The organism is Alicyclobacillus kakegawensis NBRC 103104, from assembly GCF_001552655.1.
GTDB lineage: Bacteria > Bacillota > Bacilli > Alicyclobacillales > Alicyclobacillaceae > Alicyclobacillus_G > Alicyclobacillus_G kakegawensis.
This window is the reverse complement of record NZ_BCRP01000006.1, coordinates 1-201,948: the sequence shown is the minus strand read 5'-3', so window position 1 is coordinate 201,948 and position 201,948 is coordinate 1. Positions and strand designations below refer to the sequence as shown.

Genomic DNA, 201,948 nt, shown 5'->3' with positions numbered 1-201,948 from the left:
TGGTAAGAACCATCAAGACGCAACTTAACCGGTATCATTTTCGAACCATCTTAGTTCCCGGACGTGCTGAGGAATCGGTGGCTGAGCACTACAGTATCTTTCATTCATTGGCAATGAGAGATCCGGAATTGGCTGAACAACAAGTAAAACGTCACATTCTCCATGTCAGACAGACGATTGAGCGGAACTATGAGATATTGGTATAAATATTGTGAATATAAGTTATTTTGTGGATCAGGGGGTGTAAAAGGACATTCCTGATGCGGCGAACCGGGTCGCGTGTTTTCTATCTCTCTGTCCCCCGAGTGCGTTCTGCCTGAATTTTGTCCTGTCCTCCATGAGTATTGCCTGGTGACTCGCGCTTAATCATTTATTTAATCAAACTACATAAAAAGTTCAATTAGGTTTGACATTGAATATAATAATCGTGTATACTTCTTGTTGAGAACATTATTGATGAACAATAATGATGTCAATGATGTTCTGGATTAATCCGTCTGATGTGGGTTCCATCGTTATTCGGGGGTGAAGGACTGGCAAGTGGATTTCGCGTCGGAAGAAGCAAGACTTACGCGCTTAACGCCCCTTTCTTGAAGCACGAGGTTCATGAGGTCGTGGAAGAATCGATTGTCCAAATGATTGTTTGCATGTTATCGCCAAATAGGTTGAATGCGTGACCTCGGATGCCCAGCAACTCTTGTCTCATGGAGCACCCCAAGTCGACTGCTGCACACTTCATGTCATCTGCCCAACATCCAAAAGTAAACTTACTGTCAATCATCCGTGGTAGGGAGTGACATTGATGCTGAGTCCTGAAGAGAATGAGATGCTTTGTCGTGTGGGACCGGGCACTGCGATGGGGAACTTGATGAGACAATATTGGATACCGGCGTTGCTTTCGTCGGAACTCCCCAAGCCTGACTGTGATCCGATTCGCGTCATGTTGCTCGGAGAAAAGTTGATAGCCTTTCGCGATAGTTTAGGGAGGGTGGGATTGATACAAAATCACTGTCCTCATCGTGGAGCGAGTTTGTTCTTCGGTCGTAACAGTGATTGTGGAATTCGTTGTGTCTACCATGGGTGGCAATTTGATGTTCACGGAAATTGTATAGACATGCCGAATGAACCTAAAGAAAGCGATTTCAAACACAAAGTAAAAGCAGTAGCCTATCCGTGCGTGGAGCGCGGAGGACTTGTGTGGGCATACATGGGCCCACGCAAAACACCTCCGCCGCTGCCTGATATTGAAGTCAATCAGCTGCCAGAAGGGGAATATGCCATCATTCCCACGATGTTGGAGTGTAATTGGCTTCAGACAGTAGAAGGAGAGATTGATACAAGTCATGCTGGTTTTTTGCACTTTGGCTCCATACAGCCGGAGGACACACAGGAAGGCACCTTTTTGCACTATACGGTAAAGGATAGGGCGCCTCGCTATGCTGTCGTAGACACCGAGTATGGATGTATGTACGGGGCGTACAGGCCTGCTAAACCAGGATATATGTACTGGAGAATTGCCAATTTCTTATTTCCGTTCTTCACGCAATCGCCTGAGGGAATACTCGGACATCATGTGATAACCAACGCTTGGGTTCCGATGGATGATCATCACACGATGTCGTTCATCATGATTCGTAAGTCTCCGGATCAAGACAATTGGCCCAAACGGCATCCATTGTTGGGGGATTCTGATAAATATCCGACGGTGCAAACGCCCATGTTGCCCAACACCAGCGACTGGTTCGGGAGATTCAGAAGCGCGCTCAACTCAAGCAATGATTATGGCTTGGATAGGGAGCGTCAACGCGAGGGACTCGATTATTCCGGCATTAAGTATTTGCCTGTTCAGGATCGAGCGGTACAGGAAAGTATGGGACCTATTTATGATCGGACACAAGAACATCTCGCGGTGTCTGACGCCATGGTCATCCGTGTGAGACGTCGCTTACTGTCAGCAATCCGTGCACTGGCGGACAAGAACATCACGCCTCCTGGCGTTGCCCAACCCGAAGTATATAGGACTCGTTCGGGTAGCGTGATACTTCCGGAAGGTGTGGACTGGGTAGAAGCCACCCGTGAGCTTCGGCAAGCTTTTGTAGAACACCCGGAGGTTCTGGCTCAGCGTCCATGAATGACCGCGGTCTTGGGAAAGGGGAGCCCATCATGACGATAGATGATTATTTAGCTATCCCATACATTCTTGAAGTATGGTCGCTACAAAGGCCAGATGGACAGTGGGTGCGACATGCCGAATATCCAGAATTACCTGGGTGCTCTGCGGAAGCCTTTACAGCAATTGAAGCGATGGAACTGGCTGATGCTGCGCGCGTTCAGTACATTCTTGCCAGGTGGGAGAACGGGGAGTCAATACCTGTGCCTCGGCCCCCATTGCGTGCTTAACGGGTGAGACGAGAGGGTAAGGGTGCGAAACACCGGTCGCTTGATTCTTCTGTTATGACTTTATGATGAGGGGGCAACGTCGTGAGCGTAAACGAAGCCGCAGTGTCACGTCCTTTTACCCCGGACAGGAAGCGGGCCATTCTAGGGGGCTGGCTTGCCGGGATGCTCAACACATATGATTTGTTTCTTCCCACTCTCGTGTTGCCGGCGGCCATTGGGTATTTCGAGCCCCCTTCCTTGCCCACTGTGGTTCAGGTCACGCTGGTTAACGTGGCCTTTGCTATTTCCATGCTGGCCCAGCCAGTCGGTGGACTTGTTCTGGGGCCCATTGGTGACCGTATCGGGCGTAAGCGGCTGGTCATTGTCACTTCCATCGGATTTACGATAGGCACTTTTTTACTAGCGGTTATACCTGGGTATGCTCAGTGGGGCTACGCTGCTATCGGGTTATTTTTGTTCCTGCGGTTTGTCAATGGTGCGTTTTCCGCCGCCGGCCTAGGCGGATCTGTGCCATTGGCCTTGGAACGCAGCCCCAAACGATGGAGGGGATTGATCGGCGGCCTGCTCGGCGTAGCTCCAACAACCGGTGTCATCTTGCTCAGCGCCGTGCAATTGGTCATGAATAGTATGCTTTCCGAGACAGAGTTCACACAATGGGGATGGCGTATTCCGTTCTTTGTGGGAGTCGTACTTGGGGTAATACTCATCTTCTTCATAAGCCGAGTGGGAGACTTAGAATTGTTTCACGAAGAAGGGAATGCAAGCAAAAGACCGGTCCGAGAAATTTTTTCCTTATCAAACATCAAAACATTCGGTCAAATATTCCTTCTATACAATGGGTATATTTTCGCTATACAGGCTGCTGTGTCTTTCGTGCCTTCCTTATTGATTAATGTCCTGCACCAACCTCCCAGGGAGGTTGACATCCTGGTGCTTTGTGGGAATGTCGGGATTGTGCTTGGAGGGATATTGCTAGGAGCGTGGAGCCAGACGATAGGACGCAGGCGAGCCTTGATGTTGGGCGGCGCTTGGATTTTCATCCTGTCTACTCTTTTATATTATCTGGTTATACGCCTAGCGAATAATGGGGCTTCTTTTACTTGGATTGGCGTCATTGGCTTCTTTGTTATCGTGCTTACGGTCGCGCCGTTTTCTGGAATGGTGCTGACGTATACGGCTGAGCGTTACCCGTTTCACACACGTTCCACGGGTTTCAGCGCGGTATCGACTTTGGCCAATGTGATTCCGGGATTTTATAGCTTTTACCTGCTAGGATTGTCGAAATTGATGCCTTATGAATACACCATTCTCGTGATCACAGCTGTAGCCGGATTCCTCACGTGGATGGGAGCACAAGCAGGACCTGAGACTGTGGACGTAGACATGGTTCCGCCTCATTACGAGGACGTGAATGTCGTCGAGATAAGCCGCAGTGTTGAATCCCATTTCAACACAGAGTAAGGATGAATAAGGGTGACAAGGCCCCCTCATTTCGAGAGCTGAAACCGTCTTGGTGCTATGTGGACTAGGCAGCGGATTGCGAGCGGAAACCAAATCTCGAGTTCATGGGTACAAATATACAGTGCATAGAGACTGTGTAACAATTTTTTCACATTTTACCCTCTTGCATATACATGATGACATGATAAACTACACATGGAATTGCATGAAGGACGCAACGGTCCCCAGGGTGCACAGCATCCGTCGGTGGGCTGTTTTGTTCTTTACTGCGGGTCCAGAGTCAAATACAGTTCAGAAATGATCTCGCCAACATCCTGCCAAATTCCACTAATTGTTTCTCAATATCATACCCAGGAATGAGCTATAAGATTGGCCTTGAAATGGGGGCCAGTCAGGTGGGGCCGTCTCCATCGTTAAAGGACGTATAGGGTATGATGCTTTTGAGACTCAGTCAGGCTTCTCAACAGCGACGTAATCGAGATCACCCTGCATGATTCTTGCGGACCGATCCATTGAGTGTCCCTGTGGCCGGTTGTCCGGAGACCGGAAATTCCGGTCGCTAAAAAAGCATAGAGAATTTGCTGGAGGGAGAGGAGATTATTATGAGCCAGCAACAGATGACGCCACGAAGTACGAACGAACAGAACGGCGGAGTTCGCGTGGCGCCCATCTTCGTGTTGATGATTGCGGGCGCTTTTGTGGCCTTTCTAAATCAGACCTTGATGAATGTGGCTCTGCCGCAGATTATGGATCGGCTGGAAATCAGTGCTACGACCGGGGATTGGTTGACCACCATCTACATGTTGGTGAACGGCATCGTCATTCCCGTCACCGCCTTTCTGTTGGAGCGGTTCACCACGCGACAGCTCTATCTGGCGTCCATGGCGTTGTTTGCCGCCGGGACCTTGGTCTGTGGTGCTGCGCCGGACTTTTTCACGCTCCTGGTCGGACGTGTCATACAGGCGGTAGGTGCAGGTGTGTTGATGCCGTTGGTGACCAACGTGATCTTTTCCTTGTTTCCCGTGGAGCGGCGCGGTTGGGCCATGGGGATATTCGGCATCGCATTGAACTTTGCACCGGCACTGGGACCGACTTTGTCAGGGTGGATTGTTGAAAACCATTCTTGGCGGATTCTGTTCTTTATTATCTTGCCGATTGCATTGGTGGACTTGGTTGTATCGGCATTGTTTCTGCGTAACGTGACAGAAACGAGGAATCCTAAGTTTGACGTGTGGGGCGTGGTTTTGTCCAGTCTCGGCTTCGGCGGCATTCTGTATGGGTTCAGCAATGCTGGCAGCGTTGGTTGGGGAGCGGTCGATGTGGTGATATCGTTTGCGGTCGGGGGTATCAGTCTGTTGTGCTTTGTCTGGCGGCAGATGAGCATCGACCAGCCTATCCTTGAATTCCGCATCTTCCGTTACCCGATGTTCACCCTGACCACCGCCATCCTGTTGATTGTGACGATGGCGATGTTCGCTGGGATGCTGTTGATGCCGATTTACATGCAAAATGTGCGTGGTTTCTCGCCTTTAATGTCGGGCCTGATGCTGCTTCCTGGCGGCGTGGTGATGGGCATCATGTCGCCCATCACAGGCCGGTTGTTCGACAAGATTGGTGCACGCTGGCTCGCGGTGGTCGGTTTGGGTGTCACCGCGGCGACCAATTACGCGTTGACGCGGCTTCAGCTGGATACCAGTTTTGCCTACGTGACTGCGGTCTACACGGCGCGCATGTTTGGTATTTCCATCCTCATGATGCCAATCATGACGGCGGGGCTGAATCAGTTGCCCAAGCGCTATTATCCTCATGGTACCGCGATGTCGAACACGTTGCGCATGGTTTCAGGCGCCGTCGGCATGGCGTTGTTGGTCAGCATCATGGCCAGCCGCACGGCCACACACTTGAAACAGCTGCTGGTCAGTCACCACGTATTGCCGACAGACAAGGTGCAGGTGGCTGATCTCAGCCGGCAGGCGATGGTCATGGGCATCAACGACGCGTTCATGATTGCCACGGGGCTGTTGGTTCTGGCTTTCATCCTGGCGTTCTTCTTGCAGAAGACCACGCCGATGCCCGATTTGATTTCTGTTACCCGGAGCCGCCGGCAAAGAACACGCACCCCGCGGCGCGTGGCGCTTGGGATGCGGGAGTAGCCCGATGCGGCCGCCCGCCTTCGGCTCCGGGCGGGTATCTCGGTACATGCACGGCGGCCCGTGTTGCGGGGCCGCTTTTCTTTGTCCAGGGGTGGCTGCGGAGTGTCTTCGATATTATGAGATTATGAGTGCAGTGCTGTCACCTCCGGGACTGTCCGCGGCGTTTTTTTGCATTGATCGTGGCACACCTGTTCGAGGCTGCAGCACAAGGAGCAAATCGGTGCGGCATGGAAAGGGCAATGCAGGATGTCCTCCGGTTCATACGAGTAACCACAGCACGAACAGGTGGCCTCAACCTGACCAGTCAGGTGCGGCGGTTCCGGGGATGGCGCAGTCTGCACGTCGAGGTCTCGACGGCTGTCTCGTGCAATATAGTATTTTCCTTTCGTCACCAGCGCGATGATGGGGGCCAGTACAAACGCCAGGACGAGGGACAAGAGAGCCGAAAACGCCTGCAGGGTGGATCCGAACGCGCCAAAGAATGCGGCGATGGAGACGGCTGAGGAGATGATCATGGACCCAAATCCAACCGGATTGAAGTTGTACAGATGTCCGCGCTTGAATTCGATGTGTTGTGGACTGATGCCCAGAATCTTTTTGTTGATAACGATGTCTGCCACCAGGGCGCCTATCCAGGCCACGGCGACATTGGAATAGAACCCGAGCACCTTGTTGAGAAAGCCGAAGATTCCCCATTCCATCAGAGCTAAAGCGATAGCTACGTTTAAGAACAGCCAAACCACTCGCCCAGGATGAAAGTGGAAAATGCGAGAAAAGAAGTTCGACCAGGACAGGGACCCCGAGTAGGCGTTCGTGACATTGATCTTGATCTGCGATAAGAGCACAAAGAAGGTGGCCACCGCCAGCGCGACGAACATGCTCGGGATGACGGCATGGAAGGCGTAGGTGTACATGCGAATCGGTTCATCCGCTTGTACCTTGCCGACCATCGGATCGATGTAAGAAGCCATGAATGAGCCGGCAATCTGTTTCAGGGCGCCGAGAATCACCCAGCCGGGGCCTGCAATGAGCACCGCACTCCACCACTTGGAGCGGTTGGTTGGGGTGAGGTCGGGCATAAAGCGCAGATAATCCACCTGCTCTCCAATTTGGGCGATGAGTGACAGAGTCACGCCGCAGGCCAGGCCGAATTCTAGCGGGCTGAAGGCCACACCTGATGCGGACGCACCGGCAAAGTGGCTCCAGGACGTGAACGCGCTCGGGTCTTTGATGGCGATGGCCGCCAGTGGACCGAGCATCATGATCAGCCAAACGGGCTGCGTAAGGACCTGCAGCTTGGACAGGGCGGTCATCCCGTACATCACAAGTGGGATGACAACCAACGAGCAGATGAGGTAGGCCACCGCAAGCGGGATATGAAAGAAGAGATTTAATGCCTGCGCCATGACGGAACCTTCGGTGGCGAAGTAAATGAACGTGAACGACGCATACACCAGGGAAGTCAAGGTGGATCCATAATACCCGAATCCAGCACCGCGGGTGAGCAGGTCCATATCGATGTTGTACCTGGCGGAATAGTAGGCAATCGGAATGCCGGTGGCGAAGATGATGGCTGAAACGACGAGGATGGCCCACAGTGAATTGGCGAATCCGTAACTCAACGCGATAGAACCGCCGATGGCAAAGTCGGCCATGTAGGCGATGCCGCCCAGCGCCGAGTTGGCCACCGTGAATTCGCTCCACCGGCGGAACGAACGCGGCGCGTAGCGCAGTGCGTAGTCTTCCATCACCGGGTTGTTGACCCACCGATTGAAGGCTCGCTTCTGTCTGATCTTCTGGCTTTGTTCCACATCCAGCACCGACATTTTCTCCACTCCTCTCTTCCACGCCAATCTTCAATAAATGGTAGAGTTTTGCGTTGATTTGGCGTGAGTACACTTTATCACGTGAAGCAGAACGCTTCAATTGCGATTGTAATTTAACATGACAAATTTGAACGTGATCGACTGTATTTGCTGAATAGGACAGCTTTGGATCCGGGTTTTATTGTTATAATATATGACAATAAGCGTTGTGTTTTGTGGTTGACGTGCTAAAGTGGTCTTGCAGACGTCATCCAGTTAACCTTTCATTCCATGCCCGTCTGCAATCCGCTGAGGGGAGGACACTGTTTATGCCTGAGGTTCTGTTCCATATCGATCTGTCGAAGCCAATGGAGGAGCAGGATGTACCCGGCCATAATCGTTGGCATCCCGACATTCCCGCTGCGGTATCGGTCAAGCCCGGATCGGAATTTCGCATTGAATGCAAAGACTGGACCGACGGGCAGATTCAGAATAATGACGACCCTGCCGATATTCGTGAGGTGGACCTCAACCGAGTGCATGTGCTCAGCGGCCCGGTCCACATTGAGGGCGCAGAACCGGGCGATCTGTTGGTGGTGGATATCCTCGACATAGGTGCCCTGCCAGGGGCCGAATGGGGATACAATGGTATCTTCGCGCGCGAGAACGGGGGCGGGTTTCTGGTTGACTACTTCCCCGAGGCGCGAAAGTCGATTTGGGATTTTCACGGAATTTACACCACGTCCCGTCACGTGCCTGGTGTCCGTTTTCCCGGCCTGATTCATCCGGGGTTGATAGGGGTAGCGCCTTCCCGCGAATTGTTGGCCGCGTGGAATGCGCGGGAGCGAGAATTGGTCAGATCCAATCCAGGCAGGGTTCCGCCTTTGGCCAACCTGCCTGAGCCGCGAAGCGCGGTCTTGGGTTCATTGCGCGGTGCGCAATTCGACAGGGTGGCCATAGAGGCTGCTCGCACCGTGCCACCGAGAGAAAATGGGGGCAATTGTGACATCAAAAACCTGTCGAAAGGCAGCCGTATCTACTTCCCCGTATTCGTGCCCGGGGCCAAGTTGTCCGTCGGCGACATTCATTTTTCGCAGGGAGACGGAGAGATCACGTTCTGCGGCGCCATCGAGATGAGCGGGTGGATAGACCTGCACGTCGACGTTATCAAAGGCGGAATGGCCAAATACGGTATTACGGACAATCCTGTATTTCGGCCGGGGCCCGTGGAGCCTCGCTTCAGCGAGTACCTGGTTTTTGAAGGGATTTCGGTGGAGGAGACAGCCGGCACCCAACACTACCTGGACGCCAATGTGGCCTACAGGCGAGCCTGTCTAAACGCGATCGCGTACCTGCAGGTATTGGGCTACACGGCGGAACAGGCTTACATGATCTTGGGGACGGCGCCTGTGGAGGGGCGCATCAGCGGCATTGTCGACGTGCCTAACGCTTGTTGCACTCTGGCCATCCCGACGGCCATCTTTGACCGGGACGTGCTGCCGCACGCGTGACATTTCCAGCGAGGAGGAGGCTTATGCCGGAGTATGGGTTTCGCTGTGGGCAATGTGGGGAGTTTCAACTCACACTGAGCATGCGGGAGGCCGTTTCGGTGGCGGTGTGTCCGCAGTGCGGCCGCAAGGCGGTGCGCGTATACAGGCCGTTTGGGGTGCTTCGGCAATCCGCCTTACTCAGGCAGCGGATGGAACGCGGTTCCGAGCCGAGGCGGGTGTCGGCCGCCGAGTGGCGCGCGCAGGCGCACCATCATCACCCGGCTGCGATGCAGCGTGCGCATCGTCCGTGGCAAATCGGGCACTGAGGAAACGGCGGATCAACCATCTGCGAGAGGAGCGAGTGCGATGCGCCATGGGGATATCTCCAGCAGCAAGGATACGGTGGGGGTTGCAGTCGTCAATTACAAAATGCCGAGATTGCACACCAAATTGGAGGTCATTGAGAACGCGCGTCGGATTGCCAACATGATTGTGGGCATGAAGCAGGGGCTGCCGGGCATGGACCTGGTGGTATTCCCCGAGTACAGCACGCATGGAATCATGTATGACGTGGACGAAATGATGGCGACGGCAACTACGATTCCAGGCAAGGAGACGGAGATCTTTGCGCAAGCCTGCCGCGCTGCCAACACATGGGGGGTTTTCTCCATTACGGGCGAGCGCCATGAAGATCACCCCCTCAAGCGTCCGTACAATACGCTCGTGCTCATGGACAACGAAGGGAACATCGTGCAGAAGTACCGCAAAATCATGCCCTGGACGCCGATTGAGGGGTGGTATCCCGGGAACCAGACATTTGTCACTCCGGGACCGAAAGGATTGATGGTCAGCCTGATCATCTGCGATGACGGCAACTATCCAGAGATCTGGCGGGATTGTGCGATGAAGGGGGCGGAGTTGATTGTACGTGCGCAGGGATACATGTATCCAGCGCAGGAACAGCAGGTGTTGATGGCCAAGGCGATGGCGTGGGCCAACAACTGCTATGTGGCGGTGGCCAATGCGAGTGGATTCGACGGGGTCTATTCCTATTTTGGGCACTCTGCCATCATCGGTTTTGATGGGCGAACACTCGGCGAGTGCGGGGCGGAGGAAAACAGCATCCAGTACGCGGAGTTGTCCGTGTCGCAAATTCGCAACTTTCGCCGCAGCGCCCAGTCGCAAAATCATCTGTTCAAGCTGCTGCACCGGGGTTACACCGGTATCTACCACTCCGGAGAAGGGGACAAAGGGGTGGCCGAGTGCCCATTCGACTTTTACAAAGAATGGGTGGCCCGTCCGGACGAAGCGGCGGCGCGGGTTGAACGGTTGACTCGGCCAACGATTGGATACGAAGAGTGTCCGGTGCCGGGCATTCCTCAGCCCGAGACGGTGTTCGACAAGGAACCGGTGGAGACCTGACGTGAGACTGACCGATAGGGAGACGGAAAAACTGTTGCTGGTCGTGGCGGGGGATCTGGCGCGACGGCGGAGAGAGCGTGGATTGAAGCTGAACCACCCTGAGGCTGTGGCGCTCATCACCTGCGAGATCTTGGAAGGCGCCCGAGACGGCAAGTCGGTGGAGGAACTGATGGTGTTGGGCCGACAGGTGCTCTCACGCGACGATGTCATGGAGGGGATTCCCGAGATGATCCCCGAAATTCAGGTGGAGGCGACGTTTCCGGACGGAACCAAATTGGTCACGGTGCACAACCCCATCTCCTAGCGGCGGAAGGGTTGCACCGGGACCGCTGGGCGAGACCCTGAATTTTTGACCAAAGGTGGAGTGTCTTTGATACCTGGGGAATATCTACTTTTGGAAGATCCGATAGCATGCAACGAGGGCCGGCCGGTGGTCACGGTGACCGTGGTCAATCGCGGCGACCGGCCAGTTCAGGTCGGCTCCCACTATCATTTCTACGAAGTCAACGAGGCGCTGGTCTTTGACCGCTCGCAGGCGTGGGGTAAGCGCCTGAATATTCCATCCGGAACGGCGGCCAGGTTTGAGCCGGGGGATGCCCGGACGGTGGAACTGGTGCCGTTTGCCGGGGAGCGCCGCGTGCACGGGTTCAACGCCCGTACAGAAGGTCCGCTGGAGGGGAAAACCGAGTCATGACGCTCTGGATGTCGCGCAGACAGTACGCGGACATGTTTGGCCCCACAACCGGGGACGTCGTGCGGTTGGCCGACACGGAACTGTTTATCGAGATCGAGAAAGACCTCACTGTGTACGGAGACGAGGTGAAATTTGGCGGGGGAAAGGTGATTCGGGACGGCATGGGACAGCACCCTCACGCCACGCGGGCGGACGGCGTGATGGATTTGGTGATCACGAACGCGGTGATTGTGGACGCCTCCGGGATCTACAAGGCGGACGTTGGGATTCGGGATGGTCGGATTGCGGCCATCGGCAAGGCGGGAAACCCGTGGGTAATGGATGGGGTGAACGTCCTGATTGGCGCGGGCACCGAGGTGATTGCGGGTGAGGGAAAAATCCTCACAGCGGGGGGCGTGGATGCGCACATTCACTTCATCTCTCCGCAGCAGGTGTCGACGGCGTTGGCTTCGGGGATCACCACGATGCTCGGCGGGGGCACCGGCCCAGCGGACGGTACGAACGCGACGACCTGCACGCCCGGGGCATGGAACCTGCACCGAATGCTGCGGGCGGCCGATGGGCTGCCTGTGAACGTGGGGTTTCTCGGCAAGGGCAACGCCTCCCATGCCGATCCGCTGGTGGAGCAGGTGGAGGCCGGGGCGATTGGGTTGAAGCTCCACGAGGACTGGGGATCCACGCCGGCGGCGATAGACACGGCCCTGCGGGTAGCTGACGAGATGGACGTGCAGGTGGCCATCCATACCGACACATTGAACGAGAGCGGGTTTGTTGAGCGGACGCTGGAGGCCATCGCAGGGCGCGTGATTCATACCTATCATACGGAGGGCGCCGGGGGAGGGCACGCTCCGGACATCATGAAAGTGGCTTCCTATCCCCATATCCTGCCGTCCTCTACCAATCCGACCCGCCCGTTCACTGTGAACACGGTGGCTGAACACCTCGACATGCTGATGGTCTGCCACCACCTGGATGCGAACGTGCCGGAGGACGTCGCCTTTGCCGATTCTAGGATTCGCCCGGAGACCATTGCGGCGGAGGACATCCTCCATGACATGGGCGCCATCAGCATGATGAGTTCCGACTCGCAGGCGATGGGGCGTGTCGGCGAGGTGATTATCCGCACCTGGCAGACGGCGGACAAAATGAAGCGCCAGCGCGGGAAGCTGCCCGACGATGTCGGGCGGGTGGGGGACAATGCGCGCGTGAAGCGGTATGTCGCGAAGTACACCATCAACCCGGCCATCACCCATGGCATCAGCGCCTATGTGGGTTCGGTGGAGGAAGGAAAGCTGGCAGACCTGGTCCTGTGGGATCCGGCCTTCTTTGGGATCAAGCCCGACCTGGTGCTCAAAGGCGGCATGATTGTGCTGTCTGCGATGGGGGATGCCAATGCCTCCATCCCGACGCCCGAGCCTGTCCTGTATCGTTCCATGTTCGGCGCCCTGGGCGGGGCGCGGTTTGACACCTGCGTGACTTTCGTGTCCCAGGTGGCGCAGGAGAACCAGATTGGCGAGAGGCTGGGCCTGCAAAAACGCACGTTGCCCGTGTCGGGGACGAGGCGCCTGCGGAAGTCGGACATGCGGCACAACGACCTGACCCCCGAAATCGAGATCGATCCGCAGACCTATGAGGTGCGGGTGGATGGGGAGTCGGTTCACTGTGAACCTGCGGATAGGTTGCCGATGGCGCAGCGGTACTTTCTGTTTTGAGCGTCGGCCAATCCGTTCGTCTGCGGCCCATGACCACAAGAGAAACGGAGGTTTTTTCGTGATTTGCACCCAGGTGGTCGGCAATATACACCGGGACGCCGTGGGTTCCCGCCGGTTGGACCGGGTGTGGGTGAATTCGGAAGCCCTGCTGAAACGGATACAGCGGCTTCGCACCGAATCCGGACGGGAATTGGGGCTGCGGCTGCCCGCGGACTGCGGCACCTTGCGCGATGGAGACATCCTGTGGATGGACGACGAGGAGGCTGTCGTGGTGTCGGTGTCGCCAGAGCCAGTGCTGGTGGTTTCTCCCAGGTCGCTGCGGGAAATGGGCGAGGTGGCGCACCGTCTGGGGAATCGCCATGTGCCGGTCCAGCTGATGGGGGATACCCTGATCGTCGCCGACGATCCGCTGTTGGAGCAGCTGTTCGTCAGCCTCGATGTCCCCTTCGCCCGAGAAGAACGGGTGCTGCGGGAGCCGTTTCGGCATATCGCGGAGCACACTCATAGTCACGGGCATAAGCACGCTTGATGGTCGATATGATGGACGCGCTGCTAATCCTGCTTCAATTGTATGATTCCAATTTTCCATCCGGCGCTTACGCTCATTCGTGGGGGCTGGAGACGTACATCCAGGATGGCCGCGTGCGCGACGCGGCAACCTTTCGGGAGTACCTGGAGGCCCATCTGCGAGGGCCGCTGGTGTACACGGATGGCTTCGCCTTCCGGCTTGTTCACGAGGCGGCTGCGGACCACGATTTCGAGCGGGTCGCGACGGTGGACGGGCGCTTGTATGTGAACAACGTTCCGCAGGAGACCCGCAGCGCGGCGTGCCGCATGGGTAAACGGTTGGTGGTGATTGCCCGCGCCTTGTTTCCAGGGGAAGCGTTGCTGGCGGAATACGAGCAAGGCGTCCGGGCCGGTCATGTTCACGGGCATCCAGCGGTGGTGTATGGACTGGCTGCGCGCGCCGCCGGGGTCGACATGCCACGTGGGCTGGCTGGCTATTTGTACAGCAGCCTGGCTGTCCAGGTGCAGAACGGGGTGCGCGCTATCCCGCTGGGGCAGACCGACGGACAAAAGCTGCTCTCTGCGCTACGGGTGCAGATTCCCGATTCTGTGAGCAGGGTGCTTGAGCTGCAGGATTGCGACTTTGGCGCCGTCTCTCCAGGATTGGAGATGGCTCAGCTGCGGCACAGTCAGCTTCACGTACGAATTTTCATGTCGTAGCCCTCAGGGAGGGATTCCGGTTTGGAAACGGTACGCATTGGTGTTGGCGGTCCCGTTGGCGCCGGCAAGACGATGTTGGTGGATAAACTGACACGCCAGTTGTATCCGCAGTTCAGTGTCGCGGTCATTACCAATGACATCTATACCAAGGAAGACGCGAATTACCTCATTCGCGAAGGGGTTCTGCCCGAGGACCGCATCATCGGGGTCGAGACGGGCGGGTGTCCGCACACCGCCATCCGCGAGGACGCCTCCATGAATTTTGCCGCGATGGAGGAACTGCTTCACCGTCACGGACACCTGGATGTCATTTTTGTCGAGAGCGGTGGCGACAACCTGTCGGCAACCTTCAGCCCGGAACTCGTCGATCTCTCAATTTACGTGATTGACGTGGCCCAGGGGGAGAAGATTCCGCGTAAGAACGGGCAGGGGATGATCAAATCGGACCTGCTCATCATCAACAAGATTGACTTGGCGCCGTACGTCGGAGCCCGCCTGGAAGTTATGGAGCGGGACGCCATGCGGGCACGGGCGGGTCGTCCACTGTTCCTTACCAATCTGCGGGATGACGTCGGTGTCGCCGAAGTGGTCGGGTGGTTGCATGAGCACGCATTCTTGGCCGGACTCTGAGGCCCGTTCCCCGAAGTGGACGGGGCGGTTGCGGATGGAGTTGGCGGAGCGGCGGGGGCGGACTGAGATTCAGTCCTTGGTCGAAGAAGGTGCGTTGCGCCTGTCCCGTCCGGTGTACGGAGTGGGGCCAGATCCACAATTATACCTGATTCACGTGGGTGGCGGGTGTGTGGAAGGGGACGTGTACGAATTGACCGTGGTCTGTCATACCGGATCGCGTGCGGTGTTGACCACACAGTCCGCGACCAAGGTATACAAGAGTCCGGTGCGGCCTGTCACACAGTCCCTCGCCATCGAACTGGCGCCAGGCGGATGCTTGGACTTTCGCCCGGATGTCATCATCCCCTATGAGGATGCCCGCTATCACCAGCGTACCCATGTACGCATGAGTTCTTCCGCGCGGCTGCTTTATTCGGAGATTCTTACCCCGGGCTGGTCCGCCGATGGGCAGTGGTTCCGCTACAGCGAGTGTCGATCGTGGTTGACGGTTTGGGTGGATGATCGACCGGTTTTGTACGACCACCAGTGGCTGTGCCCGGGTGCCACATTCTCGGGCCTCGGCCAGATGGAAGGTTACACCCATTATGGGTCGCTGCTGGTGATGGGCTATGAGCTCTCCCACCCGACGCATAACGTGTTGGCCGAGTCCGTGCAAAATCTGGGTGTACAGGGGTGCGTCGGCTTGTCGCCGCTGCCGGGCCCGGGGTTTATGGTGCGCGTGTTCGGATTGTCCACCGACGAGGTGGAGCAGGTCTTTCATGTTGTTCGGGGGCGCATCTGGCGCGAATGGTACGGCGCAATGCCGCAACGGTTGCGCAAGTATTAAGGCGCCCGGCGGTCGAGAGGGGGGGAGAGTTTTGAGCGTACAAGGCGCCCCTGGTTACCGCTCTACGCCGGAGCTGGTGATAGGCATTCTGCAGTGCCTGGGATGGGGGACGTGGTGGTGGGGGGCCCATCATGTGTCGAGCCTGTGGACGCTGGGGCCGATGGCGTATCTGTTTGGCCTGCGGCACGCGGTCGATGCTGATCACATTGTCGCCATCGACACCACCACGCGCAAACTTTTGCACGAACGATCCAGCCCGCGGGCGGTGGGGCTGTACTTCTCACTGGGGCATTCTACCGTGGTGTTTGGGCTGACTGCCGTCCTGGCGGTCTGCACCCGCCACTGGGTGACCACCGCTCCGGGCACATTGACGCTCACCGGGTCCGTGGTTTCGGCGGCCTTCTTGTACGTGGTGGCCATCTGGAACGGGGCGTTGTTGTGGACGCTGTCGCGCAACAGACAGTTGTATGCGGGAGCGGAGCACAAGCATGCGTCGGCCACGGGGCTGTTGAGCACCGTGTTCGGCTTCAGTCTGCGCTGGGTGAGCTGTGACTGGCACATGTATTTTGTGGGCTTGTTGTTTGGTCTCGGCTTCGACACAGCGACCGAGATTGCCCTATTGGCTTTTGGTACGGCGACAGCCGGGGATATACATACGCACATCTGGACACCTCTGGAAGGCTTGAGTGTCTTGGTGTTGCCCCTGTTGTTTGCGGCGGGCATGAGCCTTTTGGACGGTTTGGACGGGTTGTGCATGGCCAGAGCCTACGGTTGGGCGAACCAAGACCCCGTGCGGCGCTGGCGCTACAACGTGACGGTCACCGCCCTGTCGACAGGGGCAGCTTGGATGGTTGGCACCTTTGAGTGGGCGCAGATTTTGGCTGGGGGTCTCGCGGGCCCGGTGTGGCAGGCCATCAACTCGGCCAACTGGTGCCACGAGGACATGTGGGGCTTGTGGTTATCGGGGATTCTGCTGTGTTTGTGGGGAGTGGCTTGGCTGCGTAGCCGGCGTGCGCCCCGTGGGCGCGGCGACGCTGGGGCGCGGCGCCTGTCCGGTTGAAGGGATCCTCTGGATGGAACACGCACGATGACTATACTTGCACGGAATGTCAATCGTTTGGGCTTGTTTCCATTCGTTTTTTGTTATGCAAACGGCGTCTGTATTGGTGATAGAAGCGCCATAAATCTCAATTCAATCCATGTTCGCCTGTAAGCGATTTCGATAGAGTGTGGTCAGGCGCGTGGGCGACACCAGAAGCGGAGTGCATTCGTGAGCGCTACGCGGCCAAGGTGGCATCTGGATGAGCAGCGGGGAAGCTCGTTGTGTACGGATGGGTGCATACGGAATAGGGGGACATCGTGTGATCATAGATCTGAATGGCAAGTGGCGCATGAAGGCTGTGAATGCAACGGAGTGGATCCCAGCTCAGGTGCCGGGGTCCGTGTATTTGGACCTGCTGCGCGCGGGCCGCATTCCCGACCCATTCTATCGCGACAACGAGCTGCGCGTTTTCGACGTGGCGAATCAGGACTACGAGTACGAGCGGGACTTCCAGGTGGATGAGCAGCTGCTCGCCGCCGACAGGGTGCTGTTGACCTGCCTGGGTCTCGATACGCTGGCGGACATTGAGGTCAATGGTCAGCATGTTGCGCACACCGATAATATGCACCGGACGTATGAGTTCGATGTGAAGCATCTGCTGCATCCCGGGCAGAACCACATTCGCATCGTCTTTCGTTCGGCCCTCAACTACATCTTGGAGGCCAACGCGCGGGATCCACTCTGGGGACCCGGCGATTCGGTCGAGGGCTTTCCGCATGTGCGCAAAGGGCACTACATGTTCGGATGGGATTGGGGTCCTAAAATTCCCGATTTGGGAATCTGGCGCGACATCTTTCTGCGCGCCTACCGGGTCGGCCGAATTGCCGATGTGCGTGTCGACCAGCGCCACTCGGACGGTCGTGTACGGCTGGACGTCTTGGCGGACGTCGAGGCCTGGCAGGACGCTTCGTTGGAACTGGTGGTGGAGGTCACCGCACCGGACGGCCACGTCCAGCGCGCACACCAATCCGCGGCGCGCGGGCGCAACGCGCTTGCGGTCGAGATCGGCAACCCGGAGCTGTGGTGGCCGAATGGCTACGGGAAGCAGCCTCTGTACCAGGTGGAGGTGCGTCTCCAAGCGGCCGGTCAGACGTGGGACGCGCGGTCGTTTCGTATCGGGCTGCGCACTTTGCGCTTGGTGCGGGAACCGGACGAGTGGGGAGAATCGTTCCTGTTTGAGGTCAACGGGGTGCGCATCTTCGCTTGCGGAGCCAACTACATCCCGGAAGACAACCTGTTGGCCCGGCGCAGCCGGGAGAAAACCCGGCGGCTGCTCGAAGATTGTGTGGCGGCCCATTTCAACTTCGTCCGTGTGTGGGGCGGCGGTCTGTATCCGGAGGACTACTTCTACGACCTGTGCGACGAGTTGGGGATCGTGGTGTGGCAGGATTTCATGTTTGCCTGCGGTGTCTACCGGCTGACGCCTGAGTTTGAAGACAACATCCGCCAGGAGGCCGTCGACAACCTGCGCCGGCTGCGCCACCGCGCCAGCCTGGGGCTGCTCTGCGGCAACAACGAGATGGAGGTGGCTTGGGCGGACTGGCAATTCCCGAAGCCCGACGACCTGCGCCAGGACTACCTGAAGATGTTTGAGCAGGTGTTGGCGCAGGTGGCGTGCCAGGAAGCGCCGCAGGTGGCTTACTGGCCGGCATCGCCGTCGTCGGGGGGCGGCTTTGACAACCCGAACGACGAGAACCGCGGCGACGTCCACTACTGGGATGTTTGGCACGGGCTCAAGCCGTTCACGGAGTACCGGAAGTTCCACTTCCGTTTCTGCTCGGAGTTTGGATTTCAGTCCTTTCCGTCCATCAAGACGATAGAGACCTTCACCGAGCCCGAGGACCGCAACGTCTTCTCGTATGTGATGGAGAATCACCAGAAGAACGGATCGGCCAACGGCAAGATTTTATACTACCTGGCCGAGAACTTCCGCTATCCAAAGGACCTGCCTGCGCTTGTGTACACGTCCCAAATCCTGCAGGCGGAAGCCATCAAGTACGGGGTCGAGCACTGGCGCCGCCACCGCGGGCGCTGCATGGGGGCCATCTATTGGCAGCTCAACGACTGCTGGCCGGTCGCTTCTTGGTCCAGCATCGATTATTATGGACGGTGGAAGGCGCTGCACTACTTCGCCAAGCGCTTTTTCGATCCGCTTCTCATCTCGGCCTGCGAAGACGGCAGCCAGGTGGCGCTGTGGTTGACGAACGACCGCTTGCAGGAGGTCACCGGCACAGTGCGCTGGCGGCTCTGCGACGCCCAGTCGCAGGTTTTGCGCGCCGGCGAACAGGTGGTCAGAGTGCCGGCGCTTTTGCCGCAAAAGGTCATCGACCTCGATGTGTCCGATGTGTGCGCGGACATGGACGTGCGGCGCCGCACCTATCTCGAATACAGCTTCGAGACTGGCGACGGGGTGCGTCAGGGCACGCTGCTTTTGGCGCCGGCCAAACACTTCGAATTTGTCAATCCGCGCCTGTCCGTCGCGGTGGAGGACGCGGGTGACGCCTTTGTGGTGCGCGTTTCGGCGCAGGCGTACGCCAAGTACGTGGCGCTCGATTTGTCTGGCGCGGACGCGGTGTTCAGCGACAACTTTTTTGACCTGTCGGCCGATGCGCCGCGTACAATCACGGTAGCCAAGTCGTCCCTGTCGCGACCGTTGTCGCGCGACGAGTTTGCGCAGGCTTTGCAGGTAACGAGCCTATATGATACGTACGATCACGAATGAGCGCACGGCGGGCGCGCCGACAGCGCTGAGAAATGGAGGAACACCCGCCGTGTACAGTATTGGCGTTGACCTGGGCGGCACCAAAATCTTGACCGGGGTTCTCGACGAACAGGGCACCCTGCAGCACACACTGGAGCTGCCGACGATGGCGGCGGACGGTCCGGATGCCGTCATCCGACGTATGCGCGATACCATCGATAGAATGCTGGACCGGGTGGGTCGCGCCAATGTCATCGGCATCGGTATCGGGGCTCCCGGGCCTCTCAACCCGCACACCGGCATGGTGTTGGGTCCGCCCAACCTGCCGGGATGGGACCAGATCCCGCTGCGGGACGAGCTGCATGAGGTGTATGGCCTTCCCGTGTACCTGGAGAACGACGCCAACGCGGCTGCGGTTGCTGAGCACCGCTTTGGGGCCGGCCAGGGCAGCTTGCAGATGGTGTACATCACTGTCAGCACCGGTATCGGCGGCGGCGTGGTGATCGACGGGCAGGTGCGCCAGGGGGCCGCCGGCGGGTTTGCCGAGATTGGCCACATGATTGTCGATCCGGACGGCGCCCGCTGCAACTGCGGGAACCGCGGATGCCTGGAGGCTGTGGCGTCGGGAACAGCCATTGCCCGCATGGCGAGCGAGGCGTTCGGGCGGGCCCTGACGGCGGAGCAGGTGGCTGAACTGGCGATGCGCGGGGACAACAAGGCACAACAGGTTCTCGACACAGCGTTTTACTATCTGGGCATCGGCCTGGTGAACATCGTCAATCTGTACGACCCCGACTTGATTGTCATTGGCGGGGGGGTGGCCCGCATCGGGCAGCCTTTGTTTGCAGCGCTGCTGCAGGCGCTGGGGAGCAACTATTTCCGTAGGAGCTACGGGATGGACGTGCCGATTGTACCAGCCCAGCTGGGCGCAAAGGCCGGTGTCATCGGCGCCGCGGCGCTGCCCTGGCTGGCACGGGAGCAGGCATAGAATGCGCGGTTTTGTTTTGCGGGGGCTGGATCGTGCGTACGATCCAGCCCCTGTTGGTGTTCCAGCAGGGATATCGCACCGCAGCGTGGAACGCATCCGCTGCTGACATGTGCGAAAATCCGCCCTTCTGGAGAATGCGTAGACCGTGTGGCGTTCTTGCACAGAGGGAGAAACGATTGCAAACGCGCCCGGCCAGGGTATAATGGACGTATGGGAACATACGTTCGAAGTCATGGATTCCCAAAGTGCGATTCGTAAACCGCGACAGTTCACGTGGGTGGTCCGTGACGGAGGAGGGTGCCAGTGCGTCAGCCGCCGACATACCAAGACGTTTTGACAAAACAGGCGATGAATCGGGTGAACGCCCCCAGCATGCCGTTTCATTGGTCCATCAACCCGTACCGGGGCTGTTCGCACGGATGCAGTTTCTGCTACGCGCGTGTGACGCATACGTACCTGGGCATGGGGGCCGACGACACGTTCCGCAGAAACGTTCTGGTGAAGGCAAACGCCGCCGACGCCTTGGCGGATCAGCTGGAGCGCAAGCTGCGCCGGTGCGGGGGCGACTTGCAGTGCCTGGCGGCTGACATTGGGCTGGTGACCATCGGCACCGCCACAGACCCATATCAACCGATTGAGGCCAAGCGCCGAGTCACGCGGCAGTGCCTGGAGGTGCTCGCGGAATACCAGGTGCCCACCTCCATCACGACTCGCTCTCCGCTCATCCTTCGAGACCTCGACATCCTGCAGAGGATGCGCTTGCACTCTATCAACATCAGCGTGCACACCCTGGACAAGCAGGTCTGGCGAAATCTTGAGCCGGCCACGCCAGCGCCGGACAAGCGCTTGGCCGCCGTACGCGAGTTGGCGGCAAACGGTCTCCCGGCAGGTGTGTTTTTGGCACCAATCGTACCCTATCTGACCGATTCGACGCCGCAACTGCGGGCGGTCGTCGAAGCCGCAGCCGCTATGCACGCTCGTTTTTTAGTGCCGTCCATCCTCCGTCTCACCCCAGAGGTAAAACAGTGGTTCATGCAGACTCTGCGCCAGCGTTACCCGCATCTAGTGGCCCGCTATCAGCGGCTGTATCGGACGGCCTACCCGCCAACCGCCTATGTCGATCCGGTCCTGCGCCGAGCGCGCGCCCTGATGGCGGAGTTTGGGCTGGACTCGCATGCCCCGCGGATGGTGGAAGCTGCTCCGTCGGCGGCAGCAGAAAGTGGTGTCGGCGGCACGGCATCATCCGCGGCAAAACGGTCGGATGGGGCCAGCCGGCAGCTGGTGCTGCCGATCTGAGGTGCGTTCGGGAGCAGCATCGTTTTCGGAACAGTTCTGTTGAGGTGGATGTCGTGTATCAGAAAATTCTCGATTTCCTAATTGATGCCAAAAAAACAGACGTATGCCTCTCAGGGGGATGATGCTTCTGTCACTCCACTTTTAACAGGTTCCCGTCAACTTGAATACCGTAGCCGGGAACCCCCGGCTCGTTTTGTTAAAGTGAGCTGCAATGTAAACCGCGAAGAAAGACGGATATCAGCCGACGATAGCTCTCGTCTGTATCGAGAGAGAGCCCAAAGCCTCCCGCTGCTTCGAGCGATACAAAACCATGAGCGACGCTACGGAAGCCACGGACAACGTGTAGGGCGTCCTCGTATTTAAAATGAAACGGCTCCAGCACGGTCAGTACCGTTTCAATGATGGCTTGGGATGCCTCTTGTACCTCACGGTCTTGCGGATCAGGCGCGTGCAAAGTTGCCTGGTAAAGGCCGGGGCGTTCCCTGACAAATGAGCGGTATGCATATAGCATTGATTCAATGGCCTTATCAGACTCTTTGCCGATGGCGGCCCCTTGGAGTCGCTTGTTTAATTCACGTATGCCGTAAAGGGCAAGTTCCCGACGCAGCCCCGGTAAACCTTTGACATGATTGTACAGTGAGGGAATGCGTACGCCAAGACGCGAGGCCACTGCCGCAAGTGTGACATTTTCAAATCCAACTTCATCGGCTAATCTAGCCGCGGTGAGAACGACGGACATTCTATCCAATCCAGCCCTAGCGACCATCTCTATATCTTCCCCTTCAACTTGCGTTCGGCCATCTTAATGGCGGCATCCATGGCTTCGAGTGGATTAACAAGTATATTGCCATGTCCCACAGCTAAGTGAGACGGACGCAATTGACGTAAGTGTTTCGCGCTGGTTAGAGCTGTAGGCTTGTGCCAGGTTGCAAGTGCAGGAAACGGGAATAGTGGTCGTACCGTACCCGAAACTGCCACTCCTCCCTGTGTCTGAAACGCATCACCTGCGATGAGAGTTCTATCCCTTGTATCGAAAAAGGCAACATGACCAGGTGTATGTCCTGGGCACGAAATCACCTCAAGGGAACCAATGCGGTCTCCTGCATTGAGGAGGCGAGTAGGACTTGTCTTACACGGTCTCACCGAACCGCGGACCTTAACCTGCGGCTCGCTAGGATCAATACTGGTGTCTCCACGAAGCAGTCGGGCATCGCGGACTGAAATCATAACTTCCGCGTTAGGCGAAGCTTTGCGCAATGTATCGAGGGAACCAACATGATCCCCGTGGGCATGCGTGAGTGCGATCCGCAGGATCGGCATGTCGAGCTTCTGAGCTGCCGTGCGAATGGCCTTGGCGCTCGACGGAAGTCCTGTGTCAATCAAAGTTAGTCCGTCAGCCTCTTTGACGAGGTAGCAATTCACTGGGAATACGCCAGGGTAAAACGTAAGTTGGATGCAATTCCCGAAATAAGTCATTCTCATTGATAGGTTTACCCTCCTTGATCGTGGTCCTGGGTTAGCTGACTTGTGCCGTCATGCCAACACTTTCATTGGGCCAGCAAAAACTAATATGCATTCATTTTAAGCTAACTACATTAGTTTGTCGTGATGATCGATTCCGTATTACGCTCTCCCACCAGTTGCCGCCACAAGATGTCACTCGCGTTCGCTTTCGTCTCGTCCCGCATTGTTCTGGAGCGGCCACACATCGATGAGCCCCTGAATCAGAACAATTGTTCCCTTTTTGCCGTTATGGTAACATAAAAGGTAGCACACTGCGTCTGCGGACGCGGTAGTTACCGCGGCGCACCAGGCCGCGCCCTGACGAGGGTGGTGGGCGCCGACAAGAGGGGCGATCCGTGTTGTCCATCGACAACGGTCAGTTTGAACTGGTCTCTGACTATCGTCCGACGGGGGACCAGCCGGAAGCCATTGATAAGCTGGTCAAGGGACTCGAGTCCAATCTCAAGTATCAGACGTTGCTCGGGGTCACCGGATCGGGCAAAACCTTTACCATGGCGAACGTCATTGCCAGGGTCAACCGGCCGACCCTGGTCATTGCCCATAACAAAACGTTGGCCGCGCAACTGGCGGCCGAGTTCAAAGAGTTTTTCCCCAATAATGCGGTCGAGTACTTTGTGAGTTATTACGATTATTACCAGCCGGAGGCGTACATCCCTTCGACCGACACGTACATCGAGAAGGACGCGAAGATCAATGACGAGATCGACAAACTGCGCCACTCGGCGACCGCGTCTCTACTGGAACGGCGGGATGTCATCGTCGTGGCCAGTGTCTCGGCCATTTACGGCTTGGGCGATCCGGACGAGTATCGTGGCCATGTACTGTCCCTGCGTACCGGCATGGTGCGCAGCCGCGACGACATCCTGCGCCGGCTGGTCGACATGCAGTACGAGCGCAACGACATCAATTTTACGCGCGGGACGTTCCGGGTGCGCGGCGATACAGTGGAGATCTTTCCGGCTTCACGTGGTGAGCAGGCGATTCGCGTAGAGCTGTTTGGCGACGAGATCGACCGCATCACCGAAATCGACGTGTTGACCGGCGAGGTGCTGGGAGTGCGGGAGCACGTCGGGATTTACCCGGCGTCGCACTTCGTGACCTCGCGCGAGCGACTGGAGCGGGCGATAGAGCGCATCCGCCGGGAACTCGCCGAGCGGCTGGAAGAGCTGCGCGGTGAGGGGAAGCTCCTGGAGGCGCAGCGGTTGGAGCAACGGACCAACTATGACATCGAGATGATGCTGGAGATTGGTTATTGCTCCGGGATCGAAAACTACTCGCGCCATCTGGAGGGACGGGCGGCCGGAGAACCGCCGCATACCCTTCTTGATTACTTTCCTAAAGATTTCTTGACCCTGATTGACGAATCGCATGTCACTCTGCCGCAGGTGCGGGGGATGTACGGTGGCGACCGGACGCGCAAGGAGACGCTGATCTCGCACGGGTTTCGGTTGCCTTCGGCGGCGGACAACCGCCCGCTGACGTTTGAAGAGTTTGAGCAGCGGCTGGGTCAGGTGATCTTTGTCTCCGCCACGCCAGGGCCGTACGAGCTGGAACACCAGCAGCAGTTGGTCGAGCAGATCATTCGTCCCACCGGGCTTTTGGATCCGGAGGTTTTTGTCCGTCCCATCAAGGGACAGATTGACGATTTGGTCGGCGAGATCAACGTCCGCATTCGTCGCGACGAGCGGGTGCTGGTGACCACATTGACCAAGAAGATGGCGGAGGACCTAACCGACTACCTCAAGGAACTGGGGATCAAGGTCCGTTATCTGCACTCGGACATCAAGACCATAGAACGCATGAAAATCCTGCGTGAACTGCGGTTGGGGACATTTGACGTGTTGGTCGGCATCAACCTCCTGCGGGAAGGACTGGACCTGCCGGAGGTGGCCTTGGTCGCCATCCTCGACGCGGACAAGGAAGGGTTCCTGCGCGCCGAACGGTCGCTCATTCAGACAATTGGGCGGGCAGCCCGCAACGCGCACGGCCAAGTCATCATGTATGCGGACCAGGTCACAGATTCGATGCGGGTGGCGATTGAAGAAACGGAGCGCCGCCGCCGCAAGCAGCAGGCGTACAACGAGGCGCACGGCATCACCCCGCAGACGATACAAAAGGCGGTACGGGAGGTCATAGAGGCCACGCGCGCCGCGGAAGAGAAGGCAGAGTATGTGAGCGTCATCGAGCAGGCGCAGAGGATGTCCCCGCGGGATCGCAAGTCGCTGATTCAGAAACTGGAAAAAGAGATGAAGCAGGCGGCCAAGGAGTTGCAGTTCGAGCGGGCGGCCGAGCTGCGGGACATGATTGTCGAGCTGTCCGAGTCGGCCTCTGCTTGATGCGACGCGAGCCCGCTGGGAGCCGCTGCGGGCAAAGGCGGCGGATTGGCAGGCCACGGTCGGTCACGGGGCTAGGCGGTTGCAGTGAAAGAGGAGGCTGTTGATGTCACAAGACCGTATTGTCGTCAAAGGGGCGCGTGCCCATAATCTGAAAAACATCGACGTATCCATTCCCCGCGATCAGTTCATCGTGATCACGGGATTGAGCGGATCTGGCAAGTCGTCGCTGGCGTTTGACACCATCTACGCCGAGGGGCAACGGCGTTACGTGGAGTCTCTGTCCGCGTATGCACGACAGTTTTTGGGCCAAATGGACAAACCGGACGTGGACTCCATCGATGGTCTTTCACCAGCTATCTCCATTGATCAAAAGACGACCAGCCGCAACCCACGCTCCACGGTCGGAACGGTGACCGAGATCTACGACTATCTACGGCTCCTCTTCGCGCGCATCGGGCGGCCGTACTGCCCGAACTGCCACATTCCCATCACCTCGCAGACGGTGGAGCAGATGGTGGACAGGCTGCTCGCGTACCCGGAAGGTACGCGTCTGCAGGTGTTGGCCCCGGTGGTTCGCGGCCGCAAAGGGGAACACCAGAAGTTATTGGAGGACCTGAAGAAGAGCGGTTACGTGCGGGTCCGCATCGACGGGGAGACGCGCGAGGTGGGGGAACCCGTCCGCCTGGAGAAAAATCGCAAGCACAACATCGAGGTGGTGGTCGACCGGATCATCATCCGCCCGGACGTGGGCGCCCGCTTGGCGGACTCACTGGAGACCGCGCTAAGCCTGGCCGGCGGCATCGTGCTGATTGACCTGATGAAGGACGGGGAGGAGCTGCTGTTCAGCCAGAATCTCGCCTGCCCCAATTGCGGCTTCAGTGTGGGCGAGTTGGCCCCGCGCATGTTTTCTTTCAACAGCCCGTTCGGCGCCTGCGAGGCCTGCTCCGGTCTGGGGGTGCACATGGAAGTCGACCGCGACCTCGTCATCCCGGACGACAGCCGGTCCATTGCGGACGGGGCGATTGCACCTTGGTCGGGTGGGTTTTCGACCTATTACCCGCAGTTGTTGGCGGCGGCCTGCCGCAGTTTCGGGATTGACATGGAGGTTCCCGTTTCCCAGCTTCCGCCAGAGCAGCTGGATAAACTGCTGTACGGCAATGGCGAGCGGATCCGCTTCACCTACGAAAATGATTTCGGCCAGACGAAGACGGCCGAGATCCCTTTCGAGGGCGTCATTCCGAACCTTGAGCGCCGTTACCGGGATACCTCGTCCGATTCCATTCGGGAATTCATAGCCGAGTACATGGCGGCCAGCCCTTGTCCGGCATGCCGCGGCAAGCGCCTGCGTCCGGAGAGCCTGGCGGTCAAGGTGGGAGGCAAGGACATTGCCGAGGTGACCGACCTGTCTGTGCAAGAGGCCCTGACGTTCTTTGCGGGGCTCGAATTGACCGACAAAGAAGCCGCCATTGCCCGGCTGATCTTGCGTGAAATTTCCTCGCGGCTTGGCTTCTTGCGCGACGTGGGGCTCGAATACTTAACCCTGAGCCGGTCGGCCGGCACATTGTCCGGCGGCGAAGCGCAGCGCATCCGCCTGGCCACGCAGCTGGGGTCGAGCCTGATGGGCGTCCTTTACATCCTGGACGAGCCCAGCATTGGTCTGCATCAACGGGACAATGAGCGACTCATCCGGACTTTAGAACACATGCGGGACCTGGGGAACACCTTGATTGTCGTGGAACACGACGAAGACACAATGCTGGCTGCCGATTATATCATCGACATGGGGCCGGGCGCTGGGGATTTGGGCGGCCAGGTGGTCAGCGCCGGCACGCCGCAGCAAGTGATGGCGGACGAGCGTTCATTGACCGGACAATACCTGTCCGGCAGGCGGTTCATCCCGGTGCCGGAGAAACGCCGCAAGCCGGACGGGCGCTGGTTGAAAGTGAAAAAGGCTCGCGAGAACAATCTCAAAAAGATCAACGTGAAGATCCCAATTGGCGTGTTTACGTGCGTGACCGGGGTATCCGGGTCTGGAAAATCGACGTTTGTCAATGAGATTGTCTATAAGACGCTGGCGCGGGACTTGAATCGGGCGCGGGTGCGGCCGGGCGCCTGCGACGGCATCGAGGGCCTGGAACACCTGGACAAGGTGGTGGACATCGATCAATCGCCGATTGGGCGCACGCCGCGGTCGAACCCGGCCACCTACACCGGCGTGTTTGACGACATCCGCGACCTGTTTGCCACCACCAACGAGGCGAAGATGCGCGGGTACAAGAAGGGCCGGTTCAGCTTCAATGTGCGGGGCGGCCGCTGCGAGGCGTGCCGCGGGGACGGCATCATCAAAATTGAGATGCACTTCTTGCCGGACGTGTATGTCCCCTGCGAGGTGTGCAAAGGCCGGCGGTACAACCGGGAGACGCTGGAGGTCCACTACAAGGGCAAGAACATCGCCGAGGTCCTGGACATGACGGTCAGCGATGCCTTGAAGTTCTTCGAGAACATCCCGCGCATCCAGCGCAAGCTGCAGACGCTTGAAGATGTGGGCTTGGGATACATGCGCTTGGGCCAACCGGCGACGACACTTTCCGGAGGAGAGGCCCAGCGCGTGAAGTTGGCATCGGAACTGCACCGCCGCAGCAACGGCCGCACTCTGTACATCCTGGACGAGCCCACTACCGGCCTGCATGTCGCCGATATTGAGAAACTGCTGGCGGTGTTGCACCGCCTGGTCGATGCGGGGGATACGGTGTTGGTGATTGAGCACAACCTCGACGTGATCAAGACGGCCGACTACCTGATTGACCTGGGGCCCGAGGGAGGTGACCGGGGCGGGGAGCTGGTGGCCGCTGGGACGCCGGAGGCGGTGTGTCAGGTGGAACAATCCTGGACAGGGAGGTTTCTAGCTCCCATTCTGAAGCGGGATCGGGAGCGGGCAAGAGTTCAGCAGGCTCAGGAGGAGACGGTCGGCAGCGTACAGGAGGTCGGCCGCTGATGGCGGCGGCCCCGTGGTATGCGCCCTTGTTCGAGTGGGCCGACGCCACTGGGTGTTCCTTCGTCATTCTCCATTATGACGCGCCAGAACGAAGGCGGGAGCCGGGGGATTGGTGGAAGTGGGGACGCGCGTGGTGCCTGCACTTGGACGACGCCGTGTACGCACGCATGGACCGGGCACCGGACAGCATGACCCGCACCACATTGTCGTGGTTGGTGCGACAGTGGGCCGAGGCGAAAGGGGACACCGGCTACCTGTGGTTGGAGGGGGAGTTGCGGGAATTGTTTGTGGCGAAGCCGGACGACCTCATCCTGGCTTTGTCCAGCCCGCCTTCGCCAGCCGCGCAGTGGCCGTTTCGGGCCGACTCCGGCCGGTTGGTCTGGTTGCAGCCGTTTCCGCTCAGCCACACCGGCTCCCGTGACGAGAGCGAAGATGTGGAGAGGGCTATTCTGGATTTGGTGCGGGAACTCGACGACAGTGTCGAGGGGGGCTGGCTGCGCCTGGCCGATGGGAGTTCGGGAGTGTGGCTGTTTTGGCCGGACGGGTTTAGGGCGGTGAAGTCCAATGAGCGTGCTGTTACCGGCGGCGAGGCGGGGCACGCCGAGCCGTCATCACTGGTTTCTGAGCAGGCTCATGCATTGGTGGATTTGCGCGCGCGCTTGACGGAGCTCCTGCAGGCGTTGGGCGCCGAACTGTTTATCTCCTGCGAGGCGGCGGCCGGAGCACCTGCCTCGACCCCTGGCGTTCTGCCACACGCGCTCGCGACCACGGTTTTAACCTGGCGGCGTCGCCACCGCATGCACGGGCCAAACCGGATCTACATCTGGCAGGAGAACCCACTTGAGAGCTTGTTCATCCTCCAGACCGATGCGGCTGCCAGCCTGTTCCTGGAGGCGTTGCGTCAGCACCTTCCTGTGACCAGCGCCCCCGCGCGCGTTTTGCCGGACGAACTGCAAGCGACCTTGGCGGGGCTGGTGCGGGCGAATCTGAACGTGAGCGAGGCGGCGCGGCTTTTGTACCTGCACCGCAACACGCTGCTGCACCGCATTGAGCGGATCCGCGAAGAGACCGGATACGACCCCCGCTGTTTTGAAGACGCAATGACTCTCTATGTGGCCCAAGCGTTGCTGCGTCGGCCTTGAAGGCAACTTGCCCAATTGGACGCCCGGACATGAGGCACTTTGTCTATTGGGTGGCCTCGTGCGGGCTGGTATATTCAAAAGCAAGGGGAAGCTGCTGGATCTTTACGTTCCCAAATGAAACCGCTTGAAGTGAGGAGGATGCGGCATGGCAGAGGTCATCCTGAAGAACATCTACAAGCGCTACAACAACGAAGTGACCGCGGTGAAAAATTTCAACCTGGATATTCAGGACAAAGAGTTTGTCGTGTTCGTCGGTCCCTCGGGTTGCGGCAAGACGACGACACTGCGTATGATTGCGGGCCTGGAGGACATCTCTGAAGGTGACCTGTACATCGGCGGCCGGCGGGTGAACGATGTCGCCCCGAAGGACCGGGACATCGCCATGGTCTTTCAGAACTATGCGCTGTATCCGCACATGAGCGTGTATCAGAACATGGCGTTTGGCTTAAAACTGCGCAAGGTCCCGAAGGCAGAGATTGATCAGCGGGTACGCGAGGCGGCACGTATTCTCGACATCGAGCATCTGTTGGACCGCAAACCTAAGGCGCTGTCTGGCGGCCAGCGGCAGCGCGTAGCGTTGGGCCGGGCCATTGTTCGGGAACCCCAGGTGTTCCTGATGGATGAACCGCTGTCCAACCTGGACGCGAAGCTGCGTGTGCAGATGCGTGCGGAGATTCGCAAACTGCACCAGCGCATTCAGACGACTGTGGTGTACGTGACGCACGACCAGACGGAAGCCATGACCATGGGCGACCGCATCGTCGTCATGCGGGATGGTGTCATCCAGCAGGTGGACACGCCGCAAAACGTGTACAACTACCCCAGCAACCTGTTCGTGGCAGGGTTCATCGGATCGCCCGCGATGAACTTCCTCCGCGGAAGCCTGGTCGAGGATGGCGGCAAGGTGTACTTCCGGGCTCCGGAATTGAACCTGCTGATTCCCGAGGGTCGTTATCCTGCGCTGCGGGAGGCGGGTGTCATCGGCAAAGAGGTGGTGCTCGGCATCCGTCCGGAAGACCTGCATAACGAAGAGGTGTTCCTCTCCGCCTATCCGGAAACCTCGTTCACGGCCCGCATCGACGTGGTGGAGAACATGGGATCCGAGCTGTATGTGCACACCAGCAAAGGCGGTCAGACGGTTGTGGCCCGCATCAGCGCGCGCAGCCATCCGCAACCGGGGACGGAGATTCAACTGGTGCTTGATGGAAACAAGATCCATATCTTCGACGCGGAGACGGAGCAGGCGGTGCCGCTGGTCGGACAGTTGCAGACCGCGTGAGTGCCTGTTCTTCTGAATCCAGCTGTCCATCGTCTGTGTTTGGGCGTTGCCCTCGTTTCGCGGTGCGTGTCACAATAGAGGTGTGGATGTGGCGTGTCCGGCCGGCCCGAAACATCAGGGCCGGCGTTCTCTTCTGCTTTGGGGCGTCAGGCGCCACCCGATTGGCGAAAGAGGTGACAGGCGGTGAGCAAAGAGCGAGGGGTCAGCGTGGCGGAGCTGGTGGACGGGCTGCGGCTGAAGGTGTTCACTGAGGACGCGGACTTTGACCGCAAGGTGTCGACGATAGACATTAACCGTCCGGGCCTTGCGCTGGCTGGGTACTTAAAGTATCATCCCGCGGATCGAATACAGCTCTTGGGACGGACCGAGTTGTCTTTCTTGGCAGGCATGGACAGCCGCGAGCAGGCGCTGCGCCTGTTTGCGTTTTGTTCGTATGATCAAACGCCGTGTGTGGTCGTCTCCCGGGGCCAAACCCCTCCCGAGGCTCTGCTACGCGAAGCGGAGAGCCGGGGGCTGGCGGTGTTGGGCACCGATATGGTGACGACTCGGGCCGCGGCCGTCATCTCCAGTTTCCTCGAGGCGCGGCTGGCGCCCGAGACATTGGTGCACGGCGTGCTGGTGGACGTCTACGGCATCGGCATTTTGATCACCGGATCGAGCGGGATCGGCAAGAGTGAGACCGCCCTCGAATTGGTCAAACGCGGACACCGGTTGGTGGCGGACGACGCGGTGGTCATCCGACAGATTTCCGACAACACCTTGGTGGGCAGCGCTCCCGAACTGCTGCAGCACCTGCTCGAAATTCGCGGGCTGGGCGTGCTCAACGCGATGACCCTGTTTGGAGCGGGCGCGGTGCGCACGCACAAAAAGTTGGCCATGGTGGTGCATCTGGAGGCGTGGCGGGAGGATGTGGCTTACGACAGGCTCGGCATCGACGAACAAAAGGTGCGCATCCTCGACACGGAGCTCCCATCCCTTACCATCCCGGTCCGGCCCGGCCGGAACTTGGCGGTCATCATTGAGGTGGCGGCGATGAACTACCGTCTCAAGGTGCTGGGCTATCATGCGGCGCGGGAATTCACGGACCAACTGACGCAGGCCATCTTGGCGGAACACCGTCCATAATTTGGGCATTGGCTTGGTGCAGCAGGATTTTGTCCCTTCCCGTCGAATTCATGCGGTCGGCGGGGAGGGGCTTATTCTGTTGAGATGGAGACGACCAGGCGGGGTGGATGCGGGTGGAACTCGCAGCACCAGCGCAGACCATGACGTTTTGGCGGGGCGGGGAGAAAGGCGTTTTTGGCGATGGCAGCGCTTTCTTCGGTGGAAAACGGTATTTCGCCAGGGACGTTGGGGAACGGACAGCGAGGGTACGCGACGGCGCTCCAGTTGGGCACGCCTGTATGCGGCGGCAGGGTTCACCGTCGTGCTGCTGGCCGGTGTGGGCTGCTGGGTCCGTCACAAACTCGTTCAAACTTCCGAATGGGTGCAGGTGTACTCGGATGGCGCTTACGTTGGCATGGTGCCCAATGACGAATCGGTGCTTGCCTCCATCAGGCGATTGGCGCTTGGGCATGATGTGAGCATAAGCCTGCAGCCTGTCCACACCTTGGTCCCGAAATCTTACGACTGGTCGGCGGTGTGCACTCTGCCCACGCCAGCGACCGCGATCCTGGCCGACGGACGACCGCTTGTGTACACTCGGGACGCCGCCGCGGCTCAGCTGGTCTTGGACGAGGTGCGGCATGCTCTGTGGCCCGAGGCGGCGGGGGATGCGACCGGTCGCTTCCGCGAGGATGTATCGCTGCGACCCGTGACGGTAAGCGTGACCCAGGTGGTTTCGGCGGGCGCGGCGGTTGAGGAGATTCTGTATCCGCGGGCCATTCCTCTGGTGAAGGGGATTGAGAACCGATCAGGGGGGCTGCCGCCGGTACAGATGCTACAAACAGCCGCCGCGATGGCCGAGTCGAGAGAGGGCGGGGCCCGCCAGCTAGAAACATCCGGGCTCCGAAAAGGCGTTCCATCGCCAGCCGGAGACCGGGACGCGGGCCGCGCCCTGCACCCCTTGTTGCAGCTGGACGTGACCGTCATCCAACAACATTCGCTGCGCGTACCGTTCACCGTCCGCTATCAAGACGACGCCCGTCTCCCGGCCGGTGACTCGAAGGTCGTCCAGCGCGGGAAGGTGGGGCGTGTGCTGGAGACACTGCGGTTGCGCTACGTCAACGGGCAACTTCAGGACACACAAGTGGTGGCGCGCCGCACGACGACCGAGTCCCGACCGGAGATCCGACTGCGCGGAACGAACGAGGCGGAAGCCAGCAGCACCTGGCAGTGGCCGGTCTCCTCACATGTCGTGACCTCCGGGTTTGGCGAGCGCATACTGGGCGGGCAGTAGGAGTTCCATCCGGGTATCGACCTTGCCTGTCCGGTCGGGACGCCGGTGTACGCGGCCAACGACGGTCGAGTCGCGGAAGCGGGTCCCAACAGCGGCGGCTACGGGATCTGGGTCGTTCTGGATCATGGGAACGGCGTTCAGTCGGTTTATGGCCACCTCTCCCGTGTGGTCGTGCGAACCGGAGAGATGGTGCACAAGGGCCAACTGATTGCCTATTCCGGCGCCACCGGCCGCGTCACCGGACCGCATCTTCATTATGAGGTGCGCGTGGATGGCAAGCCGGTCAATCCGCGCCCGTATCTGTAGCCGGCCGTGGTCACTTTTTAGACGAGCGACCGGATATGGCCTTTCGACCGATGTGCACCATCCCGTATTCCAATATGATGATGGTCGTGGCGAAAAAACCCACTGGCCAGCCGGAATCGTAGGCCAGCAGGAGGGCCAGCCAAACCGCCACGAGGCCGAGCGCGCCGGCAAGGAGCAGGGTGTGCAGGCCGCGCCGGGTGACCAAGCAGGCGGTGGTAATCGGACCAATGAGCAGGCTGAAACTGAGCAGGGCGCCTACGACCGGTACGGTCATGACGCAGACGAGACCGATGAGGACGACGAATAGGTTTTCCAACAGCCGCTCCCGCACCCTTCGGGCCAGGGCTTGATCCCGGGCGACAGTGAGAAACAGCAGCGGGCGGTAGAGAGTCATCCAGAGCCCAGTTGTGACCAGGCCGACGGTCAAGGTTTGACCGACCTGAGGACCGCTGATGCCGACAATCTGTCCAAACAGCAACGCGTAGGCCGTTTCGCCATAAGCGTGACCCAGTGTGAGAAACAACTCGCCGGCACCCAGCGCCAGGACCAGGGTCAAGGCAGTCACTACGTCCCGCTTTCCCCGGCGGGACAGCGCGGACAGGACCAGACTCCCGAGCAGGTTGAAGGTGAGCAGCCCTGCCAGCGGCGGTATCTGCAGCACAGTGGCGCCGGCAATACCGGCGAAGCCAATCTTCGGCAGACTGTGAGCCATGAAGGCGGCTCCTCGCAAGACCACGAAGTATCCGACCAGGGTCGCCACCACGGCCACGACGGTTCCGCAAACATAGGCGTGCCACATGTATGGCGTTGTCAGCAGCCCGGGCGGCAACAGCCACAGGCACAAGGTATCCAGTACACCCATCATACGCATCTTTTCCCTCCCAACCCTCGGATGTGAGCGCGCCACCTGATGGTCATGCAGGCAAGGAGGTACTCCAGGAAGATGATGCCGGCGACGAGGAAACTGCAAGGGTAGCCGCGGCCTGCCGGCGGCCAGTTGTAACTGGCGTAGGCTAGACCGATGCCGAGCCAAGCCGCTATCGTCGCCAACAGCGCAGAGACGCCGATGGCTGTGCCCATACGATGGGAGAGGCGGACGCCCGCCGCCGCAGGTCCGATGAGGAAGGCGGTGCTGAGCAGTGCGCCCATTGCCAGCGCACTGTCTTCGGCTGCCACAACGAATGCCAGCATGAACAACAGTCCGATGAAGCGGACGGGAATGCCGCGCGCCTGCGCCCACTCGGCGTCGATAGAGCAGGTCAGCAACGGTCGGTAGAGTGCAGCGAACAAGAGAAGGATTGCCACCGATGTGCCGATGAGCCAAGGGGTCGTGTTCGGATCCACAGTGAACACGGAACCGAACAGGACCGACATGGTGACGTCCGCGGTGTTGCTGACCCGCGTGTCGAGAAACAGAAACAGCGCTCCCAACCCCATAAAAAAGGTGAGTACCAATCCGGTCGCGCTGTCGCGGCCGCTGGCGCGTTTGCCCAACACCTCCATACCCGCTCCGGCCAGCAGGCCAAAGGACAGGAAGCCGTACCAGGCATTGATGGAGACAAGGAAGCTGGCCGAGGCACCGGTTGCGCCCACATCGGTCAGGATGTGGCCGGCGAATGATTGACCGCGCATGACGATAAACACGCCCACGACTGCCGACGCGACGCCGGCGGAAGTGGTGATGTAGAGCGCATTCCACACTTGTGGGCTGTGCCAGAACGGCGAATGCACGAAGGTAGCCAGGTCCATCACGGAGTCGTCACCTCCCAGTCTTGAAGACTGGTGTACGCTGTTGCATCTGGCGGGACCACATGCACGTCCGGGCTTCCGACGACGACAATCCTCCCCTGCACCCGCATCACTTCGACCGGGTATCCGTACAATCGGCTGAGCGACTCTGACGTCATGACTTCGTCGGCTCTGCCTGCCATCGACCGGCCCCGGGCCAGATAAACTACCTTGTCCAACGCGGACAACAGCGGATTGAGGTCGTGCGCGACGAGCAGGATGGCCACCCCGCGCTCGCGAGCGAGGTAACGGAGTAAGCGCACGACTTCATGCGTATTGCGGATGTCCAGATTGGACAGCGGTTCATCGACCAAGAGCAGGCGTGGCTCACCGACCAACGCCTGGGCAATCTGCAGGCGTTGCAGTTCGCCGCCGGACAGTCGCCCCACCGGTGCATCGGCATAGGCCAATGCGCGTACAGACGCGAGCGCTTGCTGCACGCGTTCCCGCCGTGACCGGCGCGGCAGGGGCACACCCCAGCGTACGCCGTCCAGACCGAGGGCGACGAAATCTCGGCCCCGCAACGGGATGTCTGGGTCAAGATGGACCTTTTGCGGCACGTAACCAATGGCCGGGTTGCCACGGCGGATGGGCCGATTATCCATTAAGATCTGTCCTTGGGCAGGGGTGAGCAATCCTAGGATGGTCTTGAGTAAGGTCGTCTTGCCGGCTCCGTTGGGGCCGATGAGACCGACAAATTCTCCGGCTTGGATTTGAAATCGGACACCGGATAGCACCAGTCTCCTTTGCAGGTGAACGTGGACGTCCCGTACGTCGAGCACTGGTTTCGCCTCTCCCATCAGTCAATCCTCTCCGTCGATTTTCCGTTCTGCAGGGCCCGCTTTAATGCCATGATTTCGGCTTCCATCCAGGATTGATAATTGTGGTGCGCCGGCATTGTCTCATACACGCCGACGACGGGAATGTGGTTCTGCTTGGCCAAGGCAAGCAGGGATTTGGTCGCCGGGTCCACCACCTGCTGGTTGTAGACCAGGACTTTGACACGCCTCTGTTGCAATAGGTCATCCTCCTGCTCAACCAGCTGCGGAGCCGGGTCTGTGTCGTTCATGACCGCGGCCTCGTACGCCCATGGCGTTTTGATGTCCAAGCCCGCTGCCTGCAAGAGATAATCGGCCACTGGCTCCGTAACCGCTACGCCGGCGTGCGGGAATTCTCGCTTGAGGTCTGCCACTTCTTGGTGCCACGTCTCTAGCGAGTCTTGAAATTTCTTGAGGTTGGCTTCGAAGTAGGATTTGTGCTTCGGATCTTGAGCCGACAGGGCATGGAACACCAATTGCGCGACTTTGGTCATGGTCCCAGGTTTGTACCAAAGGTGCGGATTACGCGTGTTGGTGCTGAGGCCGAGAGCCTCGCTCACATCAATCACTTTCCGGTTGGGATTCGGGGATCCCGCTTCCAGCTTGTTCATGAAACCGTCGTAACCGAGTCCGTTCTGTACCACAAGCGTGGCTTGGCTCACCGCTGCCGCGTCGTGGGTCCCCGCCTCGTATGTATGCGGGTCTGTGTTCGGGTTGCTCATGATGGCCTCGACCGACACATACCTGCCGCCAATCTGTTTAATGACGTCCGCGTACTCGTTTTCCGCTCCGATGGCGTGGATGACTTTGGTTGCGGCTTTGGAATCGACCTGGTTGGTCGTGGAGTGTCCCGAAACCGAGGGTGATCCACAGGCGCAAACGATGGCAGTTGTGGCGGCAATCCACACGGCCGTGACCAATCGACACTTCTGCAAGAGTTCACAACCCCTTTGCTTGTAGAAAATGATTTTCTATTATCTTGGATGGAAGGCAGTATAGCAGAGATCCATGAGCCTTGTAAATAGGAATAATTCTTATTTAATCTGCCTTTGATTCGCTCGGCTCCGCTGGTTCCATTCGGACGCTCCGCGGTCACGACCTGTCGAGTGCTTTCGGACATGAAGCGGGTGGTGGTGGTACACTGGCCCTACAACGTGCGTTCAAAGTGAAGGGGGGAGTGAGCGTTGATAGACAGAGAGCAAGTCGCAAAGCGACTCAAGGGAGCAGGCTATAAATTCACGGGCCCACGCCGACTCGTTATAGACGTGTTCTTCCGTCATCCAGAAGCGAGTTTGGCGGTCAAGGATGTCCTGGCAGAGGTGCAGGGAGAGTGCCCGCATGTCAGTCCAGATACCGTCTATCGCACCGTAGCCTTGCTGGAGAAGCTGGGTGTCGTGGAGCCCCTGGATTTTTCCGATGAGGCGAAGAAGTACAGGCTGGCCTGCGGAACGGAGCATCACCATCATCTGGTATGTCTGCGTTGCGGGGCGGTCATGCCGCTTCAGTACTGTCCGCTGGTCGAAGTGGAGGATGGGGTAGAGGGTTTTTCCATCGTGGACCATCGATTTGAACTCTATGGCTACTGCAAGGCGTGTCAGCAAACGCCGTAATGGCTGACCAGAGGATGGCTACAGACCAGGTGCGCACCGCGGACGATTCGGGGTCACCCAATCCCTGCCGCCATCCTTGGTGAGCCTTGCGTCACATCGCCTCCGGTGCCTTGAGGCCCAACAGGTAGAGACTGAACGTCAGGACCCGGCGGACGGCAAGGGTCAGGACCAAACGCTGTTCGCGCAGCGCAGGCTCTGCCCCGAGAATCGGGGCGTCGTGGTAGAAACGGTTGAAGGCGTGGCTGACATCCAGCGCGTAACGGGCAATCTGGGACGGATCCATATCGTCCAGCGCGCGTTCGAACACCTCGTTGGCCTGCGCGAACAAGCGTACCAACGTCCATTCGCTCTCCGTGACCTGCGTGAAGGAAGCTCGCTCTGGCACCCGCACGCCTTCCGACTCGGCCTTGCGCAGGACGCTGCACGCCCGCGCATGCGTGTACTGCACATAAGGTCCGGTTTCGCCATCAAAGTTGAGCACATCCTCGAAGCGGAAGTCCACTTCGTGCAGGCGGTAGTTCTTGAGGTCGTTGAAAATCACCGCGCCGACACCCACATCCTTCGCGACCTGCTCCTTGTTCGGCAGCGACGGATTTTTCTCTTCGATAATGCGCGTGGCCTCGCTGACGGCCTGTTCCAGGACGTCTTCCAGGTACACCACCTGACCACGGCGTGTCGACAGACGCTTGCCGTTGTACTTCATAAGGCCGAACGCCACATGGCGGCAGTTGGCCGCCCACTCGCGGCCCATCCGGCGCAGCACCTCGAACAGCTGCGCGAAGTGGAGCTTTTGTTCCGCCCCGACCACGTAAATCAGGTGATTGGCGCCGAGCACGTCGTGCCGGTACAGGGCGGCTGCCAGGTCACGGGTCGCGTAGATGCTGGTGCCGTCCGATTTCACGATGATGCACGGTGGCATGTCCACGTCCGACAGGTCCACAACCTCGGCGCCCTGGCTCTCGATGAGCAGGTTTTTGGCCCGGAGCTCGTCGATGACCGCCTGCATCTTGTCGTTGTAAAAACTCTCACCTAGATAATGGTCAAATTCCACGCCCAACAGGTCGTAGGTCTTGCGAAACTCTTTCAGGCTTTCGTCGATGAACCAACGCCACAGCCGGACGGCCTCGGCATCGCCAGATTCCAGGCGCTTGAACCACATCCGTCCCTCTTCCTCAAGTTCCGGGTTGTTCTCCGCTTCTTGGTGAAACCGCACATACAAGTGCAAAAGCTCTCGCACCGGGTTTTGGCGCACCGTCTCCTCGTCGCCCCAACGCAGGTAGGCGGCGATGTTCTTGCCAAACTGGGTGCCCCAATCCCCCAGGTGGTTGACCCCGATGACGGTGAAGCCGTCGCACCGCATCATGCGCGCCAGGGCTTGCCCAATCATGGTGGACCGCAGGTGCCCGACGCCAAACGGCTTGGCGATGTTGGGGGACGAGTAGTCAATGGCCGCCGTGTCGCCCTGATGCCGGCGCTTGGAGAACAGGGACGCTGGGTCGCTCGCCGCCAGGTTGACAAACTCGTCCGCCACCTCCGCCCGGCTCAGACGGATGTTGACATACGCCCCCGCGACCTCGACGGTGGCAAAGTGGCCGCTGGCGGTCAGCGCTTCCGCCACCTGGGCGGCAATCATCTGGGGGCTTTTGCGCAGCTGCTTGGCAAAACGAAAGCAAGGCAGCGCCAGATCCCCCAGCTCCGGCTGCGGCGGGTACTCCACCAGCGCCGCCACTTCGTCCACCGCCGCGTTGAGCACCGGCGCCGCCACTTCGGCGACAGCGTATTTCTGCGATTTCATCGATGAATCTCCTCCACATTCCGAGAGGCGGGAGGGCAATCGAAGCCGCGGCCCGCCGCATGTCATAATTCTAGAATTATACCATAGTCCGGACCAGCTCCCCACCAGCCTTCACCCGTTTCCGGCTGTATGGTATACTGCAGTCACATTCCAGTGGTTCACATAACTTTGGCACAGGCTGGACAAAGATGGACCGCGGGCAATCGTACGGGAGGTGGTCAGGTGAGACGGACGGCCACATCGGACAACCAGGTTCAGGCGGATCGTCAAGGGAATGTGATTTCCCTGCGCCAGGATGCGGACTTCTTTATGGAGCGGGGACTCACATACCTCGAGCGAAACAACCTGGAAAAAGCCCTGCGGGCGTTTCGCAAAACGGTGGAATACGATCCGGACAATCCGGTGAACCATTGCAATTTGGCGGGAGTTTTGGCTGAACTGGGGAACTTCGAGGAATCCAACCGGGTACTCCTGCACATTCTCCGCGAGCTGGACCCGTCCATGGCCGAGTGTCAGTTTTATCTGGCCAACAATTATGCGAACATGGGCGATTACGAAGCAGCGGAGGAGCATGTGCTGCGCTATCTGGATGCCGATCCGGACGGGGAATTTGCCCTGGAGGCGCGGGAGATGCTGACCATTCTGGTGGAGGAGTTCGGCGGCGGCAAGGTGTACGAAAAGTGGAAGGCGCGGGCGATTGAGAAAGAACGGGCGGCGGCCCGCCGCGACGGCCGACAGCTGTTGGAGGAGGGGCAGTTTGAGGCAGCCGTCGAGTGCCTGGAACGGTTGGTGGCCAACGACCCAAACAACCTGGCGGCACGCAACAACCTCTCCCTGGCGTACTACTACGCGGGTCACTACGAGCGGGCCATCGCCACAGCCGAGGCGGTTCTCGACGCGGAGCCGGACAACATCCACGCGCTTTGCAACCTCGCCATCTTCAGCGCCCGCTGTGGGCCGATTCTCCGTTTGTATGAGTGCATCGAACGGTTGAAGAAGGTCTTTCCGCTTCACTATGACCAGGCCATGAAAGTTGCGACCACGCTCGGCATCGTCGGCGAGCATGAGACAGCCTATCGGATTTTCCGCGGGCTGGCGCGGCTGGTGGATGAGGTGGAGCCGGTTTTGCTGCACTCGCTGGCCGCTGCCGCCGCGAATTCGGGACGGCTGCGCACGGCGCGCCGGTACTGGCAAACGCTTTGCCAAGCGCCCGGGATGCACGAGGTCGCCCGCTATTACCTGGACAAGGTCGAGGCAGCGATTGCCCACCGTCAACCGCTGCTGCGCGTCAGCTATCAGTATGACTATCCGCTGCAGCAACAGCTGCGGATGATGAAGGAGCGCTTGCGGCGGGCCAATCCATCCGAATGGCGAGACGACGCGCTTCTGCGCGCATCCCTGTATTGGGGGTTGCGGCATGGCACGTCGGTGACGCGGCGGGCGGTGATTCGCACCCTCGCCTTGATTGCCGACGAGGACGCGCAGCAGGCACTGCGCCTGTTTGTCAAGCGCGCGGACATTGACTGGAACCTCAAGGCGGCCGCCCTGTGCGCGCTCAAGACGTGCGATGCGCACGCCACCGTCGAATGGTACCAGGATGGTGAGATGCACACGGCGAAATTGATCGAGTTGCCCTGGGATCTGCTGCTGGAGGCCGAGCCCTTGTGGCAGCGGGTTTGGCAGATCACGGAGGAAGGGTTGCGCGAACACGTGGGCGAGGCGTCGCTGGCTCGTGCGAAGACTGTCTGGTTGGCCTTCCTCCGGCGGCTTTTCTTGCAGGATGACGTGCGCATGGTCAAACCTGAAATCTGGGCGGCCGGACTGTACTATTGTCAGCTGAAGGTGGACGGGCTTAAGGTACGGCAAAAGGATGCGGCAGCTCGCTACGGGGTGTCTGTATCGTCAGTACGCAAGGTGGCCCTGCGCCTGCAGCCTTTGTTTCAGTGATGGCAGTTTGAAGGGTCAAAGCAACCGGAGCCTAAACCGGTCGTGACAAAGTCCCTGGAGGTGGAGACATGTACGACGTCGTCATCATCGGCGGCGGGCCGGCCGGACTCTCGGCGGGAGTCTACGCGGCGCGCGCCAATCTGAAGACGCTGATTGTGGAGCGCGGCCTGCCGGGAGGACAGATGCAAAACACGCTGGAAGTGGAGAATTACACTGGCATCAAGATGATTTTGGGGCCCGAGCTGTCCGAATCGATGCGAGACCACGCCGAGTCGTTGGGTGTGGAGTTCAAAATGGCCGCGGTGGAACGCGTTGAACTGGAAGCCCAGCCCAAGCGGGTCTACACCACCGAGGGTGAGGTGTTGGCTAAGGCGGTGATTGTCGCTACCGGCGCCACCCCGCGACGTCTTGGCATTCCTGGCGAGGACAAACTGTCAGGGCGCGGCGTCAGTTGGTGTGCGGTGTGTGACGGGGCCTTCTTTCGCAACAAGCGGATTGCCGTAGTCGGAGGCGGTGACAGCGCCTGTGAGGAGGGCGTGTTCCTCACCCGCTTCGGGGAGAAGGTGACCCTGATTCACCGGCGCGACAAGCTGCGGGCGCAGCCGATTTTACAGAAGCGCGCCTTGGAGAATGACAAGATGGAGTTCATATGGAACCATCAGGTGGTCGAGGTGCTGGGCGACAACAAGGTAACCGGCATCCGGATTCGCCATGTCGCCACCGGGGAGGAGCAGACCCTGGATGTGGACGCTCTCTTCATCTATGTCGGGTTTGACCCCATCACGTCGTTCCTTCAGGGCAGCCGCATCCTGGATGAGAATGGCTACGTGCTGACCGATGAGGATATGAAGACCTCGATTCCTGGCGTGTTCGCCGCTGGCGACGTGCGGGCCAAGGGATTGCGGCAAATCATCACGGCGGCAGCGGAAGGGGCGATAGCCGCTATGTCCGCGTATCACTACGTGGAATCGCTCGCCGACGGGGAACAGGAACCGACAGGGGCGGGCGGCGTGGCCGTCAAGCCGTGACCGTGAGAGAATTGGCGCTGTCACACATTTTTAAAACGGATGTAATACGCGTGAAACATGACCGTTGTAGGATAAAGATGCATCACATTTGACCCCCTTATTCATATAGATGCTTGTTGGGCGCCGCGTTGTCGGCGCCGCTTTTTTATGGTCACGCATCTAATTCTGGCCTCTTTCGTACGCATCCACTGCAAAATAGGTCTTTGCGACAAGATATAGGCCTTTACGGTGCTCGTTCCCATCACATATATGTACATCACAGGCTATGGGAGGGAGGGATACGGAGGATGGACGACTTCAAGAAAGAGCTGCAAAAGCTGAAGCTCGACGAGTTCAAAGCCAGCGAGGTCGCGTCGGCGGAAGGCAAGGGGTCCAAGGATGCGGCTCTCGCCCAGTTCGGCTGTTTCCGTTGCTTTAATTGTTTCCGCTGCTTTAACTGTTTTCGGTGTTTCAATTGTTTCCGCTGCTTCAACTGCTTCCGTTGCGGCGCCTGCGGCCGCTGTTTCTGACCGGATGGGCACGCCCCCCGGAAAATGGTGCTGGCGAAGTGAACGAGGAACCCATATAGGTTGTCCCTACGGCATGGGCCCCTGTCCGATACAGCGCGTACAGGGGCATTTGCCGTAAGGGCAGATTCCGCACGCGTACATAGGATGGGAAAGACGGGAGCCGCGTGGGGGACATGACAGACATGGAGGAGAGGCGGAATGAACGCTTTGCGGCCTTCGATGCGAATGAAAGTCAAGGCGGACACGTTTTTTGTTCCGGATCCGAACGGCGACGGCGTGTATTTCCGGAACAACGAAGGTTCTTTTCGCATAGAGGGGAGGTCCATCCACCTGTGGGTGGAAAAGCTGCTGCCTGTGTTCAACGGGCAGCACACGCTGCAGGAGTTGACTGACGGATTGCCGGAACCTTATCGGGACCGGGTCTACGACATTGCCGAACTGTTGTACAAGAACGGCTATGTGCGCGATGTGAGCACCGACCTTCCCCATCAGCTGTCGCACCAGGTGGCGATGAAGTACGCGCCGCAGATTGAGTTCCTCGACAGCCTGGGCGGAAATGGAGCCTATCGCTTTCAGCGTTACCGCGAGGCCAAAGCGCTGGTCGTGGGATGCGGCCCGTTTCTGCTCGCCCTGACAGGGGCACTGCTTGAGACCGGCTTGCCGCGGGTGCACCTGCTGGTGACAGACTCCACTCCCACGAATCGGCAAAGGATAACAGAATTAGAAAGTCATTTTCAGCAGGCAGACCCTGAAGTGGCGGTCGTGGAATTGGAACCGCTGCAAAAACCGGGAGCATGGCGGGAGACGGTGCGTCGCTTTGACGCCGTGTTCTACGTGAGCCCGTCACTTGACCTGACGGAATTGCTCGCCCTGCAGTCGGCGTGCCGCGCGGAGCGCTGCTTGTTTGTGCCGGCTGTGTTTGCGGAGCAGGCGGGCATGGCGGGACCTCTAGTGGGGCCGGACAGCAAGGTGTGTTGGGAGTCGGCGTGGCGCCGCCTGCACCGGTCGGCCGTGTGCAAAGACCCCGAGTTGCACCCGTTCTCGCCAACCGCGGCTGCGCTGCTGGCGAACGTGGCGGTGTTCGAGTGGTTCAAGTCGGTCACCGAGGTGGACGATCCGCACACGGAGGCGTCGGTCTTCCTGCTCAACCTGGAGACGCTGGAAGGCGACTGGCACTCGTGTCTCCCGCACCCGCTGGTTTCCGGTCTGGTGTCGCCGCAACGGGTGGACAAATCCCGCATCCTGGATGATACGCGCGATTTCAGCGACGGGGAGAACGGTGTCCTATCCTACTTCGCCGGTCTGACATCCACGACGACAGGCGTCTTCCACCTCTGGGAGGAAGGCAGTCTTCGGCAGTTTCCGCTCCCCCAGTGCCGGGTGCAGCCGGTCGATCCGCTGTCCCCCGGACCTGCTCTCCTGCTCCCGGACCTGGTCGGCACAGGCTTCACGCATGTAGAGGCGCGGCGGGAAGCCGGACTGCTGGGAATCGAGGCCTATGTGGCGCGCCTGGCGGAGCAAGTGGTGCCGCCCGCCTTGGCCCATCGGGACGAGTGCATCGGCGTGGGGGCGGGCGTCACGGCTGCGGAAGCGGTCTGCCGCGGCCTGGAAAAGTGTTTGGCCGCGGCGTTGCGCAAGCAGTTGGCCTGCACGAGTCCGCGGGTGGTCCCCGTGAAACTGGGTACGGTTGAAGATAAGCACGGCCATTTCTACTTGCAGTCCTTGGCGGCGCTGGAAACGAACGTGGTGATTGGTCTGGGGCAGGCGATCTGCGGTTTCCCGGTGGTGTGGGTGGGCGCGAACGGGCGTTGGTACGCAAGCGTGGGACTGAACGAGACCCTGGCCCTGCGCGCCGCCCTGCAACAGGCATTGTGCGCGCAGAGCCCAACAGAGGGTCCCGCGATGTGCGCCTTCCAAGGCCCCTCTGTCCACCTTACCGACAAACCGCCATCCATTTTGGCCATCCCCTCCTGTGCGGCTGTATCGTGGGCCGAGGTCCTGCGGGTGGCGTTGACGGTGTTGAGGCGAAACCACAAGCGGATCGACATCCTTGACCTGACGCTGGAGCCGTTTCTGGGCCAACCCCTGGCCGGTGTCTTCGGCGTACTTGTGCGTGACGAGGAGGAAGCCTGATGAGCACGGTCCTGGTGATTGGCGGAGGCGTGCTGGCGGACCGCGTGAGTCAAGCACTGGCGCCCGACCATGATGTGATTCGCAGGCCGGATGTGGCGGTCGAACTGCCCGATTCCGTACGCCTGGCGCTCGTTGTCCATGACCAGTGGCGTCCGGCGGTCCACAGGCGGGCCGAAGACGCGTTTCAGCGAGCCGGCATCCCGTGGCTGCGCGGGTTTGTCGCCCTGGGCGCGGGGGTGGTGGGCCCGCTGGTGCGCCCGGGACAAGCGGGGTGCTCCCGGTGTGCCGATTTCCGGCGCTGGATGGCGGGGGCGGACAGGCAGGAGATGCGGCAGCTCGTGCAGCGCTGGACAGACTGCAGTGGGCCAGGACGAGATCCGTGGGCGTCGCGCTCCGGCCTGCTGCAGGTGGCGCAGCTGGTGACGGAGGAGGCGCGGCGGCTGCTGGCGGGACGCCCGCCGCGGACCGCGGGATACATGTACCTGGTGCACTTGAAAACGCTGCGGAGTTCCCGGCACCTGTTTCTGCCGAATCCGCTGTGCCCCGTCTGCGGCCAACCGGCCGCGGATTCCCCAAGCGACGCGCACATCCCGCTGCGACCCAGTCGCAAAGTCAGCCCAGACAGCTTTCGCTGCCGTTCCCTTGCCGAACTGAAACCGGTTCTGGAGCTCGAATACCTGGACGGCGAGACCGGGCTTCTGAACGGAAAGCTGCATGACCTCGGATCCCCCTTTGCGGCGGCGAGCGTCAATCTGCCCTTGATTCAGGGCGACGAGCCGACGGCAGGCCGGACACTCGCCTACGATGAAGCGGAACTGACCGCGATGCTGGAGGCGCTGGAGCGCTATTGCGGATTGGCACCGCGCGGCAAGCGGACGGGGGTGCGCGATTCCTTCCGCAAACTGGCTGCCGACGCGCTCAATCCCGCCACTGTCGGGCTGCACCGCCCCGACCAATACGCGCGGCCCGACTTTCCGTTCCAACCCTATCATCCCGACCGAGAGTTGGACTGGGTATGGGGCTACTCGTTCCTGCGCCAGAACCCCATTCTGGTACCGCGGGCGCTGGCGTATTACAGCCTCGGCTGCCGGGACGGCTTTGTCTATGAAACGTCGAACGGGTGCGCACTCGGCGGGACCTTGGTGGAGGCGATTTTCCACGCCATTCTCGAGGTCGTCGAGCGCGACGCCTTTCTGCTCACTTGGTACGCGCGGCTGCCGGCCCCGCGCCTGGACCCAGGTTCCCTGGACGACCCGGAGCTGCGTGCGATGATTCACCGTTTTCAGGAACTCACCGGCTACGAGCTGTTTTTGCACAATATCACGATGGAGAACCGCATTCCCAGCGTCTGGCTGACGGCGAAGAACCGCCGCCCCAGCGGGGCCAACCTGGTCTGCGCGGCGGGAGCGCACCTGGACCCCATCCGGGCTATCAAGAGCGCCCTGCACGAGTTGGCCGGAACCTTGGCGTTCCTCGATGAACGGTACGAGGAAAACCGGCACCGGTGCCAGCGGATGTATCGCGATCCGTTCTTCGTCCGCAGCATGGAAGACCATTCGCTGCTGTACAGCCTGCCGCAGGCCGAAGAGAGGCTGTCCTTCTTGTTCGACGGGCGCAGTGAATCGCGGGCGTTCAGCGCCGCTTTCCCCCGCTGGGAGACGCACGCGGACCTTACGGATGACCTGAGGGACCTGCTGGCGGTGTTTCGCCGCCTTCAGCTCGACGTTATTGTGGTGGATCAGACCGCACCCGAACTGAAGCGCAACGGGCTCTATTGCGTGAAAGTCCTGATTCCCGGGATGCTGCCGATGACCTTTGGTCATCACCTGACACGCCTGGAGGGGCTGGAACGCGTGCTGCGGGTGCCCCAGCAGCTGGGATACACCAAGCGGCCGTTGCGGCGGGGTCAGTTAAACCCGCATCCACACCCGTTTCCATGAACGCTTGGAGGTTATAGGATGGATTTGAAGGAGTTTCTCCGCAACCTGCATTTTGACGTCGACAAGGTGCGTCCGCCGGACTGGCACGTGGATTGGGAGGACGCTCCGCTGCCTTACAAACTCTACCGTGGCTTGCCCGCCTTCCCGCTGTCCGCGGAAGTGCCACTGACCCTTGCGCCCGATGCCCTAGTCCCAGACGCGGAGGTGGATTGGGAGCGGATCGGCCATTTTCTTTGGTATGTCTACGGGCTCAGCCAATTCAGCCACTCGGCCCTGGCCCTGAGCGAGCAGGACTTCGCTGCACTTCCCGTCTACACGCCGCGGCGGTTTGTACCTTCGGGAGGGGCGTTGTATCCGAGTGAACTGTACACCTACCTGAAAATCCGCGGCCTTCCCCGCGGCGTGTACCACTACGACGCGGCGCACCACCGTCTGGTGCTGCTCCGGGAAGGGGACTTTGACTCGTACCTGGAGCGGGCGCTCGGTCGCGGCTGTGACCTGTCCGCCTGTTTCGGCACCTTGTTTGTGTCAACAATGTATTGGAAGAACTTCTACAAATATTGCAACTTCGCCGCTCGCCTGCAGGGCCTGGACGCGGGCGTCCTGATGGGGCAGGCGCTGTCCGTGGCGCAGCGGTTTGGTTTCACTTGCGCCGTGCACTATCAGTTTCTCGACCGGGCTGTCAACCATCTGCTCGGGCTCGATTGGCGGGAAGAGACCGTCTTCGCCGTCATGCCCCTGTCACAGCAGCCGGCGCAAGTGTGGCTGACATGCGACCGGAGCGGAGGGGAGTGCGTCACGGCGTCGGGTCTCTGCGACCAGTTGCCGCCGTTGCAGCACCGGCACTTCGTCCGCTCGCGGACGGTCAAGGACTGCCCGGCTCTGGTGGAACTGAACCAAGCGGCGGCCTGGGACGTCACGGAATGGACTCGCTGGGTGCAGGCGAAGGAGGACAAGGAGTGGGCGCCGTCGGGAGCCGCGACGGTATCCTTGCGTGCGACGGCAGCGCCCGAGCATGACCTGGCGGCGGCCTGTCGAGCCCGCCACTCTCCAGGCACGGATTTCATCCCAGGAAAGGTGGATGCCGCGCAATTGGCCGCCCTGTTGCACCAGACCCTGGGAAGCTTCGTGTACGCGAATGATCTCGATGGAAGTCAGGGCCAACCTGCGTCGCGGCTGTCTCTCTGCGGCTGCCTGTACGGTGTCGAGGGCATCCCGGACGGTGCATACGTCTATGAGCCTGCCCGCCGCGAACTCCTTTGCCTGAGTCCAGGGGATCACAGGCACTGGTTGCACCAGGCGATGCCGCTGCCTACCGTCAACCTGTTTCAGGTCCCCGTCTGTCTGCACGTGGCGGGTCATCGCCACCATCTGCGGCCGTTTGGCGCGCGTGGGTATCGGATTCAGCAGATGGAAGCGGGGATGTTGGTGCAGAGATTGCTACTTGCCGCGTGCACGCTCGGTATGGGCGGGCACCCGCTGCTTGGCTTCGAGGCGCTCCCGTGCGACCAGTTGTACCGCCTGCCGCAGCAGGGGAAAACCAGCCTCATCCAGGTGCCGGTTGGACCGTACCGGCCCCATCCGCGGTTGCAGGGAGGGCTGCACGCGTAGGGGCGCGTGCAGAGGAAGGGACGATTTTTGGTTGAAGTTCGAGCCACCGGAGTTTGCGAACAGCGGCTGACCTGTGTGTGGTGAGTCCTGACGCATCGGGACAGCCAAGAGGACGGTTTGAGCCCCTTGACCGCGGCGTGATATGCTACCTGTGGAGGGGGGAGGGCGCTTGCAGATCATCGTCAACTGCTGCGTGCCGTGGCAGGGTGGCATTGTCATGATCCAAAAGCCGCGCCGCGGCTGGTGGTACCTCCCGGGAGGCAAGGTGAACCCGGGCGAGATCTGGCTGGAAGCGGCCGCCCGCGAGGTCCTGGAGGAAACAGGGTTGACGGTTGAGCGTCTGCGCCTGCGCGGGGTTCACTTGGTGGAGATAGAGCCAGGCCCGGATGAAGCGGGGCGCGAGCAAGCCATCATCCAATATTCCGCGGCCCGGGCCACAGGTGAGCTGCTCTCCCAATCCAAAGAAGGGCGTTTGGCCGTCGTGGCTCCGCAGGAATTGGAGCGCCTGCCGATGAATGAAGGGGATCGGCGGATGGTGCAGGCGCTCTTGTGGGCGGACGCTGGAAGTGTGGACACGGTATTCTATGGGAAATTCCGATACACGCCGGCGCATGACCTGTTGGAGTGGCGATTGCTGCCGGAGACGGATATCGCCGCATCGCTTGAGTCTGGGCTGGCAGGATTGGATTTTACCAGTTGGCTGAGAGGAGTCGGACGGGACCGGTGAAGTGCTACTATGGGGTCGATGTAGGGGGCACGGCGGTCAAGACAGCCGTGTTGGACGAAGACGGGGTCATCATGGCGAAGCGGGAATTTCCGACCGAGGCCGAACGCGGCTTCGAGGACCTGGCGCGCCGGCTCAGCCGCATCTTGGACGAGTTGCGGCAAGCGGCCGGCCTTGCTGTCGAGGATGTGCGCGGGGTGGGCGTCGGGGTGCCGGCTTTCCTGGACGGGGACGTGGTTCGGGAGGCGGTAAACCTCGGTTGGCACAATGTCCCGCTGCGTCAGTATTTAGAAGACGCCCTGCGTAAACCGGTGCGCGTCGACAATGACGCCAACGTGGCTGGCCTGGGCGAAGCCTGGAAGGGCGCAGGTGCAGGCGCCCGAACGGCATTGTGCGTAACGGTTGGCACAGGTATCGGCGCCGGCATCGTGATTGAGGGAAAGATCTATCGGGGCATGAACGGATCGGCAGGCGAGATTGGCCACATGGTGGTCCGTCCCGGGGGTCGGTTGTGCAATTGCGGCAATCACGGCTGCCTGGAGACGCTGGCGTCGGCGAGCGCGTTGGTCCGCGAGGCGAAACGGCTACAGTCGGTGGGCGAACTGCCGGACGACCTGGAGATCGACGGGGCGCAACCGATCTTCGCGCTGGCGGAAGCAGGCAACAAGGTGGCGGCCGGCATCATCTGGGACGCCGGATACTGGCTGGGTTACGGCCTGGCAAGTACAGCGACGGTCCTCAATCCGGACGTGATTGTGGTCGGCGGCGGGGTTTCCAAGGCGGGCGAAGACCTGCTGCGGCCCGTGCGCGCCGCGTTCGTGGAATATTCGCCGGCGCGGGTGCATGAAGCGGCCGAGATTCGCTTGGCGAGGCTGGGCAATGACGCCGGTGTGGTGGGTGCGGCGCGGCTGGCGGCGCAGGCGTTCGGATAATGGGTAAGGTCGTCTCTTGAACTGGTAAGGCAGGGTGCGCAAGGGGGGAAGGACGTGGCTGCGGTGTCGTTGCAAATCCTCATTCTGACCGGCATGTCGGGCGCCGGCAAATCGCTGGCCATGCAAGCTCTCGAAGACATGGGCTATTATTGCGTCGACAACCTGCCGCCCGCGCTCATTCCCAAGTTTATCGACCTGATCCGCCAGTCGGCCGAAACGTTGCGCAAGACCGCGCTGGTCTGCGACCTGCGCGGAGGCGACCTCTTTCAGCCCTTGGTCGACACCATTCGCTCGTTGCGTGCCAACCCGGACGTGACGGTCACGCTGGTCTTTTTTGACGGCGATGACGACACCTTGGTGCGCCGCTACAAGGAAACACGCAGGCGCCACCCGTTCGTGGAAGGCACGCGGCTGTTGGACGCCATCCAGGCGGAGCGGGCGGCCCTCGCACGGGTCAGGGAGGAGTCCGACATCATCATCGATACCTCCGGCTGGAAGCCAGCGCAGCTCAGGGAGGAGATGGTCCAGCGGTTTGGCGAAGGGAAACGCCTGCTGCCTGTGCACATCATCTCCTTTGGCTTCAAGTACGGCGTCCCTATTGACGCCGATATGATTTTTGATGTCCGCTTCCTGCCCAATCCGCACTACATTGAGGCGCTGCGCCCCTACACGGGCGAGGACGGGCCGGTGTATGACTACGTCATGCAGTGGTCGGCGACACGGGAGTTTTTGCGGCGCATGGAGGATCTGGTGGATTTTCTCATTCCCCAGTACACGCGCGAAGGCAAAAGCCACCTGGTCATCGGCATTGGCTGCACCGGCGGCAAGCACCGCTCGGTGGCGATAGCCCGCCATCTGAAGCGGCACATTCGGGCGAACGCGGAGGTCTACCTGACGCATCGAGACTCCGGGCGGGAGGGGTAGGCTGTGAAACGTTGGTGGTTGCTGGCTTGGACCCTCGGCATTTTCGGATGCGGCATTCTCGCCGGCGCCATGGGCTGGCGGCGGGCAGTCGGGCCCAATGACATGTTTTGGCTTGGGTCCGCCGTGCTGGCGCTCGCCATGCTCCTGCTGGCGTTCGGCTGGTGGCGGTCCATCATGGAGAACCGCAAGCGGGTGAAGCACCTGCAGCGCCGGCCGCGCATCGTCGCCATCGGCGGGGGCACCGGATTGTCCGTGATTTTGCGCGGTTTGAAGGAGTTTCAGGTCGACATTACGGCCATTGTGACGGTCGCCGACGACGGCGGCAGCTCGGGCCGGTTGCGTTCAGATTTCGCCATGCCGCCCCCCGGTGACATCCGCAACTGTCTGGTTGCCCTGGCCGATACCGAGCCGCTTCTGGAGCGGCTGCTGCAGTTTCGCTTTCCAAGCGGCGGCGGGCTGGCCGGGCACAGCTTCGGCAATCTGTTTTTGGCCGCGATGACCCACATCATGGGCGATTTTGAATCGGCCATCCGCGAGACCAGCCGCGTCCTGGCCGTGCGCGGCCGCGTCCTGCCCGCGGTCAAGCAGGACGTGACGCTGCGGGCGGTGCTGGAGGACGGATCGGTCGTGGATGGGGAGTCCAACATCCCCAACGCGGATCGGCCGATTCATCACGTGGAGCTTGTGCCCACCGAGGTCGATCCGCTCCCGGAAGCGCTGGAGGCGATTGCCCAGGCGGACGCCATCGTGGTTGGGCCTGGAAGCCTGTACACAAGCATCCTGCCCAACCTGTTGGTACCGGGTCTGGCCAGTGCGATAGCGGCCAGCCCGGCGAAGAAGATCTTTGTCTGCAACGTGATGACGCAGCCGGGGGAAACCGATTCATTCTCAGCCTCTCGCCACGTGGACGTCATCTACCAGCACGTCGGCAGGCGGTTGTTTGACTACATCATTGTGAACGGGGCCGCCCTGCCGAAGGAAGCGCTGGAAAAGTACCAGTCACAGAACTCCTACCCGGTGCAGGTGGACATGGAGGCGTTGCACCGCATGGGACTGCGCGTGATTGCGCGCGATTTCGTGCACTACGCCACCTACGCCCGTCACGACAGCCGTTTGGTGGCCGAGCAGATTATCAGCCTGATTGGCTATGAGCGGCAAAATCCGGCCCCTGTCACGCGGTGATCCGTTGCTGCGCGGGCTTTGGTTCACGGCGCCCCGGCGCGGAGGGGGACAGGAGTGCAACACACTGGACATCCGTCCGGAAGGAGGCGACCGGTCCTGTCGTTTGCGGCACGCACAAAGAAGGAACTGACCCTGGTGCAGGAACCTGCCTGCTGCCGACGGGCCGAGCTCCAGGCGCTGGTGCTGGGCAGCGGCCGCATCGGCGAGGTGGACGGGCGGCCGGTGCTGGACGTGGAAACGGAGAACGTCGCCATTGCCCGCCGCATCTATACGCTGATCAAGGACGTGCTCGACGTGCGCCCGGAGGTACTGGTCCGACGCAAGATGCGCTTGAAGAAGAACAACGTATACTGCGTGCGGGTGGCGGTGCAGGCGTTCGAGGTCCTGGCCGAGCTCGGGCTCGGCGGGCGCCTCGGCGAGCCTCTGCGCTTGACCGGTGCCGGGGCGCACAAGCCCTGCTGCAAGCGCGCCTTTCTGCGGGGGGCGTTTCTCGCGGGCGGATCGGTCAATGATCCCGGCAGCAACTCTTACCACCTGGAGATGGGCGCCCACGATGAACAGGCAGCCGAGTCGCTGCTCGGGTTGATGAACGGATACGGCCTGCACGCACGCCTGTTGAGGCGCAAGAAGGGGTTTGTGCTCTATCTGAAGGAAGGCGAGAAGATTGTCGAGTTCTTGAGCATCATCGGCGCCCACCAGGCGCTGTTGAAGTTTGAGGACGTGCGGATTCTCAAGGGGATGCGCAATCAGGTCAATCGCCTCGTCAACTGCGAGACGGCGAATCTCAACAAGACCATCAGTGCGGCGGTGCGACAGCTCGAGGTCATCCGCTACATCGACGAGCGGGTTGGTCTGTCCAGCCTCCCGGATCACCTGCGCGAAGTGGCGGAGATGCGCCTGCGCCACCCCGACGTCAATCTGCAGGAGCTGGCGTCGCGCATGCCGCACAAGGTGACGAAGTCGGGGCTGAACCATCGCTTTCGCCGCCTGGAGGAGATCGCCCAACGCCTGCGCCACGAGGGCCATCCCTGAAGGAGCTTGTGACGAAGCGGCGAAATGGGTGGGAAGAGCCCGAGTCGGCAGGCCCGGAGCGATTGGTTCGGACTTGCAAACATGCTATACTTTCCACAACAGAGACTGGGGAGGTTCGTCCTATGGTTGAAAACACTGTCACCGTACGCTTGCGCTCGGGTTTGTTGGCCCGGCCTGCGGCGTTGTTTGTTCAAGAAGCCAATCGCTTCACCAGTGAGACGTCCGTCGAGAAGGACGGGAAATCGGTGAACGCCAAGAGCATTATGGGCATCATGTCGTTAGCGATAGCTCACGGCCAGGAGATCACGATTCGCGCCGATGGTCCGGATGAGGCGGAAGCGGTGCGGCACCTGGTCGAGATGGTGAGCCGCGAGGAATAAGGGGAACCCAGCCGCTGGTTCTCCCGCTCCACCCTGTCACATAGGCTGTACCATGACAGCCGGATGGGGGGAGCGACATGCGCGGGAGGGCACGTGCGCCGGCGCCCGGAAAGCGCCGATTTCGCCCGCAGGCGACGAGAGGACGAGGCCCTTTGTGGGCGGGATTGGCTGCCGTCCTGCTCCTGTTGGCGGCCGTGTACGGGATGTACAGCGCCGTCGACCCTTCGCAGTCTTTCAATCCCTTGTGGCGCGAGGTGACCATAGGTCAGACGGTGATCGGCGACTGGCGGTACGGTGGCCAGGACGAGGAAGGATATCTAAAATTCTACAGTCGCGGCGAGACAGTCGTCCTGCCGCCAAGTGCCCGGGTGCTGGATTTGGACGGGCGCTTTGTCGTGCTTGAGGGCCATACGGCCAGTACGCTGTCGTTTGCGTATCCGTTGGCAGCCATTCCCCTGCCGTGGCTGATGGGTATCCTCATGGCCGCCGCGGGTTGCGTGGGCTTTGTCTGGCGCCGCCGGCGGGCGCTACGCAGGCGGCGATGGCAATCTTCGCGTTCGCTGGCGTCTGGGGCGGGCGCGCGGCGGGCGGTTGCGGCGGTTCCACAGCCGACGGTGCTGTTTTTTCCGATGCCGGGGCGACGTTGGCGGAGTTCGTCGCGCTGGACACAGGCGGCCAAAGGCTTGGTCCGCCGCCTGCGCCGCAGGAGCAGGGCGCGGCGGTTCCGGCCGCGCCCGCCCAGGGGCAGGCGGTGAAATGTGTAGGTGTCCTCGACAATCTGCGGGCGGGTCTCATGTACTGTAACGGCAGGGATGATGGGCAAGAGTGCTGTCACCCGCAGAATAGGTCGAGGAGGGATAGCATGGCTGTGTTCGGCGTTTACACCAAGTGGGCGATTGTGTTCCTGATTATCTTCGTGCTCTTCTTCCTGGTTATCCCGGCAGCCACACCCGGCGTCCAGGACGGGGCTGTCGCCACAGTCAGCTATTGACCGGTGATGAACGTTTACGAGGCCGCCCCGCGGGGCGGCCTTTGTGGTGGCGGGGCGGGCGATTTTGCCCCCGTGCATGCGGCATGGTACCCTAGAGGAAAGGCAGAACCAGGAGGAATGAGGCGGCCGATGGGGCTTAGACCAGGGCGCGTACAGCGTATCCATAAACGTGAAAATCGGGGCATCGACCGAAGCAATGAACCGTTTGTGATTGAGCGGTTCTCACGCCGTCAGGGGCTCATCACCATCCGCCGACCGGCCCTGGAGGGCGGCTACAAGCAACAGATGCGCGAGATCTACCCCCAGTGGGGGATTGGTGTCAGCACTTGCTTGATCGACGGCCAGCCGGTTAAACACCCGCGCCTGCATTTTGATCACTATGTGGATTTGGTCAAGGTGTGGGAAGATCAAGACTACATCTATGTCGAGGATATGTACGTGGACGTGCTCATCTTCGAGCGTTCCTACTACCACGTGATTGACCTGGAGGAGTTCGGCGAGGCGCTCTACAACCGGCAAATCAGCGCGGCCGAGGCAAACCGGGTGATGGAAAACACGCAGCGGTTTGTCGACGGCATCAAGCGCAGCCGCCTGTCTTACCAGGTGTGGAAGCAAAAATATGGGGCGCGCCCGCACCTCCTGCGCTGACAGCAGCGTGATGCAGGCGAAACGAGCAGAGGGAGACAGAGGCGGCCGGCGGCCGCACCCTGCCTGCTGACTGCGTGGACACAGGGTAGATCCGGCTAGTCGATCTGTTCCATCACCTTTTCAGCGATCTGCTCAGCAGCTGCATCACCGCCGTTGTGCATAAAGCGCTGTCCACCTCTGCGCAGCGCTTCCCAGGCGGCGATGCCGACGCTTGCCCCCACCAACATGGCGGTCATCGTATGCATGCCGTTGCGTCGCCTGGGCATCATCCGGTGACGGACACCGTCAGCCATTCCACTCATCAGGTCCCACATGGCCAGCACCTCCCGGGCGTATTGTACCCAGCCGTTGATTTTGCTATTTGTGATGCCGAGGACAACTTGTGAGGAGGACACGCGTGCGGGACGAAACCTCATACAGCACAGCGCATAGACTAGTGACATGGTACGAGCAGCACCGGCGGGACCTGCCGTGGCGCCGGACGCGCGATCCGTACGCCATCTGGCTGAGCGAGACGATGCTGCAGCAGACCCGGGTGGAAACTGTGATCCCTTACTACCACGAGTTTCTCCGCCGTTTTCCCAGCGTGGGCGCCCTGGCGGCAGCTGAAGAAGCGGATGTGCTCAAGATGTGGCAGGGGCTCGGATATTATTCCCGGGCACGCAACCTGCACCAGGCGGCCCGGCTGGTCGTGGAACGGTATGGTGGCCGCATTCCGGACGACGAACAGAGTCTGTCCGAGCTGCCGGGCGTCGGCCCGTACACGCGCGGCGCTGTGCTGTCCATCGCGTTCGACCAGCCGGTGCCGGCTGTGGACGGGAACGTGCTGCGGGTGATGGCACGCTTCCTGGGCATCGACGATCCGATTCAGTCCCCGGCGGTTACGCGCCGGGTGCAAGGCTTCGTCGCGGGATGGCTGGCTGAAACCCGCCCGTCCCAGTTGACCCAGGCCCTGATGGAGCTTGGCGCGCTGGTGTGCGTGCCGCGGCAGCCGCGCTGCGCCCCTTGCCCGTTGCAGGAAAACTGTGTCGCGTTCCAGACGGATCGGACCCAGGAATTGCCGGTTCGCGCCAAGGCGCGCCCGCGGCGGGAGGTGGTCGTGGTGGCGCTGTGGTGTGAAGATGCCCGAGGGGTGCTGCTGGAGCAGCGGCCAGGCCGGGGGTTGCTGGCCCGTCTTTGGCAGTTGCCGGCAATCGAACTCCCGATGCCGCTCGCGGCGAGCGATGAGAAGGCGAGGCAGCGGGCAGCCGGACAAAAGTTGGCCGATCTGTTCGCCGCCGGATGGACAGAGGGGGGAGAGGCCGCGGCCACAGCTGTGGCCGAATCCGGTCCGCGTGCGTTTGCCTTGGTCGGCCGAGACCGGCACGTGTTCTCGCATGTGGAATGGGAGGTCTTTGTCTATCGCCCGCTTTCGTTGACAGCCTATCCGACGAACTTGCCAGAACCTTATCGGTTTGCCCGGCTGGATGACCTGCGGCCGTTTGCGCTGCCCAGGGTATACGAGCGGCTGCTCCGGTCGATACCAGCTGGTAGGAATCCTGGCCGCGAAGAGTGAATGGATGGGGCACATCCATAAGCCTGGAGGGATGCCGAATGGAATTGACCCTGAGCCGTCAGCGGCTGATGAGCAAGGTGTTCTTTGGTCTGTTCCTGAGCCTGTTGTCCGCTTTCGTCGGTCTCGGACTCGGACGCTACCTGCCACCTGCGTTGTTGTTGGCGGCCATGGTCGCCGAAGTGGTCATGATTATCGTCGCCATGTTCGTGCAGCGGTCGCGGCGCATCGGCATGGGGTTTGTGCTGGTCTTCACATTCGTCTCTGGATTGACCCTTTATCCCGTGATCGCGGCGTACGCCTCGCAATTGGGCGCCACTTTGGTGCTGCAGGCGGCGGGCGTCACGGCGGCCACATTCTTGATTTCCGCGCTTGTGGCTGCCCGCAGCGACTTTGATTTCTCCTTTCTTTCCGGGTTTTTGTTCATCGCCCTGCTGGCGCTGCTGCTGATGGGCGTAGTGTCGCTGTTCATCAGTTTCTCGACGGTGGCGCAGTTGATTTACTGCGTGTTGGGGATTGCCGTCTTTATCGGCTATGTCCTGTTTGACATCAACCGCATGGCTCGCCACGGCGTGGCGGAGGAGCAGGTGGCGTGGGTGGTGCTGTCCCTCTATCTGGACGTCCTCAACCTATTCCTGTTCATCCTCCGCTTGATGGGCGTGCTGCAGTCTTCCCGCGATTGAGCGGGTGTTCAGCCGCTTGTATTTGCGCAGATTGCCGGCGGTCGATTATAATGTTGGGCAAAATCGAATCGCCGACGCAGGCCAGATTGAACGGATGGAGATGGGCCTCTCGTCCGCCCGAGGATGGGGGCTTTTTGTTTCATGAAGGAGTCGAAGGACGATGGAATACAATGTACGAGCGGTAGAACGAAAGTGGAAGCAGCGCTGGCGCGAGCAGGGCATGCACAGAGCGGATGAGACGAGCGGCAAGCCCAAGTATTATTGTCTGGACATGTTTCCCTACCCGTCCGGGAGCGGCCTGCATGTCGGCCACTGGCGGGGGTACACGATTTCCGACGTGTGGAGCCGATACAAAAAGCTCCAAGGGTATGAGGTCCTGCACCCGATGGGGTGGGACGCGTTCGGCCTGCCGGCCGAGAACTACGCCATCTCCCACGGCGTTCATCCGGCCGTTTCGACCGCCGAAAACGTGGCCAACTTCAAGCGTCAGCTAGAAGAAATTGGCGCCTTGTACGATTGGGATCGGGAGATCAATACAAGCAGCCCGGAGTTTTACAAGTGGACCCAGTACTTTTTTATCAAGATGTTTGAGCGAGGCTTGGCCTACAAGAAGAAGATGCCCATTAACTGGTGTCCCAGTTGCAAGACCGGGCTGGCGAACGAAGAGGTTGTCGACGGCAAGTGTGATCGCTGCGGCAGCGATGTGACCAAGCGGGAGATGGAACAGTGGATGCTGCGCATCACTGCTTACGCCGACCGGCTGTTACAGGACCTGGACAAGCTCGATTGGCCGGACAAGGTCAAGCGCATGCAGCGGGCATGGATTGGCCGTTCTGAAGGCGCCCGCATCACGTTTCGGGTGAAAGGCCATGCGGACGAGACCATCGAGGTGTTCTCGACCCGCCCGGACACGCTCTATGGGGCGACCTACATGGTGTTGGCTCCGGAGCACCCGTTGGTCGAACGCATCACAGCGCCGGAGCAGCGCGCCAGTGTCGAGGCGTATGTCGAGCAGGCGATGAAAAAGTCGGCTATCGACCGGCAGGTGGTGGACAAGACCAAGACCGGCGTGTTTCTCGGCGCTTACGCGGAACACCCGTTGACCGGGGAAGCGCTGCCCATCTGGATCTCCGACTATGTGCTGATGGATTACGGCACCGGCGCCATCATGGCGGTACCGGCGCACGACGAGCGCGATTACGAGTTCGCACAGGCGTTTGGCCTGCCGGTGCGGCAGGTGATTGAGCCGGAGGACCCGGAACTTGCCGCTGAGGTGAAGGGCGGCCTGTACACGGGGCCGGGGCGCTTGATTCATTCCGGCGATTTCGACGGCCTCGACGTGGAAGCGGGCAAGCGCGCCGTGATAGAGCGTCTGGAGGCCCGGGGCGCGGGCGCGTCGGCGGTCAACTATCGCATGCGCGACTGGGTGTTCGCCCGCCAGCGCTATTGGGGAGAGCCTATCCCCATCGTCTACTGTGAACATTGCGGCACGGTGGCGGTGCCGGAGGATCAGCTCCCGGTCACGCTGCCTGAGGTCGAGCGCTATGAGCCGACGGGCACGGGCGAATCGCCGCTGGCGGCCATCGAATCGTTTGTGCACACCACCTGTCCCAAGTGCGGCGGGCCGGCGCGGCGGGAGACCGACACGATGCCGCAGTGGGCCGGATCGAGCTGGTATTTCCTGCGCTACGCCGATCCGCACAACGACAAGGAGCCTTTCAGCTGTGCAGCGGCCAACAAGTGGCTGCCGGTGGACATGTACATCGGCGGCGTGGAGCACGCGGTGCTACACCTGCTGTACGCGCGCTTTTTCACCAAGGTTATCCACGACCTCGGCCTGATTGACTTTGACGAGCCGTTCCAGCGCCTGTTCAACCAAGGCATGTTGACGCTGAACGGATCGAAAATGAGCAAGTCGAAAGGGAACGTGGTCAACCCGGATGACATCATTGAACAGTTTGGTGTCGACGCCCTGCGCGTCTACGAGCTGTTTGTCGGTCCGCCGGAGGATGACGCCGAGTGGAACACGAACGGGTTGGAAGGAGTCAGCCGTTTTCTCCACCGCTACTACCGGTTGTTCATGTCCCACGTGGAGCATCCTGCGCCGGAGCGGGAGGCGCTGACGAGGCTCCGCCACCGCTTCGTGGCGACGCTGTCCGAACGCATGCAGGGGTTCAAGCTGAACACAGCGGTCAGCGCGTTCATGGAATACACCAACGCCCTTGCCGAGGAGGCGCGACAAGGCGGGTTGGACAGGGCCACCTTGGAGACGATGGCGGTGACCATAGCTCCCTTTGCGCCGCACCTAGGTGAGGAGTTGTGGTCGCAGCTGGGAAACTCCGAGTCGGTGTTTACGGCCGCGTGGCCGACATACGACGAGCGCTGGCTGCGCGAGGACGAACTGGAAATCGCCGTCCAAATCAATGGACGCGTGCGCGCCCGCACGGTGGTCGCGGCCGACGCGGACAAAGGAGCGGTGCTGGCCCAGGTCCGGCAGTCGCCCGAGCTTGCCCAGTGGCTGGCCGGCAAGACGGTGGTCAAAGAGATTTACGTGCCGGGCCGCTTGGTCAATCTGGTCGTGAAAGGGTGACACCATGCCTCCCGTCCAGGCTGACGAGCATAAGCTCTACTATCGCATTGCCCAGCAGATCCGTGGCATGATTGAAGAAGGGGTGCTGCGGCCTGGCGACCGGTTGCCCCCGTTGGCCGCACTGGCGGAGCAGTTCGGGTGCAGCCGGGCCACCGTGCGGGAAGCGCTGGGGGCGCTGCGCGGACAGGGACTGGTCGAGTTTCGTCACGGCAACGGCACGTATGTACGCACGGCCACGGTGGAGATGTGGATGGAGCCGCTCGAAGCTGCTCTGTTGCTTGGACAATCCGAGACCCGGCAGCTAGTGCAGACGATGACCGCGCTTTTGGCGGGGGCGGCCAGCGTGGCCGCCCAGCGGGTGGGGCAAGTGGATTGGGGCCCGTTGACTCAGGCGATGTTCCAGGTGGAATGCGCCTATCCGCGCGGCGAGGATGCAGTGGCCGCGGATATGGCGTTTTATTTGACCCTCGCCGCCTGTTCAGGCAACCAGGTGCTGGAGAACGCGTTGCGTGTGACGCAGGAAGCGCTGCGCAGCGCCTTGCGCTTGCTGGCTGACGATTGGCAGAGCGGGCCGCAGACGTGCCGCGCGGTCTACGACGCGGTCGTGGCGGGTGACGCGAAGGCGGCGCGGGACATCTTGTACGAGTACGGCCAGCGCATGCTGGAGCGACTGGATGCGCGTACCGGGTGAGCTTGGCCAGCGTCGTCGCAGAGAATCGGTTATCCGTTTTCAAACGAACGCGATTGGTGTATAATGCAGATGTAAGCGCTATCAATAAGGTCGGACTCCCACTTCACCTGGGGAGATGAACGGGTTATGGGCGCCGAGTATCAACTGTTGTTGGTCGCGTTTTCGGAGGCGGGTGTGGAATACGCGCGCAAGGCCCAAAAGTTGGGGGCGCAGGTACGTGTGCTTGACTGTTTTGATACCTACCACCGTCAACTGCGGCAATGGTATGGCAGGGACATGTTGTTGACCACCGACGGCAACCGGGCGGCTGTGCGCCGGGCGGCGGTCGAGGCAGGGGTGGAGGTGGCCGTCGTGCACGACGATGTGGACTTCGTGCGCAGTGCGCTGGTGGCGCAGTCCTTGTTTCAGGCGGGGGTGACCGAGGTGCTGGTGGTAACCGAGCACCCGAGCCATCGGCGGATCTTTCGCAATCTGGGGGCGCATCAGGTGATTGTCTCCTCCAGCAGGGAGGCGGCGTGGGCGCAGCTTTACCGCCATCTGCCCAAACACATGCCGGCATAAGCGCAGTCGTCCGTCATACACCACATGGACAATCGTGAGACAACCATAAATTGGCCCCTTCGCGCCTTTGGGCAGGCCGAAGGGGTGTTTTTTGTCTTTGCCGACCGGTTCTCGAGTACCCAGGTCGCGGGCACGGCCTGTGCGGATGTGGTATTATCGTCTTGATATGCACCGCGTAGGAAGGTGACACCGTGTCGCAACGGCATAAAGTGACGTTTTTCTGTTTGGCTGTTTGCACGATGGCCTGTTTTGCCTTGGGCAGCGTGATGTTGGCCGAGGAGCGCGGCGGGCTGGCAGTGCTCCTGTTCGTCGTCGCGGTTGTCCTTACCGGCCTTGGATTTATGACCCGCAAGCGCATCCTTCGCCACGCACAGCGTTCGTGAGTCCCGCCTTCGGAGACGGGAAAGGTGGTCGGGCCATGAGGTTGTCGTCGAATCAAGCGGAAATGCGCAGGTACTTGTGGCGTGTCGTGGAAGTGGTCTCTCTGTTGGCCCTCGTCGTCCTCTTGTGTGCGGCGTTTGCGGCCGCGTGGCCGTACATCTTTCCGTTTGTCATTGGCGGTGTGCTGGCCATGGTTCTCCTGCCGCTGGTGCGCTGGTGCGAACGCATCGGCATGGGACGGACAATCGCGGTTTTGACCGTGATGGCTGGCATTGTGGTCCTGTTCCTGGTCATCTTCACCTATTTGGCCATCGCGATTGCGAGAGAGGCCACAACATTGACAGCGCAGCTGCCCACGTACCTGGCGGAGGCACAGAAATGGGCCAGGCAGCGCCTGGAGGCGGGCATGGACGTATACGGCCAGCTGCCGCCCCAGGTCAGTTCCGGGCTGCAGGACGCGGTCAACCATGTTCTCAAGAGCGTTGAGGGTTGGTTCAACAACCTTGCGTCCTTTATTCTCAATTCCCTGACGATGCTGCCGGAATGGACGTTCCTGGTCGTGATTGCCCTGATTGCCACTTTTTTCATGCTTGTGCGGCGAGAGCGGATGTATCAGCGGTTTTTGGGCGTGCTGCCGCCCGGTTGGTCGAGCAAGGTGCAGGTGGTCGTCAACGACGTGGTCCGCGCCTTCCTCGGCACGATTCGCGTTCAGGTCATTCTGATGATCCTGTCGGCGGTTCTGGGAGTCCTCGGCATGTGGCTGCTCAACATCCCTTACGCCCTGATTCTCGGGCTGTTGTTCGGGATCTCGGGGATGATTCCGATCCTCGGCTCCGCCATCATGACCGTGCCGTGGGCGGCCGGGGCGCTGCTCCTGGGTGATGTGCCCCTGGCCATCAAAGTCCTGCTGATTCAGGTGGTCATCTCTTCGATTCGGCACCTGATTGAACCGAAAATTTTGGCGGACAGCGTGGGGTTGGATACGCTGTCGACGCTGTTTGCGCTCTACGTCGGCATGAAGCTGCTCGGTGTGCTGGGGCTGTTTGTGGGGCCTATCGCCTTGATTGGCGTCAAGTCCCTGTTACGCATTCGCCTGTTCGTCGACTTTCTCCCGCCTGAGGCGGTGCAGGAGGCGGATGCGCGCGCGGTTGTAGCGAGTGGGGCAGCCGGCGGGAAGGCGGATTTACCCAATGTGTCGATCCGCGCGGCGCAGGCCGAGGGGGCGGACAGGCGAGCCGATGAGCAAGAGCGTGGGGAACGCGAAAACGGGCGGGGTGGAAAGCGGTGAAGATCACGAGCCTGCACGGCGACGGCCGGCCACACCGATGCTGGCCGGAGGCCGTGTGCACGGATGACCCGTGGGTGTTCTATGTACCGCCGGGGAGTCCGGTCGTGGAGGCGGACGGCCGCCGTTGGACCGACGAGGACCCGGTGCTGCTGATGTTTTGGCCCGGGGCATTCTATCAGGTATGCCTGCTCCTGCGTCCGTACGGGACAGACTATTATTGCAACATCATCACGCCGCCAGTCTATCAATCCGGCGCGGGCGTGTGCTTTCATGATCTGGACATCGACGTGTTGCTGATGAAGGGCGAATTACAGGTGGTGGATGAGGAGGAGTTCCGTGTCCGCAGTCGTCGGTACCCGGCCGTGTGGGTGGAGGCTGCGCAAGCGGCGCGGGACTGGCTGACGGCAGCGGCCCGCACTCGGAGCGGGCCGTTTGCTCCCGCCATAGCCAGCCGCTGGCGTGCATGGGTGGAGCGCCGCGGCCAGGGCCGCGGCGATTGACCGTCATGCGTCGTCCCGTTGGGGGGTGCGCAGGTCCCCGTCCAGAAGTTTGCGCGCTCGCTCCATGATAGCAAACAGGGTTTTCGAGTCCTGCTCCAACTGCTCCGCGGTGACGGGACCGAGATCGCCGACCGGGCTGCGCGCCAGTTGCGCCTCCAGCTCCCTGACCTTGGCGGCCAGCTCGTCGCGTTCCGCCTCGACCTGTTCCAGCTGGGCCCGCAGCTTCTGGTATCCAGCGTCGAATGTCTGGAGGAACTTAATGACGTCCTGCATCGATTCTGAGGTCGTAACCGTGATGACACTGGCAGAGTCTTTGAGGGATGGGTTTGTCGCGTTCATCTTCTGTACGGACTTACGCTCCTTCTTGGCTTGTTCAATTTCCTCACGGCGTTCCTTGCGCAGCACGCCGTTCCAGCGATATCCGCAGGCGGCCGGTGTGCGGCCCAATTCGGCCGCGGCTTCCTCGAACGCTTTCAACTGCGTGCTGCCGCTGCGGATGTGATGTAAGACAATCTCAGACAGCCGTTCGTCATCGCTGGGCAACCATGCGTCGGATCGCGTTGTCCAGCGTTCTGCACTTTCCATCACAACTTCCTCCTTCTACCGGCTGCTATCATTTATTTCCAAGGTGTACGAGATTCATACCCTGCCAGGTAAAAACCCACTATTATGCTATGTGAGAGCCGGGCAATCGTGACCTATTGCGCCGAATTTCGTAGAGAGGTGCGAACAGGAGTTCGCCGGCGCACCGCGAAATAAGAAATAAGTAGAAAGGCCGACAGGAGCGAAGGAAGCGAAAGAGGTTAGGACGAACCGATGGAACTCACACTGTTGCTCGATGAATGGCGGCGCGACGAGGCGTTTATGCGTGATGTGGCGGCTTGGCAGGTCGAGCCGGCGCGGCCGGCGCGCACGCGGCCTCTGCCTGAATGGCTGCACGAAGAGGTGCGCAGCGCCTTGATAGGGCGCGGCATAAGCAGCCTCTACCTGCATCAGGCGGAGGCCGTGGAACAGGTGCGGCGCGGCCGGAACGTGATGGTGACGACGCCGACCGCCAGCGGCAAGACCCTTTGCTATAATCTACCGGTGCTCGACGCCGTCTGCAAGCAGCCACAAAGCCGCGCCTTGTACATCTTTCCGACCAAGGCGTTGGCGCAGGACCAAGTGGCCGAGTTGACGGATCTCATCGGGCGCTTGACGACGACCGTCCACTCGTTCACGTACGACGGGGACACACCCATTCACGCCCGCGCCAAGATCCGCGAGGCCGGGCATATCGTCGTCACCAATCCGGATATGTTGCACAGCGCCATCCTGCCGCATCATACCAAGTGGCTGCGGCTGTTCGAAAACCTGCGTTATATCGTGATTGACGAGGCGCACACGTACCGTGGCGTGTTTGGCAGCCACGTGGCCAACGTAATCCGGCGCTTGCGGCGGGTATGCGCGTTTTATGGCAGTCGTCCCCAGTTCATTCTCTGTTCGGCCACCCTGGCCAATCCCGAGGAATTGGGCGCCAAGCTGATTGGCGACGAGGTGGCCCTGGTCGAGAAATCGGGCGCTCCGCAAGGCGAGCGGCATTTTGTCATCTACAATCCACCGCTTGTGAATCCCAAGCTCGGCCTGCGCAGGTCCGCGCTGGGAGAGGCGCGGCGCATCGGCACCCGGCTGCTCAACGAGGGCATTTCGACGATTGCTTTTGTGAGGTCCCGCAACCAGGTCGAGCTGCTCGCCACATATTGGAAGCGCGGCGTGCGGGGTGGAGAGGACGGTCTGGTGATGGGCTACCGTGGCGGCTACCTGCCGAGCGAGCGGCGGCAGATTGAGCGGGGATTGCGGGAGGGACGTATCCGCGGCGTGGTCAGCACCAACGCGCTGGAGTTGGGGGTGGACATCGGATCGCTGGAAGCGGCCATCTCAGTCGGCTACCCGGGCACCATCGCGTCTCTCCGCCAGCAGGCTGGCCGCGCTGGGCGGCGCAGCGGACTCTCCCTGTCGCTGTTCATCGCCAACGCTTCCGCCCTGGACCAGTACGTCGCCACCCACCCAGAGCAGATTCTCTCCCGTTCTCCCGAGGCGGCGCGGATATATCCGGACAACCTGTTGGTCTTGGTGGATCACCTGAAGTGCGCAGCGTTTGAACTCCCGTTTCAACCGGAAGAGCGATTCGGTGTGGAAACGACAAAGGAACTGCTCGACTACCTGGCGTCTGCCAGGGTCGTGCACCAGGGGCGCGATGGCCGCTATTATTGGATGGCCGATTCGCTGCCGAGCCATTCCATTTCGCTGCGCAGCGCCGCCCAGGACAACGTGGTCATTGTCGATACGACCTCCGCGCGGCATGTGGTGATTGGCGAGATGGACAGGTTCAGCGCGCTGACGATGCTGCACGAGGAAGCCATTTACATGCACCAATCGCAGGTTTACCAGGTGGAGAAGCTGGACCTGGAGAACGGGAAGGCCTATGTCCGCGCAGTGTCGGTTGACTACTACACCGACGCCGAGCTGGCCGTCCGCTTGCAGGTGCTCGACGAGATGGAGAGCCGGCCAGCCGCGGACGCATCCGCCTCCTGGCACCACTTCGGCGAGGTGATGGTCAACGCGGTGCCGACGTTGTTCAAGAAGATGAAGTTTGACACGAACGAAAACCTGGGCTGGGGCAAGATCTACCTGCCGGAGGCGGAACTGCACACAACCGGGTATTGGTGCTCGTGGCAAGACAGCAACCTATTGGCCAACCGCGGCCAGTGGGAGAGCGCGTTGAAGGGAGTGGCGCACGTGTTGCGCCAGGCTGCGTCTCTGCACTGCATGTGCATGCCCTCGGATTTGCACGCCGCAGCCCACATCAAAGACCCGCACACCGGATTGCCGACCGTGTACCTGTATGACGCCTACCCGGGAGGCGTCGGGTTGGCCGAACGCGTCCACCGCATCGCAGAGGAAGTGTATGGGACGGCGTTGGAGATGGTGCTTGGCTGCTCTTGCACGGGCGGATGCCCGTCTTGCATCGGACCCGGAGAAGAGGACGGCGACGCCAAGGGCTGGGTCAGCGCCCTGTTGACCAAATGCGTAAAGGAAAGCTGGGTGGGCGCGCGTGGGTAGGTCGTTGCTTGAGCGTCTGGCTGCCTTGGAACAATCTGTCCACCGCCAGGGCCCGGATGCGGCAGCAGCCGCAGCCGCCGGCGCCCCGGCGGCCGAGACGATGGGGGCAGGGCAATCTCCGCCCGGCATCCCAGTGGGCGCGCGGGAGCATAAGGCCGGCGACCGGCCCGGAGCTTCCGCGTCGCCCCGTCCTCCCCTGGAGCGGCTTGGTTTCCGCCTGGAGGACGACGGGTTTGGCCCCGTGTGGCACCGCGAACTGCGCTACGATGTCCTGGCCTGGTACGGGACGGGGCCATTCCTTGAGCTGATGGAGTGTGACCTGGAGACGCTGCTGCGACTCGCCGCGGCGGACGAAGCCACTGGCGAGGCTGAATTCGCCGCGTCGCCGGCGGCTTGGCCCGGTACACAGCCGTCCTCGCCGGGGCTGTGGGCGGCGCTGCGCTTTTACGATACCGAAACCACCGGCCTCGGCAGTGGGGCGGGGACGTTTCCGTTTTTGCACGCGGTGGGCCAGGTGGAAGGTGACGAGTGGGTCGTCCATCAGTACCTGTTGGCGGATTACACGCAAGAAGCGGCGCTGCTGCAGACCTTGGCCTGCCGCCACCTGCAACCGGGAGCGGTCATCGTCACCTACAATGGGCGCAGCTTTGACTGGCCGCTGTTGGAGAACCGGTTCACCCTTTATCGCTTGTCGCTGCCGCCCAACCTGCGCCAGCTGGATCTCATACATCCGTGCCGCCGACTGTGGCGCAGGCGGTTGGGCCGTATCAACCTGACCAGTGTGGAGGAAGGGATTCTCGGCGTCCAGCGCACGGAGGACCTGCCTGGCAAGGAGGCACCCGGGCGCTACTTTCAGTTCCTCGCGGATGCCAATCCGCTCCCGCTGGCACCGGTCTGCGACCACAACGCCGCCGATGTTTCCAGCCTGGCTCGATTGGCGGCGGTGGTGGCCGACGTGTTGGCCGGACGCCGCCCGGTGACGACAGGCGGCGAGTACACAGCCCTGGCGCGGTGGTATGGCGAGTGGGGAGAGTACGACTTGGCGGAGCGCTGTTTGGTGGCCGCGGCGGAGTGCCCGGACAGCGATTGGCAAGCGCGCTGGCTGCGCGGATTGCTGCTCAAGCGCCAACAGCGTTGGTCGGAGGCGGGCGCCGTGTGGCGGGACATGGCCGAACGCTTTGCGTGGACGGTAGCGCCGCTGGTGGAATTGGCGAAACTGGCGGAGCACCGAGAGAAGGACTTCGTCGCCGCGGCGGCCTGGACGCGCCGGGCGCTGCAGCGGCTGGACAGCCTGGAGCCGGTCGGCCGCGGCCAGGCGGGCGGCATCCGCACCGAGGCCGAACTGAGAGCCTGGCAAAATGGCCAGTCGTCGGCCGCCGGCGCGGTGCCGGAGCACCAACGGGATCGGGTGCGCGCCCAACTGCTGCACCGCATGCGGCGGCTCGACCACAAACTGGGTCAGGCTTGACCTCCTTGAGTGGCCGTTTGCTGCTGACGACGATGCTGGCGCAGGTGCAACAGTTCGTACATGACCGGCACGAGAATCAGCGTAAGCAAGGTCGACGTGACCAAGCCGCCGATGACCACCACGGCCAGCCCCTGGGAGATGAGTGCCCCCTCGGAGAACCCGAGCGCCAGCGGCAGCAAGGCGCAAATGGTGGCGACGGCGGTCATAAGAATCGGCCGCAGCCGCGTCGCTCCGGCTTCCAGCAGCGCCTGGCGGATGGAAAGACCGGCGCGCCGTCGCTGTTCCACCCGGTCCACCAGCACGATGGCGTTGGTGACGACGATGCCCATGAGCATGAGGATGCCGATGAGCGAGGACACGCTGACCGGCTGGTGCGTGACAACCGTGCCGAAAAACGCCCCAATCAGCGCCGCCGGCATTGAGAACAAAATCGCAAACGGGGCTGACCATTCGCCAAACGTGATGAGCATCACCAAGTAGACAATTCCCACGCTGACGATGATGGCCTCAATGAGTTGGTTAAAGCTTTGGTCTTTCTGCTGACTGTCTCCCGACAGTTCCGTCTGAACGCCGCGCGGCAGGTGCAGGGAATCCACCTTCGCCAGCGCCAGTTGGGTTGTGCGCCCGGTGTTTTGCGTGGTGAAGGTGCCGGTTACACTTGCGTACGCCTGTCCGTCACGGTGCTGGACGGACACCGGCGTCTGCACCATGCGCACCGTCGCCACATCCGACAGTTCCAGGCTTTTGCCCGTGGCCGACGGAATGGGCAGGTGTTTGAGGGTGTTCAGTTGATCCAGCGGATGATTGGATTTCAGCTTGGCCACGAGCGCGTACGTGTTTTGCTGCAACTGGATGTTACCCACTTGATTCCCGCCGATGTAGTCCTTTACGTAGTTTCCCACCTGATACGCGGTAAGGCCGTACTTGGCCGCCTTCTGCGCGTCCGTGTGCACCTCCACCTGCGGTTGCGTCTGGCTCAGATTGTTGGTGACATCGGCCAGACCCGGAACGTCGACGAGTGCCTTGGTGATGTCCACGGCTGCGCGGCGGATGCTCTCCTCCTTGGCGCCACTCACGACGAGGGAGAACGATCCGGACGAGCCTCCCATGTTCAAGCTGTTCACCTGAATCTGGGCCGGACCGGCGATGGGCTTGAGCCGACTCCGCAGGTTGCTGGTGACAGCGTCCACATCCGCATCCGGACGCAACCTCAGCATGATGGTGGCCTGATTGCTGCCGGCCACAGTGCCGCTCATCGACAGTTGGCCGCTGTCGCTGCTTACCTGCGTGTTCATCTGCGTCACCGCGGGCAGGCGGCGCACAATCGCCTCCACCTGGCGGGCCTTGGCGTCGGTGGTCGCGCGCGCTGTCCCAATGGGCATGTTGATGGATATGGTGACAAACTTCTCTTCCGTCTGCGGAATGAACGTGCTGCCGGCCAGCGGCAGCACAGCAACCGATGCCACCAGGGCCACCGCAGTGCCGGCCAGTACCAGGGCCTTGTGGTCGAGGCACCAACCCAGGACTCGTTCATATGGCCGCCGCCAATTCCGCTTGGGCTCCCCATCTTCGCTGGCCCGACGCGGCTCTCGGCGCGTGACCAGGAGCCACGATAACAGCGGGACGACCGTCAGTGCCACCAGCAGTGATGACAGCAGGGAACAGACCACCGTCAGCGCGAACGGGAAGAATATCTTGCCGACCAGCCCGCCGACCAGCCCCAGCGGCAGGAACACGGCGACCGTGGTGAGGGTGGAGGATGTGATGGCCCGCCCCACTTCCGCGCTAGCGGACAACGCCAGCTCGCGCCCCCGTCCGGTGCCACGCCGCCACTGGCGGTAGATGTTTTCGATGACCACGATGCTGTCGTCGACCACTCGCCCGGTGGCCACCGCCATGCCGCCCAAGGTCATGATGTTGAGCGTCACATGGAAGCGATTGAGCAGCACGAGGGAAATCAGAATGGACAACGGGATCGACACGACGGCGATGACCGTGGTCCGCAGGCTGCGCAGGAACAGGAGGATGACCACGACGGCGAATATGGCGCCCAGCACCGCTTCGCGGATGGTTCCGTTCAGCGACGCGGTGATCATTTGCGAACTGTCGAACAAGGTGTGCACGTGCACCCCCCGCGGGAGTTACGGCGCCAATTGCGCCAATTCGGCGGAGACCGCCTTCGCCATCGCAACCGTGTTGGCGTCTTCGGATTTGCTGACGCCCAGGAACACGCTGGGGCGGCCGTTGGTCCGGTTGATTGACCCGTTGTCCGGCTGCTTCAGTTCAATCTTGGCCAGCGTTCCCAGCGCGACTGTCTTCTGCACGCTCGACTGCTCCCCACTGCTGGTCGGCGCCGGCGTTGCCGCCGTCCCAGGGCTGGCGGCAGCCGTATTCCCCTGGCCGGCATGCGCCTGCTTTTGCAGCGCCTGCAGTTGGGCGGAAAGCTGGGCTTGCGTCTTCTGCAGCCCGGAAATTTGGCCTTGCAGCTGTGCAATTTTCTGGCTGTCGCGGGCGTCCGCCGGCTTCTGGAGCTCTTGGTTGAGCGCCATTTCCGCCCCAAACAGTTGCCCCTCGACGCTTTGCAGTGAGCTGAGGAGTTCGGTCTCAGCCTGCACCACACCCAGCCCCTGGCCGACTTGACCGAGTCCAGCGGACACTTGTCCCACGGCCGAGCCCAACTGCTGCATGCCCTTGCTCAGCTCGTTCAGGCCTGCTGACGGGTTGGCGGGGACGGGGATGCGCAGCTTGCGCAGGTCGGCGAGGGAGGACACAGAGCTTGTGAGCTGGACCGGCTGCTCCTTTCCGTCTATCACCGCCGCCCCCAGCGGCATCGCCGTGTCGTCCGCCTGCAGGTCCTGCAGCACCTGGTCCAGGGTGAGGTTGTATTTCTTGAGCTTCTCCGAGTCAAACGTCATCACCACCTGGTCCGGGGCCGCGCCGGCTGTGCTTACGCTGGCCACCCCGCTGACGCCGGTGAGTGCGGGCACAATGGTGTTGTTCACTACGTCGCGCAGTTGCCGAGCACTCTCTTGGTCCGCCGACACGGTCAGGTACAGGACAGGCGAAGAATCAAACGAGAAATCTTGTACGTTCGGCTGGCCTGCTCCGTCGGGCAGCTGGACCTTGTTCACCGCCGCCTGGATCTTCTGTTCGACGTCCTGCACGTTGGCGTCCATGTCGAGCTGCACCTCAATCCCCGACACATTGGCCGTCGAAGTCGACAGGACGGTCTGGACGCCGGGCAGTCCCTTGAGCGCCTTTTCCAGAGGTTCAGTGACGTCGCTGGCCACCTGATCCGGAGCGGCTCCCGGATAGGAGGTGACCACTGACACGATGGGCAGGGATATGTCGGGCATCAACTCTTCCTGGAGCTGGCGGCCCGACAGTATACCTCCAACCGTCACGAGGACAGCGAGAATGGCGATAACGATTGGGTTTTGCATGGAAAAACGGGTGAGAAGGCGCATGCTGGCACTCCTTGTTGAGTTAGTTTCTTCCTCATTCTAAGCGCAGATGGACGCGCACTGCAATACAGTTTAGAAGCGAAACATTTCACTAAAAAAGAGATAGGAAGCATGGGTCATCGCTGGTAGACTTGCGGACAATCCTCCTCTCGTCTACTGTTGTAAGGAGAGCCGGTCCCGGTTGCCGCTGGGCTGTCCTCCCCGCGCCACCGCGGCGGGCGTGGCCGCTTGGCGGGTGGCCGCCGACGGCGCAGATGATGACCGTCATGCCGGGCGGGCAGCCAGCCTGTGGTCGGCTGGGGCGGCGCGCGTAGGGAGGAATGGGTGTGCAGTTCAGCGGATTTACGGAGGCAGACTTCGAGGTGTTCGCAGTGCCGGGGCTGGAGCCGAGAATGGCCGAACTGAAAGCGCACTTGCGGCCCAAGCTGGAACAGTTGGGAGCGGATTTGTCGGAATACCTGAGCGCCCACCTGCAGCGGCCGATCTGGGCGCACGTAGCCAAGCACGCCCGGCGAACGGTGAACCCGCCGGATGACAGCTGGGTGGCGTTTTGTCACGAGCGGCGTGGGTACAAGAAGCATCCGCACTTTCAGGTGGGCGCCTGGAGCACGCACGCGTTCGCCGTGTTCGGGTTGATTTCTGAATCCGCCTTGCGTTCCCAGTATGCCAGACGGCTGTTGGAGCGACTGGATGCGGTGCAGGCTTGGGTACCGGAGGATTACGTGTGGATTCCTGACCATACCAGTCCTGTGGCATTGCCGGCAGTCGCCGTCGACAGGGAGCGGTTGGTCGAGTTGATTCAGCGACTGGGCGAGACGCGCCAGGGCGAGCTGCTGGTCGGCATTCGCGTGCCCCGGGAGGAGGCTGTCCAGCTGGGGGCAAGCGGATTTGAACAGCGGGTGAAGGAAGCGTTCCAACGCCTGACTCCGTTTTACCAACTGGCGATGGGGGAGGTCGTTACGGATTGAAAACGATTGGCGACGCAATGGCGCTGTTGCACGAGTACACGCAGGGGGAGTCGCTGCGCCGGCACGCGTACGCGGTTGCGGCGGCGATGCGCGCATACGCGGAGCGGTTTGGCGAAGACCCCGATACGTATGAGATGACCGGACTCCTGCACGACTTTGACTATGAGCGTTACCCCGACCTCAGCCAGCACACGGTGGTCGGGGCGCGGATTTTACGGGAGCAGGATTGGCCGGAGGAGATTGTCCACGCCATCCTTGCGCATAACGACCGCAACGGGGTGGCGCGGGATACGCTGCTGGCCAAGACGCTGTACGCTTGCGACGAATTGTCCGGCTTTGTCATGGCGGTGGCGATGGTCAAGCCGACCCGCGATTTGCGCGATGTCAGCGTCAAGAGCGTGAAGAAGAAACTGAAGGACAAGACGTTTGCCCGCGGGGTCAACCGCGATGACGTGTATCGCGGTGCCGAAGAGCTGGGGGTGGCGCTTGAGGAGCACATCGAAATGGTCATCGGCGCGCTCACCCGGGTGGCGGCGCGGTTGGGACTGAACGGACAAGAGAGCGCATAAGTATAAGCGCGGGGCCAAAACCGAGGTGCCATGGTGCGGATTCACCTGTTTCATGTCAACGATGTTCACAGCAGATTGGAAAATTACATGCGCTTAGGCGCTCTGCTGCGCGCCCGCCGCGAGGCGGTGCGGCGGCGCGGAGAGCCGGCGCTCACGTTCGACATCGGCGATCTGGTGGACCGGATGCGCCCCGAGAGCGAAGGGACGCTCGGCGAGATCAACGCCGCTTTGCTGGCCGCCCTGGGCTGCGAGGCGTGGGTGTTCGGAAACAATGAGGGCCTGACGCTGCCGGCCGAGGTCTGGCCGCGCCTGTCAGAGCGATGCGAGACCATGATACTCGTCGCCAACCTGGAGCGGAGCGGCGGAGGGCGGTTTCCCTTCGTGCGCGAACGGGCCGTGTTCCGCGCGGGCGGGCTGCGGGTGGGGGTGTTCGGGTTGACCCCAGACTACCCCAAGCCGTACGAATTTCTCGGCGCCACCCCGATGGACCCGTTCGCGGCGGCCGCGGAGCAGGTCGGGAAGCTGCGGGCGGCGGGCTGCCAGATTGTCGTGGCGCTGTCCCACCTCGGGTTGTATGCGGATAGGCAATTGGCCGCGGAAGTCCCGGGCATCGATGTCATTTTGGGGGGACACACTCACCACTTCATGCAGCAGCCGGAACGGGTGGGGGAGACGCGCATCTTTCAGGTCGGCAAGCACGCGCTGGCATTCGGCCACACCCAAGTTGTGTGGGACGAGGATTCCGAGCGGGTGCTGGAGGTCCGCTGCGAGGCGATCCCGATAGACATCCACGGCCCGCTCGATGCATCAATGCTCTCTGCCTACCGCGGGTGGTTGCCGGCAGTTGAACAGGAGCTCGGCGAGGTCATTGCCGAGTTGGTGCAGCCGCTGCCGGTGGCGTATGACGAGGAATCGGAGTTTGCCAACTTGCTGGTGGACAGCCTGTTCCAGGCGTATCCCTGCGACATGGGGATGATGATGGCGGGCGCGCTGACGGCGAGTTTGCTGGCGGGGCCGGTCACCCGCCGGCATACACTCGCTGCCTGCTCCACCCCGACGCGACCGCTGCTGATGACCTTGACGGGCGCGGAGATCCAGCGCGTTTTGGATAAGGCTGTGCAATCCGAGTACCACTTGCGGCCGGGCATCGGCTTTGGCTTTCGCGGTGCGGTGGTGGGCTGGCTGGCGGTGGCGGGGGCAGAGGTGGAGCTATGCGCCACTCCGGCCGGGACGCGCGTGCGCTCGGTGCGCATAGGCGGGCAGGAGCTTGAGCCTGAGCGCGCTTACCGCGTCATCACCTGTGAATATCTCTGGTTGGCGCCGGTGTTCGAAGAGATGCAGAGGGGGCGGGATGTGCAGGTGATGCCCCCGTTGGTGCGCGAGCTTTTGCAAAAATCGTTGGGCGATGCGGGGTGTATTGCGGCGGCCAGACGCCGTCGCTACCGTATGCACCCGCCCGGTAGCCAACCTATGGTCAGGAGCGTTTCATCATGACACGGATTTCGAAACAGACGGCGAAGCGGGTATTGGAAAAATTGGCCGCAGCGTATCCCGACGCGCGTTGCGCACTCAACCACAAAAACGCGCTGGAACTCTTGATAGCCACGATGCTCTCTGCCCAATCAACCGATGCCCGCGTCAACAAGGTGACAGAGAGTTTGTTCGTGAAATATCGCTCAGTTGAGGACTATGCGGCCGCATCGCCGGAAATACTACAAGAAGACATCAAAGAGTTGGGATTGTATCGGTCCAAGGCGGAGCACATCGTGTCGGCCTGCCGCATTCTCATCCAGGAGTACGGGGGCGAGGTCCCTGCCTCGCGCGAGCAGTTGACGCGGCTGCCAGGCGTAGGGCGCAAGACGGCCAACGTGGTCCTTTCCGTGGCGTTTGGGGTTCCGGCTTTGGCTGTGGACACGCATGTGGCGCGCGTCGCCAATCGGATTGGCCTGGCCGAAAGCGACAATCCGCTGCAGATAGAGCAGCAGGTGTGCGAGCTGGTGCCCAAGCGGTTGTGGTCATCCGCCCACCACTGGCTGATTCATCACGGGCGCAGAGTCTGCCACGCCCGCAGGCCCGAGTGTGCTGTGTGTCCGGTTCAGGCTGAATGTCAATATGTCAAACAGCGGCAAAAAGAAGGCAAGCTTCACTTGACATAGGGTTCATAGGTGCCGGAGGGCGTCCGCTGCAGCGGCAGCCCGCAGTGGGCACACGCATCATACTGGCCGGTCGGTCGGGTGTCGCGTCCGCAGCGCGGACACTGGATGGTGCGAATGCTTGGGTTGACCGGTCCAAACCGAAAATACAGCAGGATGCCGGCGAGGACGCCAATCCCGCCTGCGATGGTCAAGTAGGGGAGCAGGCGTTTGCTGTACACGCCCAGGTACATCACGAAAAATCCAGCGAACAGGAAGACCAAGGCCAGGTTGCGCCACCTGTTGACGTTCATGGAGTCTCACCCACTTCTTCGGTTTGGATGCGGGGAAACATTCGCGTTCAACCGTAAATTCATAGTACCCGAATAAATGGTGCGTGTCCAGGCGACTGGGCAGAGAGAGGAGGCGGCGGCATGCATGGGTTCTGGAAGCGGGCGTTCATCGTCTTGCTGGCCCTGGACTTGCTGGTCGTGGTCGCCGTTACCGTCTGGTGGGGCACGCTGCCCAAGGCCGGATCGACGCCGAGTGTGACGAGCGCCCGACAGGCCGGAAAACCGGCCACCATCCAGTTGAGCATCGGACAGGACGCTGTCAACGCGTACCTGGATTACGCCCTCAGCGAGCAGCCCGACTTGAAGGACACCCTCTCGTACGCCCGCGTGAGCTTCGGCGAAACCACGTGGCAGGTGCAGCTTGGCGCCAAACTGGCGGATCGGGTGGTTCCGTTCAACGTGGTGTTCACTCCGGCGATTCACAACGGGAACCTGGAGTTGCGGATAGACAGCGCCGACCTCGGCCAGGTGTTTCTGCCTCCGTCCGCCCTGATGGTCATCCTCCGCCACCTGCCGTGGCCGGCATGGATTTCCGTCCACGGGGAGGAACGGGCGCTGGACCTCAACTTCAGCCAACGGCCTCAGCAACCGTATGGGCTGCGAGTGCTTCGCTATGCTCCGAAGACCCGTCTGTTGACGCTGGAAGTGACGATTGTCCCGAAGACTTTGCTGCAGCCCACGTCTTGACACAAAAACCCAGGGCCATCTCTTATGCGGGCGAAGCCGCATATTTCTTGTCCTCGCTTCGCAACCTAGTCCTGCGACCTGTCATTTTCGACCAGCGTGAGGGGCTTGGTAGCGTGCAGATCCCAGCATGGATACAGGCTTTGTTTCGGGTTGATGATTCGCTCCTGGCTGAGCAGTTCGTGTTAACCGACGAGGTCGTGGAGGACTCGAACGACCCTTCCAAAGGGAATTCGACCACCGGGCCATCCGCCGACTCAGGCGGCGCAGACGCGGCAGGCAAGCGAGCAGCGGGACGAGACCAAGGCAGCGGCGGCGAATCGGAGGCCGGGTCTCCTGCGCGCGGAGGACAGCCAGACGCGCGCGGTCCGCGGCCCGTCCGTCCCGTGGCGATAGAAGACTATGTGCAACAGGCGCAACGGGAGGAAGACGCAACGCACCAGCCGCCTGAGCAGGACGACCGGCTGCCCGCCGAACTGACGGAGGCGAAGCGGGAGCTGTCCGCCCTCTTTCACCTGCCGGCCAACAAAGACGTGGTCGTCCGCGAGTTTGTCGTTGGCCGCCGGCGGTGGCCGGCTTTGGCCGTGTTCATCGACGGCATGGCCGACAAGATGGTCATCAACACCCACATCTTGCAGCCGTTGATGTTCCTTTCAGAAGTGGCGGAGGACGACGCCGCCCGTCGCATGGAGCCGATTACGCAAGCACTCTTGCCCGGCAACCAGATTGAGCTGGTGGAGACGTGGCAGGGCGTCGTGAGCGGGGTGGTGGCCGGATCGACCGTGGTCTTTGTCGACGGCTGCAGACAGGCGGTGGTGGTCGAAAGCAAGGGCTGGGAGCACCGCTCGGTCAACCTGCCCAGGACCGAACAAGTGGTGCGCGGGCCCCACAACGCGTTCACGGAAAGCTTTCGCGCCAACACGGGTCTGGTGCGCGCGTTTTTGCGCAGTGAACGATTGGTGACGGAAATCTTGTCGGTTGGTCGGGTGGGGAAAACCGACGTGGCCGTCATGTACATTGAAGGTCTGACCAACAAATCGCTGGTGGACGAGGTCAAGCGACGGATTCAGGCTATCGACGTCGACTATCTGGCCGACAGTGGAATATTGGAACAATTCATCGAAGACAACCCTGGCAGCCTCATCCCGCAGGTCTTGGCGACGGAGCGCCCGGACCGAATCGCGCACATGCTGAGCGAGGGGCATGTGGCCATCCTGGTTGGGCAGAGCCCGTACGCGCTTGCCGTGCCTGTGGTGCTGTGGACCATGGTACAGAGCCCGGAAGACGCTTTCTTGCGCTTTCCCTTTGGCACCTTTGGCCGCATCATTCGCTGGGTCGCTCTGTTGGCCGCATTCCTGCTTCCCGCCGGCTACGTCGCCATCACCAATTACCACTCCGAGATGATCCCGACCGACCTCATGCTGGCCATCGCAGCCAGCCGCGAACGGGTTCCGTTTGCCGTCATCATGGAGGTGATCATGATGGAGTTCGCGATTGAGCTGATTCGCGAGGCTGGCATCCGGATTCCGAACGCCGTCGGTCCCACCATCGGCATCGTCGGGGCGCTGATTATCGGGCAGGCGGCGGTCGAGGCCGGATTGGTGAGCCCGCTGCTGGTGATTGTGGTGGCGGTCACCGCCCTTTGTTCCTTTGCTATACCGGATTACGCGCTGTCCTACGCGGTACGCATCCTGCGCTTTGTGTTCCTGGTCTGTGCGGCGTTTTTCGGTTTCTACGCGATTGCGCTGCTGATGTGCATGTTGATGGTGCGCCTGGCGGTGATGAAGTCGTTTGGGGTGCCGCTGCTTTCGCCCCTCACGCCGGTGACTCCCAGCACGCACGACGTGTGGGTGCGGGGACCAGTCTACAAAATGAACCAGCGGCCGTCCTACCTGCGCACACAGACGCAGCAGCGGCAGGAGCCGATAACGCGGGCGTGGAGCCCCTTCACGCGCAAGGCCGCCCGTCGCAGTCTGTTCCGAAGGAGGAACAAGTGATGGCCAATTCGGACATGAAGGCGCGCATTGGCACCAGAGAACTGATTGCGATGATGACCTTGTTCGTCTCCACGGACACGTTTTTGAGCTTCCCGCAGCACGCCACCGCGATGGCCCTGGAGGCCGCCTGGATGGTGCCGCTGTTGGCTGCCGTCATCGCCCTCGCGATCTTCTTGTACGTCGACAACATGCTGCGCAAGCACTTTTACGGCATGGATATCGTCGAGGTCACCGTCGACACCCTCGGATCGGTGGCCGGCAGCGTCCTGGCCGTTATCATTGGCGTCTACTTTCTGCTGGAAACGGCTGGGGTGATGCGCCAATTCAGCGAACATGTGACGACCACCGTCCTTCCCAACACGCCCATCCTTGTGGTGGGCAGCATGTACACCATCACCATTGGTTACATCGCCTACCACGGCCTGGAGGGCATCTGCCGCATTGCTTACCTCTTGATGCCCATTCTGCTGGTCGGAGCTGTTGGGCTGTGCCTGTTGACCGCCAAGTGGTGGCATCCGCTGATGCTGCTGCCCATCTTCGGCGCCGGCGTAAACCACATCCTCTTCGCCGCCGCCAGCGACGCAGCGGTGTTCATGAACGTCCTGCTGTTGTGCATCGTCTACCCGCACGCTCACAATGCGCGTTCGCTGCGCCGGGTGGGGATTTGGAGCATCGTCGTGCCGGCGTTCCTGATGGCCGGGTTTATCGCCACCTACAACATGGTGTTCCCGGCGATTGAGACGCAGCTGTCCGCGTTCCCGCTGTTCCAACTGGCGCGGATTATCTATCTCGGACGCTTTGTGCAACGAATGGAGAGCATCTTCATCTTCCTCTGGGTGACCGTGGCCATTGTACGCATGGGCATGAGCCTATGGGCGGCCGCCTACCTGTTCGCGCGCGGGCTGCACTGGCCGACCACCCGGCCGGCGATTCCCGCCCTGGCGCTGTTATGCTTTGCGCTCAGCTTGCTTCCGGCCGATGTCGGCCAAGCTGTGAACCTGGTCGAGACCTATCTGGTTGCCTGCGGGGCCGCGGTGGTTTTTGGCCTGCCCGTCCTGATGGTCACCCTTGGCGCCCTGCGGCGCCGCGGCGATAGCAAGGAGAGATTCGGACGTGCCTAGCATCACCATCCTCGAATTTGCCCTGACCATGTCGATTCCGCTCTGCATCGGCTTTTACACCTACCGCTTCGGACGCTGGGTGGGCGGCAAAGGCTCCACCATCGGCAGCGTCTCCGCCTACGTCCTCGCCCTCGTCTCCCTATCGGTGTCAGGTCTTGTGCTGTGGCGAATGATGACCTGAGCCGCCGCCAGTCCGGTGGTCCTGTTATAATGGAGCCGGAGGTCGATCCGTACATGAAAAGCGCGCTCTCTGCCCTGGTGCCGGTGACCATCTACACCGACGGGGCTTGCAGCGGCAATCCCGGACCGGGCGGCTGGGCGGCCGTCCTCGTCCATCAGGATAAACGAAAAGAGATCTCCGGCGGCGAGCGGCTGACCACCAACCAGCGCATGGAGCTGACAGCCGTCTGCGAGGCGCTGGAGCGCCTGCGATACCCGTGCCAGGTCATGCTGTATAGTGACTCCGCCTATGTGGTCAACTGCATTCGCCAGCGCTGGTACGTCAATTGGCGGCGCAACGGCTGGCGCAACAGCAAGGGGGAGCCGGTGCAAAACCGCGATTTATGGGAGCGGCTGCTGGGACTTTTGGAGACGCATCGGGTGCAGTTCGGGAAGGTGAAAGGCCATGCCGGGGTCGCTCTGAACGAGCGCTGCGACCAGCTGGCGCGGGCGGCCATCCCGCGATGACCGATTTGAGCTTGGCGCGGCTTCGGGAATTGGGCCGACAGGCGGGGCTGGACGCGGTCGGCGCCACCACCGCGGATGCGTTCCCGGACCTCGTTCCCCACTTGCAGGCGTATGCAGAGCGGGGGCTGACCGGCTTTGAGTGCGCCGATATCGAGCAGCGAATCGACCCGCGGCGTTGGTATCCCGAGGCCAAGTCGCTGATTGCGGCTGCGATGGCGTACCTGACTCAGTCGGGGCGGGAGGCGGCCCGCCGCCACCCGGCCGGCGGGCTGACCGGCCAGGTCAGTGTCTACGCGTATGGGGAGGACTACCACCGGGTGCTGCGGGAGCGCCTGGCGACCTTGGTGCAACTGATGGAACGGGAAGTGGGGCGGCCCATTGGCCACCGCATCGCCGTCGATACCTCGCCTTTGGTGGACCGGCGTGTCGCCGAGCGGGCGGGGATTGGCTGGATGGGGAAAAACAGCATGTTTTACAGCCCTCCGTACGGATCGTTCGTGTTCTTGGGCACATTGGCTGTCGACATCGAGGTGGAGGCGGCTGCGGCGCAACAGCAAAGCCGCTGCGGGACCTGCCGCTTATGCCTGGACGCCTGCCCGACCGGGGCGCTGCTGGCCCCCGGCGTGATTGACGCCACCCGTTGCCTCTCGTACATCACCCAGATGAAAGGCGTCATTCCCAAGCCTTACCGGGCGGTCATGGGCCGGCGAGTGTGGGGGTGCGACACGTGCCAGTGGGCCTGTCCGGAGAACAAAGGCGTGGAGTCCTCCCCGCACGCTGCGTACCTGCCCCAGGGTGAGTTGGAGTTCCCGGACCTGGTGGAGATCCTCAGCTGGAGCAACCGCGCCTTTTTGCGCCGCTATGGCCACACGGCCGCCGCCTGGCGGGGGGTGAGGACCTGGCAGCGCAACGCCCTGATTGCGCTGGGCAACTGCCGGAATCCGGCGGCCATCGGCCATATTGTGCCGTTTCTGCGCCACGAGCGATGGGAGCTGCGGGCCAGCGCCGCCTGGGCGCTCAAACGCATCGGCGGCGAAGAGGCGCGGCAGGCTGTGGCAATGGCGTATGCGGCGGAGACGGTGCCCGAGGTGCGCGAGGAGATGCGCTGGGCTGTGGCGGAGGCCGAAGCCGCCTCCCCCGAGGGGGAGAGCATAGCGCGGGCATCCATGCGGCCGGCGGGCCGACACGGGCGTGGGTAGCCGGGGGATGCGGGCGCGGGTGTCAAAGTTGCTGGACCTGATCGGCAAACGCCGTAAGAAACGATTGCCGCTGGCTCTCTTGACGGGCGTAGTCCTCCAGTTCCGCGGCCTCCTCTGCCCGCGCCCCCAGGCGAAAGTGGGAGTGCGCCAGTCGCCAGGCGCGATAGGGAAAAGTCAACAGCGCCTGAACCAGCGTGTACTCCGCCTTTTCCAGCGTCCGCACGCGGTCGAATTCGACGAAACAGCGGTACGCCACCTCTCCGGCCCACTGTTGCCGTTCCAGGCTCCGGCGGAGCAGGTGGGCGATGTCGAGGGCGCGCGGGGCGTAGGCGGCAAGGTCGAGGTCGAGCACATAGGCCTCGTGTTCCGGCGTGTAAAGGAAATTGTCCGGGACGGCGTCGAGGTGGCAGACGCACGGGTCCTCCTCTTCCCGGAACAGGTGCGCGCGCACCTCAGAGGCGGTGAGCAGGTTGAGCGCCTTCTCCCCATCCGCGCGCAGCGCCGGCGCCAGGCCGCACAACCGTTCCGCGAACCTGTCTTGCCGTTTTCGGTTTTCTGCTTCCACCAGCAGGACGCGCAGGTCTGCCAAACGTCGTTTGTACAGCTCCTCCAGGTTAAATTCGTTGCGCACAGGGATCTCGGAATCGGGTTCAAAGCCTCGTGAGGACTCGTGAAAACGGGCGAGGGCGCGGGCGACGGCGGCGACTTGTTCGATGCGGCCGAAGTTGCTCGGATTCCCCACCACCCAGCGGGTCGCGTAATACTGCCTGCCGCTTTGGCTGTAATATGGGCGCTTCGGCTTTTTCGTCAAGGCGAAGCGCGGCACCGACGGGAAGCCGTGGATGCGCACGTGGTTGGCCAGCTCGTGGATGAAACGGATCTGTTCCGGGGACAGGTGCGTGCGCTTGACCGCGTACGTGCGGGACTCGGTGACGACACGGACGACGCCGCCCACCGCTTCCATCCGTTGGACGCGCCATCCATAAGCCTTGACCAGGCTGGCGGGTATGCCCTGTTGGCGCAGAATCGCTTGCCAGGACGGCTTGCCGAGGGCGGGATCGGAAAGGGTGGCGGTGACGACTCCCTCCGCCCCTGACTCCGCCGAAGGGTTTTCAGGTGGCCTTGTGTGGGTCGGGTTGCGCAAGGCCGGGGCCTGTCCGGCGCCTGATTGCGGCGCGGAGCGCCATGGGGTGCGGGCTTCGTAAACCCGGGACCGGCTACGGTCGGCCCCAAGCGGGCCGCCGGTCGGGTCGCCGGCGGCCTTGCCCTCAGGAGTGCCGCTGTGTGGGGAGTCGTAGCCGTCTGTGCGAGGGGGGGAATGGCCCTGCCCCTTGCCGGCGGCAGCTAGCTGTTCCAGAAAATAAGGAGGCTTGAGCAGCTGCTGCAGCAACACCTTGGCCCAGGGGGGCATGTTTTGCCTGCGTCTCATCATCGGCCATCACTCCATCCACCCACCGCTTGGGCGTCGATACCCTACAGTATGCGATGGCTGGGCAGATGAGCGGGCATTCGTCCTGCTCAGTGGCTGTCCCCGAGCGTGCTCCACACCTCAAGCTTGGCTTTGACGCGGCGAATCACCTCATCGGTGAATTCTGTGGTGCTTGTGCCGCCGCCCAAGTCGGCCGTCCGCACGCCCATCATGATGGCTTCGAGCGTCGCCTCGTAGACTGCACGCGACGCCATTTGCGCCCCTTTGTCATCGTGGTGCGCCAACAGCGAGGCGCCCGCGAGAATCATCGCCATGGGGTTGGCTACGTTCTTGCGGAACAGGCTGGGCGCGGTGCCGTGGGGGGCTTCCGCCATGATCACCTGGGGCTGCCAGTTGTCATCCAGGGACAAGAGAATCGATTCCGCACCGGCGATGGAGCCGAACATCTGCAGCACCAAATCAGAGAGGCAGTCGCCGTCCCGGTTGAGCGCCGGGATGACCAGGGGCTCTCCCGCCTTGACCAACAGCAGCGCGTAGGTGGCGTCAATCAACTGCGGATCGTACCGGACGTCGGTGTACTTGGCCGCCGCTTTGTCCAGCTCCTCTTTGAACATCCCTTCGTAAATCGGGCTGACGGTGAACTTGGGACCGCCAAAAACGGTGGCCCCCAAGCGGCGCGCGTATTGGAAAGCGTACTCGGCGACACCGCGGCAGACGTTGCGGGAGATGCGCTCGGTCCGGAAGGCGATTTCGTCCTCGCCCTCGTTCTCGCGCCACTCCTTGGCGCCGTATGCGTCATCGACCGCCATGCGAACGACTGAGATCGGAGAAAAGACGCCGACCGGGGGCGCGATGCCCGGAATGCGCCTGCCCGTCCGGACAATCACCGTGCCGTTGATCTCCTTGCGCAGGATGGCGTTGGGGCTGCCCACGTCGCCTTTGGCCTCCGGCGTGATTGTGGCGGCCTTCAGACCGAAGCGGTGGCGCCGCATGGCCTGAGCCGCTTCGTGGACCACCTGGTTGCTCGTCTTGCGGCGGTTCTCCAGGCTCAGGTCGTAGGTCTCGAACGCTATCGGGATGCCCAGCACATCCGGCGAGAGCACGCGCAGGGCTTCGTCAAGCAGTTCCTGACCGGTCTGGTCGCCTTGCATGACGACAATGGTCAAGTCTGGCATCTGTTATCACCTCTTGATTGTGCGCATCGCAGAAAACAGGACCGTCCGCTAGTATAGCATAGCCATTCTCGCCCATTCCAAAGGTATCAAGCCCTTCGATGCAACCATTGGGCATCGTGATTTGTCCCGCAATGTCACGATGGGCTCCAGTGTCATAGGCTGCAGTACGCCATGTTGGGTGGGTGAGTGCAGTGACCGACGTGAAAGCGGCGATTCGCGAATACATGGAGCGCAGGAACCGGTACTGGGTGAGCGGGGACCTGGACTCTTTGGCCAGCTTTTGGGCCACGGGCGGCCGCGGCGAGAACTGGGATTGGCTGCACCGGGGCTGGGAGCGCCGGCTGCGCCTGGCCAACGCCCGCGCCTGCCAACTCCTGCGCGCCCACAGCCACGTCCGTCTCACGCGCCTGGACCTAAAGGCGGAAGGGCGCGAGGCGGAGGTTGAACTGCAGGAGACAATTCATTGGGTGTATCGCGATGGCATCGACTACGCCGTAGAGGGACGCGTGGTCCGCCATTGGCAGCTCTGGAACAGGAGCGAGCAGGGGGTGTGGCAGATCGCCCATGCCCAGGAGTCGGACGAGACGCGGCCATGTCCGAGGCCGGGCACCGATAGCGCGGACGGCGGGGCGGACGGACACGTGGATGCGCCCAGGTCCTCCGTGCGCGCGTTGCTCCGCCGTTTTGCCGGGCCGACCTGCAACGAATACGACCGGGTCAAGGCGCTGCGCTACGCCGAATTGTGGTGGAACCGCCCCAATCCCCAGTACGCGTATTTTCGCTCCGACGATTGCACCAATTTTATCTCTCAGTGCCTCTACAGCGCCGGTGTGCCGATGCACGGCACCGGAGACCGGGCCAACGGGTGGTGGTACCGGTTCAACGACAGCGGGGCCGACACGTGGAGTTTTAGTTGGTCCATCTCCAACGCCCTGAACCTGTACCTGGTGGGGCAGGTGCAAGCGACTGAACTGGCCTCCGCGCGCGAATTGAAAATCGGCGACCTCATCTTCTACGATTGGAACGGCCAGGGCCGCTACGGCCACTCGACGATAGTCGTGGATTTTGACCAACAGGGCGATCCGCTCGTCAATGCGCACACGGATGCCAGTTACCACCGGCACTATCTGTACCTGGACAGCCGCGCCTGGACGCCCCAGACCCGTTACGCGTATGTTCACCTGCCGCAGCGTGTGTGCTAGTCCGTTGGCGGGGCGTGCTTATGGTAAACTAAGTTGGATGATGGACCAAGGGAGGCAAACGGGATGCACGTTGTGCTGGTGGAGCCCGAGATCCCGGGGAACACGGGCAACATTGCACGGACCTGCGCAGCGACCGGGAGCGTGCTGCACCTGGTCCGCCCGCTCGGCTTTTCCACAGACGACCGCTATCTGCGGAGGGCAGGGCTGGACTACTGGCACCTGCTCGACATCCGGTATCACGACTCCTTGCAAGAGGTCTGGGACAAGCACCCGGAGGGGAGATTCATTTACACATCGACGCGGGCAAAACGGTGGTACAGCGATATTCGTTACCAAGAGGACGATTTCCTGGTGTTCGGCAAAGAGACGGCAGGGTTGCCCCAGTGGGTGTTGGACAGAAACCCGGACACCGCGGTCCGGCTGCCGATGATTCCGGGGGCGCGTTCCCTCAACCTGGCCAACTCGGTGGCCATCATGGTCTATGAAGCGCTGCGGCAGTGCGGCTTTCCCCGTTTGGCCTAGCGGAAGAGAAAGGTGACCCCGACATGTTGAACACGCTCTTGTTTGACCTGGACGGCACGCTGCTGCCGATGGATCTGGACGAGTTCATGCGCGCCTATTTCGCGCGCTTGGTGCCGCGGATTGCCCATGTCATCGACGGCCAGCGGGCAGTGCGCGAGATCTGGCAGGCCACCATGAGGATGATTGAGAACGAGGAACCCGACAGGACCAACCTGGACGTCTTGAAACAGCAATTTCTGGGTGCGACCGGGTTGCGCGAGGACGAGATCTGGCCGCTGTTTGATCGGTTTTACGAGGAAGAATTTGGAGAATTGCGCCGTCATACCTCGCCCACTCCCATTGCGCGGGAAATATGCCAAACCGCCATCGACAAAGGGTATCAGCTGGTGATAGCGACCAACCCCATCTTTCCGGAGCGGGCCATTCGCCACCGCATGGAATGGGCCGGAATCTCGGACATCCCGTTTCGTCTCGTGACCACACTGGAAGACATGCACTTTTGCAAACCCAACCCTAAGTACTATCTGGAAATTCTCGACAAGTTGGGCATCCCCCCCTTTTCCTGCATCATGTTTGGCAACGACGTGCAGGAGGATGGGGTGGCCGGCAAGCTGGGGATGGCCACGTACCTGGTGACCGACTGTCTGATTGACCACGGCCGCGGCCACTTCGACTTCACCTATCGAGGGACGTTGGCCGACGCCCTGATGTTCGTTCGCGATCTGCCGCCGCTTGCGTAGACAGCGGCCGCTCACCCGCGCGGCAAGAAACGTCCCGCCTCCTTGCGGATGGCGGGACGTCCTCGCTTTTGTGGAGTTTCATTACTTGCTGACGATGTGGATGGGGGAGCCGAGAGCGACCTCGGACGCCTCCATGACCATCTCGCCGAGGGTGGGGTGGGCGTGAATGGTCAGCGCAATGTCCTCCAGCGTGGCGCTCATCTCTATCGCCAGGCCCAACTCCGCAATCAGGTTGGACGCCTCGTGGCCGATGACCTGCGCCCCGACCAGCAAGCCGCTCTTCTTGTCGGCCACCAGCTTGATGTAGCCATCGCTGGCGTTGAGCGCCACCGCGCGGCCGTTGGCTGCGTACGGGAAGCGCCCGGTGGCCACCTCTCCGTACTGCTCCTTGGCTTCCTCTTCGCTGAGGCCCACGCTCGCAATCTCCGGATCGGAGAAGACGACGGAGGGGATGCAGCGGTAATCCACCGCGCTCTTCTTGCCGGCGATAACTTCCGCCGCCACCTTGCCTTCGTACGACGCCTTGTGGGCTAACGCGGGTCCGGCCACGATGTCCCCGATGGCGTAGATGTTGGGGACACTCGTCCGGCACTGCTCGTCGACCTCAATCAAACCCTTGTCGCTCAGCTTGACACCAATCGATTCCAGACCGAGTTCATCGGTGTTGGGGCGGCGTCCCACCGTGACCAGCACGTACTCCGCCTGGACCGACTTCTCCGCGTCGCCCGCCTTGTAGGTCAGGGTCACGCCGTCCTCGCGCTCCTCGACGCCCTGCGCGAACGCCTCGGTGACCACCTCGACGCCGAGCTTTTTCAGGTTGCGTTGAACCAGCCGCACGGCCTGCGGGTCAAACGTCGGCAGGATGGATTTCGTTCCCTCGATGATGGTCACCTTCGACCCGAACTTGGCGAAGGTCTGTCCCAATTCGATGCCGATGTAGCCGCCGCCGACCACGACCAGGCTCTCCGGCAGGTGGTCCAGTGAGAGCGCCTCCGTCGAGGTGATGACGCGCTTGCCATACGGCAGCGACTTCAGTTCAATCGGGCGCGATCCGGTCGCAATGATGCAGTGCTGGAACTTGTAGCGCTCGCTCTCATGCTCCTTCATGACGCGAACCTCGTCCGCCTTGGAGAAGAACGCCTCTCCCTGGACGAAGTTGATCTTGTTGCCCTTGAACAGGGTCTTGACGCCGCTGGTCATCTTCTCCACGACCGACTGCTTCCATTCCATGACCTTGGCGAAATCCAGCTCCGCCTGGGTGTTGACGCCCGGGAACGGGGATTGCTTGCTGCGCTCGTAAAACTCAGCCGCACTGATCAGCGCCTTGGACGGAATGCATCCGACGTTCAGGCAGACACCGCCCAGGTTTCCCTTGTCTACGACGGTCACGCTCTTGCCCAGTTGGGCGGCCCGGATGGCAGCCACATAGCCGCCCGGCCCCGCCCCTATGACGAGCACGTCCACTTCCTGCGTGAATTCACCGACGACCAATCGTCACACCTCCATGAGCAACAGCCGTGGGTTCTCCAGCAGCCGCTTGATTTCATTGATGAACCGCTGCGCCAGCGCACCGTCCACCACCCGATGGTCAAAGCTCAGCGAGAGGGCCAGCATCTGCGCCCCAACGACTTCACCGTCTTTCATGATGGGTCGCTCAGTGATGCGGCCGACACCCAAGATGGCCACTTCCGGATAATTGATGATGGGCGTGAAGAACATGCCGCCGACCGATCCGATATTCGTAATGGATATGGTGCTGCCCCGGATCTCCTGCGGGCCCAGCTTGTTCTCGCGAGCGCGGGTGGCCAAATCGTTGATCTCTTCGGCGATGGTCCACATGCTCTTGCGGTCTGCATCGCGGATGACCGGGACTAACAGCCCCCTGTCGGTGTCGGTGGCGATGCCTATATGATAGTACTTTTTCAACACCAGTTCCTGTTTTTCCTCGTCCAGCGAGGAGTTGAGCACAGGGTGTTTCTTGAGCGCCGCCACCATGGCCTTGACGATGAACGGCAGGTAGCTGACCTTGACGCCGCGCTCTTCGGCGAGCGGTTTGATCTCCTTGCGCAGCTGCACCAACTGGGTGACGTCGGCCTCGTCCATCACCGTGACGTGCGGAGCCGTATAAGCTGAGCGCGCCATCGCCTGGGCGATGAGCTTGCGGATGTTGGGCAGCGGCTGCCGTTCTTCGAGCGCCTCGTTGTAGGATGCGCTGACAGCCGGGGCGCCGGCCGGCGCCTGGGCACGGGCCGTAGCGCCGAGAGCGGCCTCCGGCGCGGCCGCGGCCGGTGCGCTCGCCTGGCCACCCCGGAGATAGGCGTCCACGTCTTCCTTGGTCACCTTGCCGTTGTTGCCCGTACCCCGCACTTTCGTGATATCGACCCCGTTTTCCCGGGCGTACTTGCGTACACCGGGGGTGGCCAACACCTCGTGGGCGTGGCTGGCCAATTCGGCGCCGGGCGCGCCGTCCTGGACGGCCGCGGGCGTCTGGGCCGGCGTTTCAGGCGCGGCCTGGCTCTCCTTTTTCACACTGGCGGTCACGGATTCCAGACCCGCGCCCTGCACCCCCGCATCGCTGGCGTGCGCCGCCGGGGTGTCTGCCGTTTCCGCCGCGTTGCCCTCGCCTTCGACCTCGAAGGTGAGCAGGATATCACCCACCACGGCGGTGGCTCCTTCTTCCACTTTCAATTCCAGCACCTTGCCGGCCACCGGGCTGGGTAATTCCACCATCGTCTTGTCGTTTTCAATCTCTGCCAGAGCGTCGTCTTCCTGCACCGTGTCGCCAGGTTTCACCAACCACTTCTCCAGGCGGCCTTCGTGCAGCCCTTCGCCGAGCTCCGGCAGCCGGAATGCGTAGACTCCCATGTCAGTCACCTCCAGACTGATACCGTCTTACAGACTCATGACCCTATCCAGACCGCGCACAACCTGCTGCTCATCAGGCAGCCATTCGTCTTCAATCAGGCCGAACGGATAGACCGTATCCGGGGGCGTGATGCGCAACACCGGGCCTTCCAAGTGGTAGATGGCGTGTTCGTTAATCTGGGCGATGATTTCCGCCGCGGCTCCGCTTGAGCGCTGCGCCTCTTGGACCACGACCGCGCGGTGGGTCTTTTTGATGGACTGGACAATCGTCTCAATGTCAATCGGATTGAGGGTGCGCAGGTCGATGACCTCAGCCTCGACGCCTTTCTCCTTCGACCACTGTTCGGCCGCTTTTTGCGCAACGTGAACCATGTATCCATAGGCGATGACGGTGACGTCCTTGCCCTGCCGGACCACATTGGCCTTGCCGAGCGGGATCGTGTACGACTCGTCCGGCACCTCCTGGCGCAGGGACCGGTACAGGCGCATGTGCTCCAGGAACAGGACGGGGTCGTTGTCGCGAATCGCCGAGATGAGCAGACCCTTGGCGTCGTACGGGTTGGAGGGGACGACCACCTTGATGCCCGGGGATTGCACAAACAGTCCCTCCAGGCTGTCCGCGTGCAGTTCCGGCGTCTTCACGCCGCCGCCAAAGGGCGAGCGGATGACGATGGGACAGCTGAAACGGCCGCCTGTGCGGTAGCGGGTGCGGGCGGCCTGCCCGACAATCTGGTCCATCGCCTCAAAGACGAAGCCAAAGAACTGGATCTCCGCCACCGGACGAAATCCCTGCATGGCCAGACCGTTGGCCAGTCCGATGATGCCCGACTCGGCCAATGGGGTGTCGAACACGCGTTGGTCCCCGTATTTCTCCTGCAGGCCTTCGGTGGCGAGAAACACGCCGCCGTTGCGGCCAACGTCCTCACCGAACACGAGCACCCTCTCATCGCGCCCCAGTTCGAGGTCGAGCGCGTTGGTCACGGCCTTAATCATTGTCAATTCTGCCATGGTTACTTCGCCTCCCCAGAGAACTCGGCCTTCTGCCGTACGAGCGACTCGGGCAGGTTTTCAAACATGCTGTCAATCAGGCCGGGGATGGTCATTTTCGGATACGAGTCGGCCTGCTTCAGGGCGTCGTTGAACGTGTCCTTCGCTTCTTCGATGGCCCGGTTCTCGTCCTCTTCCGACCACAGGCCCTTCGCTTCCAGGTAGTTGCGGAAGCGGATGAGTGGGTCTTTACGCTCCCATTCCGACTCCAGTTCCTTGGTGCGGTAACGGGTCGGGTTGTCACCGGACATGGTGTGCGGGCCATAGCGGAATGTCTGCGTCTCAATCAGGGTCGGGCCGTCGCCTTCGCGCGCCCGGTCCACCGCCTGTTTGACCGCCGCGTACACAGCCAGGACATCCATGCCGTCCACCTGCACGCCCGGAATCCCGGCTGCCACCGCCTTTTGCGCCAGCGTCGCGGCAGCGCTCTGCAGGCGCACCGGGGTGGAAATCGCGAATTGGTTGTTCTGTACGATGAAGACGGCAGGGACGTGGAACGCGCCAGCAAAGTTGATTCCCTCGTAGAAGTCGCCTTGGGAGGTGCCGCCGTCGCCTGTGTAGGTGACCGCCACACGCTTTTCCCCGCGCAGTTTGAAGGCCAGCGCCATGCCTGTGCACTGGACGTATTGCGCTCCGATGATGATCTGCGGCGGCAGCACGTTGACGTCCTGCGGCACCTCTCCGCCGTGCTGGTGGCCGCGCGAATAGAGGATCCACTGATACAAGGGCCAGCCGTGAAAGTGCGCCTGGGGTACGTCGCGGTAACCGGGAAGGATGAAATCTTCCTTGTTGGTGGCGAATTCGCTGCCAATCATCGACGCTTCCTGGCCGGCGACCGGCGCATAAAATCCGAGCCTGCCTTGGCGCGTCAAGCGGATGGCGCGCTGGTCCACTATGCGCGTGAACACCATGCGCCGCATCAGTTCGCGCAACTGGTCGTCTGGCAGGTTGGGCAGCAGGTCGGAGTTGACCACCTGACCGTTTTCATCGAGCACTTGCAGATGCGGAATCTGATCCGCCGCCATGGTCGTGCTCATCCTGTTCACCTCGTTTTATAATTTTCCTCGCGTGGTTTACAATAGGCAGTCAGAGACAGCCAACGATTAATACAGAACCCGTAACTGATTATAATACACATTCGCATGATGTGCGAATCCCAATAAAATAAAGGGATCGGCTGTTATATAATATATCGTCCGCGTTTATAGAACAGATGCCGAATCCGGTCACCACCCGAAACAGGAGGGATTGTCATGGCGGAGCCTGCGTCCACCCGTCGTGTGATTGAGAGCCACGAGATCTACAGTTCCCATCTTTGGGAGGATCGAACCATCAAAGTCTGTCTGCCTCCGGGTTACCCATCCAATGGGACTTATCCCGTGCTGTTCTGCCATGACGGCAACGAATTCATCACGCATGGGCGGATTGCCACCATCGCCGTCGAACGGATGGTGAGCGCAAGCTTGTCCCCCATGGTCATCGTTTGCATGGCGATGAACCCGCGGCTGCGCAGCGCCGATTACGACATATCCGGTGAGCGGCACGAGGCATACACCCGCTTCGTCATGGAGGAGTGCATTCCTTTTGTCGAGGAGCAATACGCGATTTCCCCGGCACGGGAGGAGTGGTTCATGGCGGGGGTCTCGCTGGGAGCGGCGGCGAGCCTGTCCATCCACTTGCAGCATCCGGACGTGTTTGGACAGCTCCTGCTGTTCTCGGGCGCTTATTACCCGCCGCTGCAGGAACGGGTCAGGGAGGCGACCAATCTGTCCGGGCTCAGCGCCTACATGCTGGTCGGGCGGCAGGAGACGGCCGTGGAGACGAAAGAACATGGGACACTCGATTTTTACCATTACAATCGGCAGATGCGGTCCCTGCTGGAGGCCCGGGGGGCGGTGGTTGACTACCGTGAGGCGGACGGGACGCACGTCTGGGGCTTCTGGCAACGGCATCTGCCGCAGGCGCTGGACTGGTTGCATGAACGGCTGTTGTCCCACCGAGCGTGACAGCATGGGCGGGGCGGTGGGACACCTTACGTTCGTCGTGCATAGAGTAGAAGCAATCCTCACACCCCGCGGCCTCCGGTCTTGTATTCGAAATCTTCGCGACATGGGTGGGCGTGGGCATGTGGCCAAGGGTGGCGAGAATATAGTCTGATAAATACGGCGCGTATCCTCGGATACTGGGACACTGTGGGCGAGCAGGTCTCGTTATTCCAAGCGATGAACCACGAGGGCTCGGGCCCGGACAAAAGGGGGATGACGTCATGAGCTTTCTCTCTCGTCTCAATGCCTATCGGGCCGAAGAAGAGGAGTTGCGCTGGGAAGGAACGTTTCTCGACTACCTGGAGATTGTCCGCCAAAACCCCGACGTGGCGAAAACGGCCCATAACCGGATTTACGATATGATTGCGGACGCCGGCATCGAGACCGACGCAGACGGCCGCCGGCGCTACCGGTTTTTTGAACGCGAGCTGTTTGGCCTGGACGCCACGATAGAGCGGTTGGTTGAAGAGTATTTCCACGCAGCGGCCCGCAGGCTTGAGGTGCGCAAACGCATCCTGTTGCTCATGGGGCCGGTCAGCGGCGGAAAATCGACGATTGTCTCCATGCTCAAGCGCGGCCTGGAGCGCTACAGCCGCACCCCGCAGGGCGCCCTGTACGGAATCAAAGGCTGCCCGATGCACGAAGAGCCGCTGCACCTGATTCCGGAGGCGCTGCGCGACGAGTTCGCGGCCGAGTACGGCGCCCGCATTGAAGGCAACCTCTGCCCAGCCTGCCAGCTGCGCTTGGAACTGGACTTTGGCGGCGACATCGAGAAGGTGCCCGTGGAGCGTGTCATTCTGTCGGAAACCAAGCGCGTGGGCATCGGCACCTTCAGCCCGTCCGACCCCAAGTCCCAGGATATCGCGGACCTGACCGGCAGCATCGACTTTTCCACCATCACGGAGTACGGATCGGAATCCGATCCGCGCGCGTACCGCTTTGACGGCGAGTTGAACAAGGCCAACCGCGGGCTGATGGAGTTTCAAGAGATGCTCAAGTGTGACGAGAAGTTTCTGTGGCATTTGCTGAGTCTGACCCAGGAAGGTAACTTCAAGGCTGGCCGGTTTGCCCTGATATCCGCAGACGAGATGATTGTAGCCCACACCAACGAGGCGGAATACAGGGCGTTCATCGCCAACAAGAAGAACGAGGCGTTGCAGTCGCGCATGATTGTCATGCCCATTCCGTACAATCTGCGGGTAGACGACGAGATTAAGATCTACGAGAAACTGGTCAAGCAAAGCGATTTGCGAGGCATTCACATCGCTCCGCATGCTCTGCGAACGGCCGCCATCTTTTCGATTTTGACCCGCCTGCGCGAGTCCAAGAAGCAAGGCATCGATCTGCTCAAGAAGCTGTACGTTTACAACGGTCAGGTTGTGGAGGGCATCAAGGACGCGGATGTGAAGGAGCTCAAAGAAGAGTTTCCGGACGAAGGCATGTTCGGGCTGGACCCGCGCTACATTATCAACCGCATCTCGACCGCCCTGGTCCGCCAGGACACCACCTGCATCAACGCCTTGGACGTGCTGCGGGCGATCAAGGACGGGCTGGATCAACACGCGTCGATTTCAAAAGAGGATAAACAGCGTCTGCTCAACTTCATTGCGACAGCCCGCAAGGAGTATGACGAGATGGCGAAGACCGAGGTGCAGAAGGCGTTCGTCTACTCCTTCGAGGAATCGGCCAAAACCCTGCTGGAGAACTACCTGGACAATGTCGAGGCGTACTGCAGTTGGCAGAAGATCAAGGACCCGCTGACCGGCGAGGAGATGGACCCGGACGAGAAGCTCATGCGTTCGATTGAAGAGCAGATTGGCATCTCGGAAAACGCGAAGCGCAGCTTTCGCGAGGAGATCCTCATTCGCATCTCGACCTACGCACGGCGCGGCAAAAAGTTCGACTACCGCTCGCATGAACGGCTGCGCGAGGCGATTGAGAAGAAGCTGTTTGCCGATTTGAAGGACATTGTGAAGATCACGACATCGACGAAGACCCCGGATGAATCGCAGCTGAAGAAGGTCAATGAGGTCGTGGCCCGGCTGATTGATGAACACGGCTACTGCGCGGTTTGCGCGAACGAGCTTTTGCGCTACACCGGCAGCCTGCTCAACCGCTGAGTGGTTGTCGAGCGCCCTGGTGTGAGAGGAGGGAGCGTGATGGCGGCCTCGCAGTTCACCCTCAGCAAGGAAGACTGGTCCCTGCACCGAAAAGGGTATCAGGATCAGGAACGGCATCGAGAAAAGGTCAAGCAGGCCATCAAGGAGAATCTGGCAGACCTCATCAGCGACGAAGGCATCATCATGAGCGATGGGCGGCAGATTGTCCGGATTCCAATCCGTTCCCTGGAGGAATACCGGTTTCGTTACAACTTCAACAAGAGCAAGCAGGCCGGCACGGGCAAAGGGGACTCCCAGGTGGGCGACGTGATTGCCTCCGACGGGCCGCCGCAGCCCGGGCAGGGGCAGGGAGCCGGCAACCTGCCCGGCGTGGATTACGTGGAGGCGGAGGTGGCGCTGGAGGACATCGAAGCGGAGCTGTTCTCCGAGTTGACCCTGCCCAACCTCAAGCCCAAGTCGCCGGACGATGTGGTGACGCGCGACATCGACTTCCGCGATGTACGAAAAACCGGCTTGGCCAGCAACATCGACAAGAAGCGCACGCTGCTGGAATCGCTTCGCCGCAGCCAGCGCGAATCCGCCCACCAGGATGGCCTAAACTGGCGGATACGACCGGACGATTTGCGCTACAAGACCTGGGAGGACGTGGAGGAGCCTGATTCCCAAGCCGTGGTGCTCGCCATGATGGACACGTCAGGCAGCATGGGGCTGTTCGAGAAGTACTGCGCGCGCACATTTTTCTTCTGGATGACGAGGTTTTTGCGGACCAAGTACGAGACGGTGCAAATCCGGTACATCGCCCACCACACGGAGGCGCGCGAGGTCAGCGAGGAGCACTTCTTCACCCGCGGGGAGAGCGGCGGCACCATCTGCTCGTCGGCTTACGAGTACGCGTTGACGCTCATCGAGAAAGAGTATCCGCCGCAGCGGTACAACATCTACCCGATACACTTCTCGGACGGGGACAATCTGACTTCGGACAATGAGCGGTGTGTGCGGTTGGTGGAAAAAATGTGCGAACAATCGCAAATGTTTGGTTACGCAGAAGTCAATCAGTACGGTCGCGGGTCCACTCTGATGAACGCCTTCGGGAAGATCAATCATCCGTATTTCCGGACCGTCGTGATCCGCGAGAAGGCTGGAATCTACCAAGCCCTGAAGGCGTTTTTCAGCGTCCGCGACGACGCCTCGCGGCCCGCGTGACGGAGATGGGGAGGGGCTTGGATGAACGACGCGGAGCTGAAGGAACTGGAGCGTTCGATAGAGCGGATCATGGAGATTGCGGACGGGTTCGGCCTCGATTACTTTCCGATGCGGTACGAGGTGTGCCCGTCCGATGTCATCTATACGTTCGGCGCGTACGGCATGCCGACGCGTTTCAACCATTGGAGTTTCGGGAAGGCGTTCCATCGCCTCAAGCTTGAGTACGATTTTGGTCTCAGCCGCATCTACGAACTGGTCATCAATTCGAACCCGTCATACGCGTTTTTGCTGGACGGAAACACGCTGCTGCAGAACAAGACAGTGTGCGCGCACGTGCTCGGCCACTCCGATTTCTTTAAGAACAATTCCGCCTTTGCCCAAACCTCGCGGGACATGGTGGAGAGGATGGCGGCGAACGCGGAGCGGGTGCGCCGGTACGAGCTGGAGTACGGGCGGCAGCGGGTGGAACAGGTGCTGGACGCCGGCATCGCCCTCCAGCAGCACGTGGATGCCTCGCGGCACGCGGATGCGGTGCGGCGCGAACGGATGCGTCGCCTGCGCGAGGACAAGCGGCAGCGGGCGCGCTCGCGCACCGGACCTTACGACGATTTGTGGCGGCTTGGCGAGGAGAGCGGCGGGAGCGGGACGGAGTCGCAAGCGAAACATGGGGTCGACCAGGCGGGGGCGGACGCTTATGCTCGACGCTCAACCCAGCGAATGCTGGTCCCGGAACGTGACCTGATGCTGTTCCTCATCGACTACAGCCGGGTGCTGGAGGAGTGGGAGCGGGATATCCTCTCCTTGCTCCGGGAAGAGATGCTGTACTTTTGGCCGCAGCTGGAAACCAAGATCATGAACGAGGGCTGGGCGACCTATTGGCACCTGCGCATCATGCGCGAGATGGATTTGACGGACGCGGAGGCCGTCGATTTCGCGCAGATGCATGCCGGTGTCGTGCTCCCCTCGCGCACCACCATCAACCCGTATCAGCTGGGACTGGCCATCTGGGAAGATATTGAGAAGCGTTGGAATGACCCTACAGAGGAGGAGCGGGAACGGTTTGGTCGGGAACCGAGCCAGGGCCGGGACAAAATGTTTGAGGTGCGCGAGACGGAGACGGACGTTTCCTTCCTGCGCAATTACTTGACCAAGGACCTGATTGAAGACCTGGATCTGTACCTGTACCAGAAAGTAGGAAATGAATGGAAGGTGGTGGAGACCGATTGGGAGAAGGTGCGCGATCACCTCTGTGCCTCGCGGGTCAACGGGGGCATTCCGGCGATTTGGGTGGAGGATGGGGATTACAACAATAATGGGGAGCTGTACCTGAAGCATGGTTATGAAGGGGTGGAACTGGACCTCAAGCACGTCGAAAAGACGCTGCCGTACGTGCACCGGTTGTGGGGACGCGGATGCCACCTGGAGACGGTAGTGGACGACCGGGCGGTCCTGTTCAGTTACGACGGCAGGCGGGTGCAGCGCAAGTTTTTGTAACCCCCATATCGCCGGGGAGTCGAGTGGACTGACCACTGGTTAAAATCGGTCGATTCCCGTACTTTCATGTTATACTGCAAACAACGATAGAAATGGAAGGCAGGGTATGCATTGCGCATCGAATCGCGGGGAACGTTGGCGGTAGCGGCGGCGGTGTTGGGGATTGCGGGTTTGTTGGTGCAGGCGGGATTGGGCCACGTCGGCGGTGTGGTGACGGTGGTCGCATGGATCATCAACATCCTCCTGCTTGTGTTGCTGTTTTGGGCGGGGCGATTGGCGAAACAGCGCGCCTGGCGGCCGGTGTGGACGGGCGCGTGGGTAGGCGCGGTGTATGGGGTGTTCCGCGGCTTGGCGGGCTTTTTCACCCATGTAACCGCAGAGCAGTTGCAGAAGAGTTCCCATGGGCAGTTGTCTCAGGATGCTATCGAGAAAGCGGTGGCCTTCGCGAACTCGACGACGACCCACTTCATTTCCCTTGTGACCATGATTGTGGTGTGGGCCATTGTCGGACTGATTGTGGCGTGGCTGGGCGGAACGACCACACGGCGGGGGGGCGACGACGACCGCGAATAGGCGGACCTGGGCAAAAGGTTCAATCCATCCAATGCGGACGGCACCGTGTGGCTGTGAAAGACCGGCACCAACGGCACGGTGTTCAGAGCGTGGCCGCTTGGGCGAAGGAGCCGCACCATCGGCATTGAGGCGGTGCGGCTCTTCGGATTGGGGTTGTTCGCTTGCCGCAGGCATTACCCGTTTCCGGACACGTCGCGGCGGGTGAACATCACCCAGGAGACCACATGGAAAATGATAAAGTACACCGCCAGCACGATGATGGAGAAGGTCAAGGTCATCCCTTTCACCACAGGCGTCCCTTCGATGTACTGGGTGAGGTCGGTGTTGGCAAAGAGGATGAATTTGACCCAGGTGTGGTCGCTCAGAACTCTGACCAGTGTGCTGCCGACAAACAAGAGCAAGAGCGAGACGGCGATGGCTAAGCTGCTGCTGCGCAACAGGACGGAAATCATGAACGAAATGGTGACAATCATCAGCAGGTTCACGCACTTGAGTCCATAGGTCGCGAGGACATGCGCGAACATCGGCATCTGGTGGATGTGGCTGGCCGTGTCGGCGTACAGGTACGGGGTGGCAAATCCGTCAAATCCAAACGCAATGCCGCCCACCAGCCACGCGGCGATGGCCAGTTCCACAATCAGAGCGAGCGCGAACAAGAGGCTTGCGGCGTACTTGGCCATCAGGATTTTGCTGCGCCGAACCGGCCGGATGAGCAGCAGTTTGATGGCCCCCGATGAGAATTCGCTGGCGATGCTATCTGCGGCCACGACCGCGGCGAACAAGGTGACCAGCACCATCAGCGAGGCAGCGTTGTTGGCGAAGTCCCAGGCCGAGTTCTCGGCCGGAGGGATGTTATGGTCCAGCCGATACTGGTTTTCGTTGATCTGGGTCTGCAATTGGGTCTTGGCGCTGGCCGGGATCTTGTCCCCGGAACGGTTCATGGTCTGCTGTAACTGTTGATTCTCCTGTCTCAGCTCCTGTCGCCAGTCGCTTGTGTGGGTGGCCTGCGAGTGGGACGCCTTGTTGGTCAGCACAGCCATCGCAATGACCGCCAGCAACAGGAGGGCGCCAAAAATCCAGGTGCGCAGCCGGCGATAGATTTTCACGTTTTCATTGTGAACGAGCTGCAGCATGCTGCCCACCCCCTGTCACTTCGAGGAATTGGTCCTCCAGGCTCTTGGTTCGACTGCGGATGGCGTAGACGGCGACGCCATGCTCGACCAACTGGCGGTTGATCTCCGGGATGTCGTCGCGTGCGGCGGCGAGACGCAGCGTTTGCCCGCGCACCTCGACACCCTTCTGTCCCGCATCCGCCAACACCTGTCTGGCGGTGTCGGCCGCGTCCACCTCAAACTCCACCCATTGGGCCTCCTGGGGGGCCTGCTCCCGCACCGTCTGCACCTGCACCAAGCGGCCGTTCTGGATGATGGCGACGCGGTCGCACATCAGCTCCATCTCGGTCAACAGGTGGCTGGAAACGATGACGGCCACCCCTTGATTTTCGGCTAGGTGGCGGAGGTGATCACGCAGTTCGCGGATACCGGCCGGATCGAGCCCGTTGGTGGGTTCATCGAGGATGAGGACGGACGGGTTGTGCAGCAACGCTTGTGCCAAGCCAAGGCGTTGGCGCATGCCGAGCGAGTAGGTCTTGACCTTGTTGTGTATGGCCGATTCCAATCCGACAAAACGCACCATCTCGTCAATCCTGTCCTTGCCGATCCCTTTGTGCATGCGCGCGTACAGACGCAGATTGTCGTAGCCGGACAGGAATTTGTACATTTCAGGATTTTCTACTATTGCGCCGACGTGGCGGATGGCCTCTTCAAACTCGGTGCGAATATCGTGGCCGTGGATGCGCACATGTCCGTGGGTAATAGAGATGAGTCCCACCATCATGCGGATGGTCGTGGTCTTACCCGCCCCGTTGGGGCCCAGCAGACCGAACACTTCGCCGGGTTGAATGTCCAGCGAGAGGTGATCCACTACAGGCCTGCGGCCGAGGGTCTTTGTCAATTCCCGGATTTCAACTGCCGCCGGCATGCTTCAACCTCCTTGCGTATCGGAATTTGTTTGGATGCAGGGTCCATCATAGCATAGTTCTGTATGTTATGATTGAGAACTTTGTCGAAGGGGCGAGCAAGATTGATTGCGGACATGGGTTCTGGCGGTTCAGGAATTCCTGAAACGCGGTTCTTTCGGTTATGCTATCTTATATTAGGGGGATTTGGGTGTTCGTGGGGAGGTGTCCCATCACGACTGGAAAGGCAGCGTCAAACGAAGGTGGAAGCACCTCATCGCAGCAGGGCGGTCATGCGCGCACCGAGGCGTGGGTAGCCACAGGTGGCCGCTCGGTGGCGGACTCTGGGGCCGCGGATGGGCGTCACCCGGCTGTGCCCCGGCCCAAGGTGGTCGGGTTGCGCGAAGTTGCGGTGACGGTTCTCTTATTTGCAGCAGGTGTGGCCTGCGTTGTGGCGTTTTTTCACTACGACCAGTCGGATAGGCTGTCCAGGCTGATCATCGCCTCTGGGCCGCTGGCCAGCGTCATCGGGATCATCCTGATGACCATCTTTTGTATCATTCCGGTGCCCTCGGAGTTTCTCATCATCATCTTGATGAAGATCTTCGGACCGTGGCTGGGTAGCCTGTACAGTTGGGCGGGCTCGATGCTGGGAGCCATGACGACGTTTTGGCTGGCCCGCCGTTACGGAGGCAAGATGCTGCGCCGCTTCATCACCGAGGAGCGGTTTCAGCAGGTGAACGAGTGGATTGGCCGCGGCGGGCCGCTCGGTCTGTTGCTGGCGCGGGTGGTCCCGCTGCCGTTCATCGTCGTCAATTACACCGCCGGTGTCATGAAGTCCGTCCGTACGTGGGATTACTTTTGGACTTCGGCGGTGGGCGGCATTCCCTATTACGTGGGGGCGGCGCTTGTGTTTCTCGGCGTCTCCAAGCGCCGCTACATGGCCTGGCTCATCATCGGCGGGGTGGTCATCGTCCTGATTTGGATAGGCGGTTATCTGCTCAACCGCCATGTGCGCAAACTGAAACGCTGGGCCCATTGAGCCCGGGCTGGGATGGGCCCGCGCCAAGGAGTGGCGCAGTAGGTTCCGGGGCCCGCTTAAGCCGCTCGTCCACCAGTTTGCGGCGATTGCATGATGGCAGCTGCAAACTGGTGTCCGAGACGGATGGATGGCCACTCGACAAGCCGATACATAACATACGCTGCCACGATGGACACGGGCGGCACCAAAAGGATAATCCAACGGTGCGGAAGCAGTCCGTCCAAAGCGTAGACGCACCCGGACAGTACGACAGGGTGGATGAGGTACAGACTGAACGAGATGTTGCCCAACCAGACGAGCGGGCGCTTGCCTATCCAGACTTTCATCTGTCTGCTGCCGGTCGCGAGAGCTATGACGAGAGCAGCGGCGGCACCGATGACCATGTCGATGCCGGGGCGTCGCTCCCCAAACCAGTTGTGCACGGCGGGGAACCAGTCCACGTTGTAGATTAAGAGCGCCGCTATCAAGAGGGCGGCTTTTGTCTTGCGGGACAGGTCCTGAATAAAATCACGGACGGCCTGGCGGTGTTTAGCCAACAAAACGCCAAATGCGAAAAACCCCATATAGTAGAGTGTGGCGCCGAAGCGACAGGGGATGGTGTCGTACCAAGCGCTGGCAACCACGATAAGACCGGCGCATAAGGGAGCGCTTAGGATTGTCGGCAGCCGGCGAAGAGCAAACACGAGCAGGGGAAATACGATGGAAATGCGCATTTCGTGCACCAACGACCATGAACTGACATCCAGGTTGTGCGTATCCTTCCCGGTCATCAGCAGATAGTGAAATAACACCATAGGAGTTACCGGATGGCTCCAGATGTCCTCAAACCAGGAACTCATTCCGTTTTCCTTTGCTGCAACCGGTTGGTTGGCAAAGCCAAGCGCAAGCAATGCCCAGGAAAGGAGGACTACGACCACATACGGGATGTAAAGGCGGCAGAAACGCTTGACCAGGTATCCCGGGTAGGGCAGTCTCCGGCCTGCAAGAAATGGGAGGGTCAATACGAAGCCACTTAAAAGGAAAAAGAAAATGACCGCTTCATGTCCGTCCCAGATGAGATGCAGGGGCGTGTACGTGAAGACATCCACCCAAGTCTTGCCGGATGCTCGGTAGCCATTGGCGCGGTTGAAAGCCGGCAGGCTGATCAGGCAGTGCTCCAACACGACGGTCAGGGCGGCAAGGCCACGCAGGGCATCCAGCACCGCAATTCGTTGCAAACCAAACCCCTCCAGCCTCGACCCCCTGTTGCGGCGTTTGAACAATCTGTTTGGTGGATTGGGTCTCTCTAAGCACCCTTCATGCTACAGAGGAGAGGCTGGCGGGTTCAACATGGACAGTTCCACAAGATTGGGCATCAGGCTGGGCGAGCCCGCGATAACGCGAAAGACCTCCGAAATTCACCTAAATCCGAGAAGATATCTAGAGTTTTCGCTGCGTCTTTGGCGAGATTAGGTTTTCTCCTTCCCCATCTGCATCCAGTGTCTCTCGTCCTGTCGCTTGCCGCCTGTGCAGCCTGCTGTTTGTGAACCGTTCGGCTGGCAGCGGTTCAGTCGGCCGTGCGGGGCTCGGCGAGTTTCAGGCCGGCGTACTGGAGCCTCAGCAGGTGGTATTCGAACAACCATTCCAGCGCCTCCAGGTGCCGCTTGGCGTCGGATGGGGTCTGTCCCCACGCGTAGACGCCGTGGTTGCGCACCAGCACACCCGGGACATCGGGACGGGCGACGGCAGCGACTGCGTCGGCCAACCGGTTGAGGTCCGGGTGGTTCTCGACAATCGGCACCTCAATGCGCGCGTTTTCTTCCCAGTGGCCGAGCGCCTTGAGCAATTCATAACCTTGCAGCGGGACCGATCCAGATGGGAAATACCGGTCGGAGGCGAGGTTGTTGTAAAGCGTGTGAACGTGCAACACCGCGCCGCAGCCCAAACGGGTGTACAGCTGCGTGTGGACGGCCGTCTCAGCCGAAGGTTTTTCTGTGCTGGTCTCAACGAGTTGACCGTGCTGGTCCACCAAAATCACGCCGTCCTCCGACAGGTGCTGTTTATCCCAACCGCTCGCCGTGATGGCGATGACCAGCGGGGTGTCGGAGACCTTCACCGACAGGTTGCCGCTGGTGGCCGGCAGCCAACCGCGCGCGGCCAGCTCGCCGGCCAGTTGGCAGACCTTCTGCCGCGCTGCGAGGACCGAAGACGCGGCCGGATCGACCGGAAATGTCATACCTCGATTACTCCTTCCACACAGGGTCTGTCTGCAGGTGGTCCATGATGTCGTAAAACGTCTCAAAGGCACTGTGCTTCACGCCAAGACTGCGGCACTCCTGAAGGAGTTTGTCCCTGGCGAACACGAAGTCGGCCAGCTGCGCCTGTTTCAGGTCCGTCACGCCGTCGCCAATCACCACCACGAGCTCTCCGGGGCGGCGGGTGCGGCGAATCACGGTGGGCTTGCACAGCCCGCAGCCGCCGTCGCACGCCTCATCGCAAGGCACACTCCAGACCACCCGCAGATGGGGCCCCGCGTCATCCAGGCGGTTGCAGTAGACCGACATCGCGTCATGGTACGGCGCCAGCGCCGGATGGACAAAAAAGTCGAAGCCGCCGCTGACCACCGTTAGCCGCCAGCCGTGCTCGCGGCACGCCGTTACGAACTCCGCGAAGCCTGGGCGTATGCGCGTGCCTTGGCGGGCGAACGCTTGCACCTGGGGCAGCAGGTGGGACGGGATGGCGGCGAACATCGCTTCGACCCCCTGCCGGACGGACCATTGGCGGGCGTTGACCTTGTCCACAATCGCCTGTCCGGTTTCCGGCAGGAAGTGGCGGACGATGGCACCAATCATGTCTTGTTGCGCGATGGTGCCGTCAAAGTCGCAATAAAAGGCGAGGCTTGGGACGCCGCTCATGCCCGCGCTCCCCACTTCTCGAGCGCCAGGCGCAGGGGCTCGCTGGCCTCTGCCGCCACGGCCAGCGGCACTCCCTTGGCCACCGCCTCCGCCGCCGCGAGAAACGCGCGGCCGCCGCCTGTGGCGCCTTGGGGATGGCCATGGATGGCCCCGCCGGCGTTGAGGATGACGTCATGCCCGAAATCGCGCACGATGTTCGGCACCAGACCTGGGTGCACGCCGGCCGACGGGGCCGGCAACACTGTACGCAGGCCGTTCGTTTCGCGCAGGGCCGCGACCAGCGCCAGTCCCTCCTCGACAGGCAATGTGACCGATCCGTACGGTGACGGGAAGATGGCCACATCGGCGCCGGCCAAGCGCATCAACTGTCCGAGCACGATGTGCGAAGCGATGCCGTGGCGGGGGGCGCCGTAGAGGGCCCCGGAGACGGCGGGGTGGGCCAGGATGGGCACCGCCACTTCAGGATCTGCCGCCAAGTGCTGCAGCGCGTCGTAGCCGAATGCCACGACGTTCAGCAAGAGAGCGCTGGCTCCAAGCTCGACCAAGCGTCGCGCTCTGTCACGCAGGTCGAAGATGGGACCGCTCAGGTTGACCGCGTACAGCACCGGTTTGCCCAGTTCATCCGCGATGTCGGCCGCTGCCTCGCGGAAGCGTTGCACCCGCGCCTCTGGAGGCGCCAGGGTTTCGCTGAAGAAAATCTCGTCGTCTTTGATGAGGTCCACACCGCCCAAGGCTTGTTCGCGAAAATGCTGGGTCAGCTCGTCAAGGGTCTGGCCGATGCAGGACTTGAAGATGCTCATGACCAGCGGGCGCTCATCGACCCCGAGGCGTTTGCGCACACCCGGGACGCCGAGTTTGGGGCCGGGGAATTGGCGCACGTAGGTCGCGGGCAGCCGCAGGTCCACGAGCCGGATAACGCCGTCCATGGACAGCTTGCCGAACACCGTGGTCAACAGCGCCGCGATGCTGGGCACCAGATTGGCGACAGGATAGCCGACGGTGATGCGGGCGCGGACCCGGTCTGCCGCGAGTTCCTCCTGTACTTCAATCCTTTCCACCACACCGCGATACGGTTGCATGGACGCCTGTTTCGCGGCGGGCAGGTCGGTCCAAGACCCGACGGTCAGGCCGACTGCGATGCTTTCGGCCCGCTGTTCCAAGGCGCCCGGCCTGTCCTCCAATTCGTAGGTGGCCAACACATACCGGGCCGTATCGTTGCTCATATGGGTCCTCCTTTCCGGTACACCGCTGCGCCTGCAAGCGGGTTGCGGATACCCGGCCGGATAAGGTCGCAGCCAGTTGCAACCCCAGCAAAAAAGCGCCCCTTTCCGTCAGAAAGAGACGCACGCGCGGCGGTGACCTTTATCTTCCGGGAAAATCGCAAGACCGCGCCGCACCGCATGGTAAGGCCGGTTTCCGGGTACATCGGCCCGGTCCCTCCATGACTCCGGATGGGGATGGAATGGTCGCTGGCAGCGTACCCATTCAAGTCGAGATAATCATATAATAGAGATATCCATACTATATAAACCCGTTTCAGGGCTGTCAATGGACTTTTTCCTGCGCGTGCCCTATGATGGGGGCAACCTGCGAGGCTATCGGCAGGCATTGGGAGGTTGAGAAGATGGCGAAGATTCGTGTGAGAAACACGGGAGAGACGATTGCCGAAGAGTCGGCGGTGCGTCGGTTTCTGGACGCCAATCAGGTCTATTACGACCATTGGCAGACAGAGAAGCTGCCGGCTTCACTGCGGGGCAGGTTTGTGTTGAGCGAGGCGGAGCAGGAGCAGGTGCTCGCCGCTTTTCAACAGGACATCGAGCAGTTGGCCAAAGCCCGGGGTTATGTGAAGTGGGACGTGATCTCCTTGTCCGAATCCACTCCGAACCTGGAGGAGCTGTTGAAGAAGTTCGAACAGGTGCACACTCATACCGAGGACGAGGTGCGGGCCATCGTGGCGGGCAGCGGCGTGTTTGTCATCAAGGGACGGGGCGATACGGGCTATTTCGATGTCGAACTGGAGGCGGGAGACGTCATCTCCGTTCCCGAGAACAACCCGCACTTCTTCACCCTGACTGATGAGCGCAAGGTTGTCGCCATCCGGCTGTTTATCGATCCGTCTGGGTGGGTGGCGCACCCTTACGAAGACCCGGAGTTTCAGTCCGCGTGAGCCGCGGGCAAAGACAGGCCGCCTGTGCCAGGCGGCCTTTTCCCATTCGGGCGGGGACGGGAGCCTGTGCGCCAGGTCGCGTTCAGGCGAAGCCCCGCAGGTCCGGCAGCAGAGTCATCAAGGCAAGCAGCGCGAGGAAGACGGTGATGAACACCAGGTCTCGCCTTTGTTCTGGGGTGCGCGCGCCGCGGCGTTTGTATCGTCGCCACCGGCGGGCGGGGACGTGTATCACGCGGCCGAACGGTTTTGGCGCAGCTGATTCGGATGCAGCGAGTCTAAACTTGCGAACTGTATCCGAGCGCTCTTCCGGCAGCATATCCATTCCTCCTTAAGCGTTTATAAGGAGACGGAACGCCATCCAGGTTGCGCAAAGTCGGAATCGTCCGTCAATAGTAACTATACGCGCTTTGTCACAGATGTGCCACAGTTTTGATGAAAAAATGTCATCGATTTGTGTGGGCACAGTGCGAAGATCGCACTCCCGCAGTTATCGGACCACGGGAGTGTCGAAATACAAAGGGGAATGCGAGGCGCAGCCGGGGTTGAAGCGGGCACCGCAACAGGGGCAGCGGCTGGCGCACGCCAGGTACTCTGCTATAGTCAGCTCAGACCCACAGGCGCCGCACAGGATGGCTCTGTCATGAAAGCGGTCAGCCGGCCAAGTCTGCGCTGGATGGTCCGCCACGGCCTCATGGCAAAGATGGCAGGGATAATACGTTTGGCAGCAGAAAAACTTGATAGCGACGATGTCCAGCGGACTGTGGTAGTGGGCGCAACGTGTCTCTGCGTCCACGCCGCACCCGTGCACTGAAATGCCATGCACACGGACCATCTGCTCGCCCCCTAGGTTTGGCTTCAGGCTGCCTTCAGTGTATCGCATCCGCGGCTTTTACTTAATAGCCCCTTTGGTCACGTTGCTGACAATCCAGCGCTGGAACAACAGGTAGACGATAATCATCGGCAGTAGTGCCAACAGGTAGGACGCAAACGCCAGGTCATAGTTGGTGCTGTACTGCGATTGGAACGCGTATTGCACCAAAGGCAGCGTGTACTGGTTCGGATCGGACAGCATGACCAGGGGCAGCATGAAATCGTTCCACGCCCACAGGCCGGTCAAAATGGCAACGGTGGCGTTCATCGGTCCCAACAGCGGGAACACAATTTGCCAGAAGATCCGCCAGCGACTGGCGCCGTCCACCAACGCAGCTTCCTCCAGTTCGAGCGGAATGGACTTCAGATAACCGATGTAGACAAACACGTTGAACGAGATGCCGTAAACGATGTAGAGAATAATCAGCCCCACCCGATTGGCCAGCCCGATATTGCTCATTTGGTGCACCAGCGGCAGCATCAGGATGGGAAACGGGACAAACATGGCGGCGAAAAAGTAGTAGTAGATGCTCTTGAACAGCCGCGTGTGCATGTTGCGGGCGATGGCGTATGCAACCATCGAGTTACTCAGCACGGTCAGGACGACAGCGAAAAAGGTGATGAGCAGGCTGTTGCCAAAGGTGTGCCAGTAGTGCGTGATGCTCATCGCCTGCCGGAAGTTGTCCCAGTGAATGTGGCTGGGGAATCCTAGCACCGACTGGGCCAACTCCTGCGGCGATTTGACGGCGACGGCGATGGCCATGTAGATCGGAAACAGGATGAACAAGGCTCCAATGATCAGAAAGATCATGGCTGGCCAATTGGTGCGCGTTCTCACAGTTGCACCTCCCGTCCCTGCATGAGACGGACCTGCGCCAGTGCCACGATGACGAGCACAATCAGGAACACGACCGCGTTCGCCGACTGGTAGGACAGCTCGCCGCCACCCAGGCCGTTGGTGTAGATGACGAACGAGACGGACTGTGTGGCCGTGCCCGGGCCGCCGTTGGTCATGCCCACCACCTGGTCGAACACCTGCAGGTAGTTTTTCGCCGCCAGCACCATGTTTATCGTCAGGAAGGGCGCGATGAGCGGCAAGGTGATGCGCCAGAATGTCATCCACGGGGACGCCCCGTCGATGCTTGAAGCCTCATAGACATCCTCCGGTATGGTCTGCAGACCTGCCAAGTACAGCAGCGTGTTGAACGCAGCCCCTTGCCACACGGAGACGATGACGATGCCCACCCAAGCCCAGCGGGTGCCCAACAGATTTTGCGACAGGGCGGTCAGGTGCAGTTGAGTCGCCACGTCCGGGATAACATTCGAAAACAGGTAGTTGAAAATGAACGAGACAATCAGCGTGCTGAGCACGTATGGCAGGAAGAAGATGGCCTTGAACGTGTTCGGCAGCTTGATGCGTGCGTTGAGCGCCAGAGCAATCAGCAGGCTCAATACGTTGACGAGTACGGTGGTGACAAACGCAAACAGGAACGTAAAACCGTAAGCGTGCAGCACCTGATGGTCGTGGAACAGGTCGACGTAATTCTTCAGCCCGATGAAATGATAGGGGCCAAACCCATTCCAGTTGGTGAAGCTGAGAAATATCCCGTGCAAGGCAGGCCACGTATGGAAATAGAAAAACAGCACCAGCGCGGGAATGGTCATCAACAGATACGGCCAGGACCGGCGCACTGACTTGAGCAATCTCAACACTTCCTCATTTGGCGCCCGGGGCGGTTACTCGCTCCGCCCCGGACTAGTCGATTTTACTGGTGAGACGCACTCTGCTGATAGAGGCTGTCGAGCTGTTGCAACAACTTGTGCACCGATTGTTTCTTCGACAGGGCTCCCTGCAGCACCGATTCGTACTGGTTGCCGGCAGCCATGGCGGGCGGGTAGTAGTGGTCGTCGAAATCGACCACTTTGCCCTGGTCAATGTACGGCTGCAGCGGTTTCAAGGCTGCATCCGAATTTTTGACGCCGTTCACGGTGGAGAACAGACCCGCCGCATTGGCGTACTTCGCGGCGTTCTTTTTCTCCAGAAGGAAATCGATGAATTTCATGGCGGCCTGTTCCTTGGCCGTATTGCCGCTGTTGGTGACGGTCAGCAGCGAGTCGACACCCGACACCATCTTCAATTTGCTGGGGTCGTTCGTCGCCGGCACCACAAACGTGCTGAGTTTGATGTTCGGGTTGGCCTGGCGAATGACCGGAAGAGTCCAGATGCCCTGCGCGTAAAACACCGACTTGCCTTTGGCGAAGTCTACGTTGGCGTCGTTGTAGTCAACACCGAACTGGTTCGGTTGTCCATACTTCACGAATTCCTGCATCGACTTGGCGGCCGTTAGATCGCTCTTGGCGAACGTGGTCTTACCGGCTTTCAGATCCTGGATGAACGAACTTCCCTCCGTGTTGGCGGCCAGCGCGTTCCAGATTGGGGCGATGGTCCATGCATCCTTAAACCCGTTGTAGAACGGTGTGCCGCCAGCAGCCTGGATTTGCTTGGCCTCGTTCATTAACTCATCCCAGGTTTTCGGGACTTTGAGATGGTACTTGTTGAACAGGTCTACATTGTAGATGATGGGCACTGCGTTGACAGTGTAGGGCAGGGCGTACGGCGTGTCTTTGCCCACTTCCTGCTCCAGCATCTTTAAGTACACGGGAGATACCTTGTCTAACTCTGGAGCATTGGAGAGGTCCTTGAAGACCCCGTTCTTCGCCATCTGGATGAACGTCGCGTCCGCGCCCATCGCCACGATGTCCGGCATCTGCCCCTTTGCCAGGTCTGACTGCAGCGTCGTATCCGTGTTGGGCGGATTGATCTGCTTGATCTTGATGTTCGGATTCTGCTCTTCAAAGACTTTGATCAGCTGATTCCATTGGTTGACAACTTCCGGCTTATTTTGCAGGAAGTTCAGACTTACAGTGCCTGTCGATCCGCCCGTATTCGAAGTGTTCGATGTTCCTGAGCTGCCGCAACCAGCCACGGCTGCAGCCAAGACCAGGGCACTGCCTGTGGCCAAAGACAACTTTTTCATTATCTGCTCCCCCTCGCATTTTGTTTTCCATAAGGTGCTCAACACATTCCATGCGGTTGCTTCCTGTGCACGGCATCTGCGGCGCAGGTATGCCTCACCACCTTTCCATTGATGATTGCGGGCAATTGACCGATACTTGGTCGCTTGTGACTGTTTTTGCGTCATAATTTGATGTACGTATATCAAAATGGACGATACTTCCCGCTTGTAGCGTCACGTTTTGGGCAACAGGATTGCGTTCTAGCCATGCAAGCGCTTAGCTGCATGCCCGAATGCCCGAAAGGGCAGGGGACGCGCCGCTACCACTTGGCCGATGCGCCCCGTACCGTTTAATCAAATGAAAAAGCGTGCGTTCTCCTTGACGACAACGTCCAGCCTAGTGATGTGCTCGGGCCCGTCCGCATCCTCACTCAAGGCTATATGGTGGAACAACTTGGTCACTGTAAGGTATCCTTGAGCCTCTGGGTCTTGGCAGATGACTGCGGTTATGGTCCCAGACTGCAGGTGCGCGTAAATCTCCGGGTTCATGTCGTGGCCTATCAGCACAGCGTCCGGGTTGATCTCCTGTTTGAGCTTGGCTATGCGCACCAACTCGGAGCTTGAGACATAGATGCCGTCGACGTTTCGCAGGTCATCGGCAAGCGCCTGAATGGTATTGGCCGCATCCGCCAATTCGAATTTGAGCGGGCCGACCATGCGGACGTGCGGGTATTCCGCCAGGGCTTCGCGAAACCCTTGGATTTTTTGGTGCGACTGAAACGACGTCCAGGAATCGGTGATCAGCGTGACTTTTCCTTTGCGGCCCACAAACTTACACAGCAGTTCCGCTGCCAGCCGACCGGCTCGAGTGTAGTTGCATCCGACATAGAACAGTCGTTTGCTCGCCGGAGCGTCTGTGTTCAGTGTCACCACTGGGAAACCCGTGTCGATACAGCGATCAATGATTCCGATAAACTGATCGTCGCTGGCCACCAGCGCCAGTCCGGCAAAGCGTCCGGAATCAATGACCTCCTGCACCCTGTCCACATCCACGTCGGGGGTGTTGTCAATCCTCATCACCTCGACTTGCAGCCCGTAGTCGCGCAGCTCCTGATAAGCCTTTTGGACACCTCTCTCCACCTGATCCCAGAAAAATGTCGGATAGGTGAACAAGACGACGCCAATCATGATATCGCGCTTGCGCGAGAGCAGGCTGGCTGAACGGTTGACCTGGTAGTTCAACTCCCTGCAGGCTTCCATGACCCGGCGATACGTCTCCGGTTTCACGTGCCCGCGGTTGTTGAGTACCCGGTCTATGGTCGACAGGGAGAGTCCTGTTTGCTCGGCAATCTGTTTCTTTGTCACCCTTGAATCGGCTTTCATCAAGCGCTAGTCCTTTCGCGTGGTAATTTTGTTATAATCCAAGGGTCTCATGTTTGTCAATCAAAAATGATGGATAGATTTCATAAATATGATGTACGTATGTCAAAACATAGCCCCTGTACAGGCTAATGCCCGCCAATTTCCCGCCAAGCGCAAAGACGTATGCAGCAAACAGCCCCTTTGCGCTTACAGCTGCGGGGCAAACACGCGGGCTGCGCGATCGAGTGCACGCTGCCACAACGGTCGCTGGCGCAGGTCCGCCAGGTGGAGCGGCGTCGACGATTCGAGGTCGCGTTCAAACTGGTTGCGCAGGTGCTCGTTTACAGCCCGGCTGTAGATCACTTCCGAGACTTCGAAGTTCATGCGGAAGCTCCGCGGGTCGTAGTTGGCCGCGCCGACCACCGCTACGCTTTCGTCCACGGTCATCACCTTGGCGTGCAGGATTCCCGGCTCGTATTGGTAGATCTCAATCCCCGACTCCAGCAGGGGGCCGTAATAGGTCTGGCTGGCGAGTTCCACCAGACGGTGGTCGGGATGTTTCGGGACCAGCAGGCGCACGCGCACTCCGCGCGCCACGGCGGTTTTCATCGCCATGATCAGGTCCGAATCGGGGGCGAAGTACGGCGTCGTGATTTCTACCCGCCGCTCGGCCAACGTGATGCAGAGAAAGAACAGTTCCTTCTGCGTCGGGGACGGGCTGTCCGGCCCACTCGCGATCAATTGCACATGGGCTTCGGTGCCTTGGCCGGCCAATCCGGCTGCCGCCGGCCCCTGGGCTCCTTCAGGGTGCTTTGCGTCGGCTGTGCCCGAATCCGAATCCTCCGCCAAACTTCCATCGTCAAGGTCCGCAAATTCCACCGATAGGGCCGGCCGGGTTCGACGGATGGCGCGCGTTCTGGCCAAGCGAGGAGGCCAGCCTCTGCGTCCCTGTTGGCGATTGGCATCCGCGACCGCACGGTTTTCCGGGGTGGCCGAGTCAGCGGTGGCAATCGACCAGTTCATCTCGAACACCTCAGCCACAGCGGACACACCCTCGCCGGTCAGGCACAGGTGCGTGTCTCGCCAGTGGCCGATTCCAGGTTTGAATCCGGTGTATTCGTCGCCGATGTTGATGCCCCCCAAGAACGCGATTTCGCTATCCACCACCACAATCTTGCAATGGTCCCGGTAATTCAGCCGGGGGCCAATCCACGGAAAGCGAAGTGGGAACACGGTCCTGCACTCGATGCCGGCCGCGCTCATTTCCGCCACGGTTTGCCGGGGGAATTGCCGACTGCCTATCCCGTCGCGGACAAACCGTACCTTTACGCCGGATTGGGCTTGGGCGATGAGCGTAGCCGTCACCAGCCGTCCAACATGATCCGCGCGGTATATGTAATATTCCAGGTCGATGCTGCGCCTTGCGGATTTCAGCGCATCGACCAGCGCTTCGTACGTTTCCGGGCCGTTCGTGAGCACGCGAACACGAGCGGGCAGCGGCGGTCGCCCCGTAATGCGGGTCAAAGCTGCGGACAACTGCCCGCCGGAGGACGGATTTTGGGCCGCTTCCCCTACAGAAGCCCAGCTTTCCGCAGGTGCGTCTGGCGCGGGCATATTCTTTCCATGTTGTTCCCAACTTCTCTGCGGGCAAGCGGTGTGTTGGCGAGCGGATCGACCGGGGCCTTGTCGCTGGATGCGGACAGGCCAGCTCAGGATCAGGTACAACAGGGGGCCAATCAAGGGAGTGATGATGCTGATGACCAGCCAACTGAGGGCGCGCTGGGGGCGAGTGGCCTCCCGCAGGGCAATCGCCATAAGAGCCCCAATTTCAAGCGCAATGCATACCAAAATGAGCACGAGCAATCTGATTCCTCCCCAGCTTGCACCTAGCATGGGTCGGATGTCGGCGGTTTATACAACCAACGGGCATAGATATCTGAGCAGTTGGACAGACTACGCCGCGGGCAGGCTCGGGCAGGAAGGAGGTCGGCATGATGCGAACCACGCGCGCCTTGCTGCGAGAGATTCATCCTGCGTTTGACGTGGTGGTTCGACCTGTTCCCCCCGCTCACCTGGATGTGGTTTACATTGGTACCATTGTGGATCACAACCGGGTGGAAGAACGGCTGTTGCGGCCATTGTTGCTCCAGGGCCGGCGAGACCATGGTCGGGAAACCCACCTCTGGCTGCAAAACACGTTGGAACTAGGGCAAATTCAGATAGAGAAGGACGCAGTCGCAGCCATGTGCGCTCTATTGGACAGCAAGGCGGTTCTGTGTCTGGAACGCGATTACGTGGTCGTCGACGTGACGGCGATAGACCGGCGGCTTCCGCAAGAACCGGAGGCCGAAGTCTCGGTGCGCGGGCCGCGCGACGGGTTCACCGAATCTATCGAAACGAACATGTCACTGGTCCGCTCGCGCCTACGCGATCCCGATTTGGCCATGCGCGAGTTCATACTCGGGACCCGTACGAGGACGAAGACGGTTCTCCTCTATCTTGAGGGTGTGGCCGATGGGGAAATCGTGGACGAGGTGGCCCGGCGCATTCAGCGCATCCATGTCGATGGCGTGTTGGACAGCGGCTTGGTGGAACAATGGATTGAGGACATGCCGTGGTCCCCGTATCCGCAGGTGCAGGCGACGGAGCGCCCGGACAAGGCGGTGTCCGGCTTGCTAGAGGGGCGCGTGGTCGTGCTTGTGGACGGAACGCCGTTTGTGCTGTTGGCGCCTGCCGTGATGATTACCTTCTTTCACACCGCCGATGACCATGATCACCGTTGGCTGTCCGGGTCCGCCCTTCGTCTCATTCGCCTGTTTGCGCTCGTCGTATCCATCTTCGGGCCTTCCATGTATGTGGCCTTCACCATGTACAACCCGGAACTCATCCCGCTCAATCTGTTGTTGCAACTGGCCGCCAGTCGCGAAGGCATCCCGTTTCCCATCGTCTTTGAAGCCGCCTTTATGGAGCTGATGGTGGAACTGGTGCGGGAGGCCGCCAATCGGATGCCGCAGCAGGTGGGGCAGTCGTTCACCATTGTCGGCGGCGTGGTGCTTGGAGACATCGCTGTCACGGCGGGCATCGTCAGTCCCATCATGGTGATTGTCGTCGGCGTGACTGCGCTTGGCGCTTTTGCCATTCCGAATTACGAGGCTGCGTTTATCACCCGCATGATTCGTTTCCCCATGCTTCTCGTCACAGCCATCTTCGGCGTTGTGGGCACGCTTTGGTTCGCCCTCATGGTGGCCGCCCATTTGTGCACCCTGAAATCGTTCGGTGTCCCGTATCTGACGCCGTTCGCCCAAGGAATATCCCGCGAATGGAGGGACACGTTTGTGCGCCTTCCGTTGATTGGCAAAGTGACGGTTCCGGCCACCTACCAGAGTCCATTGGGAGGCGTCGCGGTCGGCTGGCGTTCCCGGCGGGGAAGGAAACGCCGTCCGTTATGATGCGCGGAAGAAATGCACAGACGTATGGCATGTTGGTGTTCATCCCGTTGCTCGGCCCGGCCACCTTCGATTGGTTTCCCGATTGGTTGGAGGGCGCGGGCACAAATGTGTGGTGGCTGCTCATGGCCTGGGGGATCTTGGCGGTGGTCCTAGGCTGGTTGACTGCGGCCGTAATGGCGATAAATCGCGACCACGGCCCACCCCAGCTCCATACAGCCTCCATGCTGGAAACCATGCTGGGCAGATGGGGCGGCCGCCTAGCGAACTTCCTGTGGGCGTTCGTTCTTTGCCTGTACGGGGCACGGGTGCTGCAATCGGGTATCGAGCTGATTCATTACGATGTCCTGCCTTACACCCCGACGTCGGTGTTGATCGTGTTGGGCCTGCTCATTCCGCTTCAATTGTTGGTGGGGGGGTTTGACGCCCTGTTGCGTTACTGTGCGGTTTTGTTTTGGCCTGCTCTGCTGCTCGGCCTGGCCATGTCGGTGTTGTGCTTTCGCCGGGCGGATTTCGCCAACTTATTCCCCTTGGCAAATCCAATGCAGGCAGGACAATGGCTGGGCGCCTTGCCGCACGTACTGCAGTTGCTTCCCGGATGGTCGCTGGTTGTCCTGTATACGCCGTTGTTCCAAGCGTGGCTGTCCCCCGGAACAGCCTTCCGTGCCTACTTGTTCGCCGGTGGGGGAGTGTTGCTTCTTATGGCCCTGGACTTTTGCATGGTTTTGGCGAACTTTGGCGCTTTCGAAGGCGCCGCCTTGCAGTGGCCCGTCATTGAGGCCATGCGGATGCAACTGGGCATACACCTGGACGTCATCAACCTCATTCCTGTCTTGATTGCCGTCTCCGGTTTGTTAAACTTGTGTGTTTTCGGGGCCTATATGCTGATCCGTCCGTACATTCGGATGCCAAGCGTCGCGCGCGGTTGCCTTGTCCTGGGGACCTGCGGCAGCCTGGCGTGGATTGCGGATGTTTACGTAGGCACATCGAAACTCTATGAGGCCAGCAGCATCGGGTTTGGGTGTGTGCTCGTGGTCGCTTTGAGTGTGTGGTTCACGGTCCGTCACGAGCGGAGCGGCGCGGGGAGCCTGGTCAGGCGGTGAGGCGGAGGGTCTTGTTTATCGCTGTGTTGTTGGCCTTGGTTTTGCCGTTGTCTGGCTGTTGGGACGGTGTGGAATTGCAAAAGCGCGCCATTGTCCTCTTGCTCGGCATCGATCCGGCAGAGCATGGGGGGGTGACGGTATCGGTGCAAATCGCGTTGCCGCACAAGTTGGGAACCATCACCAGAGGTGAGGGGGGCGCCAATCAGGGCAAGACCATTACCGTCAGTCAATCTGGGGCCAGTGTCGGAGAGGCGGTGCATCGAATTCAACTCGCGGTGGACCGGAGGTTGTTCTTTGGCCACCTGCAGGCCGTGATTGTGAATCAGCAGTTGGCCCGGCAAGGGATTAGTCCGGTTCTCAATCCTCTGGTCCAATCGCGGATTGTGCCGCGCAATGCGTGGTTGTGCATATCGTTCGCTTCTGCGGAGCAGATAACGAAGTTCAATCCGCCAACGGACCCGATTCCTGCCCGCTACTTGACCAATTTTTTTACTAACGACATCCTCCTTGACCGCCCCTATGAAGGATCTGTGGGCGGTTTTCACCAGCGTTTGGTCACTCCCGGCGTGGAGCCGTATTCTTTCGCGGTCTTTGCGGATGACCCGTCCTCGTCGCCGCGAATCCACGGGCTCGCCGTGTTTCAAGGGAACCGACTGGTTGGCACCCTGTCCCACAAGCTTGTTTTGGGCTGGACATTTGTCGAGAATCAGTGTTCACGGACGGTTACCGATTTCCGGTGCCCGGAGGGAGACGGAAGGTTTACGGTGAACATCAAATCGGTACACACCGACATTCGCTTTCCCACGGCGGCATCCGGGTTTCAGAAGGTGCAGATTCGCACCCGCCTCGTCGGCGACATCGAAGGGGGCATCTGCGCCAGGCTGCAATCGACGTCGCGTCGCAAGCAATTGGAGCGCGCCGTGTCCAAACAAGTGCAAACCCTCGTTCGAGAGAGCCTCGCGACCAGTCAACGGCGATGGGGAACGGACATCTTCGGACTCGGGCTCACCCTGTACAGGCAACACCCAGATCAGTGGCCTGGCGACAAACAGTGGCGCAAACAGTTCCGGAGCTTGAAGTTCGACATCAAGGCTGATGCGCGACTCCACTACGTACAGACGTACAACGTATAGGGCGCGACTGTAACCCGACGCGTCGTTTGGCGTCTGGTCCCGTCCGCGGTGAGCGGACCTGAGCCTTTGTTCGGAAATCCGGTGCGTGACGAGGCTAGATGAGCGGCAATTTTGTGATGCGGGCGACGTCCGCGTTCCATGCCACAAGGTCGCTTTCGCAGACGTCGTGCACCGACTTCTTCCCCAACGCGCGAACACCCGTTTTCATCTCTTCCGCGCAACTGTTGAGGAATCTCGCCAGGCTTTGCGCGCCCTCCTCTTCATCAAATTGCTGGCGATGGGCGCCAGTGGCCCAGGCCAGGGAGGTCGGAGGCTCAAACGGGATCGCCTTGACAATCTGCGTGTGGGTCGTCGCAAACAGGGCGGCGGTCCCAATGTAGACCGCGTCGGCACCCAAAGCCAGGGCTTTCAGCATATCCCCGGGGGTGCGCAGGCCGCCGGAGATGATGAGGTCGACCTTGTCGCGCCAACCCTTGGATCGCAAGAATTGAACCGCTCGGCACAAAGCGGATAGGGTCGGCAGGCCAAAATCATCGACGAGAATGGCCGGTGCGGATTGGGTTCCACCCTGCGCCCCATCCAGCACCACTACGTCAACGCCTGCACGGACAGCCATCAGCAGGTCCTGCTCCAGTTCATGGTTGGCGGCCAGCTTGACGGCAATCGGGACTCCTCCGCTCAGCTGGCGTAGGGACTGTACCAACCGGCGCAGCCTGCGCTCGTTCTTGGCTTCGGGAACGCCCGCGGGAATGTAACCGCCTTGTCGCCGAGTCCCCGACAATCCCATGTCGGCGGCCATTTCCGGCGTCAGGTGGTCGGGGGGGATGAAGGTTCCGCAGCCGGCGTTGGCCCCTTGGCCGATGCGAATCTCAATCATGTCGGCTTGCCGCAGGGTGTCTGGGGTGGGCCGCCAGGGAGAGGCGTGGTATTGCACCACCAGGTGCTTGGCCAGCTGGCGAAACTCCGGCAGGCACGGCCCCTGTCCCGTGTTGCTGGCGGTGTCGGCCAAGGCGGCGCCTTTCATGAGGGCGCGGGTGAAAGGCTTGCTCAGGGCCACACCGTATCCCATGGCGGTCACCAGAATGGGGATGGACAGCACGAGCGGTTTTTTCGTGTTTCTCCCGATTATGGTGGTGGTGGAGACCGGGATGTGGTTGTCGAGAGCGTGCCGCCGCAGCTGTGCGGGTGAGAACAGCAGCCCGTCGAAGTGGGGAAACGCGCGCGCGGTGCCGATGGGCTTGCCCAGCGGCATGCCTTCCTGCGCGCGCAGTTCGCTTTCGATGGTCCATTGCACCCCGAATTTGCGCAGCGCGGTGAGCCCCTCCGCAAGGTTTTGCGTGTAAGGCTCCGCGAACACCTTGGTCACCGCGTCGCGAAAGACGCGTTGAAACACCACGCGCCCCCACCAAGGCATTGTGAATACGGAGAGCAGGCCAAGGCCAAGCAACACGACGGATTGCACCAAGGCCATCCAAGCGACAAGCCACGGCGCATGTGGTCCCATGGGACATCCCTTCCTCGACGCACAACACATCGCTCTGCATCCCGAGTTTCCCCCTATACCGAGCGTGTATTCCCATGACGGCGGGGACAGGGATTTCTTTCACACAGGCCGCGCGTCGCTATCGGGACTGTCGTTGGCAGCGGCAGCGGTTGCATACGCAGCCGAACGGTTCCAGGCTTCGCGCAGGCGTTCGATGGCCGGCTGATAGCGGGCGCGATCCCAGGAGTTATACGACGGGTGGGGCACGTCCCAAATCACCAGCCAGTGCTCGCTCTGTACGCCGGCCAAGCGGAAAAACTTCTGGGCAAACCGTCCGCAGGGTACGAACACGCACGAGCGGGCGGTAAGCTGGTGCAACTTTTCGCGCAGGGACTCAACCAAGACGTCCTGCACCGCCTGGGCCATCGGTTGGTCGAACTGCTCCCTGTGGTTGTTGGCGCGGACAAACTCAAGCGCCTGCAGCCACTGGCCGTACCGCTTGTGGACGTCGCGGTTGCGGTAGGCGCTCGCTTGCATGGGGATGTTGGACACGTTCATCAAGCCGATTCTGTCGAGACTGGGCCTGTGCTTTTGCTCGTCCGCGTTTTTCTTGACCAGCCACCCGAGTGGGAAGCGCGCGTACCGTTCGCCAAACAGGTGTCGGCTCATGGTGGCGCCTGAAGACCCGGAGACCGGGGCTCGGTAGCGCAGCTCCTGCACATGCGGAGATTCAAGCAGGAACACAAAGCGCGAACTGGGACGCACGATGTCCGGAACTTCATAATGTTTGCCGAGTTCCGCCCGCACGGCCGCAAAGGCTTCACGGTAGTCCAGGTCCGCTTCGTTCATCGCATAACCTCCCAAGCTTATTCTACCATGTTTCGTTCGAACCGCGAGAGAGCACGATGACTCTGCTTGTCGGCAAACCCAGTCCATAATGTCATTAAAAATAACAAATATCGTTGCAAGAATCGAACGAAGGGAATACATTGTGAGCAGAAAGCAGAGAGGGGTGTAAGGTATTATGCCAAAAGTCGATCCGGGGGATACGGCATGGGTACTGGCGTCGGCCGCACTCGTCCTCATCATGACGCCTGGCGTCGCCTTTTTCTACGGCGGCTTGGTTCGCAAGAAGAACGTCATCACCACGATGTTTCAGGCGTTTGCTGTCATCCTGTTGGTTTCCGTCCAGTGGGTGGTCTTCGGCTACAGCCTGGCGTTTGGGCCCGATGTTGGCCACGTGGTCGGCAATCTCAGTTGGTTCCTGATGCACGGGGTGGGCGCTGCTCCCGACAGCGACTATGCTGCCACTGTGCCGGCCGGGGCGTTCAGCATGTTCCAACTCATGTTCGCCATCATCACGCCCGCGTTGATTGTCGGCGGCCTGGCCGAGCGGGTCAAGTTCTCTTCGTTTCTCGTCTTTATCTTGCTCTGGTCCACTTTCATTTACGATCCGCTCGCGCACTGGGTGTGGGGCGTCGGCGGTTGGTTGCGTAACCTCGGTGTGCTCGACTTCGCCGGCGGCACGGTGGTTCACATCAGCTCTGGGGTGGCCGGTTTGGTGGCCGCCATTTACCTCGGGAAGCGCGTGGGCTACGGATCGGACAGCATCCGCGCGCACAATGTGCCATTCGTTCTGCTGGGCACGGCCTTGCTCTGGTTTGGCTGGTTTGGGTTCAATGCTGGCAGCGCCTTGGCGGCCAACGGGCTGGCGGCCAGCGCATTCGTGACGACCAACACGGCGACCGCGGCGGCCGCTTTGGGCTGGATGTTGGCCGAGCGTCTGCGGACGGGGCATTTCACGTTGGTTGGCGCCTGCGCGGGTGCGGTGGCTGGGTTGGTGGCCATCACCCCGGCGGCCGGATTTGTGACTCCCGGGGCATCGCTGGTCATCGGTTTCGTCGGCGGCATCGTGTGCTACCTGGCCTGCACGTTCATGAAAGGGCGGCTTGGCTACGATGACGCCTTGGACGCCTTTGGCGGCCACGGCATCGGCGGCACGTGGGGCGCCTTGGCCACCGGTCTGTTCGCCACGACGGCCGTCAATTCGGCGGGGGCCAACGGGGCCATCCATGGCAATCCGCACCAACTGCTCTTGCAGCTATGCGGGGTCCTGGCCACTTGGCTGTTCTCGGGAATCGGCACGTGGATTCTGATTTGGGCGGTGGATAAGGTGATGGGCTTCCGCGTCACGGCGGAAGAGGAAGAACTGGGGTTGGACGCCGTGCTCCACAACGAGTCGGCGTACCCCGACCTTCTGTCTCCGGACGAGTGGGCGAGGCGCCTGGCGCAGAGCCCGTCCGAGCGCGCGGAAACGTCTGTGGCGGCGAAGGTCAGTCCGTAGCCACGGTCGTGCCTGCCACGTCATAATGGGTATGCAATCCAGCCTCGAACAGAACGTCCGAGGTCTGTCCGGACGGATCGACAGGTAGCTCAACAGGAAAATCCGGGAGGGGCGTGACCTGCCGGGTTTTCCTGTTGCTTGCCTTCATTTGTGCGAGTGGCGCAGCCTGGGGGCTTGTGGCAACGGTTGTTTGCCGAGGTTAAACCAGACCCACACCGCATTGATGAACAACAAGGCCGCGGTGACGAAGAATACGTTGGAGATGCCGAAGGCCGCGGCGAGCTGGCCGCCGAGCAGGGGCCCGCAGAGGTTGCCCAAATACTGGGCAGACTGATTGTAGCCGAACATGCGCCCGGCGATGTCGTCCGGAACCAGGCGGCGCACCAGAGAGTTGACCGACGGCAGCAGCCCCGCCATGAACAAACCCAACACGAAGCGCAGGACCAGCAACTCCCAGGCGTTCTGGACAAACGCCTGCGGTACGAACATGATTGCCGAGGCGGCCAGACAGGTCAGGAGGACGCGCTGCTGTCCCACCTTGTCGGCCAATTTGCCGATTGTCGGCGCGGCGAGCACGTTGGCCAGGCCTGCGGCTGCCACCACCGCCCCGGCCATGAGCGCGATGTGGCGGCTGTGCGGACTGAGTTGCTGCACATAGACGGTGACAATCGGGTTGATGGACATGATCGCCAATTGCAGCATGAATGTGGTCACAAACATGGCCCACACTGTGCGCGGATTGCTCAGCCGGGCAAAAATCTGGCGCCGCGAGAGCTTCGGTTTGTTTTTCAGCTCCTCGGCGCTCGGCCGGACAAAGCTTTCCTTGACAAACAGCACGGTCACGACAAAGGCGATGAACATAAAGGCGCCCGTCACAAAAAAGACGTGGCGCAAACCAAGGGCATCGGCCAGCAGACCGCCAAACAGCGGGCCCAGGAGCGATCCGCCCACGGTCCCGGTGTTCAGTGTACCCATCGCCCATCCTGACTTCTCTTTGGGGGCCTGGGTGGCCACCAGAGTAATCGCCGCCGAGATATACCCGGACACTCCGCCCATCAACAGGCGCAGGCCGACCAATTCCCAGACGTTCTGGACAAATCCCATCAGGGTCATGATGATGGCCATGCCCAGGCTCGCCCTAAGCAGCATCACCTTGCGCCCGTAGGTGTCGGCCATGCGGCCCCATACTGGCGCGACGATGGCCGCTAACAGGAACGTGGCGCCAAAGGCGGCACCGGACCATTGCTCCACCGCGGCCGTGTTGTGGATGCCCAGTTCCCCAATGTAAAGAGGAAGAAACGGCACGACCAGGCTCATGCCAGCGGTGGTGGCGAAGCAACCAAACCAGACGACAAACAGGTTTCTTTTCCAGACGGACATAGGTATCCCTTCGATTCCGAAAAGTTTTTGCCCCCGAATCAATCCTTCGATTTATTATACGCTCAACCAAAAGGCGTGAAAATGGCATAAATATGAAGGTCCCGGACGCGTTGCGTCCGGGCCTTGACCATGCCGGGATATGGGGGGCTCTGTTTCACTCAGGCAGCCATTGTGATGGGACGCGTTCCTGTGGCCCGCGTCGCGGGGTGTCGGCTTCTGGCTGGAGAGACCGGAAGGGCCAACCGTGTCCAGCGCCAACCACCCGTGCGCATGCCGGGACCAGGAAGGCAAGGACAACCAGGGCGTACAAGACTAAGCCCAACATCACCGCAGCGGCAATCTCCACCAGGGAGGCCACGCCGGTCGCAATCATGGACCCGAACGTGCCTCCCATGATAGTCGCGGCGGAGAACACGACGCCCCCCATGTGTTTCATGGCCGTGTGCATCGCCTCGCCTATGCTGTGTGTCCGCCGTTGTTCTTCCTCGAAGCGCGTCATCAGGAAGATGCTGTAGTCCACTCCCAATGCCACGAGGATGAGGAACACGAAGAACGGCACAACCCAGTTGAGACCGCTGCGGCCGAGCATGTCAACAAAGATGAGCTGCAAACCGGCCATGGTGACAAAATACGTGGCGGCCAGCGAGACGATGATGTACAGCGGCGTCAGGATGGAACGCAGCATCAGCACCAGGAGCAGGAAGATGACTCCCAGGATGAGCGCCACCGTACGGGTGAAGTCCTGGCTCGAAATGCGGTTCAACTCCGCTTGCTGGGCGGTGGTCCCGTAGGACAGGATTTGCCCGTGCTGAATCGGACTGGACGCCAAGGCGGTCCGCGCGGCCTGTTCCACTTTCGGCACGAGGCTGATGGCGGCGTTGGAATACGGGTTGTCGCGCAGGATCACGGAAAACGTCGCGGTGTGGCCGTCGGGCGAGATGTACGCGTCCATCGCCTTGGCCAACTGCTTGTCGTTCTCGACCGTGCTCTCCGGCACGTAAAACCCTGGGCTGCCGTGGCCGCTGCCGGCCTGGGCCGAGCTGTGCAGGAAACTCTGCACCTGCGAGACTCCAGAGGAGAGTTTGTTCGCCCCTGTGCTGGCCTGGCTCAGCCCATCGGGCGCCGAGTGGAGGCTGTTGGCCAGGGAATCCACCCCGTCTGCCAACTGGGCGCTGCCGCTGGAAAGGGACTTGGCGCCGCTTCCCAGCTGCGACAGGCCACTCGCCAAGGCCTGGCTGCCGCTTGCAAGCTGCTGCGCGCCTTGGTGCAGTTTCAGCGTCGCGTCCGCCAAGGGGCCGGCCGCTGCCGACAGCTGGCCGAGCCCGCTGGACACCTGCTGCGCGCCTTGGTTCACCTGCGTGGCCGCCTTCGCTGCCGCCTGCACCCCGTGGGCCAGCTGTTCGCTCGCGCTGGCCGCCTGCTGCTCGCCGCTTGCGGCCGCATTCGCCAACTGGAGCATCTGCTGTACGGACGGATCGGCCGCTTCTTGTGGGTGCGCCTTGGTCCAAGCGTTCAGTGTGTCGGCGAGCTGGCTGTTCAGGCCTGCCAACTGCTGTTGATTCTCGGCCAGCTTCACGCTGCCTTGGGCCAACCCGTCCGGTCCGTTCAACCCGGCGCTGAGCTGTTGTGTGCCCACGGCCAACTTCTTGGCGCCTTGGCTCAGTTGGTTAGCCCCTTGTTGCCACTGCTCCACACCGTGCTTCAGTCCAAGGGTGCCCGTCGCTAGTTTGTCGGCCCCGTCGGCCAGTTTCTTGGTCTGGCTGGCGGCTGTGGCGAGGCCGCTGTCCAGCTGGCTGGCTCCGGATTGGACCTGCCGCGCTCCCTCGGCCAATTGGGAGCTGCCGGTTGCCCCTTGTTGCAGGCCGCTGGAGGCTGTGCGCAATTGGCTGGCCAGTTGCCCGAGCCCCTTTTGCACCGACTTGAGACCGGAGGCCGCCTGTTGGTTTTGGTCCGCCAATTGAAAATCGCGGATGACGTGCCCCTCCGGCCGGGTGGCGCTGTCGACCTTTTGCACCCCGGGCAGGGAGGCGACGCTTTCTGACACCTGTTCAATCGTCGCCAGTCCGGCCGACGTGCGCAGGTTTCTATCCGTGTGCAAGACTATATTGAGCGGCATCACCGTGCCGGGGCCGAATGCCTTTGAGACCACGCGAAACCCCTGTGCGGAGTCGGCCCCCGGGATGTCCCCGAGCGGATCGAACGAGCGGGGATCCGTAAACAACAGACCCAACGGGGTGAGCGCGACCAGCAGGCACAAAAGCGTCCACCAAGGCCGTCGCACCGCCACGCCGCCTGTGAAGCCCCACACACGGGAGGGGCGATGGGCGTTGGCGGCACCGATGCGGCGCGGCCAGAACAGCCTCGGCCCGAGGATGGCCATCAACGCCGGGATGAAGGTGAAGCAAAGGACAATCAACACCGCCATGCCGACTGCGACACCGACGCCGCTGCGGTACAGCCCGAAGCGGGCCAGGTAGAGGACGGCGAACGAGGTGAGCACCGTCAGCCCGCTGAACAAGACCGTCTTGCCAATCGCCGATACGGCGTGGTTGAGGGCGGCCGCTGGGTCGTCCGGCTTTTGCCCCAGTTGCTCTCGGTAGCGGTTCATGATGATGATGGAGTAATCGGTGCCGGCGCCGAACAAGACGGCGATTAAAAAGGTCTGGGTGAAGCTTGAGACGGGCAGGCCAAACCCGGCCAACCAGGCCACCAGCCCGGTGGTGATGAGATACGTCAGGCCGACCGCCAACAGCGTCACCAGGGGCGCTACAATGGAGCGAAAGACCAACAGCAGGATGATGAGCACCAATGCCACCGTGATGTAGGCGGTCTTTTCGACGCCGGCCATGGAGACCGCGATTTCGTCCTGCTGCAACGGTGCGTCACCGGTGAAATAGACTCGGGTGTCGCTGGGCGGGTGGGCGAACACCTGATGCAGACTGTTCAGCGCTCCCTTGATGGCGTCGCTGGTGACGTCGTAACGCAGGCCGACCATGGCGATTTCGGTGCTGCCGTCCCGGCTGAGGAACACCCCTCTGCTGGCCGATCCGCTGTTCTCCATATCCTGCACGTACGTCACGCCGTAGTGCTGTTTGTTGTCTTCAATCTGTTTCAGCTGCCTGTCAAAGTAAGCCTCGTCAGCGGCCGTCAATCCGTGTGCGTTGTGAACGGCGATCACCGCGGTGCTCTGGGCTTGGTGCTTGGGGTTCACATGTTTGGCCAGGTTGCTCGCCGTGATGACGGACGAATCTTCCGGGATGTAGTCGGTCTTGGTGTGGGACACCACCGCGTTGAGGTTGGGCAGCCCTATCAATGAAGCGGCGGTGATGACGAGCCACGCCGCCACAATCCACCAGCGAAACCGGTGGATGAACGGGCCTAATCGCGCATACATCTGTCTGCCTCCTTTGTCCGCACAGGTCCGTGCCCGGCCTATCTATGAAGTGGCCGCGTCCGTCAAGCCGGCAAGGATGGCGGAGAGGTCTTTGAGCAGCGGCATCGCCTGTGCCACCAGCCGCGCATCCATGGCGGCGATGACGCCCTTCCAGAGGTCTTCGTTGGCCGCTATGAACCGTTGCGCAAACAGGCGTCCGGATTCGGTCAGCGCGAACCAACTGATGCGTTTGTCCGCGACATCCGGCCTGCGTTCAAGCAATCCACGGCGCACGAAGCGGGCGGTCAGATTGGTGACCGGTCCCGATGTGATGCCCATCCACTCGGCAATCGTGCCGGCTGTTGCCGGCCCGTGCTGATATAGATGGGTCAAGAGGAACGACTGGGCTGGGGTGAGGTCAAACTGATCGTGCAGGGGGGCCATGAAACGGACGACTTGCCGCACCAAGTCCGGTCCCAAGCAGCACAGCTCTTTCGCAATCTCCGATTGATTCCTGCTTTCAGTGCACAATGGCATCACCTGGGTTGAGTATATCGGAAACTATCTTCATCATGAAGATAACAGCTTGGCAGAGTATGACAAAATTCGTAACGCCGCTGGCCAGGAAACCTTTACACGCCCTTTACAAATCGTTTACCCATTCGATGTACAATCTTTGTACCAGATGCGGTCACGCTACGGGAGGCGGGTAGCTGGTGGGCAACACACCCTTGCAGGCGCAGAAGTTGTTGATCGTTGATGACGAACCGGCGATTGTGAAGCTGGTGGAGTTTAATTGCCAGCGAGCAGGATTTGAGACGGAGTCGGTGACGGACGGCCGGACGGCGTACGAACGCGTCGTCACCGATCCGGGCCGCTATGACCTGGTGGTTCTGGACGTCATGCTGCCGGGCATGGATGGGATGGAGGTCTGCCGGCGCTTGCGGCAGCAACAGGTGGTGGTGCCGATTATCCTGCTGACAGCCCGGGATGAGGAGCTGGATAGAGTATTGGGGCTGGAAATCGGCGCTGACGATTACGTGACCAAGCCGTTCAGCCCGCGCGAACTGGTGGCCCGCATCAAGGCTGTGTTGCGGCGTGGGGAGCTGGCGGCGGAGGCTGGCCAGACCGAGGATGCACCGAGGCTGTCGGCGGACGGATTGGTGGTGGATGTGGTGCGTCACGAGGCGACGCTGGACGGCGAGGGGCTCACCCTGACCCCGAAGGAGTTTGAGCTGCTGCGGTACCTCATGGAGCATCGGGATCGGGTGTTGACGCGCGATCAACTGTTGGATCAGGTGTGGGGGTATTGGACGAGCGCAGATACGCGCATTGTGGACGTGCACGTGTCTCACCTGCGTGAAAAGATTGAGCAGGACCCCAAGCACCCTCGCTTCATTCATACGGTCCGCGGCGTCGGCTACAAGTTCAGCCCAAGGGAGGCTTGAGTGGGTGGTCTGGTGGATAGGTTTGCTGCTGGCGCTGTGGCTGGTCACATGCGCGCTCTGGCGCGTGGACGTGGTGCGCAGGAATCGGTTTCTCCGTCATATTGCGGATGTCGCCAGGCAGCTTGCGCACGGCCAGTTTGACGCCAAGCTGTCCAGCCACCAGGGCCGCGCCGAGGTGGTGGTGTTCGACGCGGTCAACCACATGATTCAGATGCTCGCTGAGCACCAGGAGCGCCTGCGCGCGGAGCGGGACCTGCTGGAGCACATCCTGCAGCACCTGACCAGCGGTGTCGTGTTTGTCAGCCACCTGGGACGCATTGAACGCATGAATGAGGCGGCCGCGCGCCTCCTGCGGCGGCCACGCGCCCAGTGTCTGGGCTTGGAGTACTGGACGGTGTTTCGCGGGCATCCAGAAGTCGCCGCCGCCTTGACGCGCGCTTTGTTTCACGGGGATCCTTGGCAGGACGCGCTCGTGGTCGAAGGCGGGGTGACGGTGGAGGCGCGGGTGGTGCCGCTGCCGCTTGCGATGACGCCCCGGTTTGCCGAACAGCGCCCGTTTGAAGCCCTGATTTTGCTCCACGACATCTCGCAGTGGCAGCGCTTGGAGCGGATGCGCAGCGATTTTGTGGCCAATGTCTCCCATGAGCTGAAGACCCCCATCACCTCCATCCGCGGCTTTGCGGAGACGCTCCTGGGCGACAGTGTCAGCCCTGACGTGCAGAGCGACTTCCTGCGGGAGATTGTCGACGAGGCCAAGCGTATGGAGAACTTGGTCGCCGACTTGTTGACGCTCTCACGTCTGGAAACCGCGGACGCGGCGCTGGAGCTGGCGCCGGTAGACATGGACGAGGTTATCGACAAGGCCCTGACGAGGGTGCGAAGCGAGGCCGCGCATCACGGCATCCTCCTGGAGGCGGCTCCCGCCTGCGACGTATTGGTGTGGGCGGACGCCGACCGCATTCTGCAAGTGCTGCTGAACCTGTTGACCAACGCCATTCACTACACCCCCGCCGGCGGCCGGGTCAAGGTGCACTGCGAGGTCTCCCTCGACCACGTGCGGGTTCACGTCCAGGACACCGGCATCGGGATTCCCGAGGACCAGCAGCAGCGGGTATTCGAGCGGTTTTACCGGGTGGATAAAGACCGCAGCCGAGCGACCGGCGGCACCGGCTTGGGGCTGGCCATCGTCAAGCACATCGTCGGACTGCACGGCGGTGACCTTGGCCTCACCAGCACCCCCGGCCAGGGCAGCGACTTCTGGTTCACGCTGGCGCGGCTGACCGGAGACCGGGCCCCAGGGGCACCGGTGCCGCGAAAGCCTTGAAAGGCCGCCAGTCCCCTTCTTTACAGCTTCTTAACAAAATCCATATAACCTCTTCACATCGCCCTGCTATCCTGTGCCCGAACGTCTGGGGCGTTGACTCGGGACCAGATTTCTACAGAAGCGGGGTGGCGTTATGGGCAAGTCCATATCCGTGGCCGGGTTATCGGCCTGGTATGGAGATCAGCAGACGCTCCAATCCATCGACATAGAGCTTAAGGCCAACACCGCTACGGCTGTCATTGGTCCGTCCGGGTGCGGCAAGTCCACGTTTGTGCGCTGCCTCAACCGTATGCACGAAACCGTGCCGGGAGCCCGCATGGAGGGGCGCGTCCGGCTGGAGGAGGAAGACCTTTACCGGATGCATCCGGTCGATGTGCGACGCATCGTCGGCATGGTGTTTCAAAAGCCAAACCCTTTTCCGACGCTCTCCGTGTTTGACAACATCGCCTTGGCGTTGCGTCTCTCCGGCGTGCGCCGGCGGTCGGAGTTGGCCGAGCGGGTTGAGCGCAGCCTGCGCATGGCGGCGTTATGGGACGAGGTCAAGGATAGGCTGCGCCAGCCAGCCACCGAGCTCTCCGGCGGGCAGCAGCAGCGCCTGTGCATCGCCCGGGCCCTGGCGGTGGAACCGGAGGTGTTGCTGATGGATGAACCCGCCTCGGCGCTCGATCCGATTTCCACCCTGCGCATTGAAGAACTGATTCGCGACCTGAAGAGCCGCTACACGATAGTCATCGTCACCCACAACATGCAGCAGGCGACCCGGGTGGCTGACCGCACCGCCTTCTTCCTGAACGGGGAGTTGATTGAGTTCGGGGACACCTCACAGGTGTTCGAGCACCCCCGGGACAGGCGGACGGAAGACTACGTCTGCGGCCGCTTTGGCTGAAGCGAAAGGCGTCCCGGCGCCTTGGCGCCGGATGCGGCGGAACCGGCTTTCGGCGGAGGACCGGCGACGGAGTCGGCAACTTCCATGGAGTCTTTACCGTGCCTTTACAAACTGTTGAACCTGGCTTCGCGGTTTGTTTACATCCCAGCTCTATCATGAGAGTCGACAGGAGTTACAAATATGTGAAGGCATGGAGGGACAAGGTGATGCGCATGGACATTCGGATGCGGACTTGGATGGGGGGCGCGGCGGCGGCCGCGCTGCTTTTGACGGTGGCTGGCTGCGGCACGAACTCGGGTGGAGGCAACAGCGGGTCCAACCAGACGGCCAGCGGCGCCGAGAACACGAGCAGCTCGGGCAAGCAGACGGGCGCATCCGGCGACGGATCGAAGACTGTGAAACTGGATGAGACAGGGTCCTCCTTGCTGTACCCGCTGTTTAACGGACAGTGGATTCCTGCCTACCAGGACAAACACCCCAACGTGCAGTTGTCTGCGGCGTCCACGGGCAGCGGGGAAGGGATTTCCGACTCTATGCAGGGCTTGGTGCAAATCGGCGGGTCGGACGCTTACCTGTCGGATGCGCAGATGCAGCAGGGCTCCTCGATGCTGAACATCCCGCTGGCGGTGTCGGCGCAGCAGGTGATGTACAACGTGCCGGAAGTGGGCAAGAAGCACCTGCACTTGGACGGGGATGTGCTCGCCAAAATTTACATGGGCCAAATCACCTACTGGGATGATGCGGCGATTAAGAGTCTGAACCCGGGCATCAACCTGCCGCATCAGAAGATCGTTGTGGTCAGGCGATCCGACAGCAGCGGTGACACGTTCTTGTTCACGCAGTATCTTTCGGACAACAACGCGCAGTGGAAATCGAAGTACGGGTTCGGCACGGATGTGTCCTGGCCGGCGGTCAATGGAGAGATTGGCGCCAAGGGCAACGACGGCATCGTCACGGCGCTGGAAAAGAACAAGTACAGCATCAGCTATGTCGGCATCAGTTGGTTGAATCAAGCGACCCAGGGCGGACTGGGATACGCGGCGCTCAAGAACAAGTCCGGGCAGTTTGTCCTGCCGACCGCCAGCTCCATCGAGAGCGCGGCTGCGGCCATGGTGGGGAAGGTGCCGGATGACGAGCGAATCTCGCTGATTGACGCGCCGGGAGCCAATTCATACCCGATTATCAACTTTGAATATGCGATTGTCCGCAGCCACCAGTCGGATGCTGCCACCGCACAGGCGCTCAAGAATTTCCTGCAATGGGCGATAGACCCGCAGGGCGGCAACGACACCAAGTACCTTTCGCCGGTGCACTTCCAGCCGCTTCCGCAGGACCTGGAAGGCAAGACGAAAGCGCAGATTGACAAGATTGAAGGCTGATTTGGACGCACTGCAGGGGACGGGCGCCGCGCGCGAGGCGGGCTGCCCGTCCTAGGCCAGTCGCAGACACAGAAGGGCTCCATGAGCCAGCGCAAACGGGGGGAGATGCATGTGATGTCGCAGAGGCGAGCCTCGCGCTGGGCAGATATCGGTTTTCGGGGCGTGGCCGCGGTTTGTTCGGCCATGCCGCTGGTGGTGTTGGCCGCCATCCTGGCGGTGGTGGTGGCGGGCGCTATGCCGAGCATCCGGTACATGGGCTGGCGGTTCATCACCGACATCACCTGGAACCTGGGGAATCTGTACGGAGCGATATCGGTGCACGGCGGGGTGCGGGCGCCGGCCGGGGCCAGTTATGGGGCTCTGGTCTTTTTGGTGGGCACCTTGGCGTCGTCGGCCATTGCCCTGGTGATTGCGGTCCCCGTCTCGGTGTTGACGGCGGCGGTGCTGGCCTACCAGGTGCGCGGTCCCCTGCAATCCTTGCTCTCATTCCTGGTGGAGCTGCTGGCAGGGATCCCGTCGGTCGTGTTTGGCTTGTGGGGCATTCTCGTGCTCGCACCCTGGGTGGGGAGCCAACTGGGTCCAGGAATCGCCCATTTGTTTGGCTGGGTACCGTTCTTGGGCGGATCTGCCGGCACGGGTCTGGGTCTACTGACAAGCGGGCTTGTGTTGGCACTGATGATTACGCCCATCATCACGGCGGCGGTCCGCGACCTGCTGATGCAGGTGCCGCGGCTGTACCGTGAAGGCGGAATTGGGCTTGGCCTGACCAGCTGGGAAGTGCTGCGCCATGTCTGTCTCCCCATTGTCCGTGAAGGTCTGATTGGCGCCGTCGCCCTGGGCTGGGGCCGGGCTATGGGAGAGACGATGGCGGTCCTGATGGTGGGAGGCAGTGCGCTCAATCAGTTGCCGCAGAACCTATACAGCCCGATATCCACGATGGCGGCGGTGATTGCCAACCAGTTGGACAGCGCGCTCACGGACGCCTCGCACATGGCGGTGCACGCGTTGGCGGAACTGGCGGCGCTGCTGCTGGTGCTCACCGTGGTGACCAACCTGGTGGCGCGTCTGCTGGTGCACCGCGTAGGGTGGACCGCCGGTGCACGGGGGGTGAGGGTGTGATGTCGGTAAAATCTCCGGAGACGGCAGTCGTCTTTTCGACTGGAAAGGACCGGAGCGTGGGCCTGCCAAGGCGCCGTCGCCTGTCTTCCTATTTCGGCTGGGGGCTGGCTTGGGCCTGCGCTGGACTGGTGGTCTCTGCCCTGCTCGACCTGCTGGTGACCGTGGTCATGAAAGGGGTCACCTCGTTTCGCTGGGATATGCTCACTACAGTCACTCATGGCATCGCAGGCGGGCTCCAGAATGCCATCCTGGGAACCCTGTGGATTGTCGGCATTGCCATCGTCATGGCGGCCCCTGTCGGCATCTTGGGGGGCGTCTACCTGTCCGAGTTCGCCCGTTCGGGTTGGGCGCGCACGGTGCGTTTTTGGACGGAGGTGCTTTCCGGCGTGCCGTCCATTGTCGTCGGCTATTTTATCTACTTGTTGCTCGTGCTGGGGCTGGGCTGGGGGTTCTCGGCCCTCGCGGCCGGGATTGCCCTGCTCATTATCATGCTTCCCTATATTGTCAGCAGCACCGAATCCACCTTGCGGCAGGTGCCCTGGAGCCTGCGCGAAGGGGCCTGGGCCCTCGGGTTGACCCGGTTTCAAGCGGTCAGTCGCGTCGTTTGGCGTCCGGCCGCCGGGGGCATCGCGACCGGGGTGTTGACGTCGATTGCGGTGGCGTTGGGCGAGACCGCTCCGCTTCTCTACACCGCCGGCTGGTCAGCGTACAACCCGGATTGGCATTTGACGCACAGCCAGGTGGGCTACCTGACGTATGTGGTTTGGACGTACATTGAGCAGCCGTACCCGGAGGCGCATGCGCTTGCGTACAGCGCCGCTTTCCTGTTGCTGGTAGTCATCCTGTGCATCCACATCCTCGTTCGGATGCTGGTGCGCCGCTGGGGAGGCGGAGCGAAAAGCCACCTGTAGCTTCGACAGGCGGGGCCTGGAGGGAGCAGGCCATGTCGGTCAACAGCTTCACCAGCCACCCGGACTTTCAGCTGTTTGGCGCGCTGGCCCCAGAGTACCCGGTTGAGACTGCCTCCTAGCTTTGATCTCCATCTCTCGCTACGGGCCACGCACCTTCCAGGCGCAGCAATGTCTCTTTCATCTCCAGACCGCCTCCATAGCCGACCAGGCTGCCGTCGGCGCCGATGACGCGGTGGCAGGGAATGACAAGCGGCAAGGGGTTGGCGTGGTTGGCCATCCCCACCGCCCGCACCGCCTTGGGCCTGCCGACGGCGGCCGCCAAATCTCGATACGAACATGTACGCCCGTAGGGGATCTCGGCCAACTGGCGCCACACCTGGCGTTGAAAATCGGTGCCGATGACGTCCAGCGGCAGGGAGAACGACCGCCGTTGGCCCTGTAAGTATTCTGCGATCTGCCGGCGGGAATTCTCAAGCCGGTCATCGTCCCGTTCCAGGGCGGTTCCCGGCATTCGCCGGGTCACCCAGGCCTCCAGGTCGGCCAACGTCTCATTGGGCAGTGTGATGCAGCACAGCCCTCGCGGCGTCGCGGCAAGGTGGAACGTCCATTGCCCGTGTGTGAGCTGTGTCCAGTATACAATCGCTGGCGTTGGCATATCCGCTTCGTCTCCTTCCTGGTGCACCGGCGCGAACCGGCACTGTGAAGATTTGGTATACTATGGGCGCGGCCTCATGCGACAGCCGAAAGGGGCGTGACACGGATGCGCAAGCTCGCTGTTGTGGGCAGCATCAATATGGACGTGGTCAACCGGGTTGAGCGCCACCCCCAGCCGGGCGAAACCATACACGGCCTGGGCACCGCCTACAGTCCCGGCGGAAAGGGGGCCAACCAGGCGGTCGCGGCCGCCCGCGCCGGCGCCCAGGTGCGCATGGTGGGCGCGGTCGGGGACGACGCCTTTGGCCTCCAGTTGCTCAGCGCCCTGCAGGGCTTCGGCGTGGACACGCGCTGGGTGGCGCATAAGTCCGGGCCATCCGGATTGGCGTTCATCACGGTCGCAAGCAGCGGTGAAAACAACATCATCCTCTCCGCCGGGGCCAATGGCGGGTTGACGGCGGCGGATGTCGAAGCCGCTGCGCCCGGCCTGCAGGATGTGGACGCCGTACTGTTGCAAAACGAAATCCCGTGGTCGGTGACCCAGTCTGCGCTGCAGTGGGCGCGCCGACTCGGCAAGCAGGTGTTCCTGAATCCGGCACCCGCCCGCAAGGTGGGGCGGGACACTCTCTGCATGGTGGACGTCCTGGTGGTCAACGAGGTTGAGGCCCAGGTCATAACGGGTATCCAGGTCGATACCCCGGAGCGGGCTGAAACCGCTTGCCAGCGCTTGCTCGGCGAAGGCTGCGGGGGCGTCGTGTTGACGCTCGGATCGAACGGACTCGTGTACCAGGACCAGTCCGGTCGCAGCCTGCGGGTGCCCGCATTTTCGGTCGAGGTGGTGGATACCACCGCGGCCGGGGACACCTTTATCGGCGCCTTGGCCGCAGTCTGGGAGGCTGCTTCTGACCTGCCGCGGGCGCTGCGCTTTGCCAGCGCCGCTGCGGCCCTCACGGTGACTCGCGCGGGGGCGCAGCAATCCATCCCGGAGCGGGCTGAAATCGAATCGTTTCTCGGCCAGGTCAACGGTGCTGAGCATACACATTCGCCCGGGTGATGCGCCGCAGTGCGTTCACCTGCTCGCGTGTCAGGGGCGGCGCCGTCCGCGCATCCAGATTCTCAATCAGCTGCTCCATCCGGCTGGCTCCGGGGATGACCGTCGCCACGGCCGGATGCGCCAGCGGATAGCGCAGGGCCAGCGTGGTGAGCGAAAGGCCGCTCGTGTTCGCGTAGTCGGTCAGCCGCTGCAGAGCGTCTGCCAGTTCCGGTGCCGGCCAGTCGACGTAGCCGTCACCCGGGATGTTCCGTACGCCGTTTTGGGTCAACAGGCCACCTGCCAGCGGACCGCGCGCGATGACGCTGATGTTGTGTTGGTGGAGCAAGGAGAGAACCGATTCCTCAGGGCGGCGGTCGAGCAGGCTGTACTGCATCATGACGCTGACAATGTTCGACCGCTGGACGTATTCACGAATCACGTTGGGACGGATGGACGAGATGCCGTAATAGCGGATGACCCCTTCTTGGCGGAGTTGTTCGAACGCCTCGATGGTTTCGTCGATAGGGTCGTCGATGGTCCCGCCGTGCAGTTGATAGAGGTCGATGTAGTCAGTGCCGAGGCGGCGCAGGCTGTCTTTGACCGCCTGCAGAATGTACGCCTTCGAGGGGTCCCAGAGCCATCCCGGTTGCCCCGGATGCCAGTGGTTGCCGACCTTGGTCGCGAGAATGACCTGTTGGCGTCGGCCGGCAATCGCCTTGCCGACCAGTTCCTCGTTCAGCCCCTGGCCGTACAAATCGGCTGTGTCGAGAAAGTTGACGCCCCGCTCAAGGGCAGCGTGAATCATCCGGATGGCCCGCGCAGGTTCCGTTCCCAAGGACATGCAGCCCAGGCCGATTTCGCTGACGAACAGGTCGCTCTGGCCGAGCCGGTTTTGGCGCAAGACGCGCACCTCCTTATGTGTTCGCTTGACAGGAGAACTCTTCCCGTTGGCGAATTCATCTCTACGGATACCGCTTCTTCTGCTTTTTCCGCCGGTGCCGCCGCCTGAACCGAGTATACCGTAGATTGCGGTAGATTGCGGCCGCTGCGTGCGGTCATGTGGGAGGGATAATCTATGAACGATGTCCAGCAGTTTGTCCAGCACTGGTGGAGCCATAGACAGGTGTTGCCAAAATTGCTGCAGGCTATCCCCGACGACAAGGCGGACTTTCGCCCGTGGGACAAAGCGATGAGCGTCACGGAGCTGGTCATGCATATCGCCAGTACCGCGTACAAGTTTGTGGACGGCGTCGCCAACGGGCGCTTTGAGCCTGGTTGGGAAAAGCCCCAGGCGGAATCTCTGGCTGATGCGCGGCGCATCCTGGACGAGTTTACCGCCAAAACCCGGGCTCGTCTGGAGAGCCTCACCCCGGCGCACTTGGCCAACACCGTGGACGGGCAGGCCGTGTTCAGGTTCTCGGCCCCCGGCTCGGTATTTTTGGCGAGCGCATTGGACCACGAGATCCACCACAAGGGCCAGTTGTTCGTCTACGCTCGGATGGCCGGCGCGGAATCGGTGCCGTTCTTCAGCGCGCGGTGATGTATCGCGCGCTTTCATGCGACTTTGCAACCGCAGTGAGAAAAATAAGCGACGACATAGCGAGGACGGGGAGGGTCTGTCGTGCGGCGCTGGCTCGGATGGACGGCTCCTGCCGCACTCGCTTTCTTGTGTGCGGCCTGCAGCCGTCCGCCAAGTCCTAACGATGTGTTGAAACAGTATCTGACGGATTGGCAAAAGCAAGACTATCGGGACATGTACAATCTGCTGTCTGCCACGGCCAAGAAGCAAATATCCGAAAGAGATTTCGTCAGCCGCTACCAGACCATCGAGCAGGGTATCGGCACCACCGGGCTGTCGCTGAAGGCCGCCCAGACCAACCAGGACAGCAGTCAACAGCCGGTGACCATCCGGGTGACCGGGAGGTGGTCGACGACGACGGCCGGATCGTTCACAGAGACTTATCATGTGCGTTTGGTCAAGGAGGACGATGGCTGGCGTGTCGACTGGACGCCGCAACTGATCTTCCCACAACTGAGGCCGGGATGGAAGGTGCGGGCGGAGAGCCAGCCGGCCCAGCGCGGGGACATTCTCGACCGCAACGGGCAGCCGCTGGCGGACAACGAAGCGGCCAAACAGGTGGGATTGGTGCCGGGCAAGACGCAGCGCGATTCGGCCGAGCGGCTGGCCAAGGCGCTCGGGATGGACGCCGCGACGGTGAAGCAGGACCTGAAGCAGCCTTGGGTCAAGCCGGGGTTGTTTGTGCCGGTGAGGACGCTGCCCGATTCGACGGAACGGAGACTGGAAAAGCAGCTGTTGGCCATCCCGGGAGTGGAGATTGTCGATGCGCCGACACCGGTGCGCGTCTATCCGCTGGGGGAGGCCGCAGCGCACCTGACCGGGTATGTCGCGCCGATTACAGCTCAGCAGCTCACCGCGGCAAAGAAGCGGGCCGGCTACACCGCCTCTGATGTGATTGGGCAGCAGGGACTGGAGCGCTCCCTCGAGGATGAACTGCGCGGACAACCGGGCGGGCGCATCTGGATTACCGACGCGTCTGGCAAGGAGCGGGCGGTGATTGCCGAGCGCCAACCGGTCGCGGGCGATACCGTGCGCCTGACGATTGACGCCAAGGTACAGAAGGCGTTGGACTCGGCTCTAGCGGGCCAGGTCGGGAGTGCCGTGGTGCTGGACCCGGCGACGGGTGCGGTGTTGGCCATGGTGAGTCAACCCGGCTTTAATCCCAACGAATTGGCTCTCGGGGTGTCGAGCGAACAGTGGAACAAACTGACGAACGCTAAGGATCCGCCGTTCGTCGACCGCGCGTTGTCCGCAATACCGCCCGGATCGACCCTGAAGCCGCTGGTCGCCGCGGTTGCCCTGGACGCTGGCGCCATTCAGCCGAACACCACGTTTCCAGGCACCAATCGCCTGACCTGGCAGAAGGACAAATCCTGGGGGAACCACTACGTCCGCCGGGTTCCGCACCCAAACGGCACGGTCAACCTGGAGCGCGCTCTGGTCTGGTCGGATAACATCTACTTCGCGCAGGTTGGATTGGCGCTCGGGGAGAAGCGGTTCACCAGCGGCCTGGAGCGGTTTGGCTTCGGTAAATCGTTCCCTTTCCCCTTGGCGGTGGGGGCGTCGCAGGTGGCCGACAAGGAGCAGATCAAGAACGAGGAGCAGTTGGCGGACAGCGCCTACGGGCAGGGGCAGGTTTTGGTTAGCCCGCTGCAGTTGGCCAGCATGTATACCTCGTTTTGGAACCAGGGCGACGTCCTGCGCCCGTACCTGATTCAGCAGGTCAAGAACGCGGCTGGTAGGACGGTCAGCCAAGGCAAACCGGAAGTATTGGCGCGCCAGGTCATGAGTGAGAAGACGCGGCAAATTCTCCTCCAAGATCTGGGTCACGTGGTGGCGGACAGCACGGGCACCGCGCATGCGGCCGCTGGGCTCGCGGATTGGACCGTGGCGGGGAAGACCGGCACGGCCGAAAAGCAGGCGGGCGGCGATGAATGGGGCTGGTTCGCGGCCGCCGCCACGCGCAAGGGAGAGACGAAGCCGAGCTACCTCATCGTTATGGCGCTGGATCACACCCAGCATGAGCAGGGCAGCCACGAGGCGGTGCATAGGGTGGTGGATTTCCTGCAGGCGCTGGGTGGGAGATAGCATCAGTTGGCGACGGTGACCAAGGTGCCGTAATGCATGTGTTCCCAGGCCGTTTTGGCTGCGTCGATGGGCAACTCGACGCAGCCGACACTCTGCGGCCAGCCGTAATCGTGGCGAACAAATCCGTGCACGGCGTCGCCTTGGTAGAAGTAGCTGATGTAAGGGACACCCGGGTCCTTGTAGACGCTGCCGTCAGGGTTGCGGCCGGTCATGGTTTGTGAACGCAGGCGTAGGTAGACGGGCCAGGTACCGGTCGGTGTCGGAGCAGCTGCGACGCCCGTGTTGGCCTTGGTATGCAGGATGGTTTGCCCGTCCTCCCACAAAGTCAGCTCTTCCGGCAAGTCTTTGTTGACGTACACATAGCTGTACGGGTATGGACTCTTCTCGTCTTTCATGTCTGCCTCTATCAACGCCTGCCAGAACTGGGGGCCGGCGATGCCGTCGATGGTCAGATTGTGCACCTCTTCAAAAGTCATCACCGCTCCTTGCGTCATGACATTGTACCGGCCAGGAGCCCACAGGCTGCGCAGGGCGGTTGGGGTGTTCGAATAGCGCCATGCCCATGTCCCTTGAGGCGGGTCTTTGAGTGCCAGGAGTTCGTCCCCATAGGCGTCATTGGCGGTGTCCTTTCCGTTCCAGACAACCGGCAGATAGCCAAGTCGTGCCAAAACCTGCTGCAGGCGGACGACCGCGTTTGACGCGTCACCCAAGTGCAGGGTTGGGTACTGGATTTCCGCTGGGCGGACGCTCAACGTGTCGTCGGTCGCGGTCTCCCCTTTCGAGGTGTCTCCAGCCGAATTCTTGATGTTCGTTCCTTGGGCCACAGCTTGGCGGTCTTGAGTTTGCTCAGCCGTTGGTTTCGCGGCCAAGTGCCATGAAACGGAACCACAGCCGGTCAACAGGATGCAGGTAGCCAATGCTGCCCAAACCTTGGACCCGTGCACGCCATTCACCCTTCCCACTCGCTGTCTCGATGCATACCGACCGGACACTTTGTCGCGACAACATTAGATCCCGTATGCTGTGGTTCGCCCCATTATACCGAAGTCCGATGATCATGTTGTACCTGATTTTCGGAGATGTTGGCAAATCGGACATCAATCGACATGTTTATCGGGATGTCGCGTCGGGATCGCTTGCCCGCAGAGCACCGAATCGTCGTGCGGGTGTCCGCGGTCTTCCGTCTGAATCGTCACGTGGCCGATACCCAGGTGCACCAAGCGGTCTTCCATTTCCCGCAGGATGGCCTGACTTTGCTCAATCGTCAGGCCGCCGTCCACAACCGCGTGGCAGGAGAGCGCGTTGCGTCCGTCGGAAATGCTCCACACGTGCACGTCGTGAACGTCGTAGACTCCGTCGACGCGCCGCATCTCGGCCACCACCTGCCCCAAGTCGACGTCGTTCGGCGTTCCTTCCATCAGGATGCCGCTGGTTTGCCGAACCAGCCGCCACGCGCCAAAACCAATAAACAGCGCGATGAGGATGCTCAGAACCGGATCTATCCAGTACCAGCCGGTGCCGAGGATGAGGAGCCCGCCCACTATCACGCCGGCGGACGCCGCCGCGTCACCGAGCATGTGCAGGGCAACCGCGCGCAGGTTGAGACTCGCCGGACGGCCCAATCCGAGTCCCAAATACAGGTTGACCGCCAGGCCGACCGCAGCGCTGATGAACATGAACGCACCGGCCACCGGCTCTGGGTGGAGCAGCCTTCTGTATGCCTCCCATAATATGACGACAGCGATCACCAGGAGTGTGACACCGTTGATCATCGCCGCCAGGATGCCGGCCCGGTGATAACCGAAGGTCATCGCCTCGTCGGCCGGCTTGCGCGACTGGTTGAGAGCGTACCAACTCAGGGAAATCGCCCCCAAATCGGTCAGCACGTGTCCAGCGTCGGAAAGCAGGGCGAGCGAATGGGAGGCGACTCCGCCAGCAACTTCCACGAGCAAAATCAAAACCGTCCACCAGAACGCGGCCTTCAACCGGCCGATCGGTGCATGTGTATGTACCAGGCCGGGCCCGTGCTGGTGGTCATGGTTGTGAGCATGTGCATGTGCGCAGCCTCGACGCGACAAATGAGTCATGATGGGTACCCTCGTGCTTCGTGTTTTCCCCATTATACCCGTTGCGGGCGCTTCTTGCTTTTCTCTTTCTCAGGCGGACAACCATCTTTGAAGATTTCGGGCTCCGGCAAGATGGCGTATTATGAGGCTATATTGTGCCGGGCAATCTGAGGAGGGGGTACGCATGAACATACAAGAAGCCCTGATGTCCATCATCCCGGACCCCGAGCGGGTCAGTTCCAGCCCTTCCGTCCGCGCGCAGCACGGGCGCGATCTGAGCTATCATCCCCCGCACATGCCGGACGTGGTGGTGTTTGCCGCATCGACGCGGGAGGTGTCGGAGGTCCTGAAGTTCGCCAACACCCAGCGCGTGCCGGTTGTCCCGTTCGCAGTCGCGTCGAGCCTCGAAGGCCATATCATCCCCGTCCACGGAGGCATCAGCCTGGACCTGAATCGGATGAACCAGATTGTGGAGATTCGTCCAAACGATTTCCTGGTCCGCGTCCAGCCGGGCGTGACCAGGGAGCAATTAAACGCCGCCCTGAAGACTTACGGCCTGTTTTTCCCGGTCGATCCGGGCGCCAACGCCTCCCTGGGCGGCATGGCGGCCACCAACGCCAGCGGCACGGCGGCGGTGCGCTACGGTGCGATGCGCACCCAGGTGCTCGGGTTGGAGGTGGTGCTGGCGGATGGACGCGTGGTGCGCACCGGCGGCATGGCCATGAAAACGTCGGCCGGCTACAATTTCACACACCTGTTCATCGGATCGGAGGGGACCCTGGGCGTCATCACCGAGTTGACCTTGCGCGTCTACGGCATCCCGGAGCAGACCATCGCGGCCCGGGCCGTGTTTGCCGATCTGGATGCGGCCTGTCAGGCTGCCTATGGCATCATCGGCGCCGGCATCCCAGTGGCGAGGGTGGAGTTGGTCGATGAGCGGACAGTGGCCGCAGTCAACCGGTTCAAGCAGACTGCATACGAGGAAACGCCCACTCTGTTTCTTGAGTTTTCCGGCAGCCGCCCCGCCGTGCAGGCGGAGGTCCAACTGGCTCAGGAGATCTGCGAGGACGAAGGGTGCCACGCGTTTGTGTTCGAGACGGAGGGGGACGCCCGTGCCCGCCTCTGGGAAGCTCGCCACGCCGCCGCCCTGGCCATCATGCAGACAGCCCCCGGGAAACGGCACAAAGCGACCGATGTCTGCGTGCCGCTCTCCAAGATGCCGGAAGCGATACGGTTCGCTCAGCAGGCCATTGACCGTCACGGCATCTACGGCGCCATCCTGGGCCATGTCGGGGACGGCAACTATCACATCAGCTTCATGGTGGATCCGGACGACGAGCGAGAGGTGGCGGCGGCCGAACAGGTGAACGATGAGATTGTCGAGTACGCGCTGGCGGTCGGCGGCACATGCACCGGCGAACACGGAGTGGGGTTGGGCAAGATCAAACACTTGGCCCGCGAGCACGCCGATCTGCTGCCGTTGATGAAGGCCATGAAAGCGGTTTTGGACCCCAACGGCATTCTCAACCCAGGCAAGGTGTTCGTCTGAGCCGTGCGAAGCCACCGGACGCCGTGAAGGTGGGCGCGGTCAAGAGTGGTTCTGGTGTGTCCGCCGAAAATCGTCTGCCGCTCTGGGTGTAAGCGGGGAGAGGCGGCGGTAGACTAGGCCCATCTGGAGTCGGAGGTGAACCAGTCCCATGGAGCCTAGGACGGACGACCATCCGTATGCAGAGCCACCTTGGTTCTCGCGTCTCGCCGCCTATTTTCCCGAACATGAGCTGAAGGACCCGCGTCAAATGCAGGACCTGCTCAGCCGCCACACAGCCTACCGGAAGTTGGAGACGCCGGAGTATTTGGCGACCTACGCCGAATTCGCGGATTTCATCTTCATCGACTACCTGCTCGTAGATGCGGCCGCCCGCGGCAAGGGAGTTGGCAGCAAACTGCTGTCGTGGTTCAAACGCAAGGGCAAGCCCATCATTCTTGAAGTGGAGCCGCCGGACGCTGAGGACTCGGATAAGGCGCGGCGCATTCGCTTCTATGAGAAGAACGGGTTCCACCGGGCCGACAACATCGTCTACACCCGCAGCGATGAGGACGGTGAAGCCTATACGATGGATATCTACTATTGGCACCCGGATTTGGTTTCGGAATGCCAGGTGATGTTTGACATGGCAAAGGTTTGCCGGGAAATCCACAACTTTAGGGCGATGAAGTATTACGGCCGTCTCCTGGCCGATCCGGAGGATGTCCTGGACTGGGAACAGTGAGCCGGGGCGGGGTTCGCGGCCGATTGGCGGGCGGATGGAGCCGGTGGAAGGGGGGCCACCGGCTCATCGTCCAGTTTTCGCGCCATGTCATGGAACCAGCTAAATCAATCCTTGTTGCTGCAGCCACGCCTTTGCGACCTGCATCGCCGGTTTGTGTTCCACGTCCACCTGCATGTTCAGCTTCTGCATCTCCTCATCGGATATCCGACCGGCCAGCTGGTTGAGCACTCGCTTGAGCTCCGGGTGTTCTTTGAGCGTGTCGTCCTGAATCAAAGGACACGCGTAATACGGCGGAAACAGGTGTTTGTCGTCCTGGAGCAGCTGCAGGTGGTACTCCGGAATTTTCCCGTCAGTCGAGAACACGTCAATCGCGCCGACTTTCCCCTGCACCAAGGCTTCGTACTTGAGGCCCACATCCATGGTCACCACTTTTTTGAAGTGGGTGTGGTACAGTTTGTCCATTGCCGGCAGGGTGTCGGGCCGAACGACAAAGTCCTGCTCCGTGCCGAGCGTTATACTGCCCGATTTGGCCGCCAACTGGGAGATGGTGTGGATGCCCAGTTTCTTGGCTTCTTGCTTTGTCATCGCCATGGCGTAGGTGTTGTTGAAGCCAATGGGTTTCAGCCACGTCGCCTGGTATTTTTTCTGAAATTCCTGCTTCACGATGTCGTACGCTTTATCCGGCTGCGTAACCGGTTTGTGCTTCAGGATGTTGACCAGTCCGGTCCCTGTGTACTCGACGTAAAGGTCTATCTTATGGTTTTCGAACGCGTTCCAAATCACGTTGCTGTCCAGCCACGTAAACGTCTTGACGTGCAAGTTGGTGTCGTGCTCTATCAACAGCTGCATGATGTCCACCATGATGTCCTGCTCCGTGAAGTTCTTGCCGCCAATGACGATGGTGTCCTGGTTGCCGCCGATGCCGCATCCGCTCGTGGCGGCAGTAAGGCCCAGGCCCATCAACACGGCGGCCACCGCGTGCAGCCAGCGGCGGCGGAGCCTTATCCACGGTGCGTGCAATTTCCGCAAGCCGTTCAATCTATCCCCTCTTTCCGTTCCGTTTGTTACGAGCGCAGTCCTTTGGGTGTGAGCAGGCGGTCAAACCACATCAGCAGGTAGTCGAACAGGATGGCCAACACGGCCGCCGGTATCGCGCCCGCCAAAATCATCGGCGTGTCGATCATGTCGATGCCGCGGATGATCAGGTCGCCAAGGCCCCCCGCGCCGATGAAGGTGGCCAGTGTGGCGACACCGATGGTCAACACGGCCGCCGTGCGCACGCCAGCCATGATGACGCTGCGGGCCAGCGGCAGCTCTACCATCCATAAGATCTGCCGCCGCGTCATGCCCATACCGTGACCTGCTTCAATCAGCGAAGAATCCACCTCAAGGATGCCCGTATACGTGTTGCGAACAATGGGCAGCAGGGCGTACAACGTCAGCGCGACCAAGGCCGGTGTGGTGCCGATGCCAAACAGCGGGATCATGAAGCCAAGCAGGGCCAGGCTGGGAATGGTCTGGATGATGGAGACCACGGTGATGATGGGCGTGGCCAACCGCTTGTGCCGAGTCAAGAAGACGCCGAGCGGGATGGAGATGAGGCAGGCGATGACCACCGCAATCAGGGACAGATACAGGTGTTGCCCCGTCTTGGCGATGATCTCAGGCCATTGGTTCAAGAAAATCTGCCAGACACTCATTTCACGCCCTCCTGTTCATACGGGTTGGCCATGGCGTTCAGGATGCTCGCCCGTGTCACCACGCCAACCAGCCGGCCGTCCTTGGCGATGACGGGCAGAAACCCGCGGCCGGTGTTCTGCATGTGCTGGAACACCTCGCGAATCGGCGTTTCCTCGCGGACAATCGGCACGTCCGCGCGCATGACGTCGGTAACACGCGCCGATTCGTTGCCGTAGTTCTCGTAGATCTCGGGCGTCGCCACCACGCCCAGGAACTTGCCCTCGCGGTCGGTGACGATGAGCCCGTCCACCCGGTGCCGGCGCATCAGGTTGACAGCTTCCGCCAGGCCCCGCGTCGGCCGCACGGTCACCGCCCCGGTCAGGGCATCCCTGGCCGACTGCAGGGCGGCCGACTGGAACCGCTTCTCGCCGACGAATTCGCGGACAAAATCGTCCTTCGGGTGGCGAAGGAGTTGTTCCGGGCTGGCCACCTGGACGATGGAACCGTCTTTCATAAGCACGATTTGGTCCGCGATTTTCAACGCTTCGTCCATGTCGTGCGTGACGAAGACAATCGTCTTTTGCACAGTCTCCTGAAGTTTGATCAACTCGTCCTGCAACTGCTCGCGGCTGATGGGGTCGAGCGCGCTGAACGGCTCATCCATCAGGATGAGCTGGGGGTCCGCCGCCAAGGCCCGCGCCACCCCGATACGCTGCTGCTGTCCACCGCTCAGTTCACGCGGGTAGCGGTGGCGGTACACGGACGGATCGAGCCCAATCAGGTCCAAGAGCTCCTCTGTCCGCTGGCGCAACTGGTTGGCCGCCCGGCCCTTCAGGCGCGGAACGAGGGTAATGTTTTCTTCGATGGTCATGTGTGGAAACAGGCCAATCTGCTGGATGACATATCCGATGTTGCGGCGCAGTTCCACCGGATTGAGCTTGGAGATGTCCTGTCCGGCCACCAACAGCTTCCCGGCACTGGGCTCAATCAGCCGATTGATCATCTTCAGCGTCGTCGTTTTGCCGCACCCGGATGGTCCAATCAGCGTCGTCAATTTGCCGCTCTCCAGGGTCAGATTGAGTTCCTTTACGGCATGGTGCGATCCGTACGTCTTGGTGACGTTCACGAATTCAACGGCCGCTTGCGTCATGTCGGTCTCCTTTCAGGACCCAAGCCCGGACAAGGCGCCAAACGGCCTGGCTGCAACGTCGGCTGTTCAGGCCCAGCGGGGAAGGACACAGAAATGCAATTGCCCAAGAATACAAGGGCTGGATGTGATGACGGTCAAGATGGAGAGATACATCCGCAATCCGTCGTAGTCGCCTGCGAGGTTAGCTGACGGGTTCGGCGGCGATGCCGCCTATGGCCGGACGCGGGCGCGCCCAAAGCCAATTCACCCCAAAAAATCTGGGTCCCCCGCTCCCGCATACTGCGGGATTCGGCCCTTCCGTCCGAGACTGCCTAGGGTCAAAATGGAATTTGGAATTGGAAAATCCCTATGTGCGTGTAGTATAACACATTTCGTCAATGCCTGCCTGTACGCAGGCAGGCAGCGCCCATGGGCCGGCGCGCGGCCGCTCAATGGCCGGACCACGCGTGCAGCACAGTGGTCGTTTCACCGGGAGGGAAGATGATATACAACAACAGAAAGACCATCAGGCCGGTGGCCGCTGTGACAAACCAGACACTTACCGTCCACGGCCCAACCCGTCTGTGACGCCGGAATGACGCGCGAAACGCCAGCACGAGTGTGATGACGCCGAGGATCGCCGCCACGGTGGCGAGAATGGAGTGAGCCTGCAAAAAGACTTGGTACGGTGTGCGCCACTGCGTGGGCCCGCCAAACGAGGTGTCGCCGACGACCACCGTCTTGACGACGTAGCTGATGAAAAACAACGCCGCCAGGACCGATCCGGTCAGCATCAGGCGCCGGTGCGTTTCCCGCCAACCTTTACGAATTGCGCGCCAGCCGAACGCCATGACGATGGCGCTGGAAATGATGAAAGCCTCATTTAGCCAAGGTAGAATTTTGTCGACAATGGTCATGTCGCCCAGTCGCCTTCCTTCCGCTCGGAACCGCTGACGTCTCGGAAGAGACACCGAGGCTCAGCCTGGTTGCCCGCCGATGAAAAGATGATGACCGTATTGTACCAGAGCGTTGGACACGGGAGCCAGGCCGCCGGTGGGCGAGCCGAAGCGGGACGAATGAAATTTGGCCTTTCGCCACATTTCGCGGAGGGCGGGGCCCCCTTACATGGGGGCCCGACCGAGCAGGCGCCGGTGTTCGCGCGCGAAACACCGATCCCGAATGACTTGAATGCCTGCAGCGGCCGCTTTTTGCTCGGCTTCTTCATTGCGGACGCCTGGCTGCAGCCAGAGGGTGCGCACACCTTTGGCAATCGCATCGTCGACCACCTGCGGGACGCGGTCGCTGCGTACGAACACGTCCACAATGTCGACGGAATCATTAACCGCGGATAACGACGGCGCGCTTTTGTGGCCCAGCACCTCTTTCACGTTGGGGTTGACCGGTATAATTCGGTATCCCTGAGACTGTTGGTAGGATGCGACTTCGTAACTCGGACGCGTCGGGTTATCCGACAACCCGACGACAGCGATCGTATGAGCGGAACCCATGATCTGGGTGAGATCGGCATCGCTTACGGTCATAGACAGTTCCTCCTTTGCCGACCGTGTGTCGGTTTCCGTTTCAGTATAAGCGAAAACCAAGCCCCCTACGCGTGCGGTGGCAGCGTGGGACCATCCGGGGCCAGCTGGCGCTCGGGCGGGCTGGATTCGGGAAAGACAGGGATGTAATCGTCGCCTTTGTACATCGCCTCAATTTGGTCCCTGTACCTATCGTAGACGATGCGGGTGCGAACTTTCAGGGTCGGTGTCAGGTCTCCCGATTCGATGGTGAAATCCTCCGCGAGCAGGGCAAACCGCTTCGGCTGTTCGAAGCTGGCAAATCCCTGGACCGCCTCGCGGACCTCCTTCTGAAACAGGGACACGACCTCGGGGTGGCGGATCCAGACCTGAACGGGGCCGGAAATCCCCTTTTTACGCAAAAACCCTTGCATCGATTCAAAATCGGGAACAATGAGTGCGCTTACAAATTTGCGCCTGTCGCCAAGGACCACGGCGCTGGCGATGTGAGGAGCGAGGCAGAGCGCGCTCTCAATCGGCAGCGGTGCGACGTTTTTGCCGGTTGACAGGACCAGGATGTGTTTCTTGCGGTCGATGATGCGGATGTAACCGTCGTCCATCTCCGCGATGTCTCCCGTGTGCAGCCAGCCGTCCGCGTCCAGCGCGGCCTTGGTTTCTTCCGGCTGCCCGTAGTAACCAACCATCACGTTGGGGCCGCGCGCCAACAGTTCTCCATCGGAGGTGATCTTCACCTCGACGCCGGGTATGGGTTTGCCGACGGTTCCTGGACGCTGGGCCCCTATCGGGTTGACTGCGATGACCGGGGCCGATTCGGTCATGCCGTACCCTTCGCAGATCGGAATCCCGGCTTGCGCATAAAACGCGGCTATCTCTGCGTTGAGCGCGGCGCCACCGGAAACAATGAGCCGCAACCGACCGCCGAAAGCGTTTCTGACCTTGCTGAATACCAACATATCGACCAGTCGGTAGGTGATCCCGCTGGTTTTTCCCTTCTTCAGGGTCACCCGCGCCATCTGCCGGACGGGAGCGGGCGCCTTGGCCAACTGTTCTTGCACCTTGGCGTAGACTTTCTCCAACAGCCGAGGGACCGTGATCAGGATGGTGGGGCGCACCTCAAGCAAGTTTTCCTGAATCTTGTCAATCCCTTCTGCGTACGCGATGGTGCAGCCGTTCGCCAAGGAAGCAAACTGTCCCACAGTCCGCTCAAAGATGTGCGAGAGGGGAAGGTAGGAGAGGCTGATGTCGTCCATCGACACAGGCACTAGGGTGAGGCTGGACTGCACATTGCTGACCAGGTTGGCGTGGGAGAGCATCACGCCCTTCGGTTGGCCGGAGGTGCCTGAAGTGTGCACGATAGTCGCTACGCGATCATCCGGAATATCATGGATGCTTGGCAGGGGGTCGCGGCGGGCAGACGGTTCATCGGCCAGAGCGAGCACCCGCTGAAAGGAGACGATTCGGTCTCCGTGTTCTTCGGATACCGGTTCGATGGTGATGATGCGTCGCAGCACCGGTGGCCAATCCTGTTCAACCTTGTCCAGCTGTGCCTCATCCTCGACAATCAACAACTGCACATCAGCATTTTCCAGGATGAAACGGACCTGGTTTGCCGGGAGCGTGGGGTAAATGGGGGTAACAATGGCTCCGAGGCGCTGGATCGCGAGGTCGCTGATGGGCCAGGCGGGGCGATTGGTGGCGAGCAAGCCCACCTTGTGGTCCGCTTTCACGCCGAGCTGGCGCAGACCGATGGCAAACTGCCCGGCGAGGTTCCAGACCTCTTGATAGGTCAGCGCGTGCCACTGACCGTCCCGCTTGTAGCGGAGACACTCTCGGTTCCCAAACCGTTCCACCGCGGCGTGCATCAGTTCCAATAGATTCACCGCCATCAACTTCCTTTGCGTGGAATCTATTCGGTTCTGTCTCCAAGATCACTCATAACGAGGCTTATCAAATCGTACGGAATCACCAGGGACTCTATGACGTCCCCACTGTGAATGAATTCCCCATACAAATCCGTTTTCCTGCTCTGGGACGCGGTGTCAAACGCCTTGTTTGTCTCTGGAGCTGCGATATCCTAAGCCGCGCAGCATCACCTCGTGCAACCCGTATTCAAGCGGTCCCAGGCAAATCGCCAACACCAGGGCTGTTATCCAGCCGAGACGGTTGCCCGGTGCAAACTGGGCGACGGCCCAGATGATTCCCGTCATGCCGAGCAAGCCAAGACCGAGTGCGGGCAGATTGCCAAGGCGCGGGACCACGGTCAAATCGGCCACCAATCCCACCGCCGTCAACAACAGTACAGTGAGAACGGGCGTCCAGGCCCGGGTGTAAAGATTGGGCAGCAGCGTGTCTGCAATCAGGAATATACTTCCATAACCCAGCAGTTTCATCACGGCGTTAAACACGGTCCAACTGCGAAACGCGGTTGGCATACTGCTCCCCTCCTCATCTTCAGCATGCCTGGAGTGTGCCCGTTTGATGGCAAGGATAAGCTCCGCTTTGGCGGCTGACACTAGAAACGGTCGGCCGCCGGATGACCGGCGGGGCCAAAGCGTCGAGGCGGTTGCCGCGGCGCCACCAGGGCAAAGGGGGAGAGCGTATGCCGCTGCAGGGACATGAGGCGTTTGATCTCAACGAATTGCTCTTAAGCTGTGTGAACAGCATCAACTGCATGGGGTTTTTCAAGAACCACGCGACCGATGCGCAGCTCAAGCAGATGCTGGAGAAGCACATGGACGCTCATATCAGGGACTACAACATGAAGGTCGAGTGGGCGACGAAGCAGCAGTGCAAGCAAACGTTGTCCGTACCGGCCATGCCGGCCAAGATGACGCAGGCACAGCCGCCAACGCCGCAGCCGGTGACCCCGAAACCCGACGCCTCGAATCTGGACGACCGGGCGATTGCCACCTCATACCTGCTGACGCTAAAACGGGCAGGCCGGGAATACGCCTGGGCGGCCTTTGAAGCGAGCGATCCGCAACTGCGCCAGTTCCTCGAAGACGCGTTTCGCATGAATTCACGCCATGCCCTTGAGGTATCGCAGTGGATGACGCAAAAGGGGTATTATCCGACGGAGCCGGCCAGCAACACATATCTGCTGCAGCTGGCGAAGATCTATCAACCGGTGCAGGAGATGGCGGGCGTCCACTAAGCCAGTCCATGGACAAACCCCCCGTCCGCCGAGCAGGCGGAGGGGGGTTGCCGATTTCTCACGCAGACGCATGGATAGGATTCAGCTACCAGTCGGATCCACCGCCGCTGGTATCGCCGCCGCCTCCGCCACCCCAATCGGGTCCACCGCCCCAATCCGATCCGCCCGCGTCCACGCCACCGTTCCAACTGTCGCTGTCGCCTCCGGCAAACCCGTTTTGCCGGCGGTCGTCGTCGAAGATGGCCTCTGCCATCTCCAGTCCAATCATGGTCTCCAGGAACGAAGGACCGGATCTCTCCACGATGACGGTGGTCGGCTCTGTCGAACGGATTGTCCGGTGGATGTCCCTGTCCCTCTCCGGACGCTCGTCGAACTCATCGTTCCCCCAACCGTCGCGTGCAAAGCGGGGTGGGGGCAGTGGCTTATCCGGGTCAATGGCGGCCTCGCGGTCGGCTGTCGCGTCCGCAGCTGCGGTTTCACCCAGTACGTACCGGCGGAGACGGCGCGCTTCGGCTTCAATCTGGTCTACCTGCAGGACGCCCAGTCCCGGACGCGTCAGTTGCCGGCGCAACTCATTGAGCCGCGGCAGGGCTTGGGCAATCCGCCCCCGTTCGGCCACAAGCTGCTCACGCCTTTCGCCGTCTGCAAACGGGAGCTCATCCTGCAACCGTCGTTCCCGCTCGATGCACAGGCTGAGAACGTCCGTCAACTCCCTCTCCGCCGCATCCACGCGCTTGCACAACTGCAACCGCCGGCGACGGCGGGAGAGGGTTACGAGCGCGCCAAGGATGCCCATGACCACTGCGGCTGCCGCTATGAGGTACGGCAGGATGACCTGCGAACGGGGCTTGAGACCGCTCAGTGCAGCCGCCGTTTTTTCCACTGCCGCTACGTAGTTCCCGGAACGGGCGTCGGGTACGAAGTATTGGTCGGTCAGGGCGCGGTACTTGTCGGCCACGGTGGCCCCGGGCTCGCGGCCGCGAATGATGTTGTCCAACGGTGAACCGCGTTCGGTGACGACCTCCACCCGTCTATCGGCCGCATCAATGGCAATCAGGACATCATTGCCGCCCATGCCCCATGCGCTGAACACCTGCTCAGCCAGGGACGCAAAGCTTTCGTTGTGCGGGACCGTCAGCACGTAGAAGTGGTAACGGGTGTTGGCCGCCAACCGTTGTTCCAACTGCGAGACCTGGGCGCTGGTGAACAGGTGGGCGTCGTCGGTGACGATGCCTTCCTTGGCCGGCAGTTGAGGCGCCGCCCAGGCTGTCTGAACCCAGCACAGAAGCGCTGTCAAAGCGGCCAGGACGCCACCGGCCAAGCGGGCTTTCATTGTGCCTTCCCCAGCTTTTGCTTGAGCGCCGCCAGCTCGTCTTCGACGGCTTGCGAGCGCTCATTTTCCATCAACTCGCGGAACGGGTCTTCTTCCTGTTCGGACAGGGAACGTGTGGCTTGCGCTTCCGCTTCCATGCGGTTGACAGCCGCCTCCATGCGCTCCAGTCCGCGGAGCGCCCGGCCGTCTCCGATACCGCCCACGGTCTGGTTGATTTTCTTCTGCGCCTTGGCCGCCTCCGCCCGCGCCACAAGCACGTCTCGCTTGGCTTTCATCTCGTCGAACTTTTCCCGCATGTCGCGTAACCGCTCGTTCAATTCCTCTGTCGTCGCGCGCGCGGCGTCCAGTTGCGGTTTTAACTCATCCGCCTGCTGCTGGTATTTATTCTTGTTGACCAGCGCTTTGCGCGCCAGTTCGTCGTTGCCTTGCTCCACGGCTCGTTCGGCGTATGTCTGGTATTTACTCACCTCATCCAACAAACCTTGGTGCTTCTTTTCCAACGAGATCTTGGTGGCTGTTTGCAGGGACACCGCCCGCACCGCGTCTTCAATCTCGTCCTCCATGTCGCGCAGGTATTGGTCGCACATTTTGACCGGGTCTTCCGCCCGATCCAGTGCGGCATGAATGTTGGCCAGACCGATTTCCCGAATCCTTTGGAAAATACCAGCCATTCTCGAGCCTCCTCGTTCGTTTGGGCAAAGCCAAATCCGTTTGCAGTTTATATTATACATGACAGCCCCGTCGGGGGTGTGGAACTGTCTGTGAACATGGCCCGCTTGTCCCAGTGGCCATTTTCACTGCGGGCGCTACAATAAAGTCATGGAAAAACACCGTGAACCCACGCTGATTGTGTTCTATGACGGGTGGTGCGAGCTCTGCCGCCGTACTGTACGTTGGACCAGGCGGTGGGACTGGCTTGGCCGCATCACTTTTGCCAATTTGCGCGACGGTGCGGTTGTCGCAGCCTACGGGCTGGACGCAAGTCGCGCCGCGGCAGCGGTGCACGCGTATCAGCCGGATCGTCACCAATGGTATGCCGGCGCCCAGGCGATGCTCGAATTGGCCAAGCGAGTGCCCGTGTATTGGCCTTTCGCCTTGGTCTTGGCCATCGGCATCCGCTTGGGCGTCGCGGCTCCATTGTATGATTGGGTGGCGCGAAGCCGCCGCATTACACCGGTTGGGCATTGTGAAGCCGGCGTCTGTCGGCCTGCTGATGCGCCAGCCACCCAGGTTTCGCTTAAAGGTGAATCCCCATAGCATCACGTTCTTTTCGGATATCATGGGCATGTAAAAACCGCCTTCCAGTTTGGACTGGAAGGCGGCCGCGACTCCGAAAAGTGGGCTTTCGCTAATCCCACTATTCCTCATGCACTGAACTTCACTTGGTCGGAATGACAGGACTTGAACCTGCGACCTCACGGTCCCGAACCGTGCGCTCTACCACCTGAGCTACATTCCGCCGCGCTTGTGCCGTCGGACAGAGGATAATATAGCACGCTGCGGCTGCTCCGTCAACTGGTGGGCGGGAAACCCGGGGGCGAACAAACGTTTGCCACCTGGCGCCGCGCTTTAGGTATAATGGAGGAACAGAGACGGGCTGCTCTGACGCAGCCGCGAGGAGAGATTCGGATGTTTCAAGCCTCGCCAGGTATCGAGGAGATTCTTGCCGGGCTGAACCCGCAGCAGCGGGAGGCGGTGGAGACGACAGAAGGCCCGTTGCTCATCATCGCCGGCGCCGGCAGCGGCAAGACCAGTGTGCTGACTCGGCGCATCGCCTACCTGGTGGCGACGCGGCGGGCTGCCCCCTGGAGTGTCTTGGCCATCACGTTTACCAATAAAGCGGCGCGTGAGATGCAGGAACGGATTGCCCAATGGACAGGCCCTTTGTCCCAGGACGTCTGGGCTTCCACGTTCCACTCTCTGTGCGTGCGGATGTTGCGCCGCGACATTGAGCACCTGGGGTATCCGTCGCACTTCACGATTCTCGACGATGCTGACCAGGTGGCTGTCTTGCGCCGCGTCCTCAGCGATATGAACGTAAACACCAAGCAATACGATGCACGCGCCGTCAAGTCGGCCATCAGCGCGGCCAAAAACGTGCTCCAGACACCTGCCCGCTACCGCGACAAGGCCAGCACACCGTTTGAAAAGGTGGCCGGGGATGCGTGGTTGGAATATGAGAAACGGCTGCGGGCCAACCATGCGTTAGATTTTGACGATTTGATTTTGAAAACTGTGCAGTTGCTTGAACAGGCTCCGGATGTCCTGGCGTTCTACCATAACCGCTTTCACTACATTCATGTCGACGAGTACCAGGACACCAACCATGCCCAATATCGGCTGGTTCATCTGCTGGCGGCGGGCCGACGGAACCTGTGCGCGGTCGGGGATTCGGATCAATCCATATACGGATGGCGCGGCGCCGACATCCGCAACATTCTGCAGTTTGAGCGGGATTATCCCGACGCCAAGGTGATTCGGCTGGAACAAAACTACCGTTCCACCAAGACCATCCTCAAGGTGGCTAACCAGGTCATTCGCAACAACCAGCAGCGCAGGGAAAAGAACCTGTGGACGGAGAACCCGGAAGGCGAGAGGGTGGCCCTCTATCAGGCGGGCGACGAACGGGCTGAGGCGCGTTATGTGCTGGAGCGCATCCAGGAACTCTGCAAACAGGGCCGGGCGTACCGCGACTTTGCCATTCTGTATCGCACCAACGCGCAATCGCGTGTGTTGGAAGAACACCTCCTGCAGCAGGGCATCCCCTACCGCATCTTTGGCGGTGTGCGCTTCTACGAGCGCAAGGAGATCAAAGACGTTTTGGCTTACCTGCGGTTGGTGTTGAATGCGAACGACGAGGTCAGCCTGGAGCGCGTCATCAATGAACCCAAGCGTGGGATCGGCGACACGACCATGGATAAACTGCGTCAATTCGCCGCAGCCAACGGAACCTCTTTGTATCAGGCGTTGCGTGCGGCTGATCAGGCGGGTGTCGGGGGGCGAGCCCGCAAATCCATCGAGCAGTTTGTCGAACTCGTGGATGCGCTCGTTCGGATGAGCGAGTCCCTGAACGTCAGCGAACTGACCGAGGAAATCCTCAATCGCACCGGCTATCGCCAGGCCCTCATGGCCGACAAGTCCCTGGAATCGGAGGCCCGTTTGGAAAACTTGGATGAGTTTTTGTCGGTCACATCCGAGTTCGATGAGCGGTTTGAGGGGGCGCCCCGCGACGGGCTGCATGCGTTCCTGGACGAGGTCGCGCTGATTGCCGATACGGACTTAAACGGCGGCAAACCGGCGACAGGCAAGGACGAGAACGCCAACCAGGTCGTCCTGATGACCCTGCACAGCGCCAAGGGGTTGGAATTCCCGGTCGTCTTCATCACCGGGTTTGAGGAAGGTATCTTCCCGCACAGCCGCGCTCTGGCTTCGCCGGAGGAAATGGAGGAGGAGCGGCGGTTATGCTATGTGGGAGTGACGCGGGCCCGGGAACAACTATACCTGACCCACTGCCGAGCGCGCATGATCTTCGGCCAATACCGCGAGTACACCCCGTCTCGCTTCCTCGCCGAGATGCCGAAGGAGGCGCTCGCTGTGGTATCGGACACGGTGGCTGGCCACCAGACCGCGGGCCGTCGCCACAAGGCGGTGGAAGAACGCCCGTGGGGACGGCGGGTGTCGGATATCGGCCGCAACCGCTCTTACGACTTTCAATCGGGCGACAAGGTGGAGCACCGTAAGTGGGGCGTGGGCACTGTGATTGAGACGCGCGGGGAAGGGGAAGATGTGGAGTTGGTCATCGCCTTTCCCGCGCCGACCGGCCTGAAACGGCTGTTGGCGCGGTTTGCTCCCATTGAAAAAGTGCAGGCGGAGGCGTGAGGATGACAACGAACAGTCGGTCTGTCGATGCGGCGGCGCGCATCGAACAACTGCGCAACCAGATTGAATACCACAACCGCCGCTACTACGTCTTGGATGATCCGGAGATCACCGATGCCGAATATGACGCCTTGATGCGCGAATTGATGGAATTGGAGGCGGCCCATCCAGAGTTGGTTACTCCCGATTCGCCGAGCCAGCGCGTGGGCGGAGAAGCGTTGGCCGGGTTTGCCAAGGTCGAGCACGAGATTCCCATGCTCTCCTTGGCCAACGCCTACGGCCCCGCCGACCTGCGCGAGTTTGACCGCCGCGTGCGTGCGGCGGTCGGGGACAACGTCGAATACGTCTGCGAACTGAAGATCGACGGTCTGGCCGTTTCCCTGCGCTATGAGCAAGGGCGTCTGGTGCGGGGGGCGACGCGCGGCGACGGGGAGGTCGGCGAGGACATCACTGCCAACATCCGCACCATTCACAGCGTGCCGCTGCGGCTGCGAGAACCGGTGTCGATTGAGGTCCGGGGCGAGGCGTACATGCCCAAGCGCGCTTTTGAGCGCCTGAATGAGGCGCGCGAGGCCGCAGGCGAGACGGTGTTTGCCAACCCGCGCAATGCCGCCGCCGGCTCCCTGCGCCAGCTGGATCCGCGCGTTGCCGCCTCGCGGCGGCTGGCAGTGTTTGTCTACCACTTGGCCGACGCCGACGCCGTCGATACCCCGATTCAGACGCATGAGCAGGCGCTGGAATGGATGAGCAGCCTGGGGCTGCACGTGAATCCGCTGCGTGAGCGTTTTGACAACATGGAAGCGGTCATCGCGTACATCGATTCTTGGGCGCAGCGGCGGCTGGAGTTGCCGTACGCGACCGACGGCATGGTGATTAAGGTCAACTCGCTCGCCCAGCAGCAGCAGCTCGGCTTCACCGCACGTAGCCCGCGCTGGGCGGTGGCGTACAAGTTCCAGGCGGAACAGGCGGAGACGCGCTTGCGCGCCATCATCTTCAGCGTCGGACGCACAGGCGCGGTGACCCCGACAGCTTCGTTTGATCCGGTCCAATTGGCGGGTACGACGGTGTCGCGGGCGTCTTTGCACAACGAGGACTTGATTCGGGAGAAGGACATCCGCGTCGGAGACTGGATTGTTGTCCAGAAGGCCGGCGACATTATCCCGGAAGTCGTCCGCTCGCTGCCGGAGCGCCGCACCGGCGATGAGCAGCCGTTTGAGATGCCAACCCATTGCCCGCAGTGCAACGAGCCGCTCTTGCGGCTGCCCGACGAGGCCGCGTGGCGGTGCGTGAACCCGCGCTGTCCGGCGATGATTCGCGAGGGGATCATTCATTTCGTCTCCCGCGATGCGATGAACATCGAAGGCTTGGGCGAGCAGTGGGTGACGCAGCTGCTCGCGCATGGGCTCATCCGCGACGTCGCTGATCTTTACGCGTTGACGCGGGACCAACTGCTGGGGCTTGATCGGATGGGAGAAAAATTGGCGGACAACCTGCTCCAGGCGATTGAGCAGAGCAAGCAAAACTCGTTGGAGCGCCTGTTGTTCGGTTTGGGCATCCGTCTGGTGGGAGAAAAGGCGGCCAAGGTGCTGGCGAGCGAGTTCGGCACGCTGGACGCCCTAGCCGCAGCCGACGTGGATGAGTTGACGCGGATTCGCGAGGTCGGTCCGAAGATGGCGCAGTCCATCGTCAGCTTCTTCGCCAATCCGGGTGCCCAGATTGTGATTGAGAAGCTGCGGGCGGCCGGGGTGAACATGCGTTATTGTGACCGGACCCCGGCTGTGGCGCAGGATGAACGGTTTGCCGGTCGCACCTTTGTCCTGACCGGGACGCTTGCCCGGATGGACAGAAAAACGGCCTCCCAATGGATTGAACGTTATGGGGGCAAGGTGACCGGCAGTGTCAGTCGGAGCACCGATGTGGTGGTGGCCGGGGAGAAGGCGGGGTCAAAGCTGGAGAAGGCGCACCGGCTGCGCGAGTCGGGTGAACGGCCCGATTTACAGATTCTAGACGAGGACCAGTTCTTGACCTGGCTGCGCGAGGCCGGTGCCGATGTGTAGGCATCAGGGCGGTCACTCGCGGCCGCGCACGAATTCGGTCACACTGTACTTTTCTTCTGTGCGGGCGTGAAACCATGTCACGCGGGTGGAATAGCGGCCGAGCGCAAACACAACGGGAATGCCGACGATGCACGCGACGAGGATTTCCTGACCGGTGGTGAGCATACCATTCCCTCCGTTCTCAGACCGTGTGGCGAGACGCTGGATGCGACTGTCCGGTACATGTGTATGAGAACGGCCGGGCAATCATGTCGGTCTGGCCGTCAAGCGATTGCGTTGCTGGCAGGCCTCGGCTATGATAGTGGGGAATTATGACGGACGCGCTTGCCCTGTGGGTATAAGCGCAAGGTAGGCCAGGAAACGCTAACGGCAAGTGCACAACCATTGTCAGACTCGGGCGGCATCTGAAACGCAGACTCTCGTTGGGTCGTCGGATTGGATGAGGACGGAGGGTTTTCGATGCCTGTGTGGTACTATCTGGTCGGCTTTCTGCTGTCATTTCTGCTTGTATACACGACGGTTCCGTACATCCGCAGGTTTGCACTGCGCATCGGGTTCGTTGATCAACCCAATCACCGTAAGATTCACACCGAGCCGGTTCCACTGCTTGGCGGGTTGTCGATCTACTTTGGCTGCATCGCGACGGCTGCCGTCTTTGGCCGGGTGGATCACACCTTCTGGGGGATCGCGCTGGGTGGCCTGCTTATCTTCGCCATTGGCATCCTCGACGATTTCTACAAGACGAGGAACCGGGACTTGAAAGCGTGGCCGAAATTTTGCACACAGGTATTGGCCGCTTTAATCCTCGTCGTCTTCGGAGTCAGCATCAACGGCGTGAACATGCCGTTTCATCCGCATTTTTATCACTTCCCGCTGTGGCTGTCCATCGTCACGACGGTGCTGTGGGTGGTGGCCATCACCAATATGATGAACTTCCTGGACGGGGTCGACGGGTTGGCGGCGGGTATCGCGGCGATATCCGCCATGACCCTGTTCTTCATCGCGGTGTTGAAGGCGCAGTACTCCATGGCCATCTTCGCGGTCATCCTGATGGGGACCGCGCTTGGTTTTCTGCGGCACAACTTCCATCCGGCCCGCATCTTCATGGGGGACGCGGGCGCCACTTTTCTCGGCTTTGTGTTGGCGGCGATTGCGGTCGAAGGCGCGTTCAAGAGCGCCACTTTGGTGTCGTTGGTTGTGCCGGTGCTGGCCTTGGGCGTACCGATTATCGATGCGCTGTGGGTGATCATCCGTCGCTTTCGGCACAACCGGCCGATTTACGTCGCCGACAAAGGTCATACCTTCCATATGTTGATGAAGTCCGGGCTCTCGCAAATCCAGACCGTGGCCTTCCTCTATCTTGTCGGCATCTGCTTCTCCTTGGCTTCCATTGTGGTCCTCCTCGTCGCCCACTGACCCCTGCGGATATGTTGAACAGTGTGCTATAATCCGGAAAGACTGCATGCGATGAAGGTCCCCGCAAAGCAGGGGCTTTGTCGTCATGGATCGATGCTGGAGGGATAGCCGTGAAGATCAGCGAAGAGACGGTTCGGCACGTGGCCGCCTTGGCGCGTCTGTCGCTGTCCGACGAGGAAGTGGCGCACCTGGCGCCGCAATTGAGCGAGATCATTGGTTATGCGGAGCAGCTGCAGCAGCTGAATCTGGATGATGTGGCGCCGACGAGCCACTCGTTGGCTCGTACCAACGTGTTTCGCGAGGATGAACCGCGGCCTGGCTTGGCGCGCGACGTGGCCTTGGCCTGCGCACCGGACAGCACGGATGAGTATGTCCGGGTGCCGGCGGTCCTGGAGGGATAAGCATGAGTGTACATACGGTGAAGGAAATCCTCGCATCGCTGCGCCGGAAGGAGTCGAAGCCTTCGGAGTGGACGGAATCGGCGCTGCGCATGATTGAACAGCACGACCCGACCATCGGGGCCTTTCTCACGGTGGACGGGGAGCGGGCACTGGAACGGGCGCGCCGGCTGGACGGAGAGGCGTTTGACGGCGCGCTGTTCGGTGTGCCCTATGCGCTTAAGGACAACATCTGCACGCGCAACCTGAAGACGACGGCAGCCAGCCGGATTCTGGAAAGCTACATCCCGCCCTACGACGCGACGGTGGCGCAGCGCTTGGCGGCGACGCAGGGGGTGCTGCTCGGCAAGACCAACCTGGACGAGTTCGCCATGGGCTCGTCAACCGAGAACTCGGCCTTCCAATTGACGCGCAACCCGTACGATGTAAAGCGGGTTCCGGGCGGATCGAGCGGCGGTTCTGCCGCAGCCGTTGCCGCCGGAATGGTGCCGTTTGCGCTCGGATCGGACACGGGGGGCTCGATTCGCCAGCCGGCGTCTTTCTGCGGCGTCGTCGGGCTGAAGCCGACGTATGGCCGGGTGTCGCGCTACGGATTGATTGCGTTTGCCTCGTCCCTCGACCAAATCGGCCCATTCACGCGGTCCGTGGAGGACGCCGCGTTTGTGTTGCAGGCCATCAGCGGCCATGACGAGCGGGATTCGACGTCGGCGCCGCGGGATGTGCCCGATTTTGTCCGTGGCCTGGAGGGGGGCGTCAAGGGGCTGCGCATCGGCCTGGTCACCGGATTGGACGAGCATGGGGTGGACGCCGAGGTCCAGGCGGCCGTCGGCAAGGCCGTCCAGACTTTGCAGGACGCTGGGGCGGAGGTGGTCGAAGTCCATCTGCCCCACCTGCGGTACGCGGTGGCAACCTATTACCTGATTGCGCCGGCCGAAGCCTCGTCCAACCTGGCCCGCTACGACGGCGTCCGCTACGGTCGTCGCGCGGCCGGCCAGAGCCTCGCCGAAATGTACGAGAACACGCGCAGCGAAGGGTTCGGCATGGAGGTCAAACGCCGCATCATGATTGGTACCTACGCCTTGTCCTCCGGCTACTACGATGCCTATTACCGGCGCGCGCAGCAGGTCCGCACCCGCATCCGCGAGGATTTTGAGCAGGCGTTCAAGCGTTGTGACGTCATCGTGATGCCGACCACGCCGACAACCGCCTTCCCGCTCGGTGAAAAGGTGGACAACCCGCTGCAGATGTACCTGAATGACATCTTCACCATCCCGGCCAACCTGGCCGGTCTGCCGGCGCTCAGCGTTCCCTGTGGGGTGTCGTCGGAAGGTCTGCCGATAGGCTTGCAGCTGTTGGCCCACTGGTGGGATGAGGCGACGCTGCTTCGGGTCGGTCATACCTACGAACAGGCGCGCGGGTTTGCGATGCCGCTGCCGAGGATGGGGGCGTGAACATGGGCTACGAAACAGTCATCGGCTTAGAGGTGCATGTCGAACTCAAGACGAAAACAAAGATTTTCTGCGGGTGCAGCACCAATTTTGGCGATCCGCCCAACACCAATGTCTGCCCGGTTTGCCTGGGCCACCCGGGCACCCTGCCGGTGCTCAACCGGCAAGCGGTGGAACTGGCACTCAAGGCGGCCACAGCGTTGAATTGCCAGATCAACCAAGACTGCAAGTTTGACCGAAAGAATTATTTTTATCCGGACCTTCCGAAGGGTTATCAGATTTCCCAGTACGACCAGCCGATTGGTGAGCACGGGTACGTGGAAATCGAGGTCGACGGGCGGCGCAAGCGCATTGGCATCACGCGTGTGCACTTGGAAGAGGACGCGGGCAAGTCGATGCACGGGGAAGATGGGCGCCACAGTCTCATCGATTACAACCGGACCGGCGTGCCGCTGATTGAGATTGTCTCGGAGCCGGACATCCGCTCTCCGGAAGAGGCTCGCTTGTACCTGGAAGCCATCAAAAGCATCATGCAGTACTGTGACATCTCGGATTGTCGCATGGAAGAGGGGTCGCTGCGGTGCGACGCCAACATCTCCCTGCGTCCGGAAGGGTCCACAGAATTCGGAGAGAAGACGGAACTGAAAAACATGAACTCGTTCCGCAACGTGCAGCGGGGACTTGAGTTCGAGGTGCAGCGGCAGACGCAGCTGCTGGAGCAGGGCCAGCCCGTCACACAGGAGACGCGACGGTTTGACGAGGCCACTCAGACGACCGTCAGCATGCGTTCCAAGGAAGAGGCGCACGATTATCGCTACTTTCCGGAGCCAGACCTGCTGTTCGTGCATATCGACGACGCCTGGCTGGACCGAGTGCGGGCCGAGCTGCCGGAACTGCCCGCCCAGCGGCGCGCCCGTTTTGAACAAGAACTGGGCCTGCCCGCCTACGATGCGGGTGTCCTGACAGCCGAACGGGCCGTCGCTGATTACTATGAATCCGTGGTCGCGGCCGGATCGGACGCGAAGACAGCGAGCAACTGGGTGATGGGCGACCTGCTTGGCTACCTGAACGCCCAGGGATTGACAGTGGAGGCGTCGCCGGTGCGACCGGAGCAGTTGGCGGGGCTCATCGCGCAGGTGGACAAGGGGACCATCTCCATCAAGCAGGCGCGCGACGTGTTCAAGCTGATGTGCGAGAGCGGCAAGGACGCCGAGGTTATCATCAAGGAACAGGGAATGGAGCAAATCAGCGACGAGGCGGTGCTCGTGCCGATTGTTGAAGAAGTCATCGCCAACAACCCGAAATCGGTTGAGGATTACCGCGCCGGCAAGCAAAAGGCGCTTGGCGCCCTGGTCGGGCAGACGATGAAGGCGACCAAGGGCAAGGCCAATCCGGCGGTGGTCAACAAGCTGATTCTTGAGCGCATTGGCGGGTGATGCGCGACGGGGAAGGCGAGGTCGTCCAATGCACGGGCGGACCAGTGCATCAGAGCAGGGGGGTGACATCGGTGAGCGGGACGGCGCGAAACGAGGCCGGTGACCCGACCGAGCCGTTCCCTGGCCAGGTGCACGAGGTCGAGGCGCTGCGCCTGAACGACGATGGGGCGGCGGTGGCCTACGTCCACGGGGTGGCGGTGTTCATCCCCGGCCTGCTTCCTGGAGAACGGGCGCGTGTTCGGATTGTCGAGCGCGCGCGGCGGTTTGCCCGTGCCATCCTGGTGGGGGAGCCGTCGCCGCCGGTTGCCGGGGCGCCCTTTACGGCGCCTGTGTCCGGGGGAGCGGCGGGCGGACCCCCGAGTGGTCGGGTGGAGCCGCGTTGCGCGGTGTTTGGCGATTGCGGCGGGTGTCAGTTGCAGCACCTGGATTACCAGTGGCAACTGGAGCACAAGCGCCTTATGGTCGTCGAGGCCTTGTCGCGCTTTGCCAAGCTGGAGAAGGTCACGGTGCACCCAACGCTCGGGATGGATACCCCCTGGCGCTACCGAAACCAGGTGCAGGTGCCGGTGGAGTTCGACGGGCGCGGCGGGGCGCGGCTCGGCTTTTTCGCCCCGAAAAGCCACGGCCTGGTTGAGACCGCGGTTTGCCATCTCGAGCCCGATCCGCTCGAACGGGCGATTGTGCAGGCCGCCCATGCGGCCGCAGAGCTGCTCGGACCGCGGGCCATTTGTATCCACCATATCATTGGCCGTTATTCCTTCACCACTGGCGAAATGATGCTGATTTTTTCGCTTGCCTCCCATCCGGAGGACAGTCGCAGGCCGGTTGCGGGCGAGACGCTGGAGACGGCGCGGGCACTGGCGAATCTGGCACAAAACCTCTGTGGCCTGCCCGGCGTCGTGAGTGTCGCGGTGACTCGCACCGACAGCCGCCGCGGCCGCGTATTCGGCCGGAGCACGGAAGTGCTGGCGGGGAAGACGCATCTCACCGAGCGCATCGGGGCGCTGGAATTCCTGATCTCTCCCCAATCGTTCTTTCAAGTGAACACGCGGCAGGCGCGGCGGTTGTACGACACCGTCCAGCGGGTAGCCGATGTGCGCCCAGGGGAGGTTGTGCTCGACGCTTACTGCGGAACGGGTACGATGGCCTTGCTCTTGGCCGGCCGGGCGCGCCGGGTGTACGGGATGGAATCGGCGGCTCAGGCCATCGCCGATGCCCGGGCCAACGCGCGGCACAACCACATCCACAACGCCGATTTTGCCGTCGGGCGGGTGGAGGATGTGCTGCCCGGTTGGCTGGAGAGCGGCCACCGCGCCGACATCATCATTCTCGATCCGCCCCGCCGCGGGTGCGATTCGGCCGTGCTCGAGGCTGTGGCGTCTGCAAAGCCCCGGCGGCTGGTGTACGTGTCCTGCAACCACATCACCCTTGCCCGCGATCTGCGGCGTCTGTGCGACCTGGGCTTCGCCGTGAAAGAGGTGCAGCCGGTGGACATGTTCCCGCAGACCGCGCATGTGGAGTGCGTTGCGGTTATGCAATGCGAATTTGTAGCCCCATAACAATCTCCTGCAATCCAAAATAAACACCTGATCCAGCGAGAATATAGATTTGATTCAAGCGGGAAAACGGGACGAGGCGAAAAGGGGAAATCCTTGTCCCACAAGCCCTTTCTCTTTGTTTTCTACCTGACTTTGTTTTCGCGAGAATAAAGTTCTACTTCGAAAATCGGATCAAAAAATCGGGGAAAAGCCCGATCTGTGCGGGACTTTATTTTCCGAGGGAAAAACTGGGGACGGAAACATGCGGGGAGAGAAGGGGTGTTTTGCAGGAGATTGTTTTATGGGGAAAGCGAATTTGTTCTTAAGCCCCGAAATTTGATTGGACCATCTTCCTAGTCCATGAGACCACCAGGTCAGGAGGTTGTTCAAGTGGAGCGTCGGAAGTTTACTCCATAGTTCAAGCGTCAGGTCGTCGAACAGGCCATCGCCGCCGGCAACAATACCATTGTTGAGAGATAGGCAGTTCGATGCCTCCTCGGCGATTGTTGGGGTGTTTTTCAAAAGTCAAGTGGTTTCCGGTGATTTTATTCTCATTTCATAAAATGCCCACAATCCAAGTCATTTGAGAGCAAGCTCATTGAAGTATTCTGTTGCCATTTCACGAAATTCCAGAGCAGCTCTCGATAAGTAACGACTTCCGTGCCATGATAACCCGATTTCTCGGACAAGGTCACAATGCTCAATTCGAAGATATTGGACATTACCCTGACCAGAAGTCCGTGTAGACGACTCAGGGACAAAGGCAATGCCAATTTCGGCTTCCACAAGAGAAAGAATCCTAGCTGGTTCATCGCCCTCATAAACATATTTAGGTGCAAACCCAAACGATTGCAAAATACGGTCAGTTATATCGCGAGTCGGATAACCTCGTTTTAAGCCGACGAACCACTCATCCTTCAGATCTGTAACCGCGACGCTGCTCTTATCCGACAAACGGTGTCCCTTCGGCACGGCCACAAGGATTGAATCGAGCCACAACACTTGACATTCAATATCCTCACCTTGAACCGGTGGAGACGATAAGCAGAAATCCACCTCACCTCTCCGGAGAAGTGTACGCATCTCCTCTGTATTTGACGTTTGCACATGAAAATGCACATGAGGTTGCTTGTCTCGGAATTTTTGTAATATTTCTGGTAACGTGCCGGCGGTGTTCACCGCTAATTCCACCGAACCACTTTCCGGACTCGACAGATCCCTAATCTCCTGCTTACCCTGTTCCAGTTCAAACATTGCCTTGTCAACACGATGAAGGAAGGTACGACCAAATTTATTCAATCGAAGTGTTCGCCCACTCCGATCGAATAGAGGCACTCCTAAATCCTCCTCCAAGCGTTGGATAGTTTTGCTTAACGAAGACTGAGTGACGTGCAAACTTCGTGCGGCGTCGGTCATATGTTCCAGTCTGGCTACTACTTGGAAATAATGCAACTGAAGCAGTTCCATTCCTTCCTCCCTCTCTCCCCCATTCATTCCTCATAATCCATGAACCTATTAACTAAAATGTATTAGAATACATTCTAAATCCGATTTACAATGGTGTCAACATACTTTGGAAGGAGACGGCAAATGAGTGTTCGACGCACATGGTTCATGGCTTCCATCGGCCTTGGAATCCTATTGAATCCACTAAATTCATCGATGATCTCTGTAGCCATAGCTAAACTGCAAAGCGTTTATCGAATCAACTTCACAGACGTGTCCTGGATTATATTCGCGTACTATATATCCAGCGCGATTGCTCAGCCCGTCATGGGAAAAGCCGGCGACTTATTCGGGAGAAAAAGAGTGTTTCTTGCCGGGCTCGCCGTTGTCTCCATTACATCAATGTTTGCTCCGCTATCGCCTAACTTTGGCTGGTTGATTGGATTCCGCGTCGTTCAGTCAATCGGTACAAGTATGATTGCTGCAGTCGGAATGGCCATGGTTCGCATCTACGTCACCGAAAAGCAAGCAGGTGCGTTGTCGGTTTTGTCTGTGTTTATGTCCGGGGCTTCAGCTTTCGGCCCTTCCATAGGCGGTTTCTTGATTCACTGGTGGAATTGGCCCGCAATTTTCTATGTGAATATCCCATTCATAATAACAAGTTTTGTTCTCGCATCGTGGGCTATTCCGAGTGATAATCGGGCAACACCTGTTTCCATTAAGATGTCGTTTCGCACGTTGTCGAACTTGGTGGATGGTTTGGGCATATTATTTTTCTGTGTAGGAATGGTCGGCATACTCATCGCAGTGTTATCATCGAAGACTGTCGGTAATTGCGCCATCGGTATGACTGGTCTCATAGCAATGGCACTATTCGTATGGCGTGAATTAAGGGAGACGACACCGTTCATTCCTTTGCGTAGTTTTGGTAAATATCCAGCAATGACCTGGGTACATCTCCAATTCGTACTTGTAAATGTCTTATACTACTCCCTGTTTTTCGGGTTACCGACATACTTGCAGGAGGAACGTAACTTAAGCTCATTCAATGCGGGGTTTCTCATGCTATCTTTAGGTTTGTGTTCGCTGGTCGCATCGCCAATAGCGGGACGTTGGATAGACAAATCGGGGCCTCGACCAGCGTTGCTTTTGTCCGGAATCCTGATGGTGCTTGGGGCAGTATGGATGGCAACCTTGCAGCAAACTTCTCCGGTGATCAACGTGTGTTTGGTGCTAGCCGCATTTGGTCTTGCAAATGGTCTCAACAACGTTGGCATGCAGGCAGCTTTGTTCAAGAGCACACCGAAGGAAATTATTGGCGTCTCATCCGGCCTGTTTCAGACGTCAAGATATCTAGGGACGATTCTCTCTTCGTTATTACTAGACATTGTCTTTAGAAATAGTCTCAATGCAAGGAATTTTGAATGGCTGGGAGCTGTCCTCGCGGTCATTGCAGTGTTGTTTTTATTTATGAGTTGGAGCCGTCGTATGTCGACGTACCCTCCCGAGTTATCTGAACAATAGTGACGGAAGACGAGCGGTTTTTTGTTGCATTCGTTGGCGGAGGGTTTTCCCGTTGATTGTCGTGTGATGATGCATATCGTACCGACAATCAACGCCAGGGGGCATGACTACTGGACAAACTCAAGGATGGCTACTCTACTCCTGGATTAGTCACTCGCAGAACACACATGGTGCCGTCCAATGGGGCAGTGGCCTATGCATTAGTGTTGTCACGTCCCCAAGAACATGCCAAAGCAGCCATGTTGAAAGCGCGATCTTTGCAATTTTTGATCGGATTTGGTAACCAAGGCCGCACCTGTGAAAAGCCTGCTTACGCGATGTTTTCAGCCGGATAGTAGATGCTCAGATCCATGTCCAACAGCTTCAGCACACGCTCGATTTGTGGATCCCGCGGTGTGCTCAGTGGACATCGTCTGCAGGAGTCGCATCGGACTAGTCGCTTTGGAAGCGGAATTGTCGTCGTATCGACATATCCCGAAATGGTTACGCCGCATCTCCTCGCGCCGGCAGTCAATCTCTATGCTCAGTAGAGAGGGAATCTCCCCAGGGTAGGGCGATTCACATCTGCAAGCATAGCATGCCTGTTGGACACATCGCTCCGGGAGGATGTTTCGTCATGGTACACGCAACCGAAGGACAGGTCGGACCTCCGCGGTGGGTGGAGCAGGAGGCGACGCTCCAGACCTATAAGGCCGATTTGCTTGCGCTGCTTGCCCTTCGTTTTGGGCTGGTCCCAGGCGAGGTAAGCAACGTTATCCTCGCTATGGACGACCCCAGCCAACTGGAACGCCTGATCTGGATGGCTGCCCACGCGCCGACATGGGCAGCGTTCATCGAAGAGTTGAAAACGCCTAATGGTGGCCGCAAATTCACTCATCAGCATGCCCCTTCTGGCATGGAATCGGTTCGCGTCGATGGCTCTAATCCTCCTGCGCGGTCGCAGCGGTAACCTGAGTCACACGATGTGAGACGTGACCATGCCCGCCTCATGTAAGCGCCATCTCTCCCTTTCCTTTCCTATGAAGCATTGTCGAAGGCGACAGAATGCACTAGTATAGATGGCGTTCACGCGGCCATCTGACCTGTTGGGCAGGTTAAGACCGCGAACGATGGAGAGGGGGCGCAAGGCTGATGACGGTCGATCCGATGGCTTCCGGGGCCGTGCGCGGTTCCCGACGGGTGTTGCTGGCTGTGATTTTAGGCAGCTTGACGGGGCTAGGACCGTTTTCGATTGACATGTATCTGCCGGCGCTGCCCTCCATGGCGGCAGATATGCACGCCGGCACCTCGGTGGCACAGCTGAGTTTGACAGCCTGTTTGCTGGGGTTGGCGTTGGGGCAGTTGGCGGCCGGCCCTATTAGCGACGCGATGGGCCGCCGCCGGCCGCTGCTTTTAGGGCTTGCGCTGTACGCGGTGGCCTCGGCGCTGTGCGCTTGGACTGGGTCGATTTGGACCCTCGTCTGCATCCGCTTCTTTCAAGGGTTGGCCGGGGCTTCGGGAATTGTCATCGCCCGTGCGGTAGCCAGGGACCACTTTCAGGGCTTGGAACTCACGCGCTTTTTCGCATTGCTGATGCTCGTGAACGGAGCGGCTCCCGTGTTGGCGCCGGTTGTGGGCGGACAGCTGCTGCGCGTGACGTCCTGGCACGGCGTATTTGTCGTGCTGTGCCTGTTGGGTATCGTGTTTTGGCTGGCTGTTCTCCTGTTCCTTCCAGAAAGCCTGCCCGAGCAGCGCAGGACGACGGGCGGGCTCAAGCGGACGGCCAGCTCGCTCGGCGGGCTCCTCCGGGACGTGGAGTTTGTCGGCTTTGTGCTGGCCCAAGGCATGGCGTTTGCCGCCATGTTTGGCTACATCTCCGGGTCCTCGTTTGTTCTGCAAGAGCTGTTCCACGTCTCTCCCCAGACCTTCAGCGTGATCTTCGCCGTGAACGGCCTGGGCATCATCGCGGCTGGCCAGGTGGCGGCGCGGACGGCCGGCCGCTTCGGGGAGCGGCGTGTACTGGCCGTGGGTTTGGCCTTGGCTGCCGCGGCCGGGATAGCTCTGCTGGCGGGCGCGGTCTGCGGTGCAGGGTTGGAATTGGTGCTGCCTGCGTTGTTTGTGGCCGTCGCCAGTGTCGGGTGCATCAACACCACGTGCGGATCGCTGGCATTGCAAAACCACGGACAGCGTGCCGGCAGCGCTTCAGCCTGGTTGGGCGTGTCAGGGATGCTGCTGGGGAGTGTGGCGTCCCCCCTGGTCGGGTTGGGCGGCAGCCGGACGGCGTTGCCGATGGCGCTGGTGATGGCCGTTTGTCACCTGTTGGCCGGCCTGTTTTATCTCACTTTGGTTCAGCGGCCCAAGCATAGGCCGTTGGCGATGCCGCCGTCCGTTCAAGGGTAGGCGATCCCGGACGGTTGTGGGTGTCGATGAAAAGGGAAGAAGGGGCCGCCCCAGACTCTGTCATAAGATGGGGGAGGGGCAGCCCCTTTTGTATTTTACGTGTTGGGCGAACAGGCAGTCCAAAGGTTTTCATATCATAAACATAAACGAAGGAGATTTCCGCAAAGCCGGCTTATTATTTTAGGGACAGATACCTTGCAATACTCCCAGAATGCGTTAGACTGTAGGTGAAATTTCAATATTTTTACTTGAAAACGATTCCGCGATCGAGGAGGGGGACTCATGGGTCACAGGTATCGCTACTTCATTATGTCGCTGGTCGTGTTGATGACCATGATCAATTATTTAGACCGCGGCGCGATATCCTACGCCGCCGATCCCATCATCTCGGCGTTTCACCTCAACGCTGAATCCTGGGGTGCGGTGCTCGGCTATTTTGGGTACGGATACATGGCTGGATCTATCGTAGGGGGCTTCCTCGCGGATCGCCTCGGGCCAAAGTGGGTTTGGTTGACAGCGGGCAGTCTATGGTCCGTGTTCGAGATCTGCATGGCGTTTGCCGGCAACATCGGCATGGCGGTGCTGGGCGGATCGGCCCTGGCCGGGTTCGCGGTGTTTCGGATTCTGTTTGGGATCTCGGAAGGACCGCTGTTCTCGACCATGAACAAAACGGTGGCCAACTGGGCCAGCCCGAAGGAAAAAGGATTCATGCAGGCGTTCGGTTTGTTTGGGGTGCCGTTTGGCTCCCTCATCACCGCTCCGATTGCGGTTGGTCTCTTGTCTATCACCACCTGGCAGACAACGTTCATCGTTCTCGGTATTCTGGGACTTATCTGGGTCATCGTTTGGTCGCGCGTGTTCACCGACAGGCCGGAGCAGCACCCGCGGGTCACGGAACAGGAATTGGCTGAGATCCGTTCTCAAGAGGTGCTGGAAAACGAAGCCACCTTGCAGGAATCGGAGCAGCGGGGCGTGCCATGGTACTTTTTCTTCAGGCGGGCGACGCTCGTCTGCAACGCCATCGGCTATTTCGCCTTTCAATATGTAAACTTCCTGTTGTTGTCGTGGACGCCCAAGTATCTTTTGGACACGTTTCACTATTCCCTGTCCAATCTCTGGTACATGGGCATGATTCCGTGGATTGGCGCTTGCGTGACGGTGCTTTGGGGTGGGCGCTTGTCCGACTGGCTGCGCCGCAAGACGGGCAACCTGCGCATTGCGCGTGCTGGCGTCGCCGTTTTGTCGCTGCTGTGCACGGCCGTTTGCTTCCTGCTCATCCCGGCCGTCCACTCCGTCGCCATGGCGCTGGTGTTGATGGCAGTGGGCAACGCGTTCAATTTCCTGCCCAATTCTCTCTACTGGGCGATTGTCATTGACACCGAGCCGGCGCGGGCGGGGGCGTTCGGCGGCATCACCCACTTTATCACCAATATCGCGACCGTGCTGGCGCCCACCTTGACCGGTGTGTTGGTGGCTCATCACGGATACAGTGCGATGTTTGTGGCGTCCGCTGTGGCTTCCGCCTTGGGCATGGTGGCGATGCTGTTCGTGCGGCCGGGCAAGCGCGCAGAGTTGAGCGCGTAAGGTCGTGCTGTGCGGCGGGGGCGGTGGGTCAGCCTGCGTGTGTCGCCGGAGTGCGGGCCGTCAGATGCAGGACGGGGCGGGCTGCATATTTTGTGCAGCCTACGGCGCAAACTAGGGACGAACACCCTCGAGGCATCCACGAGCGAGGGGCGCGAGCATTCGCAGGGAGGCGAGAGCATGCCGCGACCGTTTCAGCCACAGACCTACCAGCCTACAGCACAGCCTGTGATGATGGCCCCGCCGGCGGCCATCACGACGAAGGACCTGTCCTATCTGAAGGATGCGATGTCCTGGGAACTGTTGGCCGCGAAGAAGTGTTTTCACTTTGCCAACGAGTGCACCGACGCGAAAGTCGCATCCACCATCCAGCGGGCCGGGCAGATGCACACCCAACACTATCAGAAGCTGCTTGCGCACTGCCAGCCCGGCAATCCCACGTCCGGGCCGCAATGAACGGGGCCGGATAGGAAGCGGGCGCAAAGAACGGTGCGCCCTATCAGCGAGGAGGCCTGAGCGATGCCGCAAAACCCGAGCGAGATCGCCAATCCGAAATCTCCCTATGGGCCGCAGGGGCCCGAGATGAACGACCGGGATCGGCTGAATGACATCCTGGCCACGGAAAAGTACCTGACCGACGGGCTCAACAGCGCTGTCCGCGAGGCCAGCCACGACGCCCTGTTTCAAGACCTGATGGGCATCCTGGACGAGACGCACCAGATGGCGAGGGATGTCTATAACATCATGTTCCAACAAGGTTGGTACACGCTGGAGGCCGAACAACCGCAGAAACTACAGCAGACGTTTCAACAGTTTCAGGGGTACTCCACACAGTTTCCGTATCACTGATTCGAGACAACCCTCACGGGCGCCCAGGTGGCGCCCCGCTCTTCTTTCGCGGCTGGGCACCTGGCCGCGCGGAGGCCTTTTCTCCGCTGCCGCGTTCTCCTATTGCAATGTCCAAACATGTTGCATAGAATCGTATATTATTTCATTCTGTTGTTCAGGGAGGCGCGCAAAGCGGTGCATTTGCCTGGGACCATGGAGATACGCGACGGCCGCCTCTATATCGGCGGCTGCGATGCTGTGTTGTTGGCTGCCCGCTTTGGTACGCCTCTGATGGTCTACGATGAAGCGTTGATTCGGGACAACATTCGCCGGTTCCATCAGGCGTTTCGCCGGCAGCGCGTGGCTTATACAGTGGCGTATGCGGCAAAAGCGTTTTGCACGCTGGCGATGTGTCAGTTGGCTTGGGAAGAAGGCTGTGCCCTCGATGTGGTCTCGGGCGGGGAACTGTACACTGCGCTGGCAGCTGGCGTGCCCGCCGAGCGGATTCACATGCATGGCAACAACAAGACGCCGGCAGAGTTGGAGTTCGCTCTGGACAGTGGTGTCGGCGTGATTGTGGTGGATAATTTTCACGAGCTGCATATGCTGGACGAGATGGCGCGGGACAAGGGACAGGTGGCGCAAATCCTGCTGCGCGTCTCTCCCGGGGTTGAAGCCCACACGCATGATTACATCATGACCGGGCAGCAGGACAGCAAATTCGGGTTTGACCTGGCCAGCGGCCAGGCGGCGGAAGCGTTGCGCACAGCCGTTCGGTTGAGCGGGCTCAAATGCATCGGCCTGCACTCGCACATCGGATCGCAGATCTTCGATAGCGGCGGGTTTATCGCCGCCGCCGAGCGCCTGGCCGCGTTGTACCGGGTGGGACTGGATCTTGGCCTGCCGTTTTCCGTCCTCAACCTGGGCGGGGGCTTCGGCATCCGCTATACCGAGGCCGATCCGGGGCTTGACGTGGATGGGTTGCTCGCGGACCTGGTGCAGGCGGTGCGGGGGCAGTTTGCCGATTTGGATCGGCTGCCGGAGATCTGGGTAGAACCTGGGCGCAGCATCGTCGGCCAGGCCGGCGTCACCCTGTACACGGTCGGATCTGTCAAGGTGATTCCGGGCGTGCGCCGTTACGTGGCGGTCGATGGCGGCATGACCGACAACCCGCGGTACGCCCTGTACGGTGCCCAGTACGAGGCGCTGCTGGCCAATCGGGCGAATGAGCCGGCGGACGGCGTGTGGACGGTTGCCGGCAAGTGCTGCGAGAGCGGAGACTTGCTGACCCGCGACACGCCGCTTCCGCAGCCCACGAGCGGCGATACGCTGGCCGTGCTGGCGACCGGTGCCTACAATTATTCGATGGCCAGCCACTACAACCGCTTACCGAATCCGGCCGTGGTGTTTGCCAAAGACGGTGAGGTGACGCTGGTTGTGGAGCGGGAGACCTGGCAGGACGTGCTGCGTTTGGATAGGCCCCTGCGCCCTGCGCCGCAGCCGGCGGGGGCGGGGCGTGAGCGGGCATAGGCGGTGCCGCAAGGGATGTAAGGTATAATAGATGAGGTAGGAAAGTGAACTGATACATGAGGGAGGCACCTGCCGTGAACGCGATGCAGGAGAGCGTATTGCAACTGATCACCGAAACCTCCACCAACCTGCCGCCGGATGTGCGGCGGGCCATCAAGCGCGCGCAGCTTCAGGAGGAATTCGGAAGTCGTGCGGCTCTGGCGCTCAACACCATTGTCGATAACATCGTGTCGGCGGAGCAAGACGTGCAACCCATCTGCCAGGATACCGGGATGCCGACCTTTATCGTCCATGCCCCGGTGGGGTTTAACCAGTTGGCCCTCGCCGAAGATATCCGCGCGGCGGTGCGCGAGGCGACGCGGCGCGGCGTGCTGCGCCCCAATTCGGTCGATCCGCTGACCGGCAAGAACACGGGCGACAACCTGGGACCGGGCACCCCAGTCATTCATTTCCACCAGTGGGATCAAGACGAGCTGGATATCCGCCTCATCCTCAAAGGGGGCGGCTGCGAGAATAAAAACATCCAGTACGCGCTTCCCACGGAATTGGAGGGGCTGGGCCGGGCTGGCCGCGACCTGGAGGGCATCCGCAAGTGCATCCTGCACGCGGTCTACCAGGCGCAGGGCCACGGATGCAGCGCTGGGTTCATCGGGGTCGGCATCGGCGGCGACCGCACGACCGGCTACGAGTTGGCCAAGGAGCAGTTGTTCCGCGAGGTGGACGACACCAACCCCAATGAGACGCTGGCGGAATTGGAACAGTACATCATGGAAACCGCCAATCGGCTGGACATTGGTACCATGGGATTCGGCGGCAAAGTGACCCTGTTGGGGTGCAAGATTGGTGTCATGAACCGCATTCCGGCCAGCTTCTATGTATCGGTCGCTTACAACTGCTGGGCCTTCCGTCGCTTGGGCATCGTGGTCGATCCGTCCACCGGCGCGATTCGCAGGTGGCTGTATCGGGACCAAGAAGAGAAGCTGGAGCGGCCGGCAAAGGCGCTCGACACCGAGCACGCGATTGTCCTTGAGGCGCCGATTTCCGAGCAGCAGATTCGCCAGTTGAAAGTGGGCGATGTCGTTCTGATTCGCGGCGAAATCCACACGGGCCGGGACGAGCTGCACAAGTACCTGATGCACGCCGACGCGCCGGTGGACCTCAAGGGTGGAATCCTCTACCACTGCGGACCGGTCATGCTCAAGGGCGAGGACGGCGTCTGGCATGTCAAAGCGGCCGGACCGACCACCAGCTCCCGCGAGGAGCCGTATCAGGCCGATATCATCGAGAAGTTCGGTATACGCGCGGTCATCGGCAAGGGAGGCATGGGCGCCAAGACGCTGGCCGGTCTGAAGAAAAGCGGCGCCGTCTACCTGAACGCGATTGGCGGCGCGGCCCAGTATTATGCGCGCTGTGTCAAGCGCGTCAACGGGGTAGACTTCCTCGACCAGTTTGGCGTTCCGGAAGCGATGTGGCACCTGGAGGTGGAGGGCTTCCCGGCGATTGTGACGATGGACGCGCACGGCAACAGCCTGCATAAGGAAGTGGCCGACCATTCATTGGTCAAGCTGGAGGACTTGAAGGACCCGGTGTTCGCCTGAGCCGTTTCCGCAGGCAGCGCATGCCTTGGGCCCGCGCCTGTGTTGGTGGCCTCAAGACGCAGATGGGCACACTTTGACGGACCAGGCCTATTGAGAACCGTCCCGGCCGTCCAACCGGTCAAGGCGCGAGAGCGAGGCGCGTTTCGCTTGGGTGGTGGGACGTCCCTGGGCGGTCGGCACACCCAGGCGCGTGCCCCGGTAGTGCTCGGGCAGGACGGCAAACGTGTACCCGCGCTGTTTCAGGTAGCGAATCACCTCTGGCAACGCCTGGACGGTGTAGCGGCTGCTGGTGTCGATGCCGTCGTGCATCAGGATAATCGACCCGGGGCGGGCGTCCCGCTCCACGACGCGCACGATGGGACCAGCCTTGGTGGCTCGCCAGTCGTTGGTGTCCACCGTCCACATCGCGATGGGGTGGCCGAGCTTGCGCACGGCACGGACATTGCTCGCGTTCAGGATGCCCCCGGGCGGCCGGAAGTACATCGGCCGCACGCCGCAAGCCGCCTCGATGGCGGCGTCCGCCCGCCGTACCTGCGCCTCCACCCAGCGTTGATTCTGGTGGACAATATAGGTGTGGTAATATCCGTGGTTGCCGATTTCGTGTCCCTCGCGATGGATGCGCCGAACCAGCCACGGGTATTTCTGTGCCCGAAAGCCCAACACGAAAAAAGTCGCCTGTACGCGTTCCCGGCGCAGAATGTCCAACACGTACGGTGTCCACAAGGGGTTGGGGCCGTCGTCGAACGTGAGGTACACGACCTTGTTGGACGTTGCCGCCTTGGGCGCTGTCGCCGCCTTGGCTCGCATGGGATGGCAAGATGCGCAGAGGGAGGCTGCGCCCACGACGCAGACCAGGAAAAGTACAGACAACCAGCGCCTTGTAACGGGTAAGGTTATCGGAAACCAGCGCATGACCGCATCTCACCCCTGTCCGAGTATGCGCCGCGCGGCGCCCTTTATGCAAAAACAGCCAGGGGGCTGTTTCCCCTGGCTGTTGCGCCTGACGCGCCGTGTGCGGGCTGGACATGGCGGTCCTAATAAGGTTCTGCGCAAATTTCAATTGAGAATGTAGACTTTCACCTGCTGGAGCCCAAAATCACTGGCATGGGCGGAACTGGTCGGCACGTAGATGTCGATCCGGTTGCCGCGGATGGAGCTGCCCACATCGGTCGCGTGGGCTATCATGCCGCCTGCCGGCAAGCTGTCAAACGAATACCCGGTGATATAGACGGTGGAACCGAGTGGAATGACAGACGGATCGACCGCAATGGTGCCGAGCTTGAGCGGATGGCCGTAATAGTCGACCGGACCCCAGCCGTTTTCCTCCGGCGCAGCAGTGTATGCGGTGGCCGTACAGGTGATTTCCTTCTTGTACGACACGGGCGTTCCGCTGTGCGCGGCCGCGCTGGTTTGAGCGGCGGAAGCCGTGCGTGTTGCGGTGTCCGCCTGCAATCCCGGAAATGCGCGCGCCGCATGGCGCTCCGGCTGCACCTGAACCTCCGCCGCCTGTGTGCTGATTGGCGCGCTGGGCGTCGCAGGCACCCAGACCTGGGACCCAATCTGCAGATGATATGGGTTGACTTTCGGATTCAGGGCTAGGATGGATTGCAGGCTGGCACCCAAACGGCGAGAAATTTTCCAGAACGTGTCCCCTGGTTGAATCGTGTACGCCCGGCGGCTGCGCAGGCCCTTGGCTGCGGTTGCTTCCGGGAGGCGGATTTTCAACCCAGGGTACAGGTTCAACGGGTTTTTGTCCGGGTTTGCGGCCAGAAGTTTGGACAGCGGAATGTGCTGCCGTTGGGAAATAGACCAAAAGGTATCATTGCCGCGAACGGTATAGGTGTGTGTAGCGGCCATGGCGGGGACTGGCATGGCCCCCAGGGCACACCCGGCCGTGACCAGCGACAGACTCCACTGCTTCACAGACAGACGCAATCGATTCACTCCTTTGGTTGCCGACGAGGTTAGTTGTCGGGTTCGGGTTGTGAGTGTCAACCCTGCGCAAACACCGTCTTGTTTGCGGTTCACCCCAAGCCTGCCACCGCTGGCGGGCGCGAAAATCCCCCGTACTTCATGGCATGGAAGTTTTGGCTCAAACAGCGTAACATGGGAGGTGGACAAGGGGAACCCGCAAATGATGGCGGCGGGACCAATCGGATGGCAGCCCCGGTAGAGTCTAGCTTCGTGGATCGCTGGATTTTCTCACCTGCTGTAGCAGGTGCAGGTAGGGCGCAATGTCGGCCGCAGTAATCCGGTACAGGTGGCGCGGATTGGATTGATTGACGCGGCCAAACCACAACACGCAGACCCCCAAGGCAAGCAGGTAGGAGAGTGTTGAGGCGCAGGCGGCGCCCGGCAGTCCGGTGACAGGAATCCAAAGGCCACAGCAGGCCAGATTGGTGAGAAGGGAGAGCAAATTCATCCAGACGGCTGTCTGCGGGCGGCCGAGTTGGTGTACGGCAAACTGGACGATGACGTTGCTGGCCGCCTTGCCCACCAAACCGGGCAACAGCAAGAGTGCAGGCAGAATTGCGTCTTCATAGCGGGCGCCAAACACGGCCGGGATGAACCATGGATAGACGGCGGCCAGGCCGAGTGCGGCCGCGCCGGCGGCCAGCAGAGTGTGCCTGCATGATGTCTCCGCCGCGGCCACGGCGTCGGCCCGGTCCAGCCCGGCCAGACGCTGGTACATCACTTGCACAAGGGAAGTCGATACCTGCAGCAGCACCTCACCGGCGGTCAAGGCGATGCCGTAATCAGCCGCCGCCGATGGGCCGGCGAGAGCGATGACCATCCAGAAGTCCGCTCGGTAATTGGCGTAATTGACCAGATTGGCGGACGATTGCCAGGCGCCAAACCGGATGAGGCTTCGGATGTGGCTGCGGGAGATCCGCCACCGCCATGCTCCTGGTCCCATTTGACGGTAGGCGGCTTGGAGTCCAATCAAGGCAGCCGCGGCCCAACTGGCCAACCAGGCGGCGTAGGTCAGCGGGAGAGCGTGGGCGTGGGCGCCGGGGCTAGCCAAGGCGAGAGCATAGAGCAGAAGAAAGCCAAGGGGCTGCGCAGAGTTCATCCGATTCAACCGTGTGAGGGATGAGACTCCCTGCAGGAGACTGTTGCTGTAGCCCACGACGGCGGAGAATGCGAGCGCCGGAGCGGCCCAACCGACGGATTGGGGCAAGGGCCCAGGCACGAGCGCCAGGGCGACAGACAGCATACACGCCACGTACAACGGCAACAGCAGCATCGGCGGATTGGCGGCCTGGACAAACGCCAGCCGGCTGTCCCGCTGCTTGGCCAATCCCTGGGCCTGGTAGGCGGCAAAGCCGTTCATCCACGTCTGGCCCAGCAAGACGATGGTCGTGGTCAGCTGAAAGTCGCCGCGTTCCGCTTTTCCCAACGCCCGGGCGGTCAATACACTGCCGGCAAAGGCCAGCCCGGACACGGTGAGTTTGTACACGAAGGTGCGAGCTGTTAACGACGAGGTCCGCATATGCATTGGTGTGGCTCAAAATGGGCGATGCTAATCACAATTCAGGTGGTGAGCGCATGCGCGCTGTGGATCTCATCCACAAAAAGCGGTTGGGACTGGAGTTGACGGCGGAGGAACTGAAAGCCCTGGTGGCCGGGTATGTCGCCGGCGAGGTGGCTGATTATCAGATGAGCGCGTTCGCGATGGCTGTCCTGCTGCAGGGGATGACCGACGCGGAGGCCGCGCACCTGACGTCGGCCATGGCAGCCTCGGGCGAGCAGCTCGATTGGTCCGACCTTCCCGGTGTCGTTGTGGACAAACACAGCACCGGCGGGGTTGGCGATACCACGACGCTCGTCCTGGCGCCGCTCGTGGCGGCCGCCGGAGCGACGGTCGTCAAGATGTCCGGCCGGGGACTGGGCCACACCGGCGGTACCATTGACAAGCTGGAGTCCATTCCTGGCTTGCGCACCGCCTTGGCGGACGACGAGATGCGCGCCCAGGCGCGGCGGATTGGCCTGGTCGTGGCGGCGCAGACGCGGGCGCTGGCGCCGGCGGACAAAAAGCTGTACGCCCTGCGCGACGTGACCGACACCGTGGAATCCATCCCGCTCATCGCCAGTTCCGTCATGAGCAAGAAACTGGCTGCCGGGGCGGACGCCATCGTGCTGGATGTGAAAGTCGGCGCCGGTGCGTTCATGAAGGATGTGGCCAGCGCACGCCGGTTGGCCCGCCTGATGGTCGATATAGGCCGGCGGGCCGGGCGGCGCGTGTGCGCCCTGTTGACGCGCATGGATGAACCGCTGGGCTGGGCCATCGGCAATGCGCTGGAGGTGCGGGAAGCCATCCTCACCCTGCGCGGTCGCGGGCCTGCCGATTTGACCGAGCTGTGCCTGCATCTGGGCGCCCAGATGCTCGTCATGGCCGGCCTGGCCGGTAGTGCCGTCGACGCCCGCCAGCGCCTGCAGGAGGCGTTGGAGACGGGGCAAGCGTTGGCCAAGTTCAAGCAGTTGGTCGCGGCCCAGGGCGGGGATCCGCGGGTCGCGGACGACTTGAGCCTGCTGCCGCAGGCGCCCGTGGTGGAAACGCTGCTGGCGCCGCAACAGGGCGTGGTTACGGCGATGCAGGCGGAGGCCATCGGGCGGGTGGCGATGGCGCTGGGGGCCGGGCGGCATGGCCAGGAGGATGCCGTCGACGCCCGGGTCGGCCTGGTATTGCGCCGGAAAGTCGGGGAACCGGTGCGCTGCGGGGAGCCGCTGGTCGAGGTGCATGCGCGTACCGCGGCTGAGGCGCAAAAGGCGGTCGAGGATTTGCGGGGGTTGATTGAGATTCGCCGAACGGATCCGTTTGTGCGACCGCTGGTGCTGGAGATCATCGCCGGGGAAAGCATCAGCGAGGATATGCAGGACGGGGCGGCTGGCGCTCAGCGCATGCACGTGCCAGACGATGCGGCGTCGGGCGGACCGCCGCAGGACCTGTTGCAGGCGGCCGCACGCGCACGCCAACGCGCCTATGTGCCTTACTCCGGGTTTGCGGTCGGTGCCGCTGTCAGATTGGACGACGGGCGCGTGGTGGAGGGGGCCAACATAGAGAACGCGTCTTACGGGTTGACGCAATGCGCGGAGCGCACCGCTCTGTTCAGCGCGTTGATGCTGGGCGCCCGCCCAGAACATGGGGCCGTGCGCGAGCTGCTCGTGCTTGCCGACAGCCCGCAGCCGGTGACCCCATGCGGCGCCTGCCGCCAGGTGATGGCCGAGTTGTGCAGCCCCGAAACGCCTGTGTGGTTGACGAACACGGACGGATCGGCCAAGTGTGTGCGGGTGGCTGAGCTGCTGCCGCTGGCGTTTACGCAAGAGCAAATGCGGAAATAGACGGAATCAAGTACAATGGTTGGTGTACTCAGACCTGGCTGTGCATACGCGAGTGGAGGTTCGCATCTGCTCGCGCCTTACACATGAAAACGACAGGAGGTTTTGCAGTGGACCAGGCGCAGATTCTGCACCCCTTGGCGGCCGACGCCGCCGGCGCGCCGGCTGTGGACGTGCCGACTCGCGATGAGATTGATGAGCAGTATAAATGGCACCTGGAGGATATGTACCCGTCCTTGCAGGCCTGGGAGAAGGAAGCGGAGCAGGTGCGCCAGATGACCTCGCAACTGCGGGGCATGAAGGGGACGGTAACCGAATCGCCACATAAGCTGCTGGAGGCGTTGCGGCTGCAGGACCAGATTGGCGAGCGCTTGGCGCGTCTGTACGCGTTTGCCCGCATGCGCCGGGACGAGGACAACGCCAACGCCACGTATCAGGCGCTCACCGACAAGGCGACAGCGCTGTGGGTGGAGACCGAAGAGGCCAGGTCGTATTTTGTCCCCGAGGTTCTGGCGATGGACGAGGGGACGCTGCGGCAGTGGGTGGATGCGGAGGCGGAGCTGGGCCTGTACCGTTTCGTCATTGAGGAAATCCTGCGCGAAAAGCCGCACGTGCTCTCTGGTGAGGAGGAACAAATTCTGGCCGCGATGGGCGAGGTCGGCGACGCGCCCAGCCAGATCTTTACCATGTTTAACAACGCGGACATTCGTTTCCCGAAAGTCCGCGACGACGACGGGCAGGAGGTTGAGCTGACGCACGGCCGCTACCTGCAGTTCCTGGAGAGCCGGAATCGGGAGGTCCGGGAAGGCGCTTTTCGGGCCATGTACGAGACGTACGGCAAACACCGCAATACCCTGGCTGCCATCTACGGGGCCAGCGTAAAGAAGGATGTGTTTTACGCGCGCGTGCGCCGCTATCCGTCAGCCCGCGAGATGGCGTTGTTCGCGGACGACGTCCCCGTCTCGGTTTACGACAACCTGATTGAGGCTGTGCACGAAGCGCTGCCGGCCCTGCACAAATATCTGTCCCTGCGCAAAAGGGTGCTCGGACTGAACGAGTTGCACCTGTATGATTTATACACCCCCATCGTCGCCGAAGTGGACATGAAAGTGCCGTACGAAGAGGCGGTGGAAACCGTGCTTGAAGCGGTGTCGGTGCTAGGGAGCGACTACCGGCGGACGGCGGAAAACGGGGTGAAGGGCGGCTGGGTCGACGTCTACGAAACCCGCGGTAAGACCAGCGGCGCTTACTCCTGGGGAGCATACGGCGTGCACCCGTTCATCCTGCTCAACTACCGCGATACCCTGGACAACATGTTCACGCTGGCGCACGAACTCGGCCACGCCATGCACACGCATTATTCGCATAGCGCCCAGCCGTATGTCTATTCGAGTTACACCATCTTCGTCGCCGAGGTGGCGTCGACTCTGAACGAAAATCTGCTTCTGCACCACCTGCTGGCGCAAACGGACGATGTCAAACAACGGGCCTACCTGTTGAATCATCAGCTGGAGACCATCCGGGGTACGTTGTTTCGGCAGACTATGTTCGCCGAGTTTGAAAAGTTGACCCACGAACACGTCGAGGCGGGCGAAGCGTTGACTCCAGAATGGCTGTGCGACACGTATTATCGGCTCAACGAGCAGTTTTTTGGCGCGGTCTGCGTAGTCGACAAGGATATCGCCTTGGAGTGGTCGCGCATTCCCCACTTCTATACGCCGTTTTACGTGTATAAGTACGCCACGGGTCTTTCGGCAGCCACCGCATTGGCCCAGAAGATCCTGAACGAAGGCGGGGAGGCGGTCAGCCGCTATATCGAGTTTCTCAAGAGCGGCGGTTCGGACCACCCCATTCCGTTGTTGCGCAAGGCGGGGGTCGATATGGAATCGCCAGAGCCGGTGCGCTCGACCCTGGAACTGTTCAGCCGGCGCGTGGATGAATTGGAAGGGTTGTTGACGAACTAACGCCACGGGATCGCACACGGGGCCGCCGTTGTGGACGCATCCATCTTGTCGGAAGGACGGGGGATTCATGCCGAACACGCTGCGCAGGTGGGTGGCTATCCTTTCGGTGGCTTGCGCTGTCCTCGGGGTTGTGGTGTGCATAGCCGCTTCCATGCGTGGACAGCCCGTTCCGCTGTGGGACTGGGCGGCCACGATGTACGGGGGCGTGTTCAGCCTGTTTTTGGTCTTTGACTATGTGGGCCGGACGTTGGCGATGGCGCGCCGGGCCGCCGATGCGCGTCGAGCGCCGCTGTCTTCCCGTCGGCCTGTTGCGCCGGAGCAGAGCGTGGTGGTGGCCGAATCCCCCCACTCTGTGCGGCTTACGCGTGTTCGCGCGGCTGACAAGGAATGGTTGGAGACCATGGCGCGGGCCGCTGCGACCGAGGTGGCGGCGCTTGAACACGGGCGCCCCGGCGCGACTGCCCGAAGCATCGGGCAGATTGACGTGCAGTCGTGGCTGGACTCGCCGCAGACTTACACCTTCTTGTTCCTCGCCGGCGCAGAGCGGGTGGGCGCCTGCGCCGTGGAGTCTTCTCATTCCCTGGCCTTGCTTCGGCTGTTCTATGTGGAGAGCCAGTGGCGCCGCCGGCACATCGGCAGGATGGCCATGCAGGAGCTGCTTCAGTTTCTGTCACTTGCTGGCTTTGAGCGTGTCCTGGTGGAAGTGGCGCGTACCAACCTGCGGGCCCGCAACTTCTTCGCGGTGTGCGGGTTTCGGCCGACCGGGGCAGAGCAAGGCGCGGCGGACGTGTGGGAACGTGGTCTGCAGGCGTCCGGCGACGACGGGGCGGCGTCGGTGGGCGGACTAAGCGGACTAAGCGGTTGACGCCTCAGGCTGAGCGCGGCGGAGCCGTATAGAGACGGTGGTCCCTTCGTTGACAACGCTCTCCACGCTGATGCTGCCTTGGTGCTCTTCGATGATCTGCTTGCTGATGGCCAACCCCAGTCCGGTTCCCGCCTCCTTGGTCGTAAAAAACGGTTGAAACACGTGCTCCAGTTGCTGTGGGCTCATCCCGCATCCGGTGTCCTGAACGCGAATGCAGACTTCGTCCCGTTCAGCGGTCAACGAAACGCGCACCAGGTCACGCGGGGTGCATGCCTGCAGGGCGTTTTGGATGATGTTGAGCAGCACCTGTTTCAATTGGTTGGCGTCGGCTTCAACAAAAACAGGTTCCGGCAGAATCTCCGTTTCAAAGCTCACCCCGCGCAACGCCGATTCCGGCTGTACAAACCGCGCCAATCCGGACAGCACGTCGTTCAGGTTGATCCGGGTGAACTGTATATCCTGCGGTCGGGCCAGGGACATGAAGTCTTTGACCAGCAGGTTGATGCGGTCGAGTTCTCCCAGCGTCAGGTCGATGAACCGCCGGTCCTGCTCGGACGTCAGGTGCTCGGTGATGAGCTGCAGAAACCCGCGCGCCGAGGTCAGCGGGTTGCGGATCTCATGGGCAATCCCCGCCGCCATCGAGGTCAAAAGCGACATCTTCTCAATGTCGCGGACTTGCCCCTGCCACTGCTTCGATTGCGTGATGTCGCGGAACAACCCCAGTTTGCGGCGCACTTGCCCGGTTGGATCGGTCAAGGTGCGCACATCCACGATGTAGATCCTGTCACCTATCGCCAACTCCTGGATTTGCCCTTCCTCGTTGCGGGTCAGGTCCAGCATCCGCTGACGGGTCTGGTCGTTCACCGGAATCGGGTGACGCTCATCCATCAGTCCGCCCGACTCGTCCATGAAGACAAGGTGATACTCCATTTGGCTGACGAGTCCGAGGTGCAGGCGCATCAGGTCCTGGCGTTGTTCTTCCATCGTCCACCAGTTCACCAGGGCGACGGTGGCCGATTCCGCCAGAACGGAGAGGATGGGGCTGACCAAGCCACAGCTGTCGGTTTGAATCACAAAGGCGCCCACCACGCGATCACGGCCGCGCGGCCGCACTCCTCCAGCCGCCACATAGCGCGCCAGTCCGTAATGGCCTTGTTGGTCCTCCACCGTCGAGCAGCAGCCGCTGGCGAGAGCGCGCGTCAACGCAGGGTGCGGGCTTGTCCACTGCAGCAGGTTGGCGCCCACTCTCAGACTGTCCCGGAGCGGCTGGGAAACCTGCTGGATGTCGCCGACAATGTCCAGCAGATACCCGTCTGGGCACGTAACCAACACCGTGACATCCGGCCGGTCCAGTCGCTTCAGGACCGGTTCAAAGTGTTCGCGCGCAGCACGTACCCAAGTTAGGTGTTGATGAATGCGGTTACCAAGCTCCACATCGACAGAGCGTCGCTTGTCCACTGTGCCATTGAACACTCGCATGTTGGGCCGCACCTTTCTTCCACGTCCTTCATAGACGAGCGATCCGGCATCCCCAGATAGGTCACCCGCCGCGTCGGCGTGGGCCTGCGCGCTAACCTGCTGAGGAAGCACAGACGCCTGGTCCAAATGTGTCACCTACCCGTTCCAATATGTCTACAAATATTATCGGTCTTTTCCTCAAGAAGGACAAGACGATTCTGATAGGGAATTGGCCATTCGACAAAAGTTGTCAATTTGCGCCGTTGATGTACGGTGAGGAAAACACATCCGGTTCCCGTGCCTTGGTTCCAGCCGCTGTCGCGGTGGGTGGGTGACCGCCGTTGGTCGCACGGTGCAGGCGCACGAAGAGTCCCTGCAGATCAGCGCCGAGGCTCTCGATGCCGGCCTCGGTGATGCCACCCGGAATGGCCACTTGGCGGATGATCTCCGACAGCGTGAACCCGTTTTTCAACAGGTCGCTGACACCTATGAGCATGCGGCTGAGAATGTATTCGCATTCCGCCTGGCTTAGGTCGCCCATGCGCGCGGCGGCCACCGACCACTGGCTCAGAATGTGGGCCAGGAAGGCGGGACCGCAGCTGGCCAGGTCGGAACTGAGCCGCAGCTGGCGCTCCTCGACCACAAACGGTGTGGCGATGCGGCCGAATATCGTCTCAAACCGCTCCTGAAAGCCGTCAAACCGGGAGCCATAGCAGATGAGTACGACGCCGCTTTGTACAGTCTGGGTGATGCTGGGGATGACCGTCGCCACCCGGGCTGCGGTTTGTTGCTCCCAGAGGGCTATCGGGATCTGGCTGATGGTGGTCACCAGGGTCTGGTTTGACCGCAGAGCGGGGCCGATGTCGGCCATCACCTCCTTTGCATCGCTGGGCCGGGTGCACAACAGCACCAGGTCGCAGGCGGTGACGAGGTCCGGCAGCGAGTGCGCGATACGGACGCGGCTGCATTCCCGTCGGATGGCCTCCGCCTTGGCAACGGATCGGTTAAAAATGATGACCTGTTCCTCCGGCAGGCGCCCAAACGCCCGCGCCAGCATGCCGCCAATCACTCCGGTGCCGATGACGCCAATCCTCACGACAATCACCTCGCTGCCCATGATGTAGATATGTGTATTCGTCACCGGCTTGTTTGTTGCGCTGTCAAGCGGGCAAAAGCCGTGCATACCTTGATAGTGGCAGGAAATTCGCACTTTGCGGCGAATCCACAAAGACAAATGCAGCGGCCAATTGAAACAAGGGGACACCGGCAGGTGAGATCGGGATGCAGTTTGAACTTATCCAGGAACAGACGCAAAAGTTGGTCATGACCACGCAGATGCGGCAGGCCATCGAGCTGTTGCAGTGTACGACCGCCGAGTTGGACTCCCTGCTGGCCACGATGGCGCTCGACAATCCCCTGGTGGAATACGAGCCTCCCCCGTTTACCCGCACCTCGCTGGCCCAGTGGCTGGCGGGGGGCAGCCGCGGGCCGGTGATAGAGAACGATGCGGATGAGAGGTGGAGGCGTGAACCCGCCGGGGAGTTGAGCCTGTATGACCAGCTGGACCTGCAGCTGCGCACCTCGGGCGCACCGGCTCCGGTCATCCGTCTGGCTCGACGGTTGCTTGGGTACCTCGATGACAGCGGATTCCTGGGCGATCTGCCGCCTGCCGAAGCTTTGGCCGAGGAATCGCGATGGCTGGACGACGCGGTGGCCCTTTTACAAAGTTGCGATCCGCCCGGCATTGGGGCGCGCAATCTCCAGGAGTGTCTGCTCCTGCAGGTGGCGGCTGTGCCCGCCTCGCTGCGGCCGCTGGTGCGCCAATTGATAGAACGGCACCTGGACGACGTGGCGGCCGGACGTTGGCAGCGGCTCTGTCAGGCGCTTGGGGAGCCGAAGGACCGTGTGCAGGCCGCGGTGGACGCGCTGCGCCGGTTGAACCCGCGGCCCGGATGGCATTACGCTGGAGAGCGGCCCGTATACGTGGTGCCGGAGTTGGAAGTTCGTCCATGGGACGGTGGGTATTTGGTTCTGCCCCGTGAGTCGGCGTACCCGAGACTGCGCTGGAACCGTCACTATCTACGCCTGTTGCAATCCCCGCCCGACAGCCGTACGGCCGAATTTCTGCGCCAGAAGCAGCAGTCGGTGGAATGGTTGTTGCGCTGCTTGGAGCAGCGCCGGCAGACCCTGCAGCGCGTGGCGGAGGCCATCGTCGCGGCGCAGCAGCCGTTCTTCCAGCATGGGCCGGCGCGGCTGCAACCATTGACGCTGCGCGAGGTTGCGGACCAAGTGGGGGTGCATGAATCGACGGTCAGTCGCGCGACGCGCGGGAAGTATATGCAGACTCCGCACGGCATCTGGGAACTGAAATCGTTCTTTGCGGGTGAATTGACGTCTGACCACGAGGGCGTGTCCGCGCAGGCGGTGAAACAGCTGATGCGGGATTGGGTGGCCCAGGAAGACCCGCGCCAGCCACTTTCCGACCAGGCCATTTGCGAGCGCCTGAAAGCGGCAGGTATACATGTCTCGCGGCGAACGGTGGCCAAGTACCGCGAACAGATGGCGATTCCCAGTTCCAACAAGCGCCGTCGCTTGGCGTAGAGCAGTGCGGGCGGGATCGCCTGCGAAGGGCGGCCCGTACGTCCGGGCGAAGATTGGGCGGATGCCCAGTTGCAACCGCCACGCTGAGTGTCTAGAATGAAAGAGACAGGTTGTTCTTGGCGCCTTCGGGACGAAATTTGTACCATAGGGACAAAATTTGTCCCGATAGCTTCCGGCGATGGTCCTGCGCCACCAAAGGCGTGGTCAGAAGGGAGGTGCGTCCACGTGAGTCACCCCGTAACCGCGGTCGATTTGTCCCTGGTGCAACGGGTTGTGCCGGAGCTGATGGAAGTGTTGCGGCAGCGGGTGCGCATTCTGCAGCGCCTGCAGCTGTTGCAGCCTATCGGCAGGCGGGCGTTGGCCGCCGAACTGGGGACGACGGAGCGCGTGCTGCGGGCGGAGGTGGACGCACTGCGGGCGCAGGGTCTGGTCGTCGTCGGAGGCGGGGGTATGACCTTAACCGGAGAAGCCATGCAGGTGCTGCCCTCCCTTGAGCTGGCTCTGGCCTCCTTCGACGGCCGCAGTGAATTGGCAATGCGGCTTTCGCGAAGTTTAAACATTGCCAATGTGGTTGTCGTGGCTGGGGACAGCGATGGGGATGAATGGGTGAAGGACGTCATCGGACATGAGGCAGCACAAGCCGTTCGCCGCTGCCTGAAGGCGGGGGATGTGTTGGCTGTCACCGGCGGCACGACGATGGCGGCCCTGGCGCGGCGGATGCCGCGCTTGGCGGCACCGTTGGCGGTCAAGGTGGTGCCGGCGCGCGGGGGCTTGGGAGAGAACGTTTCGATGCAGGCGAACACGATCGCTGCCGAACTGGCCGTGCGCCTTGGCGGCGAATCGATCATGCTGCATGTGCCTGACAGGCTCAGCCAAGAGACGTTCGCCCACCTGGTGGAGGAGCCGCAGATTCAGGAACGTCTGCGCGAGGTGCAGAGCGCCACGGTGGTGGCGCACGGGATTGGCGATGCGGTCACGATGGCCGTTCGCCGCCAGATGTCGGAAGCAGAGCTGGCGCTCCTCGCTGAACGGGGAGCCGTCGCGGAAGCGTTTGGGTACTATTTTGACGCCGACGGACGGATCGTCTACACCATGACGACGGTCGGCCTGCGGCTTTCCGACCTGGACCAGATGCGGACCATCATCGCGGTCGCGGGTGGCGCCAGCAAGGCCGCGGCGATTGCGGCTGCGGCCAAGGCGTACCGAATTGACACCCTGATTACAGACGAGGGCGCCGCCAAGAGAATCGTCGAAAACATCCACGGAGGGATGGAAGATGACCATTAAAGTTGGTATCAATGGTTTTGGCCGAATTGGCCGCAACGTGTTTCGGGCCGCGCTCGGCCGCGAGGATCTGGAGATTGTCGCCATCAATGACCTGACCGACGCGAAGACCCTGGCCATGCTCCTCAAGTACGATTCGGTGCACGGCCGTCTTGATGCGGACGTACAGGCGGACGGGGACGCCTTGGTGGTCAGCGGCCGTCGCATCTCCGTGCTCGCCGAACGCGATCCGGCCAACCTCCCGTGGGCCAAGCTGGGTGTCGAGTTGGTGATTGAGTCGACCGGCCGCTTCACCGACAAAAACGCCGCGCAGGCGCACATCACCAGCGGCGGCGCGAAGAAGGTCATCATCTCCGCACCGGCCAAGAACGAGGACGTGACCATCGTCATGGGCGTCAACCACGATGTCTATGATCCGGAAAAGCATCACGTCATCTCCAATGCGTCCTGTACGACCAATTGCCTGGCGCCTGTGGCCAAGGTGATTGATGAGAGGTTCAAGATTGTCAAGGGTCTGATGACCACCGTCCACTCCTACACGAACGACCAGCAGATCCTCGACCTGCCGCACAAGGACCTGCGCAGGGCGCGTGCGGCGGCGCTGTCTATCATCCCGACCTCGACCGGCGCTGCCAAGGCAGTCGGCCTGGTGTTGCCGCACCTGCAAGGGCGTTTGAACGGCATGGCGATGCGTGTGCCCACCCCGAACGTGTCGGTCGTGGACCTGACCGCCGAGGTGTCGCAGCCGGTGAGCGTGGAGGCGGTCAACCAGGCGCTGCGTGAAGCGGCCGCGGGCTCTCTGCAGGGCATTCTTGACTACACCGAAGAGCCGTTGGTCTCGAAGGATTTCAACGGGGACTCCCATTCGTCGATTGTCGACGCCCTCTCCACCATGGTCATCGACAACATGGTCAAAGTGGTGGCTTGGTATGACAACGAGTGGGGCTACTCCAACCGCGTTGTGGATCTGGCGGCTTATATCGCCAGCAAGATGCCCAGCAGCGTCCACTAACAAGGGCGCGTTTGCTACAATAACCATCGGATGGGGGAGGATGTTCCATTCTCCCCTTTGCAGTGTGTAGGGGGATGGTGAGCCGCTGATGGCCAAGATGACCGTCAACGATGTGGACTGGCAAGGCAAGCGGGCCTTGGTTCGGGTGGATTTCAACGTGCCGATGAAGGACGGCAAGGTGGCTGACGACACGCGTATCCGCGCCGCCCTGCCGACAATTGAGTACCTGCTCGGGCAGGGAGCGGCTGTGGTGCTGATGAGCCACTTGGGCCGTCCGAAAGGAAAGCCCAATCCGGCGTACACCTTGGCGCCGGTGGCCGAACACCTGCGTCGGTTGAGGCCAAATTGGTCGGTCTCGTTTGTCGAGGATTGCGTCGGGCCTATCGCCCAGGCGGCGGCCGAGAACCTGCGGCCCGGGCAGGTCCTGCTTCTTGAGAACCTGCGCTTTCATGCGCAGGAGGAGAAAAACGACGCGGACTTTGCGGCTGCGTTGGCTCGCTTGGGCGACGTGTTTGTCAACGACGCTTTCGGTACGGCCCATCGGGCGCACGCATCCACGGCCGGAGTGGCGCGGCAGCTGACCGCCGTGGCGGGTCTTTTGTTGGAGCGGGAAATCCGTATCATGGGCGATGCCCTGGCGAATCCTGCGCGCCCGTTTGTGGCTGTGATTGGCGGCGCCAAGATTTCGGACAAGATTGGCGTGATAGAGAACCTGCTCGGCAAGGTGGACGCGCTGCTCATCGGCGGCGGCATGGCCAACACCTTTCTGAAGGCTCAGGGCCGTCAACTGGCCGAATCGCTGGTCGAGGAGAGCGCGATTGACACCGCGCGCGCCCTGCTGGACAAGGCGAAGGCGGACGGCCGGAAGCTCCTGCTGCCGACAGACGTGGTGGTCGCCGAACGGTTTGCGGCGGATGCGCCGCACCGGGTCTATTCGGTTGATGCCATGCCAGAGAAAGGGCTGGCGCTGGACATTGGACCCGAGACTCTGACCGAGTATCAGAAGACCGTCCGGGCGGCGCACACGGTCATCTGGAACGGACCCATGGGCGTGTTTGAAATGCCGGCCTTTGCGGTTGGGACCAAGGGTATCGCCGAGGCGATGGCCGAGGTCGACGGGGTGACTATCATCGGCGGCGGTGACTCAGTGGCGGCTGTGGAAGAGACAGGATTGGCAGGGAAGTTGACGCACGTGTCCACAGGCGGCGGGGCATCGCTGGAATTTCTCGAGGGCAAGACGCTGCCGGGCGTGGCCGCGCTGTCAGACAAGGTGTAAGTCGCTGCGGCGGCGCGGCGATGGGAACAAGCCGCGCCAACAGCTCTGGCAATGGAGAGCGGGGGACGATACGTGAGCAGACGCAAGCTGTTGATGGGAAACTGGAAAATGCACAAGACGGTGGCCGAGGCGCGCTCCTTTGCGGAGGCGCTGGGCCAGCGCAGCCAGCGCCTGCCCGAGCACGTGGACTACGTGGTTTGCGCTCCGTTTACGGCGCTGCACATCCTGCCGGTCATGCTGCCGACGAAAGTGGCCGTGGGTGCGCAAAACGTGTATTTTGAGGCGCAGGGAGCGTTCACCGGCGAGATTTCACCGGCGATGCTAAGCGAGTTAAAGACCCGTTACGTGCTGGTTGGGCACTCGGAACGGCGGCAGATTTTCGGCGAGAGCGACGAGTGGGCAGCCCGCAAGGTCCAGGCGGTCTCGGACAGCGGCATGATTCCTGTGCTCTGTGTCGGCGAGGACCTGAGCGAGCGTGAAGCGGGGCGGACCGAAGCGGTGGTGCGAGGGCAGGTGCGCAAGGGACTCTCCCTTCTCACCGCACAGGCCGTGGCTGCGGCCGTGGTGGCCTACGAGCCGGTGTGGGCGATTGGCAGTGGCAAGACCCCGACACCCGCAGAGGCGCAAGCGGTCATCCAGGCGATTCGCGCCGAGGTGGCGGACGCATTTGGCAGCGACGCAGCAGGGGCTGTCCGCATCTTGTACGGCGGCAGCGTGAAGCCGGCCAACATCGGCGCCTTCGTCGCCCAACCGGACATTGATGGGGCGCTGGTCGGCGGAGCCAGTTTGGACGCGGAATCGTTTGCACAAATGGCGGAGGCGCTTGCCCAGCCAGGCGTAGGGGGTGGACAAAATGGCTGACGGGGAGCGTAAAACCCAGTGGACGAAGATAGACCCAGGCTTTGCCCGCAAGCCCAGACCGAACGGACGCGGGCCGGCAGCCCTCATCATCCTGGACGGTTTTGGATGGAGGCGCGAGCGGGAGGCCAACGCGGTGGCGCTGGCCAACAAGCCGGTGTTCGACAAGCTGTGGCGCACTCACCCGCACACGACCTTGAAGGCCAGCGAGGAAGCGGTCGGACTGCCGGACGACCAGTTTGGCAACTCGGAAGTCGGGCACACGACCATCGGCGCCGGGCGCATCCTGTATCAGGACCTGACGCGCATCAATATGGCTATTGCCTCCGGCGCGTTCGCGCAAAACGAGGCTTTGCTGGGCGCTATCCGGCACGTGCAGTCCCGCGGCAGCAGCCTGCATTTGATGGGACTGGTGTCGGAAGGGGGCGTGCACAGCCATTTGGACCACCTGTTGGCGCTCATTCGCCTGGCGGCTGACAACCACGTGCAGCGCGTCTACGTGCACGCCTTCATGGACGGCCGCGATGTACCGCCCACATCGGGTGTCGATTACATGCAGCGGGTGCTCGAGGTTGTCAAGGAACAGGGTGTCGGTCAAGTGGCCACCATCTCCGGCCGCTACTACGGCATGGACAGGGACAATCGCTGGGACCGGACGGAGCGGGCGTACCGGGCGATGGTGTATGGCGAGGGCAAGCGCGCGCAAGACCCTGTGCAGGCCATTCGCGCCAGTTACGAGCAGGGAGTGACCGACGAGTTCATCGAGCCGACCGTACTCGTCGACCATCAGGGTCAGCCCATTGGGCGCATTGTCGATGGTGACGCCGTCATCATGTTCAACTTTCGTCCTGACCGGGCGATTCAGATCTCGCGCGTGTTCACCAACGAGGATTTTCGTGAATTTGACCGTGGTCCCCAGTTTCCGCACGTCCACTATGTCTGCATGACCAAGTTCAGCGAGACGGTGGGCGGCGTGGTGGCCTTCGCCCCGGTCGACTTGGACAACACGCTGGGCGAGGTGCTGTCTCGGGCTGGCTTGACCCAACTGCGCATCGCGGAGACGGAGAAGTACCCGCATGTGACGTTCTTCATGTCCGGCGGGCGGGAGGCGCCCTTCCCCGGTGAGGAGCGCATCCTGGTTCCGTCGCCGAAGGTCGCGACTTACGATTTGAAGCCGGAGATGAGCGCCTACGAAGTGGCGGACGCGGCTGTGGAGCGCATCCGTTCCGGCGACATCGACGTCGTCATCCTCAACTTCGCGAATCCCGACATGGTCGGCCACACCGGAAATCTGGAGGCGGCCATCCGGGCGATTGAAGCGGTGGATGAGTGTCTGGGCCGGGTGCTTGACGCTCTCGCGAGTCAAGGTGGGGTGGCGCTGGTCACGGCCGACCACGGCAATGCTGACATTATGGTCGATCCGCACACGGGCCAGCCCTGCACGACGCATACCCTGGAATTGGTGCCCCTGGTCGTGACGTCGAATGACTACGAGATTCACCCGGGCGGCCTGGCCGATTTGGCGCCGACGCTGCTCGATCTCATCGGCGTGCCGACGCCAAGGGAAATGACCGGCCACAGCCTGTTGGTTCGCAAGCAGGCGTGAGGCGCTGGAGGCGTCCGCCGTCCCTGGCGTCGGACGGCGCCTGACGGCGATTCGGTTACATATTCTGTTTGGAAAGGATGAGTGTTCATGTCGGAGATCTTTGACATCCAGGCCCGCGAAGTGCTGGACTCGCGCGGGAATCCTACGGTTGAGGTGGAAGTCGAGCTGGAGAGCGGTGCCAAAGGCCGTGCCATCGTGCCTTCCGGTGCTTCCACAGGTGCGCATGAGGCGGTGGAACTGCGCGATGGGGACAAGTCGCGCTTCCTGGGCAAAGGCGTGCAAAAGGCTGTTGCCAACGTCAATGAAGTGATTGGCCCAGAACTCATTGGGGAAGAGGCCACGGAGCAGATTGATATCGACGCTTTGCTGCTCCAGCTCGATGGCACCGAGAACAAGGGGAAACTGGGAGCCAACGCGATTTTGGCCGTTTCCATAGCCGTCGCCAAGGCGGCGGCCGCGGAGCTGGACGTGCCCTTGTATCGCTACCTCGGCGGGTTCCACGCGCACGTATTGCCCACACCGATGATGAACATACTCAACGGCGGCAAGCACGCCGACAACACAGTGGACATTCAGGAGTTCATGGTGGTGCCGCATGGGGCCGACACGTTCCGAGAGGCTCTGCGCATGGGCACGGAGGTGTTTCACAACCTCAAGTCGGTGTTGGCGGCCAAGGGCATGGCGACAACCGTGGGTGACGAAGGCGGCTTTGCGCCCAATGTAAGGACAAACGAAGAGGCCATTCAACTGATTGTCGAGGCTATCGAACGGGCGGGTTATAAACCGGGTGAGCACGTCTCCATCGCGCTCGACATCGCCTCGACCGAGTTGTTCAAGGACGGCGCCTACCACTTTGCTGGCGAAGGCGTGACGCGCACCGCCGACGAGTTGATCCAGTACTATGAAGGCCTCCTGGCGCGCTATCCGATTCTTTCCATTGAAGACGGGTTGGCAGAGGACGACTGGGACGGCTGGGTAAACCTGACGCGGACACTGGGTAACAAGGTGCAGTTGGTCGGTGACGATTTGTTCGTGACCAATACTAAACGGCTCGCGCGCGGCATAGACATGAACGTGGCAAACTCGATTCTGGTCAAGGTCAATCAAATCGGCAGTTTGACCGAGACGTTCGAGTGCGTGGAGATGGCGCGCAAGGCGGGGTACAGCGCCATCATTTCGCACCGCTCCGGAGAGACGGAGGATGTCACCATTGCCGACATCGCGGTGGCGACCAACGCGGGTCAGATTAAGACCGGTGCACCAAGCCGCACAGACCGCGTCGCGAAGTACAACCAACTGCTGCGCATTGAGGAGTCCCTGGGATCCGCGGCGCGTTTCATCGGCAAGGCGGCGTTTGTCGGCGCCAGCCATTCGTGATAGACTGAATGCACATACGGGTCGTGCGCGCTGGTCTTCGGGGGGCGCAGTGGGGGTGACATGGTGCTGACTGCGGCGAAAATCCTGCTGGTCGTTCTGTGTGTGCTCCTGATTGCCGTCATTCTGCTGCAATCGGGGCGCAGCGCAGGGCTGTCTGGAGTCATCACAGGCGGACCTGACCAGGTTGTCAATCGGAAGGCGAAAGGGCTGGATTCGTTTCTGGCCAAGCTGACCGTGGTGATAGCCATCCTGTTCTTCCTGGCAACGCTGTTTATCGCCTTCACCTTCCATCACTCGGTGTGATGCTATCTGTGGTGCCGCCCGCGAGGGCGGCATCTTTCATGGGCCTGGACTTGTCTGTGGGGGGAAGTCCTATGCCGGAGGAAGTCTGTGTCCTGATTCACGGCTTGGCCGGGTTTCCGGAAGAACTGAACCCGCTGGGCGACGCGCTGACAGCTCACGGCTACGAGGTTGTGGTTCCGCCTTTGTGGGGCGGCGACGCGGACGGGCCAGGGCAGCACCGCCGGGAACCTGGACAGACTACAGTGACGGGATGGATCAGCAAAATCATTCCGGTCGTCGAGGCGGCGCAGAAGCAGGGCCGGCGGGTTCACCTGCTTGGGTTCTCGTTGGGCGCCCTGCTGTCGGCTCTGATTGCGGAGCAATACCGGGTGGCCAGTGTGGTCATGCTGGCGCCGCTGCTGGATTATGCGGGGGCCAATCCGCTGTTTCAGCAGATTGCGCTGGCCATCAAGGTCAATTGGCCGCGCACCGGAGCAGCGCAGGAGGCTCTGCGCGGGCGGCTGGACAAATTGGGCGGCATCCCGCTGAAGACAGCGCGGCAGCTGCGGCGTGTGGTTCAGATGACAAAGCGGGTTTTGCCGGGATTGGCCTGCCCTCTTTGCGTCATTCACGGTGAGCGGGACGAATTGGCGGACCCTCGCAGCGCCAAGTACATCTACGACACGGCCGCGTCCGTTTACAAGGAACTGCATTATGTACAAGGAGCCGGGCACTTGCTGCTGATGGATGACGCTGAGGCGGTCAATCAGCTGGTGCTGGCTTTTTTGTCGTCGCTGCCTGGAGACTCGTTGCATTCACATCCCGCGCTCAGCTCATGACGGCTGGAACCTGGGCATGGTGTACCCCGACGGGCTTGTGGTCATACTGAATCTATATCCTAACGCAGCATCCACGGGACTTTCCCCGATTCACACCAGAGGAGGCGACAACCGGCTGTGGTGAACCGCCAGGACATCATCGACTACATGCAGCACGACGCCTACCGGCCGCTGATTGCGCAAGAGTTGGTGGAGGCGTTTGGACTCGACAATGAAGACGATGAGGCGCGGTTCCTCCAGTTGCTCGCCGATATGGAAGAACAGGGAGAGGTGGTGCGCACTCGCACCCTTCGCTACGGCATACCGGAGCGCATGAACCTGGTGCGCGGACACATTCAGATGAAGGCGCGCGGGTTTGGCTTTCTCATTCCGGATCGGGAAGGGGAGCCGGATGTCTACATCGCTGCCGGCGACCTGAATGGGGCCATGAGCGGGGATTTGGTTTTGGTCCGCATCGACAAGTCGGCCCAGGGCCCGCGCCGCGAAGGAGAAGTGGTCCGCATTGTCAAACGGGCCCACCACCGCGTGGTCGGCCACTTTACCCGCTATCGCGACCACGCCTTTGTCACGCCGCTGGACAAGCGGTTTCCGCAGGACATCTTCATCGCCCAGGGCGACATGATGGACGCGCACGACGGCCACGTCGTCGTTGTGGAAATCACCTCCTATCCCACAGCCACGCGTGGACCGGAGGGACGGGTCATTGAGGTGTTGGGGTATCCGGACGCGCCTGGTGTGGACATCCTCGCTGTGGTGCGCAAGTACGGCTTGGCTGAGGCGTTCCCGGAGGCGGTCCTGCGGGCGGCTGAAGCCATCCCGATGGATATCTCGGAAGAGGATTTGCAGGGACGGCGCGACCTGCGTGACGAGACCATTGTCACCATCGACGGCGAGGACGCCAAGGACCTGGACGATGCGGTGCAGGTGAAGCGGCTGCCGAACGGCAACTTCCTGCTCGGGGTGCACATCGCGGATGTCGGCTGGTATGTGCGCGAGGGCAGCCGCTTGGACAAGGAAGCGTACCGGCGTGGCACCAGCGTGTACCTGGTGGACCGCGTCATTCCCATGCTGCCGCCGCGACTGTCCAACAACATCTGCTCCCTAAACCCGCACGTCGACCGCTTGACCTTGTCCTGCCAGATGGAATTCACGCCGCAGGGCGAGCGTGTCGCCTATGACATCTTTCCGAGCGTGATTCGCACCACGGAGCGGATGACGTATCGCAACGTCAACCGCATCTTGGTGGATCACGATCCGGAAGCGCGTGCGCTCTACCGCTCCCTGGTGCCGATGTTCGAGGAGATGGAGACTCTGGCGGCGAGTTTGCGCGAGCGGCGGATGGCCCGGGGAGCCATCGATTTTGACTTCGACGAGATCAAGGTCGAGGTGGACGACCTGGGCCGGCCGTTGGCGCTCACCCCGCGTGAGCGATCTGTCGCCGAGCGGCTGATTGAAGAGTTCATGCTGGCCGCCAACGAAACCATCGCCGAACATTTTTACTGGCTGGGCATTCCGTTCATCTATCGTATTCACGAAGATCCGGACCCGCAGAAGCTGATGGAATTCAACCAGTTCATCCATAATTTCGGGTACCATGTCAAGGGTGTCGGCAACCGCGTCCACCCGCGCGCCCTTCAGGCCATTTTGCGGGAGATAGAGGGAACGCGGGAGGAGGCGGTCATCTCCAAACTGATGCTGCGCTCGCTCCGCCAGGCCCGTTACGCGCCCGAGTGCGTCGGCCACTTCGGGTTGGCCGCCAAGTATTACACCCACTTCACCTCGCCCATCCGCCGTTATCCGGACCTGGTCATTCACCGCATCATCCGCGAGGTGCTGGAGGCTGGCGGGCGGTTGTCGGACGAGCGAATTTCCCAATTGGAGGAATTCGTCGCCGATGCGGCGCGCCAGTCGAGCGAGTGCGAGCGGATCGCCCAGGACGCTGAGCGTGAGGTGGATCAACTGAAGACGGTCGAGTACATGCTCGACCACATCGGCGAGGAGTTCAACGGCGTCATCAGCGGCGTGACGCCGTTTGGGTTGTTCGTCCATTTGGACAACGGGGCCGAGGGCTTGATTCACATCAGCTACCTGATGGACGATTACTACATCCATTATGAGAAGCTGATGGCTCTCGTTGGCGAGCGGACGCGGCGAGTCTTCCGCCTGGGCGATCCGGTCGTGGTCCGCGTCGCGGCTGCGAGCAAGGAGAACCTGTCGATTGACTTTGAGTTGGTGTCGCATCGGCGTGAGGCGACGATGGTCACAGACAAGGGCGTACACACCATCGAGTACGATGAGGACCTTTCGCCCAAAGAACGGCGTCGCCGTATCCAGCAGCGCGCGCAACTGGCCGGTGGTCGGGACCGGGACCGCCGGGCGGGTGGCGTCCGTGGACGAACGGATCGACCTTTGTACGGGGCCAGGCGTGGATCCCGGCGCAAGGCGCGTGAGCGGGGTGGGGATGCGTCCGCACAGAGCGGGGGCGGAAGTCAAAACAAGCGGACCTTGTTGGCCGTGCCGGCGGATGGACGGGTCCGCTCGGCAAAGGTCGGCGGCGGTGGTCTCGCAAAGTCGCGGGGCGTTCGTCGGCGCAAATCGAAACGCGGCAAGCGTGGGCGTTGACGTCAGGCGCCGCTTGGTGGCGCATCGTGGGCTTGAGTCCCGTCCGCGGTCATGTTACGATTCAGGGTGCGCTGTGTGTGGTGCTGTAAGCCAGACGTGAGCCGTCAGAACGCTTGCTCGTCGGTTTGCGCATCCTGTGGTGGCGATGGGCACGGTGGCCAGCCTGCAGCGCGTCTTGAGGTGAAACGATGGCCAAGGACGAAGAGCGCCGCATCCTGGCGCAAAACCGGAAAGCCTATCATGACTACTTCATCGAGGAAACGTATGAGGCGGGCATCGTGCTGACCGGCACCGAGATCAAATCCATCCGTCGCGGATCTGTCAGCCTGCGCGACGCCTACGCGCGCATCGAAGACGGTGAAGTGTTTCTCCACAACATGCACGTGAGCCCATATGAGCAGGGCAACCGGTTCAATCACGAGCCTCTGCGCACCCGCAAACTGCTGCTGCGGCGGCAGGAGATCAGCAAACTGATTGGCGCTGTGCGAGAACAGGGGTACACGTTGGTACCGACGAAGCTGTATCTGCGCAACGGGTTTTGCAAGGTTGAACTCGGACTCGCCAAGGGCAAGAAGCTCCATGACAAGCGGGAAGCGATGCGCAAGCGCGACGCCGACAGGGCCATCCAACGGGCGCTGCGCGAGCGAAACCGGCGCGCGTAGTGGCACGGGCCCGGTTGTCTGCGATCGGCGGGGCGAGTTTTTAGGTGAGTTTGCGGATGGAATTGGCGCCCTGGCGGGGCGCAGACATGCGAGATGCGAATGCGCCGCTTGAACATTCAGGGCTCCGGCGTCTTGCCAATCCTGGCAGCAAATCGGGGTGTACGTAAGCGGCAGTTTTGTGTATGATAAGGAATGAGGTTGTTGCCACGCTTGGTTCCGCTCGAGCCAGCCGAGCGCTCACACGGGGGCGTTTTGGATTCGACGGGGGCTGTTCGAGCATGAACGGCGGGTCGTGGGGCTGCGGCCACGTTAACAACGCGGGTCTAAATGTAACTGGCAAAGCTAATCGCTTTACCGCAAACAACAACCTCGCCCTGGCTGCCTAATCCCAGTCAGGCCGTCCCGATGTGCGCCGCCCGTGCGCACGCGGCGACGTCACTCTAACGGGCTGGCCGCCGGTGTGCTCGCGTATCGGCGGTGAGACGAAGCGAGCTTGCTCAGCACGGTGCGTGTGCGTCCGCGCCGGCTGAGGACCCCCCAATAGACGTACTACACCCGTAGAAGTTCATGTGGCGAGGTCTTCGGACGCGGGTTCGACTCCCGTCGCCTCCACCACGGATTTGCAGGTTCATAGCAAGATGACATGGGCCAGAGTTCTGGTCCATGTTTCGTTTTATGGATAGTTACTGTTGAGTGTCACTGATTTCTCTGACAGGGCATGGATTGTCCAGGTGGCTTAACATTTTCCCTACTTTGTTTGGTTTGACTTGACAGGACACCGTTTGGTGTCCTATTATTACTTCCGACGGGTGTCGTGTTGGGTGATAAAAAGGTGGGCAAGATTTTATCTAACACCACACCTTCCCCCATATCTCTGTGGAAAGGACGTATACGATGCTTGGTCGTAAGAACTACACTCAGGAAGTGTAAGTCTGCGATTGAGCAACAACTCGCGGCGTACCAGAAGCTCCTTGCCAGGGTGGCCACGGACCAAAAGGTCGACTCTGCCCTTGAAGACTTTGAATCGCTCTTCTTCAACAACATGGTTCTTGTGCTCGACCGTTACTTCAGACTCAGAATGGTCGCTGGCAAGGATGGGAATCCACTCAATGAAGTCGAAATGCTGGCTGACTCCTTGATGATAACAATGGAATTCTGCGTGGCAACAATGTGATCAAGTACATCCCGGAGCAGTCCGTTTTGAAGCTCCGCATTGGTGATCCCTTTAAGCTCACTGCGGCAGACTTCGAACGTCTTTGTGCGGCCTTTTTCGCAGAGATAGAGAAAAAGTTTTTATAGGCCCTCGTGATTTCGCCGCCTTGCGAGAGCCGGCGGTAACGTGATTACGAGTCCTTGGTGAATCACAAACGAGCGGAATGGGTCTCTTCCATAGGAGGAGGTACTTTGTCCGGGGCACGTCAAATACACGATGTTTATCATGCCGTTGCAGATCCAAACCGACGCAAACTCATTCGTCTCTTGGCAGACGCGGAAGAACTACCCCTTCACGAGTTGACATTGCAGTTTCCAATGGGTCGTACAGCGGTTGCCAAACACCTGGCGGTCCTGAAAGATGCTGACCTGGTTATAGATCGGAAAGTCGGAAGGAAAACACGCTATAGGCTAAATCCCGCTCCATTGAGGCAGATTCAAGATTGGGTATCGTATTACGAGAAATTCTGGACCAACAAAATGGTCGCCTTAAATCGCTTGTTGCAGGAGGAACAACACATGGGGAAAGACGTGTCACTTCACTTTGAATTTAAGAGTCCAATCGAGAAAGTATGGGCCGCCTTTACAGATTCAAACACGCTTGCGAAATGGCTTTATGCAAATGATTTCAAACCAGTTGTTGGTCATAAATTTCAGTTTCGGGCCGAACCGACCCCATTGTGGGATGGCATTATAGATTGTGAAGTGATCGAAGTGGACGAGCCTCATCGGTTATCTTACACATGGGTAAGCGGGGGAGAAAAAACGACGGTCACCTGGACTTTCAACAGGCGGACGATGGAACGAATCATGTGCATCTCGAACAAACCGGGTTCAAAGCAGAGCAAGCATTCAATGGAGCATTGTATGGGTGGCAAAGGATAGCCAACCAGCTCGAAAAAGTACTGGCAGAACTATAAATGGAATTGCACACAACAGTTACCTCTGGCATGCGATTGCGCTAATGAGGGCAACAACGATACAACCATGTAAAACCTAACTTTGTAAATATGGGAAATGCAGAGTGTTCGAGCGCTGCATTTTTTAGTTTTTTGTATATATTATTTATATTTTATAGTTAGAACATACGTCCAAAGAGCGATTTCATTGGGGTGGAAAAATCTTTACGAAAACTTTTATGAACTGAGGCAAAGTGAAAACTCGCCCTGTTTAAGGCGATTAAAGATATACTTTACCTGGAACAGTAGTCAAGGTTATTGAGGAAGTCCGAGGCAGTCGGTCCAGTTCAGGACTCACATGTGTCCATTGTGGCAGTAAGATGGTCATACGCAATGGCAAATATCGCTCTCGCCGACGATACTGCCTAAAATCGCCAAATTGCTTGGTATTCATGTTTTCACAGCGTTTTATCCTTTTGGAGGCCGAGAGTACGAAGCCAAACGAGCCATCCTGTGGGATATGTAAAAACGAGCCAGCGATATAACAGTTGAATATCTGAGGGCTATTTGCATTGTCTGTAAGGGGAGAGGTCAATGCACAATTCCGACAAGGTGATGGAAGTCATTCTAAACCACTACGTTAACAACCGATTCGTGCTTGGGATTGATGGGCTAAGTCGTTCTGGAAAGACCACCCTTGTAGAGGAATTGAGGCAAAGGCTGATTCAATGCCAAAAACCTGCTTGCATCTTTCACATTGACGATCACATTGTAGAACGCAAGAAAAGATATGACACTGGCTTTGAACAATGGTATGAGTATTACAACGTACAATGGGATGTTGAATTTTTGCGTCAGCACTTATTCGCAAAGCTACATCATGCACGTGAAATAATCCTTCCGTTCTACAATTCCCATCTGGATGAGTTAGAAACAAGGACTGTGACCATACCCACTGACTGCATTGTTATTATTGAAGGGATATTTCTCCAGCGTCAAGAGTGGCGAGAGTTCTTCGACTTCATTGTATATTTGGATTGCCCGAGGGATAAACGTTTCGAGCGTGAATCAGCAACCGTAAGACAAGACATTGAGAAATTTCGGTCAAGGTATTGGAAGGCGGAAGATTTCTATCTGGATTCAGTGCGTCCATTGGCCATTGCCGATATGGTTCTTAGTTCCTAAATAACGTGGAACTGATGTCGTCCAAGATTTCTACTAATCCTC

At 60.8% G+C, this 201,948-nt stretch carries 175 protein-coding genes, 1 tRNA gene, 1 other RNA gene, 3 pseudogenes and 2 riboswitches; of the genes and pseudogenes, 122 read left to right on the top strand and 58 right to left on the bottom strand.

Features of this window, described 5'->3' with window-relative positions; translation table 11 throughout:
• The 4 genes from AK2_RS16415 to AK2_RS07090 all read left to right on the top strand — a co-directional run.
• The coding region (locus AK2_RS16415) for an FCD domain-containing protein (protein WP_157076255.1) at positions 1 to 206 on the top strand (206 nt) is incomplete at its 5' end.
• A gap of 596 nt (positions 207 to 802) precedes the next feature.
• Entirely contained in the window at positions 803 to 2,131 is a 1,329-nt protein-coding gene (locus AK2_RS07100; RefSeq protein WP_067932792.1) for a Rieske 2Fe-2S domain-containing protein, read from the top strand.
• Positions 2,132 to 2,481: 350 nt separating this feature from the next.
• Entirely contained in the window at positions 2,482 to 3,861 is a 1,380-nt protein-coding gene (locus AK2_RS07095) for an MFS transporter (protein ID WP_067932791.1), read from the top strand.
• Positions 3,862 to 4,463: 602 nt separating this feature from the next.
• On the top strand, positions 4,464 to 6,014 hold the full coding sequence (locus AK2_RS07090; protein ID WP_067932789.1) for a DHA2 family efflux MFS transporter permease subunit: 1,551 nt from the start codon (positions 4,464 to 4,466) through the stop codon (positions 6,012 to 6,014).
• 122 nt (positions 6,015 to 6,136) lie between these two features.
• Here AK2_RS07090 and AK2_RS07085 read toward each other — a convergent pair whose 3' ends face one another.
• The gene (locus AK2_RS07085) at positions 6,137 to 7,840 is read right to left on the bottom strand and encodes a purine-cytosine permease family protein (RefSeq protein WP_067932787.1); all 1,704 of its coding nucleotides are present in this window, start codon (positions 7,838 to 7,840) and stop codon (positions 6,137 to 6,139) included.
• A 308-nt stretch (positions 7,841 to 8,148) separates the two neighbouring features.
• On the opposite strand from AK2_RS07085, the gene fmdA reads away from it, so the two are divergent.
• The 14 genes from fmdA (at position 8,149) to AK2_RS07015 (ending at position 21,907) form a co-directional block, all read left to right on the top strand.
• Positions 8,149 to 9,330: a formamidase gene (gene fmdA / locus AK2_RS07080; protein ID WP_067932785.1), complete on the top strand. Its 1,182-nt coding sequence runs from the start codon at positions 8,149 to 8,151 to the stop codon at positions 9,328 to 9,330.
• Positions 9,331 to 9,353: 23 nt separating this feature from the next.
• Positions 9,354 to 9,635: an FmdB family zinc ribbon protein gene (locus AK2_RS07075; protein WP_067932783.1), complete on the top strand. Its 282-nt coding sequence runs from the start codon at positions 9,354 to 9,356 to the stop codon at positions 9,633 to 9,635.
• A gap of 40 nt (positions 9,636 to 9,675) precedes the next feature.
• Entirely contained in the window at positions 9,676 to 10,731 is a 1,056-nt protein-coding gene (locus AK2_RS07070; RefSeq protein WP_067932781.1) for an aliphatic amidase, read from the top strand.
• Between the two features lies 1 nt (position 10,732).
• Positions 10,733 to 11,035: an urease subunit gamma gene (locus tag AK2_RS07065; RefSeq protein WP_067927489.1), complete on the top strand. Its 303-nt coding sequence runs from the start codon at positions 10,733 to 10,735 to the stop codon at positions 11,033 to 11,035.
• A gap of 66 nt (positions 11,036 to 11,101) precedes the next feature.
• Complete coding sequence (locus AK2_RS07060; RefSeq protein ID WP_067932779.1) at positions 11,102 to 11,425, top strand: urease subunit beta; 324 nt, start codon at positions 11,102 to 11,104, stop codon at positions 11,423 to 11,425.
• Positions 11,422 to 13,137 (top strand): urease subunit alpha, encoded by a 1,716-nt coding sequence (ureC, locus tag AK2_RS07055; protein ID WP_067932777.1) that lies wholly within the window; start codon positions 11,422 to 11,424, stop codon positions 13,135 to 13,137. The genes AK2_RS07060 and ureC overlap by 4 nt, the downstream gene beginning before the upstream one ends.
• A 58-nt stretch (positions 13,138 to 13,195) precedes the next feature.
• Positions 13,196 to 13,666, top strand: coding sequence for an urease accessory protein UreE (locus AK2_RS07050; protein WP_067932774.1), 471 nt, complete (start codon positions 13,196 to 13,198; stop codon positions 13,664 to 13,666).
• A gap of 11 nt (positions 13,667 to 13,677) precedes the next feature.
• A complete protein-coding gene (locus AK2_RS07045; RefSeq protein ID WP_169794742.1) occupies positions 13,678 to 14,364 on the top strand; it encodes an urease accessory protein UreF in 687 nt (228 codons plus the stop codon).
• A 21-nt stretch (positions 14,365 to 14,385) separates the two neighbouring features.
• The gene (ureG, locus tag AK2_RS07040) at positions 14,386 to 14,994 is read left to right on the top strand and encodes an urease accessory protein UreG (RefSeq protein ID WP_067932770.1); all 609 of its coding nucleotides are present in this window, start codon (positions 14,386 to 14,388) and stop codon (positions 14,992 to 14,994) included.
• On the top strand, positions 14,966 to 15,820 hold the full coding sequence (locus tag AK2_RS07035; RefSeq protein WP_217994676.1) for an urease accessory protein UreD: 855 nt from the start codon (positions 14,966 to 14,968) through the stop codon (positions 15,818 to 15,820). The genes ureG and AK2_RS07035 overlap by 29 nt, the downstream gene beginning before the upstream one ends.
• A 31-nt stretch (positions 15,821 to 15,851) precedes the next feature.
• Positions 15,852 to 16,880 (top strand): HoxN/HupN/NixA family nickel/cobalt transporter, encoded by a 1,029-nt coding sequence (locus AK2_RS07030; protein WP_067932766.1) that lies wholly within the window; start codon positions 15,852 to 15,854, stop codon positions 16,878 to 16,880.
• A 301-nt stretch (positions 16,881 to 17,181) separates the two neighbouring features.
• Positions 17,182 to 19,644, top strand: a complete 2,463-nt coding sequence (locus AK2_RS07025; RefSeq protein ID WP_369406122.1) for a beta-mannosidase — start codon at positions 17,182 to 17,184, stop codon at positions 19,642 to 19,644.
• A gap of 49 nt (positions 19,645 to 19,693) precedes the next feature.
• Positions 19,694 to 20,611 carry an ROK family protein gene (locus AK2_RS07020; protein WP_067932764.1) on the top strand — a complete coding sequence of 306 codons (918 nt, stop codon included), beginning with the start codon at positions 19,694 to 19,696 and terminating at the stop codon, positions 20,609 to 20,611.
• A 303-nt stretch (positions 20,612 to 20,914) separates the two neighbouring features.
• Positions 20,915 to 21,907, top strand: coding sequence for an SPL family radical SAM protein (locus AK2_RS07015; protein WP_245632804.1), 993 nt, complete (start codon positions 20,915 to 20,917; stop codon positions 21,905 to 21,907).
• A 196-nt stretch (positions 21,908 to 22,103) separates the two neighbouring features.
• Here AK2_RS07015 and AK2_RS07010 read toward each other — a convergent pair whose 3' ends face one another.
• Together AK2_RS07010 and AK2_RS07005 are read right to left on the bottom strand one after the other, a co-directional pair.
• A complete protein-coding gene (locus AK2_RS07010; protein WP_245632803.1) occupies positions 22,104 to 22,646 on the bottom strand; it encodes a TetR/AcrR family transcriptional regulator in 543 nt (180 codons plus the stop codon).
• A gap of 29 nt (positions 22,647 to 22,675) precedes the next feature.
• On the bottom strand, positions 22,676 to 23,383 hold the full coding sequence (locus AK2_RS07005; protein WP_369406123.1) for an MBL fold metallo-hydrolase: 708 nt from the start codon (positions 23,381 to 23,383) through the stop codon (positions 22,676 to 22,678).
• Between the two features lie 386 nt (positions 23,384 to 23,769).
• Between AK2_RS07005 and uvrB the strand changes: the two genes are divergently transcribed.
• The 7 genes from uvrB (at position 23,770) to AK2_RS06970 (ending at position 33,887) form a co-directional block, all read left to right on the top strand.
• The gene (uvrB, locus tag AK2_RS07000; RefSeq protein ID WP_067932837.1) at positions 23,770 to 25,767 is read left to right on the top strand and encodes an excinuclease ABC subunit UvrB; all 1,998 of its coding nucleotides are present in this window, start codon (positions 23,770 to 23,772) and stop codon (positions 25,765 to 25,767) included.
• A gap of 103 nt (positions 25,768 to 25,870) precedes the next feature.
• Positions 25,871 to 28,762 carry an excinuclease ABC subunit UvrA gene (gene uvrA / locus AK2_RS06995; protein ID WP_067932758.1) on the top strand — a complete coding sequence of 964 codons (2,892 nt, stop codon included), beginning with the start codon at positions 25,871 to 25,873 and terminating at the stop codon, positions 28,760 to 28,762.
• Positions 28,762 to 29,904 carry a PucR family transcriptional regulator gene (locus AK2_RS06990; protein WP_067932756.1) on the top strand — a complete coding sequence of 381 codons (1,143 nt, stop codon included), beginning with the start codon at positions 28,762 to 28,764 and terminating at the stop codon, positions 29,902 to 29,904. The genes uvrA and AK2_RS06990 overlap by 1 nt, the downstream gene beginning before the upstream one ends.
• 145 nt (positions 29,905 to 30,049) lie before the next feature.
• Positions 30,050 to 31,183 (top strand): ABC transporter ATP-binding protein, encoded by a 1,134-nt coding sequence (locus tag AK2_RS06985; RefSeq protein ID WP_067932754.1) that lies wholly within the window; start codon positions 30,050 to 30,052, stop codon positions 31,181 to 31,183.
• A gap of 183 nt (positions 31,184 to 31,366) precedes the next feature.
• Positions 31,367 to 32,308: an HPr(Ser) kinase/phosphatase gene (gene hprK, locus AK2_RS06980; RefSeq protein ID WP_067932752.1), complete on the top strand. Its 942-nt coding sequence runs from the start codon at positions 31,367 to 31,369 to the stop codon at positions 32,306 to 32,308.
• 79 nt (positions 32,309 to 32,387) lie between these two features.
• Complete coding sequence (locus AK2_RS06975; RefSeq protein WP_157076254.1) at positions 32,388 to 33,581, top strand: G5 domain-containing protein; 1,194 nt, start codon at positions 32,388 to 32,390, stop codon at positions 33,579 to 33,581.
• 15 nt (positions 33,582 to 33,596) lie between these two features.
• Positions 33,597 to 33,887 (top strand): M23 family metallopeptidase, encoded by a 291-nt coding sequence (locus tag AK2_RS06970; protein WP_083520935.1) that lies wholly within the window; start codon positions 33,597 to 33,599, stop codon positions 33,885 to 33,887.
• A 10-nt stretch (positions 33,888 to 33,897) separates the two neighbouring features.
• On the opposite strand, the gene AK2_RS06965 is transcribed toward AK2_RS06970, so the two are convergent.
• Genes AK2_RS06965 through AK2_RS06950 form a run of 4 tightly spaced genes read right to left on the bottom strand, consistent with a single transcriptional unit; the run spans position 33,898 to position 37,428 of the window.
• Positions 33,898 to 34,758, bottom strand: coding sequence for a metal ABC transporter permease (locus AK2_RS06965; RefSeq protein ID WP_083520934.1), 861 nt, complete (start codon positions 34,756 to 34,758; stop codon positions 33,898 to 33,900).
• Positions 34,749 to 35,636 carry a metal ABC transporter permease gene (locus AK2_RS06960; RefSeq protein WP_245632807.1) on the bottom strand — a complete coding sequence of 296 codons (888 nt, stop codon included), beginning with the start codon at positions 35,634 to 35,636 and terminating at the stop codon, positions 34,749 to 34,751. Before AK2_RS06960 ends, AK2_RS06965 begins: the two co-directional genes overlap by 10 nt.
• Positions 35,636 to 36,475: a metal ABC transporter ATP-binding protein gene (locus AK2_RS06955; RefSeq protein ID WP_067932743.1), complete on the bottom strand. Its 840-nt coding sequence runs from the start codon at positions 36,473 to 36,475 to the stop codon at positions 35,636 to 35,638. The genes AK2_RS06960 and AK2_RS06955 overlap by 1 nt, the downstream gene beginning before the upstream one ends.
• A complete protein-coding gene (locus AK2_RS06950) occupies positions 36,475 to 37,428 on the bottom strand; it encodes a metal ABC transporter solute-binding protein, Zn/Mn family (protein WP_083520933.1) in 954 nt (317 codons plus the stop codon). The genes AK2_RS06955 and AK2_RS06950 overlap by 1 nt, the downstream gene beginning before the upstream one ends.
• A gap of 249 nt (positions 37,429 to 37,677) precedes the next feature.
• On the opposite strand from AK2_RS06950, the gene AK2_RS06945 reads away from it, so the two are divergent.
• Complete coding sequence (locus AK2_RS06945) at positions 37,678 to 38,103, top strand: Fur family transcriptional regulator (protein ID WP_067932739.1); 426 nt, start codon at positions 37,678 to 37,680, stop codon at positions 38,101 to 38,103.
• Positions 38,104 to 38,194: 91 nt separating this feature from the next.
• On the opposite strand, the gene argS is transcribed toward AK2_RS06945, so the two are convergent.
• Positions 38,195 to 39,898 carry an arginine--tRNA ligase gene (gene argS / locus AK2_RS06940; RefSeq protein WP_067932737.1) on the bottom strand — a complete coding sequence of 568 codons (1,704 nt, stop codon included), beginning with the start codon at positions 39,896 to 39,898 and terminating at the stop codon, positions 38,195 to 38,197.
• 222 nt (positions 39,899 to 40,120) lie between these two features.
• Here argS and AK2_RS06935 point away from each other — a divergent pair, with 222 nt between their 5' ends.
• From AK2_RS06935 to AK2_RS06870, 15 genes are all read left to right on the top strand, one after another.
• Positions 40,121 to 41,845 carry a tetratricopeptide repeat protein gene (locus AK2_RS06935; protein ID WP_067932735.1) on the top strand — a complete coding sequence of 575 codons (1,725 nt, stop codon included), beginning with the start codon at positions 40,121 to 40,123 and terminating at the stop codon, positions 41,843 to 41,845.
• Between the two features lie 68 nt (positions 41,846 to 41,913).
• The gene (gene trxB, locus AK2_RS06930) at positions 41,914 to 42,873 is read left to right on the top strand and encodes a thioredoxin-disulfide reductase (RefSeq protein WP_067932734.1); all 960 of its coding nucleotides are present in this window, start codon (positions 41,914 to 41,916) and stop codon (positions 42,871 to 42,873) included.
• A gap of 287 nt (positions 42,874 to 43,160) precedes the next feature.
• Positions 43,161 to 43,382 (top strand): heterocycloanthracin/sonorensin family bacteriocin, encoded by a 222-nt coding sequence (locus tag AK2_RS06925; protein ID WP_067932732.1) that lies wholly within the window; start codon positions 43,161 to 43,163, stop codon positions 43,380 to 43,382.
• 198 nt (positions 43,383 to 43,580) lie between these two features.
• The gene (locus AK2_RS06920) at positions 43,581 to 45,515 is read left to right on the top strand and encodes a putative thiazole-containing bacteriocin maturation protein (RefSeq protein WP_067932730.1); all 1,935 of its coding nucleotides are present in this window, start codon (positions 43,581 to 43,583) and stop codon (positions 45,513 to 45,515) included.
• On the top strand, positions 45,512 to 47,455 hold the full coding sequence (locus tag AK2_RS06915) for a TOMM precursor leader peptide-binding protein (protein WP_067932728.1): 1,944 nt from the start codon (positions 45,512 to 45,514) through the stop codon (positions 47,453 to 47,455). The genes AK2_RS06920 and AK2_RS06915 overlap by 4 nt, the downstream gene beginning before the upstream one ends.
• 18 nt (positions 47,456 to 47,473) lie before the next feature.
• Complete coding sequence (locus AK2_RS06910; RefSeq protein ID WP_067932725.1) at positions 47,474 to 49,066, top strand: SagB family peptide dehydrogenase; 1,593 nt, start codon at positions 47,474 to 47,476, stop codon at positions 49,064 to 49,066.
• 169 nt (positions 49,067 to 49,235) lie between these two features.
• Positions 49,236 to 49,793, top strand: coding sequence for an NUDIX domain-containing protein (locus AK2_RS06905; RefSeq protein WP_067932723.1), 558 nt, complete (start codon positions 49,236 to 49,238; stop codon positions 49,791 to 49,793).
• On the top strand, positions 49,790 to 50,722 hold the full coding sequence (locus AK2_RS06900) for an ROK family protein (RefSeq protein ID WP_067932721.1): 933 nt from the start codon (positions 49,790 to 49,792) through the stop codon (positions 50,720 to 50,722). The genes AK2_RS06905 and AK2_RS06900 overlap by 4 nt, the downstream gene beginning before the upstream one ends.
• Before the next feature lie 54 nt (positions 50,723 to 50,776).
• Positions 50,777 to 51,646 carry an RNase adapter RapZ gene (gene rapZ, locus AK2_RS06895; protein WP_281180628.1) on the top strand — a complete coding sequence of 290 codons (870 nt, stop codon included), beginning with the start codon at positions 50,777 to 50,779 and terminating at the stop codon, positions 51,644 to 51,646.
• 174 nt (positions 51,647 to 51,820) lie between these two features.
• The gene (mgfK, locus tag AK2_RS06890; RefSeq protein WP_439645085.1) at positions 51,821 to 52,828 is read left to right on the top strand and encodes a gluconeogenesis morphogenetic factor MgfK; all 1,008 of its coding nucleotides are present in this window, start codon (positions 51,821 to 51,823) and stop codon (positions 52,826 to 52,828) included.
• Between the two features lie 96 nt (positions 52,829 to 52,924).
• Positions 52,925 to 53,860 (top strand): DNA-binding protein WhiA, encoded by a 936-nt coding sequence (whiA, locus tag AK2_RS06885; protein WP_067932832.1) that lies wholly within the window; start codon positions 52,925 to 52,927, stop codon positions 53,858 to 53,860.
• 122 nt (positions 53,861 to 53,982) lie between these two features.
• Positions 53,983 to 54,240, top strand: coding sequence for an HPr family phosphocarrier protein (locus tag AK2_RS06880; protein ID WP_067932718.1), 258 nt, complete (start codon positions 53,983 to 53,985; stop codon positions 54,238 to 54,240).
• Between the two features lie 77 nt (positions 54,241 to 54,317).
• Positions 54,318 to 54,995: a hypothetical protein gene (locus AK2_RS06875; RefSeq protein ID WP_157076253.1), complete on the top strand. Its 678-nt coding sequence runs from the start codon at positions 54,318 to 54,320 to the stop codon at positions 54,993 to 54,995.
• Between the two features lie 107 nt (positions 54,996 to 55,102).
• Complete coding sequence (locus AK2_RS17625) at positions 55,103 to 55,231, top strand: hypothetical protein (protein WP_281180626.1); 129 nt, start codon at positions 55,103 to 55,105, stop codon at positions 55,229 to 55,231.
• Positions 55,232 to 55,360: 129 nt separating this feature from the next.
• A complete protein-coding gene (locus AK2_RS06870; protein ID WP_067932715.1) occupies positions 55,361 to 55,879 on the top strand; it encodes a ribonuclease FAU-1 family protein in 519 nt (172 codons plus the stop codon).
• 95 nt (positions 55,880 to 55,974) lie between these two features.
• On the opposite strand, the gene AK2_RS06865 is transcribed toward AK2_RS06870, so the two are convergent.
• Positions 55,975 to 56,193 (bottom strand): hypothetical protein, encoded by a 219-nt coding sequence (locus tag AK2_RS06865; protein ID WP_067932830.1) that lies wholly within the window; start codon positions 56,191 to 56,193, stop codon positions 55,975 to 55,977.
• Between the two features lie 83 nt (positions 56,194 to 56,276).
• On the opposite strand from AK2_RS06865, the gene mutY reads away from it, so the two are divergent.
• The 8 genes from mutY to AK2_RS06825 all read left to right on the top strand — a co-directional run bounded on the left by mutY (position 56,277) and on the right by AK2_RS06825 (position 64,125).
• A complete protein-coding gene (gene mutY, locus AK2_RS06860) occupies positions 56,277 to 57,434 on the top strand; it encodes an A/G-specific adenine glycosylase (protein WP_067932713.1) in 1,158 nt (385 codons plus the stop codon).
• Between the two features lie 38 nt (positions 57,435 to 57,472).
• Entirely contained in the window at positions 57,473 to 58,114 is a 642-nt protein-coding gene (locus AK2_RS06855; RefSeq protein ID WP_067932711.1) for a Bax inhibitor-1/YccA family protein, read from the top strand.
• Between the two features lie 160 nt (positions 58,115 to 58,274).
• A complete protein-coding gene (gene leuS / locus AK2_RS06850; RefSeq protein ID WP_067932710.1) occupies positions 58,275 to 60,704 on the top strand; it encodes a leucine--tRNA ligase in 2,430 nt (809 codons plus the stop codon).
• 4 nt (positions 60,705 to 60,708) lie between these two features.
• The gene (locus tag AK2_RS06845) at positions 60,709 to 61,395 is read left to right on the top strand and encodes a FadR/GntR family transcriptional regulator (protein ID WP_067932708.1); all 687 of its coding nucleotides are present in this window, start codon (positions 60,709 to 60,711) and stop codon (positions 61,393 to 61,395) included.
• Positions 61,396 to 61,521: 126 nt separating this feature from the next.
• Entirely contained in the window at positions 61,522 to 61,956 is a 435-nt protein-coding gene (locus AK2_RS06840; RefSeq protein WP_067932706.1) for a hypothetical protein, read from the top strand.
• A gap of 191 nt (positions 61,957 to 62,147) precedes the next feature.
• Positions 62,148 to 62,339: a DUF5325 family protein gene (locus AK2_RS06835; RefSeq protein ID WP_067932704.1), complete on the top strand. Its 192-nt coding sequence runs from the start codon at positions 62,148 to 62,150 to the stop codon at positions 62,337 to 62,339.
• Positions 62,340 to 62,374: 35 nt separating this feature from the next.
• Entirely contained in the window at positions 62,375 to 63,625 is a 1,251-nt protein-coding gene (ytvI, locus tag AK2_RS06830; protein WP_083520930.1) for a sporulation integral membrane protein YtvI, read from the top strand.
• The gene (locus AK2_RS06825; RefSeq protein WP_067932703.1) at positions 63,622 to 64,125 is read left to right on the top strand and encodes a DUF402 domain-containing protein; all 504 of its coding nucleotides are present in this window, start codon (positions 63,622 to 63,624) and stop codon (positions 64,123 to 64,125) included. The genes ytvI and AK2_RS06825 overlap by 4 nt, the downstream gene beginning before the upstream one ends.
• 3 nt (positions 64,126 to 64,128) lie before the next feature.
• Here AK2_RS06825 and AK2_RS06820 read toward each other — a convergent pair whose 3' ends face one another.
• Positions 64,129 to 64,710: a transcriptional regulator gene (locus tag AK2_RS06820; RefSeq protein ID WP_067932701.1), complete on the bottom strand. Its 582-nt coding sequence runs from the start codon at positions 64,708 to 64,710 to the stop codon at positions 64,129 to 64,131.
• A 231-nt stretch (positions 64,711 to 64,941) separates the two neighbouring features.
• Between AK2_RS06820 and AK2_RS06815 the strand changes: the two genes are divergently transcribed.
• The gene (locus tag AK2_RS06815) at positions 64,942 to 67,227 is read left to right on the top strand and encodes a DEAD/DEAH box helicase (protein ID WP_067932699.1); all 2,286 of its coding nucleotides are present in this window, start codon (positions 64,942 to 64,944) and stop codon (positions 67,225 to 67,227) included.
• Positions 67,220 to 68,695 carry a ribonuclease H-like domain-containing protein gene (locus AK2_RS06810; RefSeq protein WP_067932697.1) on the top strand — a complete coding sequence of 492 codons (1,476 nt, stop codon included), beginning with the start codon at positions 67,220 to 67,222 and terminating at the stop codon, positions 68,693 to 68,695. Before AK2_RS06815 ends, AK2_RS06810 begins: the two co-directional genes overlap by 8 nt.
• Here the strand turns inward: AK2_RS06810 and AK2_RS06805 are convergent.
• Both AK2_RS06805 and AK2_RS06800 read right to left on the bottom strand, forming a co-directional pair.
• Positions 68,686 to 70,824, bottom strand: a complete 2,139-nt coding sequence (locus AK2_RS06805) for an efflux RND transporter permease subunit (RefSeq protein ID WP_281180625.1) — start codon at positions 70,822 to 70,824, stop codon at positions 68,686 to 68,688. The genes AK2_RS06810 and AK2_RS06805 overlap by 10 nt on opposite strands.
• Before the next feature lie 12 nt (positions 70,825 to 70,836).
• Positions 70,837 to 72,162: an efflux RND transporter permease subunit gene (locus tag AK2_RS06800; RefSeq protein WP_067932693.1), complete on the bottom strand. Its 1,326-nt coding sequence runs from the start codon at positions 72,160 to 72,162 to the stop codon at positions 70,837 to 70,839.
• Positions 72,163 to 72,485: 323 nt separating this feature from the next.
• Here AK2_RS06800 and AK2_RS06795 point away from each other — a divergent pair, with 323 nt between their 5' ends.
• From AK2_RS06795 to nth, 4 genes are read left to right on the top strand one after another with little or no spacing between them, the layout of a single operon-like run.
• A complete protein-coding gene (locus AK2_RS06795; protein WP_067932691.1) occupies positions 72,486 to 73,127 on the top strand; it encodes a DUF1054 domain-containing protein in 642 nt (213 codons plus the stop codon).
• Positions 73,124 to 73,696 carry an HD domain-containing protein gene (locus tag AK2_RS06790; RefSeq protein ID WP_245632802.1) on the top strand — a complete coding sequence of 191 codons (573 nt, stop codon included), beginning with the start codon at positions 73,124 to 73,126 and terminating at the stop codon, positions 73,694 to 73,696. The genes AK2_RS06795 and AK2_RS06790 overlap by 4 nt, the downstream gene beginning before the upstream one ends.
• A gap of 33 nt (positions 73,697 to 73,729) precedes the next feature.
• Positions 73,730 to 75,190: a bifunctional metallophosphatase/5'-nucleotidase gene (locus AK2_RS06785; RefSeq protein WP_067932826.1), complete on the top strand. Its 1,461-nt coding sequence runs from the start codon at positions 73,730 to 73,732 to the stop codon at positions 75,188 to 75,190.
• Positions 75,187 to 75,852 carry an endonuclease III gene (nth, locus tag AK2_RS06780; RefSeq protein WP_067932689.1) on the top strand — a complete coding sequence of 222 codons (666 nt, stop codon included), beginning with the start codon at positions 75,187 to 75,189 and terminating at the stop codon, positions 75,850 to 75,852. Before AK2_RS06785 ends, nth begins: the two co-directional genes overlap by 4 nt.
• Here the strand turns inward: nth and AK2_RS06775 are convergent.
• Positions 75,840 to 76,142 carry a DUF2614 family zinc ribbon-containing protein gene (locus tag AK2_RS06775; protein ID WP_067932688.1) on the bottom strand — a complete coding sequence of 101 codons (303 nt, stop codon included), beginning with the start codon at positions 76,140 to 76,142 and terminating at the stop codon, positions 75,840 to 75,842. The genes nth and AK2_RS06775 overlap by 13 nt on opposite strands.
• Before the next feature lie 120 nt (positions 76,143 to 76,262).
• Between AK2_RS06775 and AK2_RS17420 the strand changes: the two genes are divergently transcribed.
• The 6 genes from AK2_RS17420 to queG all read left to right on the top strand — a co-directional run bounded on the left by AK2_RS17420 (position 76,263) and on the right by queG (position 81,869).
• The gene (locus tag AK2_RS17420; RefSeq protein ID WP_067932686.1) at positions 76,263 to 76,868 is read left to right on the top strand and encodes a DUF2140 family protein; all 606 of its coding nucleotides are present in this window, start codon (positions 76,263 to 76,265) and stop codon (positions 76,866 to 76,868) included.
• Positions 76,869 to 76,981: 113 nt separating this feature from the next.
• Entirely contained in the window at positions 76,982 to 78,862 is a 1,881-nt protein-coding gene (locus AK2_RS06765; protein ID WP_067932683.1) for a spore germination protein, read from the top strand.
• Positions 78,862 to 79,983: a GerAB/ArcD/ProY family transporter gene (locus tag AK2_RS06760; RefSeq protein ID WP_067932681.1), complete on the top strand. Its 1,122-nt coding sequence runs from the start codon at positions 78,862 to 78,864 to the stop codon at positions 79,981 to 79,983. The genes AK2_RS06765 and AK2_RS06760 overlap by 1 nt, the downstream gene beginning before the upstream one ends.
• Positions 79,976 to 80,164 carry a hypothetical protein gene (locus AK2_RS06755; RefSeq protein ID WP_067932679.1) on the top strand — a complete coding sequence of 63 codons (189 nt, stop codon included), beginning with the start codon at positions 79,976 to 79,978 and terminating at the stop codon, positions 80,162 to 80,164. Before AK2_RS06760 ends, AK2_RS06755 begins: the two co-directional genes overlap by 8 nt.
• A gap of 74 nt (positions 80,165 to 80,238) precedes the next feature.
• Positions 80,239 to 80,670 (top strand): ribonuclease HI, encoded by a 432-nt coding sequence (gene rnhA / locus AK2_RS06750; RefSeq protein ID WP_174521148.1) that lies wholly within the window; start codon positions 80,239 to 80,241, stop codon positions 80,668 to 80,670.
• Entirely contained in the window at positions 80,667 to 81,869 is a 1,203-nt protein-coding gene (gene queG, locus AK2_RS06745; protein ID WP_067932677.1) for a tRNA epoxyqueuosine(34) reductase QueG, read from the top strand. The genes rnhA and queG overlap by 4 nt, the downstream gene beginning before the upstream one ends.
• A 22-nt stretch (positions 81,870 to 81,891) precedes the next feature.
• Here queG and AK2_RS06740 read toward each other — a convergent pair whose 3' ends face one another.
• The gene (locus tag AK2_RS06740) at positions 81,892 to 83,301 is read right to left on the bottom strand and encodes a YutH/CotS family kinase-like spore coat protein (protein ID WP_067932675.1); all 1,410 of its coding nucleotides are present in this window, start codon (positions 83,299 to 83,301) and stop codon (positions 81,892 to 81,894) included.
• 86 nt (positions 83,302 to 83,387) lie between these two features.
• The gene (locus AK2_RS06735; protein WP_067932673.1) at positions 83,388 to 84,473 is read right to left on the bottom strand and encodes an isocitrate/isopropylmalate family dehydrogenase; all 1,086 of its coding nucleotides are present in this window, start codon (positions 84,471 to 84,473) and stop codon (positions 83,388 to 83,390) included.
• A 191-nt stretch (positions 84,474 to 84,664) separates the two neighbouring features.
• On the opposite strand from AK2_RS06735, the gene AK2_RS06730 reads away from it, so the two are divergent.
• From AK2_RS06730 to AK2_RS06720, 3 genes are all read left to right on the top strand, one after another.
• Positions 84,665 to 85,675 carry an amidase domain-containing protein gene (locus AK2_RS06730; protein WP_067932671.1) on the top strand — a complete coding sequence of 337 codons (1,011 nt, stop codon included), beginning with the start codon at positions 84,665 to 84,667 and terminating at the stop codon, positions 85,673 to 85,675.
• Between the two features lie 63 nt (positions 85,676 to 85,738).
• The gene (locus AK2_RS06725; RefSeq protein WP_067932669.1) at positions 85,739 to 86,197 is read left to right on the top strand and encodes a tRNA (cytidine(34)-2'-O)-methyltransferase; all 459 of its coding nucleotides are present in this window, start codon (positions 85,739 to 85,741) and stop codon (positions 86,195 to 86,197) included.
• A gap of 23 nt (positions 86,198 to 86,220) precedes the next feature.
• The gene (locus tag AK2_RS06720; protein WP_067932667.1) at positions 86,221 to 86,937 is read left to right on the top strand and encodes an HAD family hydrolase; all 717 of its coding nucleotides are present in this window, start codon (positions 86,221 to 86,223) and stop codon (positions 86,935 to 86,937) included.
• An 81-nt stretch (positions 86,938 to 87,018) separates the two neighbouring features.
• On the opposite strand, the gene lpdA is transcribed toward AK2_RS06720, so the two are convergent.
• From lpdA to pdhA, 4 genes are read right to left on the bottom strand one after another with little or no spacing between them, the layout of a single operon-like run.
• Positions 87,019 to 88,428 carry a dihydrolipoyl dehydrogenase gene (gene lpdA / locus AK2_RS06715; RefSeq protein WP_067932666.1) on the bottom strand — a complete coding sequence of 470 codons (1,410 nt, stop codon included), beginning with the start codon at positions 88,426 to 88,428 and terminating at the stop codon, positions 87,019 to 87,021.
• A gap of 3 nt (positions 88,429 to 88,431) precedes the next feature.
• A complete protein-coding gene (locus AK2_RS06710; RefSeq protein WP_067932664.1) occupies positions 88,432 to 89,802 on the bottom strand; it encodes a dihydrolipoamide acetyltransferase family protein in 1,371 nt (456 codons plus the stop codon).
• Positions 89,803 to 89,829: 27 nt separating this feature from the next.
• Positions 89,830 to 90,810 (bottom strand): alpha-ketoacid dehydrogenase subunit beta, encoded by a 981-nt coding sequence (locus tag AK2_RS06705; RefSeq protein WP_067932661.1) that lies wholly within the window; start codon positions 90,808 to 90,810, stop codon positions 89,830 to 89,832.
• A 2-nt stretch (positions 90,811 to 90,812) separates the two neighbouring features.
• Entirely contained in the window at positions 90,813 to 91,886 is a 1,074-nt protein-coding gene (gene pdhA / locus AK2_RS06700; RefSeq protein WP_067932660.1) for a pyruvate dehydrogenase (acetyl-transferring) E1 component subunit alpha, read from the bottom strand.
• Positions 91,887 to 92,102: 216 nt separating this feature from the next.
• Between pdhA and AK2_RS06695 the strand changes: the two genes are divergently transcribed.
• The 5 genes from AK2_RS06695 to AK2_RS06675 all read left to right on the top strand — a co-directional run bounded on the left by AK2_RS06695 (position 92,103) and on the right by AK2_RS06675 (position 98,284).
• Positions 92,103 to 92,855 carry an alpha/beta hydrolase gene (locus tag AK2_RS06695; protein WP_067932658.1) on the top strand — a complete coding sequence of 251 codons (753 nt, stop codon included), beginning with the start codon at positions 92,103 to 92,105 and terminating at the stop codon, positions 92,853 to 92,855.
• A 260-nt stretch (positions 92,856 to 93,115) separates the two neighbouring features.
• Complete coding sequence (locus tag AK2_RS06690; protein ID WP_067932657.1) at positions 93,116 to 95,014, top strand: PrkA family serine protein kinase; 1,899 nt, start codon at positions 93,116 to 93,118, stop codon at positions 95,012 to 95,014.
• Positions 95,015 to 95,053: 39 nt separating this feature from the next.
• On the top strand, positions 95,054 to 96,217 hold the full coding sequence (gene yhbH, locus AK2_RS06685) for a sporulation protein YhbH (RefSeq protein ID WP_067932654.1): 1,164 nt from the start codon (positions 95,054 to 95,056) through the stop codon (positions 96,215 to 96,217).
• A 21-nt stretch (positions 96,218 to 96,238) separates the two neighbouring features.
• Entirely contained in the window at positions 96,239 to 97,711 is a 1,473-nt protein-coding gene (locus tag AK2_RS06680) for a SpoVR family protein (RefSeq protein ID WP_067932652.1), read from the top strand.
• Between the two features lie 111 nt (positions 97,712 to 97,822).
• Positions 97,823 to 98,284 (top strand): hypothetical protein, encoded by a 462-nt coding sequence (locus AK2_RS06675; RefSeq protein WP_067932650.1) that lies wholly within the window; start codon positions 97,823 to 97,825, stop codon positions 98,282 to 98,284.
• 173 nt (positions 98,285 to 98,457) lie between these two features.
• On the opposite strand, the gene AK2_RS06670 is transcribed toward AK2_RS06675, so the two are convergent.
• Both AK2_RS06670 and AK2_RS06665 read right to left on the bottom strand, forming a co-directional pair.
• The gene (locus AK2_RS06670) at positions 98,458 to 99,417 is read right to left on the bottom strand and encodes an ABC transporter permease (RefSeq protein WP_067932649.1); all 960 of its coding nucleotides are present in this window, start codon (positions 99,415 to 99,417) and stop codon (positions 98,458 to 98,460) included.
• Positions 99,395 to 100,324, bottom strand: a complete 930-nt coding sequence (locus AK2_RS06665; protein WP_067932647.1) for an ABC transporter ATP-binding protein — start codon at positions 100,322 to 100,324, stop codon at positions 99,395 to 99,397. The genes AK2_RS06670 and AK2_RS06665 overlap by 23 nt, the downstream gene beginning before the upstream one ends.
• Before the next feature lie 188 nt (positions 100,325 to 100,512).
• Here AK2_RS06665 and AK2_RS06660 point away from each other — a divergent pair, with 188 nt between their 5' ends.
• Positions 100,513 to 101,343: a TVP38/TMEM64 family protein gene (locus tag AK2_RS06660; protein ID WP_169794740.1), complete on the top strand. Its 831-nt coding sequence runs from the start codon at positions 100,513 to 100,515 to the stop codon at positions 101,341 to 101,343.
• A gap of 56 nt (positions 101,344 to 101,399) precedes the next feature.
• On the opposite strand, the gene AK2_RS06655 is transcribed toward AK2_RS06660, so the two are convergent.
• The 4 genes from AK2_RS06655 to AK2_RS06640 form a co-directional block, all read right to left on the bottom strand.
• The gene (locus tag AK2_RS06655; RefSeq protein WP_067932643.1) at positions 101,400 to 102,560 is read right to left on the bottom strand and encodes an acyltransferase family protein; all 1,161 of its coding nucleotides are present in this window, start codon (positions 102,558 to 102,560) and stop codon (positions 101,400 to 101,402) included.
• A gap of 329 nt (positions 102,561 to 102,889) precedes the next feature.
• Complete coding sequence (gene mtnB, locus AK2_RS06650; RefSeq protein WP_067932641.1) at positions 102,890 to 103,558, bottom strand: methylthioribulose 1-phosphate dehydratase; 669 nt, start codon at positions 103,556 to 103,558, stop codon at positions 102,890 to 102,892.
• Positions 103,559 to 103,565: 7 nt separating this feature from the next.
• Positions 103,566 to 104,237: an MtnX-like HAD-IB family phosphatase gene (locus AK2_RS06645; RefSeq protein ID WP_067932639.1), complete on the bottom strand. Its 672-nt coding sequence runs from the start codon at positions 104,235 to 104,237 to the stop codon at positions 103,566 to 103,568.
• Entirely contained in the window at positions 104,234 to 105,460 is a 1,227-nt protein-coding gene (locus AK2_RS06640) for a 2,3-diketo-5-methylthiopentyl-1-phosphate enolase (protein WP_067932637.1), read from the bottom strand. The genes AK2_RS06645 and AK2_RS06640 overlap by 4 nt, the downstream gene beginning before the upstream one ends.
• A 401-nt stretch (positions 105,461 to 105,861) precedes the next feature.
• Between AK2_RS06640 and AK2_RS06630 the strand changes: the two genes are divergently transcribed.
• The gene (locus tag AK2_RS06630; protein ID WP_067932634.1) at positions 105,862 to 106,404 is read left to right on the top strand and encodes a 1,2-dihydroxy-3-keto-5-methylthiopentene dioxygenase; all 543 of its coding nucleotides are present in this window, start codon (positions 105,862 to 105,864) and stop codon (positions 106,402 to 106,404) included.
• Between the two features lie 82 nt (positions 106,405 to 106,486).
• Here the strand turns inward: AK2_RS06630 and AK2_RS06625 are convergent, their stop codons facing one another.
• From AK2_RS06625 to AK2_RS06600, 7 genes are all read right to left on the bottom strand, one after another.
• Positions 106,487 to 106,720: a hypothetical protein gene (locus AK2_RS06625; RefSeq protein WP_067932632.1), complete on the bottom strand. Its 234-nt coding sequence runs from the start codon at positions 106,718 to 106,720 to the stop codon at positions 106,487 to 106,489.
• A gap of 171 nt (positions 106,721 to 106,891) precedes the next feature.
• Positions 106,892 to 107,236: a CHY zinc finger protein gene (locus AK2_RS16410; RefSeq protein WP_083520925.1), complete on the bottom strand. Its 345-nt coding sequence runs from the start codon at positions 107,234 to 107,236 to the stop codon at positions 106,892 to 106,894.
• A gap of 57 nt (positions 107,237 to 107,293) precedes the next feature.
• On the bottom strand, positions 107,294 to 108,112 hold the full coding sequence (locus AK2_RS06620; protein WP_067932631.1) for a carbohydrate ABC transporter permease: 819 nt from the start codon (positions 108,110 to 108,112) through the stop codon (positions 107,294 to 107,296).
• On the bottom strand, positions 108,109 to 108,939 hold the full coding sequence (locus AK2_RS06615; protein WP_067932822.1) for a carbohydrate ABC transporter permease: 831 nt from the start codon (positions 108,937 to 108,939) through the stop codon (positions 108,109 to 108,111). The genes AK2_RS06620 and AK2_RS06615 overlap by 4 nt, the downstream gene beginning before the upstream one ends.
• 101 nt (positions 108,940 to 109,040) lie before the next feature.
• Positions 109,041 to 110,312 carry an ABC transporter substrate-binding protein gene (locus AK2_RS06610; RefSeq protein ID WP_067932629.1) on the bottom strand — a complete coding sequence of 424 codons (1,272 nt, stop codon included), beginning with the start codon at positions 110,310 to 110,312 and terminating at the stop codon, positions 109,041 to 109,043.
• A gap of 333 nt (positions 110,313 to 110,645) precedes the next feature.
• A complete protein-coding gene (locus AK2_RS06605) occupies positions 110,646 to 111,674 on the bottom strand; it encodes a LacI family DNA-binding transcriptional regulator (RefSeq protein WP_067932627.1) in 1,029 nt (342 codons plus the stop codon).
• Positions 111,675 to 111,860: 186 nt separating this feature from the next.
• A complete protein-coding gene (locus tag AK2_RS06600; protein ID WP_245632806.1) occupies positions 111,861 to 113,510 on the bottom strand; it encodes a phospholipase D-like domain-containing protein in 1,650 nt (549 codons plus the stop codon).
• A gap of 137 nt (positions 113,511 to 113,647) precedes the next feature.
• Between AK2_RS06600 and AK2_RS06595 the strand changes: the two genes are divergently transcribed.
• From AK2_RS06595 to AK2_RS06585, 3 genes are read left to right on the top strand one after another with little or no spacing between them, the layout of a single operon-like run.
• The gene (locus tag AK2_RS06595; RefSeq protein ID WP_067932623.1) at positions 113,648 to 115,102 is read left to right on the top strand and encodes a spore germination protein; all 1,455 of its coding nucleotides are present in this window, start codon (positions 113,648 to 113,650) and stop codon (positions 115,100 to 115,102) included.
• Positions 115,099 to 116,202, top strand: coding sequence for a GerAB/ArcD/ProY family transporter (locus tag AK2_RS06590; RefSeq protein ID WP_067932621.1), 1,104 nt, complete (start codon positions 115,099 to 115,101; stop codon positions 116,200 to 116,202). Before AK2_RS06595 ends, AK2_RS06590 begins: the two co-directional genes overlap by 4 nt.
• Positions 116,199 to 117,335 carry a Ger(x)C family spore germination protein gene (locus AK2_RS06585; RefSeq protein WP_169794739.1) on the top strand — a complete coding sequence of 379 codons (1,137 nt, stop codon included), beginning with the start codon at positions 116,199 to 116,201 and terminating at the stop codon, positions 117,333 to 117,335. The genes AK2_RS06590 and AK2_RS06585 overlap by 4 nt, the downstream gene beginning before the upstream one ends.
• A gap of 94 nt (positions 117,336 to 117,429) precedes the next feature.
• Here AK2_RS06585 and AK2_RS06580 read toward each other — a convergent pair whose 3' ends face one another.
• Entirely contained in the window at positions 117,430 to 118,839 is a 1,410-nt protein-coding gene (locus AK2_RS06580; protein ID WP_245632801.1) for an FMN-binding glutamate synthase family protein, read from the bottom strand.
• A gap of 99 nt (positions 118,840 to 118,938) precedes the next feature.
• Positions 118,939 to 119,667 (bottom strand): uracil-DNA glycosylase family protein, encoded by a 729-nt coding sequence (locus AK2_RS06575; protein WP_067932617.1) that lies wholly within the window; start codon positions 119,665 to 119,667, stop codon positions 118,939 to 118,941.
• A gap of 175 nt (positions 119,668 to 119,842) precedes the next feature.
• On the opposite strand from AK2_RS06575, the gene AK2_RS06570 reads away from it, so the two are divergent.
• Complete coding sequence (locus AK2_RS06570) at positions 119,843 to 121,162, top strand: ammonium transporter (RefSeq protein WP_083520919.1); 1,320 nt, start codon at positions 119,843 to 119,845, stop codon at positions 121,160 to 121,162.
• Positions 121,163 to 121,306: 144 nt separating this feature from the next.
• Here AK2_RS06570 and AK2_RS06565 read toward each other — a convergent pair whose 3' ends face one another.
• From AK2_RS06565 to AK2_RS06555, 3 genes are all read right to left on the bottom strand, one after another.
• Positions 121,307 to 122,542, bottom strand: coding sequence for a multidrug efflux MFS transporter (locus AK2_RS06565; RefSeq protein ID WP_067932615.1), 1,236 nt, complete (start codon positions 122,540 to 122,542; stop codon positions 121,307 to 121,309).
• A 154-nt stretch (positions 122,543 to 122,696) separates the two neighbouring features.
• Positions 122,697 to 125,936: an efflux RND transporter permease subunit gene (locus tag AK2_RS06560; protein ID WP_083520918.1), complete on the bottom strand. Its 3,240-nt coding sequence runs from the start codon at positions 125,934 to 125,936 to the stop codon at positions 122,697 to 122,699.
• A 42-nt stretch (positions 125,937 to 125,978) separates the two neighbouring features.
• Positions 125,979 to 126,395 carry a MarR family winged helix-turn-helix transcriptional regulator gene (locus AK2_RS06555; RefSeq protein ID WP_169794738.1) on the bottom strand — a complete coding sequence of 139 codons (417 nt, stop codon included), beginning with the start codon at positions 126,393 to 126,395 and terminating at the stop codon, positions 125,979 to 125,981.
• 236 nt (positions 126,396 to 126,631) lie between these two features.
• On the opposite strand from AK2_RS06555, the gene AK2_RS06550 reads away from it, so the two are divergent.
• From AK2_RS06550 to pstA, 6 genes are all read left to right on the top strand, one after another.
• Positions 126,632 to 127,363, top strand: coding sequence for a winged helix-turn-helix domain-containing protein (locus AK2_RS06550; RefSeq protein WP_281180623.1), 732 nt, complete (start codon positions 126,632 to 126,634; stop codon positions 127,361 to 127,363).
• A gap of 4 nt (positions 127,364 to 127,367) precedes the next feature.
• Positions 127,368 to 128,687: a sensor histidine kinase gene (locus tag AK2_RS06545; RefSeq protein WP_067932611.1), complete on the top strand. Its 1,320-nt coding sequence runs from the start codon at positions 127,368 to 127,370 to the stop codon at positions 128,685 to 128,687.
• A 133-nt stretch (positions 128,688 to 128,820) separates the two neighbouring features.
• A complete protein-coding gene (pstB, locus tag AK2_RS06540) occupies positions 128,821 to 129,573 on the top strand; it encodes a phosphate ABC transporter ATP-binding protein PstB (protein WP_067932609.1) in 753 nt (250 codons plus the stop codon).
• A 182-nt stretch (positions 129,574 to 129,755) separates the two neighbouring features.
• The gene (pstS, locus tag AK2_RS06535; protein WP_245632800.1) at positions 129,756 to 130,952 is read left to right on the top strand and encodes a phosphate ABC transporter substrate-binding protein PstS; all 1,197 of its coding nucleotides are present in this window, start codon (positions 129,756 to 129,758) and stop codon (positions 130,950 to 130,952) included.
• A gap of 114 nt (positions 130,953 to 131,066) precedes the next feature.
• Positions 131,067 to 132,071 (top strand): phosphate ABC transporter permease subunit PstC, encoded by a 1,005-nt coding sequence (pstC, locus tag AK2_RS06530; protein WP_067932814.1) that lies wholly within the window; start codon positions 131,067 to 131,069, stop codon positions 132,069 to 132,071.
• Positions 132,071 to 132,982 carry a phosphate ABC transporter permease PstA gene (gene pstA, locus AK2_RS06525; RefSeq protein ID WP_083520941.1) on the top strand — a complete coding sequence of 304 codons (912 nt, stop codon included), beginning with the start codon at positions 132,071 to 132,073 and terminating at the stop codon, positions 132,980 to 132,982. Before pstC ends, pstA begins: the two co-directional genes overlap by 1 nt.
• 115 nt (positions 132,983 to 133,097) lie before the next feature.
• Here the strand turns inward: pstA and AK2_RS06520 are convergent, their stop codons facing one another.
• Positions 133,098 to 133,637, bottom strand: a complete 540-nt coding sequence (locus tag AK2_RS06520) for a methylated-DNA--[protein]-cysteine S-methyltransferase (RefSeq protein ID WP_067932607.1) — start codon at positions 133,635 to 133,637, stop codon at positions 133,098 to 133,100.
• A gap of 105 nt (positions 133,638 to 133,742) precedes the next feature.
• Here AK2_RS06520 and rbsK point away from each other — a divergent pair, with 105 nt between their 5' ends.
• Complete coding sequence (gene rbsK, locus AK2_RS06515) at positions 133,743 to 134,690, top strand: ribokinase (protein WP_067932605.1); 948 nt, start codon at positions 133,743 to 133,745, stop codon at positions 134,688 to 134,690.
• On the opposite strand, the gene AK2_RS06510 is transcribed toward rbsK, so the two are convergent.
• The gene (locus AK2_RS06510; protein WP_067932603.1) at positions 134,656 to 135,570 is read right to left on the bottom strand and encodes an aldo/keto reductase; all 915 of its coding nucleotides are present in this window, start codon (positions 135,568 to 135,570) and stop codon (positions 134,656 to 134,658) included. The genes rbsK and AK2_RS06510 overlap by 35 nt on opposite strands.
• A 174-nt stretch (positions 135,571 to 135,744) precedes the next feature.
• Between AK2_RS06510 and AK2_RS06505 the strand changes: the two genes are divergently transcribed.
• Both AK2_RS06505 and AK2_RS06500 read left to right on the top strand, forming a co-directional pair.
• Positions 135,745 to 136,209: a DinB family protein gene (locus AK2_RS06505; RefSeq protein ID WP_067932601.1), complete on the top strand. Its 465-nt coding sequence runs from the start codon at positions 135,745 to 135,747 to the stop codon at positions 136,207 to 136,209.
• A gap of 81 nt (positions 136,210 to 136,290) precedes the next feature.
• A complete protein-coding gene (locus tag AK2_RS06500; RefSeq protein ID WP_067932599.1) occupies positions 136,291 to 138,336 on the top strand; it encodes a penicillin-binding transpeptidase domain-containing protein in 2,046 nt (681 codons plus the stop codon).
• 2 nt (positions 138,337 to 138,338) lie between these two features.
• On the opposite strand, the gene AK2_RS06495 is transcribed toward AK2_RS06500, so the two are convergent.
• Together AK2_RS06495 and AK2_RS06490 are read right to left on the bottom strand one after the other, a co-directional pair.
• On the bottom strand, positions 138,339 to 139,280 hold the full coding sequence (locus AK2_RS06495; RefSeq protein WP_067932597.1) for a L,D-transpeptidase family protein: 942 nt from the start codon (positions 139,278 to 139,280) through the stop codon (positions 138,339 to 138,341).
• A gap of 153 nt (positions 139,281 to 139,433) precedes the next feature.
• Positions 139,434 to 140,423 carry a cation diffusion facilitator family transporter gene (locus AK2_RS06490; protein ID WP_083520916.1) on the bottom strand — a complete coding sequence of 330 codons (990 nt, stop codon included), beginning with the start codon at positions 140,421 to 140,423 and terminating at the stop codon, positions 139,434 to 139,436.
• Between the two features lie 163 nt (positions 140,424 to 140,586).
• On the opposite strand from AK2_RS06490, the gene AK2_RS06485 reads away from it, so the two are divergent.
• Together AK2_RS06485 and AK2_RS06480 are read left to right on the top strand one after the other, a co-directional pair.
• Positions 140,587 to 141,951 carry an FAD-binding oxidoreductase gene (locus AK2_RS06485; RefSeq protein ID WP_067932595.1) on the top strand — a complete coding sequence of 455 codons (1,365 nt, stop codon included), beginning with the start codon at positions 140,587 to 140,589 and terminating at the stop codon, positions 141,949 to 141,951.
• 148 nt (positions 141,952 to 142,099) lie between these two features.
• Positions 142,100 to 142,672, top strand: coding sequence for a GNAT family N-acetyltransferase (locus AK2_RS06480; RefSeq protein ID WP_067932593.1), 573 nt, complete (start codon positions 142,100 to 142,102; stop codon positions 142,670 to 142,672).
• A 99-nt stretch (positions 142,673 to 142,771) separates the two neighbouring features.
• Here AK2_RS06480 and AK2_RS06475 read toward each other — a convergent pair whose 3' ends face one another.
• The 7 genes from AK2_RS06475 to AK2_RS06445 form a co-directional block, all read right to left on the bottom strand.
• On the bottom strand, positions 142,772 to 143,710 hold the full coding sequence (locus tag AK2_RS06475; protein WP_245632798.1) for an ABC transporter substrate-binding protein: 939 nt from the start codon (positions 143,708 to 143,710) through the stop codon (positions 142,772 to 142,774).
• 26 nt (positions 143,711 to 143,736) lie between these two features.
• Complete coding sequence (locus AK2_RS06470) at positions 143,737 to 144,372, bottom strand: ABC transporter permease (RefSeq protein ID WP_067932590.1); 636 nt, start codon at positions 144,370 to 144,372, stop codon at positions 143,737 to 143,739.
• On the bottom strand, positions 144,369 to 145,502 hold the full coding sequence (locus AK2_RS06465; protein ID WP_067932589.1) for an ABC transporter ATP-binding protein: 1,134 nt from the start codon (positions 145,500 to 145,502) through the stop codon (positions 144,369 to 144,371). The genes AK2_RS06470 and AK2_RS06465 overlap by 4 nt, the downstream gene beginning before the upstream one ends.
• A gap of 155 nt (positions 145,503 to 145,657) precedes the next feature.
• Positions 145,658 to 145,806: riboswitch (cyclic di-AMP (ydaO/yuaA leader) on the bottom strand.
• 124 nt (positions 145,807 to 145,930) lie between these two features.
• Positions 145,931 to 146,398, bottom strand: a complete 468-nt coding sequence (locus AK2_RS06460) for a DUF420 domain-containing protein (protein ID WP_157076251.1) — start codon at positions 146,396 to 146,398, stop codon at positions 145,931 to 145,933.
• 204 nt (positions 146,399 to 146,602) lie between these two features.
• Positions 146,603 to 147,022, bottom strand: coding sequence for a CoA-binding protein (locus AK2_RS06455; RefSeq protein WP_067932587.1), 420 nt, complete (start codon positions 147,020 to 147,022; stop codon positions 146,603 to 146,605).
• Positions 147,023 to 147,087: 65 nt separating this feature from the next.
• The gene (locus AK2_RS06450) at positions 147,088 to 148,899 is read right to left on the bottom strand and encodes an AMP-dependent synthetase/ligase (protein WP_169794737.1); all 1,812 of its coding nucleotides are present in this window, start codon (positions 148,897 to 148,899) and stop codon (positions 147,088 to 147,090) included.
• Positions 148,900 to 149,058: 159 nt separating this feature from the next.
• On the bottom strand, positions 149,059 to 149,451 hold the full coding sequence (locus AK2_RS06445; protein WP_067932583.1) for a DUF2512 family protein: 393 nt from the start codon (positions 149,449 to 149,451) through the stop codon (positions 149,059 to 149,061).
• A gap of 167 nt (positions 149,452 to 149,618) precedes the next feature.
• On the opposite strand from AK2_RS06445, the gene AK2_RS06440 reads away from it, so the two are divergent.
• On the top strand, positions 149,619 to 150,173 hold the full coding sequence (locus AK2_RS06440) for a spore coat protein (protein ID WP_067932581.1): 555 nt from the start codon (positions 149,619 to 149,621) through the stop codon (positions 150,171 to 150,173).
• An 85-nt stretch (positions 150,174 to 150,258) separates the two neighbouring features.
• On the opposite strand, the gene AK2_RS06435 is transcribed toward AK2_RS06440, so the two are convergent.
• Together AK2_RS06435 and AK2_RS06430 are read right to left on the bottom strand one after the other, a co-directional pair.
• Positions 150,259 to 151,506: a TPM domain-containing protein gene (locus tag AK2_RS06435; protein ID WP_067932579.1), complete on the bottom strand. Its 1,248-nt coding sequence runs from the start codon at positions 151,504 to 151,506 to the stop codon at positions 150,259 to 150,261.
• Positions 151,503 to 152,177: a PspA/IM30 family protein gene (locus AK2_RS06430; protein ID WP_067932577.1), complete on the bottom strand. Its 675-nt coding sequence runs from the start codon at positions 152,175 to 152,177 to the stop codon at positions 151,503 to 151,505. The genes AK2_RS06435 and AK2_RS06430 overlap by 4 nt, the downstream gene beginning before the upstream one ends.
• 148 nt (positions 152,178 to 152,325) lie before the next feature.
• Between AK2_RS06430 and AK2_RS06425 the strand changes: the two genes are divergently transcribed.
• Positions 152,326 to 152,763, top strand: coding sequence for a thiol-disulfide oxidoreductase DCC family protein (locus AK2_RS06425; protein WP_067932575.1), 438 nt, complete (start codon positions 152,326 to 152,328; stop codon positions 152,761 to 152,763).
• Positions 152,764 to 152,889: 126 nt separating this feature from the next.
• Here AK2_RS06425 and AK2_RS06420 read toward each other — a convergent pair.
• Positions 152,890 to 152,965, bottom strand: a tRNA-Pro gene (locus AK2_RS06420).
• Positions 152,966 to 153,135: 170 nt separating this feature from the next.
• Here AK2_RS06420 and pcrA point away from each other — a divergent pair.
• Positions 153,136 to 155,385 carry a DNA helicase PcrA gene (gene pcrA / locus AK2_RS06415; protein ID WP_067932573.1) on the top strand — a complete coding sequence of 750 codons (2,250 nt, stop codon included), beginning with the start codon at positions 153,136 to 153,138 and terminating at the stop codon, positions 155,383 to 155,385.
• Between the two features lie 2 nt (positions 155,386 to 155,387).
• Positions 155,388 to 157,442 carry an NAD-dependent DNA ligase LigA gene (gene ligA / locus AK2_RS06410; protein ID WP_067932571.1) on the top strand — a complete coding sequence of 685 codons (2,055 nt, stop codon included), beginning with the start codon at positions 155,388 to 155,390 and terminating at the stop codon, positions 157,440 to 157,442.
• A gap of 12 nt (positions 157,443 to 157,454) precedes the next feature.
• Here the strand turns inward: ligA and AK2_RS16835 are convergent, their stop codons facing one another.
• Positions 157,455 to 157,607, bottom strand: a complete 153-nt coding sequence (locus AK2_RS16835; RefSeq protein WP_157076250.1) for a hypothetical protein — start codon at positions 157,605 to 157,607, stop codon at positions 157,455 to 157,457.
• 294 nt (positions 157,608 to 157,901) lie between these two features.
• On the opposite strand from AK2_RS16835, the gene AK2_RS06405 reads away from it, so the two are divergent.
• The 5 genes from AK2_RS06405 to rlmD all read left to right on the top strand — a co-directional run bounded on the left by AK2_RS06405 (position 157,902) and on the right by rlmD (position 163,699).
• Positions 157,902 to 158,858 (top strand): MraY family glycosyltransferase, encoded by a 957-nt coding sequence (locus AK2_RS06405; protein ID WP_067932569.1) that lies wholly within the window; start codon positions 157,902 to 157,904, stop codon positions 158,856 to 158,858.
• Positions 158,859 to 158,968: 110 nt separating this feature from the next.
• Positions 158,969 to 159,259, top strand: a complete 291-nt coding sequence (gatC, locus tag AK2_RS06400; protein ID WP_067932567.1) for an Asp-tRNA(Asn)/Glu-tRNA(Gln) amidotransferase subunit GatC — start codon at positions 158,969 to 158,971, stop codon at positions 159,257 to 159,259.
• A 2-nt stretch (positions 159,260 to 159,261) separates the two neighbouring features.
• Positions 159,262 to 160,707 (top strand): Asp-tRNA(Asn)/Glu-tRNA(Gln) amidotransferase subunit GatA, encoded by a 1,446-nt coding sequence (gene gatA, locus AK2_RS06395; protein ID WP_067932565.1) that lies wholly within the window; start codon positions 159,262 to 159,264, stop codon positions 160,705 to 160,707.
• Between the two features lie 2 nt (positions 160,708 to 160,709).
• The gene (gene gatB / locus AK2_RS06390) at positions 160,710 to 162,140 is read left to right on the top strand and encodes an Asp-tRNA(Asn)/Glu-tRNA(Gln) amidotransferase subunit GatB (protein ID WP_067932564.1); all 1,431 of its coding nucleotides are present in this window, start codon (positions 160,710 to 160,712) and stop codon (positions 162,138 to 162,140) included.
• A gap of 71 nt (positions 162,141 to 162,211) precedes the next feature.
• Positions 162,212 to 163,699, top strand: a complete 1,488-nt coding sequence (gene rlmD, locus AK2_RS06385; RefSeq protein ID WP_067932561.1) for a 23S rRNA (uracil(1939)-C(5))-methyltransferase RlmD — start codon at positions 162,212 to 162,214, stop codon at positions 163,697 to 163,699.
• A 558-nt stretch (positions 163,700 to 164,257) separates the two neighbouring features.
• On the opposite strand, the gene AK2_RS06380 is transcribed toward rlmD, so the two are convergent.
• Positions 164,258 to 165,145: a LysR family transcriptional regulator gene (locus AK2_RS06380; RefSeq protein WP_067932559.1), complete on the bottom strand. Its 888-nt coding sequence runs from the start codon at positions 165,143 to 165,145 to the stop codon at positions 164,258 to 164,260.
• 123 nt (positions 165,146 to 165,268) lie between these two features.
• Here AK2_RS06380 and AK2_RS06375 point away from each other — a divergent pair, with 123 nt between their 5' ends.
• From AK2_RS06375 to AK2_RS06340, 8 genes are all read left to right on the top strand, one after another.
• On the top strand, positions 165,269 to 166,648 hold the full coding sequence (locus tag AK2_RS06375) for an MFS transporter (RefSeq protein ID WP_067932557.1): 1,380 nt from the start codon (positions 165,269 to 165,271) through the stop codon (positions 166,646 to 166,648).
• 616 nt (positions 166,649 to 167,264) lie between these two features.
• On the top strand, positions 167,265 to 167,597 hold the full coding sequence (locus AK2_RS06370; RefSeq protein ID WP_067932555.1) for a hypothetical protein: 333 nt from the start codon (positions 167,265 to 167,267) through the stop codon (positions 167,595 to 167,597).
• Positions 167,598 to 167,779: 182 nt separating this feature from the next.
• Positions 167,780 to 169,027 carry a multidrug effflux MFS transporter gene (locus tag AK2_RS06365; RefSeq protein ID WP_067932553.1) on the top strand — a complete coding sequence of 416 codons (1,248 nt, stop codon included), beginning with the start codon at positions 167,780 to 167,782 and terminating at the stop codon, positions 169,025 to 169,027.
• Positions 169,028 to 169,309: 282 nt separating this feature from the next.
• Positions 169,310 to 170,611 (top strand): MFS transporter, encoded by a 1,302-nt coding sequence (locus tag AK2_RS06360; protein WP_067932551.1) that lies wholly within the window; start codon positions 169,310 to 169,312, stop codon positions 170,609 to 170,611.
• Between the two features lie 177 nt (positions 170,612 to 170,788).
• Positions 170,789 to 171,064 (top strand): hypothetical protein, encoded by a 276-nt coding sequence (locus AK2_RS06355; RefSeq protein ID WP_067932549.1) that lies wholly within the window; start codon positions 170,789 to 170,791, stop codon positions 171,062 to 171,064.
• A 63-nt stretch (positions 171,065 to 171,127) separates the two neighbouring features.
• Positions 171,128 to 171,457: a spore coat protein gene (locus AK2_RS06350; RefSeq protein WP_067932547.1), complete on the top strand. Its 330-nt coding sequence runs from the start codon at positions 171,128 to 171,130 to the stop codon at positions 171,455 to 171,457.
• 174 nt (positions 171,458 to 171,631) lie between these two features.
• A complete protein-coding gene (gene lysA / locus AK2_RS06345) occupies positions 171,632 to 172,966 on the top strand; it encodes a diaminopimelate decarboxylase (RefSeq protein ID WP_067932803.1) in 1,335 nt (444 codons plus the stop codon).
• 83 nt (positions 172,967 to 173,049) lie between these two features.
• Positions 173,050 to 174,564, top strand: a complete 1,515-nt coding sequence (locus tag AK2_RS06340; protein WP_067932802.1) for a fumarate hydratase — start codon at positions 173,050 to 173,052, stop codon at positions 174,562 to 174,564.
• A gap of 87 nt (positions 174,565 to 174,651) precedes the next feature.
• On the opposite strand, the gene AK2_RS06335 is transcribed toward AK2_RS06340, so the two are convergent.
• The 3 genes from AK2_RS06335 to AK2_RS06325 form a co-directional block, all read right to left on the bottom strand.
• A complete protein-coding gene (locus tag AK2_RS06335; RefSeq protein ID WP_083520913.1) occupies positions 174,652 to 175,476 on the bottom strand; it encodes a polysaccharide deacetylase family protein in 825 nt (274 codons plus the stop codon).
• Between the two features lie 144 nt (positions 175,477 to 175,620).
• Complete coding sequence (locus tag AK2_RS06330) at positions 175,621 to 176,499, bottom strand: LysM peptidoglycan-binding domain-containing protein (RefSeq protein WP_067932543.1); 879 nt, start codon at positions 176,497 to 176,499, stop codon at positions 175,621 to 175,623.
• Positions 176,500 to 176,502: 3 nt separating this feature from the next.
• Positions 176,503 to 176,667: riboswitch (cyclic di-AMP (ydaO/yuaA leader) on the bottom strand.
• 73 nt (positions 176,668 to 176,740) lie between these two features.
• Positions 176,741 to 178,063 (bottom strand): lipopolysaccharide biosynthesis protein, encoded by a 1,323-nt coding sequence (locus tag AK2_RS06325; protein ID WP_067932541.1) that lies wholly within the window; start codon positions 178,061 to 178,063, stop codon positions 176,741 to 176,743.
• 50 nt (positions 178,064 to 178,113) lie between these two features.
• Between AK2_RS06325 and AK2_RS06320 the strand changes: the two genes are divergently transcribed.
• The 3 genes from AK2_RS06320 to AK2_RS06310 all read left to right on the top strand — a co-directional run bounded on the left by AK2_RS06320 (position 178,114) and on the right by AK2_RS06310 (position 182,733).
• On the top strand, positions 178,114 to 179,907 hold the full coding sequence (locus AK2_RS06320) for a thymidine phosphorylase (RefSeq protein ID WP_067932540.1): 1,794 nt from the start codon (positions 178,114 to 178,116) through the stop codon (positions 179,905 to 179,907).
• 107 nt (positions 179,908 to 180,014) lie between these two features.
• Positions 180,015 to 181,868: an oligoendopeptidase F gene (gene pepF / locus AK2_RS06315; RefSeq protein ID WP_369406121.1), complete on the top strand. Its 1,854-nt coding sequence runs from the start codon at positions 180,015 to 180,017 to the stop codon at positions 181,866 to 181,868.
• A gap of 67 nt (positions 181,869 to 181,935) precedes the next feature.
• Complete coding sequence (locus AK2_RS06310) at positions 181,936 to 182,733, top strand: GNAT family N-acetyltransferase (RefSeq protein ID WP_067932538.1); 798 nt, start codon at positions 181,936 to 181,938, stop codon at positions 182,731 to 182,733.
• Here the strand turns inward: AK2_RS06310 and AK2_RS06305 are convergent.
• The gene (locus tag AK2_RS06305; RefSeq protein ID WP_067932536.1) at positions 182,722 to 184,338 is read right to left on the bottom strand and encodes an ATP-binding protein; all 1,617 of its coding nucleotides are present in this window, start codon (positions 184,336 to 184,338) and stop codon (positions 182,722 to 182,724) included. The two genes, AK2_RS06310 and AK2_RS06305, sit on opposite strands and share 12 nt — an antisense overlap.
• Positions 184,339 to 184,441: 103 nt before the next feature.
• Positions 184,442 to 185,401: a pyrroline-5-carboxylate reductase dimerization domain-containing protein gene (locus AK2_RS06300; RefSeq protein ID WP_067932535.1), complete on the bottom strand. Its 960-nt coding sequence runs from the start codon at positions 185,399 to 185,401 to the stop codon at positions 184,442 to 184,444.
• 71 nt (positions 185,402 to 185,472) lie between these two features.
• On the opposite strand from AK2_RS06300, the gene rpoN reads away from it, so the two are divergent.
• The 16 genes and pseudogenes from rpoN to AK2_RS06225 all read left to right on the top strand — a co-directional run bounded on the left by rpoN (position 185,473) and on the right by AK2_RS06225 (position 201,906).
• Positions 185,473 to 186,792 carry an RNA polymerase factor sigma-54 gene (gene rpoN / locus AK2_RS06295; protein WP_067932533.1) on the top strand — a complete coding sequence of 440 codons (1,320 nt, stop codon included), beginning with the start codon at positions 185,473 to 185,475 and terminating at the stop codon, positions 186,790 to 186,792.
• Between the two features lie 225 nt (positions 186,793 to 187,017).
• Positions 187,018 to 188,079, top strand: coding sequence for a sugar-binding transcriptional regulator (locus AK2_RS06290; protein ID WP_245632797.1), 1,062 nt, complete (start codon positions 187,018 to 187,020; stop codon positions 188,077 to 188,079).
• Complete coding sequence (gene gap, locus AK2_RS06285; RefSeq protein WP_067932531.1) at positions 188,069 to 189,088, top strand: type I glyceraldehyde-3-phosphate dehydrogenase; 1,020 nt, start codon at positions 188,069 to 188,071, stop codon at positions 189,086 to 189,088. Before AK2_RS06290 ends, gap begins: the two co-directional genes overlap by 11 nt.
• Before the next feature lie 88 nt (positions 189,089 to 189,176).
• Positions 189,177 to 190,364, top strand: coding sequence for a phosphoglycerate kinase (locus AK2_RS06280; RefSeq protein ID WP_067932529.1), 1,188 nt, complete (start codon positions 189,177 to 189,179; stop codon positions 190,362 to 190,364).
• 72 nt (positions 190,365 to 190,436) lie between these two features.
• Positions 190,437 to 191,225 carry a triose-phosphate isomerase gene (gene tpiA / locus AK2_RS06275; RefSeq protein WP_067932527.1) on the top strand — a complete coding sequence of 263 codons (789 nt, stop codon included), beginning with the start codon at positions 190,437 to 190,439 and terminating at the stop codon, positions 191,223 to 191,225.
• On the top strand, positions 191,218 to 192,828 hold the full coding sequence (gpmI, locus tag AK2_RS06270) for a 2,3-bisphosphoglycerate-independent phosphoglycerate mutase (RefSeq protein ID WP_083520911.1): 1,611 nt from the start codon (positions 191,218 to 191,220) through the stop codon (positions 192,826 to 192,828). Before tpiA ends, gpmI begins: the two co-directional genes overlap by 8 nt.
• Positions 192,829 to 192,915: 87 nt before the next feature.
• Positions 192,916 to 194,205, top strand: coding sequence for a phosphopyruvate hydratase (eno, locus tag AK2_RS06265; RefSeq protein ID WP_067932524.1), 1,290 nt, complete (start codon positions 192,916 to 192,918; stop codon positions 194,203 to 194,205).
• Positions 194,206 to 194,265: 60 nt separating this feature from the next.
• Positions 194,266 to 194,508 carry a preprotein translocase subunit SecG gene (secG, locus tag AK2_RS06260; protein ID WP_439645084.1) on the top strand — a complete coding sequence of 81 codons (243 nt, stop codon included), beginning with the start codon at positions 194,266 to 194,268 and terminating at the stop codon, positions 194,506 to 194,508.
• Between the two features lie 71 nt (positions 194,509 to 194,579).
• The gene (locus AK2_RS06255) at positions 194,580 to 195,326 is read left to right on the top strand and encodes an alpha/beta hydrolase (protein WP_067932522.1); all 747 of its coding nucleotides are present in this window, start codon (positions 194,580 to 194,582) and stop codon (positions 195,324 to 195,326) included.
• Positions 195,327 to 195,443: 117 nt separating this feature from the next.
• Complete coding sequence (gene rnr, locus AK2_RS06250; RefSeq protein WP_067932520.1) at positions 195,444 to 197,948, top strand: ribonuclease R; 2,505 nt, start codon at positions 195,444 to 195,446, stop codon at positions 197,946 to 197,948.
• A gap of 188 nt (positions 197,949 to 198,136) precedes the next feature.
• The gene (gene smpB, locus AK2_RS06245; protein ID WP_067929134.1) at positions 198,137 to 198,610 is read left to right on the top strand and encodes an SsrA-binding protein SmpB; all 474 of its coding nucleotides are present in this window, start codon (positions 198,137 to 198,139) and stop codon (positions 198,608 to 198,610) included.
• A gap of 243 nt (positions 198,611 to 198,853) precedes the next feature.
• Positions 198,854 to 199,225, top strand: a transfer-messenger RNA (tmRNA) gene (gene ssrA, locus AK2_RS06240).
• Positions 199,226 to 199,966: 741 nt separating this feature from the next.
• Positions 199,967 to 200,200: pseudogene (locus AK2_RS17750) on the top strand (ArsR family transcriptional regulator); the annotation flags it as partial.
• 141 nt (positions 200,201 to 200,341) lie between these two features.
• Positions 200,342 to 200,742: pseudogene (locus AK2_RS17410) on the top strand (SRPBCC family protein).
• Between the two features lie 187 nt (positions 200,743 to 200,929).
• Positions 200,930 to 201,152: pseudogene (locus AK2_RS17405) on the top strand (IS1595 family transposase); the annotation flags it as partial.
• A gap of 163 nt (positions 201,153 to 201,315) precedes the next feature.
• On the top strand, positions 201,316 to 201,906 hold the full coding sequence (locus AK2_RS06225) for a kinase (RefSeq protein ID WP_067932519.1): 591 nt from the start codon (positions 201,316 to 201,318) through the stop codon (positions 201,904 to 201,906).
• Positions 201,907 to 201,948: the final 42 nt, after the last annotated feature.

Excerpts from the sequence above, each read along its gene's own strand:
- AK2_RS06775 (WP_067932688.1), bottom strand. The coding sequence starts at position 76,142 with ATGAACGTCAACAGGTGGCGCAACCTGGCCTTGGTCTTCCTGTTCGCT.
- AK2_RS06800 (WP_067932693.1), bottom strand. The coding sequence starts at position 72,162 with ATGCGCCTTCTCACCCGTTTTTCCATGCAAAACCCAATCGTTATCGCC.
- queG (WP_067932677.1), top strand. The coding sequence starts at position 80,667 with ATGACCGATTTGAGCTTGGCGCGGCTTCGGGAATTGGGCCGACAGGCG.
- AK2_RS07070 (WP_067932781.1), top strand. The coding sequence starts at position 9,676 with ATGCGCCATGGGGATATCTCCAGCAGCAAGGATACGGTGGGGGTTGCA.
- argS (WP_067932737.1), bottom strand. The coding sequence starts at position 39,898 with ATGAAATCGCAGAAATACGCTGTCGCCGAAGTGGCGGCGCCGGTGCTC.
- AK2_RS07005 (WP_369406123.1), bottom strand. The coding sequence starts at position 23,383 with ATGACTTATTTCGGGAATTGCATCCAACTTACGTTTTACCCTGGCGTA.
- uvrA (WP_067932758.1), top strand. The coding sequence starts at position 25,871 with ATGTCACAAGACCGTATTGTCGTCAAAGGGGCGCGTGCCCATAATCTG.
- AK2_RS06350 (WP_067932547.1), top strand. The coding sequence starts at position 171,128 with ATGCCGCAAAACCCGAGCGAGATCGCCAATCCGAAATCTCCCTATGGG.
- AK2_RS06325 (WP_067932541.1), bottom strand. The coding sequence starts at position 178,063 with ATGCATATGCGGACCTCGTCGTTAACAGCTCGCACCTTCGTGTACAAA.
- AK2_RS06960 (WP_245632807.1), bottom strand. The coding sequence starts at position 35,636 with ATGGACCTGGCTACCTTCGTGCATTCGCCGTTCTGGCACAGCCCACAA.
- AK2_RS06865 (WP_067932830.1), bottom strand. The coding sequence starts at position 56,193 with ATGTGGGACCTGATGAGTGGAATGGCTGACGGTGTCCGTCACCGGATG.
- AK2_RS06955 (WP_067932743.1), bottom strand. The coding sequence starts at position 36,475 with ATGGGAGAGGCGAAACCAGTGCTCGACGTACGGGACGTCCACGTTCAC.
- AK2_RS06440 (WP_067932581.1), top strand. The coding sequence starts at position 149,619 with ATGCCGCTGCAGGGACATGAGGCGTTTGATCTCAACGAATTGCTCTTA.
- AK2_RS16835 (WP_157076250.1), bottom strand. The coding sequence starts at position 157,607 with ATGCTCACCACCGGTCAGGAAATCCTCGTCGCGTGCATCGTCGGCATT.
- AK2_RS07100 (WP_067932792.1), top strand. The coding sequence starts at position 803 with ATGCTGAGTCCTGAAGAGAATGAGATGCTTTGTCGTGTGGGACCGGGC.
- nth (WP_067932689.1), top strand. The coding sequence starts at position 75,187 with ATGACACGGATTTCGAAACAGACGGCGAAGCGGGTATTGGAAAAATTG.
- AK2_RS06710 (WP_067932664.1), bottom strand. The coding sequence starts at position 89,802 with ATGGGAGTCTACGCATTCCGGCTGCCGGAGCTCGGCGAAGGGCTGCAC.
- AK2_RS06705 (WP_067932661.1), bottom strand. The coding sequence starts at position 90,810 with ATGGCAGAATTGACAATGATTAAGGCCGTGACCAACGCGCTCGACCTC.
- ureC (WP_067932777.1), top strand. The coding sequence starts at position 11,422 with ATGACGCTCTGGATGTCGCGCAGACAGTACGCGGACATGTTTGGCCCC.
- mgfK (WP_439645085.1), top strand. The coding sequence starts at position 51,821 with ATGGAGAACCGCAAGCGGGTGAAGCACCTGCAGCGCCGGCCGCGCATC.
- AK2_RS06605 (WP_067932627.1), bottom strand. The coding sequence starts at position 111,674 with ATGAAAGCCGATTCAAGGGTGACAAAGAAACAGATTGCCGAGCAAACA.
- AK2_RS06320 (WP_067932540.1), top strand. The coding sequence starts at position 178,114 with ATGCGCGCTGTGGATCTCATCCACAAAAAGCGGTTGGGACTGGAGTTG.
- AK2_RS06430 (WP_067932577.1), bottom strand. The coding sequence starts at position 152,177 with ATGGCTGGTATTTTCCAAAGGATTCGGGAAATCGGTCTGGCCAACATT.
- AK2_RS06840 (WP_067932706.1), top strand. The coding sequence starts at position 61,522 with ATGGGCGCCGAGTATCAACTGTTGTTGGTCGCGTTTTCGGAGGCGGGT.
- AK2_RS06380 (WP_067932559.1), bottom strand. The coding sequence starts at position 165,145 with ATGGAACTGCTTCAGTTGCATTATTTCCAAGTAGTAGCCAGACTGGAA.
- AK2_RS06610 (WP_067932629.1), bottom strand. The coding sequence starts at position 110,312 with ATGAAAAAGTTGTCTTTGGCCACAGGCAGTGCCCTGGTCTTGGCTGCA.
- trxB (WP_067932734.1), top strand. The coding sequence starts at position 41,914 with ATGTACGACGTCGTCATCATCGGCGGCGGGCCGGCCGGACTCTCGGCG.
- AK2_RS06640 (WP_067932637.1), bottom strand. The coding sequence starts at position 105,460 with ATGAGCAACGATACGGCCCGGTATGTGTTGGCCACCTACGAATTGGAG.
- AK2_RS06615 (WP_067932822.1), bottom strand. The coding sequence starts at position 108,939 with ATGACCATTCCCGCGCTGGTGCTGTTTTTCTATTTCCATACGTGGCCT.
- AK2_RS06465 (WP_067932589.1), bottom strand. The coding sequence starts at position 145,502 with ATGACGCAAGCGGCCGTTGAATTCGTGAACGTCACCAAGACGTACGGA.
- AK2_RS06405 (WP_067932569.1), top strand. The coding sequence starts at position 157,902 with ATGCCTGTGTGGTACTATCTGGTCGGCTTTCTGCTGTCATTTCTGCTT.
- AK2_RS06630 (WP_067932634.1), top strand. The coding sequence starts at position 105,862 with ATGGCGAAGATTCGTGTGAGAAACACGGGAGAGACGATTGCCGAAGAG.
- AK2_RS07035 (WP_217994676.1), top strand. The coding sequence starts at position 14,966 with ATGAGCACGCATTCTTGGCCGGACTCTGAGGCCCGTTCCCCGAAGTGG.
- AK2_RS06470 (WP_067932590.1), bottom strand. The coding sequence starts at position 144,372 with ATGAGTGTCTGGCAGATTTTCTTGAACCAATGGCCTGAGATCATCGCC.
- AK2_RS06485 (WP_067932595.1), top strand. The coding sequence starts at position 140,587 with ATGAACATACAAGAAGCCCTGATGTCCATCATCCCGGACCCCGAGCGG.
- AK2_RS06880 (WP_067932718.1), top strand. The coding sequence starts at position 53,983 with ATGGTTGAAAACACTGTCACCGTACGCTTGCGCTCGGGTTTGTTGGCC.
- pcrA (WP_067932573.1), top strand. The coding sequence starts at position 153,136 with ATGTTTCAAGCCTCGCCAGGTATCGAGGAGATTCTTGCCGGGCTGAAC.
- AK2_RS06570 (WP_083520919.1), top strand. The coding sequence starts at position 119,843 with ATGCCAAAAGTCGATCCGGGGGATACGGCATGGGTACTGGCGTCGGCC.
- AK2_RS06990 (WP_067932756.1), top strand. The coding sequence starts at position 28,762 with ATGGCGGCGGCCCCGTGGTATGCGCCCTTGTTCGAGTGGGCCGACGCC.
- AK2_RS06670 (WP_067932649.1), bottom strand. The coding sequence starts at position 99,417 with ATGCTGCAGCTCGTTCACAATGAAAACGTGAAAATCTATCGCCGGCTG.
- yhbH (WP_067932654.1), top strand. The coding sequence starts at position 95,054 with ATGGCGGCCTCGCAGTTCACCCTCAGCAAGGAAGACTGGTCCCTGCAC.
- pstB (WP_067932609.1), top strand. The coding sequence starts at position 128,821 with ATGGGCAAGTCCATATCCGTGGCCGGGTTATCGGCCTGGTATGGAGAT.
- AK2_RS07045 (WP_169794742.1), top strand. The coding sequence starts at position 13,678 with ATGGACGCGCTGCTAATCCTGCTTCAATTGTATGATTCCAATTTTCCA.
- AK2_RS06820 (WP_067932701.1), bottom strand. The coding sequence starts at position 64,710 with ATGGAAAGTGCAGAACGCTGGACAACGCGATCCGACGCATGGTTGCCC.
- AK2_RS06720 (WP_067932667.1), top strand. The coding sequence starts at position 86,221 with ATGTTGAACACGCTCTTGTTTGACCTGGACGGCACGCTGCTGCCGATG.
- gap (WP_067932531.1), top strand. The coding sequence starts at position 188,069 with ATGACCATTAAAGTTGGTATCAATGGTTTTGGCCGAATTGGCCGCAAC.
- AK2_RS06815 (WP_067932699.1), top strand. The coding sequence starts at position 64,942 with ATGGAACTCACACTGTTGCTCGATGAATGGCGGCGCGACGAGGCGTTT.
- AK2_RS06965 (WP_083520934.1), bottom strand. The coding sequence starts at position 34,758 with ATGCGTATGATGGGTGTACTGGATACCTTGTGCCTGTGGCTGTTGCCG.
- AK2_RS06680 (WP_067932652.1), top strand. The coding sequence starts at position 96,239 with ATGAACGACGCGGAGCTGAAGGAACTGGAGCGTTCGATAGAGCGGATC.
- AK2_RS06560 (WP_083520918.1), bottom strand. The coding sequence starts at position 125,936 with ATGTATGCGCGATTAGGCCCGTTCATCCACCGGTTTCGCTGGTGGATT.
- AK2_RS06760 (WP_067932681.1), top strand. The coding sequence starts at position 78,862 with ATGGCCAATTCGGACATGAAGGCGCGCATTGGCACCAGAGAACTGATT.
- AK2_RS06455 (WP_067932587.1), bottom strand. The coding sequence starts at position 147,022 with ATGACCGTAAGCGATGCCGATCTCACCCAGATCATGGGTTCCGCTCAT.
- AK2_RS06520 (WP_067932607.1), bottom strand. The coding sequence starts at position 133,637 with ATGCCAACGCCAGCGATTGTATACTGGACACAGCTCACACACGGGCAA.
- pdhA (WP_067932660.1), bottom strand. The coding sequence starts at position 91,886 with ATGAGCACGACCATGGCGGCGGATCAGATTCCGCATCTGCAAGTGCTC.
- AK2_RS16410 (WP_083520925.1), bottom strand. The coding sequence starts at position 107,236 with ATGGTCCGTGTGCATGGCATTTCAGTGCACGGGTGCGGCGTGGACGCA.
- AK2_RS06375 (WP_067932557.1), top strand. The coding sequence starts at position 165,269 with ATGAGTGTTCGACGCACATGGTTCATGGCTTCCATCGGCCTTGGAATC.
- pstA (WP_083520941.1), top strand. The coding sequence starts at position 132,071 with ATGTCGGTAAAATCTCCGGAGACGGCAGTCGTCTTTTCGACTGGAAAG.
- AK2_RS06735 (WP_067932673.1), bottom strand. The coding sequence starts at position 84,473 with ATGCCAGACTTGACCATTGTCGTCATGCAAGGCGACCAGACCGGTCAG.
- AK2_RS06565 (WP_067932615.1), bottom strand. The coding sequence starts at position 122,542 with ATGTCCGTCTGGAAAAGAAACCTGTTTGTCGTCTGGTTTGGTTGCTTC.
- smpB (WP_067929134.1), top strand. The coding sequence starts at position 198,137 with ATGGCCAAGGACGAAGAGCGCCGCATCCTGGCGCAAAACCGGAAAGCC.
- AK2_RS06355 (WP_067932549.1), top strand. The coding sequence starts at position 170,789 with ATGCCGCGACCGTTTCAGCCACAGACCTACCAGCCTACAGCACAGCCT.
- AK2_RS06910 (WP_067932725.1), top strand. The coding sequence starts at position 47,474 with ATGGATTTGAAGGAGTTTCTCCGCAACCTGCATTTTGACGTCGACAAG.
- AK2_RS06920 (WP_067932730.1), top strand. The coding sequence starts at position 43,581 with ATGAACGCTTTGCGGCCTTCGATGCGAATGAAAGTCAAGGCGGACACG.
- AK2_RS06575 (WP_067932617.1), bottom strand. The coding sequence starts at position 119,667 with ATGAACGAAGCGGACCTGGACTACCGTGAAGCCTTTGCGGCCGTGCGG.
- AK2_RS06665 (WP_067932647.1), bottom strand. The coding sequence starts at position 100,324 with ATGCCGGCGGCAGTTGAAATCCGGGAATTGACAAAGACCCTCGGCCGC.
- AK2_RS06740 (WP_067932675.1), bottom strand. The coding sequence starts at position 83,301 with ATGATGAGACGCAGGCAAAACATGCCCCCCTGGGCCAAGGTGTTGCTG.
- AK2_RS17420 (WP_067932686.1), top strand. The coding sequence starts at position 76,263 with ATGCATGGGTTCTGGAAGCGGGCGTTCATCGTCTTGCTGGCCCTGGAC.
- ligA (WP_067932571.1), top strand. The coding sequence starts at position 155,388 with ATGACAACGAACAGTCGGTCTGTCGATGCGGCGGCGCGCATCGAACAA.
- AK2_RS06460 (WP_157076251.1), bottom strand. The coding sequence starts at position 146,398 with ATGACCATTGTCGACAAAATTCTACCTTGGCTAAATGAGGCTTTCATC.
- AK2_RS06340 (WP_067932802.1), top strand. The coding sequence starts at position 173,050 with ATGCAGGAGAGCGTATTGCAACTGATCACCGAAACCTCCACCAACCTG.
- AK2_RS07090 (WP_067932789.1), top strand. The coding sequence starts at position 4,464 with ATGAGCCAGCAACAGATGACGCCACGAAGTACGAACGAACAGAACGGC.
- AK2_RS06490 (WP_083520916.1), bottom strand. The coding sequence starts at position 140,423 with ATGACTCATTTGTCGCGTCGAGGCTGCGCACATGCACATGCTCACAAC.
- gpmI (WP_083520911.1), top strand. The coding sequence starts at position 191,218 with ATGGCTGACGGGGAGCGTAAAACCCAGTGGACGAAGATAGACCCAGGC.
- AK2_RS06590 (WP_067932621.1), top strand. The coding sequence starts at position 115,099 with ATGATGCGCGGAAGAAATGCACAGACGTATGGCATGTTGGTGTTCATC.
- AK2_RS06870 (WP_067932715.1), top strand. The coding sequence starts at position 55,361 with ATGGGGCTTAGACCAGGGCGCGTACAGCGTATCCATAAACGTGAAAAT.
- AK2_RS06985 (WP_067932754.1), top strand. The coding sequence starts at position 30,050 with ATGGCAGAGGTCATCCTGAAGAACATCTACAAGCGCTACAACAACGAA.
- AK2_RS06925 (WP_067932732.1), top strand. The coding sequence starts at position 43,161 with ATGGACGACTTCAAGAAAGAGCTGCAAAAGCTGAAGCTCGACGAGTTC.
- AK2_RS17625 (WP_281180626.1), top strand. The coding sequence starts at position 55,103 with ATGGCTGTGTTCGGCGTTTACACCAAGTGGGCGATTGTGTTCCTGATT.
- AK2_RS06360 (WP_067932551.1), top strand. The coding sequence starts at position 169,310 with ATGGGTCACAGGTATCGCTACTTCATTATGTCGCTGGTCGTGTTGATG.
- AK2_RS06855 (WP_067932711.1), top strand. The coding sequence starts at position 57,473 with ATGGAATTGACCCTGAGCCGTCAGCGGCTGATGAGCAAGGTGTTCTTT.
- gatB (WP_067932564.1), top strand. The coding sequence starts at position 160,710 with ATGGGCTACGAAACAGTCATCGGCTTAGAGGTGCATGTCGAACTCAAG.
- AK2_RS06875 (WP_157076253.1), top strand. The coding sequence starts at position 54,318 with ATGCGCGGGAGGGCACGTGCGCCGGCGCCCGGAAAGCGCCGATTTCGC.
- AK2_RS06255 (WP_067932522.1), top strand. The coding sequence starts at position 194,580 with ATGCCGGAGGAAGTCTGTGTCCTGATTCACGGCTTGGCCGGGTTTCCG.
- secG (WP_439645084.1), top strand. The coding sequence starts at position 194,266 with ATGGTGCTGACTGCGGCGAAAATCCTGCTGGTCGTTCTGTGTGTGCTC.
- AK2_RS07010 (WP_245632803.1), bottom strand. The coding sequence starts at position 22,646 with ATGTCCGTCGTTCTCACCGCGGCTAGATTAGCCGATGAAGTTGGATTT.
- AK2_RS06445 (WP_067932583.1), bottom strand. The coding sequence starts at position 149,451 with ATGCCAACCGCGTTTCGCAGTTGGACCGTGTTTAACGCCGTGATGAAA.
- AK2_RS06580 (WP_245632801.1), bottom strand. The coding sequence starts at position 118,839 with ATGGGACCACATGCGCCGTGGCTTGTCGCTTGGATGGCCTTGGTGCAA.
- AK2_RS06725 (WP_067932669.1), top strand. The coding sequence starts at position 85,739 with ATGCACGTTGTGCTGGTGGAGCCCGAGATCCCGGGGAACACGGGCAAC.
- AK2_RS06335 (WP_083520913.1), bottom strand. The coding sequence starts at position 175,476 with ATGCGCTGGTTTCCGATAACCTTACCCGTTACAAGGCGCTGGTTGTCT.
- AK2_RS06690 (WP_067932657.1), top strand. The coding sequence starts at position 93,116 with ATGAGCTTTCTCTCTCGTCTCAATGCCTATCGGGCCGAAGAAGAGGAG.
- AK2_RS07085 (WP_067932787.1), bottom strand. The coding sequence starts at position 7,840 with ATGTCGGTGCTGGATGTGGAACAAAGCCAGAAGATCAGACAGAAGCGA.
- AK2_RS06845 (WP_067932708.1), top strand. The coding sequence starts at position 60,709 with ATGCCTCCCGTCCAGGCTGACGAGCATAAGCTCTACTATCGCATTGCC.
- AK2_RS06645 (WP_067932639.1), bottom strand. The coding sequence starts at position 104,237 with ATGAGCGGCGTCCCAAGCCTCGCCTTTTATTGCGACTTTGACGGCACC.
- AK2_RS06425 (WP_067932575.1), top strand. The coding sequence starts at position 152,326 with ATGGAAAAACACCGTGAACCCACGCTGATTGTGTTCTATGACGGGTGG.
- leuS (WP_067932710.1), top strand. The coding sequence starts at position 58,275 with ATGGAATACAATGTACGAGCGGTAGAACGAAAGTGGAAGCAGCGCTGG.
- AK2_RS06595 (WP_067932623.1), top strand. The coding sequence starts at position 113,648 with ATGCGAACCACGCGCGCCTTGCTGCGAGAGATTCATCCTGCGTTTGAC.
- AK2_RS06435 (WP_067932579.1), bottom strand. The coding sequence starts at position 151,506 with ATGAAAGCCCGCTTGGCCGGTGGCGTCCTGGCCGCTTTGACAGCGCTT.
- AK2_RS06225 (WP_067932519.1), top strand. The coding sequence starts at position 201,316 with ATGCACAATTCCGACAAGGTGATGGAAGTCATTCTAAACCACTACGTT.
- mtnB (WP_067932641.1), bottom strand. The coding sequence starts at position 103,558 with ATGACATTTCCGGTCGATCCGGCCGCGTCTTCGGTCCTCGCAGCGCGG.
- AK2_RS06695 (WP_067932658.1), top strand. The coding sequence starts at position 92,103 with ATGGCGGAGCCTGCGTCCACCCGTCGTGTGATTGAGAGCCACGAGATC.
- ytvI (WP_083520930.1), top strand. The coding sequence starts at position 62,375 with ATGAGGTTGTCGTCGAATCAAGCGGAAATGCGCAGGTACTTGTGGCGT.
- eno (WP_067932524.1), top strand. The coding sequence starts at position 192,916 with ATGTCGGAGATCTTTGACATCCAGGCCCGCGAAGTGCTGGACTCGCGC.
- AK2_RS06310 (WP_067932538.1), top strand. The coding sequence starts at position 181,936 with ATGCCGAACACGCTGCGCAGGTGGGTGGCTATCCTTTCGGTGGCTTGC.
- AK2_RS06505 (WP_067932601.1), top strand. The coding sequence starts at position 135,745 with ATGAACGATGTCCAGCAGTTTGTCCAGCACTGGTGGAGCCATAGACAG.
- AK2_RS06280 (WP_067932529.1), top strand. The coding sequence starts at position 189,177 with ATGGCCAAGATGACCGTCAACGATGTGGACTGGCAAGGCAAGCGGGCC.
- AK2_RS06365 (WP_067932553.1), top strand. The coding sequence starts at position 167,780 with ATGACGGTCGATCCGATGGCTTCCGGGGCCGTGCGCGGTTCCCGACGG.
- AK2_RS06370 (WP_067932555.1), top strand. The coding sequence starts at position 167,265 with ATGGTACACGCAACCGAAGGACAGGTCGGACCTCCGCGGTGGGTGGAG.
- pstC (WP_067932814.1), top strand. The coding sequence starts at position 131,067 with ATGTCGCAGAGGCGAGCCTCGCGCTGGGCAGATATCGGTTTTCGGGGC.
- rbsK (WP_067932605.1), top strand. The coding sequence starts at position 133,743 with ATGCGCAAGCTCGCTGTTGTGGGCAGCATCAATATGGACGTGGTCAAC.
- fmdA (WP_067932785.1), top strand. The coding sequence starts at position 8,149 with ATGCCTGAGGTTCTGTTCCATATCGATCTGTCGAAGCCAATGGAGGAG.
- AK2_RS06480 (WP_067932593.1), top strand. The coding sequence starts at position 142,100 with ATGGAGCCTAGGACGGACGACCATCCGTATGCAGAGCCACCTTGGTTC.
- AK2_RS07075 (WP_067932783.1), top strand. The coding sequence starts at position 9,354 with ATGCCGGAGTATGGGTTTCGCTGTGGGCAATGTGGGGAGTTTCAACTC.
- gatA (WP_067932565.1), top strand. The coding sequence starts at position 159,262 with ATGAGTGTACATACGGTGAAGGAAATCCTCGCATCGCTGCGCCGGAAG.
- rpoN (WP_067932533.1), top strand. The coding sequence starts at position 185,473 with ATGCAGTTTGAACTTATCCAGGAACAGACGCAAAAGTTGGTCATGACC.
- AK2_RS06625 (WP_067932632.1), bottom strand. The coding sequence starts at position 106,720 with ATGCTGCCGGAAGAGCGCTCGGATACAGTTCGCAAGTTTAGACTCGCT.